Raw genomic sequence first — 230686 nt, 5'->3', positions numbered from 1 at the left:
CGCCTCCGGCCTCGACGATGACGACGACGGGGCGGATGAGGACTGAACGAAGGTCAGGGGCCGGCCAGGGCAGTGACCACTTGCGAGCCGTTGCCCTGGTCAGTCACTTCAGGGCCGGGCAGCGGCGGCGATACGAGTGGGACCAGGAGGCGGGCCCGGGTCACGCGGTCACTTTGGCAATGAACGCGGCGAGGTTCGCCACGGTCCGCTGGACCTTCTCCTCCAGGGTGAGGGACTCGTGGAGGCGTGCGCCGATGCCCGCGTCCTTCTTCCCGCGTACATACAGGGAGCAGGCCAGGTCGCTGCACATGTAGACGCCAACCGAGTTGCCCTGCTGCCCGGCCTTCCCGGACCTCGGCGCGACCACCAGGGAGACTCCCCCGGTGTGGGTGGTCACGCACACCGAGCACATGCTGCGCCGCATCTGCCAGGAGCCGACGCCGGAAGAGCGCAGCTGGACGCCGACCGGGCGGCCGTCCAGTTCGGTCACGAGGTAGGCCCGGTCGGAGGCCTGGGGATCTTGCCAGCCCAGGAAGTCCAGGTCGTCCCAGCACTGCTCGTCCGGGTCACGGGGGGCTGGTCAGGCGCCTGGCCTCGCCCTTGGTGCAGTTCACAAACGCGGTACGAATCTCTTGCTCAGTCGGCGACTTCATGACGGACACGCTAATTTGCCTAATTGAATTAGGCAAGTGCATAATCATCGATGTCAGGGATGAGAAGTGATTAGGAGGATGAACATGGCACGGGACGGACGGGTAGGACTGACCACGGAGCGCCTGGTCCGGGCGGGGGCAGAGCTGGCCGACGAGGTCGGCTTCGAGCAGGCGACCCCCGCGGAACTCGCCCGGCGGTTCGGCGTCAAGACCGCGAGCCTGTACTCGCACGTGAAGAACGCCCACGACCTCAAGACCAAGATCGCTCTGCTCGCCCTGGAGGAACTCGCCGACCAGGTCTCCACCGCGGTGGCCGGACGGGCCGGCAAAGACGCCTTGACCGCTTTCGCGAACGTCTACCGCGACTACGCCCTCAAGCACCCGGGGCGCTTCGCCGCAGCCCAGTTCCGGCTCGACCCGCAGACGGCGGCCGCCAGCGCCGGCGTTCGGCACGCCCAGATGACGCGGGCGATCCTGCGCGGATACAACCTGGCCGAACCGCACCAGACACACGCGGTGCGGCTGCTGGGCAGCGTCTTCAGCGGCTACGTCGGTCTGGAGGCCGCCGGCGGCTTCAGCCACAGCACCCCCGACTCGCAGGAGAGCTGGACCGAGATCCTCAACGCGCTCGACACCCTGCTGCGCACCTGGCCCACCACCTCCTGACCAGGCCCTTCCGGCCGCCCCCGCCAACTGACCCTCCAGATCGAAGAGACCGACGAAATGAATACCGAGCACGCCTGGACCACCACTCCCATCACCGTCGGCCTCCTGCGCGGCGCCCTCGACCTGGAGCGCACCGAACGCGGCGTCCTGCCCCACCGGTTGCCCGTGCGCGCCCGGCAGCAGATCCCCGACGGCCAGCTGGCCATGGCGGAGTCACAGCCCTCCGGAGTGCGGCTGGCCTTCCGCACCCGGGCCACCGCCGTCGAGCTGGACGTCGTGGCCACCAAACGGGTGTACATCGGAGCGCCTCCACGCCCCGACGGGGTGTACGAGCTTCTCGTCGACGGGCGGCTCGCGGGCCGGGCCAGCGCGACCGAGGGCGACACGCTCACCATCGACATGGCCTCCGGGACCGCACAAACCCGTCCCGGGCCGGTGGAGACCCTGCGCTTCACCGACCTTCCGGACGACGAGAAGGACGTCGAGATCTGGCTGCCGCACGACGAGACCACCCAGCTGGCCGCCCTGCGCACCAACGCCCCCGTCCACACACCACCGCCCAGCGGCCGCAAGGTCTGGCTTCACCACGGCAGTTCGATCAGCCACGGCTCCAACGCTGCCACCCCAACCGGAACCTGGCCCGCCCTGGCCGCCACTCTGGGCAAGGTGGAGCTGGTCAACATGGGATTCGGCGGCAGCGCCCTGCTCGACCCGTTCACCGCCCGCACCATGCGCGACACCCCCGCCGACATGATCAGCATCAAGATCGGCATCAACATCGTCAACGCCGATCTGATGCGGCTGCGCGCGTTCGGCCCGGCCGTCCACGGTTTCCTCGACACCATCCGCGACGGCCACCCCACCACCCCGCTGCTGGTCGTCTCGCCCATCTACTGCGCCATCCACGAGAACACGCCCGGACCCAGCGCCCCGGACCTCAGCGCGATGAGCGAGGGGCGGCTGCGGTTCGTGGCCACCGGCGATCCCGCGCAGAGCGCAGCCGGGAAACTGACCCTCACCGTGATCCGGGACGAGCTGGCCCGCATCGTCCAGCAGCGTGCCGCCACCGACCCGAACCTGCATTACCTCCACGGCCTCGACCTCTACGGCGAGGCCGACCACGCCGAACTGCCGCTGCCCGACGATCTGCACCCGGACCCCGCCACCCACCAGCGCATCGGCGAACGCTTCGCCCACCTCGCCTTCGGCGGCGGCCCTTTCACCATGGAGAACCACTGACCGGCTGTCGGACAGGAAGGACGCGCCAGCGCACCCCGCCGGCATTCGGAGTGCCGTGGGGATGCCGCAAACCCCAGGCCGGTGGACCCGGCCAGGGGCTTCTCCGACTCACCAGCGCGGGCGACCCCATAAATCTCTCGCGCTCACCGGGCTCAACACCTCCTGACAAACCGCCAGACGAGTGCGCCACCGACCAGTTCGGCGGCGCACTCTTCCATGCCTTCGGGATCTTCTCCGAGCACGTCAAGGGCGCGCCGGACACACCGGGAGAATCACCGGCCACACGCTGGAGGTCTCCTTCGACGAGGCGCGACGTCGACATCCGTCGAACTCGATGACGTACGCGGCAGGTCCGCCGCCTGGGCCGGCTCGGTGCGGGTGCCGAACGACGCGCGGTACATCTCCATGCGGGCCTCGGCCGCCGACGACAAGGGCGGCTCGGTCAAGCAGAAGATCATCCGCGCGGTCGGCGCGCGGAGGTAACCGACCGGGTGAGAGCCGCGCAGTCGGCGGCCCGGCTCCCACCTGCCGCGCGCGCGGTGCAAGGGCCGCACCCTGCACGTAGTGCTGCTCACCGCACAGAGGACATCGTCCGGCGGGGCGCGGCTCGCCCGCGGCTGGGCCTGCCTAACGTACGAGGAGTACACCACCTGCCCGGGAGGCCCCGTGACCCGTACTCACCCGAAGAGATTCGTGCATCCTTTCGAGGCCGTCGAACCACCGCGCAACGCCGAAGTCGTGATCGGTGTGGTGTCAGTGACGGCCCTGGTGATGGCCCTCGGCGCCCTGTCCGGGTCCCTGGTGTGGCTTCTGGGGCTCCTTGTGTTCCTGCCGGGGACGGCGTCGGCGCTGTGCACCGTACGCCAGACGAAGTTTGTGTCTGCATGGACCACGCTTGTGGTCACCGTCACCGTGGTGGTCCGGCACGGTGACGGACGGTCGTGGCTCGACAGGATCCTGATGATGCTGCTCACCCTCGCCCTGGGCGCGGCCTCCGTCTACGCCTGCCACCGTCGTATCCACCGCGAGCGCGAGACGCTGCGGCTTCGCTCCACCGCCGCAGCGATGCAGCGCCACATCCTGCGCCCTCTGCCTCTGCTCACCGACGACGTCCTGGTCGACGGCGTGTACGAGCCCGTGCAGGAAGACCGGCTCGTCGGCGGCGACATCTACGACGTCGTCGTCTCCCCGTGGGGGACCCGGGTTCTGATCGGCGACGTCCAGGGCAAGGGTCTGCCCGCGGTCGGCGCCGCGTTCGCCGTCATCGGCGCCTTCCGTGAGGCGGCCCACCGGGAGCCCACCCTGACCGCGCTCGTCGATGCCCTCGATGCCTCTGTCGTACGGCACAACTCCTATGCTGCACAGACCGGCGACGACGAAAGGTTCGTCACCGCGCTCATCGTCAACGTCGACGCACACGACGAGGTACAAGTCATCAACTGCGGGCACATTCCGCCGCAGCTGCTGCACGACGCCACCGTCACCACGCTGGCCATCGGCTCCGGCGTCCCCCTCGGTCTCGCCGAACTCGCCGCCGAACCCGCGACCGTCGACTGGTTCGCCTTCCCACCCGGCGCAACGCTGCTGCTGACCACCGATGGGCTCACCGAGACCCGGGCCGCCGACGGCACGTTCTACCCCGTCACCGAACGCCTCACCGAGCGCGCGTCACTCTCTCCCACCGAGTTGCCGCACGCCCTCTACGACGACGCGCGTGCGTTCGCCGGAGAGGGCGGCCAGCACGACGACGTCGCGGTGCTGTCCGTCCGGCGGTCACCGCACCGCTGAGCGCAACACGGCGCAACCCGTCGACGTCACCACCGTCGGCCCCGGGAACGGGCATCCGGTCGTCCAGCCCCCGACCGATGGCGGCCCGCCTGCAGGCAGCGCCGGCGACGAGGACACCTACATGTTCGCCGGAGACCTCGCGGAAGAGGACCCTGTCATGGAGAACAGCCTTCGCCGACGAGGACAAGCAAGTCCCCCTCTTCCTCAAGGCCGTCGGCCACCCCGAGGCTGCCGAGGACCCCCGGTTCCACGACACCGCCAGCCGCCGCGCCCACGCCGCCGACATCGTCACTCTGCTGGACAGGCGGTTCGCCACCCGTCCCCTGGCCGAATGGCGCGAGGTACTCGACGCCGCCGGCCTCACCTACGGGGTGGTCCAGACACTTGAGGAATGCGCCCACGACCCCCAGCTCCTGGCCAACCAGATCGTGGTGCCGATCGAGGACGGGAGCAGCGAGCCACACCTGACCCTCAACAGCCCCGTGCACCTGGACCAGGAGCAGAAGGTCCCTCCACGCCCCGCTCCCGATCTGGGTGAGCACACCGAAGAGGTCCTCACAGAACTTGGCTTCAGTGCCGACGACATCGAATCGCTGCGTACCGGCGGAGCGATCCCGCGCTAGCAGTGGTCCGAAGCCAACAGCACCCGGCACAGCCGACGAGCACCCCTCCGCTGTCTGCGGTCGACGACCCACACCGGCGGGAAAGGCAAGGAATCCCCACCATGACCACCAAACCCACCACAGATGCGCCCACCGTGCACACCGAAGAACACGACGGCGTCCTCGTGATCACCATTGACCGGCCGAGGGTACGCAACGCCATCGATGGCGCCACCGCGCGGGCGCTGGCCGATGCCTTCGACCAACTCGACACTCACGATGACCTGATGGTCGGCGTGCTCACCGGTGCCGGCGGAACCTTCAGCGCGGGCATGGACCTCAAGGCGTTCGCGAAGGGAGACACCCCGGTCATCCCCGGGCGGGGCTTCGCAGGCCTCACCCGAACCCAGCTCCGCACCCCGCTCATCGCTGCCGTCGAGGGCTGGGCGCTGGGCGGTGGCACCGAGATGGCACTCGCCTGCGATCTGATCGTGGCCGCCGAGGACGCCACCTTCGGCCTCACCGAGGTGGCGTTCGGCCTGGTTCCCCCCGAAGGAGGAATCGTGCGGCTGCCCGAACGCATCCCCCGCAACATCGCCGTGGAAATCCTCCTCACCGGCGACCCCCTGCCCGCCGAACGGGCTCATCAGCTCGGCCTCGTCAATCACCTCACCCCACCGGGCGAGACGCTCACCAAGGCCGTGGACGTGGCCCGCCGCATCGCGCGCAACGCCCCGCTGTCCATCGCGGCCGTCAAACGCGTGGTCAACGAGCGGACCGCATACGGCGACCAGGACGCCTTTCGCCAGCAGGACCACCTCGTCGCACCGGTCCTCGCGTCCCACGACGCGCAGGAAGGAGCCCACGCCTTCGCCGAAAAGCGCCCACCTCACTGGGAAGGCCGCTGACCGACCATGCATATCCAAGAAGTGGGACAACAACTCCTCACCGTCACCTACCGCACCGACCGTCAGGCGCTGGACCGTCTCGTCCCCGAGCCCCTTCACGTCGCTGAACCGACAGTGCGGTTCGAGGTCATGCGGATGCCGGGTCTGTCAAACGAGTGTGGCACCGAAATCCCTTTCCGGGTGGGTTTCGACGTAATGCCCCGCGATCGACTCCCTCACCCGGCGGTGCAGTGCCTCGCGGACTCGGCGCTGAGGCTCCGGATATGAGGTGACCGGATCACGGCGCTCGGCTAGGGTCCGGCCTCATGTCCGAAGCCCCCGTCTTTCACGACGCGATCATCGACTCCGTACTCGGCAGCGCTCGCCGCTCCACCCTGCCGTACCAACAGGCCCACCGTGGGGAGGACTTCGGTACGGCGTTCTGGTTCAACGATCTCGTCAGCAAGCAGGGCGACACGGAGACGGTCCGGCAGTTCCTGGTGACCGCCAGGGCCATGACCCGGTACGACATCGCCGAGGTGCGGCTGCGGCCGGAGCTGTCCGAGTCGGCCATGAGCGCCCGCGCCATCGCGATGATCAAGTTCGAGCAGGAGTGGACCCCTCTCGGTGACTCCGGTGTCGCGGTGATGCCCACCGGCGGGCTGCACGCGCTTGCCCGCCGCAAGCGGTGGGAATGGGCTACCGACGAGATCACCGACGGGCTGGCGGCGAGGGCGGAAGACGTCGCCGCCGTCGGCAGCGAGCCGGTGCCCTCGTACGTCCTGGGGCACGACGTCGGGCCGGACCGGACCGACCGGCCGCAGGCCGTCGTCGTCGGGAACGTCGTGCGGAGCGCGGACGACGGGCAGGTGTGGTGGAACGGCACGGTTCCCGTGGGGTGCGTCGGGGCGCCTGTCTTCATCGGCGTTCCGCTCGGCGATCAGCGGTTCAAGCTGGTTTGCCTCGGTGTCGTCCTGCCCGCGGTCGGCTCACGGCATCCGGTCGGCACATTCGACCTGATCCGTTCCGCTGTGAGGGAGTTGCCCGATCGGTCGTCACCCACGGCATCTGCCACTCCGGCAACTGCCTCCAGAAAGTGGTGGAGACGGGCGAGGTGACGGCCCGTACGGATCGGACCGAGTACCTCCATTCCCGGTGCTCGTCGTGGAACCAACCGCACCCGGCCGGCAGGAGAATCACCCTCGTCCCGGTACCACAGCCCGTGGTCCAGGACGACGTCGTCGCCGGCATCCAGCTCGTCGCTGAACTGCTGTCGGATCGCCTCACCCCCTGGCCATTCATGCTCGAAGCAGGTGTGCTCGGGGTAGTCCACGCCGTATCGGCCGTGGAGGCGGCGTACTTCCTCGTCCACGGACTGCCGCGTGCAGCCGTGGTCGGCCAGGGCCTTGGCGACGGTGGTCTTCCCCGAGCCGGTGATGCCGTCCAGGAGAACGGCAAGGGCCCCGTGGTCTGCCTACAGTTTGCCGTCTCTCCACCGGGCCTCCTGTGAATCCAGATCGGCGCGGTTCGGTGTGCGGTCGCGTACGGCGTTCAGCCAGTCATGAACGAGCTTGTCGAACGCTTCACGATGCACTGCACTCAGTTGACCGTCTGCGGCGAACAGCGCCAGCAGTTCTCCCGCCGCAGGGGTACTGGTGTCGCAGGATCGGCAGAGCACCGTCTCCTTGAGGCCATCGATCCGTTCTCCGGCCCGGTTGCGCCAGGTGTGTGGGTAGCGAGCCACCAGCAGCACCGGCATATCGCAGCGTGGGCAAGGAGGGGACGTCCCGGAGGTCCGCAGTTCGACAGCGGCAGTCTCGCCGGTCCTCGGCATCATGCCAGGCCCGCCCACGCGTCAGCGCCGAACGTGCCCTTCACGTCGGAGGCGACGGTGGTGGCGTCCACCTTGGCTTGCAGGGCGTACACGGTCGTCTTGCGTGCGCTGCGGACGCTGAGGTGCACTGGGCTGTCGCCTGGGTGGTCCGCGAGGATGCGCTTCAGTTCTCTGACGGACTGTTCGGTGATCCGGTGGGCGGAGAGGGCCAGCCGCACGGGGGGTTTCCCGCCGTGCTCGGCGGAGGACACGTCCAGTACTGCGAGTTCTCTGCCGAAGACGTTCACGGTTCCGTCCCGGTCTTCGATCTTGCCCTTGACGGAGATGACGTTGTCTTCGGCCAGCGCGTGCTGCACGAGCTGGTAGGCGGCGGGGAAGAAGAGGACCTCGATGCCGGCATCACGGTCCGCGAGGTTCACGATGGCCCAGGCGTTGCCCTGTTTGGTCACCTTGAACTGGATGCCGGTGATCAGACCGGAGAGCTGCACGTCCCCGGCGGTGCGGCCGGAGGCGAGCAGTTCGGCGATGGAGCAGTCCCGTGCGCCGGAAAGGACGTGCTCGGCGCCGTCCAGCGGATGGGCTGAGACGTAGAGGCCGAGCATGTCGCGCTCGGTTGCCAGGAGCTGTCTGCGGGGCCACTCTGCGTCGTCGATCGGGAAGTCGAGGCCGAAGGACGGTTCGCCGCTTCCTGCGCCGCCCAGATCGGCGAAGAGATCGTCTTGTCCGAAGCTTGCCGCCTTCTTCACGGGGACGATCGCGTCGATGGCGTCCTCGTGGATGGCGGTGAGGCCCTTGCGTGAATGGTCCAGGGAGTCGAAGGTTCCGGCCTTGATCAGGGACTCCACAGCTCGCTTGTTCAGTGCGGGCAGGTCGGCCTTGTCGAGGAAGTCGGAGAAGGAAGTGAATTTCCCTTTCCGGCGGCGGGCGTCGAGGATGGCCTCGATGACGTTGTCGCCGACGTTGCGTACGGACCGCAGCCCGAACCGTACGTCGTCGCCGACGGCGGTGAACTCGGCGACGGACTCGTTCACATCGGGCTGGAGGACCCGGACGCCGTTCTTGCGGGCGTCGGCGAGGTAGATCGCGGCCTTGTCCTTGTCGTCGCCGACCGAGGTGAGCAGGGCGGCCATGTACTCGGCCGGGTAGTTGGCCTTGAGGTAGGCGGTCCAGTACGAGACGAGGCCGTAGCCGGCGGTATGGGACTTGTTGAATGCGTAGCCGGAGAACGGGAGCATGACGTCCCACAGGGCCTTGACGGCTTCCTCGCTGTACCCGTTGCCCCGCATGCCGTCGTGGAACTTGTCCCACTCCGCGGCCAGCACCTCCGGTTTCTTCTTGCCCATCGCGCGGCGCAGCAGGTCGGCGCCGCCGAGGGTGTACCCGGCCAGTTCCCGGGCGATGGCCATGATCTGCTCCTGGTAGACGAGCAGATGGAAGGTGTTGCCGAGGATCGGCTCCAGTGCGTCGCGCAGCTCGGGGTGGATCGGGGTGATCTCCTGGCGGCCGGTCTTGCGGTGCGCGTAGTTGGTGTGCGCGTTGGCCGCCATGGGGCCGGGCCGGTAGAGGGCGTTGACCGCGGCGATGTCCTCGAACCGGGTGGGTTCCATCTGCTTCAGCAGTACGCGCATGCCGCCGCCGTCGAGCTGGAAGACACCGAACGTGTTGCCCTCGGCCAGCAGCCGGTACGTCTTGGCGTCGTCCAGAGGGATCACGACGGTGGACGGGTCACCGTCCAGGGGATCTACGGTGACCAGGCTGATGCCCCGGTTCTCGCGGATGTTCTCAATCGCCTGGTCGATGACTCCCAGGTTCCGCAGCCCCAGGAAGTCCATCTTGATCAGACCCATGGCTTCGCAGGACGGGTAGTCGAAGCCAGTGATCTTCACGCCGTCCGAGGCCCGCATGTGCAGCGGGATGCGGTCGGTGAGCTTCGTCCTGGAAAGGATCACCGCCGCGGCGTGCACGCCGGTGCCGCGGGTGAGGCCCTCCACCCCGCGGGCGGTATCGATGACCCGCTTCACATCCTGCTCGTTGTCATACATCTGCCGGATCTCGCCGGCCTCGCCATACCGCTCGTGGGAGGAGTCGAAGACGGCAGCCAGCGGGGCGGACTTGCCGTTCTGGTCCGGCGGGAGCGCCTTGGTGATCCGCTCGCCATGGGCATAGGGGTAGCCGAGGATGCGCGAGGAGTCCTTGATCGCGTTCTTGGCCTTGATCTTGCCGAACGTGTTCACCATGGCGGTGTACTCCTCGCCGTACTTCTCGGTGACGTAGCGGACCATCCGGTCGCGCTGACGGTCGTCGAAGTCGAGGTCCACATCCGGCGGGTTGATGCGCTCGGGGTTCAGGAACCGTTCGAACAGCAGGCCGTGCTCCAGGGGGCACAGCTCGGTGATGCGGGTGGCGTAGGCCACGATGGAGCCGGTGGCCGAACCCCGGCCCGGACCGAGCGGGATCTTGTTCTCCCGGGCGTGGCGGCAGATGTCCGCCACGACGAGGAAGTAGGAGCTGAAGCCCATGGGGCCGATGACCGACATCTCGGTCTCGAAGCGGTCCACGATGTGCTGAGGGATCGGGTTCCCGTAGCGCATCGCCAGACCCTTGAGGACTTCCTTGCGAAGCCACGACTCCTGCGTTTCACCTTCGGGTACATCCGGGAACTGCGGCATCTCGTCGACGTAGTCGAAGACCTCGTCGTAGGACTCGATGCGCTCAGCGATCAGCAGGGTGTTGTCGCAGGCTTCCGGAAGCTCCGAGAACAGGCTGCGCATCTCGGCGGCTGTCTTGAGGTAGTAGCCGGAGCCGTTGAACCGGAAGCGGCCCGGGTCGTCCTTGTTCTTGCCGACACCGATGCACAGCAGGCTGTCGTGAGCGTCGGCCTGGTCCTCGGTGACGTAGTGCGCGTCATTGGTGGCCAGGAGGGGAATGTTCAATTCCTTGGCCAGACTCAGCAGGCCCTGACGGACCTCTCGCTCGATGTCCAGGCCGTGGTCCATCAGCTCCAGGAAGTAGTTCTCGCGACCGAAGATCTCCTGGTAGGCCGCGGCAGCAGCCTTCGCCTCGTCATACTGGTTCAGCCGCAGGCGGGTCTGGATCTCGCCAGAGGGGCAGCCGGTGGTGGCGATGATGCCGTCCGGCCGTTCAGCGATCAGCTCCCGGTCCATGCGCGGCTTTCCGGCAGGGAACTGACCCTCATAGCTGGCCTGCGTGCTGAGCCGGAACAGGTTCCTCAGGCCCTGGCTGTTCCGCGCCCACATGGTCATGTGAGTGAAGCGGCCGCCACCGGAGACATCCTTCGCCCCCTCACCGTCCGCGCTCGTGGCGCGACGGCCTCCCGACCGCCAGAACTCCTGCTTCCGGACGAAACGAGAGGAAGGCGCCACATACGCTTCGATGCCGATGATCGGCCTGATCCCCTCGAAGCCCTTCGCGACCTGCGCGAACTCGTACGCGCCGAACATGTTGCCGTGGTCGCTCATGGCAATCGCAGGCATCCCCTGCCGGGCCACCTCGCCGAACATCGGCTTCAGCTTCTGCGCGCCGTCCAGCATCGAGTATTCGGTGTGATTGTGCAGGTGAACGAAGGAATCCGGCACGGGTAGGTCACCTCCGGGGTGAGTAGGAAGCCCCATCCCGGCCAGAGACGCGATGGTGGCCTTGTCGGTGGCCGACCGCACCGGCATCGGCAAGATGGGCGGACGGCTCGACCCGTCGCGGTGCGGTCACGCCGACGGGGCAACCAATGGGTCGCACCGCCCGTGCACGCAATCAGCCCAAGCCCTTGAAGCGATCGCCCGCCAGCCGCCTGGCAGCCGGGCAGCGCCCCTCCTGCCGCACAGCCTGCAAAACCACACGTTGACCAGAGACATGAAAGCGAGCATGGCGTACTGGAATCAAACAACCATTTCATCGATCAGACTCAACGATTGGTTGTTCACTACGATGGTCACCGTGGACCTCACCGCTGTGCGCACCTTCGTCACCGCCGTGGACGCGGGACAGTTTCAAGAAGCCGCCACCAACTTGTCGATCACCCCACAGGCTGTGTCCAAGCGCATCGCTGTGCTGGAGAAGGGCCTCGGTGTGCAGCTGTTCAGCCGTACGGCCCGCGGAGCCCGGCTCACCATCGACGGGCAGGCCTTCCTGCCGTATGCCCGGGCTCTCCTCCAAGCCGAGGAACGAGCAGCCGCTTCCGTGCTGCCAGGGCGCCGGGCGTTGCGCGTCGACGTGGTCGGCCGCCGGCTCTCACTGGCGGGCCTGCTGCGCAACTTCCACCGTGCGTATCCCGAGACCGATCTTGATGTCGTGACCCTGTTCGACTCCGACACGGCCATCGCCGCCGTCCGGTCCGGGACGATCGACGCGACCTTCCGCGCCGTGACCATGCCGGGTCGGCAGCTCCCCGACGGTATCGAGGCCACTCCGGTCTTCGACGAACCGCTGCACCTGTTCACCGGACCGGCTCACGAGTTCGCCGCCGCCCGCGCGATCGCTCCCGCCCAGCTCGCCGGGCGCCGGATCTGGATGCCCGGCAACATGCCTGGCACCGAGTGGGCCGCCTACTATGACGAACTCGCCGCCACGTTCGCTCTCACCATCGACTCGGTCGGTCCGAACTTCGGTATCGAGCCCCTCCTCGACACGATCGCGGACTCCTCGACGCTGGCGACCTTCGTCAGTGAGCGGACTCCGCTGGTCTGGCCTGCCGGCCACGACTTGCGGCGCATCCCCCTGCACGACCCGACCCCGGTCTACCCCCACTCACTGATCTGGCGCACCGACAACCCGCACCCCGCCCTCACCGCACTGCGTAACCACCTCACCTCTACATACCCCGGCCGCCCCGACAGCGGGATCTGGACACCGAAGTGGGCCCAGCGCGCCGCACAGCCGAGCTGACCCAGAGACACCAACGCCACAACGAGCGGGCCGGAGAACTCCCGGCGCTGAGCTTTCGGCGAACAGACGCAGTCCCCGAGTTTGAGGCAGACTCGGCAGTGCACCGACGAGAACCGCACCCGGATCACGAGCAGTTGTTCTTCTGAGCGGCGGTGGTTCCACTGGGTACTGGTGATCCCGTTCGGGCAGGTCACGTGCTGGTCGTCCCAGTCGATGGTGAAGGCATCCTGTCCGTAGGCGCCCTCACCACGGGCCTGGGCGACAGCCACCGGCCGCAATGGCCCGTGCAAGGCGGCACCGTGGTCGCCTCGGGCGGCGGCCAGGGCACTGGAGTTGGCGATGCCAGTGTCGACCCAGTGTTCGTCCAGCAGCGGGCCCCGCTCGGCGAGGCCGGTGTGGACGACGGCAGCCATCCGGCCGTCGGAGACGGCGGCGAGAGTTGTGGTCACGTTCGTGAGCAGATGCACCGTGCCCGGCTCGCACGTCTCGGTGAGATGGACCTTGTAGTCCGTACGGCGAGGTCAACCTCGACATGGCCGCTCGCCTCAACCTCGCCGCGGTCACGATGCCCAGCCCCATACGGCAGGCGATGAGGAGCCGGCCGAGGAGCATACGGACGCGTGAGGCTGTCCAGTCCCGTCACCGGCGCGGTACCGGTGGCGGACTTCCAGCCAACTTTCCAAAACAATTTCTGCAAAAATACTTTTGGAAAGACTCTGAGGCGTTCTACTCTCCCGTCATGGTCAGCGAAGAGCAGAAACGCGTACTCGATCCCGAGCAGGACGCAGCAGCCCTGAAAGCCCTCACGCACCCTCTGCGCATCCGGCTGCTCGGGATGCTGCGGCAGGACGGCCCGGCCACCGCGAGTGAACTCGCGGTCAGGACCGGGGAGTCATCCGCTTCCACCAGCTATCACCTGCGGGTTCTGGCGAAGTACGCGTTCGTCGCCGAGGCCGAGCACCGTGACGGGCGGGAGCGCCGCTGGCAGGCGGTGCACTCCGTGACCTCCTGGAGCAACAAGGCCATGGAAGCCACACCGGGCAGCCGCGCCTGGGTCAACTTGTCGCGCAGGGCCCAGATCGAGCACCTGGGGGCTTCTCTCGTCCGACACGAGGCCGACATCGCCGACGGGCGGCTGGGCCAGGAGTGGGTGGCGCCTTCCGGGATCGGCGACCTGATGCCCCGTCTGACCCCCGAGTCGCTCACCGAACTCTGGGAGGTGCTCGACCGGAAGCTGGAGGAGCTGACCACCCGCGATGCGGAAGATCCACGCGCCGTGCAGGTCGTACTTCTCACCGCCGGGCTGCCCCTGGCACCGCGCGGCCCCGGCGCAGAACCGGACGCCTCTGCCCCTGCGGGGACAGATGCCGGGGACGCGTCATGACCGGGCCGCTGGACATACGTACCGCACGCCGCCGCTACGTCACGGTCTGCGTTCTGTTCTGGCTGCCGCTGGGACTGACCATCGCTCCCCTGATCCTGCTGTTCACCGAGCGCGGCATAGCCATGGCGGCCATCGCCGGCTTCTTCGCCGCACATTCCCTCACCGCCGCCGCGCTGGAACTGCCCACTGGAGGATTGTCCGACGTCCTGGGACGCCGCGCTGTTCTGGCCGCCGCCGGCCTGCTGAACCTGACTGCCTTAACGCTCCAGGGCGTGGGCACTGCTCCCTGGCTGCTCGGCCTCGGCATGGCCCTGATGGGCGCGGGCCGTGCCCTGTCCAGCGGACCGGCCGAAGCCTGGTACGTCGACACCGTCCACGAGCACTCCGGCCCCGGCGCCGAACTGCGCACCGGCCTGGCCCGCGGTTCCTCCGCGACATCCGCCGCCCTCGCAACCGGCACCCTGCTCGGCGGCGCACTTCCCTGGCTGCTCGGACTCGGTCCCGACCTCGGCGCCCGACTGAGCGAGGCAACCTCCGGACTGGTGCTGCCCCTTTCCGCCCCGCTGTTGCTGGGCGCAGCGGTTGAGATCGCCTTCGTGCTGTATGTCCTGACCGCTCTGCCCGAGCCGCCCCGGCCGGCAGCCACCTTGCGCGGCGTACTGCGAGGCATCCCGGCCACCGTCTCGGGCGGACTGCGCATGGGCGGACGCGACGCGCTGGTCCGCCGGGTCCTCCTCAGCGCGGGGGCCGCCGGCAGCGCCTTGGCCGCGATCGAACTGCTCACACCGGGCCGGGCCGCAGCCCTCACCGGTGCATCGGAATCAGGCGCGGTGCTCTTCGCCGCACTCGCCTGCGCCGGATTCATCTGCTCGGGTATCGGCAGCCACCTCGCACCGCTGACCGCCCGGCTTGCGGGCAGTGGCGAGCGTGCGGTCTTGGTAAGCCTCGGCACCAGCGCGAGCGGCCTGCTTCTGCTCGGTGCCACCTCAGCGTTCACAGGAGTGGGCTCCGTGGTCCTCGCGGCCACCGGCTACGGCCTCGTCTACCTCGGGCTCGGCGCGGCGGGACCGAGCGAGAACGACATCCTGCACCGCCGTGTCGCAAGTTCGGGCCGCGCCACCGCGCTGTCCGTCCAGTCTCTCGCCCTGCAACTGATGGCAGCTCTCACCGGCTTGGTCATGGGCGTCCTTCCGGTAGGCCCGCTGCCCTGGCTGCTGGGTGGCACCGTGCTGCTGACAGGCGCTCTCCTGTGGATTCACCGCAGCGGGCCCACACCCCCGACTCCGGCGGCAACGCCTCAGCCGCACACCGTGTCGCCCTCTCCAAGCACCGTCGGCTCAGACCGTCATCAGCCAGATACCGGTCAGTAGCGCCGGGGCCAACACCCCGAAGACCGCACAAGCGCACGGGTGACCGCAAAGGCGCCGTACATGTTCGCGAACAGACAGCTCGTTCGCACGGCACTCATCCATCGACCGGCTCTTGGACGGTGCAACATGACCAACAGTCGGGACCGGCCTCTGCTGACGCGCGTGCCCCGCCCTGGAGAACCACCCGATCCGCAGCTCGTTTACATACCCGGCCTCGCGGTCAACCGCGCCGCCGCCGGCTACCGCAGCACCGGCAAGACCGACGCCAAGGAAGCCGCCGTCATCGCCGACCAGGCCCGGATGCGCCGGGACCTGACCATCCTTCGGCCGGACGACGAACACGCCATCGAGCTGCGTTTGCTCACCGGCCGCCGGGCCGACATCAATGCCGACCGCACCCGGCGCATCAACCGCCTGCGCGGCCAGCTGAGCAGTATCTTCCACGCTCTGGAGCGGGTGCTCGATCTGGGCAACGTAGGTCCGCGGATCCTGCTGACCGGCTTTCAGACACCTGCGGCCATGCGTCGGACCGCCCTCAAACGGCTGGCGACGTGGCTACGGAACCGCAAGGTCCGTGGGGCCGAGGCCCTCGCCGCAGCAGCCCTCGAAGCGGCCGACCGGCAGCACACCGCCCTGCCGGGCGAGAAGATCAACGCCCAGGTGATCCACACCCTGGAGGTACGGGTCTTCATCAGTCACAAGCCGAATTGTGCAGGCGTGGAACGCGCGCCGAGACCACATCCACTCATTGCCGCCCCACCTGCTGTCGGCGTGCTCTCTCACAACCAGCCGCGACGGGCCGCGATCACTCCGGCCTGGAAGCGGTTGGCGGCGCCAAGGAGGTCGTGCAGGCGGCTGATGCGGCGGCGCATGGTACGGACGGACCAGCCGAGCTGGCGGGCTATCGCCTCGTCCTTGAGGCCGCTGACCAGGAGGGTGAGGACGAGTCGGTCCTCCTCGCCGAGGGGGTCCTCGGCGGGGGCGTTGAGGGGCAGGGCCTGCTTCCAGCACATTTCCCAGTAGCCGGTGAGGGCATCGAGCAGAGTGGACGGGCGGATCACAGCGGCGCGGACGTCGTTGAGGTCGAGGGAGAGCGGCATCAGGGCGAGCTTGCGGTCGGCGATGGCGAGTTTGATGCCCAGGCCGGGCAGGACGCGGGCCTGTTCGCCGTGCCGGACCAGCTCGCGAATGTCGTCGAGGACGCCCGGCCATTCCAGGGCCTCGGGGGCGTAGACCGCGCGGTACCGTACGCCGCGGCCGAGCGCCGTCGCCTCCACCGGGTTGGAGGTGGTCAGGGCGTACGGCGGCCGATCCAGGGTCATCACGTCTTCGTGGGCCTCCTGCTGAAGGCGGACGAACCAGCGGCCGAGCGCCTCGCTGCCGGTGGTTATCTCCACCTCGTCCTCATAGGTCGCGCCGGTGCGCGCGGCGGCGAACAGCCGGGACAGCTCGTCGGCCGCCGAACGGACCCGCTCCAGCTCATTGCTTCTGGCCCGCACCAGCGCCTCGACGGCGGCGCCCGGCTCGATCGCGGCGTACCGGCGGCGGGAGCCGGCGAGCCGGCCGACCAGCCCGTGGTCGCGGAGCCGGTCCAGCGCCCTGGCGACGCGCTCGGCCGAACAGTCGAGATCCGCGGTGAGTTCGGCAGGGGCCGCCGTCCGCCGGGTCAGGACGGCGCGGTAGACGCTCTCGTCGAACGGATCGATGCCTGCCGCCGTGAGTTGCGGTGTCTCGGGAGTCATGGACGGATGGTGGCCCAATTGTGCCAGCGGCAGCAATGGGCCACGAAGATCAGTTGTGCGGCAAGTGCCCTCACCACTAGGACTTTTACGCATGGCAATGAAGTCACGAAGATCGCGTCATGCCGCCCTCGCCGCCGTTGTTCTCGCCGGCACGTTGGCGGCGACACCGGGTGCCGCCAACGCGTCCACGCCCGACCCGTCGCAACGAGTGCTCGTCGAACTGTCCGGGAACCCAGCGGTCACCGCCGCGCCCGGTGGGTCGCTGCTGTCCGCCGAGGCCGCCCGCGGCGTAGGCGCCGCCCGCCGCGCGCTCGACGCGCGGCAGGAGACGTTCCTCGGCTCGGCGAAGAGCGCCGGGCTGCACCCTTCGGCGACCCGCAAACTGGGTCTGCTCATCGATGCCGTGGCAATGACGGTGCCCGCGTCCGAGGTGGGGCGGCTGTCCTCGCTGCCGGGCGTCACCGCCGTCCGCCCCGACACCCGGGTGCTGACGAAGACGGACGTGAGCGTGCCGCTGATCGGCGCCCCCGGCGTCTGGCAGCGCAAGGACCCGGCCGGAAGCCACGTCACCGGCAAGGGGACCACCGTCGCGATCCTGGACAGCGGCGTGGACTACACCCACCCCGACCTGGGCGGCGGACTCGGCAAGGGGCACAAGGTCGTCGGCGGGCACGACTTCGTCAACGGTGACGAAAACCCCATGGACGACAACGGCCACGGCACCCACGTCGCCGGCATCATCGCGGGCAAGGCTGCTGAGAAGGGCGGCGTCACCGGCGTGGCGCCCGGCGCGAATCTGCTGGCCTACAAGGTGATGGACGCCGACGGCTCCGGCTACACGTCGGACATCATCGCCGGAATCGAGGCGGCCTCCGATCCGGCCAACCCGCACCGCGCCGATGTCATCAACATGAGCCTCGGCGGCCCCGGCGACGGCGCCGACCCGCTGGGCCGCGCCGCGACCGCGGCCGTACGAGCCGGTGTGGTCGTGGTGGCCGCGGCCGGCAACGACGGACCGGGCACGGGTACGGTCAGCAGCCCCGCAACGGCCGACGGCGTGGTCGCGGTCGGCGCGTCGACAAGCAATCTGCGGCTGCCCAGTGCCTATCTGGCCGGCAAGAAACCCGAGTTGATCCAGACCTACCGCGGCATCCTGTCCGCGAACCCGCCGGAGCACCCCGTCACGGCGCCGCTCGTCGATGTCGGCGAGGGCACCGCCGAGGACTGGAAGCGGGTCGGCGACGTACGCGGAAAGATCGTACGGGCCGAGATGCTCATCGCCTCCGACACCCGGTACCTGACGGCGAGCGCCGTGGAGTGGGCGAAGGAGGCGGAGAAGCGCGGCGCGATCGCCGTGCTGGCCGGCCTGCCCTCCAACGACGGCCCGGTGTTCGTCGCCGGGGCACCGGGAGAGGTCCGGCCGCCGGAGGTGAACCCTGAGCCGGGAGTGACCGAAGTACCGTCGTCGCCCGCGCGGATCGACGCCTCCGGCGACTCGCTGCGCATGGACCACCTGGTGGTCATGGGCATCGACTCGACCCAGTACACGGAGTTGAGCTCCCGGCTCGCCGCCGGGAAGGTCTCGGTGACGCTGCGGGGCACCGACACCACCGACCGGATCGCCTCCTTCTCCTCACGCGGTCCCACACAGGGCTTCGGTTTGAAGCCCGATCTGGTCGCACCGGGTGTGGAGATCCGCTCCACCATACCCAAGGCGCTGTACGGGCCCGGCGAGTACCGTATGTCGGGCACATCGATGGCGACCCCGCACGTCGCCGGCGCTGCGGCCCTGCTGCGCCAGCTGCATCCCGGCCGGGCGCCTGCCGAGATCAAGGCCGCGTTGGTCGGCACCGCGAAGCCGCTGAGCGGCAGCGGGCCCACAACGCAGGGCTCGGGCCGGCTCGATGTGGCCGCGGCCGCCTCGGCCACGGTCAGCGCCTCGCCTGCGTCGGTGTCGTTCGGACTCGCCGATCTGTCCCGGCGTCACGTCGGCGGCATCGCGAAGGTGACGCTGCGGAACTCCGGCAAGCGGCCGGTCGCGACCTCGCTGCGGACCGACGGTCCGGCCACGGTCTCGGCGAAGCGGGTCACCGTACCGGCCGGGGGGACCGCGACCGTCACGGTCTCGCTGCGCGTCGCCCGACCGGCGGCCGACACCGAGATCAGCGGCCGTCTCACGGCGACTCCCGACCAGGGACCGGCGATCGGGGTGCCCTACCTGCTCGCCGTCCGGTATCTGGCCGTCCAGGCCGCACCCGACCCGAGCGACGGTCACTCGACCGTGCACATCGCCCCGCCGACCCGGCTGGCCGCACCGCCGGTCGTCACCGTCACCCCGCCTCGCGGCAAGGCCGTCGACGTCACTTCCACGCTCGATCCCGCCAGCGGCTACTACCGGGCCGAGGTGTCCGGCAGTGTGGCCGGCGCCTACCGGGTCTCGGTACGCGGCACCGCCGGCACCGGGCAGCGGCTCACCGGCGCCGGCGCCTTCGAGGTCACCCCGGTCGACAGCCGCAGGAACCGCTGGAAGCCGGTAGGTCCCAACGGCCAGGCCGGCTCCATCACCCTCTCGTCGAGCCGGCCGAAGCAGGCCGTCCTCACCCAGTACCAGAAGGCGGCTCCCTGGCTGACCACCGACAACGGCGCCTCCTGGCGCCAGTTGGGACGACTGCCCGTCGCTGACGGCACGGGTCCGCTCGTGGTGGACTCGCAGAATCCCGACCGCTGGTGGTACGCCGTGAACAGCGTTCAGGACGGCAGTCGCCGGGGCGCCATCCTGCGCACCGATGACAACGGGCGGACCTGGCGCACGCTCGACGTCCCGGACACCCGCATCGCCGCGCTCGCCGCCGATGAACAAACCCGCACCCTGGTCGCGGTCACCTCGGACGCACTGCTGGTCAGCACGGACGCGGGCGACCACTGGACGACGTATCCGACCGGCGTCACCGGCGGCATCACCGCCGCCGCCGTAACCGGTGACACCCTCTATATGACGACGTATCACGGCGTCTGGGCCCGCTCCGGCATCGGCTCGGGCAACCCCGGCGAGGCACGCCTGCTCTTCGACCCGTCCGCCGAGACCGTCGGCGGGCTGGCCGCCGACTCCTCGGTCGTGGCGGTGTATGTCCCGGGCCGGGGAGTTGTCGGTTCCCGTGACGGCGGGGAGACCTGGACCACCCTGCTGTCCATGACGGACGGCGGTCTCCGCCTGACCATCTCGGGTGACGACCTGTACCTGAGCACGCTGTCCGGCAGCGGCCGTCTCAGCCGCGACCACGGGCAGACGTGGACCACGGTCGCCGCGCCGTCGCGCGCAGCGGTACCGATGGACTACGACCGTTGGGCCGACGGTTCTGTCACCGTCTCCAGCGAGCAGGACGGTCTCTACCGGGGTGCCGCGGACGGCACCGGATATCGGCGGATCGGCGTCCAGGGACTGACCGTCAACGATCTCGCGGTCAGTGACGGCCATCTGCTCGCCGCCACCGACAGCGCGGTCTACCGCACCGCCCTTCCCGTCGCGAGCCCGGAGTGGGGCCAGTCGGGCGGCGAGGGCAGGAGGGGCGTCACCGTCCCGCAACTTGCCGTGTCGGCCAAGGATCCGAAGGTGATCTGGAAGGTGCGGCGCACCGCGTTCGGCTCATTCACCGTCGAGCGCAGCGGCGACGGCGGTGCCACCTGGGAGAAGAGGGGCAGTTCGGCGGAGGTGCCGACGGCGCTCCTGGTCCACCCCGCCGACCCGAACCGGGTCATGGTCAGCTTCCGAAGCCTTCTGGGCCAGGGGCTGTTCGCCACCAGCGACGGCGGTGCGACATGGAAGAATCTCTACCACGAGCGCTCCTTCGACACCATCGCGGGCGACCCCGCAAATCCGCTGCGCCTGTGGCTCGGCAACACCGCCGGTCTCTACCGGTCTGACGACGGCGGAGTGACCGTCACCAAAGTCGCCGACGGCCCGGTGAGCGCGATCGACCTCGACGGACGGCGACTCGTCGTCGGCGGCGAGAGCGTCCGCGTCAGCACCGACGGCGGCCGGACCTTCCGCACCGCGGACACCGGCGCTCTCGCGATCCATGTCTCCGACCTGCTCCGGGTCAAGGACACGCTCTACGCGGCCACCACCAGGTCCGGGGCCAGCGGGCTCCTGCAAGGCGGCCGCGGCGTACTGCGCAGCACCGACCACGGTCTGAGCTGGCAGAACATCTCAACCGGCCTGCAGAACACCGACACCACCAAACTGGCCGCGAGCCCCGACGGCCGCACGCTCTACGTCGGCACCGTCGACGGCGGCGTGCACCGTCTCAACCTGCGCCACTGATCACTACGGACCGGGCGCCCGGACGGAACTTCTGTCCGGGCGCCCGGTCCACGCGTTGACGCGGCCGGGGATCAGCGCAACGACCACGGAGGCCGGGCCGCCCAGCGCCGGCACTTCAGCGGCGGTTTCGGTGCGGCTTCCAGCCCCGCTGGGGTACTGCGGCCAGCAATGCCTTGATGTAGTCCGTTTCCGGCGCGCAGAAGCTGCATTGTCGGGCCGCGTTCCACCACCCGGCCACCGGACATCACGATCGCGTCGTCGCTGATCCGATGGACGACGGCCACTCCGCTCGCGGGTGTCGGCAAGGAGGTTGAGGATCTGCGCCGGATCGATACGTTCAGCGCCGCCACCGCCTCGTCCAGGACGAGCGCTTGGGGTTCGACGGCGATCGCACGCGCGATTGCAACGCGTTGACGCTGGCCGCCCGAGAGATGGCGGGGCAGCATCGCGGCATGCCGTTCGGCCAACCCTACTGATTCCAGGCCCGGGCACGCCGTTCTTTGTCCATCATCATGAAGTGCAAGGCGAGGCTGGTCTCGATGACGTCGCCAATACGCTGCAATGGGTCGAGTGAGGAGTACGGGTCCTGGAAGACGAACGATCTGGATCTCCCTCGCCCGGCGGCGGCGTTCGGCAGAGGTGGTGCGGCGGTTTCGGACTCTGCCGCAGACGCTGACCGTCCCGCTGGTGGGGTTCTCCAGTCCGAGCAACATGCAGGCGACCGTGGTCTTGCCCGAGCCCGACTCCCCCACGACCGCCAGCGATTCGCCACGGGCGACGGTGAAGGCCACGTCGTCGACGGCGAGTTGTCCTCGCGCACGCCTTCCGCAGTGTTTCGGCTCGGCCAGCGGCCTCACCCCGTGCCGTTGGACCCCGCCTCCTGAGTGGTACTGCAACGATTCCTGGACCACCGCGAAGCCTGGCCGACCGAGAATCCGCATGTCATGGCCACCAAAGGAACAAGGGCCAGGCGAAGCCTGGCATCAACTGCCTTTCTTTCCAACGTTCTTGACGACTGCGGCTTCCCGCCCCGCATGATCCGCAGCACCCGTCTCGTCGACCTGGTGAACACCGTGTACCCCAAGCTCGTGTCCGCGGCCTTCGGCATGGCCCCACAGGCCGCAGTGATCCATCTCGGCGACCACATCGACTCCACCCGCCTGCCGGATGCGTTACCAACTCGATAAATTCGCTGTTCACGGCAGCGTTCGATCTGCAGAATCAGTAGAAAGCCGCGCTTCTTGTGTGACCACTGCCGACACCCCTCACCGGATCGGTCACCAAGGTGAAAGTGCCGCCACCAGTCCCGATGTCGGAGATCCCGGATCTCCGGACACGCCCGGCCCGCATGCCCTGCGGCACCTATGCCCCGAACCTTCGGCTGAGCGAGTTCAGTATCGACGTCCCAGGCTTCATCGTGCACCCCGACGACGTGATCGGCACCGAACAGCATCCCGACCTCGTGCGATCAATCGGCTACTGCCAGGGCCCTGCAGGCGGCGATGGCCTGAACCTGGTCTGCAGGGACTGCGGAGCCGAGGTCGCCACCCGGCAAGCGGACCGCTACACCCAGAACCGGGTGACCTTGGAGCCAGCGGCGGTCTACCTCTCCTTCTCCGACGACTGATCGCAGTACCCGGTAAGGCCGAACCCGTTGACTTTCGGTGCCGCCTGGCACAGGGTCGCCGGAACAAATGCGCTTTGCTGAACGTCTTGTTCGAGGTCAGACACCTCACGATGCCAACGTGTCAAGCGGCGGCGGCGAGTTCGGTGGGGAACGCGGTGTGTTCGTCGAACAGCGTGCGGCACTGGAGGCAGTGGTAGAGCTGCCCGATCAGGCAGTTGAAGCAATGCCACGAAGTTAGGGCTTGCAGATCATCAACTCGCTGGTTTGATCTTGGCCGGGAGGGGGCTTCCGGACTCTCTCGTGAAGTTATAGAGGTCGTCCAGGGTGGCGAGGCGGGGTTCGGCGGGCTGGATGGTGTGGTCCGTGGTCTCCAGGAGCTGGCGGATGTCGCGGATGCGTCGGTTGATGGTTTCGGGTGTGACGGCGAAGAGGCGGGCGATGGCGACCTGGGGCAGGGCGAGCCGCTGGTGAAGGACGGTGGCCAGGAGCCGGTCGGCGAGGGTGAGGACGGGACGGCGGCCAGTGCCTCCGTCGCCCTTGACGCGCGGGCGGTGGCCGCGTCGTTTGTCCAGGCACGTCTCACGCTGGGCATTGTAGAGGGTGGTCAGTTCGGTGATGAGGGCGTCCCACCCGGCAGGCGGCAGTCCGGTCAGGGCGGGGTGGCAGCGCCAGGCGAGGTCGGGGCTGGGCTGGTCGAATGGGTCCGGGGCGTCGTTGACCTGGGCGTATGGCTCGGGGCGGAGGGTGTAGTTCCAGTCGCCGTGCCACTCGTGCCGGCTCAGGGGCAATGCCTCCATCTGCCGGTGACCGATGCGGATCCCGGTCTCGTAGCCGCTGGTGTCAAGTTCGGCGTGGACGGTCAGGCCGGTGCGGGTGGTCGTCGCGGCGATGGACTCCACGATGACTTCGTGGCTGGTCAGGGGCCTGCCGCGCCAGTTCATGGTGATGTCGGAAAACAAACGGTGCTCGATCCGGTTCCACTTCGAAGTCCCCGGCCAATGCCGTTGTTTGAAGGTTCATTGAGTTGGTGGTGACGGACTGAGCGTCGCGCCGTTATGCGGGGTGTGCATCCATGGAGCGGGGTATCTGAACGAGTGCGGTTGGGCTTGATCACGCAGTGGGTGACGCCCGAGTTGGTGGACGAGGTCCTGTCGGAGTGTCGCAAACGGGACCGTCGGCCGGGAGCGTTGCCGGCGGGGTTCATGGTCTATTTCGCACTCGCACTTGCGCTCTTCCATCAGGACTCCTACGACGATGTGGCAGAACAACTAGTGGGTGGAATGAAGGAGTTGAGCGGGTGTATCCCACACAAGGCGTCTTTCACCCGGGCTCGGGAGCGCCTGGGACCGGAGGTTGTTGAGCGGATCTTCCACCGCTTGGCCGGCCCGCTGGCCCCTGCGGGGCTGGCCGGGTCTTTCTACCGGGGGATGCGTCTCGCTGCGGTCGACGGGTTTCTGCTGGACGTGCCGGATAACGAGGCCAACCGGCGCGCCTTCGGCGGCCCGAAGGACTCCAGCGGGAAACCGGGCGGGTTTCCGCAGGTGAGAGTCGTGACGCTGACCGAGACCGGCACGCATTCTTCCATCGACGCCAGGGTGGGCGGCTATAACAGTGGTGAACGCGACCCAGCTGTGGCGATGGCTGCCTCGGCCTCCGGGATGCTCGTGATCATGGACCGGGGGTTCCCCGGGGTGGAGTTGTGGAAGGCGTATATCGGCGCCGGTGCCCACCTGCTGCTGCGGGCCCGTTCGTGTGTGGCACACCGCCCGGTACGACACCTGCCGGACGGCACCTACCTGGCGCGCATGAACCTCGCGGGGCAGAAGGGCGCCCATCCGGGCGGTGTGCTGGTGCGCGTGATCGAGTACCGCGTCGACGGGGGCGAAGTGATCCGGCTACTGACCGACCTCTTCGACAACGACGCCTACCCAGCAAGGGAGTTAGCGGTCCTGTATCACGAAAGGTGGGAGGTGGAATCGGCCTATCGGCAGATCAAGACCTTCCAGCGGGGCCGGCAGGAAGTTCTGCGATCCACCGACCCACAGCTGGTGCGCCAGGAAGTGTGGGCGCATCTGGTCGTGCACCACTGCCTGACCGGCATCATCATGCAACTCGCCGACAGCAACGGCATCGATCCGGACCGCATCTCGTTCGTTAAGGTCCTCAAGCACACCCGACGCAGCGTGGTCCGCCAGCTCGCCGACACCCCGCCGAAGATCCGCAGGTTCCTGACCGCACTGGCGGCGAAGGTCCGCCGGAAACTCGACAACGGCACCCGCCGACTGCGAGAGGCAGACCGCTTCCTCAAACGGCCCAACTCGCTGTGAACCGCCCCGGGTTCGATAGAGATCTCAGATTGTGGTTGTGACCTGGGGTTTCGTGAGTTCCGTGTAGTAGTTGGTTTCGTACTCGACGGGTGGGATGTGCCCTATCTCTCCGTGGAGCCGGCGATGGTTGTACCAGTCGGCCCACTCGGCGGTGGCGAGCTCGACCTGGGAGAGTGTCTTCCAGGGCCGCTGGGGTTTGATCAACTCGGTTTTGTACAGGCCGATCGCGCTCTCCATCAGGGCATTGTCGTAGGCATCGCCGACCGAGCCGATGGAGGCGGCAATGTCGGCGGCGTCCAGATGCTCGGCGAGCCTGAAACTCGTGTACTGCGACCCGGCGTCCGAGTGATGGATCAACTCACCTGGCTGTATGGGGTGTTGGTCGCGGTCACGTTGCCAGATGGCCATCTCCAGGGCGTCCAGGACGAAGACGGTCTCCTTCACGGTGGCGGCCGACCAGCCGACGATCCGGCGGGAGAAGGTATCCAAGACGAACGCGACATAGACGACGCCGGACCAGGTCTTGATGTGGGTGAAGTCCGCCACCCAGCACCGGTTCGGGGCCTGGGCGACGAAGTCACGGTCGAGGCGGTCCGGGGCCCGGTCGACCTGCCCGCCGGGGAGCGTGGTGATCACGCGTTTGCCGCGGATCGCGCCCTGGATGCCGAGTTCGCGCATGAGACGCTCGACGGTGCAGCGGGCTGCGGTATGCCCCTGCCGGTTCAGCTCGCGCCAGATCTTCCGGGCCCCGTAGACACGGTGGTTGGCGGTGTGGATCTGGCTGATCAGCTCCTTGAGCTCCGCGTCCCGCACTGAACGTGTTGACGGAGCGGCCTGTCGTTTCTTGTTGGCGTAGTAGGTTGAAGGGGCGATCTTGCAGTCGTGCTCGGTGAGCGTCCTGCAGATCGGCTCGACGCCGCCGAAGCGGTCCCGGTGCTCGTCGATGAACGCTACGAGCGTGTGTGTGGCCGGTCGAGCTCGGCCGCAAAGAAACTCGCCGCGGCCTTCAGGATCTCATTCGCCCGCTTGAGTTCGGCATTCTCCTTCTTCAACGCCTTGAGCTGAGCGGACTCCTCCGTCGTCGTCCCCGGCCGCGTGCCTGCGTCGATCTCGTGCTGCTTCAGCCAGTTCCGCAGTGTTTCGCGGGACCCGATACCGAGCTTCTCGGTCACCGCCTGCAGAGCGGCCGTCTCGTTCGGGTAGTCGTCGCGCACCTCGGCGACCATGCGCACCGCGCGGCGGCGGAGCTCAAGCGGGTAACGGGAAGGTCGTGCCATGACTCGATCCTTTCATGAAATCGAGTCTCCATTCGAGCCGGGGCGGTTCACTGTACTCCTAGCGGCCGAAGAACAAACCGAAAGCCCCACCACGCCACGTACCCGCCAGAACCATCACACTGCAGGCGGCGATAGTTCAGTAGTCAAACAACGGCATTGAGTCCCCGGAGGAAAGTGACACACCGTGATCCTCAGGTCTGTTTCCAGGGCCGGGGCAGCGAGTTCGGCCTTCCATGCTCGGGTGCGGTAGCCATTGGACCCGCCCGCGTCGGCGGTGATCAGCAGCCGTCCGGCCTTCGGGTAGTCGTGCTGTCCGCGGCATATCCGGTGGCCCTGGCGGGTGAGCTCGGCGGCCAGGCGGCGGGTGGACTTCGTCGTCCACCGCAGCGGTGACTGTGGGAGTCACTGTCTGAGCGAGGTTGCGATGTCAGTTTGTTCTGATGTCACCAGGGAGCTTGCAGCGTTCGCCTCCCGCCCGCGTGACCGCTTTCGGGTCGTCTGTCCCGGCCGCCGTCCGTGAGCCATACGGGTCATCGAGTGCCGCCGTTCGATGGACGCGGCGGTCGGGTCCGATGCAGCTGTCGTCCGGCTGGGACACCTTGCTTGCGGGCGTACCGGACGATACGCCCCGGCCCGAAGAGAAACCCGGTGTCGTGCGGGTTCCGAACCGCTTGCCCGTCGTTCACCTGGGTGGTTGCAGGAAGGACCCTCGACGTGTCTGATCCCGTTATCCTTATCACAGGCGCGCTTACCGGTATCGGCCGCGCCACCGCCTTCGCTTACGCCCGTCAAGGCGCGAACCTTGTGGTCTCCGGCCGCCACGAGGACGTGGGTGAGCAGCTTGCCGGGGAGCTCTCCGACCTCGGCGCCCCGGCCGAGTTCGTGCGTGCCGACGTCCGCTTCGACGCCGATGTGAAGGACCTCGTCGATCGTGCGGTGGCACGGTTCGGGCGGATCGATGTCGCCTTCAACAACGCCGGCACCGAGGGAACACCCAGCCCTGTCACCGAGGTGACCGACGAGGGTTATCAGGCCACCTTCGATACCAACGTCAAGGGAACGCTGCTGTGCCTGAAGCACGAGTTCCGGGTCATGAGGGAACAGGGCGGCGGCAGCATCGTCAACGTCAGCTCCACCTTCGGCCTGATGGGCTATCCCGGGGCGACCTTGTACGTCGGGAGCAAGCACGCCGTCGTCGGTATCACCAAGGCAGCCGCGCTCGAAGGCGCCGCTCACGGTATCCGGGTCAACGCGGTCGCGCCCGGCTACACCCGGACCGCCATGTACGAGCGGTTCACCGGCGACGGCACGGCCCGTGCCGCGGTCGATTCGGTACTGCCCATGCACCGGGCTGGTACCCCGGAGGAGATCGCCGAGGCCGTCCAGTTCCTGGGTTCGGACAAAGCGAGCTACGTCACCGGGCATATCCTCCTTGCCGATGGCGGCCTCATGGCGGGCGGGCCCCTGTTCCCGAGCTCGTGAATCGCGAGGCCGGCGCAGGCCGTGTCGGCCTCGGCGGCGCGGTGCCCGCTTGACGTGATGTTCCGGTTCTCGTCATGCTCAAGCGGGCGGCCCCGCAGCACACGAGCGACATCAAAAGTCACTGCCATTGATCACGCCGCTTCCCGAGAAACGACTCCCGAAGTCACGACGAAACGACTCCCTCAGGAACTGACACAGCCAGGGCGGGGCGCCGTCGCACCGCCCTCTCTGGCGGCCAGGATCTGGCCCGCCTACGACGGGGAGACGGGCTGGCGGATCAGCCGGATCCGGCTGTCGTTCGAGGTGCTCGCCCCGGCCCGGAACCCGAACCGGGCCCGCGCTGTGATGGCCGGGCCGCCCGTGATGGACGCCCGGGCCCGCGCCTGGGCACAGACCTGAGGCTGCCAGTCCTTCGCCGTCTCCTGGTCCATGACCTCGGCGGTGGCCGTGCGGGGCGTGTTGATGGTGCCCTGCTGGTATCGCTGGACGGTGCACTGCGAAATCCCCAGACGCCCCGCCACGGCCTTCGTGGACCCCCTCGCCTTCGCCAGGAGGAACCGGAGCTGCGCGCCGGGCGACTTGGGGATCGGCCGGGTGAACTGCGCCTGCTCAGCGCGCTCCAGGCCCTCGTGGATCTGCCCGCGCTGAGCTCGCGCCGGGGCATGCCGGTGTGCTTTTCGATGGGTCATGTTCGACAGGCTTCAGCGGATCACCTGTGGATACGGGTCGGAGACTCGGCTTTGAGTGCTGCTGTCTACCGATGGCCTGAGGATCCCTTGCGCAGGGGGCTGGAAACGATCGCATTACCGGACCGTCGGATGGGGAGGCTCTGGCGGCTGCCAACGGAAAGTGATCAGGGGGTCACATGGGGTGGAAACAAGAGTTCGAGAAAGCTGAGCTGATGCTCAATGAGATCGGCGCCCGGCTTCACCATGAAGCCAGCGGTCTGCCAGCCTTGCGTCAGCAGGGTCACAAGACGCTGGAAACCGTCCAAGCCGGAACAACCGGGCTCCGTGAGGAGAACCGGGAACTGCGCCGTCGGCAGGAACGGATGCTCACCGACCTCGCCGACACCCGCACCGACATCGGTGCCCTGCGTTTGGAGCTCTCCCAAGGGCTGCAGTCCTTGTTGGTGGCCCTTCCCGCAGCGCAGCCCACTCCCGAAACGGGAGAGCCCCCGTCGGTAAGCAGCGAAGAGCAGCAGGCGGAGAGCTGGACTCAACCATCGGCCAGTGACGTCCCCGAAGAGGAGCTTATGAACCAGAACGCCGCCAACGGCCAGGACCGCACGGGCGGTATGGGTCGCGCCGAAGGTGACCGCGGCGGGCCGCTGGACGGTGCTGCGCTGAAGGCGGCGTCAGAAGAGGCCTACCAGGGAACGGCAACAACACGCCGTCTTCTGCCGACCATCCCTCAACAGGGCCGACAGCACGAAGAGGCAACCACCCCGGCCCCCTCGCCGGAAGTCCTGCACGGAGCACGACTGATGAAGGCGGCCGGAGTCGCCTTCGCCGAGCTCGTCTGCCACCGCGACACCTGGGAATACCTCACCGGGCTGAGCACCAACCAGACCCACTTCCGCACCCCCGCTCCGTGGATGACATCAAGGACGGACGCGTACAAGCAGCCCTCTCCGGCCGTTCCTTGATTGCCCTGCTCATCGCCCTTTGGGAAACGCGCGATCAGGCCCAACCGCTTACTGCCGACTGGGCGCTGGCCGCCACCGCCTACAGCCGGATCGCCACGGAACTCGACACCGTCACCACCGGAACGGGACAACGCACCGTCCGCATCATCCTGGACGACGGCATTCACGCCGCCGAGTCAGCCACACAGAAGGGCACCGAGACAGTCGGCTGACCCACGAGTGGCCCTTCGAAGGGCAGCAACTTCGCATCACTGCGGGCCGGAATTCTTTGTGGGGCTCCGGCCCGCAGTGCTGTCCAGCGATCAGAAGTCGAGCTCGATGTAGTCGATGTCGATGAGCTCGACCTGGAGCGCGGTGGCGCGGCGGCCGCGGTTCTTGAAGTAGACCTCCTGAAGTCCTTCGGCGGCGATGTTCTGCAGTTGCTGCTCGGCAGCGCCGACGGCCTGCCCTGGGCGGCCAGCACGGGCTGCGGCTGTCCTTTGGCGGGCCAGTAGACGGCGATGGTCGGCGACGACCTTCGCGTCGGCCGGGCCGTCCAGGCAGGCCTTCGGCAGGTCGGGCTCTCGCAGCGCGACCCGGGCCACCGTCTTGGCGTCGGACTTGCCACGCCCGCGTGCGGAGCGACGTGCGTGCGCCAACTGGCGGCTTGTCCTTGACTCCTCCCGCCGCCGTACGGCGGGCTCCGCGCGTTCACCGCTGGTCAGACCGCCCCGCTCGCCTGCGTCGACCTCAGCCTGACTAACCGGGCTGATGCGGGCAGAACGTGCGAGAACCAGCTGGCGCCCGGCGCCACCAGTCTTTACAAAGACCGAGCACGGTCGAAGGTGTCGCAGGGATCACCACGGCGCCGGCCAGACCACACACGTCCTGCCATGGATCGGGAAACAAGCCGCCCAAGCCCATCAGAGATCCGACGCCTCTAATCACTACCGAATTAGAGGTGCCGCCATACGAAAAACGCTTGCCCACGGGGCTGCCCAGGCAAAACACTCGAGAAACTGATCTCGACCCTGTGTTCCCCATAGCCGCATCACGCATCTGAATCATCATCAATGCGAACATATCCACTGAAAGGCGTCGCTGGTGACTAGCGTCTCGTGATCCTGTTGGTGGAACCTGTGGTCGTTCTACTCGTTGAGCCCGGTATGGATCTCTCCTCTGAACAGATGGCTGATCTGCGGGAGTTGGCGAACTCTCGTCACGTGACGGCTGATCTGGCACTGCGTGCGCGGATCGTGCTGTGGTCCGGCGAGGGACGGCGGCGTAAGGAAATCGCCGAGTTGGCCGGAATGTCGCCGGTGGCGGTGGACCGGTGCAAGGCCCGTTATGCCGCCCGGGGGTTGGCCGGCTTGGAGGAGAGACGCCGCGGGGGCGGGCGTGATCAAGTGCCGCCGCAGACGCGGGGCCGCGTAATTGCGCTGACGAAGATGACCCCGCCGGCGGATTCGGGGCTGTCGCACTGGTCCACCCGGACGCTGGCCGATCACATGAAACGACGCGAGGGCATCTCGGTGTCCTGGCACTACGTTGCCCGTGTCTGGCGGGAGGAGAATCTCAAGCCGCACCGGAACGGCACCTTCAAGATTTCGAAGGACCCCGCGTTCGCGGACAAGGTCGCCGATGTCGTCGGCCTCTACCTGGCCCCGCCCGGCGGCGCGGTGGTGCTGTCCATCGACGAGAAGACGCAGATACAGGCGCTGGACCGGACCCAGCCGGTGCTGCCGGTCGCCTTCGGCGCGAGCGAGAAGCGCACCCACGACTACGTGCGGCACGGCACCACCAATCTGTTCGCCGCCCTCAATGTCCATACCGGTGAGGTGACCGGCGAGTGCAAGCCGAGTCGGAACGGGGCGAACTTCCTCGCCTTCTTGAAGAAGGCGACCAAGCCGCACGCCGGCAAAGAGATCCACGTTGTCCTGGACAACCTGTCCACCCACACCACGCCGGAGGTGAAGGCGTGGCTGGAGGAGAACCCGCACATCCACTTCCATTTCACTCCCGTCGGTTCCTCGTGGTTGAACCAGATCGAAATCTGGTTCGGGATCCTTACTCGGCAGTCCATTCGCCGCGGCACGTTCTCCAGCGTCAACGTCCTGGTCAAGCAGATCCGTGACTACATCAACTCCTGGAATGAGCACGCGAGTCCGTTCACCTGGACCACATCCGCCGAGGAGATCCTCGCGAAGGTCCGCTTCGTCCAGACCAACATGAAGAAACTCGTCAATAACAACTCAAACTGACACGATCAGGATCGCGAGACACTAGTCGAGGCGGGAGACCTGATAGTGGCTGATGTACCAGCCCTCCTCCGTACGATTCACCAGGACACCGAGGTTGACGCTGAGGGTGGGGCGGTCGGTGAACGAGAAGTCAACGCCAAGGTAACCGAGTACGACGCCGTCGGCGGGGCGTCTGATTTCGAGAATTCGGTACGTAGCCGCCATCCCAATGGGCTGGGAGTCGTAGTAGGCGGCAATGCCTGGCCTTCCGACACTGTAAGGGTGCAGTCCCTGGAAAATCGCGTCTTCGGTGAACTGGAAGGCAGCCTGCCACGGTTCGTGGCTGTCGACGGCGGCCTTCCACCGGTCGAGGACACCGTGCAGGATTGCTTCGCTTTCTATCGTGCGGTTCATCAGGGTTCTCCTGCTGATGGAATCGGAGCTCAGAACTGGGCATGTGCGAGGCCAACTGCTCGATGTGACAGGAAGCGATGTCGAGGGCCGTGCTGATGCCGCAGTCTGCTTGCTCCCTGCTGGTCAGCGGGACCTCCCGGTCTCGTGTCGCAAGCGGTGTCCTGCGCGTCAGTGGCCGGCACTCACTCCGCCGTCGACGTGGAGGATCTCGCCGGTGACGAACGGGGCGTTCTCCAGGTAGATCACGGCGTCTGTGATGTCGCTCTGCTCGCCCATCCGGCCGACCGGCTGCAGGGCCGCGAGGGCGTCATGGGTCTCCTCGGGGTGCATAGAGGTCTTGATGGTGCCCGGTGAGACGGCGTTGACGCGAATGCCGCGCATGGCGTACTCGATGGCGAGGGACTTGGTGGCGGACTGCAGGCCGCCCTTGGTCAGCGAGGCCAGCACGGAGGGGACTCGGGAGTCGGCGTTGTCTACCAGGCTGGTGGTGACGTTGACGATGTGGCCGCCGCCCTGGGCGAGCATTTGCGCGACGGCCAGCTGGGTGATGCGGAAGAAGCCGGTGAGGTTCACACCGGTCACGGCGGCGTAGTCGTCCTGGGTGTAGTCGGTGAACGGCTTGGCAATGAAGACGCCCGCGTTGTTGACCAGGGTGTCGACACGGCCGAACCGCTCAACGCCAGCGGCGATGACGCGTTCGGCGGTTGCGGTTTCGGCGATGTCGCCCTGGACGGTCAGGACGCCCGCACGGTTGGACGGGGCGATGGTGCGCGAGGTGGCGACGACGGCGTAGCCGAGCTTGCGATAGGCGTCGACGAGGCCGGCGCCGATGCCCTGCGAGGCGCCGGTGATGACTGCGACCTTCCGGCCCTGAGTGCTCATGATGACCTTCTCCGAGATGGGGTGGGTGCGATCTCTCGCGCCCATGACAGTAGGTTCACCTGCTCGGTAATGCCTGACGACAGTCACCCCAAGCCGGATCTCTCACCCCATGTCAGCAACACGGCCACCACAGGGTCTGTCAAACGAGCGGCTCTGTTCCGTAGTCGGTGGTGACGGTTCGTTCTCCTTATTGCAGGAGGATGCGGTGACGGAGGAGGTCGAATCCTGCTCGGCCGTGCATCTGCCGCGTGATCTTCTTGGTTCGGGTATTGACGCCTTCTGTCCGGCCGTTGTGGTGGGGCAGGGTGAGGCCGGCGTTCACGGCGGCGCGGTCGAGTTCGAGGCCGTTGCAGAAGCTGTGCAGGTGGGGCAGGCCGGCGGTGCGGACCGTGGCGATCCACTGGGTGAGCTTGTCGTCGTTGGCCTGGGCCGGGGCCAGGAGCGCGGCGAACTCGCCGGTGAGCCGGGCGAGTGCGGTCATCTCCGGGCACGCTGCGGTGAGGAGGCCGAGCAGGTCGGTGTCTCTGGTCCACAGGTGCTCGGGGTGGGTGAGCAGGAGCCGGGCGAGGTGGCGGGGGGTCGTCACAGGACGGTCGCCTTCGGCGCGGCCCTGATTGAGGTAGCGGACCAGCAGGTTGGCGCTGCCGGTATAGCCCAGTTCCCTGATTTCGTGCAGGAGGTGCGTGACGGGAACAGCCGGGTTGTCGGACCGGCGCCGGCGCAGGTGGTCGCGGTAGGGGTCGACCAGGGTGGGCCGGTAGTGGGGGGCGATGCGATCCGTGGGCGGTTCGGGGATGCGGGCGTAGCGCTTGACGGTGTTCAGGGCGAGGTTCAGTCTGCGGGAGCAGTCGAGCAGGCCGACGCCGGAGTCGAGGAGGGCGTGGACTTTGTGCCAGCGTTCGCGGGTGGTCTGCTCGCGGACGCCGCCGGGCCGGGGCGGGTTGACGGCGGCCCAGCAGGGAGCGTGGGCGCGGACCTCGGCCAGGACTTTGTCGCACAGGTTCCGCCACAGATGCCAGCGGTCGCTGACCTGCACCGCGTCAGGCAGGGCCCGGCGGATCGCCTCGGCGTAGGTGGCCGAGCCGTCCCGGCACACGACTTCGATCCCTTTTCTTCCCTCGCAGCCATGCCTCCAATGTGGCGGCTTCGCGGTCGGGCAGGACATCGATGCGCTCGCCTGTTTCGGCGTCGATGATGATCGTGGCGTAGCGGTGACGGCGGCGCAGGGCGAAGTCATCGACCCCGATCACCCGCGGGATCCGCACCGCCGGCGGGGGGATTCCCCGCAGCACCCGCAGGGCGGTGGCGAACGAGACGGGCACGGCCAGTATCCGGGTGAGCCGGGCGGCCGCCCGGCCGCATAACTCCTTGACCACCCCCGAGACCTGGCTGGTCAGACGCGTGGTACGGCGCTGAAGGCGCTCGATCAGCCCAGGGACCTGCTCGCGGAAGGTCTGCCGCCGGCAGCCCAGGACCGGGCAGACCAGACGTCGTACCCGGACGTTGACCACGACCCGGCGGCCATCGACCGGCACATCCGCAACCGTCCGGACATGGTATCCGTGCACCTTCCCCGTCGGCACCCCGCACATCGGGCAGGGAAAGGGAACATCCCTGGTCCGGGCCAAGACCCGGATCACCTCGTCGTCGTCCGGCACATCATCGATGACCAGTGCCGATAGCCCTGAAAACAACGTTGCCACAAGGGAGTTGGCATCTCGCATACAACGTCAACGACGCTCGTTACCTGCCGTCACCGCCGACTACGGAACAGAGCCGAACGATTTACAGTCCCCTACCGGGCCGTTGTCACCCACCGCATCCAGCCCATTAACCCGTGCGTCGCGGCCTGCTCTCGTGTCGCCCACTTTGCCCTCGAACCGGCCCGGTAGCCCCAGCTCGGACACCAGGGGGCAAGTAACCCGCCGGTAGGTTCCGAGGGCTTGGCCGCTGCCGTTTCCTGGCGCTGGGGCGCTTCGTCGGCTGGGTCTGGTCAACGTCTGGTCGTGCAGCTCGTGACCGACGGGGGGCGGTGTCGTTACCTGCTTGATCTGATCTCTGACCAACCCGGAGCGTGCTTCATGTCTCTTACCGCAGCTACCCGACTTGCCGCAGTGTCCTCCGCTGCGATCGCCGCCGTGTCGGTGTGCCTGGGCGCAGCCTCGGCTGCCGAGGCCGCGGAGCCCGCGCAGGTGCGGGCGGTGGAGCAGAGCACCGCCCCGGCCGACGACGACCCCCAGGTCTCCCCTCAGTTCGTCCCGCTGGGCAGCCTGCTGTTCTCCGATCGGGCCGTAAAGACCAGCGTGAGCCCGGTGCGATGGGATCGCTGACCGAACGCCTGCACCGCGCCTGGACTGCGGGGATTCGGGCCTACCGGGCGCGCCTGCACCCCGACACACCCAATCCCGCCGGAATGACGTCCACAGCCTCCGGGGAAACAGTCGCCGAGGCCGGTGACGGTGTGAACGGGTTCGACGTCCTTGCCGGAGTGGTCCGTCTGCCAGTGAGCACATGGCGGTACCGGTGGGAGGACGACGAAGTACGCCACCTGGGGCCGATGGCGCAGGACTGGCGGGCCCACCTCGGCCTGGGAGCCGACGACAAGACGATCTGCTGCACCGATGCCAACGGCGTCGCAATCGTGGCGATTCAGGCACTACACCGGCAACTCACCGACATTCAGGCTGAGGTCAGAGAACTCCGGGCGCAGAAGGTAGAACCGACAGCACACGCACCTGGTGCGGAGGCCCCGCGGGCCTGACCATCTCAGCGGTGGGCATCCTGACTTGAGGTCACTGCGTCACCTTCATGCCTCTGTCGAGCCACACCGCGCGGGTGTCCGGCGGCGGCACGCTATCAGTGAGCCAGCCCAAGGGCGGCAAGGAGCACTGCGGGCCCATGCCGACCGACACCCTGAACGCTGCGGCTGCAGACCGAGCGTCTGGGACCGATTCAACAAGTCAGCAGCGTGCTCTCAGCCCGATTGAAGCGTGCCCACGCGGCGGACCCGGCATCGGATCCCGAACTCCTCGCTGGAGGCACCTTCGTGATCGTGGTCGGCGTCGACGCACACAAGAAGACTCACACCCTGGTCGCTGTCGACCCACTCGGACGGCGGCTGGCCCAGGTCACGATCGTTGTGACTCCTGCAGGTCACCAGCAGGCATGCAAGGGGATAGGGCAGTTCGGCCAGGTGCTGGTCGCCGTGGAGGACTGCCGACATCTGCCCCTGCGCCTCGAGGTCGGCCTGCTCAACGCCCGTCACTGCGTGGTACGGGTGCACACCAGACTGATGGCCGGCGCACGTCGCTCCGCACGCGGTAGTGGCAAGTCCGACCCGATCGACGCCACGGCGGCGACCCGGGTCGCGTCGCGAGAGCCCGACCTACCGAAGGCCTGCCTGGACGGACCGGCCCGCGACGCGAAGCTCGTCGCCGACCATCGCCGCCTGCTCGGGGTTCGGCTGTCGGTCGGCCACACGGGACAGTACTGGGACAACGCGCTCGCCGAGTCGTTCTTCGCCACTGTCAAGCGCGAGTTGCTCGGCACTGCTGCCTGGCCCCTGGCCCGTCCGGGCCGCCGCCCGCACCGCGATCTCCGAGTACATCGAGAGCCGGTTCAACCTACGCAGGCTGCACAGCAGCCTCGGCCACCGCAGTCCTGCCGAATACGAGACCGCACTCTCAGCCTGACCACCACACTAAGAGTGTCCGTCAGAGCGGAACAAGCTCAACCTGGTGATGATCAGCATGAGGACCACCATGGTGGCGATCAGGATGACCAGGCCGTGCATCTCGCTTCAGCCCTTCTCGTACGGCACATACGCACAACCGCTTGATCACTCCCGCAGGACGGCGGGGTCAGGGCAGGGCAGGGCGTTGACGCGTGCCATGCTGGAACTTCCGGTTTATGGCGGCGAGCAGGGAAAGCGGCAGCGTGAGGACAGTGACACGGGCGAGCCGGGCGAGGATCTGGAACCGGTTCTCGGCCTCCGACCCCGGACTGTTGCGGCTGATGGCCGGCCTGCGGACAGTCGGCGCCATCGCGCTCACGCTCGCGGTCCTGGCGCTGCTCAAGGCCGATGTGAACCACATGGTGGCCGGTGCCATCGCGGCCATGGTCGCGACCTTCGCCATCAAGGAGAGGCAGCGGCGCGGACAGGCCATCACGCTCGCGCTCGGCCTGCCCGTGGCGCTCGTGGCGATGTCACTGGGAGCGCTGTTGAGCACCGAGGTCGTAGCGGGCGACCTCTTCTTCCTCGCCTTGATCTTCGCCGCGGTCTACAGCCGCCGGTTCGGTGATCGCGGTACAGCCCTGGGACTCATCGGGTTTCAGATCTACTTTGCGTCCCTGTTCGTCAGAGCCTCTGTCTCCGCACTGCCGGGGCTGTGCGGAACGCTGGTCGTCGCGTTCGTCTGCAGCGCGGTCGTGCGGTTCGGCGTGGTCGTCGAGACGCCCGAACGCATTTTGCTGCGACTGCGCGAGGCCTTCCGTGCCCGCCTCGCCCAATTGATTTCCGCCCAGATCGAGTTGCTCGACGCCGGGCCGGACCGCGTCGAGAAGGCGCTGCAGGACGTACGCCGGCGCACCGCGCGCCTCCACCAGAGCGCGATGATGATCCAGGGGCGGCTGGAGGAGGGCACCAGCGACAGCTCCACCGCCTTGCTCGTCCAGCGCCGTGTCGCCGACGCCGAGATCGCCGCCGAACGGCTCGGCGTACTCATCCTCACGGCGCGCAGCTCCGAACGCGCCGATACGCTCACGCTTCATCTGCCGCACGCGCCCGCGCCGCCGCCCGGCAACCGCCTGCGCACACAGGACGACATCACCGCGACGCTGCGCCGTGATCTCCACGCGTTGCGCCTGCTCGTCGCCCGTCCGGCCTCGAACAATCGCGGCGCCGCGGTGGCCCATCTGCGCAACCGGCTGCTCGGCTATCGGGACGAGGAGAATCTGCCGCGCGCCTCCGTCCCCGTCCAGGACGTCTTCCGAGGCATCGGGGAGGCGGCGCGCGGTGTCATGGGCCTGCGGCTGGCCCTCGACGGGCCCCAGGACGAGTCCGACGACACACCTGCGACGACGCGTTCGCGCGAGGAACTGGACGCCGAGGACGTCTCCATCGCGCAGGCTGAGAAGACCGAGCCTGTCGAGGACGTCCGCAAAGGACTGGAGCGTCCCACGACCCGTGCCGCGGTCCAGGTGTCGGTGGGTTCGGCGCTGGCCATCGTGGGCGGGGAGTTCCTTTCCAGTCAGCGCTGGTACTGGGCGGTGCTGACCTGCTGGGTCGTCTTCCTGAACACGGCGTCCACCGGGGAGATCCTGGTCAAGGGCTACCGTCGGCTGCTGGGCACGGTTCTCGGCGTCGTCGCCGGTGTCGGCCTGGCGGGCCTGGTGGGCCACCACACCTGGACGGCGTTCGCACTCGTGCTGCTGTTCATCTTTGCCATGTTCTTCACCGCGCCGCTGTCGTACGCCCTGATGTCCTTCTTCGTCACGGCGGCACTGGGGCTGCTGTACACCCTGCTCAACACCTACAGCTCCGCGGTGCTCGTCCTGCGCATCGAGGAGACCGCGCTCGGTGCCGCCTGCGGCGTGATCGCGGCGGCCTTGATCCTGCCGGTACACACCGATCGCCGTACCGACGAACTCCTCGGCACGGTGCTGAACCGGCTCGGTGACGTCACCGATGCCGCGATGGAGCAGCTGAGCGGCGGGCCCGCACTCGATCTGCTGGACATGGCGCGGGAGCTCGACACGGCACTGGACGATCTGCGGTCCTCCACGCAGCCGTTGACCCATCCGATCACCCCGCTGCGGACCCGCCGCCAGACCGCTCGCTACGTCGTGGCGCTGCTGGAGACGTGCGCCTACCACGCACGTTCACTGGCGGCGACGGCCGAACTCCTCCCCAACAGCAAGAGCGTCGCCGCGGACCCTCGCCTGAGGGGAGCAGGCCGGCGCATCGCCCACAACATCGACGTCCTCGTCGCCCGTGTCGAGGACGACGACAGCGACGCCGTGGTGGAGACCGGCGCGAGCCTGGCCTCCATGCTGGAGGACAATCCCAGCTCCCCCCGGCACGACCGCGTCACAGACCGTGTCCTGCGGCATCTGCAGCGCCTGGACGAAGGCGTGATCGGTCTGGCTCGCCCCCTCGGGGTGTCTGTCGCGACACCCGACCGGGCGTCGTCTCGGGGCGGGGGCGCGTAGCCGGGGCCGGGCCCACATTCCACGGAAGCCAGTGTGTGTGGATCCCGAAGTACGGGAACGACTGGATCTGTCGGACCCCTTCGATGGGGCGGACCACGTCGTTGACGAAATCCAGAATGTCTCTGGGGCCCGGGGCGACCACCTCGGCCGACAGATCGGAGCCGCCGGAGGTGAGCACCGAGTTGACCCCCTCGGCCCGCTCGGCCGGCTTGTCGGCGCCGCTCACGGATCGCCGTCCACGGCGATACCGAGCAGTGCCATCCGCTGTCCGCCCGTATCCATCGGGTCGGTCACTCCGACCGCATGGGGTGGTGGAAGTTGGCCAAGGTGAACTGCCGCAACGGGCCGAAGTGCGCCTCGATGGGGTTCGCCCAGGAGGCGTTCGTCGGGGTAAAACACAGTTACCTTCTTCGTGGCTCTGATCACGGGGCTCCTGGCCTTCTGGCCCGGCATGACCATGTCCCCCTGTCGACGGTGTTCGCATCAATGACCCGGGGGGTGGTGTCACCAGGCCCAGGCCGGAGGGCGCCGGTAGATCGCCAGAGACTGTCTTCAATTGTGATCAAAACTGGGTTATGGGCCCCGGACGGGGAGCCGGTCCGGTATAACTCCGGTGTGACGCGTGCGTAACTCACCGACGAAGAGTAGAAGTTCATCGAGCCATTCCTGCCGATTGGCAGTTTCGGCCCCTACACGTAGCGGCTGCGTGAGCAGTTCGAGGGCGTGATCCGGCGGTTCCGTCACCACCTGCTGGAGCAGACTCCCCCGGTTCCCGGCCGCCACCCGGCGGCCGGCCCCCGCCCCGACGAAGACCAGGAAGGAGGACAACCCGCACCTCCGGGCCCATGGAACCCGGCGCACCCCGCGGCGTCACGTGACGGCCCGTCCTCCGACGGCAGAGGACGTGACGGGCGAACCGCCGAACCGATCAGCGACCGAACCCCGCTGACGAATCGAGGTCAGGTCCAGTTGCAACCGTGGATGGCCACCGCCACTGAGTTCATCGCCTCATCCCAGGAGATGTTTGGGCGGTCCGATTCGAAGTCCCAGCTCATGCCGCCCGGGTAGTGCCCGAAGATGTCGTACGAGTAGCGGGCGTGGCAGGCCATCCGCTCGTGGATGGATGAGTCCTGGTCGTCGGTGAAGCGGGACGCAGGGTAGGGGACGGTGTCCCGGATCTGCCGCCACAGCTCGTCATAGTTCGTGTCCGCGTCGTCGTAGCCGGTTTCCGTCGGGAAAGCCGACACGGTCAGAAGCAACCGCTTGCACGCTCCGGCGCGCCACCGGCCGCATCAGCCAGCGCGTCACCCGTACGGCAGCCCAATTCCGGTATCAGGCGTCCCGCACACTCCTTTGCACAACACGCGGCACGGCACCGCGCACCGGACCGGAAACATACAAGCCCCTGCCACGAACGAGGGGCGGGCCGTTGTGTCCCGACGGGCCGTTCAGCCCGGTCGGACCAGAGCTTCGAGTCGGACCAGAGCTTCGAGAGGAAGCACGCCCGCGCCGGAGAACAGGCTGCGGGCTGTGGTGATGCGCCGCTCGCGCGCCGGGCCCGAAGCGGTCAGCTTGTCCAGGGCCCGGATCAGCGCCCATGGGTCCGGTGCGTAGTCGGTGAGACCGTGCTCGGCCATCCGTCGGGCGCCTTCTCTGCCATGCCCCGGAATGGGCCGATAGCTGACCACCGGCAATCCGACGGCCATCGCTTCGAGCGCCATTTGGCCTGCCGCGTTGTCGATGAGCGCGCGGGAGGCCGCCATGAGTCCTGGCATGTCGTCGACCCAGCCCCTGGCATCGGCATGGGCGATGCGGGACAGGTCCCGGCGCAGGCGTGTGTTCGTGCCGCAGAGCACGACCGGTCTGTAGCCCGCCGAAGCCACCAGCCGCGTGGTCTGCGCCAGGTGGGCGCCGGCCCCCCAAGCCCCCGTCGAGATCAGCACCGGCGGGCGGTCCGGCGAGTCGAGCCGTCGCTGCCAGTCCGCCACCGTGGGCGCCGGGGCGTGGAACCGGGGTGCCACCAGAGCGCCGGAGGTGACAGCCGGGCGCCGTACCGCTCGCCGGACCTGATGCGCAAGATCGCGTGTGAGACACAGATGGAGGTCGTTGCCCGGATGCAGCCATTGACGGTGAACAGCGAAATCGGTGATGACGACAGCGCTCGGGACCGGGAGCGCACCACGTGAGCGGAGCCCGCCGGTGAGCTGGGCGGCGAGATGGAAGACGGGTACGACCACGTCCGGTCGTGTTTGCGCGACGAGCTTCAGCAGTCTTCGCTCCGCGAGGGCGGCCAGCGGGGCGCTGCCGGGCCGGGGGCCGCCCCCGGCCCGGAAGAACGCCGTGTACAGCCCGGCATAGACCACGGGCATTCGGCAGATGACCGACCGGTAGAAGGAGCGCAGTCCACTGCCGATACCGGGGGGCAGCAGATCAAGGACATCGACCGTTGTCGTACGCCCTCCGCCGGCCTCCAGCCGACGGGCCAGTTCGGCGGCCACCGCGTGGTGACCGGAGCCCATGCCGGCACTCAGGATGAGGAAGCGTCCAGGTACCGCGTTCATCGGTCGCACACTCCCGGGCATTGGTACAGGAGGGGATCGTCGCCGGCCCCCGGAGTTCCTTTTCGCCGTCCGGAGACTGGCAGCGCCGACGAGGCATTCACTCGTCGCAGCGGGAACGCCCCCATCCGGCCGAGGCTTCGGTGCGCGGCCGGAGGCTCAACCGTATGACCAGCAGGCATGTGACCACCTCTCGTTCGGCGAACACCCGGAGGATGCGTGGGAAGGGGCACGGAACGCGGTTCTTCCATTCTGTGGGTGTGAGCGGTGCGGTGCAGTGAGGTGTGGGCCCCGACGGTTTTGCCGACGCACGTCCGGGCTACTCCTAACCCGACACGGCGACGCGAAGTCCCACATCCTGAATCTATGAGGGGCGGGCACCGCGCGGTACCGTGCAGACACAGGGGAGAGGCCATGTCACGTACTCCGGGCATCGCTCACCGCAGCGTGCCCAGTGGTGATGCGTCGGACGGCCGGGGCGTCCGGACCGGTGTGGCCCTCGTGACGGGGGCCTCCTCGGGTATCGGCGCTGCAGTCTCACGCCGAATCGCGGCCGGAGGAGGCTGGCGGCTCCTGGTCGCCGGTCGCGACCGCGAGCGGCTGGACGGTGTCGCGGCGACGACGTCCTCGTTGGCTCTCTACGCGGACCTGATGTCGACCGACAGCACGGAGCAACTGGCCAAGGAGGCCCTCGACACCGCCGGCGGAGTCGACCTGCTCGTGGCGGCAGCGGGGGTCGGCTGGGCCGGCTCCTTCCATTCCATGCCGGCTGCCGCCGCCGACCGGGTCCTCACCGTGGATCTGGTGTCCGTCGTACATTTGGTACGGCTCCTGCTGCCCCACATGCTCGCAGCGGGGCGTGGGCACATCGTGCTGATCGGATCGGTGGCCGGATCCGCAGGTGTCCGCGGTGAGGCGGTGTACTCGGCTGCGAAGGCGGCCATTGCCGCCTTCGCCGATGCGCTGCGCTACGAACTGAGGGGAACCGGAGTACGTATCACTCATCTGGTCCCCGCGGTGGTGGACACGCCGTTCTTCGAACGCCGGGGAATGCCGTACACCCGGTCGTGGCCTCGGCCCATGCCGCCGGAACGAGTCGCGGACGCGGTCTGGGATGCCGTCGTCGCGGGCCGTGACGAGGTGTTCGTCCCCGGCTGGCTGCGTCTGCCGGGATGTGTGCGCTCCGTGGCACCCGGGCTCTATCACCGGCTCGCCACCCGCTTCGGCTGAACGGCGACGTGAACGTTCTCGCCGTGATGCTGGCGCTGTTGGCGGCTCTCGCCAACGGCGCTGCATCCGTGCTGCAACGGCGGGCCGCCATGGAGCAGGTGGAGTTCGAGGCAGCGGACGGCAGACCAGATGTGCGGCAGGCGGTGCGCCGATCGGCACAGCTGGTAAGCCGTCCTTTCTGGCTGGCCGGTGCATCGGGGCTCGTGCTGTCCGCGGCCTTCCAGACGGGCGCGCTGGCGGTCGGCAGCCTTTCGGTGGTCCAGCCGCTGATGGCGAGCGAACTCCTCTTCACGCTGTTGCTCGGCACGACGGTCTTCCATCACCGTCCGGGCGGCAGGACGTGGATGTCGTTCCTGATGCTCGCCGTGGGGCTGGCGCTCTTCCTGACCGCCGCCGGTCCGTCGGTGGGCGAGGCGACGGGACGGGCCGGCACATGGCTGGCTGTCGGCATCTTTGCCGCAACGGCAGTGGCCGCGCTGACCCTGCTCGCCCGTACCCTCGACGGCGCCGCGTGCGCCGCGGTGCTGGGCAGTGCCACTGCCATCTCCTTCGCCTGTACGGCCGCCCTGATCAAGGAGGTCACGGGCCGGATCCCGGACGGCGCGGCCGCGGTCTTCGCAACGGGCTACCTGTACGCGATGTGCTGCGCCGGCCTGTTGAGTCTGTTGCTGCTCCAGAGCACCCTGCGTGCCGGGACACTCGCCGCCTCCCAGCCGGCGCTCACCCTCGGGGACGCGCTGGTGAGTGTGGTGCTGGGGAAAGCACTGTTCGATGAACGGATCGCGCTGGGCGTTCATCTGCTGCCGGCCACGCTCGGGGCCTGTCTGATCGCTTCCGGGACTGTGGGCCTGTCGCTCTCCCCGGCGGTCGCAGGTCATTGGGACTCGACAAGAGAGAACGACAACGCGACAGAGCGGGCCCGACCGCAACCGATGGCCGACAACGACGGAGGCACAGAATCCCGATGAATCCCCGACCCATGAGGACTCCCCCTGCGTTCCGTGTCCCACTGGCCGTGTCGGCGCTGGCGCTGGCCGCGCATGTCGCCCCCGCCGGCACCTGGCTGCCGGGGCCGAGGCGGCGGTGGTTTCCGTCCCTGGCCGGCCTCGGACACCCCGGCCACATCGCCCTGACATTCGACGACGGCCCGGATCCCCGCTCCACCCCGCACTTCCTCCACGTACTGGACCAGTTGTCCACACGTGCCACGTTCTTCGTGCTCGGGGAGAGTCTTCTGCGCCATCCGGGGCTCGGCCGCGACATCGCCGGCCGCGGACACGAACTCGCCGTCCATGGATGGACACACAACCGCCCATGGTTTCCCACCGTCGTCCGGGACATGCGCGAGGTCTCGCGCGCCGCCGAGGCGGTACGAAGGATCTCGGGCGTCCGGCCGTTGTGGTACCGGCCTCCGTACGGAATCCTGACCGGTGGCCGCTGGACCGCGGCCCTGCAGTCCGGACTGAGACCCGTACTGTGGTCGGCCTGGGGCCGGGACTGGACCGAGGGTGCGACCCCCGAGGGAGTTCTGGCGACCGTGCGCAGCGGCCTCCGGGGCGGCGGCACGGTCCTCCTGCACGATGCCGACCTGGCGTCATCCGTCCGGTGGCAGCCCACACTCGCGATGCTGCCGGAACTGATCAGCGGCCTCCGGGCCGAGGGGCTGACCGTCGGCCCGCTCGTCGACCACGGCCTCACGCCCCTCCGCCGAGCGAGTTGAGTACATCGACCCCGACGGGGAAAACTCCTCTGCGAGAGGAGCCGCCGGAACCCGTAGCCCTCAACGGCCGGCGTACTCGGGCCACCTCTCCTGTCAACGCTCCGACGGAGTCGTGCAACGCACCGGTGGCCGACACCTGCCGCCCGGCATGAGCGTCCCGGCTCCGCTGAGAGCCGACCCCCGGAGGAGTACTCCGATGACCACCACACTCAAGATCACGTCTCTGCCACCAGGACACCGTGACCGTCTCCTGAGCCTCGCCGACGACGTCCGGTTCCCCGCGGCACAGCGACTCTTCGAGGAACACACGGTCGCCGACCGCTTCTGGATCCTGAAGACCGGCGCGGTGACCCTCGACGCACAGCTTCCCCACCGTCGTCGCGCGGAAATAGAAACGCTGGGACCGGGCGAGCTGGTCGGACTGTCCTGGCTCTTCCCGCCCTTCGAGTGGGAACTGGGCGCCGAGACATTGAGCCCCGTCCGCGCCTATGAATTCGACGCTCCCCAGGTCCGGGCGCTGTGCCGGTCGGACCCCGAGTTCGGATTTGCGATCAGCCAATGGGTCGGCCTGGTGCTCACCCAACGACTGCACGCGACACGCGGACGACTGCTCGATCTCTACGAAGCCGCCGCACGGGCCTAGCTTCCTCGAAGAAGGCCGGTTCCCACGTCCGGTACCACCCGCAAACGGCGGACTTGCCGGGCTCCCCTCGCAGGACTTCGGCGCGCGTGATCCGGCTCCGGCGATCCGCGGGGTGAGCCGGTTCAGCATCCGAACACGGGGCTGCGCTCCGTCGTGTGAACCGATTGCCACAGTCCCGCACGAGGCGCGTCCCGGGACGCGCCTCGTGCGGGACTACGCGGCAGGGGTGGGGCCTGTCACCGCCACCTGGGCCGGGCGCAGGAGGTGGTCGCCGACCTGGTAGCCGTGCCGCAGCACCTCGGTGCACACGGTCTCACGGGCCGCGCCGGAAGCGAGGTAGGTGATCGCCTCATGGGTGTGGGGGTCGAAGAACTCACCCGCCGCACCGACGGTCCGCAGACCCAGCGCCGCCAGCCGCTCCTCAAGCACGTCGGAGATGACTGCCGCGGCGCCGTTGACGTCGCCCCGGCGGCGAGCCTCTTCCACCACGTCCAGGACCGGGAGCAGGCCGGTGAGGACATTGACCACCGCGATCTCCCGTATGGCCAGGCGGTCCCGGCGCACCCGCTTTCGGTAGTTGTCGTACTCGGCTTTCACCCGCTGCAGGTCCGCGGTCAGCTCCGCGATCCGCTCGCGCCCGCGTGCAGCTTCCGCCCCATCGGCCCGGCCGGAGTCCGGGCGTGCCTCATCGACGCCGTCCGGACGTGGTCCGACGGGACCGGCGACATCCCGGCGTCTCCAGGTCCGGAGGATGACCGGGTCGACCCTGCGCAGGTCGCGCACCACCACAGGTGACCGCTCGCCGCGATGCGTGAAGTGCGGCTCTTTGCTCATCCGGCACCTCCCTTCCGCTCGTCGTCGACGATCTCCGCGTCGACGACCTCCTCCTCGCCGGCACCCGGCCCTCCAGCAGTGCCGCTGCCGGCCGTACCGCCTTCGGCGGCCTTGCCCTGGGCCTGTGCGTACAGGGCCGTGCCGATCCGCTGTGCGGCCGCTGTTGCCTTCTCGGTGGCGGTACGGATCTCGGCGGTGTCCTCGCCCTTGAGTTTCTCCTTGACCTCTGCCAGTGCGGTCTCGGTCTCGGAGCGCACATCCGCGGGGATCTTGTCGGCGTTGTCCTGGAGCAGCTTCTCGGTCTGGTAGACCAGGGTCTCCGCCTGGTTGCGGGTTTCGGCGGCCTCCTTGCGTTGCCGGTCCTCCTCCGCGTGCTGCTCGGCCTCGCGCACCATACGGTCGATGTCGTCCCTCGGCAGCGAGGAGCCGCCGGTGACGGTCATCTTCTGCTCCTTGCCGGTGCCGAGGTCCTTGGCGGCGACGTGCATGATGCCGTTCGCATCGATGTCGAACGCGACCTCGATCTGCGGGACGCCACGCGGGGCCGGCGGCAGGCCGGTCAGCTCGAACATCCCGAGCTTCTTGTTGTACGCCGCGATCTCGCGCTCGCCCTGGTAGACCTGGATCTGCACGGACGGCTGGTTGTCCTCGGCCGTCGTGAAGATCTCGGAGCGCTTGGTCGGGATCGTGGTGTTGCGCTCGATGAGCTTCGTCATGATGCCGCCCTTGGTCTCGATACCGAGAGACAGCGGGGTGACGTCGAGCAGCAGGACGTCCTTGACCTCGCCCTTGAGGACACCGGCCTGGAGCGAGGCGCCGATGGCGACGACCTCGTCCGGGTTCACACCCTTGTGCGGATCCTTGCCGGTCAGCTCTCTCACGAGTTCGGTCACCGCCGGCATCCGCGTCGAACCGCCGACCAGGATCACATGGTCGACGTCCGACACCTTGATCCCGGCGTCCTTGACCGCATTGTGGAACGGCCCCTTGCAGCGCTCCAGCAGAGCCGCCGTGAGCTGCTCGAACTGGGCACGCGTCAGCTTCTCGTCGAGATGCAGCGGGCCCTCGGCCGACGCCGAGATGTAGGGCAGGTTGATCGTCGTCTCGGTCGCGGACGACAGCTCGATCTTCGCCTTCTCCGCGGCCTCGCGCAGACGCTGGAGAGCCATCTTGTCCTTGGACAGGTCCACGCCGTAGCCGTTCTTGAACTGCTTGACGAGATGGTCGACGACGTTCTGGTCCCAGTCGTCACCACCGAGGTGCGTGTCGCCGTTGGTCGCCTTCACCTCCACCAGGCCCTCGCCGATCTCCAGCAGCGATACGTCGAAGGTGCCGCCCCCGAGGTCGAACACGAGGATCGTCTGGTCGTTCTCCTTGTCCAGGCCGTAGGCCAGCGCCGCGGACGTCGGCTCGTTGATGATCCGCAGCACGTTCAGGCCCGCAATCCGGCCCGCCTCCTTGGTCGCGGTGCGCTGAGAGTCGTTGAAGTACGCCGGCACGGTGATCACCGCGTCGGTGACGTCCTCCCCGAGATGCGCCTCGGCGTCCCGCTTCAGCTTCTGCAGCACCCGCGCAGAGATCTCCTGCGCGGTGTACCGCTTGCCGTCGATGTCGCCGGATTCGGGGAAACGCCACTGAGCGTCCCCCATGTGCCGCTTGACCGACCGCGCGGTGCGCTCGACATTCGTCACCGCCTGCCGCTTGGCGACCTCGCCGACCAGCACCTCACCTCTCTTGGCGAACGCCACCACCGACGGCGTGGTCCGCGCGCCCTCGGTGTTCGCGATCACCGTCGGCTCGCCGGCCTCGAGCACGGACACCACAGAGTTCGTCGTTCCCAGGTCAATGCCCACTGCCCGCGCCATCACTGCCTCCCTTCACGGCAAAAGCCTGATGCCTTGTCGCAGATGAGAATCGAGTGGTTCCGAGTGAGTTATGAATCGATTCGGTCTCTGACTGCCGACTCACCCCTTTCCCTGTACCGTTTCCCACCTTTCCTGCGGACGGGTGTCATTCGGGCTCTGCTGCACCGGCGTCCCGTCCACCGTGCGGCGTCGGCTGTCGCTGTCCCGCCGCAGATCCTCGACCTGCCGGACGAGGCGGTCCACGCGGTCGGCGAGGTCGGCGAGGTCGCTGCGGTCCTTCAGATGGGGGCGTACGCCGGCGAGCGGCCCGACGAGGCGGGCGGGGTCGTTGTCACCGAGAGCGTCGCCGAGGGCGCCGATGGCCGGTCGGGCCCGCTCGGGGAGGCCGGTGAGCGAGGTGATCCGTCCCGCGAGCCTGCGCAGGTCCGCTGCGTTGTCCCGCGCCCAGGCGGCGACTGCGCGGTTGGCGGCGCGGCGGTCACGGGTGGCCTGTACCCGCTGTTCCCCGGTGGTGCCGAGCGGGCCGGTACGCAGGCGCAGATATCGGCGTTCGGCGGCCTGGCGGCTGGTGACGCCGAGCGGGTGGGCGATATCGGCCCAGCTGGCCCCGGCCTCCCGGGCCGCTTCGATGAGCTCCGGCTCCCATGCCGCGAGCCGCCGACGTACGTCCCGCAGCAGACAGAGAGCGACCAGGGCCTCCTCCCGACCGGCCCCGGCACCGGCGTATTCCTCGTGCAAGCGTGACGCATGGCGCCTTCGACGGTACCCAACGCCCGCGTGGCGTCGGCGAACGAGGCCGGCACAACCGCGGGGTCCGGAGCCGATGAGGCCGGATACGGGTCGACTGCAATCACGGCAGCCCTCCGGAAGAAATGTGTGTCATCATCCGCAAGACATCACATATGTCATCCTTTGGATGACATATTACTACCGGATTGAGGTGAAGCGCATGGGCACAAAGTGCCCGAACTCACCTGGAAGTGACCGATGATGCTCATGCGCACCGACCCGTTCCACGAGCTCGCCCGGCCGGCCCCAGCAGTTCATGGGTACTACGGGCCCCTGGTCACGGCACTCCACGATGCCGATGGACAGGTACAGGGAGGGCGACGAGGGCGCAAACAGATCATCGCGAAGCAGGTGACGGGTGTTCATGCGTGCCCTTTCCGCCTGCGGTGCCGGTGACCACCGGCGGTGCCTGCCGTCATCCCCGAATGGCCAGTTCGTCCACGGCCGGGCCGTCCTGGGGCGCGCCGGTGAGGTCTGACGCGCCTCCGTAGCGTCGGGCGAGGGAGGCGAGGTGATGCCGTGCGCGAAGACACTGAGCAGCACGGTGCAGGCAACAACCGGGACGATCGTCTGCGAGGCGGGCGGGTCGAGTTCCGCGACCGCCAGCAGACCGAAGACCCCCGTCCCGCCCGAACCTTGCAGCCCGGAGAGCACCTGCGGCGTGATACCGCACGCATGTGGTTCTGCATGCCCGACCAGCACCCTGACCTGGCGGCCGCCCCCTCGCCCGCTGTTCGTCCGTCTTCCCGGACACCTGACACCAGCAAACCGGGCACCGCAGCGAGCCGTTCGTCATCCCTGTGCCCGGCCTCCTCACTCGCACGGGCACCACCACAAAGCGGGAGGGATGAGCGTGGACACGGCCGGGGTGACTACCGAGGCTCTGGTCTGGATCACGGGGCTGCCACGTGAGGAGTGCGCCCACCGGCAGGCCGTGCGGAAGCTCGACCTGGGCATGGACAGCCTCGCTCTGCTCGAACTGGTGGAAACCCTCCAAGGCCGCCTCGCCATCGTTGTGCCGGATGAGGGCACCGTCCGTATCCGTACGGTCGCAGACTTGCAGGATGCGGTGGCCCGCATGGTGGCTGCCGCGCTCTCATCCGCGCCGACCCCAAGGACCCGATCGTGAGCGAACGCGTCATCGCCCCCCTGAACCGCGGCTTCCTCTTCCTCGACTCCCACCCGGCCGGCTGCCGCAAGGTGGTGGCCGACATGTGGCAGGCCGTCCCCGCCCGGAAGTCCGACAGGGACGGGCCGGTGGCACTCGTCATCGGCTCGTCCGCCGGGTACGGGCTCGCCGCCACGATCGCCGGGCTCGCCCGCGCAGGGATCCGTGGCATCGGGGTCTGCTTCGAGAAGGCGCCCGGACGGCGCACCGGCACGGCCGGCTGGTACCGCACCGCGGCCACCGCCGACCTGGCCCGCGAGCACGGCCGGGACATGGTCTTCCTCAACGGTGACGCCTTCTCCGACGCGATGAAGGATGAGGTCGCCGACCTGCTCAAACAGCGATACGGACAGCTGGACTACCTGATCTACTCGGTGGCCGCCCCACGGCGCACCGACCCGGACACCGGCGTCACCTACTCCTCCGTCCTCAAACCGATCGGCGAGCCCTACCGGACCAAGACCCTGAACTTCGATGCCTCCGGCACCCCGGAGGTCACCGAGGTGGAAACCGCCCCGGCCACAGGTGACGACATCGAGCAGAGCACCGCGGTGATGGGCGGCACGGACTGGGAGCGGTGGATCGGCCACCTGTCCGAACGGGACCTGCTTGCCGACGGGTTCACCACCGCCGCGCTCTCCTACATCGGCTCACCCCTGACCGCTGGCATCTACCGGCAGGGCACCATCGGCGCGGCCAAGGTCCACCTCGAGGCCACCGCCCGCACGCTGAACGAGCGTCTGGAGAAGCTGGTCGGAGGACGTGCGCTCACGTCCGTCAACGGGGCTGCCGTCACCCAGTCCTCCACCGCCATCCCCGGCATCGCCCTGTACGTCGGCCTGCTGCGCAGCGTCCTCGGCCCGGACTTGGTCCCCCCGATCGACCAGCTCACCGACCTGTGGGACCAGCTCACCGGCACCCGCCCCCTCACACTCGACGACGACGGCCGCGTCCGCCTCGACACCTGGGAACTCACACCACCAGTGCAGAAAGCCGTCGCCGACCGCTGGAACAGCGCCACCACCAGCACCATCGGCGACCTCGCCGATGTCGACTGGTTCCACGCTGAGGTTCAACGTCTGTACGGCTTCGCCGTACCCGGCATCGACTACACCGCCCCCGTCGACACCAGCGTCCCCTGGCCGGACCCGGCCGCCTGACCTCCTTGTGGAGGAACGCCAAGCGCCTGCCCACTGGCGACGTCCTCATCCGCCGGCAGCAGAACCTGGAGACCACGCTCGCCGCATTCGCCGACGGCGAACTGCGCCAGGCAACCGCCCGGATCAGTGACCCGGGCGTGCACGACGCGTCCGCCGCCTACCTGATCCGCCCGAGCATGCACCTGCTGGGCATGGCGTTCCTCCACGCCGCACACACCTTCAACGCCGACACCCGACTCCAACCAGCCAACCTGAACGCGGTCGCCGCCGCGCTGGAAATCCGGCACGGCGCTGTCCTCCCGCACGACGTCGTCGACCGCCTCGCCTTCGGCGGCAACACCTTCGAAACCGGCACCGGCTCCTACCGCCTCGCCACCACCAGGGCCCGCGCCGAACAGCAATCCTTGGGCCGGCGTCGACGCGGGAAGCGCGGCCGACAGGGGACTTGGGCGCGTTCAGCGGTAGTCATTGAGCCAGTCGCCCGGAATCAGGTCACGAATGCGGTCGAGGTCTTCAGGCATCCGGCCACGAGCCAGGACGGCCATGCCGTCGTCGTCGCGCAGAAGGACGTCCTGGCCCAGGAACCAGCGAGTCGCGTGCTCTTCCTCGCCGATGGGATAGGCCGGGAACGGCAGCTGAACACAGTTCCCCTCCAGCAGCTCGATGCTGTTGTCATCGGGGTCAAGGAAGTTGCAAGACTCTCCGTCGGCCTGCACGGACTCAGACAGAACGATTTCGACAAAGCAGAGGGAGAGACGCTCCAGCCAGCCGTCCCACCGCTCGGCGGTCTTGTCGGCCAAGTCGGACCGGATGAACACCGCAGGGTCGTCGTCCTGGAGGCTGTCGAGGAGGATGCCCCAGGAGGCGGCTCCCTGGTTCTCGTGCCGGAAGACCAGGGCCTCTCTGACGTCATCCACATGCAGCTCTGCCGGGCTGAGCAGCATGTCGTGGTTACTGGTGAGATCCCGGCGGCGCCCGAACAGCAGATACGCCTCCCGCAGCGCAGCCGGCAGCCGGACACCCAGCCTCTCCTCCGCCGCGGCCAGATCGGCCTCCGTCCACCCGTCGCCGGTCTCCAGGGTGCTGGACCAATGGGCAGCGAAACCCTGGATGAAGCTCCATGCACCGCTGCGGCCTTCGACACCTCTGACGAGAGACGCAGCAAGATCGAACCCTTGTTTCATGCCAGGACGATATCCGCCCCACTCATCAGCACGCTGCCTGCCCCGACGCGCCGACCAGGTGTTCTCCGGAACTCGGCAACATCCCCGATCCGCTTGATCAACATCTGCTGCCGAAACTCGGCAACACTCGTTCCCGGCTCACACCGACGAAGCCAAGACGGGGCTGGTCAGCGTCGGCGTCCGCGAGACCGCCGGCGGTCCGCCGAGCAGATGCAGACCGGGACCGGGCTGGTCATTGCGCGCTACTTACTGACGGCGAAGCGCATCAGGGCGTGCTCGTTGCCCTGCTTGATCTTCCCCGTCGTATTGATCACTTCGAGCTTCCAGCTGTCGCCGACGCGTACGGCCTTGGCCACGGCGCAGCCGTTGTCCTGAGTGAGCAGGCTCGGCCAGATGTCGGCAACCTGCTGGGAGCTGCCCCCGGTCGCGTCGTACACCTTGAAGCTGATGTTGCGCGCCTTCTGGAAGGAACTGCCCTTCTTGTAGGCGGCGGCGACGAACACTACCGACGTGATGTTGGACGGTATCCTCGCGAACTCGACCGTCACCGTCTCGTCGTCCCCGTCCCCGTGCCCGGTCTGATTGTCGCCACTGTGCACCAAGGAGCCGTTACCCATCGGGTCGAGGGAGTCGAGTCCCGCCAGGCGCACCGGGTCCCCGCCCTGCATCGCGATGGCGATCAGGTCGAGGTCGGTACCGGACTTGCGACGAAGCATGCCCATCACCCCGCCGCTGCTGCCGGCGGTGGGATCCCAGGACACTCCGATGGACAGGTGGGTCACTCCGTCCAGATCCGCCGGGCCGTCTTCCTTCTTGAGCGTAATCATGCGTTGATCATCCTTTTGACGACGGGACTGCGACACCCAGAGTGTGCCTGGGGCTTTCAGAGTTCTTCACACCTGGCCCGCCGCTTACCGTTTCGTCCCATTACTTCATGTACCGGTACAAGGCCACGACGCCACCGCGAAACCCGTCCGTGGCACAGGATTACCCTCCGGCAGCGCAGCAGACGTTCGACCGGCTCCGGTCCCGCGGGCGATCTTCAACCGAGTCAGCGGGCGACCACTGTCCCGGCAAGCGTGCATAGGTTGAACCGGCTCTCGATGTACTCGAAGATCGCGGTGCGGGCGGCGGCCCGGCTGGGCCAGGCGGCAGTCGCGAAGAAAGCCATGGCCCGCTTGAGGACGTCGTGGTCTCCGTAAGCGGCTCGGACCACGAAAGTCAACGATCCGGCCGTCAGATCAGATGCGGTGGGCGACGCCGGACGAAACCGGGGCCGGCTCCTTTCGAAGGGGTCGAGCCCCAGGGGGACCTTGCGGCTTCCCGGCACCGACCGCCGCCACCCACCGCAGCAGGAGTGATGTGGGACCCGCAGTCTCTTTCAGGGCCTCAACGGGCCAGGATGGGCTTGGCGGTGCCTTGCATCACTGCCCATGAGGGGGCACCATCGCCCGGAGCGAAAAGCCAAGTTCCGGGAAACGATCACGAACAGCACGGGCAGGAGCCGCACGGCCGCCACCGGGAACCGGCACGGCTGTCCACGACCGGCACCGTCGCGTGCGGGCGATCAGTAGCCTCACCCTTATGGGACTGGACATCACTGTGGTGATCGTTGACTGGTCATGGCTGGGGAAGGTGCCGCTGAGAGAGCGGCTGTCGCGGTTGAGGGATGCCTGGTACGCCGACGAGACGGGGCTGTGGGACCACGGTGCGCCGGTGGCCGAGGGCGACTGGGAGTGGCCGCGGGGGCCCGACGGCGCCTTCTTCGCCGTCTACGAGTTCCTGCGCACCTTCGGCTCGTTCAAGGCGCACTTCTGGGCCGGGCAGCGGTGGGAGTACGTCCGCGACCATGCCGACCCGCTGGTGCGGACCGGGTTGGACACCTTGCTGCTTGGGCTGATCTGGCAGGGACCGGACGGCGAGGCGCAGCACACGGATCCGCGCTTCTTCTGCGACGACCCCGAAGTCTCTTACGGCCTGCTGGTCGCGCGGTCGCCGGACAGCGTTCGGGAACTGGCCGCGACATGGGAGGGGGTACGGACCCGGCTCGGCGGGTTGCGTGAGGCCTTCGTCGAGCATGCTGCCGTTCCCGAGGGCTGGGTCGGCGACTTCGACGGGTTCGCCGACCTGCTGGAGGACTGGGGCCGCGTCCTCACCGAAGCCGCCCGGCGAGGCTGGGGCGTGGTGGGACTGAGTGAGTAGGGCGGAGCTTGTCGGCTCGCCCGCAGGGCGGTCGAGCCGGCCCGCCGCGCACAGACAGGACGCCTGACCAGCAAATTCGGCAGCCACCTGCGGCCAGTTATTGTCGTTCTCAACGAGGTCGGTCACCCGCCCCTCGCGCACAATCTGATACAGCCGTGGCACGACCTGCCAAGGCGCCTTTCCGCGGCGGAGACAGCCGTCAATGTTCCAAACATGAGATCCGAAGTGCAGGCGTTCGTCGCCGATGGCCCGCCCCGATCGGGACGCGAACGAAGAAGAGATCGACAGGCGAGTCCAGCAACTCGATGCCGTCCCCAGGCCGGTCACGGCAGACGAAGCGAAAGCGCTGGTCGCGTGCTTCGGCCCGAGTTGCTGCTACGGCGTCGCATGGACGCTGCTGCATCTGATCGAGACCGGCCCGAATCCCGTGCTGACCACCTGCCCGCACCGGACGCCAACGAGTGGCACAGTACTCCAGCCGGAGACCAACGATCTGGAAGGAACGAAGGTCGGCTTACAGGGGCCTGAGCACGCCCTCGGGATCGTCGGACGCGGCCTGAGCGATCTCCTCGAAATCCACGTTCGCGATCGACAGGTTCGCGTGGACGTCATGGACGGCGGCCGGAGCAGTACGGAACTCACGGCGTGGCGGGGAGTCGATGAGTTCCTGGTAGTACTTCGGGTCGAGATCCTCGTCCTCAGCCCAGACATCGCAGGCCAGAAGCGCACGGTCGGCGGAGCGCATGGTGTCGAAGGAGGCGGGCGCGGCCTCTCCCTCGCGCGAGTCACGGCCAAGGAGGACGAGCCGGCGGCCGTCGGTGAGGCGGTCGCGAACGGCCTGCAAGCCGAGTCCGCTGTTGCCGCCGCTGATGAGGATGGTCTTCATGATGCTCCGGGAGAAATGGGGCGTGGACTTCTACCGGCGGGTGGAAGCGCCGACGGTAGACGCCCCTACGGCGGGCTGCCGACGTCACCCGGCTCATGCCTCTCCTGGAAGCGATCCCACCCATATCCGGGGCTGCGTCGGCCACCCGCTTCGCAAGCCCGATTCCCTCTTCGCTGACCGCGCCGCTACTGCGACCAGGTCCGAGGCCTGAGCATCGTGCCGGTCATCGCCCGCCGGGGCACCCGGAACGGAACCGGCCTGAGAACCTACCGGTGGGTGGTCGAGCGAACCTTCGCCTGGATCCACGGCTTCAGACGCCTCAGAATCCGCTGGGAACGACGAGCCGACATCCACGAAGCCTTCCTCGAACTGGCCTGCTGTCTCATCACCCATCGCCAACTCAGCTCACTGTCTGAGCCGTTGTAAGAGGGTTGCGCATGGTGATGAAGACTGTGGGCATGGAGTTCTTCTGTTACCACCGCGATCGGCCCGGCTCCGTGGCGCTGCGAAAAGAGCTGCTGGAAGAGCACTGGTCCTACATGGACAGGTACGCGACGGAGATGATCGCCCGCGGCCCGACCCTCACCAGCGACGGCGACGCGCCCACCGGCAGCGTGCACATCGTCGACCTGCCAGATCCCGCCGCCGCCCGTGCGTTCGCCTTCGGCGAGCCTGGCTACCAGGCAGGCGTGTACCGCGACGTGCTGCTGCGCCGGTGGCACAACAGGCTGGGGCGCACAATGTGGGACTTCCCCGGTGGCCGGACCGGTGGCAACCGGTACCTGGTGCTCGGCCTCGGCACGGGGCAGGCTGCCGACCTCGCCGTGCCGCCCGACCAGGACGAGCTGGTTGCGTACGGACCGCTGCTCTCTGACAACGGCGCCACCTGGCTCGGTACGGCGGCGCTGGTGCGGGCGCCGGACCCGGACGCGGCACGTGCCCTCCTGACCCCGGACCGATACGCCGACATCGAGGTTCACAACTGGCAATTCGGCGGGCGACCGTCATGAACCGAGGCGTCGCCAGCCTTCCACCTCATTGTGTAAGCCGTTGTAAGGGCCGCTTCGGCGGGCTCCCGTCGGCTTGAGTTCGACAGGCGACCGGATCAGTCGGCGGGCCGCTCCATCCGGGTGAAGTGGCGGTGATCGCCGGGGTTCCGGATCGATCTGATCCGGCTGAGGACGTCGCGACTGCACAGCCGGCATCCCAGGACTGATCGCCGCGCGTCGGGTTCGCTGAACGGATGCGGATGTGGGGACGGTACGGGAGCGGGCCGACTACCTCGGCCCGCACCCGCGAGGTCAGTCGCCGACCGGAGTGCCCGTCACCTTCAGGTGACGGACGCGGCCCGCGTTGTCGAAGGATCCGAAACCCACCCGGCCCGAGGCGAAGACCGGGTCGGTGGCCGTGATCAGCGGGTTGCGGCTGCCGTCCAGGTAGACGGCGGTCTCACCGGTGTCGGCGCAGTGGGTGAGGCGCACCTTGTGCCATCCGTCGTCCTTGACCGCCGGAGGTGCGCCGAAGGTTCCGTTCCACTGGTCGTCGATGCGCAGGCGGTCGGCGTCGTCGACTGTGAACATGCCGTTGTGCGGGTAGATGGTGTTGTCGCTCGACAAGTGCGCGTACTGGAACCGGGTGTCCGACTGATAGTCCCAGATGAGAATGACGTCACGGTTGGAGATCTCGACGGGGGTGTCGATCCGCACCTCCGCCTCGATGCTGACGGAGGAGTAGCGCGGGCCCGCGGTCAGGACGGCGTACTCGAAGGGGCGGCGCGGTCCCGGCCGGGCGACGCCCGGCTCGGTCATGATCGTCTCCCGTGCGGTGTACGCCCACTTGGCCGGGGTGACCGGCGCCCAGTTGCCGGGTCCGGTGGTGTGGGTGGTGGGGGTGTTGCCGATCTCGCAGTCGGCGAAGGTGCGGGTCCCGGTCACCTTCCAGACCTTGCCGTTGGCCTTCGAGACGATGTACAGGCCGCCGCTGCGGTCGGAGCCGAAGCGCAGGTCGACACGCTGGTCACCGGCGAGGTCGCGCATGGTGACCGTCTTCCCGGTGGACTTGTCGAAGAGCATCAGCTGCTCGAGCGGCGCGAGACCGGCACCGCGGTGCATGTCGCGGGTGTCCGCGGCCAGGATCCGGCCGTCGACGAGGTCGCCGAAGATGTACTTTCCGCGCAGCGCCGACGCGTCCTTGCCGCGATAGACGGAGCCTCCGGCGATGGCGCGGCCCACGTCGGAACGGCAGTTCCAGTCGGGTCCCGGGTCATGGTCGTAGGCGGCGACCGGATAGGTGTAGCCGTACTGGGCGTCGTCGGCGGGCAGGGGAAGGATGCGGGCGCACGGGTCGGTGGTCTTCTTGTCGAATGCGAAGGGGCCCTCGCGCTCGCTCCAGCCGAAGTTGTCACCGGCCTTGACCTCGTACACCGACTCGATGGCGTGCTCGCCTATGTGGCCCAGATACATACGGTGGCTGCCGCCCGCGTCCCAGCTGAAGCGGTGCGGGTCCCGCATGCCTATGGCGTAGATCTCCCCGAGGGAGCCGGGCTCACCGACGAACGGGTTGGAAGCGGGGATGCCGTACCGGCCGTTGGCGCTGTCACGGCCCGCGGGGTCGATCCGCAGAAGTTTGCCGTGCGGGAGCGTCAGGTTCTGCGGCTCGCTGTTGCCGACGCCCTGCCCTCCGTCGCCCACCGCAAGGTAGAGCAGGCCGTAGTCCTCGTCGTGAGGCTTGGCCGTCGGGTTGAAGTCGATCTGCTGTATGCCGTGGACCTGGCCGCTGAAGGCGATACGCAGCACCTCGCGATGGGTGCCGTGGAAGACTGCCGCGGAGGGGTCGTCGGCGGTCCACTCAGTGATGATGCCGTGATAGGTGAGCGTGCCGGCCTGCCGGTAATCGGGGGTTTCGGTGGCCTGCGAGGCGAGCTCGGTGTGGACGGTGTAGAAGCGCCCGTTCGCTCCGAACTCCGGGTGGAATGCGGCGTATCCGAATCCTTGGCCGAGACCGCGGCCCGAGAAGAAGTGCGGGAATGCCGCCTTGACGTCCAGGTAGGGGTGCGGGGTGCCCCCGGAGGTGCGCGTCGCGGCTCCGGGGTCGGTGAGGTACAGGGTTCCGTTGAGGTCGGGGGTCGCCATCCGGCCGGTTCCGTCGGGGAGTTCATTGATGGTGTTGATCCGGGCGTGGCGCATCAGGCGCGGATCCGTCGGCGCCGGGACGGGTTCCGACTTGGGGAACTGCGCGAACTCCTGCAGGACGAGACCCGTCCTGGACTGGACGGGCTTCTGCGGAATGGGGTCGGTCAGGGCGGCTGTCGCCGCAGCGGGCTCGTCTGCATGGGAAGGCGCGGCAAGACCGCCCAGGGCGAGGGCTGCGCTGACGGCCACGGCCGCCCAGTTCCTTCGGTATGTACGTCGTGACGCCATGGGGGTCCCTTCGGGCTGGCGCGACAAGTAAGGAGAGGACGATCCGGGGACGAGAACGGTCAGCGGCCCCGCGTCATGCGCCGGTACTCCGCCGCCACCGCTCCGGCCGGCACCGGGCGGTCCAGGAACAGGAGGTCGTCCATGCGGCAGTCACAGGCGTTGTTCTCCCGGGTGTTCTGGGGGAAGCTGCCGCCGATCTTGATGCCGCGGGGATCGGTGGGCGAGGCGCGGTGGGGCGCCGGGGTGGTGGTGAGTTCCCAGGGGTCGCCCGGCGTGACGTAGAAGCCGTTCAAGGGCTCGCCGTCGCGGTAGAGGGCGAGGGTGCCGTCGCGGAAGTCGAACGTCGCGGCCAGGTGGACCCATTCACCGCGGGGCAGCAGTTCTTCCCAGGGGGCACCGGCAGCGAAAGTCTGGGAGGCGCCGCTGTCCAGGCGTCTCCCCAACGCGACCAGCTTCAACTCACCGTCTACCTGGATGAGTTCGAGCAGCGCACGCACCGCGTGACCGTCGGAGGTTCCGGACAGTACGCCGGCCAGCCCGATCGCGTTGTAGCGGTCGCTCGGGTTGGCCGTGTTGGAGTTGAGAGCGGGATTGTCGCCCGTCATCTTGAACCAGCCCATGACGGTAGCGCCCCGGGCGCTGCGGAAGGCCCCGAGGGACTCCATGCCCTCGGCGTCCCAGGTCCCGGCCTTCCAGTCGTCGTTGCCCGCGGTGGCCGGGTTCTGCTGACGTACCTGCAGAGCGGGCGAAGCGCCTGGGTATGCCTCGTCGGCCACGCGCATCGCGGAACCGCCGTTGATCAGGCTGAGCGCGGTACCGGAACGTCCGATGTCCTGCTCGCGCCCGGGGTCGGTGGGATCCGGGTGCCCGAAGTCGTACGCCACCACTGCCTGGGCGCGCAGCGGAGTGTGGGCGGTTGAGGGGCGGGCCGCCTGGGCCGGAAACGTGGCGGTGGCAAGCGAGGCGGTCGCGGCGAGTGCGGCGACGGCGAGTGAGCAGCGTCGGGTGCGGGGCGGTGCCATACAGCCTCCCAGCGGCAGCGAAAGGGCAGCGAAGGGGCAGCCGACCGGGGTCTCCCAGTCGGCAGAAAGCGCTTTCGTTCACGGGCAGGAACCATGTAACTCCCTCGCGACGACCCTGACAATGGGCGTGTACTCGCCAATCTTGTGGACATCCTTCGACGGCGGCGCGGACTCCTTTGCTGTCGAGGATGCGGCCCGCGAGCGGCCCATCAAGGCACAGATGCCAAGCAGCTCACGGCGGGATACGGGCGGCTCGACCCGAGTCCGGGCCACGCACCGGAGGTGAACCACATTGCCGCACCACAACGAACCGGCCACACAGAAAGCGGCCCGAAGGCATCGTTCGCCTTCAATGCGATCGGTACCCGCTGGATCCCCGGGACCCCCGCGCCGCTCGCCGACGAGCTGCAACGGCAGCGGCGCGCACGGATAGACGCCTACGACGCTGTCTGGTCGCGCTTCAGGCCCGACTCCCTCGTCACTCGTATCGCGAACACCTCCGGCGGCGGCACGTTCACGTTTCCCGACCATGCCGCCCCTGCACCCCCAACTCGGCCACGACCAGGTCGCCGACCCGCTCCCCCTCCACCCACTCGCCGGGCTTGCCGTGCGAGAGGAAGCGCCCACCGTACGGCTCGAAGATGCCCTGCACGCGCTCGATGTACTCCAGGACGTCGGCATGCACCGGGGGCGTGGGACGCAGAACGGCTATGACGTAGGCGGTCATGGGCGAGCCCTCCTCGGGATCCGGTGGATATGGGTGATCCTGCCGGAGCCCGGGGAGGGCGTCGATTACCCGCTTGGTAAAGCCGCGAGGCTCAGATCGTCGCCGTGTCGATCACGAAGCGGTAGCGCACGTCCGAGGCGAGGACACGCTCATACGCCTCGTTGATCCGGCTCGCCTCGATCAGCTCGATCTCGGCGCCGAGGGCGTGCTCGGCGCAGAAGTCGAGCATCTCCTGGGTCTCGGCGATGCCGCCGATCATCGAACCGGCGAGGGTCTTGTTGCCGCCGATCAAGGAGAACAAGTTCAAGGCGACGGGCTCCTCGGGGGCGCCGACGTTCACCAGGGCGCCGCCCGTCTTCAGCAGGCTCAGGTACGCGCCGAAGTCCAGGGGCGCCGACACCGTGGAGAGGAGGATGTCGAAGGTTCCGGCCATGTTCTCGAAGGTGGCCGGGTCGCTGGTGGCGTAGTAGTGGTCGGCGCCCAGCTTCAGGCCGTCGTCCTTCTTGCGCAGCGACTGGGAGAGGACCGTGACCTCGGCGCCGAGGGCGTGCGCGATCTTCACGGCCATGTGGCCGAGGCCGCCCATGCCGACCACGGCGACCTTCTTGCCGGGGGCCGCGCCCCAGTGCTTGAGCGGGGAGTACGTGGTGATGCCGGCGCAGAGCAGCGGTGCGGCCACGTCCAGTGACAGCCCGTCCGGGATGCGGACGGTGAAGTTCTCGTCGACGACGACCTTCTGTGAGTAGCCGCCGTAGGTCGGCTCGCCGTCGCGGCCGATGGCGTTGTACGTGCCGACGTTCCCTCGCACGCAGTGCTGCTCCTGCCCGGCCTTGCAGTTCTCGCACTCGCGGCAGGAGTCGACCATGCAGCCGACGCCGACCCGGTCGCCGACCTTGAACTTCGTCACACGGGAGCCGACCTCGGCGACGACGCCGGCGATCTCGTGACCGGGCACCATCGGGAAGATTGCCTCGCCCCAGCCCTCGCGGGCCTGGTGGATGTCGGAGTGGCAGATGCCGGCGAACTTGATGTCGATCAGGACGTCGAACTCACCGACCGTGCGGCGCTCGATGGTGGTGCGCTCCAGCGGGGCCTTGGCGCTGGGAACGGCGTATGCAGCAACAGTCGTGGTCATGTTCTCCAGAGTGCCTCCTCACAGCCTGTTCACCCAGGTCACCGCTTTGCGTACGTCCAGTGGTCCCACTACTGACGGGGTCAGGCTCCTGGTCGTACGACCGGGAATACTTGGAGTCATGGACGACACCCCCGCCGCTGACGACGGACAGGCAGCCCGCTCCGACGGCCTCGACCGCCGAGCCGAGCTCAGTGAATTCCTGCGCACCCGGCGGGCCCGGCTCAAGCCGGAGGACGTGGGGATCCCCTCGCACGGGCGGCACAGGCGGGTGCCGGGGCTGCGGCGCGAGGAGCTGGCACAGCTGGCCGGGGTCTCGGTGGCGTACTACACACGCCTGGAGCAGGGCAACGGGCGCAATGTGTCGGCGGAGGTGCTCGACTCGATCGCGCGCGCCCTGCGCCTGACCGACGCCGAGCATGCGCACCTCACCCGCCTTGCCAAGCCGAAGCCGCAGCGCAGGAAGTACCGGGCGTCCAAGCGGCAACAGGTGCGGGTGGCGCTGGAGCAACTGCTCGAGTCGATGGAGGGCGTGCCTGCGTACGTCGGCGGGGCGCGCTCGGAGATCCTCGCCTGGAACCGGATGGCGGCGGCGCTGTTCGGCGACTGGGGCAAGCTGCCGCCCACGGAGCGCAACTGGGCACGGCTGACCTTCCTCTCCCCCGACTACCGCGAGCTGTTCCTGGACTGGGACTCCAAGGCGTCCGACATGGTCAGCTATCTGCGGCTGTACGCGGGCCAGCACCCGGAGGACCCGGACCTGTCGGCGCTCGTGGGAGAACTCTCCGTCAAGAGCGAAGAGTTCAGGCGGCTGTGGGCCACGCACGACGTGAAGGAGAAGGGTCACGGCGTGAAGCGGATGCGGCATCCGCTGGTCGGCGACCTCACCCTTGCGTACGAGACTCTGCATCTCCCGGACGACGACGAACAGTTCCTGTGCGTGTACCACGCGGAGCCGGGCTCCGCGTCGGCGGAGGCTCTGCGCCTCCTCGCGCACTGGGGCACCGACGCGGTCCGGGCGGGCAGCCAGGCACCACGCCCCTGAGGCCCCACGGTGACGGCGGGGTTGCCCCTACGAGAGCGTGCACCGTTCCTAATCAGTGAGCAGGAGTGAGTCTTGGACCCACTGCCCGGCACTGCGCGCATCCCGAACGGTTTTGGATGCGCTGGTCGCCCGCGTTCCCTGGTGTGTCCCCGTTCGGTCACGCGCATCGCGTGCACGCTCCGTGACGGGGCGGCGGGTTTCGTCACGCCCCTGGACACCACGGTCGGCCTGGACGGTCCGATGCCCACGATGATCACTCCGGTCGTCGTGGGGGCGGCCAGTGCAGCTGCCCCCAGCGGCAGCAGCGGATACAGCAAGCCCGTCACCCACGAGGTGAAACTGCTGTCGATCTCTTCCTGCGTCCAGCCGGTGATGTCGAGCAACAGGCCGTCCAGCGGCCCACCGACCAGTTCGGCACAGCGCCGGCCCGGAACCGGGCCCCTCCCGGCCATGACGCGCCAGCCTGGGGCTGCTCCTGGGTGTGCGGTGATGAGCCTTGCGGACCAGGACGCTACTCACGCTTGTCGCGGCATGCAATATCACATTGAAACTTTTCTGAACTAGAGTCAGCCATCCTTGCAAGTTGTCGATCGAGCCCGGGTCGTGCGAGGCGTTCCCGGTGGGGTCGTCCTGCCTCGGCCACTCGGTGCCGCCCGATCGTGTCACGTCGCTGACCTGCGGAGACTCGACATCATCCGAGCCGACACGATCGGGATCGGGATGGGGGGCCAGGTCTGCACGGGAGTGAAAGCGCAACGGCCGATCCGGTCGCAGCTATTGACAGCGCTTCGCGTGAAGTACTCAATATGCAACACAGGTCAACTTCTTCCAACATGGCGCGCAGCGGATGGAGCCGCCTGCAGCCGCCGGGAGCGCTCCGCCCCGGCACGTTCCACACCCCACGGCTGGGCGGTTGAGGTCGACCGTCCTCGGAACGAGGAACGCCCCCCACGCGAAAGGATCGATCACGCATGCGTCGATTGGCTTGTGCACTATCCGCCGTACTGGCAACGGTCGGCACCGCGACGGCCCTGCCCGCTCCACCCGCGGTGGCGGGGTCGGCGGCAGGGCCCTACGTGCTCGAAGTCGAGAACATGTCGCTGACCAACTTCGCGACGGAGACCGTGGACCACACCTGGAACGGCAAGTCGGTCGACAACGTCACCTACGCCCGAGGCGCGTCGGGACAGACGAGCACCGCCAGGACGACCTTCGACGGCGCCGACGGGATGTACGACCTGATCACGCGCTACAACAGCAAGACCGCGAACGGAGTGACGTACAAGCTCACCGTGAACTCCACCCAGGTGGACTCCTGGGCGACGACCCTGCGCTACGGCCGTGACTACACCGACCCGGTGAACATCGACACCCGGACGTCGAGCAAGGTCGCGCTCAAGGCCGGTGACGTCATCGAGCTGACGGCCACCTCCGCCGACGAGGTGCCGCGCGTGGACAGGATCACGATCCAGGCCCATGTCGGTGCACCGACCAGCACGTTGACCATCAACTCGCCGAACGCGACGCTGAACGAAGGCTTCGACTGGGGCAAGAACCGGGCCCTCGGCATGACCTTCTACCCGGGCAACCCGATGATGGGGCACGAACCGGAGTGGTGGCGCCTCAAGGACTCCACCCACACCTCGGTGACCCCCGGCTACTGGGGCGCTTACACCAACCGGGAATCCTTCTACAACCGGGACATCTCCCACCAGTCCGACGGCGCGCACGCGCTCGGCCTGGACACCGAGACCCTCAGCATGCTGAAGACCTTCGCCGACGACGCCGACGATCCGGGCCAGAACGGCTGGCCGCTGTGGGCCCACAGCTCGCACGGCGCCATGTACTACATCGACGGCACCGGGTTCCGGGAGCTGCCGTCACCGTTCAACGTGATGGCCAAGGCGTACAAGCAGTACCAGTGGACGGGCAATGCGGACTGGATCAACGACCCGGCCCTCTCCGCGTACTACGACTCGACGATGGGCAAGTTCCTGACCGACCACGAGGTGGTGTGGAACGACGCGAACCCCTCCAGTGAGCAGCCGGTCTCGAAGAAGCAGGACGGGGAGTACACGGCGACGTACTTCGAGTTCCCGAACGAGAAGCTGGTCTCGGCGGCCGACTCGCTCGGGTACCAGTACCAGTCGATGCTGGCCTACTCGGAGATCCTGAAGGCGAAGGGCGACACCGCCAACAGCTCGAAGTGGGCCGACCGGGCCAAGCGGGTGCGCGACCACTTCGAGTCGAAGTGGTGGGACGCGTCGAACAACCGGTACATCCGCGGCAAGGACGCGGCCGGTACGGGCTACAGCAGCTGGGGTCACGAGGCCAGCTTCCTGATGATGCTGACCGGTCTTGGCGACCACGGCGCCAGGACCGACAGCTACCTGGACTTCATCGCCGCCAACGACGACGACCTGAACGTTGAGGCGACCTCCTACCTGCCGGAGATGTACTACCAGTACAACCGATCCGCGGAGGGCTGGGCCTGGCTCAAGAAGCTCATGACCGGCCGCAACAGCTACCCGGAGGTCTCGTTCCTCGCGGTCAGCAGCGTCATCGACGGCATGATGGGCGTTCAGCCGGACGCCCCGCACGACAAGGTGGCCACCGTCCCCCGGCTGACCTCCGAGACGCCGTGGGTGGAGATCGACCACCTCAAGGTCGGTGACAACGACCTCAAGCTCAAGCACACCGGTACGACGGCCTCCACGCTGACCAACAACTCCGGCTCCACCGTCACCTGGGAGGCCCAGTTCTACGGAACCCCCTCCACGATCACCGTGAACGGTGTCGCGCAGACGCCGCAGACCAAGTCGCTCTACGGCAAGACGGTCTCCTACGTGACCGTCCCGGTGGCCGCCGGCGCGTCCGTGACCGCGAGCGCCGGCACCACGGTCGGCGACACCACGGCCCCCAGCGTGCCGACCGGCCTGACGGCGGGCAACGTGACCTCGAACAGCGTGGACCTGAGGTGGACGGCCTCGACCGACGACGTCGGTGTGACCGGCTACCAGATCTACCGGGGCACCACGCTCGTCGGCTCGTCCGCGGGCACGAGCTTCACCGCCACGGGGCTGTCGGCCTCGACGCCGTACTCGTTCACCGTCAAGGCGGTGGACGCCGCCCAGAACGCCTCCGGCGCCAGCACCGCCGTCTCCGTCACCACCGCCGACAGCGGGAACGGACAGAGGGTCGATCTGAGTGATCTCACCTGGAGCGACGCCCGGAGCGACTTCGGGACCCTGCGCAAGGACCGGAGCGTCGACGGGAACCCGATCAGGCTGAACGGCACGGCGTACGCCAAGGGCATCGGCACGCACGCCAACAGCACCGTCACGTACACCCTGAATGGCGCCTACTCGCGGTTCCAGTCGGACGTGGGCGTCGATGACGAGGTCAGCGCGAACTCGACCGTCAGGTTCGAAGTCTGGGGCGACGGCACCAAGTTGTACGAGACCCCGGCGGTGATGACGTCGGCGAGCCCGACCCGGTCCATCGACGTCAGCATCAAGGGCGTGAAGTCCCTGGTCCTGAAGGTCACCGACGCGGGCGACGGCATCAACAGCGACCACGCCGACTGGGCGGGCGCCAAGCTGCTGTAACGCCCGACCCCTGTCGACCAGAAGAACCAGAACCTAACCTCGCCGTCTCACTTGGGTACCGCGGCTGGTGGGGCAAAAACGCGAAAGTGCCTTCCTGACCTGGGACGATGAACTTGCTGAGGGGTTCTGTCGGTCCAGGCGGAGGGCACTTTCTACGTGCAGAGCATCGGGTTGCGTCCCAGGGTCCATGTCAGTGCCGATGGTTCGGTTCGGCCCCCAGGACGAGGAAGACGGTCTCACCCCGGTCGGTGCCGGTGAGCGGAGACGTCGGGGCCTTCAGGAGTTGCGGCTGCGGCTGGGACCGCCGCCTTGGCGGCTCGCGGCGAAGCGGGACGGGGGCATGCCGAAGGCACGCGTGAAGGCGGCGGTGAACGCGGCGGGAGAGGCGTAGCCAAGACGGCCACCGACCTCGCTGACCGACGCGGTGCGCAGCAGCGGCACGGCCGCGAGCAGGCGGGCGCGGGCCCGCCAGACGGCGGGGCTGTCGCCGGCCTCTGAGCGAAAGCGCCGGGTGAAGGCCCGTTCGCTCATGGCCGTCCTCGCGGCCCATGCGGCGTTGGTGACGCCGGCGTCTGGGGCGGCCAAGTACTCGCGGCAGAGCCTCGAGAGATCAGCGGCGGCGGGAATCCCGACGTGGAACGGGAGCGGGGCGCGCTCGGCAATCTCGTGCAGGAGGAGGGCGGCAATGCTTCCCTCCCGCCCGGACAGGCTGTAATCGATCTCGAACTCGACAGCAGCCAGAAGCAGTTCGCGCAACAGCGGCGGAACGTCCACGACCGTGCAGGTGACGGGCCACCAAGGGATGACATCCGGCTCGATGTACAGGCTCCGGGTGCTCACCCCCAGCATGCGGACCCGGTGCCGGGTAGCGGCCGGAATCAGCATGGCGCGCTCGGACGGCACGGTCCAGGTGCCGTCGGCGGTGTCGACGACCATGACCCCGGTGGCGCCGTAGAGGAACTGCGCGCGCCGGTGTTCGTGCCAGTCCAGTACGTGGCCGGGCGGGTAGTCGGTGCCGATCGGCAGGACGACCCGGTCGACGTGGTCCACGTCGGCCAGGGAGACGTTCTTCACCCAGCCACCCTACTGGCTGAGACGCGAAAGAACGGCGCCGACCATCGCATGCGAGAAATCCGTCGGAACTGGTGGAGTGGGGCCCATGGACGTTGTGGCATTGATCGGAATCGGACTCCTCACCGGGGCGACGACGGTGTTGTTCGGGTTCGGCGGGGGGTTCGTCGCGGTGCCGGTCGTGGTGTGGGCGGACGCAACACTCGGCGCGGACGCGATGCGGGTGGCGACGGCCACCTCGGCCCTGGTGATGGTGGTGAACGCGGGATTCGCGACAGCCGCCACACCGCGGCGGGTGCTCCTCGCGCTCCGCGGCAGCGGCACGCTGCTCCTCCTGCTGGCCGCCGGTGCCTCGGCCGGCGCGCTCGCCACGCGCCTCGCCCCGGCCGATCTGGCCCGCTGGGCGTTCGTCGCGTACATCGCTCTCACTATCGCCGACTTGCTCCTGCGCCCCGGCTTCCTCCGTCCGGGCCCCCTGGTCGAGGCGACCTCCGATGCTCCGCGTCCGCTGCCAGCCGTCCTCGGCGCGCCGGTCGGCGCGGTCGCCGCCTTCCTCGGCGTGGGAGGCAGCGTCATGACCGTCCCCGCGATGCGGCGGGCCGGGCACACGATGCACGTGGCGACTGCGCTGGCCAACCCCCTCACCCTCGCCATCGCGCTCCCGGCCGCCGCAGTGTCCCTGGGCGGCGCCGCGGTCCCCGCCCCCGCCCCCGCTGACGCGCACGTGCACCTGGTGGGTCTCATTGACCTGCGCGCCGCCTCGGCGCTGCTCCTCGGAGCTCTGCCGGTGATCGCAGTACTGCGGCGGCGCCCGCCACGGATCCCCGACCGCACCTACGCCTGGGCGTACATCGGGCTGCTTACCATGGTGGCGGTCGCGATGCTGCTCTCGGCTTAGCGCGGAAGCGCAGCGGCCTGCCTGCCTCGCGGCCGCTGCGACGGACCGGAGCAGAGGGGGCAGGCGCCCGCGGTTCTGCCGGCCGCCGCCAAGGCCGGCTGCCCCACCACCTCAGACTCCCAGCCCAGCCAACTCACGCACCCGTCCGCCAGGTGAAGCGCTCAGTCGCACCTGCACGAATTGCCGTGCTCAGAATGGTCAACTCACGTGCACGGTGGCCAACTAACCGGGTGCATTGCGTCCGGCACGCCCTTCACGCCCAGTGTGCTCTGCCTCGACGATCTGGATGCCCGAGACACCCTCCTACTTCGGGGTGCTCCGCTGCAGGCCCCCGGAGGTCACCGCGGGGATCCGCGGTGACCTCGTGGCCGTCAGCGTTCAGGCCGGGCTGGGGCGCGCAACGGCTGGGGAGCCGGATATGGCTCAACTCACGCCCAGAGCGCCCAGAATCGCCGCGGAAACCTGATCGGCGGCGTTCTTGTGGCCCTTGGCGTTGGGGTACACAAGGGCCACGTCGTTCGGGAAGCTGGTGAAGATGCCCTCCACCCACTTGTTCGGGTCGCAGACGCTGTGGTTCCGGGAGGAGGTGCTGCCGGGCGGCGAACTTGCGGGCGGGGTCAGTGAAGACACAGGAGGCAACGAAGACAGGGACCTCGGCGCCGTGTTCGGCGCGGGCTGTGCCGTTGAACGTCTGAATGTCGCGACTGCCGACGGTGCGATGCTTTGCATACCGCTTGCACTGGATGACGACCTTCCGGCCGTCGGGCAGGCGGCCGATCACGTCCGCGCCCAGATCGCCGGCGCCACCGACCCGCTTCACGTCGGTGCAGCCGTCGCGGCGGCACAGCTGGGCGATGTACTCCTCGAACTCGCGGTCGTCCATTGCCCGGACCGCCTCGAGCGACCGGCGGGCCTGCCGCTGCGCTTCTTCGGCGAGCCGAGCCTTCTCGGCCTGTGCTTCGCGTCGCCCTGCGCGTACCAAGCCCGTGACAACGACTGCGGCGACCGCGGCGGCTAACGCCACCAGCAGCACAGTCCCCATACTTGCCCCTCCCCTGCCTTCGGCCGTATGCACGCCTGCTGCCTCCCCAGGCAACGGTCCGGGCCCGGCGACTGCTTGCTTCCCGTTCTGGCCGATCGTCGCGGCGGCTACCCTTCCCAGGTGAATCTGACTCCACTGAACCAGGTCGATACGGATGCGGCTCTCAGCCTTGCCGGTCCGGGACGGCGAAGTGTTCCCGGTGCCCCGTGCGATGGTGGCCGTCGGTTCTTCACCGACGGTGGTCATCGCCGATCCCAGTGACGAACCGGGAGTCAGCGGGGTGTGGAACGACCAGGAGTTCCGCCTGGTCGGCCCGGCGCCCCCGGTCGCGTCACGGCTCGTGGGGCCCATGCCGTTCACCGCGGCGGGGACACCACCGGAACCGCTCGTTCACCTCTTCGTCCGGCTCGATGGCGGCTGCCTTTACCTCGGCACCGGTCGGGTCTCGATGTGTGAGACGAGCGAGGACGTACTGATCCGCTGCCGACTGCGGATCAGCCCGCCGCTGAACCGCGAAATCCTCGACCGGGTCCGGCCGCCGGCCACACCGCCACCACTCCCCGGTCTGGCGTGGCTCGGCAACGTGCACAGGAACCCCGGCCAGGCCGTCGAACGTTTCCTGACGAACTGGTACCCGGCAACCAGCACGCAGGAGCCAATTGCCGACATACCCGGTTCCATCCCGCGGGCACTGGCCGACTTCTACCGCCTCGCCACGCAGCGTCCGGTCATCCTCGGCAGCCACAACCGGATCAAACGGATCAACGAAATACGCCCCGACAGCAGCGCGGAGCACCTGGTCTTCGGCGTCGAGTGCCAGGGCGGCTGGACCCGGTCGATCCCCTGGGAGCCGGGCGCCACCGACACCGACCCCACCGTATGGTTCGAGGACAGCCACCCTGTGCCCGAGCAGGAACCGCTGAGCAGATTCCTCCTGCAGTTCTCCCTGTGGGAGGCCACGATCGCCGCCGCCTACCAAGCCAGTTGCGACGACCTTCCCAGACACCTCCTTCCGGCGCTGAATAGCTGCAATGCACGAGCCGCTCCTCATCCTGCCGACCGCCGTACGGCAGGATGAGGCCATGAGCGTAGTCAAGATCAACGTACTGACCGTCCCCGCCGAGCAGAGGGAGACGCTGGAGAAGCGCTTCGCCTCCCGTGCCCATGCTGTGGAGAACTCCGACGGGTTCGAGTGGTTCGAACTCCTCCGCCCCGTCGAAGGCACCGACAACTACCTCGTCTACACGCGGTGGCGTGACGAAGAGTCCTTCCAAGCCTGGCTCGAGGGCCCCATGAAGACAGCCCACCAGAGCGACACGGAAAGCGGCGAGCGCCCCAAGCCGGCGGCAAGCGGGTCCACACTGTGGTCCTTCGAGGTCGTGCAGCAAGCGGCGCCGACAAACGCGTAGACAAGACGTCGCGCGAACAGCTTCGGCAGCGCCTTCGCCTCACGGTCGGTACGGATACGGGACTTCCCAATTCTGATGTCAAGCCGCAACTGCGACGGGGAGTGAAGCGTTGTAGCACTCTCTGTCACGAATCATTACCCACAGGACGTTGACGCGTCGGCGGGCGAGGGCGAGGAGGGCCTGTTTGTGGCCTTTCCCCTCGCTCCACTTTCGCTGGTAGTACGCCTTGGAGGCGGGGCAGGACTTGAGGCCGGCATCGCCGACGAGTACATGGCCCGGAGCAGGCCGCGGTGGTAGCGGCGAAGTCTGTGCAGGTTGCCGCCGACGCGGCCGGAGTCGCGGGGCTGTGGGGCCAGGCCGGCGAAACCGGCCAAGCGGTCGGCGCTGCGGAAGGCCTTCATGTCCCCGCCCGTGGCGGCGATGAACTCGGCGCCGAGCCTGACGCCCATGCCGGGAAGGCTGCATATCACCTCGGCGTGCGGATGTTCGCGAAACCGGGCCTCGATGAGGGCGTCGAGTTCCGCGATCTCCTTGTCGAGGGCCATCACCCCCTTCGCGAGGCGGACCACCCTGGCGGCGGCCGGATTCTCGCCGGGCAGGGCGGTGTGCTGGGCCTGGGCGGCGTCCACGGCAGTGCGGGCGAGTGCGGCGGCGCCTTTCACCTTGCGATTCTTCAGCCAGGTCTCGATAAGCTTCACACCCGTCCGGCGGATCGCTGCCGGAGTCTGGTAGCCGGCCAAAAGCGTGATCGGACCCTTGTTGGTCAAGTCCAGCGCCCCGCTCCAAGGCTGGGAAGATTTCAAGCAGTTGAGCCCTGAGAAGGTTGATCTGCCGGGTGCGGTCGAAGACGAGGTCCAGGCACCGAGTGATCAAGATGCACAGGTCGACGGCGATCTCGTCACCGGGCCTGAGCAGCCCCAGGCCCCGGCGGACATGGGCCTGGTCGGCGATGACGAAGGCGTCCTTCGCGTCGGTCTTTCCCCCGCACCGATAGGTGGCCGAGGCCCGGTGCACTGCCAGGCCAGTGTGGTGGGCGACAGACTGACCGCGGGCGGCCAGCAGGCCGATCTGCAAGGCGGCGCCACCATGGCTGAGGTCGACGGCCCACAGCACATCGTCGGATATCGCCAGCACGCCGCCGAGGAGTGTCAGCAACTCCGTCCCGTCGATCTGGATCCGGCGCGAGAGCAGCCGCTCGCCGCCCGCGTCGATCACCACGGCGTGGTGATACATCTTGCCGATGTCCACCCCGGCCCAGATCCCCGGCACATTCCCCTCCGCCAACTCGTCCCACACCAATCCCGCAGACGACCTCGCCGACGTTGTCCTGCAGGAGCGATGGAGTCGGGTCTCCCAATCAGCGGTCGAGTCGTCGCGGGGCTCCGGTCGGCCAAGTCCCGTGAGCCATCCAGCGGCTCAGCCTCTACAGCCATACCCGGAGCCCCTGGGCCCTCCGATCCTACGAGTGACCGGAGCAGACCCGCGTATTGAAGGTAGGACAGCCCTTACACGTTCGAACTCGTAGGCTATAGAGAGGGGCGAAGATACAGGGGAGAACTTCTGAAGCGGAGTCGCCCCTGCAGAACACGCCGATGGTCAGCGCACCGTGGTGGGCGCAGGGCCCTCACGACCGCTGTGGGCGTATTGCTGATGCAACCGCATCCGGGGGGAACGAATGACGCGGCTGAGACTGTCCCTGTACGTCGGGGGGCTGCTCCTCGTGCTGGTTGCCGGCGGGCTGGCCTGGAGCGTCTGGTTCCAGGACGGTGACGGCGAAGGCCTCGGAGACCGGTGCCAGGGCTCCCTTGCGGTCAAGGAAGCGCGGGAGTTCTTCGGCGTCGCCAGGCTGAAGGCGCGCGGTCACACCGGCAACTGGGGCGGCTACGACTCCCAGTGGTGCTCGGTCTGGGCCGAGGGCCATGACGGCGGGCCGGTCCTCAAGCTCCGGGTATGGCCGCGGGCGGCCTACCGGGCAAGCGGCCCCGCCGCGGACGAGTCGGCAACGCCGATCGGTCACGGCTGGACCGGGTCCTTCGAAAGCGGGTATTCGCCAGGAGCCGCTGTGCTGGTCGACTGCAAGGCTATGGCGGGCGCTGGTCTGCTTGTCACGGCCGAGACGAGCTGGAAGTCGGAGGATCTCTCCGCCCGGCAGGTGCTCCAAGTGGCACGTGTCGCGACCGAGACGGCACGTCGTGCAGCCGGCCACGCCCGGTGCGAGGGCGCGCTCGGCGAACGTCCAGGAACTGTCGACCGCACGGAGTGGACGATGCGGCCCGTCAGCCGGGCGGCGGGCACTTGCCGTGGCGCGGTGACCGGGCGTGAAGCTGCTCGGCTGCGCGTAACAGACGTCACCGAGAAGCCTGCGGGACGCGCACTGACGGAACAATGCGAGATGAGCCGGGGCGATTTGAACTGTTCCGTATGACCGCCTACTACGGGCCGTCTGCGGAGGAGGAGATGTATCTAGACGGCAGGTATCCGGGAACAGTGAAGGGCGCATACACCCGCACCATCGAATGTGGGGGCGCCATCGGGACCGCCTACTTCAAGCTCGTACGCGTCCAGGACAAGGCGGCAGATGGCGCCGTCGGAACGCATGGAACAAGTGATCCCGCGGCGCTGACGCGGGTTCTGGAGTCGTACGCCACCGCCTCGGGCAAGCGGCACGGCTGCCCCACCCCCTGACTGCTTCCGCCGGACTGCGCATTCGGCGGACCCCGCTTGAGTAACTGGGCGAGCGACGCGTGGTCACGTGTGAGTGTGACCGGCCTCACGGGCACGGTGAACTACTGCCGGGATTTCATCACCTGGGATGCCCATCATGCGTCGACCTGGAAGATCAACTCCGCGCAGGCCTGGGCAGGAACCGAATCAATGGCGACGCCGTCGAAGGGGCAACTGAGCTGCTGAAAGGCCTGGCCATGACGAAATCCAGCACGTATCTGCTCGCCGCATCCGCTGCGCTTGCCCTCGCCGTGGTCGGCTGCGACGCAGGGTCCACACCGGCCGCCGCCGAAGGAGGTGCCAAGGCAAAGGCAGCCCGATGGTCCGAACCGGATCGGTATTCTTTCCGGCTTCTCTCCGAGTCCGGAGAGCGGGGCGGCCTTGGAAAGTACCGGATCACCGTGGGGAACGGGAAGGTCATCAAGGCGATCGGCCTCGACGCCCCGGCCCGGCGTACCGTCGAAGAGAATCCGCAGGATGTCCCGACGCTTGGCAGTCTCCTCACTGATGTCCAGAAGGCCCGTGCAGGCCAGGCTGATGTCGCGGAGGCGGTATTTGCCGCAGATGGACACCCCACTGAGATTCACATCGATTGGTTGGCGAATGCCATCGACGACGAGGCCGACTACCTCATCACCGAATACCGCGAACTCCCCTGACCGGCACGCCCCCCGAACGTCCAGGTCCGCAAGCAGTGATGGCCACACACCGTCCGGTGTGCGGCCATCGGCCATGCACGCAACAGCGGCGGAGGGCGCGGCGCGACATGCCAGGAGAGCCTGCCATCAGACCGGACAGCGGGCCGCGCAGGCATGGCTGTCGATCGCTGCCGCCAGGTCGCGAGCCGCCGCCCGCACCGCGGGATCCTCGTCAGCGATCAGCACGTCCATCATGCTCCTGCCGCCCAGCACGGCTTGGTGAGCCGCGTGCTGCACCTCGATCTGCAGAGCGTTGGCATGCTCGAGGATCGCCTTCAGCAGTTCGATCGCCCCAGGCCGGCTCCCGAGCCGATGCGCCGTACGGTCCACCAGCTCGTTTCCGAAGCAGTCTTGAACTGCCAGGAGGTGCTGCGCTACACCGAGCCCGACCAGGCGCGCACCTGAAAGCGGATGACGCTGTACCGGGCCACGGACGCGTCGGACACCAGGGACATGGTGTCCATAGTGCTCACCGAGTACCTCACAGCCGTGCCGGACGAACACGTCGGCTGCGACGCCGACCATGTCCTGACCGTGGCACGCCCGCTCACGACGGACCGACTGCACGCACGGGTGGGTTGAGACCTGCCTGGAAAGGTTCGGGCGGGCGCCGCAGGAGGTCTTCCACGAGGGCAACTCGGTCCTGCACACCGTGGAGTACGAGGCGGCTCCTCGCCGGCGCCCGCTGGATTACGACGAGGTCCAGGCGCTGTTCGACGCAGCCGACTACCACCCGGCCAAGGTACGAGGTCAGGGCGGGGCGCTGGGGGAAGTCCTCGAACAGCTCACCGCCAAGCAGTGGGAAGACGCCCCAGGTGAGGCCGTCGTTGAGGTTGTTGACGAGGCCGGCCTGGCTCGCGCCGCGCAGGGAGCGGTCGCGCCACGATGTGCGCGCGAACACTGCGGCGAATGACGGGTTCCGTTCCTTGGGGGCCTGGGCGGGCGGCATCCGGGACAGTTCGAGGGCGACATGGGCGCTGGTGTCCCGTACCAGGAGCGAAAGACCGAACCCGGCGGCGACGAAGAACACGCCGATCGCTTCGGGGGCCGGCCGCAGGCCGTGGGAGGCTGCCAGGTAGCCGGTGAGCAGGGCCGTCGTACCGACAGCGACGTATCCCGCAGCCTCGTTGAGTCCGGTGGCCAGACCCCGGCGTGCCGGCCCCACAAGGTCGATTTTCATGTTCACGGTCATCGACCACGTCATGCCCTGGTTGACACCCAGCAGCATGTTCGCGGCCAGGATCCACCACCAGGACGGGCCCCACGCCAGGACGAAGGGCACCGGCACACCGACGAGCCACCCCGCCAGGAGGAGTTGCCGACGCCGGAAACGGGCCGAGAGGGCGCCTGCCGCGAGGTTGGTGAGGGCTTTGGTGAGGCCGAAGGCGACGATGAAGGAGAAGACGGCCAGGTTACTCGTCAGCCCGAAAACGTCAGTGCCGAGGAGCGGGACCGTCGTGCGCTCCAGGCCGACGAGCGAACCGACACTGGCTGTGACGATCACGAGCAGAGTGAACTGGGCCCAGTTCTCCCGGAGGCCCAGCCGCACTCCAGGCGTGGGCGGGACCACGCCGGTCCGCTGTTCCATCGCTCCTCCTTCCACTCAAGATCCGACAACCTGCAGGGTCAACATACCCCCACGGGTATTTTTCGTCTGCGATGGAAGATACCCCATGGGGTATTTGACTTCCTCTCGCAGGGCCGCCTACAGTCGGAGGCAATCAATACCTATGGGGGTATCTGAGAGCGAGGAAGTCTTCATGCGTGAAGTGGATCTGACCGTCTTCGCGGCGCAGCTCGTGAACGGCGCGTGATCGATGTCCGGGAGCCCGACGAGTACCAGGCCGGCCACGTGCCCGGTACCACCCCGCGCCGCTGTCCACGCTCGGTGCTGTCGTGAGTGCCCTGCCCGGGGATCAGCCCGTCTACGTGATCTGCGCGAGTGGTGACCGCAGCGGCTGGGCCGCCGAGCGCCTTGAGGCTCTCCGCGTGGACGCCGTCTCGGTCGCAGGCGGCACCGTCGCATGGGCCCGGGCAGGTGACTCCCTCGACCGTGGCGCTGCGGCTGCGGCCGCCTGAAGCCTGAACCCCGGACCCATTCGGAAGGCGCTGTCGCGCCTTCGATCAACTTTCCGCACCCGGCCGGGTGCGCGTCCCCCGACGGAGGGTTTGCCGTGCTCTTCACCCAGTACTACCTCGACTGCCTGTCACAGGCGTCGTACGTGATCGCCGACGAGACGACCGGCCAGGCCGTGGTCGTCGACCCGCGCAGAGACGTCTCGGAGTACCTGGCCGACGCCAAAGCGCACGGATTCACCGTCGTAGGTGTCATCAACACCCACTTCCACGCCGACTTCGTCGCCGGGCACCTGGAGATGGCCGACCGCACCGGCGCCTGGATCGGCTACGGCCGCCACGCCGAGACCGAGTACCCCATCCGCAAGCTCACCGACGGCGAACGTGTCTCCCTCGGCGGTGTCACCCTGCAGATCATGGAGACCCCCGGGCACACCCCCGAGTCGATCAGCGTCCTTGTGTACGAGCACGCCGATGACGCGGTTCCCTACGGGGTGCTGACCGGCGACGCCTTGTTCATCGGCGACGTCGGCCGCCCCGATCTGCTCGCCTCCGTGGGCGTGACCGCCGACGAACTCGGTGCGATGCTTCATGACAGCGTCCAGAACAAGCTGATGGCACTGCCCGACGCGGTCCGGGTCTTCCCCGCCCACGGCGCCGGCTCCTCCTGCGGCAAAAACCTCTCCGCCGAGAAGCAGTCCACCATCGGAGAGCAGCGCGCCACCAACTACGCCTGCGCGCCGATGAGCCGTGAGGACTTCGTCGCACTCGTCACCGCCGGCCAGTCCGCCGCGCCCGGTTACTTCGCCTTCGACGCGGAACTCAACCGCAAGGAACGTCTCCTGTTCGACCCGGCCGCGGCGCCCCGCCCGCTGTCTTTGACCGAGTTCACCGAGCTGCGGCGGGCGGGGGCGGTCGTGGTCGATGCCCGTTCCCCGCAGGAATTCGCCAACGGTCACCTGCGTGGGGCGGTCAACGTACCCGCCGAGGGCCGGTTCGCCGAACAGGCCGGCACCGTCCTCGACCCGGCCGACGAGCTGATTGTCATGGCTCCGGAGAACCGGGAGGAGGAAGTCGTCACCCGCCTCGCCCGTATCGGCTTCGACCGTGCACTGGGCTACCTGCGCAACCCCGAGGACGCCCTGAAAGAGCTGGCCGAGGAGGTGAGTCCCGCGAGTCGCCTGACTGCCGCACAGCTGCGCACCGCCCTGCGAGGGAAGAACTCTCCGCTCATCATCGACGTACGCACCTGCGCAGAGCGCAGCACGAACGGCTTCATCGAGGGCGCCATGCACATAGCCCTGAGCGAACTGCCGGCGCGCCTGGACGAGCTCCCCGCCGACCGGCCCCTCGTCCTGCACTGCGCCGGTGGCCACCGCTCCTCGATCGCGGCCAGCCTCCTGCGGCACCGCGGCTTCGAGGACGTCTCCGACATCCTCGGCGGCTACGCCGCCTGGGCCCTGCCGGCGGAACCCGCCGACGCCTGACCGCCCTCCTCCCGCAGCCTCCCGGCACGCCTCGGACATTTGCTGGGCGGTCCGGCCGCCGGAGGGGTCAAGCTGCGGTCCGACGCATGGGCCGAGTTCGTGCACTTCGTCTCCTTCGACGTCGAGATCCGCAAGGTGATCTTTTCGACGAACGCGATCGTGAGCGTCAACACACCCGCATTCGCAAAGCGGTCCGGGCCCGTGGGCACTTTCCGAACGAGTCCGCGGCACTGAAGGACTTCTACCTGGCGCTGATGTCGCTGGACCCGACGGGCAAGGGCCGACACCGCTGGACCATGCGCTGGAAGGCACCACTGAACTCGTTCCACATCGCCTCCGAAGACCGACTCACCCCGGCCGCCAAGTAACTCAACCACGCAAATCAACCGCTGAGTTGACACACCCGATCGGCGACCGGGACAGCGTTCGCGCTCCACCTGAAGGAAGCACGCCACGACCTGGAACCCAGTCGATCCGGTCGCCGTCCGGCGGCTTGTTCACGGGCGGACGACCTGGTCCATCTCGGGGTTGGGGGCGGGTGCCGGGCGGCGCGCGGTGTCGCTGATGCGGATCAGGATGCCGACCAAGGCCCAGTTGGCAATGACGGAGGAACCGCCGTACGCCAGGAACGGCATCGTCATACCGGTCAGCGGGATCAGGCCCATCACACCGCCGGCGACGACAAAAACCTGCAGCGCGAACGCGCCCGACAGGCCGATGGCGAGCAGTTTGCCGAACGGGTCGCGGGCGGCGAGGGCGGTGCGCACGCCACGCTCCACGATCAGGCCGTAGATCAGCAGGATCGCCATGATGCCTGTCAGGCCCAGTTCCTCGCCGAAGGTGGCGAGGACGAAGTCGGAGTTGGCGGCGAACCGGATGAGGTCGGAGCGGCCCTGGCCGAGGCCGGTGCCGAGGGTGCCGCCGGAACCGAACGCCCACAGCGCCTGCATCGACTGTTCGGAGTGGCCGGCCACGCCCTGGCGACTGAGGATGTACTCCTTCATCGGGTCGATCCAGGCCTGGACACGCTGCTGGACGTGCGATTCGAAGCCGGCGACACCGGCGGCGCCGGCCGCGGACATCAGCAGACCGAAGACGATCCAGCTGGTCCGCCTGGTGGCGACGTACAGCATGATGACGAACATTCCGAAGAACAGCAGCGATGTGCCGAGGTCGGTCTCGAAGACCAGGATCAGGATCGAGAGGAACCAGACGACCAGGATCGGGCCGAGGTCGCGGCCGCGCGGCAGGTACAGGCCCATGAAGCGGCGGCTGGCCAGAGCCAGTGCGTCGCGCTTGACCATCAGGTAGCCGGCGAAGAAGACCGCGAGCACGATCTTCGCGAACTCACCGGGCTGGATGCTGAAACTGCCGACGTGGATCCAGATCCTGGCGCCATATATGTTGGCGCCCAGGCCCGGGACCAGCGGGAGCAGCAGCAAGAACAGTGCACCCACCATGGAGATGTAGGTGTAGCGCTGCAGGACACGGTGGTCCTTGAGGAAGATCAGGACAACGATGAAGAGCGCAATGCCTATCGCCGTGTACATCAACTGCCGTGGCGCGGCCGTTCCCGCCTGCTTGATCGACTGCAGCAGCTTGGACTGGTCCAGCCGCCAGATGACGACCAGGCCGAGCCCGTTCAGGAGCGTGGCCAGCGGCAGCAGCAGCGGGTCCGCGTACGGCGCGAACTTCCGCACGACGAGATGGGCGACCCCGGCCAGCAAGCCCAGGCCCAGGCCGTAGCTCAGCAGGCCGGACGGCACCTGGTTGTTGATGGCCAGGCCCGCATTGGCATAGGCGAACACCGGGATCACGACGGCGAACACCAGCAGCGCGAGCTCGGTGTTGCGCCGGATCGGCGCGCCGATCGTGGATGTGTGGTGCGCCGACGTGTTCGTAGTCGTGCTCATTGTGCGACAGGGCCCCTCACGGCTTGCCTACTGCCTACCGCACAGCGAGCTGACCTTCTGCTCTTCCTCATAGAGGCCGGGACCGGGAGTGGGTGCGGTAGCGGTCTTGGACGGGGACGACAGCATCGAAGCCGACGGTGTCGACGGCGTTGTCGCCTTGGGTGTCGCCTAAGACGTAAAGGAAGTGTGCGTGGTTCCTGTGGTGCGGCCGGCCTTGTCCTTGACCCCGAATCTTGGACACCCGATCACCTACAGAGATTGTGCTCAATGCGGGACACAGATCGCAGCCTTCCTCGCTGTGACGCCGATCGGCGCGTACATCGCGTCGAGGACCCGACGGCGGCGCTCGGTCTCGTCCGCGCCGATCCAGAACCGTTCGTTCACCGGCCCCACGCGCCCCGGTACGCCTGGTGGGTGAAGTCGCCGTGGACGCAGGTCCCGCCGGCCGTCCCGTCCTCCATGAGTGTCATGCGGACGAACTTGACGCCGGTCCGGTCCTGCATGCGTCAGGTCAGGGTGAACTGCGCACACAGCGCGTGCGACATGACGTCGACGGGTGCCGACAGCGGGAGTTCGGCGGCCTTCACGTCGTAGCCGGAGAGCTCGCCGCGCATGGTCGAGCCGTCGCCCCACCGGCGGCCGTGGTGGATGCCTGGAGCGCCACGCCGATTGGGCGCGGCGCCGGGGCGCGAGGCGAATCTCGGTTCGGACCAGCCCGCCCCGCTGTTCGTGCCGGCGTGCTGCCTCAGCAGGGTCGACCGTACGCCACAGGCCGCCAGTCACCGCACGAATCCGCGGAGACGTGCGACCAGGTTTCGATGAGGACATGCAGTGCGGCCCGACGGGATTCGGGATCGGTAAGGCGGGTGGAGGCGAGAAGTACAGCAAGTTCGTCGTCGGGCTGGAGGAGGTCGTTTCCGGGCATGACGACGCGTTGCAGGGCCTGGACACCGGCCGCCCGCTGATATCCGCAGCATGGTCGGCCAGTACAGTCGCCATCATGGCAACACCTGTGCTGCGGGCGATTGAGTGGGACGGGACGGCATGGGACGACCCGTCCGAGGAACAGCTGCACGATCTGCTGGCTGATATGAGCCTGACCTGGCGTTTTGTCGTTGTCCAGCGGCTCGATATCGAACCTGTCGGCCAGCACTACATGCAGGTCTATCTCAACGACGACTTGAGCTACCAGGTTGAATACCAAGAGGGTGGCCCAGACAGGCACTTCCAGGCCCACGTGCCGCGCGAGCACGGGGTGTTTGCCGTGGAGCCTGTTGCCGAGGTGCTTCAGGGCTGGGCATTTGAGCGGCCGGGCTGGCGTGAAGCTCTTTCCTGGGCTCCTTGGCCACCCGTGGAACCTCCGCGATGAACCTCATGCGGGCTCGATGGGCGCCACGCGGGCTCTCACAGCCACTCCTTGAACGCTGCGATGGCCACGGTGGCTTCGTAGCGCACAGCACGTTTGTCATCGCGTCGCAACGGCCCGATGCCTCTTGAGGCGGTTGATCCCGCATTCGACAGCGTGGCGTTCGCGGTAGTCGGTCTTGTCGAACTTGGGCGGCCTGCCGTCGCGGGTGCCGCGCTTCTTTCGGTTGCGGATCTGATCGGTCTTCTCGGGAATAATGCAGGAGATCTCGCGTCTGCACAGGTAGGACGGTTTGCGCGGGAGCCGTACGCCCTCCTTGCGGGGCTTGGTACGCGGGCGTCCGGGACCGATGCGCGGGACGCTGACGCGGTCGAGGACAGTCTGTCTGATCCCGACGTCCCACGCGGTGATCACCGCAGGGCTTGGGACCGGGAGGCCGCGGCCGTCAACCAGTTCTGTCTGTGGGCCTTCGAGCAGGATCTCTTGCGGGCGAATCCGATCAGGCAGCGCTCCGCTGCGCCAACGTCCTGGACCGGCCGCATGTCCCGGCTTGTGCCGGCGGAGGCGTCTCGGGTCGGCCCGCGGCGAGAGGTGAAGTGGCTACCGCCGCTCTCATACCGCCTGTGAGGGCGGCGGGGCCGGAGCCGATGATGACGACATCGCGTATCCCGCTCACGCCTTGGCCTCCGGGGCGATCTCTGCGATGAGGCCCTCGACGAGGTTCTTGATCTCGTCGCGGATGGGGCGGACGGCTTCGACACCCTGGCCTGCCGGATCGTCGAGGTTCCAGTCGAGGTAGCGCTTGCCGGGAAAGACGGGGCAGGCGTCGCCGCAGCCCATGGTGATGCACACGTCGGACTCGCGGACGGCGTCGATCGTGAGGATCTTCGGGGTCTCGGCGGAGATGTCGATGCCGACCTCGGCCATCGCCTCGACAGCCGCCGGGTTCACGGCGTCGCCGGGATTCGAGCCGGCGGAGCAAACCTCGACGCGGTCCCCGGCCAGGTGGGTCAGCCAGGCAGCGGCCATCTGGGAGCGGCCGGCGTTGTGGACGCAGACGAACAGGACGGACGGCTTGCCGGAAGACTCGGCCATATTGATCGTTCTCTCTCGTCGCATGGCGGGACCAGCCGCCAACGCCTGCAGCCCGCACTGATATCAGCAGCTAGTGATGTGAAAGTATCAGTACATGCTGACTTCAGTCGATCCTGATCTGATCCGGGTGCTGGGCGATCCGCTCCGCCTCCAGATCGTGACCCTGCTTGCCCGCGAGACGCTCTGTACGACGCACCTGGTCGAGGAGACCGGCGCGAAGCAGACCAACCTCTCCAACCACCTGAAGGTACTGCGCGAGGCCGGTGTGGTGGAAACCGAGCCGTGCGGCCGCTTCACCTACTACAAGCTGCGTCCCGAGGTCCTGGCCGGCCTCTCCGAGCAGTTCGCCGCGCTGGCCGAGTCCGCCCGCAGCGCCGCCGAGAACAAGAGGGCCTGCCCGTGACCACCGCGCGCACCACGACGGCCCCCGCTGCCGACCGGGCCGCGGGCCGGGACGACTCGATCGTCAAGAAGCTCTCCACCCTCGATCGCTATCTCGCGGTGTGGATCCTGTTCGCCATGGCCGTCGGCCTGGGCCTGGGGCGGCTGATCCCGGGGATGAACGACGCACTGGCGAAGATCGAGGTAGGCGGGATCTCCCTGCCCATCGCGCTCGGTCTGCTCGTCATGATGTACCCGGTGCTGGCCAAGGTCCGCTACGACAGGCTCGACACCGTGACCGGCGACAAGAAGCTGATGGTGTCCTCGCTGGTCATCAACTGGATCATCGGCCCCGCGGTCATGTTCGCCCTGGCGTGGACCTTCCTGCCGGACCTGCCCGAGTATCGCACCGGCCTGATCATCGTCGGCCTGGCGCGCTGCATCGCCATGGTCATCATCTGGAACGACCTCGCGTGCGGCGACCGGGAAGCCGCCGCCGTCCTCGTGGCGCTGAACTCCGTGTTCCAGGTCATCGCGTTCGGCCTGCTGGGCTGGTTCTATCTCGACCTGCTGCCGCGCTGGCTGAACCTCGGCGACGGCCAGGGCCTGAACGTCTCGGTGTGGCACATCGCCCTCAACGTCATCGTGTTCCTCGGCATCCCGCTGCTGGCCGGGTTCCTCACCCGCCGCATCGGCGAGCAGAAGATGGGCCGCGAAGGCTACGAGCAGCGCTTCCTGCCGAAGATCGGCCCCTGGGCGCTGTACGGGCTGCTCTTCACGATCCTGATCCTGTTCGCCCTGCAGGGGAAGACGATCACCTCCCAGCCGCTGGATGTCGCACGGATCGCGCTGCCGCTGCTCGTCTACTTCGCGATCATGTTCTTCGGGACCTTCCTCCTCGGCAAGGCCCTGGGGCTGGCCTACGACCGCACGGCGACGCTGGCGTTCACGGCCGCGGGCAACAACTTCGAACTCGCCATCGCGGTCGCCATCGCCACCTTCGGCGTCACCTCCGGGCAGGCTCTCTCCGGTGTCGTCGGCCCGCTCATCGAGGTGCCCGTCCTGATCGGACTCGTGTACGTAGCGCTCGCCTGGCGCAGGAAGTTCATGCCCACGGAACTCACCACTTCGGGCAGGGACAGCTGATGCACTGCCTCGAGTGCCGCACTGCGGGAACGAACAGCCCCACCGTCGGCGTATGCCAGAGCTGCGGCGCCGGGGTCTGCGCGGCGCATGCCCGTATCGCGACCCGGAGCGTGCGTCGGGGCAGCCTGATCGGAACCCCCGGCGAGGCCCAAGCGCGGACGGTGCTGTGCCCGGTGTGTGCCGCAGCCGAGGCGCCCACCGCAGCGGCTCCGACCCAGCGACCGGGGTGAGCGACGTTGTGCTGATCGCGGCGGGCAGGCCGAGCTCGCCCCCGGGTACTACCTGCGCCGCAAGAAGCTGGACTTCGTGATCCTCGACGCGCAGAGCACGCCCGACGGGGCCTGGCGGCACGCCTGGGACTCTCTGCGCCTGTTCTCCCCGGCCACGCTCCTCACCGCCCGGCCGCGTCATGCCCGCCCAGCCGGGCCAGGAGTACCCGGACGCCGGGCACGTGGTGGAGCACCTGACCGACTACGAGCGGCGCTCCAACCTGCCTCGCCACCCACGGCACCCGCGCGGTCGGTGAACCGCGGCTGCATCTGCTCGGCTACGGCGACTGGACGGGGCCGAGTTCCGCGACCCTCATCGGCGTGGGGCGCCCTGCCCGTGATGCCGTCCGTCAAATCACCGAACTCCTGGCCTGAGTTGCTGCGGCATCCTGGAGGCATGCGGATCGAAGTCGTAGTCGTAAAGGAATGCCCGAACGAACAGCTGGCCGTCGGACGGTTGTGGCAGGCGCTGGAGGCGGCCGGGCTGCACAACGTCGATGTCGTCACCCGGGTGGTCACCGACCAGACCGAGGCCGAACGCATCGGTTTCACCGGTTCCCCGACTGTCCTCATTGACGGAGAAGACCCGTTCGCAGAAGCCGGACGAACGCAGGGGATGGCTTGCCGTCTCTACCGCACACCCGAGGGCTTGGACGGCGCCCCCAGCATCGGCCAGCTGCACCAGGCGCTCGCGACCGCCTTTCCATCATGAATCCTGATCCCGGCTCACCCCGATGAGATCGGCAGCTGCGTCGTGGTGGCCCGGCCGTCTCCCGCAAAGAGGGCAAGCAGGTCTTCTACCGGGCCGACGGTGTCACCATGGCCGAGCGTGTCTCCTCACTCCGGGCCTACCTGGCGCACTGCCGCCCGCGTGACTGCACCGGCTGACCTGCCGGCGCGGGCCATCGATCAGGAGCGCAGGTCGAGCATGGCAGACATGGCCGCCACGACGGACGGGGCGACCTGGTAGTAGACCCAGGTCCCGCGCCGCTCCGAAGTCAGGAGGCCGGCCTCGCGCAGCTTCTTCAGGTGGTGGGAGACGGTCGGCTGGGAGACGCCGACGTCGGAGATGTCGCATACACACGCCTCGCCGCCCGCATGCGAGGCGACCTTGGAGAACAGGCGAAGCCGCACCGAATCCGACAGTGCCTTGAACATCAGGGCCATCTTCTCCGCGTCGCCCTGCGACAGCTCCCCGGCGGTGATCGGCGGGCAGCACGGCACCACAGTCCCCGCATCCAGGACCGACAGCTCCACCAACTCCGACTTCGACATGTGTCTATGTTGACACTCATCGATACCGAGTGGCAAGCTCCAGACATCGACAGCGATCGAAACAGCGGCCGGGCAGGTCGCTCACTTCGGAGGACATCACCGCCATGATCACCACCGCAGACCTTCCAGTTGTCGTCATCGGCGCCGGCCCCGCCGGGCTGGCCGCCGCCGCCCACCTGGTCGAGCGCCGCATCGAGCCGCTGGTCCTGGAGGCCGGGCCGACCGCCGCCTCCGCGGTTCGTGACTGGTCGCATGTGCGGCTGTTCTCCACCTGGGGAGAGGTCACCGACCCAGCCGCCGAGAAGCTCCTGGCGCCGACCGGCTGGACCAAGCCCGATGCGGCCACCTATCCGTCCGGCGGGGACTGGGCCGAGCAGTACCTCCAGCCGCTGGCCGACGTCCTGGGCGACCGCGTCCGTTACAACGCCACCGTCACCGGGGTCTCCCGCACCGGCCGCGACCGTATCGTCGATGCCGACCGCGAAGCCCAGCCCTTCGTCCTCCACCTCACCACCCCCGACGGCGAGGAGCGTGTCTTCGCCCGCGCGGTCATCGACGCCTCCGGCACCTGGACCACCCCGAGCCCGGCCGGGGCCAGTGGCCTGCCCGCTCTCGGTGAAAAGACGGCGGCCGACCGCATCACCTACCGCGTCCCCGATCTGAAGGACCCGGCCGTCCGCGCCCGCTACGCCGGCAAGCGCACCGCCGTCATCGGCTCCGGCGCCTCCGCCTTCACCGCCCTCGCTTCCCTCGCCGACGTCGCGAAGGACGAGCCCGGCACGCACGCGGTGTGGATCCTGCGTCGCGGCATCAGCGGTTCCACCTTCGGCGGCGGCACCGCCGACCAGCTCCCCGCCCGTGGCGCCCTCGGCCTGGCCGCCAAGGCCGCCGTCGACAATGGCCACGCCGACGCGGTCACCGGCTTCCGAACCGAGGCCATCGAACGTGACGACAACGGCTGCCTGATCCTGGTCGGCGAGGACAGCCGCCGTCTGGACCTGGTGGATGAGGTCATCGTGTTGACCGGCTTCCGCCCCGACCTGTCGTTCCTCTCCGAGATCCGGCTCGGCCTCGACGAGCGCCTCCAGGCCCCCACCGAGCTCGCCCCGCTCATCGACCCCAACCAGCACTCCTGCGGCACCGTCTACCCCCACGGCCACCGCGAGCTCTCCCACCCCGAACCCGGCGTCTACCTGGTCGGCATGAAGTCCTACGGCCGCGCCCCCACGTTCCTGGCCATGACCGGCTACGAGCAGGTCCGCTCCGTCACCGCGGCCATCGCCGGTGACACCGAATCCGCCGACCGCGTCGAACTCACGCTCCCCGAGACCGGAGTCTGCGGCGGCGCCGGACTCTTCGACGACCCGGCAGCCGGCCAGGCCGACAGCGGAGGCTGCTGTGCCGCTCCGGAGCCCGCTCTCGTACAGATCGGCGTCGACACCCCTTTGCTGGTTGCAGCCACTGAGGACACGTCGTCCGGCGGCTGCTGCTCGGCCTGAACCCCGGCGTCCCGGCCAACAGCCTGGGCGCTACCACCCTGCGTCAGGAGGATTGTCATGTCCCGAGTACAGCTCGCCCTGCGCGTCCCCGACCTTCCCGCCTCGATCGCCTTCTACAGCAAGCTCTTCGGCACCGAGCCAGCGAAACTGCGCGACGGCTACGCCAACTTCGCCATCGCCGACCCGCCGCTCAAGCTCGTCCTCGTCCAGGGCACGCCGGACGTGGACACACGTATGGACCACCTCGGCGTCGAAGTCGAAACCACCGAAGCTGTCCACGCCACCACCCGCCTCGCGGATCAGGGTCTTGCGACCGACGTCGAGAACGACACCACCTGCTGTTACGCCCTCCAGGACAAGGTCTGGGTCCACGGCCCTGGCCAGGAACCGTGGGAGGTGTACGTCGTCAAGGCCGACGCCGACTCGATGGCCGAACAGAGGGGCAGCGCCTGCTGCGCGGACCCGGCCGTCGCCGAAACAGGCCCTGGTGCGGCGGTCGCGGCCGGTGGCTGCTGCCCGTAACCGAGGTCGACGCCTGCGGGGCCGCGACCGGAACAGGGGACCGGTCGCGGCCCCGCGCAGTACTCCCGGCCCTGTGCATCACGCAGATCACCAGCTGGGGAATCGTCCACTACGCCTTCCCCCACGCTCAACCCGGCCATCACCGCCGACACCGGATGGCGCACAGGGGCCACAACGGCCGCGTTCTCCGCCGCCCTGCTCATCTCCGCCTTCGCCGGGATCCGGGTCGGCCGGATCATCGACCGTCGGGGCCCGCGCACCGTCATGACCGCGGGCTCCGACAGCTGCTGCCCGCGCGTCGACATAATGACCGTGTGACCACTTTCCCGCATCCCGATTTCCCTGCTCCACAACATGTTCCGGGTTCCGGTTCGACGGTCAGCAGCACCGCCTTCCGTACAGAAAACTGACGGGACGTCACCACTTTTTCTACGTGACGGATCTGGTGCGTGAGTACGCAGACGTGCGCGGCGGGGACATCCGGTTTGCTGTCCAGGACGTGCGGGTGCAAGACGTGGAAACAGGACCGGTCCTCGGTTGCGTACACCTGCCCCCAAACAGGTCAACGACAGCTGTTTCATTGCGATTTCGCCGCAGGGTGCGACGGGGCACGCGGGGTGACGCGGAGCGCGCTTCCCGCCGGCCGGGTACGTATCGCGCGGCATGACTACGGCATGGCCTGGCTGGTGTTGCTGGCCGAGGCGCCGCCGCCCTCCGATTGCGTTCTGTCCGGGATCCATCCGAATGGCTTTGCCGGACAGATGCCCCGCAGCTCCGAGGTGACCCGCTACTACCTCCAGTGCCCGCCGGGTGATGACCCGGCGAACCGGCCACACGACCGGGTCCGGGCGCAGCTGCAGCAACGGCTCGCAGCGGCGGGAGCCGAGCCGTTGACGGAGGGGCGGCTGTTCCTCGCAGGCGACGCGGCCCACCCCATCGCGCCGATCGCGGCCAAGGGCATGAACCTCGCCCTGCACGACGCCTTCCTGCTCGGCGACAGGCTCGTTGCCCACCTCGCGCAGGAAGCAGGAAGCGGCAGCGCTCTCGAGGGCTACTCGGGAGATTGTCTGCGCCGCGTATGGGACTATCAGGAATTCTCGCAGTGGCTGTCCGAGGTCTATCACGGGACGGCTGCCGGGGATCAGTTCCGCGCGAGCACGACGCCCTCGCCCGGCTGCGGCGCCTGTTCACCTCGCCGGCTGCCGCTGCCGCCTTCGCCGAGCAGTACCTCGGCGCAGCTGAGCGCTATTGACCTGTCGGCCTGGCCGCGACGTGACATGCGTTGCGTCGTGAGGCGGAGGATCGGATCACCTGATCAAGTGAACGTGGCCTCCGCCGGGCCGGCGGGACACCGGTGCAACTCATGCCTCGCACCGGCGCCAGGACTATTCCGGAACCGGCGCCTCACCGGATACTGCAATTCCTGCCTTGCGGAAGTCTTTCAGCGCGGCAGCTGTTGTGTGCGGGGCGACGCCGACCGAGTAGTCGAGACGTACCCGTGCGCGAAATCCTGCCGCGACGGCATCCAGCGCGGTCGCACGCACGCAGTGATCCGTCGCGATGCCCACCACGTCGACGTCCTCGACCCCACGGGCACGCAGCCAGTCCGCGAGGGAGGTTCCCTCCGCGTCCGCGCCTTCGAATCCGCTCTTGGAGGCAGAGTGGGCGCCCTTGAAGAAGACGGCGTGCACCTTGCCGTCCGTGACGACGGGTGCGAAGTGGGGATGGAATTCAGCGCCTTCGTTCCCTGCCACGCAGTGGACGGGGAAGCTGTCCTGGAAGTCCGGGGTCTCGGAGAAATGGCTGCCCGGATCGATGTGATGATCCCGGGTGGCCACAACGTACTGGTAATCACGGCCTGCGCTCCGGTCGACCAGGTCGGCGATCGCCGAGGCGACCCGCGCGCCTCCCGCGACGGGAACGCTACCTCCTTCGCAGAAGTCGTTCTGCACATCCACCACGATCAGCCCTCGGCTCATCACAGACACCTTTCAGAATTGTGGAACACAGGAAGGAACCGCTTCGGAAACCTGATTCGGCACGAGCCACGGGCACCCGATGAGGCCGGGCACCCCAGGGCGGGATCTTGCGCTGCGCGGCCGGGGTGCAGGAGACGACGGTGTCTGCGCACGGTCCGTCGGCAATGACGCTCAGCGTCTGAAGCTCCGCCTCATGGACGGCCAGCTGCCGGCGCCGCTTCGTCACCGCCCACTCCCCCACATACCGACGACGAGAGAGCCCCGATTCCGCATACCAGGTTCCTGATCATTCCCCGGGTATACCGGTCGCCGCCTGCCTCTTGGGCGGAGCGCGGCCTGCGGTCATCCGTACGGCCGACAAGGTTCACCACACGAACGATTCGCGGGGCGCAGCTGCGGGCTCGACGCCACGTGTCAAGAACGTCTCTCTGTTCCTTTGTAGGGAGTCCGAGCCTTCCAGCCGTTCTCCGCCGTGACCAGCACCCGCCGGCCGGAGAGCCTGCTGTCGGCGGCCATGCCGAGCAGGGCCCTTGTGATGTTCGTGTACGAGAGGGTGGGCCGGTCGGGTACCCCGGCGACGACGGACATTCAACTCCTACGGCGTCCGCATCAACCACCGCACCTACGACAGCGCGGAGTTGAACCGTTCCTGGGCAGTGAGCAGGAGTGAGTCCTGTCTCACCGGCACGCCCCGAACGGTGTTGGGCGCACCGGTCCTCCGCTTTCACGTCCTGGGCGGCGACGCATATCACGTATGCGGTCCGTCCCAGGTGGGCGGAATCCCTACGACCTGGCCATGTGGGCGTGGCCAGAGGCGACGGGGAGGCCCCGAACCATCACTCCGGTGATACGGCGGCCCCGACTGCTGACACCACACCCGGCGTCCCAGATCGCGCCACACACGTCACACACCCAGTCAGACACACCCACAGACCGGAACACCGTTCACTCAATCGTGCCCATGTTCGCCAAAACAAGGTACTGGACCAGCAGTTGTGAACCCCTTCCGCCGTCAGCGCTCCGGCGCGGGAAACGACGGCCGGGGCTGGGACGTGCCTACGACCCCTACGAGATCTCTCGCGTCCGGGTACGCAACCACCGCCAGTGCGGTTGGATCACCGCGATCCGGCGCCACCTTCGCACCGCACCGATACCCATGGGCGAGCTGGCCAGGGACCACGCTCGCCGCATCCTCGCCGCGCGCGGCTCGGATCAGGTCACTGGGGGAAGAGATCGCCCAGGCCGCCGTCGCCCTGCTGGACCGGGCCACCGACGGGCCGGACAGTCCACCAATCGCGCCCGGGCCGCACCGGGCCGGCGGATCGCGTTCTTCGCACCCGCCCACCACCATCACGTCTGTCTGCGTCACGGCCTACGGATCGGCAAGGCGGCACACCGTCGGCAAGATCAAGTCGACCTGACACAGTTGCCGGGAACCATCCGCGCTCAGCGCTGGCACCGCCGACTACTGCGCCGCTACGGAGACGACTTGATCACCTACTGCCTTCACGCCGCCAGGGGGTTCTGGCAGACGCTCGCCGCCCGGTACTTCTCCCATGGCCACGGCGAATTCGGCTGTACGCAATGGCATATCCCGGCATGGTCGCCGCCATGTCCCTCGCGGTGATGCCCTCCTGGCCCTCGGTCGCGGCCGACAGCGGTCACCACGACGAATTCGGTCATAGCCTCGCGGCAACGCCACCTGCCCGTCGGCACCCCTCCCCGGGCCGGCCCCGCCCTCGTCGGCCTCGGTCAAAAATGCGCCACGGTAATGCACCGCATCGACCGCTGCACGGAAGAGCAGTCAGTGCCCCGACAGTTGACCTTCACCTTGGGGGAACCCACAGCATCGGTGGGGCCGGGCGATGTGCTCGGCATGAGGAGGAGCAAGCATGGGGTTGCTGACCATCGGGACGTTCGCGAAGGCGGCCCGCCTGTCACCGAAGGCGCTGCGTCTCTACGACGAGCTCGGCCTGCTGACCCCCGCTCGCGTCGACCCAGTGACCGGCTATCGCCTCTACGCACCGGAACAAGTGGACCAGGCCCGGCTGGTCGCCTGGCTCCGACGTCTGGGAATGCCCCTGGCCCGCATCCAGCACGTCTGCTCGCTGGAGGCGGGCCCGGCCGCACAGGAGATCCGCGCGTTCTGGGCCCAGGTCGAGGCCGACACCGCCGCACGGCGGGGCCTGGCCACCTTCCTCATCGACCACCTGTCCTGGAAGGACCCTGCCATGTCCCCGACCGCCAAGCCCCTCGGAATCCGTTACGCCGCCCTGTCCGACACGGGCCTCGTCCGAGAGAGCAACCAGGACACCGCCTACGCCGGAACCCGCCTGCTCGCCATCGCCGACGGCTACGGCAGCGGAGGAGCCCCCGCAAGCGCGGCCGCCGTCGACGCGCTCAAGCACCTCGAAACGGACACCATCCCGGCGGGCAATCTCCTCAACGTCCTCGAAGACGCCGTCGAACAGGCCAAGCAGGCTGTGGACAGCGTCGCCGGGACCGGCTCTTCACCCGAAGAAGTCGGCACGACACTCACTGCGATGCTCTGGACCGGATCGCAGCTGGCTCTCGTCCACATCGGCGACTCCCGCGTCTATCTCCTGCGCGACGGAGAGCTGTTCCAGATCACGCACGACCACACCATGGTGCAGTCGATGGTCGACGAAGGACGCCTCACCCCGGAGGAAGCCGTCTCCCATCCCCAGCGGTCGCTGTTGATACGAGCCCTGGGTCGAGGAGCCGTTGCCATCCCCGACATGCGCCTTCACGACGCCCGGCAGGGAGACCGATACCTGCTCTGCTCCGACGGTCTGTCGACCATCGTGCCGACCGAAGAAATCCAAAGGGTGCTCTCCGAAGGCAGGGAGCCCGAGCAGGCCGTCCGCGAACTCATCGCCCTCGCCAACGGCTCCGGCGGCCCCGACAACGTCAGCTGCGTGGTCGCCGACGTCACGGGGTTCCAGCAGTAGGAGCGAACGGCATGCACTTCGAGTTGCACCGGATCCGCTCTCAGGAACTCATCCGTGAAGCCGGCGAATGCCGACTCGCCCGACAAGTCACGAGAGCCAAGTCGGCTCCCCGAGCCATGGCAGCCAGCACACCGCGACCGGCTCCGCGGCGCCTGCCGGCTTGGCTCCGCGGGTAGACGACCGCGCTGCCTGCGGTTGTCCGGGACACCAACCGCCGGCCCGTCCCGCACAACCGCAGGTCAGAGCCTCACCCTGCCCACAGTCCTCTGCCGAGTAGCCGAGGGGATTCTCACCCCTCGGCTCTCACAGAACCGTGCGTAACAGTCGCCCGTTACACGGCTCTTGTCGTTCTGATCGTCAGACCACCACCGCGCTCACCGTCACGGTGAGTCGCCAGTGCGCGAACATGCGGGGGTATCGCCGGGCGATCTCCTGCATCTTTGCGAGGGCCTTTCGTTTGGCCTTGAGCCGCTTGTACTTCTGGCGGATCCAGCGCACCAAGTAGGCGTTGATGCGCATCACGAAGGGATGCAGCTCCCACGGCCGGAAGCGGCCGTAGTAGTTGATCCAGCCCGCCACGACGGGGTTGATCCATCGGGCAAGGTCGTTGAAGGACAGGTCCGAGCGGGTGTGCAGCTGCCATGAGCGCACCTCCCGCCCCATCTTCTTCAGGGCGTCGCTGCTGACGGCCGGGTCGAACGACAGGAACAATCTGCCGTGCCGGGTCCGGTTGCGTCTGGCGCGGAAGGTGTACCCGAGGAACGTGAACGCGGTGTGCTCGAAGGAGCCGTGGCGTCTGCCGTCCTTGCAGTACACGATCCGGGTCTTGGCCGGGTGCAGGTGCAACCCGACCTCAGCCATCCTGTCCGTGAACGCGGTCAGGACCTGGCGGGCCTGGCGCTCAGTGACGCAGTGCACCACTGCGTCGTCCGCATAGCGTTCGAACCAGACGGTCGGGAACTCCCGGGCCATCCAGGTGTCAAACGCGTAGTGCAGGAACAGGTTCGCCAGCACGGGAGAAACCGGGGCCCCTTGCGGGGTCCCGCGCTCCCGTTCCAGCAGGGTGCCGTCGGGCATCTTGAGCGGGGCGGCAAGCCACCTCCGGACATACAACATCACCCAAACGGCATCGGTGTGCGCCTCCACCGCCTTGACCAGCAGATCCCAGGGCACACTGTCGAAGAACTGGGAGATGTCGAACTCGACCACCCAGTCCCTTTTCCAACAGCGGTCCCGGCACTTCTCCACCGCATCCAAGGCGGACCGTCCGGGCCGGTATCCGAAGCTGTCCGGATGGAAAACAGAATCCACCCGTCGCATCAGATGCCGGGCCACCACGGTCTGCGCCACCCGATCGGCGACAGCGGGAATACCAAGCGTTCTCGTGCCGCGTCCCTGTGGCTTGGGAATGGCCACCGCGCGCACCGGAGGAGGAAAGTACGAGCCCGACGACATCCGGTTCCAGACCTTGTAGAGGTTGTTCCTCAGGTCATCGCCCTGACTTCCTCCCACGCTTCTTTGATTTCCCACTTCGAAATCTCAAACGGCTTGGTCTGCGACTTCAACTGGTCCACCGAACTCCTCCCGGACGCACTCCGGTTGATGCGATCAACACAGTCACGAACGACCCGGCCCCTTCGCTCCACCCCCATTACAGAGGCTTCAGCACTACTACGAGCCGGTCCGCCGGCACGCCCCGCTTCGGTACTCGACCCCTCGCAGTGTCCGCTGCTTGGGGCACTCCCTCTCGCCGCCGTTACGCGGCGGGCGGTATCGGGGCTGCCTTCTCCTGTTCCATGCGGAAGCCGCAGACCGGACTCACGTCGCCTACACGCCGGACACCACCTGACCAATAGACGGGCACCCGCCAGGCTCATCCCGGGGTCTGTCTCACACACCGGTTTTGATGTCGCCTGTCTGTCTTTCGACGCGTCAGCAGCGATTCACTTGCGTTCGTCTTTCCGGTCCCCACCTGACGTCTCTTACGACGCCTTCTCCTCATCGCTCACCACGACGGTCTTCAGCCAACGCAGCATGAGGTGGTTTGAAGCCTCCCCCCGCAGGGCGGCTCCGAAGGGCCACAAAACCTTCATCTTCCGCACAGCACCACTTATGGAAGCTTGCCTACAACCAACTCCATTTCATGTTCAGGACACAAGGGACAGGACAGCCGCACCGCGCCGTCGATCGCGGATCACCAGGCCCAGCTCGCACAGTCGCGGAAGGCAGTATGCGTTGCAACACCCCTGGGTGCGCAGCGGTATGGGCGGAGTGCACTTGTTCTCCGGAGCACCTCGTGGGGGTCGCCACCAAAGAGCTGGTGCCCCCCGTCGATCGAGTGCCGTCCGTGCGGACCATACGCAGAGAGCTGGGCACTGTCGAACACGCTGACCAGAAGCGATTCCTCAGGTCGCCGGCCGCGCCGGGCGGGCGGGGGCCCTGGCGGCGATCGTCCCGTACTGGAATCCCGACTGGCCGGTGGGGTGACAGCGGTGCTACGCCTGCGCCCGGGGGCTCCTGGCCGGTGTGTAGCCGGCTGCGGGTCGCCGTCGACTGAAAAAACGCTTGGACACCGCGGGCACCCCCGCGGGACACTGCGATTCCTGGCCTCCTTTACTCGCACGGATGCGTCGCCACGAGCAGCGCGGGGGCTCCGCCGTCGTGCCCCGCCTTCGGAAGACGACCTGGGCGAAGGCACTCACTCGAACCGAAGCTCCGCACGGACATGGGGCAACGGCTTCTCCCCGGAGAAGCGCGTGACGAGCTGCCGCACGACAACACAGGGGGTGGCATGGAATTACCTGAATCGCGCGAGGTTCCGCCCGGCGGGGGCTCGGTGCTCCTCGCCCTTCGTTACTACGGGCGGGAGTTGGCCCGGCTCCAGCGGCTGACGGTGCCCGCGATGCTGCTGCCGGCGCTGGGCAACATCGGCATCAACTACATCGCGCCGCTGCTCGTCGCGAAGCTCGTCGGCCGGATCGCCGGCGACGCCGGAATCACCATCGGCTCGGCACTGCCCTACATCCTCGGCTTCGCCGGCGTCCTGCTGCTCGCGGAGACGCTGTGGCGCGTCGGCCTGCACTGCCTGAACCGCCTTGACGCCCTCGGCATCGAGCACCTGTACGTGATCGGGATGGACGAGCTGTTCGCAAAGGACGCCACGTTCTTCCACGACAACTTCGCCGGGTCGCTGACCAAGCGGGTCCTGAGCTTCGCGTCCCGCTTCGAGGAATTCGTCGACACGCTGACGTTCTCGGTCGTGGGCAGCTTCGTGCCCCTGGTGTTCGGGTCGGTGGTGCTCTGGCGCTACGAACCGCTGCTCGTTGTCGGGCTCTTGGCGATGATCGCACTGACGGCGCTGTGCGTGACGCCCCTCATCCGACGCCGCCAGACGCTGGTCGACCAGCGTGAGGAGGCGATCGCCCGGGTGTCGGGCCACGTCGCCGACAGCCTGATGAACATGGACACGGTCCGGGCGTTCGCCGCCGAGGAGCGCGAGGCCGCCGAGCACCGCTCCCGCGTCGCAGTGTCGAGGCGGCTCACGTTGCGGTCGTGGGACTACGGCAACCTGCGCATCGACACACTGGTAGCACCGATGTCCGTGCTGACCAACGCGTTGGGCCTGCTGCTCGCGGTCGCCATCGGCGGGGGCGGGCACGGCGTGGAGGCAATCGTGGTCGCCTTCACGTACTACACCAACGCAACGCGGATCATGTTCGAGTTCAACCAGATCTACCGCCGCCTGGAGAGCTCGATGACGGAGGCCGCGCAGTTCACCGAACTGCTGCTGAGGCCGCCGACCGTTCTCGACCCGGCCGCGCCGGAGCCGCTGCTGTCCAGGACCGCCGACGTCCACTTCGAGCACGTGACCTTTGCCCACGCAGGCGCCGAGCCTCTCTTCGAGGGCCTCGATCTGGCTGTGCCCAGCGGGGCGAAAATCGGTCTCGTCGGCCGGTCCGGCGGGGGCAAGACCACGCTCGGCCGGCTGCTGCTGCGGATGGCGGACATCGACGCCGGCCGAATCCTGATCGGGGGTCAGGACATCAGCATGCTGCGCCAGGCCGACCTGCGCAGCCTGATCGCCTACGTGCCGCAGGACCCGGCGATGTTCCACCGCACGCTGCGGGACAACATCGCGTTCGCCCGGCCGGACGCCACCGACGCCGAGATCCGCCGCGCGGCCGAGGCAGCACACGTCACGGAGTTCGCCGACGCGCTGCCGGACGGCTTCGACACCATGGTGGGCGAGCGCGGTGTCAAGCTGTCCGGCGGTCAGCGCCAGCGGGTCGCCCTCGCCAGGGCGATCCTGCGCGACGCGCCGATCCTGCTGCTCGACGAGGCGACCAGCGCACTGGACTCCGAGAGCGAAATCCTCGTCCAGGAGGCGCTGTGGCGGCTCATGGAGGGGCGGACGGCGCTCGTGGTGGCGCACCGGTTGAGCACGGTCGCCACCATGGACCGGCTCGTCGTCCTCGACCGCGGACGGATCGTCGAGCAGGGCACGCACAAGGAGTTGCTCGCGTCGGACGGCGCCTACGCGAAGCTGTGGCAGCATCAGTCGGGCGGATTCCTCGACGACACCCCCGCACGGGCCGACCTGCGCTGAACGCGAGCCCGGTGCTCGCGCCGAACATGTGGGGCACCGAGCTCCTGCCGCAGACGTCGATCCTGCCGCTCGTCGATCTCGTCATCACGCACGGCGGCAACAACACGAAGACCGAGGCCCTCCGCTTCGGCAGGCCGAAGGTGCTACTGCCAGTTCTGGGACCAGCACGGCAACGCGCAGCGGATGGACGGGCTGGTCTTCGGCATCCGGCTGGACACCTACCGTTTCACGGACGGGGAACTGACAAGGACGGTGGAACAACTGCTCGCGGACAACGCGCTGCGGGAGCGGCTGGCCGGCGCCGGGCGTGACCGGGCGGTGCCGTCGCAGCGCCCCGGGCAGCGTCGGGTCAGGGCAGCGAGGCAGGCGTGGTCGGCCCGGCACGTGACCGCGACGTGGTCCACCGTCGGGTTCCTGTTGATGCCGTCGTAGAAAGCGACGGCTGCGTGGTGCCGGTAGCGGTACCGGCTCTGGTCGTGCGATGCCACGGCTGGTCCGACGAGCTGTCGGGAACGTTTGACGCGATCTAAGCAACCGCTTAGTCTCTCGGAGTCCGTGTCTGCCCGATCACCGCACCCTGGAGTCACCGTGACCTCAGCTCACGCAACGCTGCGGCATGCGAGGAGGCCGTACGGGAGCTTTCCGCACTCGGCAAGGCGATCGCCCTGCCCGCGGACCTGCCACAGGCCGGGGAGTGCCACCGGCTCGCCGCGGAGATCGCCGAACGGGAGGAACGGCTCCACATCCTGGTCGACAACGCCGGCGCGATCACCCCGGGCTCCTTCGAGTCCAAGATGATGGCCGCCACGCTCGATGCTCACGGTGACGCCGTGGCCGGCGCCGGATCGGACGCCCTGACGACATGGCCGGCGTGGCGGTCTGTCTGTCCAGCCGAGCCGGAGCGTATGTCACCGGCGCAGTGATCCCCGTTGACGGCGGCATCGGCACCACCGTCTGAACCGCCGACCTCATCCGCCCCCGCCCTTCCCGATCGGATTCACGACCATGGACTCCCTGCTGCTTTCCCGCCGCGACCTGGACTTCCTTCTCCACGACTGGCTGGACGTCACGTCCCTGACCCGGCGCCCTCGCTACGCCGACCACGACCGCGACACCTTCGACGCGGTGCTGGACCTCAGCGAGTCCATCGCGATCCGGCACTTCGCCTCGCACAACAAGAAGAACGACGCCGAGGAGCCCCGCTTCGACGGCGAGCGGGTGCACATCATCCCGGAAGTCAAGGCGGCCCTGCAGGTCTTCGCCGAGGCAGGACTGACCGGCGCCGCCATGGACTACGAGGTCGGTGGACAGCAACTGCCCACCGTGGTCGCCAACGCCTGCACGGCGTGGTTCCAGGCCGCCAACGTCGGCACCGCCGCGTATCCGTTCCTCACCATCGGCAATGCCAACCTGCTCCTGGCGCACGGCAGCGAGGAGCAGGTCGACACCTATGTGCGGCCCATGGTCGAGGGCCGGTTCTTCGGCACCATGTGCCTCTCGGAGCCGCAGGCCGGCTCCTCGCTGGCCGACATCACCACCCGGGCGGTGCCGGAGGCCGACGGTACGTACCGGATCACTGGCACCAAGATGTGGATTTCCGGCGGTGACCACGAACTCAGCGAGAACATCGTCCACCTGTTGCTGGCCAGGATCCCCGGCGGGCCGGCGGGCGTGAAGGGCATCTCGCTGTTCATCGTACCCAAGTTCCTGGTCGAGCCGGACGGCAGACCGGGCGAGCGCAACGACGTGGTCCTCGCCGGCCTCAACCACAAGATGGGCTACCGAGGCACCACCAACACTCTGCTCAACTTCGGTGAGGGCCGGTACACCCCGGGCGGCGCCCCGGGCGCGGTGGGCTACCTGGTGGGCGAACCCCACCGCGGGCTCGCGTACATGTTCCACATGATGAACGAGGCTCGCATCGGCGTCGGACTCGGATCCACGGCGCTCGGCTACACCGGCTATCTCCACGCCGTCGACTACGCCCGCACCCGCCCGCAGGGCCGCCCGCTGACGGGCAAGGACGCGAACGCCCCGCAGGTCCCCATCATCGAGCACGCCGACGTGCGCAGGATGCTGCTGGCTCAGAAGAGCTATGTGGAGGGCGCCCTTGCGCTCAGCCTCTACTGCAGCCGCCTGCTCGACGAGGAGCGCACCGCCGAGCAGGAGCCCGAGCGCGCCCGCGCCCGGCTGCTGCTGGACGTCCTGACCCCCATCGCCAAGAGCTGGCCCTCCCAGTGGTGTCTGGCCGCCAATGACCTCGCCATCCAGGTGCACGGCGGCTACGGCTACACCCGCGAGTACAACGTCGAGCAGTTCTACCGGGACAACCGCCTCAATCCCATCCACGAGGGCACTCACGGCATCCATGGACTGGACCTGCTCGGCCGCAAGGTCGTCATGGACGGCGGCGCAGGGCTGCGGTTGCTGCTGGAGACCATCGCGGCAACCATCGCCCGGGCCACGGCGGCCGGCGGCGAGGCGGCCACGCTGGCCGACCGGTTGGAGCAGGTCACGGCCCGCGTCGAGCGGACCACGGCCAGGCTGTGGGCGACCGGGGACCCGGCAACGGCCCTGGCCAACGCCTCTGTCTACCTGGAAGCCGTCGGCCATGTGGTGCTGGCCTGGATCTGGCTGGAGCAGTTCCTCGCGCTCAAGGACCATGCGGACGACTTCCACAAAGGCAAGCGGCAGGCGACCCGGTACTTCTTCCGCGTGGAACTCCCGCGAACGGGACCGCAGTTCGACCTGATCGACAGCCTGGACCGCACCGCGGCCGATAGCCGGGCCGAGTGGTTCTGACCCATGGGTCGGGCGGTTCCTGGCCTTCTGACGAGGAATCCGGGCCCATCTCCACACAGGCACCGCCCGGCGGGGCCCGTGTGGCGGCACGGCGGTGCGGGACTCATCGACCGGCGTCAGGTGTGCGCGCGGATCCGCCAGCCGTGGTCCACCGGCCCGATGCCGGCCCCCAGCGCGAACCCCGCCGCGATCGCCGCAGTGACGTAGTCCTTGGCCCGGCGTACTGCATCCGGTACGGGATGGCCCTGCGCCAGGCCCACCGCGATGGCCGAGGCGAGCGTGCAGCCCGTGCCGTGGGTATGCCGGTTGTCGTACCGCGGGGCGCGCAGCCAGTGCTCCTCCTCGCCGTCCGTCAGCAGGTCCGCCGCCTCGCCCGGCAGGTGGCCGCCCTTCACCACCACCCAGCGGGGCCCGTACGTGAGCAGCCGCGTGGCGGCGCGGCGCATGCCTGCTTCGTCCGTCGCCGTGATGCCGGTGAGCTGCGCGACCTCGTCGAGATTCGGCGTGGCCACCGTCGCGACCGGCAGCAGCGTGGTCCGTACGGCATCCAGCGCGTCGTCGGCCAGCAGCTTGTCGCCGTGCTTGGACACACTCACCGGGTCCACGACGACCGGGGCCGCCACGTCCGACAACAGCCCGGCGACCACCGTGACCAGCTCGGGCGAGGAGAGCATCCCCGTCTTGACCGCCTGGACACCGATGTCGTCCACGACACTGCGGTACTGCGCGCGCACCGCCTCCACGGGGAGGTCCCATGCACCCTGCACGCCCAGGGAGTTCTGTGCCGTGACAGCCGTGAGCACGCTCATGCCGTGGGCGCCGAGCGCCAGCATGGTCTTCAGGTCGGCCTGGATTCCGGCTCCTCCGCCGGAGTCGGATCCGGCGATCGTCAGCACGCGGGGCGGCGCGGTCATGCGTGGCTCTCCTCTCGGTTGCGGGTCCATGCCCGGGCGTAGGCCCGGGCCGCTGCTCGGGGATCCTCGGCGGCGCAGATACCGGAGACGGCGGCGGCACCCGCCGCCCCGGCATCCCGCAGGCGTGGCAGGTCGGCCGGAGTGACGCCGCCGATGGCCACGGCCGGCAAATCGCTGAGCCGGGCGAGGCGGGCGAAACCGTCATGGCCGAGTGCGGCCGGGGCATCCGCCTTGGTCCGGGTCACGTGCAGCGCGCCGATGCCGATGTGGTGGACGCGTGCCGGGTCCTCGGCGGCGGCGCGCAGTTCGTCGGGGGTGGCGGCGCTCAGGCCCAGGACCGCGTGCTCACCGATCAGTTCGCGTACCGCGGCCGGCGGCAGATCCGACCGGCCGACGTGGACCCCGGTGACGCGCGCCCCGGCTGCCCGGGCCGCCAGGAACACGTCCACCCGGTCGTTGGTGATCAGCGCCACCCGTTCGGGGACGACGGCAGCCACCTCCAGGACCGTCCGCAGGAACTCCCTCCCGGCGGCGTGCTTCTCCTGGATCTGCACGGCGGTGACGCCTCCGGCCGCGGGCCGCACATCGTTCATGGCGTTGCTGCTGAGGGCCGCCAGCGCCACGGCGAGCAGCCCGAACGCGCCCAGCAGCTCGTCCACGCCCGCGGCGGTCTGGTCGGTCAGCACCGAGGCACCCCACAGGCCGAGTGTCTGGACGGCGACGAAGGACCCCACAAGGCCGAGCAGCGTGCACCAGAACATGCGTGGGCGCGAGGTGGTGCGCGGCAGGTAGCGGCTGAAGTCGCTGGCGTACGGAGCCCAGGACAGGGTCAGACTCAGCGCGATGGTGCTGGTCAGGACGGACGCGCCGACCTGGTCGGCCCCGTGCGCGGTCCCGGTGCCGGCGGGGTGGACACCGTCGAGCAGCCGCCAGGCGATCAGCACGAACGCGGCAGCGAGCACGAAGGTCATGACGATCTGAAGCCGGTGGATGGCCTCGTAGCCCAGCACGCCGAGGGCTCCCTGGGCCACCAGCATGACCAGGACACCGAGCCAGAACGGCCAGCCGCACAGCCGCGCAAGCGCGTCCCCGCCGAACAGCCCGATCAGCGCGTCCCAGGCGACCGAGGACAGCCACTGCAGGATGCCGGGCACCGCCACGCCGCGGCCGAAGGCGAGCCGGGCCAGCGACAGCTGCCCGGCACCGGTCTGGCTCCCCCAGGTGCCCAGGTAGGCGGTGGGTATCGCGCCGAGGACGGTGCCCAATACGACGGCGGTGAGCGCCGCTGCGAAGTCCAGGCCGAGGGCGATGCCGACGGTGCCGGTGAACACGCCGGTCATGGTCAGATTGGGAGCGAACCATACGGTGAACAGGCGCCCGGGACCGCCGTAGCGGTTGCTCTCGGGGACCGGCTCTATACCGTGCGCTTCGACACGGAGGTCGCCGGGGGCCGTCGGCATCCGTCCGTCGAAGGCGGTCTGCCGGCCGTCGGCGGGCAGCCCGCCGGATACATGCGCCAAAGGCATGGAAGACATCCCTCCGCCAGTACGAACTGGTTCAGGTTCGACGGGTGTGATCTCAGCCCTCGGATGGGGCACCCCGTGTCCGGTGCGACGGACAGACTAACCCGATCGCTCCGGCTCTCACATCGCCGGGACCGGTGCTCCGAAAGGATCTCCGACAGGAGCAAGTGGTCGCTCGGCCCTGATGGGCTTGCCGTCGTAGTCGGAGTGGCGCTCCAACGGGAGATGAGCCGGGTCACCCCCGCGGCCGCCCTCGTCGCTGATGCGCGCGGCGCAGGTGCGAAGCGCTGAGACTGCCGTCGGAGACCTCGCAGATGAGGACTTCGGCGCGGATGAGGCTCAGGGAGAGCCGGCCGCGCACGTGCCGGATGGCGTTGTCGAAGACCAGCTCACTGACCATCAGTTCAGTGCTGAGCACGGGTGGTTTCAGGCCCCGGTCAGCAAGCTGACGGGTGGTGAGGGTACGGGCGCGGGCGACCTGCGCGGGGTCGACCGGCAGCTCCCAGCGTACGGCCCGTCCTGCCTGCAGAGGGCGGGGGCGGGCAATGAGCAGGGCCGCGTCACCGGATCGGGGCCCGGACAGCAGGGTGGTCGGCATCGCAGAGCTGCTCGAGCGGTCGTGCGGGGCCGGCCATGCTACGGGGCAGCTGATCTGGCCCTGCGTCGGCTCCGGGTCCGGTGCCTGGAGGAGGCCGTCGGTGCCCAGCGCAAGGACGGAGCCTTCCGCGAGTCGGCGTTCAGCGGTTTCGAAGGGCAGCCCGCCGCGCGGCCTGCCCCAGCGCCTCACCGTCATCGCAGCACATGCCCACCGCGCTGCCCTCCTCCACGTGCTCGCTCACTTCTGGCTGAGCTTGATGTGCTCGGTCAGGTTGCCGAGCTCGCTGCCGAGTTTCTGCACGGGGTCGGCGAAAGAGGCCAGGGCGGACTCGATGTCGACCGCTGCGGCCGTGTGACGCTCCATGACGGCTGCATGCTCCAGCCGTGCCCACACGGCTGCTTCGGCCACCAGTGCGTCGCGCTGAGGACTGGCAACCGGGTGCTGGGATGCCTGGGTGAGCAGCTCGCGGGCCCTCTGGGCAGGGGTGCTGTCGTTCATGGACTGAATCTTTACAGCGGACGCGGGGCGATGGGCGGTTTCGGGGGCGGGACACCCGGACCGAGCCGGTGGTGGAACTGGCACAGCATGCAGACGAGATCGCCGCAACCGGTGACGGTCCCACGATCTCCCTTGCCCGGCCGGGGGCTCGTCCCATACACGGCCGGCCATGGCGCGGCGGGGATGCCCGGGCGGCTGATCTCGGCACACGGCCGTTCAGCCGTCGGCCCGCAAGGCGTGGAGCAGCATCGGCAGCGAGGAGTGCAACTCACGCTGCCAGTACGCCCAGCCGTGGGTCCCCGGTCCGTAGAAGTGGGTGGTCACGTGCTTCGCGCCCTGGCGTTCGAGCTCGCTCGCAAGGGCATGGTTCTGCCTGTTGAAGTCCGCCTCGAGCGCGCTCGTGGTGCCCGGCGGGTCCAAGGGGCCGGTGGTGCCGTCACCGCAGGACAGGTGGACGGGGATCGGCCTGAGGCGCTTGGCCAGGTGGAACGGGTCGTGGGCGGCCCAGATGTCACGTTGCGCAACCGGGTCGCCCCAGACCCTCAGCGGGTCGGTGCCCTGCCCGGCGAAGAACCCCATGATGCGGTTGACCGACTCGTCGTTGAGCAACGGGTGCACAGAGCCGGAGTACGCCGCGGCCGCCTTGAACATCCCGGGGTGCCGGGCGGCATACATCAGGGCTCCCTGACCACCCATCGAAAGTCCCGCCACGACGCGGTTCCGGCTCGCCCCCCAGTCGTGCTCAAGGAGGAGGCGCAGTTCCTTGGTGTGGAAGGTCTCCCATGCCGGGTCACTGCCCTGGCCGTAGTTCCACCAGTCGCTGTACCAGCCGTTCCAGCCGGCCTCCGGCATGACCACGAGGACGTCGCGCAGGCTGTCGGTCCGCGCGACGTCGGTCCGGCTGGTCCACGACGTGTAGTCCCCGCAGCAGCCGTGCAGCAGCCAGAGGGTCGGCCAGTGCCGGCTCCGGTCGCCCGGGTTCCAGCCGTCGGGCGTGAGCAGACGCACGTTCACCGTCCGGCCGCCGAGGGCCGGTGAACGGACCGACAGGTCGACCTGCCGGTCGGCGACCTGGGTGACCGCGACGACCTCGGCACCCCGGGACGAGGGCCCGAACCCGCCCGCTACCCCGGCGGGTGACACTGTCGACGCGGTGGCCGGCGGGGTCGACGCCAGGGTGAGCAGCAGCACGGCAAGGACGAGCAGGAGGCGGGCTCGGCGGATCGGGATGGCGGTCATGGCGGCTCCTGGCGGTCGGTGGTTCGGGTGTTCTCGGACCGGGCCGGGTCAGCCCCGGTCGGGCAGGATCAACAGTGCGTCCCCGACGGGGCGTTCACCGGCCGCGTCGGACGGGTCGTTGATCACTTCACCGTCGACCACCATGGTGGTCGACCCGCCGCCGTCAAGATTGACCGCGTCGCGCAGGCCGAGTGCCCTGGCCACGGCGGCGCTCTCGGGGATGCTCAGCCCGAGCGCGTCCGTGCTGCGTCCGTCGGCCGTGACCAGTACCGTTCTGCCGGCGGCGTCCACCCCGGCCAGCGTGCGTGGATTGCGCTTGTGCACCCAGCCGTAGTAGAAGCTCGCGTTGCCGGGCTGCACCATCCCGTCGGTCGCAGGCGTGACGTGCAGGCGTCCGTCGCGGACCAGTTCGGGACCGCCGTTGAGGATGCTGGTCGCCCGGGACGGGGAGACCTTGCGACCGCTGCCGTCCCGCAACGTCCTCTCGACGCGCAGGGGCCGGCCGACCTGCGCCAGGGCGGCCAGCTCGGCGACGCGGGTGCCGGTCGCCTGCACGGAGCTGCCGCCGGCCGGCAGCGGTCCGCCGCGTGGTGAGCGCAGCTCCAGGACCAGTCCGCGGGTATCCAGTACGGCCTCGAGGCCGTCGCCCCGCGGCGTCTGCTGACCGTATTCAGGCGTGAAGGCGATGAGCTCGTCGCGGTCGGTGCAGGTCACGTCGTGCAGGGGCAGCGAGGTCGGAGTGTCGTCGGCGGTGCCGCCGCAGTTCCTGATCAAGCCCGGTACGCGGTCGATACCGTCCAGGGGTTGCGACGCGTCCCGGCCGACGACCCGCCCCTTCCAGGTGAGCCGGGCGACCCTGCTGTGCCGGCCGGAATCGCGCATCACCAGGCCGGGGCGCCCGTTCACCGGCTCGCTCAGCAGCCGGCCGTCGTAGACACCGACGCCGGCCGGATCGCCCGGTGCTCCGGCTCGCGGGTCGAGGACGAAGAACCCGGCGTTGACCGCTGCGGTCGCGCCGGCCGCGGCCGCCAGCTCGCTGGTCTTCTCGCGGTTCTCCAGATCGGGACCGTACGACGCCTTGAGCCCGCCGCGGAACCGGTCCGGATCGATGGTGAGCACGTCGATCCGCCACGGGCCACGGTCCGCGGGGTTGCCGTCCCAGCCGGTGTATACGGCGGACCCGGTGTACCCGGCCCCTCTCAGCCGGGTGAGCTCGGCCGTCGCGGCGGACTGCGAGTCGAACTGCCCGACCCGGACCCGCCACCCGAGCGTTCCACCGGCGTAGTCGGCGACGGCCGGAGTCGTAACTTCCTCGACCCGGGCGTCGAAGCCGTCCCCCTGCACGTCGGCAGTCAGCTCGTCGGCGCTCGCCCGGTCCTTCAGCGCCGTCGGCGGCGCGTCGGGGTCCGGCGAGGTGGCACCGCCGGGTATGGCAACCTCGACCGTCCAAGCAAGCGCCGGGGCGTCGGCACCGCGCACGATCCGCGTGAGGGTGACACCGGGCTGCAGCGTCCGCGTGCTGCGGGTCTCGGTCAAGCCGAGGGCGCCCAGCGGCAGTGCACGCGTCGGCCCCGGACGCGGCTCGGAGGAGGCAGGCGCCGGCGAGGCGCCCACCACAGCCAAGAGGGCCAGGACCGTGCACGCGCCGAGCACCTTGCTGTTCATGTACCCCCCTGGGAAAGATCGGCCCAGCAACGGTGCGTGCGGTAGCGACCACCCGTCAAGACGTGTGCACGTCATACTCTCGGCCGTTGCCCCTGGATCCGCTTGAGCACGCACTGACTCGACCCGTGGTGGGGCCTCAGTCCGGAAACGCGCACCCGCCAACGCGATCGGACGGCGCCGTCGACCCGAACGCCATGCTGTGGCGTCAGGATCGTCGGATCGACACCGCCCGGCCCTTGGCGGAGCGCACCAAGTCCGGGGAAGACTCAGGGATCCGGGGGCAACCCCTGAGGCGCCCCTCTGAGAAGAACCCTGACCAGGTCCCGGGGCCTTCCCTGGTTCCCGTCCTGCGCGGTTGTGACCCCGGTTGGCTCGCTGTCATGTTCGAGCAGGGGGCATCCCCCGTGATCCATTTCGTAAGCCCCTCGGAAGGAACTTTATGCAGTTACTCTTCAGGGCGCTCACCGGAGTGCTCGCCACTGGAGTACTCGCCGGAGCGTTGACGCCGGGCGTCGAGGCGGCGGATGCGGGCCCTCCCGGCAGAAGTCCGACGACACAGGATGCCATCGACTGGAAACCGTGTCCCCAGGACGCCGCAGCGGAATGCGGGACCCTCCGCCTGCCCGTCGACTGGGCACGCCCGTCGGGTGAACGGTTCGGTCTCGCGGTGGCCCGTCGCAAGGCGACCGATCCGGATCGCCGGGTCGGCGTGCTGCTGGTCAACCCTGGTGGGCCCGGCGATTCAGGTACGGACTTCGCCGTACGGCGTGCCAAGTCCCACTTCAGCGCGGAGGTCCAGGAAAAGTTCGACATCGTTGGGTTCGACCCGCGGGGTGTCGGAAGCAGCCAGCCCGTGAAGTGCTCGCAGAAGCTGTGGGACCAACGGCCGTCGGCATACCCCCGCAACCAGGCAGAGTTCGATCGACTCGCCGAGTTCAACCGCACATTACGCCGGGACTGCCGACGACACAGCGGCCCGGTCTTCGACCACGCCGACACCTTGAGCGTCGTCCGGGACATGGACGCGATCCGCAGGGCGCTGGGCGAGAAGAAGATCAACTACTTCGGCCACTCCTACGGCACGCTGATCGGCGAGCAGTACGCGGAGCAGTACGGCGACCGGATCCGGACCATGGCCCTCACCGCGAACATCGACCACAGCCTCGGCGTCCGGGAGTTCCTCGTCTCCTCGGCGGCCACAGCGGAGGACTCGTTCCGCCAGTTCGTGAAGTGGTGCGAGTCCACCAGCTCCTGCGCACTGCACGGCCGTGACGTCACCGCTGTGTGGGACGACTTGCTCGCCAGGGCGGACCGAGGGGAGATACACGATCCGGAGAGCCCTGACCAGGTTCTCACCGCGAACGTGGTCGCACGTGAGGCCTTCAAGAAGTACTACGGCCCGGACTGGGACGAGCTCGCCATATATGTGGCGGAGCTGGACGCACAGGGACCGAAGGAGCGGCGGCAACCTCAGCAACCTCAACCGGAGACGTCGCAGGGAGCGGAGCAGCAGACGCGCGAGGAACCGTTCCACGCGGTGTTCTGCCAGGACTGGCGATTCCGGCCGAAGGACTACCGCGAATTCGCCAGCCTGAGCAAAGCCGAACTACGGGCCGCACCGCACATGCGCGGCACACCACGCGTACACGAAGCGGTGGCCGGCTGCGTCGGCTGGCCGGGCAAGGTGAACAATCCGCAGCACCGTCTGCGCATCACCGAGGCACCCAAAATCCTCATGCTGCATTCGCTGCACGACCCGGCGAACAACTACGCGTGGGCGACCAACGTGCACCGGCAGACCCGCAGGACGACTGTCCTGCTGTCCTACGAGGGCGCGGGACACAGCGTCTACGGTCGCAGCGAATGCACAGGCGACGCCGTTGACGATTACCTCACGGAGCTGAAGCTCCCGAGCGCTGGGAGCCGTTGTCCCCCCGCTGCGAAGAACTGACACCCACCCAGCAGCCTGCCCCGGCAGCACAGCACCGGGGCAGGTGCTCGGCGACCTAAGCCTGCAGGTCGTCACGGACCTCGTCGGCCTCCCAGCGGCTCCGGGAGAGCAGATGCTGCAGCCCGTCCGGGGTGCCATGAGGCGTCGGGGTGCTCCTCGGCGAGGCGGCGCAGGGCCTGCAGCGTGCCGCGCTGGACGGTCCCGGGGTGCCGCTGCGCGGGGAGCCCGCGATCCAGCGCGCGGTCGAGTCGGGAAACCGGCCCATGATCAACCATCAGAACCCGAACGACGACTGGTTCGCCGACGACGCGACCCAGGCCCGTACGGACGGGCTCGTCCTGAGCGGCCACGGTGGCTGGGAGCGAGTGGACGGCTACTTTCGGGTGCCCCGAGGGACGCGGGTGCACTTCTACACGGTGCACGGGCAGACCGTCCCGGACGACCTGGGCGGACAGGTGGGGCAGGGCACCGAGCAGCGCGGCAGCGTCGAGCAGGGCCGCCAGGCCAGCGCCTCGCGCACCGTCGCGGGCGGCCGGAGCGTACCGAACTACCGCATCTCCTACCTCCGGGCTCACCATCAGAGGCAATCCCGCAGTGGCCACGCCCGTGGCCGGCGGGTATGACGTCGAACTCAACCCGGGAACCAACGCCGCCAACGTCATCAACGTGGCCACGCTCCTCGACCCCCAACTCTCCGGACATTCCATCATGTTCGACGGCGATGTGCTGCTGAGCGACATCCTGCAGCAGGACATGGGCGACGTGCACTTCGCGGCCTGCCGCTTCACGGAGACCGGCCGACCGGGCACCAGGAATCAGGGGGACGGGCTCTTTAACCCGTGACGGCCACGCCGAGCGGGTACGTCAACCTCCTGGCTGATCTCCCTTGTTGGATGGCTCCTTGCCGGTCGGGGTGAGCCTGCCCCTCCAAGGCGATCTGGAAGGTTGCCTGCAGCAGGAGGCTGCAGCTTCGCCGCGCTCATCTGGGCGACGTCGTTGAGCCGGAGCGGACGCCGCTGCGGCTGTGGGATGCGGGATGGCTGGGGCGTGGCGGTAGTTCCTGTTCAGCAAGACAGCGCGCGACGAACGCGGGGCGGGGCCAGAGGCAGGTGAAGGCCAGGCGGCGGGCACGGGCTGCGGCTCGACCGCGAGCGTCAGGTGCCCCATGGCCTCATCCGCGCGGGCCGGGGCGATCTGGGCGGTCGCCCCGGCGGTGATCAGGAACCCGAAGCGGGCGCTGAACATGTCGCCCTGCGGCGGCAGAAGGACCGTGTCGCCGACCGCACGCTGGAAGCTCACCTGCTTAAGAGGTCGCGCAGATAGGCGTGCGTTCATGGGCGGCGGACCGGGCGTTCGTCCCATCGGTGGGTCGTCCATGTTCGGACCCTCGTAGTGGCCTTCACGCCGCCCGTTCTCTGCGGGTTGGGCCTGGATCCGAGCTGGGTCCGGCTGCCTCGTTCACGCTGCGCGCAATTCGCCGTCGGCAGAAGTACCTGGACACTCGCCAGCCCCACGCTAGCGTCGCATCATGGAACTCACCCAGGTCACCCCTGCTATCTGGCAGCTGGCCTTCCCGGTCGGCCACGTCTACTTCGTGCGCCTGCCGGACGGTTATGGTCTGATCGACACCGCCATGCCGGGGTCCGCCCCCGCGATCCTCGATGCCCTGACGCGGCTCGGCGGCCGCTCACAGGACCTGCGGCAGATCGTGCTCACTCACTCCCACATCGACCACATGGGCTCGGCTGCGGATCTCGTCGAGGCCACCGGCGCTCGCGTCCTTGCTGGAGCCGTGGACGCTCCGTTCATCTGCGGCACGGCACCCGAACCCCAACCGGTACACACCGCCCCGGAACGCGCGCTTCACGAGCAGATCGTGGCGGGCTTCTCCGAAGCGTACGTCCGGCCCCTGCAACATGTGCCGGTGGATGTGGAACTGCACGACGGAGACACCATTGATGACTGGGGCGAGCCCGTTCATGTCCTGCACGTGCCCGGACACACCCCGGGAAGCATCGCGCTACACCTCTCCTCCAGCGGTGTGCTGTTCCCGGGCGACATCGTCGCCACGGCGGAGGGCCGGGCGATCCTCGGCCCGTTCAACGTGGACAGGGAGCAGGCTATTGCCTCGTTCAGGCGGCTGGCCTCGCTGGAGGTGGAAGCGCTGTGCGTCCCGCACGGCGAGCCGGTGTTCAAGGGCGCGAGCGAGGTGCTGCGGGCGGCAGCTCCGGAAAATGACTGGGTGTGAGTCGAGCGCAGGTCAATCGATCACACGGACAGTCGGAGGGGTGACGCCCCGACAGTGCGGCGGCACGGGCCTTGGTGGTCACGGAGTTGCGACACTCTGTCATCACCAGAGAGGCCCGTGCCTGCACTGCCAGCATGGCTGACCGAACCGCTCTGGGGCCAGTTCGCCGCCCTGTTGCCTGAGCGGCGTGGGATACCTCTGGGCCGCGTGCCGGCCGGAGCGAACCGGCACGACTCTCCACTGCTCGCCCCGACCCTGGACCGGCACTCCTCGACCAGGACCTGGATGCTCTCGATGCCGTCGCGGGCTCCTGCCGAGGCGAACTCAAAGGCTGCGGGCAACTCTTCGACGCGGATCACGCCGATGCTGCCGGCGCGGGCAGCGGGCTTGAGGACGATCGGGTAGCCGATCGTCTCGGCGGCGAGTGCCGCCTCCAGCAGCGACCGGGCACTCATCGACGAGGCCGAGGGAACACCGTGGCGGGCGAACAGGCTCCGGGCGGTCGCCTTGTTGCGGGCGTCCTCCATCACTTCCGGAGCGTTCGAGGCGACGCCGAGCCGGCGCGCGAGGCGGGTAGCCTGCACGAGGTACCACTCGGTCCACGTCACCACGCCATCCAGTCGGTGCCGGGCGGCCAGATACCTGCCGGGAGTAGGGCTTCGTTAGGTCCTGTGGTGGGGTTCGGGGGTGGGTGCGGGGTTGGCCGCATATCGAGCAGGCGCCGGTCCAAGTAGCCAGGAGGGCCTGGAGTTCGCGGAGGACCGCGTAGAGGGTCAGGCCGGCGCGCGCGCTCATGGATCAATTTCCATCCTGATTTCGCAGGTCACGGGGCTGGCGTGAGTCGATGGCGGGGTACTCGGGCTGGTCTGGAACATGATCGGTAGCAGGTGATCGATTGCCACGGGCCTCGTTCGCGGAAGTCGCCGTACGGGCGGTTGTCTCCTCGTAGGGTCCGGCAGGAAGATCCGGCCCGGGGAGGGGAAGTTCATGGTGGATGTACTGACATGGACGGTGGAACGGCGGGTCCTGCTGGCCGACCGCGCCGAGCGGCTGCGTAAGGAGCTCGCCGAGATCGATGTCGAGGTGGCCCGGCTGGAGGCCGCGGAGGTGGTGTTCGGCCAGTACGCCGAGGCGACGGACGGCGGCAGGCGGGACGATCCGGTGGTGGAGCCCGATCCGGTGGAGCCGGATCCGGTGGAGCCGGATCCGCCGGCGACGCAAGCGTCGGGAGCCGGCGGGATGCTGCTCGTGCCGCACCGCGTCGAGGGGATGAGCGAAGAGGTGCTGCCCGCCGACTATCAGCGGATTGTGCAGGTGGTCGCGGGTGCGTCCGACGGGCCGGTCAAGACCCGAGAGGTGTGCGAGAAGCTGGGGCTGGGCGTGCTGCCCGCGCAGACCGAGGCGATGCGGGGCAAGCTGAGGCGGCTCGCGGACCGGGGCTGGCTGCACCGCACCCCGTCAGGCCGCTACGGACCGCGCTGACACCAGCCCGGCATCCGGCCGCAAAGTGGCCGATTCCTGCCACAACGCGAGGGCCCCCGGCGGGAGTTGGCGTGTTTTGTGAAGAACAACCAGCCCGCCGAGGGCTCTCAGGATGCTGTCTACCAGGTTCGCCTTCCGGTGTCGAAGTCGACCATCGACCTCGTCGCCGACCTGATACGCAAGCAGCGCAAGAGGCTGGGCACCCGCTGGCGCAAGGTCACCCCGGGAACCCAAGCGATCATCGTGCTCGCCGTTCTCCGTCATGACCAGCGCCTTCTGGACATGGCCGGCGGCAACGACGTCTCCGCCTCGACCGTGCGCCGATGGGTGATCGAAGTGATCGGCCTGCTCTCTGCCCGCGCCCCGCGCCTGGACCGGGCCCTGAAGAAGATCGCCGACGATGGCGGGGTGGTCGTCCTGCTGGACGGCACTCTCGTGCGCACCCGCCGCCGCACCGGGACAGAGAACCGCAAGAACTACAGCGGGAAACACAAGTCCCATGGCCTGCTGTTTCTTGCGCTCACCGACGAGAAGGGCAACCTGATCTGGATCTCCGCGGCCAAGCCCGGGCGGTCCAGCGAGATCACCACCGCCCGCCACAGCAAGCTCACCGAGCATCTCCGCGAGGCCAAACTCGGGGCCCTGGCCGACCTCGGCTTCGTCGGCCTGGACGACGACCCTGACAACCCGGTGATCATCACCGGCCGCAAGGCCACCCGCAACCACCGGCTCACCGACGCCGAGAAGGAGGCCAACCGCCTGCTCAGCCGTGAACGCGCCGCCGTCGAGCACGGCTTCGCAAACCTGAAGACCTGGCGATTCCTCAGCAAGGTCCGTATGAACACCCGCCACGCGACCACCCTCCTGCGGGCCCTACTCGTCCTGGCGAACAGCGAAGTGCAGAGGTGACAGACGATCTCCCTCTGCCGATCATGTCCTGGCCAGCACGAGTACCCCACTACAAGCTCACACCAGGCCCGTGACCAGCGAAATCAGGATGAAATTTCCTCATGGGACGCCAACGAGCCGCTGCCGCCGCACATGCAGGCCCTCGTCGACGCCGCCAACTACACCGTCTGCGGCGAGGCCGAGGACCCCAAAGGCGTCCCCGTCTACAAGCTGATGGTGGCGGCGCTGATGGCGAGCATGATGCTCCTCACAGAGATCCCCTTTCTGCCCGCCGGTTAGGTTGGCGGGATGAGCGATCAACTGAATGTAGAAGGCCAGGCGGCCCAGGTCGAGGCGGCGTGGGGCCGCATCGTGGCGTGGCTGGAGCAGCATGCCCCCACCTCGTACGCCTCACTGCTACACCCCGCGCCGGAGACAGAGATGGCGAACGCGGACGCGGCGCTGAGGCAGCACCTCGGGTTCGCCCTGCCGTCGGAGCTGGCCGCGCTGTGGCAGCTGTGTGGCGGTGTGGAGCACCAGTACATCGAGGCCAATGAGGAAGAGGGCGAGGTCGGGTCGGGGGCGTTCTTGCCTGGCGGGATCCTGCTCGGCCCGGCGGATGCGCTCAGGCTGCGGCTGCCCGAGATCGGCCGCAGCGACGGGTGGGGCGCCGCAGTGGTTCCGTGGCTGACCGGCGACGAAACAGGCCCCGAGTCCGGGCACTACGTGGGCGCGGACGGTGTCGGCTACTGGTCGCTGCCGGACAACCTGGCCTGCGACAAGCCCGGCTATCCGTCGATCGCCGCCTATCTCGAAACTGTGCACCGCACGCTCACCGAAGGGCCGGCGGATGCCATGGGGCCAGATGTGCCCGGCCTGGTGTGGGGCTGCCTGGTCTGGGATGACCCCGGCAGCCCGCTCCTGGACGATGCGCTGGAGCACTGGCGCCCCGTCCAGTGACCATGCCCCGCCCGGGGGCCCGCCTGGCTGACGGACCTCCGGGCAGACGTGCAGTGGCTACGGCTTCCTCATCTTGCAGATGAGGTTCACCGCACCGGTGTTGCAGTCCTTGAACCACAGCTGACCGGGATTGACGGCGAACTCGTCGTCGTCGATGACCCGCATCTGCGCCAGGAACTCGTTGCCGTACTTGTTCATCGCGCCCTGGTTGACGAACCCCGACATCGAGGAACGGCCGCACTTCTCGCTGAACGTCGGCGCGTCGTAGCGGGTGTCATCAAGGAGGTGTTCACTGCCGTCGTCGGCCTTCGCCGCTACGGTCTGGATGCACTCGCCACCCCCGGCCTTGCCGGCCGGGTTCTTCCCGTCCGCGGAAGCGGGCAGGCCGACGGACTCAGAGGACGTCAGGCGAGCTCGGTGACGTTGGCGTCCGACTTCTCGCAGACCTCGGCCATCGCGTTGATGAAGGAGATCTCGGTGGCCAGGAAGAAGTTCGCGGCCCGCTTGGCGAGCTCGACGGTTGCCCAGTCGGTGACGATCGTCGGCGTCCCCGACTCAATGATCTGGCCGAACGCCCGCCGGAGGATCGCCTCCGCCCAGGAGTGGGTGGTGTTGAAGCCGAGGACAAGCCGGTCGGGGCGAAGGGTGCCCTCGACCGCGAAGGAACTCCGGGTTCCAGGCGGCCTCGATGAGGTCCCCGGCCGGGGCCATCCCCTGGAGGAGTCGGCGACGCGGGGTGCGGTGCCGACGGACGTCGTCGTGTGGTCGGCCCCGAAACGGCGCAGCCCGCCCCTGGCCTGGAAGTGAGGGTGGCCGGCGATGCGCAGCTCGCGGACAGCGTCCGCTGCGGGGCCCCGACTGGCCTGGTGAAGGACGCCGATTCGCCCGACGGCGCGCTGCTGGTGGCCCATTGAGACCGAATTGGCCGTCGAGATCAACTGCTGCACGCGGAAAGAGAACTGCCGTGGTCAAGAAGCACGGGAGAAAGCAGCGCGCCCATCAGAAGGCTCGGCGCGCACCGGGGCCTCACGCCAGTCGGCGGCCGCCGGTCGCCTCGCCCCATATTGCCGGGGAGACGCCCCAAGTGCGCCTCAGCCCCTCTACATTGGTCCTCGGATCACTATCCGTAGGGGGTGGGGGATGGACCCGATCGTGCTGGCGGCGGGAACCGCCTTGGTGAGCGCCATGGCAACGGATGCCTGGCTGCAGGCGAGGACCGCGACAGTGGCGATGTGGCGCCGGATACGTCCGGACCACGCCGACGGCGTGGGAGCAGAGCTGGACGTCCTTCGCAGGCAGGTGCTCGCCGCACGTGACGCGGACGACGAGGACACCGAGCAGGCGCTGGCCGGGGCCTGGCGGATGCACTTCCAACAGTTCCTCGCCGACGACCCCGGCCTTGCCGCCGAACTGCGGCTGTTGCTGGACGATCATCTTGGCCCTGCGCTGTCCGAGACCGAGCGGACCCGGGTCGCGTCGGTCGTCATGAAGGCGGAGACTCACGACAACTCCCGCGTCTACATGTCGGGCAGGGACCAGCACATCACTGGTGCATGAACATCCCCGGGGGAGAGCCGAATCCCCATCAGGAGGCTCACGCCCACGACAACTCCCGCATTTACATGTCGGGCAGGGACCAGTACATCAACGTCTCTCCGGGTCGGGCCGACCGTGATCAGGTGTCCGTCCGGGGGTCGGGCCGCGCTCTCGCGCGGATGCTTGCGCCGTTCTGCATACTCATAACAGGCGTCGCTCTGGTGTGGGTGGGGTACGACGCCGGCGGCTGGACCCGAGGAGTGCTCCTGCTGGCGGGCGTGACGTGTGTCGTGCTCACAGGCCCGCTGCTGCAGCCTGCTGTTCGGCGCTGGCGCCAGGCGCGGCTCCGACGAAGCCCCGGGCTCACGCGCCGCCTGGACCGGCAGCTCGAAGGAGCCGCCGAACAACTCGCACACGAACTGGGTGTGCTGTGGGATCGCGAGATGAAACTCCGCAGACTCCAGCATCCGGCTCCGCTGCCGGTGCGTTGGGTCAACGCCGAGGCGTTTGGGGATCACTGGATGAACATCCGCACGAACGACGGGCGTGATGCACCGCTGGATCTCTCGGGTAGCAGTGCCCTCAACGAGGTTTACGCCAGGAACCCTTCCGGTCGATTGCTCATTCTTGGCCAAGCCGGGGCGGGCAAGTCCGTACTCGCGCTGCGCTTCGCCTACGAGCGCCTGCGGGCGGCCGAGCCGAGCGACCGTGTCCCCGTACTCTTTCCCATGGCCTCATGGGACCCGGTGACGCAGGACCTGGAGTCCTGGGCAGCCAGGCGCCTGGCGGCCGACCACCCGGCACTCGCCGGGCGGGCGGTGTCCGGCAAGACGGTCGCCGCCGAACTCCTCCGAGCGGGCAGGCTGTTACCCGTACTGGACGGCTTCGACGAGATGAGCGCAGCCACCCGCCATCATGCTCTGCGCAGACTTCGCGCCTCGCTCGGCGAGGCGGATCCTTTCCTGCTCACCAGCAGGGTCGATGAGTACGAGGCCGCCGTCAGGCAGGCCGACATCGTACTGCCGGCAACGGCGGCGGTACGCGTGGAGCCACTGAGCGTGCAGGAGTCGGTGGACTATCTGCGCCGCACGACACGGAAGCTGGTCGTCGGCCGTACCGTGGCCACCAAATGGGACCCGGTGTTCAGCCGGCTGCGCGAGCACCCGCGTGACCTGCACGTACTGAAGCTGCGAAACGTACTGATGACCCCACTGATGACCGGTCTGGCCCGTATCACCTACAGCGACACATCCCGTGATCCCGCGGAGCTTCTGGACCACCGCCGCTTCCCCACTCGAGAGGCGATCGAAGACCACCTGCTGGACCAGCTCGTCCCGGCGGTCACCGATCATTCGGAGCAGACCACACGATGGCTGGCGTTCCTGGCCCAGCGCCTCAACTCTTTGGAGACCCAGGACCTGGCATGGTGGCGGCTGAGCCCGGCGGCTCCGAGAGTGGCCCGGGCGGTGGGGGCAACGCTGGCGCTGGGTGCGGCCACTGCTCTCCTACGGTGGCAGGTCGACCAGCCGACGTCCTGGTTCGGCAGCGAGATGCGGGTCTGGGTCCCGTTCGGTGTGCTCTGTCTGCTATCGGTCGCCGATGTGGCGTTCGGCTCCTGCGCACCCCTACCGCGGTATATCCCGCTTACTGAGCCGGCACGGATGGCCCGGCCCGTGCTCGTCGTGGTGGCGGTGCTCGGCGGGTGGCTGCTGTATGACTGGCTCTCGGACTTCCTGCTGTTCCAGGTAATCTTCGCAGTTGGCTCCTTGGGCTTCTCCGTCGGCCACTGGATTCTGCGGCGAAAGAGGCCTCGGCCCAAGGCCGGTAACCAGCAGACGGTGCGAGAGTTCCTTGACGATCCTCGTGACCGCACAAGCGGTGCGGCCACCCGCGGCCCAGAGCGGACGCTGCGCGAAGACCGCCTGGCGACATTGGTGTCGTTGGGGCTCGTCAACATATTGGCAGAGGGCTCGGCGGTTTTGCGGGCAGCCTGGCTCGTGATCTTCGCGGGGATTACCCCGATGTTTTTTTCCACCCGCCCAGGCACCTGGCCCATCACGTTCGTCGTCATGCTCGTCGCTCTCGCCGTGCTCGGAACATCGTCGTCGGCCTGGTGTGGGTTCGGAGTGGCCAAAGCGTGGCTGTGGGGCGCGGGGAAGCTTCCATGGAACGTGCTCGGGCTCCTCGCGGAGGCCCACCGCCTCGGCGTACTGCGCCAGTCCGGCGCCGCCTACCAGTTCCGGCACTCCCGGCTCCAGGAACGACTGGCCGCGCTGGCCGGGGATCAGCCCGCCCCGGCTCGGGTGCCGTCCAACAGCTCAACAGACGAGGACTTCCGCTCTGCCCTCAGCTTCATTTCCGGATGCGTCATCACCGTCGGATCCATTGCAATGTGGTGGACCATAGGTCTGGGTCAGCTGAACGCCGCGCTTGGACCGTATGGGGAGGCCGGGCCGTACAAGGCGGTCGCCCCCGCCTGCGAACTGGTCGACCGCGAAGCCCTGCGGAAGGTCGTCCCGGACCCTCACGGAGAGCAGTCCGGGGAGGACTACGGCGGCTTCGACGTGAGGCAGTGCTCCTGGAACGTCGGCACAGCGACTGCCGGAGATCCCAGCGTGGAGATCAGCGTCACACTGCACCGACCCACGTCGGCGCTCACCGCGGTGCAGGAGGCCGAGAAGAACTTCGACGACAGAGTCGGCCTCGGCCTCCGGTTTGTCGTCCCTGAGCACACCACGTACCCCACCGGACTGGGTGACGAGGCCATCTCCGTCGTGGAGTACAGCGAAGATCGCCCGCGGGTCGTGACAAGCCTCCGGTTGGAGAACCTGCTGCTGACCATCAGCTATGAGGTGAGCGGCATAAAATGGGGCGATACGCAGGGCTACGCTCGCAGCACCCGGATTACGCAGGACCTGGCCCGCACCGTCGTGTGGAAGCTCTCCGCCGCGGTCCCACAACCAGGGGTTTCACCGTAGGGCCGACCCAGCGTCGGGAGGCGGCCACCGGCGGCTCTGTGCGGGCGTTTTCGCCGTGCGGTGCCGGGCAGGGTTGGGGACAGTGGTGGTCCAAAGCATCGGAGGTACCCGAGATGCGTGTCCGTCTCCGTCCCAGCCCGACAACCCCGGAACGGACCGCTGACGCCAGCAACCCCCGGACTGAAGTTCCCCCCGATGTCAGGACAGCTTGATACTGGGACGTATGGGTCCCGGAGGAAGCAGTCCAGGTAGTGAGTAAGAAGAGCAACACGAGCAAGCGGTACACGGCGGAGTTCAAGAAGGACGCCGTCGATCTCGTCCGTTCCTCCGGGCGGACGGTGACGGAGGTCGCGCGAGAGCTCGGGGTGAGTTCCGAGGGCCTGCGGGGCTGGGTCAGGCAGGCCGGGATCGATCGGGGCGAGGGGCCGGCCGGGGTGTTGACCACCGCTGAGCGGGAGGAACTGGTCCGGCTGCGACGCAAGGTCCGCGAGCAGGAACAGACGATCGAGGTGCTGGGAAAAGCGACCGCCTTCTTCGCGCAGCAGAAGACGAAGTAGCCGCGCGCTACCGGTTCATCGACGCGGAGAAGGCATCCGAGGACAATCCCGGCGGCTACGGCGTGAGTCTGCTGTGCCGGGCGTTGAAGGTGGCGCGATCGGCGTATTACGTCTGGCTTGCCGCGCGGCCCGCCGCCGAGGTGCGCCAGGCGGCCGAGGACGAGCTCGCCGGGGAGATCCGGCAGATCCACGCCGATTCCCGTGGGGCTTACGGGGCCCCGCGGGTGACCGCGAAACTGCGACGCGGGGGCAGGCGGATCAATCGGAAGAAGGTCGAGCGGATCATGCGGGAGCGCGACATCCGCGGGATCACCCGCCGCAAGCGCCGCAGCCTGACCAAGGCCGACACCAAGGCGGCCCCGTCGCCGGACCTGGTCGGGAGGGACTTCACCGCCGCCGAGCCCGGCACGAAGCTGGTCTAGGACATCACATATCTGCCCACACTCGCCGGTTGGTGGCATCTGGCGACGGTCATCGACCTGGCGACCCGCGAAGTCATCGGGTACGCGATGGCCGACCACCATCGCGCCGAACTTGTTGTCGACGCCCTGAAGATGGCCGCCGGCCGCAGCGCCCTGAGGAAGGACTGCATCGCACACTCGGATCGCGGATCGGAGTACACGTCGAGTGAATACCGCAAGCTGATAAGGGAGTTGAAGCTGAGCCAGAGCATGGGACGAACCGGGTCATGTTACGATAACGCCGCAGCCGAAAGCTTTTTCGGTTTACTGAAAGCGGAGATCGGGACCACCGTCTGGGAGTCCCACGAGGCTGCTCGCGCGGACGTCTTCCGCTTTATCGAGGTCGAGTACAACCGAACCCGTCTGCGCAAGCATCCAATCTACGGCTACGTCACCCCGATCGAGACCAGGGCCCTGGCGGCCCAAGATCTCACCCACGCAGCGTAAACATTCGCTGTCCGTGATCGTGGGGGAACTTCAGGACACCACTGCGATGGCCACTGGGCGAAGCCCTCATCACAAGCCGTCCAGCTGATCCCGGATACGCCGGCGTCGCCCCCGACGTCCTCAGGGAGCTGATGGACCACCGGCCCCCCAGGGCTACTACCGGGTCGGCGCCGTGCGTCGCCAAGGCGGTCGACCGGGTCACCGCACTCCCATTCGAGTGCGACGGCCAGTGGGTCGGCGCATAGCGAAGAGCCCGTACTGACCCGCTGGCTGGTCACGCCGGCTGACGAGTCCGCCGACCTCGCAGGCGGCAAGCAGGTCGGCCGGGCCGACCTGGAGGAGCTACGGGACGCCGCCGACGAGGCCCGCCGCTGTACGGCGGGCCGACTGGACACCCGGGCCACCGGCACCCCCATCGGGTCACCGCGCTCGCCATACAGGCCGCCGGACTTGAGCATCTTTGTCCCGATACCGGTTAACCCTGGCAACCCAGCCTCCTCTACCTCGCCACACACCCGCACTCCGCTGTGGGGGACCTGGCCCCTCTACTGACGCCGGTCGGCAAATCGGTTCTCAGCGTGCCGGACGAACTCATCACCACGACCGTCGACGTGCGGCCGTGGCTCGACCAGAAGTGGCGCGCGATCCTCGCGCACCGAAGCGAAGCAGCACGGGAACGCCCCCTGCCGGGCATCCTCTCCCGCCTGCCGGCCGGCACCGCGAACGCATCATTGCGACCGAGTACTTCACACGCCTGGACACCCGGCCCATCCCGGGTGATCTGCGGCACCTGACGCGGTGACGGTGCTGAGCCACGTGCCCTGTCACCACCCTGGCGGGCCGCGAAGGGCGCGAGGCGCAGGCGACGGCGACTCCACCGCCGACAACCGCGGTGCGGCGCTGCCCGGGGCAGGATTTGAACAGCGGAAAGAAGGCAAGGCTGTTCGCGCCCGACGGGCGCGTGGTCCTGGTCATTGACCCCGCTGAACCGCTGGTTGTGCTGCCCTGCGGCACCGTCGAGCCCACCGACGCATCCCCGGGGCCGCGCTGGTGCGCGAGGCCGCTGAGGAAGCACAACTGCCCCTGGCGCCGGGGAAAGTCGAACGACTGGGATGGGTTTACGACGCCACCAGTGATGTCGGCGGCGGCATCGGCGAATGCGCGCAGCTGCGGCTGGCCGCGCCGATCACAGCGGCCGACCCGTCCGCGATCGACCCTGCCGGCGACCGGCGGTTCGCCCGGCTCCTGGTCCCAGCCGAGCAGGGGCTCCAACAGGCAGACCAAGCCCCCACCTGGCCCGCAATCCGTGGGGCATCCCCCTCGCAGTGCCGTCCCGATCACGGAACTCCCGACTGAGGAAGTCCCGTGGCGACCTGCATCCCGTTCGTCGGAAAGGCAGCATCGTGGATCTCTACGTCGTCGATGCCTTCGGCGACGGTCCCGCCCCGGAGTCCGGGCTGGTGATCGTGGGGCGGGGCTGCTGGCCGGAGCCGACCTTCCGGTGGCCGGGATCAGCAGGTCGGAGAGCTGACTAATTTGGCGGACCCGCTCCGCCCCGGGCAGGACCCCGGAAGTACTCACTGTGGCCTGTGCCGCAGACACCACGTCGGCATCTGCGGCGCACGACACCCGGACGCCCCGGACCACTGGGCGCCACCAACTCACGGAGCGGCCGCACTTCGGCTGTTCGTCAGGGCTGCGAACGGCCACCCGGGGAGCTGCCCGACAGGATCACCCTGTGCGGCTCCCCGGTCGTGTTCATACTGAACTCCTCCATCAGTAAATGCGCCGCCCGTTCCGCCGTCTCACCCGGCAGCCGCCCGTACTCGTACACCCGCGAGACCAGAAGCCCGGCGGTCAGTACGTCATCGGGGACGCCGCGGCTCCACAGGTCGGCCGCCTCCGCGTACATGGCAGCGGTCGGCACCGGCAGCTGTGCCATGGCCAGCAGGAAGCCATACACCTCATCGCGCGCCTCGTCGTACGTCAACCCGCCCTTCCCAAGCGCCGCTTCGCCGTATCCGGCCTTGCCGGGCGTCGGTGGGTGAAGTCTGATCTGCATCCAGTTCCAGGGCATGCCCGAAGCCTAGAAGCAACCGGCGCGGCGCACGGGCCGATCACCCGAGTGAGTGACAGCCCCATCCCCTTGCCTCAAAGAGCGGTCGCGGGGGAAGCCGGCTGATCTGCTTCTTCAGCTCGGCGTCGCGGACCGACCGGGCGCTGGGGGCGCGGTTCTTGGCGGCGTAGTAGGTGCTCGTTGCAATCTTCAGTCCGTGGCTGGTCAGGACTCGGCAGATCGGCTCGACTCCGAACACCTGGCGGTGTACGTCGATGAACGCTACGAGCGCTTCGACGGCCGGTCGAGCTCGGCCGCGAAGAAAGCCGAGGCCGCCTTGAGGATCTCGTTGGCCCGTCGCAGCTCGGTGTTCTCGGCTTTGAGCCGCTTGATCTCTGCGGCATCCTCGGAGGTGAGGCCGGGTCGCCGGCCGGCGTCGACCTGGGATTTGCGGACCCACGTCCGCACTGTCTCCGATGCCCAGCTTCACGGCGACCGCCTTCATCGCGGCCCACTCGGTCGGATAGTTGGGGCGGATCTCCGCGACCATGCGCACCGCACGCTCACGAAACTCGGAAGGGTAGGGGGACGGACGTGCCATGACTCGATCCTCTCAGGGAATCGAGCCTCCACCAGACCCGCAGCGGTTCACCTCGCGACTCAGGCAGCTCAGAGGCAATCTGCATCAGCCCCGGCGCTACCACCGCGGCCCGCAACGCGTCTTCTGCACCTCCGCGCTGATCAGCATCCACAACTACAATGCCTCGCGGCGCTTCTACGAGCGCAGCGAGCGAAAGGCAAGCAACACATCCAAGCGGTCCTCGCTCTGGCCCGTCGACGAGTGAACGTCCTGTGGGCTCTGATCCGTGTCTGCCCGCAGTCAGGTGAGGGCCTGCAGACCCCTGGGCCACACGAGCGTGGTGGCTGCCCAGGTGAATCCGGCGCCGAAGGCGGCCACGAGGACTCGTTGCCCGGCGGTTAGCCGCCCGTCGGCTGTGGCGTGGGCCAGCAGCAGGGGGATGGAGGCTGCGGAGGTGTTGCCGACGCGCGCGATGTTGGACGGTACACCCTCCGGTGGAATGCCCAGATCATCGGCCACCGCTGCACTGATGCGCGCGTTGGCCTGGTGGACGATCAACCGGTCGATGTCCCGCACGGCCCATCCGGCCGCAGCAGCTGCGTCGCGGGCTACTTGGCTCATGTGGCGTACCGCGTGGCGGAGCACCACGTTGCCCTGCATGTGGACGTACCGGCCCGCTTCGGCGCCCGTCACTGGGCTTGGGGATCGGCGAGAGCCTCCTTCGGGGACGTAGATGGCGCCGGCGTGTTCGCCATCGCTCCCCCAGGCGACCGGCCCGAGCGTGCCGGGTTCGCCTGCCCGTCCTGCCTCCAGTACGACCGCGCCGGCTCCGTCCCCGAAGATCGGCGCCGTGGACCGGTCGGCGGGGTCGATGATGGCCGACATTGTCTCTGCTCCCACGACCAGGACTGTGTGGGCGGTGCCTGACTGAATGAGTGCTGCTGCGACGGACGTTGCGTAGACGAAGCCCGAGCAGCCGGCGGCGACATCGAATGCGGGGACTTGGCGCAGGCCGAGCCTGTGGGCCACCGTCGGCGCGGTGCTGGGCACCGGGTGGTCGGGTGTGGTGGTGGCCAGTAGCAGAGCGTCGACGTGTTCCACTTCCGCCGACTTCATTGCACGCAGCCCTGCCTCCACTGCCATGTCACTCGTCGCCGTGGCGGGATCGGCGACGTGCCGTGTAGTGATGCCGATACGCGCTTGGATCCACTCTGCGGACGTGTCAAGGCGTGAGCACAATTCCGTGTTGGTGATCTGGCGCAGTGGTAACCAGCTGCCGAGACCGATCAGCCGGGCCGCCCGTGAGGGCGGTGGCGGCAGAGCATCAGGTGAAGTCACGGGGCTCACAGTAGACACGCGGCTACGGGCGCAATCGGTCGTTTCATCGGTGTCACCCGTTCGTGGCGGAAGGTCCGAACATGGGGCTTGCCCGGCTCTGGGTGCTCCCTTCGCCGGCCGGGCTGCGGCAGAAGGGCGGCAGCGGCGCGGATTGCTGCTGGCGGCCGGGCGGATGCGGTCATCAGCGGTGTTGGGGAGCAGCTCGTTGGGCTACGAGGTTGACCAGGTCGGCAACTGTGGGGGCTTGCGCGAGGTCCTGTTCGGTGATGAGGAGGCCCAACTGGTCCTCGAGGGCCATGGACAGCACAGTCACTGCCATGGAGTCGATGCCGGCCTGCGTCTGGGTTGCGTGCTGAGTGATCGGCGCCGCGGGCAGGGCGGCATGGTGCACCAGGACGTTCTTGATGAACGCGAAGTCGACGACGGCTGAGGTGCCCTCGCCGACTGTGGCGAGCGGAGAGCGCTGCACTTCAGGGCCTTGTGACTGATTCGGCAGTTCTGGCTGTCCGCCGTCCTGTGGCGGGGAGAGCTCTTCCGCGGCGTCGCTGAACAGTTCGGGAAGCCGGTGAAGTCCGGGAACAGCCGCGTCGGTGACGAAGCAGACGCTCGTCGTGCCGTTGTAGCTGCAGGCGACGATGGACGCCGGCTGGTTGCGCGGGAGCCAGTTGAACGGCTGGATGTGGGTGACCGGGTGGTGGCCGTAGTGCAGGGGCCGGTGGATCGCGACGTATGAAGTGATGACCGCTGCCCGGTCGGGGTCGGTGAGGATGTGGGCCACTGTGCAGAACGCTCGAGCCGGGGTGAGGTCCATCAGGACGCGCATGGCCCTGTGATGGGAAGGGTCTTTGGTGGCCCGGGTGGTGGCGATGACGCGCTCGAGACGGCTATCGGCTGCCGGCTCCTGGCACGGAAGCGGGGCGGGGGCGAACGTGATCAGATTCCCGGGCCGCTGCTGTTCCTCGGCTCGGCGCAGATTGACCATCGTGAGGGCGGGCAAGGCCCTGCCGACGCCTCGGGGCCAGTGCTCGGAGCACCACGTGCGCAGGGCTCCGCTCAGGACAGCCAAGAAGGCGTCGTTGGTGTCGCCGCCGCACTGGGTTGCCGGGCCGCGCAGCCGCTGGGTGGGCAGGTGCGCCCAGCCGACCACACGAGTGCCGCCCAGGGGCCGCGCGGAATCGTTCCAGAAGTTGTTGGCGGCGCAGGCGGCGAGGGTGCTGCGCACCGTGCGCAGGTAGGTCCCGGCAGTGGGTCGTGCGACGGGTTTCACGGCGGCGGGCGGCGCTGCCGCCCCGAACACCGTGTGCAGCATGTTGATGAGGCCCATGCCGTCCTGGGTGCTGTGATGTGCTCGCCAGCAGATGGCATAACGGTCCGGGGCGTAGCCGCTCAGCAGCCATACGTCCCACAGCGGGCCCTGGTAGGGCAGCGGATGCGCCAGGAGGGCGTGCAGGGCGGCGTCGAGGTGACCGTCGCCGGGCGGGACGTGGCGTTCACGGACACGGGTGTGCAGATCCGGGGCGGGGTCGTGTTGCCAGCGTGCTTTGAGCCCGGGGCCGTGGAGAAAGTGGGTGAGGCGAGGGTCGAGGTGCAGGTGGTTGGCGATGTGGCTGCGGAGTTCGCCGACGGGGGGCGGGGTGCCTTCGAGGTGGAGGAGCACTCCGATCGTCTGGGAGATCAAAGGCTGGGTCTGGGCCATGTGATGCATGGTCAGATCCATGGGGGTGGGTGGCTGAGGAAGGTTCACGTGGTGTTCTCCGTGGAGTGGGCCGCACCAGCGTCATGGTGCTGAGCCCTGTCGGTTTCGACGGGTCGCGAGCCGCTGTGCCGGCGGCCCGGCACAGCGGCTCGACAAGGCCGGATACGGCGGCTGAGGTGGCCCAGCGCGAGCAGGGCGAAGGCGTCGGCAAGCACCGGGACGTCATACGGGAAAGGGCGAGGGCCCAGCATGTCTGGAGGCGAGGTGATGCCGCCGTGCGGGCGTAACTGAGCGAGCAGGTAGCGAGTGGCTCGGGCGGCCGGGGCGGGGTCGGCCTGACCGGTCAGAATGATCAGGCCGTAGGAGGTGCTGATCGCGTCGCTCGGGCTGCCGTCCTGCTGTCCGAAACCTCCATCAGCCCGTTGGGCGGCGCGCACCAGGGACAAGGTCTGCTCATGCATGCTCCGGATGGGAGGAGGAGGCGTCCGGAAAGAGTGGTTGCCGGCAAGGTGTGCCCGGAAAAGCGTGTGCAGTCGACTCCTGCTCCAGCCGGGCGGGAAAGAGCCGTCCGCGAGCTGACTGCCGACGAGGAAGTGAAGAGCCGACTGGATGATGCCGTGGTGCAGGTGGCCCTGCGTGCTGAGCGCGTTGACGGCGGCCGCGGTCATGCACGCCTCGGAAGGCGTGCCCGCTCCATAGGTGGGGAATCCTCCGTCGGAGCCGCGCACGGCGAGCAGGGCATCCAGGCCACGCCGGATCGGGCCGCGATAGGCGTATGGGTCGAGTTGGTGCAGAAATTCGAGCGCAACGGTGGTGCAGTCCGTATCGGGCAACTGCGCGCGGTCGGTGTACGACCAGCCGCCGTCTTTGTGCTGGACCCGCAGGAGGTGGCGGGCGACACGGTGCAGCACAGGGGGCGGTGCGCCAGTGGCGTGGAGCGCAAGTCCCGCGGTGACCGTGGACCAGGTATCGGTGTCGGTGACGAACGGCATGCCGCCGTCGTCGCGCTGGTACATGAGGGCGGTGCCCAGGCCCTCGTCGACCGTGGCTTGCATGCCAGGCACATCTGCGAGTGCGTGCAGGACCAGGAGATGGATGAAGAAGTTTCCCTCCCACACGATTCCCTGCCGCTGGGTAGATGCCAGTAGGGCGAGGTCACCGGCACCGAGCGGAGCTTTGCCCGCGGCCCGGCCGAGAACGGCCTTGGCCGCAGTGACCTGCACGGCAGCCCAAGGGTGCAACGCATCCACATCGAAGGCATCCGGGCCAAAATCGTCATGGGCGAGATCTGCGCCGAGCATGGTGAACACAGCGTGGGCCAGAGCTCGCTTGCGGCCCCCGGCGAACTCCGGTACCTGGGCCGCCATCCCCGCGAGCACCTCATGCTGCACCGGACGTGCGAAGCCGCATCCCAGAGCGGTGTCGGCCAGGGCCGCCTCCAGCGGGTCACCGACGTGCCGGTGGCGCTTCAGGTAGCGCACGATGCGGGAGCGAGCTCCTTGGTAACGCTGACCGTGCCGTATCACGAGCGCCAGGGTGAGCGCGGATTCGAGGACCCGACTGCGGCAGGCATCACGAACGGCACCGTCGGCTCCGACCCGATTCAGCAGTCCTGTCAGGAGTCGGCTCTGTCCAGCCGCCAGCTCGGCGGGCAAGAGTGACGTCGGCCATCTGGTGGGCAGTTGCTCGGGAGCGAGCGGTCTCATCGGCGGTACGGTCCTTCAGGGCAGGCGGGCAGAGCGGTCAGGTCAATCCAGGTGGGGTGGGCCCGCTGTGGCGGTCCGGCATCCATCGCGCTTCGAACCGCCCGGTGACGCCGAGCCAGAGCAGCGTCGCGGACACGAAAGATCCCAGCGCCCCCACGTAGCGCCGCACCGGCACCCGATCAGGGCCTGCAACCCCTTCGCCCGTAGCAAGCGCGGCAGCCAGCGTGTGAAAGAACCGCAGCCGGTCGTCTCGCATCCTCACCACACGCTCACGCGCAGCAGACAAGGAACAGCCGTGATCACGCCCCCATACGGTCACCAGATTCTCCTGCCCTGTCCGCAGGTCCTGCTCGGCCGAGACAAGGTCATTGGTCCAGCCCGCCACATCAGCCGCAGCCGAACGCAGAGTCGTCAACCTGGTGTCCCCGCCAGGCAGATCCGGCCACGGAGCGCCGGCGGTGCACTCCACGATGTCCGCCATCGGCAATGCGGTAATGGTCCGGCGGCGCAGCGCAAGGTAGTCGCTGAGCGCCGGCCGACCCCTCTCGTTGCGGCCTACGGCCTCTTCACACGTGGCCAGGGCGAAATCGCGGTAGTCGGCGACGAAGCGCTCCCGCCACTGCGGTGGCATACGCGGAGCCGTACGCCGCCACAAGTCGCCCAACGCCGCCGCGGCCCCACTGCGCACGTCAGCGGTACCGCCCGCGGTGAGAACTCCCAGCAGCCGGTCGAACAGCGCACGGACCTCATCGGGCTGGGAACCGAGCCCACTACGGTCGAATCGATCGTCGATCAGGCAGATGAACGCAGCCCACTGCGCCGTCAGATCCCGGTCCGCTGCATCGGCCCCCGGCACGACGAGAGAGGCGAACTCGTCCAGCCGCATGGCAGCCAGACGTTCCTCCTCGCCGGCGTCGACGACCAGACGCAGATCCCGAGCCCATGCCAGCACCGGACCGCTCCCCTTACGACCGCGCACGTCAGCCGAAACCCCCGCACCTGCCAAGCCCGAGCCGACGCCTCCTACCACGGCGCTCAGCTGAAGGCCGGAACAACATCGACACGGCCCGCGACTGTGGCCGGGATGTCTCCGCCGGGCACCGGCGGCGCACCGAACGCCTCGGTGAAGACAGCCGCACCGTCTGCGGTGAGCACGGTGCCCAAAGGCTTCGCTTCGACAGAGCCGGAGGAGTTGAGGGACGGCATGGTGACCGCGATGTCCTTCATGTCGATCGAATGGGTGGAGAGCTCGACAGACCGTGCTGCTTCGCCTCCGACCGCTGCTTCCACAGTCATCGTCTGCTGCGCCAGATCACCATGAGCCTGACTGAGACGCAGACTGCGTCCATCCGATGCCCGGGTGAAGGAGACATCGCCATCCGACGCCCACGATCCTGATGAAACATCGAGGCTGATGCTGCCCTTCATCGGCCACTGCACGCACGGCGTCGCCCCCGACGAGTCGAGCGCAGCCGGGGCTCCGGCCGATACCACAACACCGTCCGCCGCCAAGTGCTGTGCAGCAGCCGGAGACAAGCACCAGGTGACCACCCCGGCAACGGGCAACTCGGCACCCGCGGCCACGGCGACGACCGCTGTCGAAGCAACGGCGGACGCTGACACAAGAGCAGTGGCGAGCACCGCACGACGCCGCATGGGGGAACCTTTCATCGATGGCCCACCAGCATGGAGGCTGACCACAATCCCCCCATGGGAAGTGACGTTTCCGCTGGTCAAATTCACCCGGATGCGCGTGATCAACTCCAAGCGAGCCAGTCGGCACGTACGCACGGGCCGGTCCTGTTCGTTGTCGACCCGATCCGGCTCCACGGGCCCTCGACGGGCGCACGGGCAACTCCCCCTCCGACGCGAGTGTGCTCGGCCTGCGCTCCACCTCAGGGACCACGCCCTTCCACCGTCCTGCACACACAGGCCTGGCAGGCACACGGCATCGCGGCCAACCTGCATGGCTTCAGTGAGGACGCGGTGACCTCGCTGCCGGTGCTGGGCGGGTTGCTGTTGCTCGCCCTGTACGACGGGGCCGAGGCCCTCCTCAAGCCGGTCTTCGGCACCCTCCCAGACCGCATCGGTGCCCGGACTCAACCCGGCCGTCAAGCATGGCCGGGTGTACGGCAGTTACGGCTTCTGCAAATCCATCGGCTGCCCCCTCGGCCCGCTGGTGGGAGGGGTCCTGGTCCGGGCCGGCGGGCTGTCTCCTGCTCTTCCCCGTCGTGGCGGTGCTCTGCGCTGCCGTCGCGGCCTGGGCCGCGGAAAGGTTCCCGCGCCTGGATTCGGGCCAGAAGAGGCGCCGGCGATCGTGCTGAGCCGGGCGACGCCTCGGCAGCGGTCCTGAACTTCGTCGTGGGTGGTCCCCTGCCGCGGTGCGAGAGGCGAGACGCACGTCACATTCGTTCCTGTCACATCTTGCCGAGCTGTTCCGTCAAGGAGGTGTAACCACCATCAAGCAAGGAGTGCACCATGGATGCTCGCTTGAACCTCCTCGGCAACCCGGTCGCAGCCAAGTCCCTGAGGCACGTCATCTCGGCGGGCAAGGTCATCTCGGACTCGACGCTACCGGCAGCGACGCAGGAGCTGGTGAAGATCCGCGCCAGTCAGATCAACGGCTGCGGCTTCTGCACCGACATGCACACCAAGGACGCCGCGCACGCCGGGGAGACCTCGACGCGCCTCAACCTGGTCGCGGCCTGGCGGGAAGCCAAGGTGTTCACCGATGCCGAGCGCGCCGCTCTGGAGCTGACGGAGCAGGGCACCCGCATCGCCGACGCGGCCGGTGGCGTCACTGACGAGGTCTGGGTGAATGCCGCCAAGCACTACGACGAGGACCAGCTCGCCGCCTTGGTATCGCTCATCGCCCTCATCAACGCCTTCAACCGCGTGAACGTCATCGTCCAGCAGCCCGCCGGCGACTACCAGCCGGGCCAGTTCGCATAACGAGCAGTACCTGGCCGGGGGTCGCCGGTGCCGTCTCGCACCGGCAGCGCACGCCCCGGGCACCTCTCGCCGGAGCCCGGGGCGCTGTTCTGGTACGCCCGGGTCCGACTGATCCAAATGAGTCGGACCCGGGGCGGATGGAATCGCCACAGTCTCCGGCCGCTGATCGCGTCGCGCGTCGGGCCGGTTCGTCTCGTTGGTCAGTCACTGTCACCTGAACGCCCGGCTCGTACACGGAAGTGAGCCGCTGCGCGAGCACGCCCTCCAGTCCGGCGGTCCGGGGCTTCTCCATGGCCTGCGCACCCCATCGGGGACTGCAGCAGGTCGAAGTCGCTCCGTCCCTCGCTGTCGACCGCGACGATCTCACTGCCCAGAATTGCGGGCCCGCCGAACACAGGCCCAGGCACTGCCAGTTCCGGGCAGACGGCGGCGATGTCCGCACCGGACCGGGCCCGCAGGGGCACGTCAGCCTCTGGTCAGGCAGAAGGGGTGCCCGGCCGGGTCGGTGAGGATCCGCCACCTGTCTCCGTCCGGTTGGTGCTCCGGCTTGGTCGCGCCCGCCTCCAGTAGCAGGGCCTCGGTCTCGTCGAGGTCGTCGACCTCGAAGTCGAGATGGACCTGTTGTGGCACGGTTTGGCCAGGCCAGTGCGGAGCCTGGTAGTCATCGACCCGTTGGAAGCCGATAAAGAGCCCGTCGCCGGTGAGGCCGGCGAAGTCACCGTCGGATTGCGGGTGAAGTTCGAGCCCGGTGGCCTGCCGATAGAACGCGGCCAGCGCCTCGGGATCGGCGCAGTCGAGTGTTATCGCCGTTAGCTTCATCTGCGGGGGCATGGCAACTCCGTGACAGCCATCATGCTGTGGGTTCGACTCGTATGGCGTCACACCGTAGTGATCAGCTCCACGCTTCGCGACCTGATTTACGTCAACGCCGAGCCGCAGCGCAGAGTGAAAGCCCCACAGCTACGCAAGATGCGGCGGAGCGCCGGGGCGGAGAAGCCTGCATCCGCTGCTCCCCCTGCGCCCGGACCAGGCCCAACGGGCGCGACTGGCCGACATATACGACAGCCTGATCGCCAGCATCGCCGAATCGGAGCGCGAAGGCCGGCTCGGCGCCCATGCGCAGTGTGTTCGTGTTCCCCGCAGGTGAAAGAGCTGAGACCGTCGCCTCACTCGATCGGCGCCTGCCCCAGCAGCGCGATCCTGATGCCACCGGTCCACAACGGCCGCCGCATACGTATCCCCAGGCCCCCTGGCGGTGAGGGCCGGGAAGCGGACCGGAGCGCCGGGGAAGGGTGCCGACCCCGCGCAGGGATCGGGGCGCAACCGGACCACCGCCCGTAACCCGATCCTCACGCGGAGCGGGTGTGATCGCATACGGAGACACAGCGCACCACAGCAGGCAGAGCGCCGTATCCGGACGGCATAGCCTGCAGGCCACGGCGCTGTCCTTGGTGAGCAGGGTCCGCTGCCTGATCGCGAGAGTTGGCCGCGCACACGTGAGCGCTTCGTCCGTGCACGGCAGAACTGCCCCGGCGAGGTTCAGACGCGTGGCCGGTAGCCCAGTGCTCTTGTGATCTCTCCGGCGTTCGCATACCGGTCGTCCGTAGGAAGTTCTCGCACCGCGTCCATCAGCGCGTCCGGAGCGTACGAGCCGGAAAGAGTGCGCAGGAGGGACGCGCGATCCGCAGGGAAGACCGTGCGGCTCAGGCGACGCGCGAGTTCGGCTCTGAGCTCCTCGGCCTCGGCCTCGGCGCGCGCCCGCTCTCGTTCCTCACCGGGTGGGGGGACGGGGCCGCCCGGGTCAACGCGCACGTCGTCGTCGGCGGGAGGCTCGGGGTCGTACGCCTCGCTTACGCGGGTGATGTGGCCGGACCGCAGGAATCCCTGCAGTTCGTGCTTGCGCTGATCGTCCTCATGAGGGCTGAGACGGCTGCTTCCTCGCTCCATGGCGGGAACACCTCCTTGCCGGTCGGGTGTGCATCCGCCCGGTCAGTTGTTGGACAGCGCTTCGAGCAAGTCCCGGACGGCCGGGGCGCGTACTCCACGATGTCCTCGCTCCCGCGAAATCCCTGGAGCACCGTCCCCGGCCGTCCGCGGGGCGGACGCGAGCGACTGGTCGGGCAGACGGCAGTCAATTCCACCCAACTGCGCGGCCTGTACGGCCAAGGCCGCCCCGTTTCCCGTTCCCGGGTCCAGCACAGCCACCCTTCCAGGTTCCCTTCTGAAGACTCCGGTCGCCTCTCGAGACGACCCGCCTGCGCTCCTGGCGGGGCAGGCTGCGGCTGTTCAGTGCTGAGCGGCTGGTCGTATTCGATGGGTGGGCCGCTTCCGTGCGGGCGGAACGTGGGCAGACACACGAGAATGCAGATGTGCGCCATGTCACTCCGGGTACCCTGCCCACAAGCTGGACGCGCCTGGCCCGAAAGCTTCTTCTCAACGTTCATCCAGAAGTTCGGTGGCGCACAACGCAAGGACGAGAGCGATGACCACAGAACCCTCCCCTGAAGGTCCGGGGCCCGTCCCCAGCAAGCCGGATCCAGTGCCACACGACCCGCAATCGCCGTCCGTACCAGGTCCAGGTCCCGGCGAACCCGAGCCCCAGCCGGACGCGGAACCGACCCCTGCGCCGGGTCCGGGATCCCGCCCCGTCCCCGAGCCACCCGACTGACCAGAGCGCTCCTGCCTGAGGGCGCAGGGGCGCGCATGTTGAAAAGTCACGCATTCGGTAGGGCACGGACCTGGATGATCACGCTCAGTCATCACTGGAGGGGTCGCCTTGAGGACGAGCCGGCGGATTGCGGAAACCCTGCCGCGTCGAGGACGGAGCCCGCTTCCATGCACACCCGCGACGAGGCTCCAAAACGGCTGACCGTGGCAACATCCATGCCCGTGGCCCCCACATCAGCGAGCCGGATCCCACGCGCCGCCATGTGACCGGGGATCCGGCCGCCCTCTGCCGCATGACCGCTCATCAAGTACGGCAGGTATCCATCGAAACCCAACCGAACGCGTCTGTCCAGCAGCGATGACCTGGCCTTCGCAGCAGGTACTCCGGAGGCCGCAGACTCCGCCGAGACCCGGGACAGTGACTGCAACAGAAAATTTCAGCAGAAGACCGAAGGGACACGTAGGGGGCAGACCTTGCAGGACATCAAACCCGGAATCCCGCAGCCGAGCAGTCCTGGTGCCGGCCGCCGCGGCCGTGGCCGCCTTCGCGTCCTGGCCGGCCCTGCGGACGACGGGATGGGAGCCGTCGGACATGCCCGTGGTGGGACCTGCGGTCCGGGAGCAGCGGAAGCTGAGAAGCCTTCGATGCCGGATCGATGTGTCATGGCCGTGCATGGCTGAGCCCGGCAAAGCGCCCCGCCTGCCTGCGGGGTCAGTCTTCAGGAATCGCGACGGGTGACCGTCTCAGGAGTGTCGTGCGAAGGAAAATCCGATAGCGCGATGCAGACCTGGAACGGGACCGAAGCATTGCCAGGCACCAGGCCACGCCGACCCTGCAGCACCGCAAAGAGGGAGAGGACATGGCGCGGGTGGTAGTCGAGGGCACCGATATCGTCGTACGTCTGTCCTGGCGGGAGAAGGCGGCGGCACGCCACCGCGATGTGCGGGTTCCGGTGTCGGCGCTGCGCCGGCTCTATATCGAGCCCGACTGGTGGCGTGCGCTTCGCGGTGGGTGCGGTCGGGGCACCTGGATTCCCGGACGGTTGTGCGCGGGCATCCGGCATCTCCAGGAGGGACAGGACTTCGCGTGGGTACGGGCCGGCCGGCCGGTGCTGTGTGTGGAACTGCGCCGGGGTGCGCCGTTCAGCCGGCTGGCGATCTCCGTCCCCGACCCCGAGGAGGCGATACGAGCTCTGCTGCCGCTGGTCCCACGGGATCGGCTGGGATGAAGGTGAGCGGGTGAGCGCGTTCCTGTTCCCAGATGTCGGACATCGAGTGGGCGAGGCACTCGTCGCCGGCCAAGAGCTGGGCGACGTATGTCTTGGTGCTGCCACGCGAAGCGGGCCCTTGGGTGCTGGCGTCGTGTTCCACAGCGTGCCCCTGCTCGACCCGGCGCCCGAGCAGCCGAAGTCTGCGACGTCTCTCGAGAGCGCCGCGAGCATGCGCTGCGAATTCACGCAGCTCAAAAGCGGTCGGAGAGACCTTGGCCAGTCCAACACCTGTGGTGCACGGACCGCGTTCCGCGATTCGCGGGCAGCGTCACCTGCTCGACACCTTGTTCCTATACCGTGCGCCGATATCCGAGTCCGTAATGGCTCGTGGGGCCGTGGTCGAGGAGCGAGCGATGGGGGCAACGTCGGCGTCTACCGAAGCGGGGAAGCTCGGGCGGCATCTGGGTGTGTTCGACGCCGTGGTGATCGGGCTCGGGTCGATGATCGGCGCGGGGATTTTCGCCGCGCTCGCCCCGGCTGCCGGTGTGGCCGGCTCCGGACTGCTGCTGGGTCTGACGCTGGCCGCGGTGGTGGCGTACTGCAACGCCACATCCTCCGCCCGCCTGGCCGCCCGCTACCCGCAGTCGGGGGGTACGTACGTCTACGGTCGCGAGCGGCTCGGGGACTTCTGGGGCTACCTGGCCGGCTGGGGCTTCGTGGTCGGCAAGACCGCCTCCTGTGCAGCGATGGCCCTCACCGTCGGCTCGTACGTGTGGCCGGGGCAAGCGCACACAGTCGCGGTTGCCGCGGTGGTGGCGCTGACCGCAGTGAACTACGTCGGCGTGCAGAAGTCCGCGTGGCTGACGCGCGGGATCGTCGCGGTCGTCCTGGCCATGCTCGCCACCGTGGTCGCCGCCTGTGTGTGCGGCGGCGCGTCCGATACCTCGCGGCTGAACGTGGAGGCGGACGCCACCTTCGGCGGGGTGCTGCAGGCGGCCGGGCTGCTGTTCTTCGCCTTCGCCGGCTACGCGCGCATCGCCACTCTGGGCGAGGAGGTCCGGGACCCCCGGCGGACCATCCCCCGCGCGATCCCGACCGCACTCGGCATCACCCTGGTGGTGTACACGGCCGTCGCCGTGTCCGTGCTCGCGGTGCTCGGTCCGGACCGGCTCGCCCACACCGCCGCCCCGCTCGCCGAGGCCGTACGTGCCGCGGGCGTCCCCGGGCTTGCCCCGGTGGTGCGGGTCGGGGCGGCCGTCGCGGCGCTCGGCTCACTGCTCGCGCTGATCCTCGGTGTCTCGCGCACCACTCTGGCGATGGCCCGCGACCGGCACCTGCCGCACGCCCTGGCCGCCGTCCACCCCCGGTTCCAGGTCCCGCACCGCGCCGAGCTCGCGGTCGGGGCCCTCGTCGCCGTCCTGGCCGCCACCACGGACGTGCGGGGCGCGATCGGCTTCTCCTCCTTCGGCGTGCTGGCCTACTACGCCATCGCCAACGCCTCCGCCTGGACCTTGCCCCCCTCCGAGGGCCGCCCCGCCCGGATCGTGCCGATCGTCGGGACAGTCGGCTGCCTGGTCCTGGCGTTCGCCCTCCCACTCGCCTCGGTGCTGTGGGGGGCCGCGCTGATCACGGCCGGTGCCGCCGCCTACGGTCTGCGAAAGGCCCTCGCCCGCCGCGCCTGAGCGGCGGGCAGGTTTCGGGCGGGGCCGGTCCTCGGTGGGCAGGACCTCGCGGGCCGGCTCCGCCAGCGCGCGCCGGTCCTCGGCCGGCGCTGTCCACCCCGCCTCGGTCGCCCGGTAGACGCGGCGGGCGCGAGCGCGAATCCGGTCGTGGATGCCCGCGCAGATCGAGGCGTTCACCTCGCCCCGGATCTTCGAGGCCATCGCGCGAAGATGGAGAACGCCGGCAGCTCCAGCCCGGCCTCCACCGCCTTCTCCAGCGAGATGTCGATCAGGTCCGCCAGGCGGTTCTTCGCCCGCTGACTCCCTGCGGATCGACTGCTCGGCGATCCTGCGGGCCTCCGCCTGGTCACAGACCACGCCGACCCACTGCCTGACCGGCCCCCGGTGACGTTGAGCCGAACGGGTGACGGGCTGGGCGGTCAGGGCTTCAAGATCATGCCATGGTCCCCTTTTGGGCTTGCCTCGGCGATACCCCGAGATGGCGCCGAAATGCAGGACTCAGACGAGGTAGCCGATCACCGGTGGTCTGTCACCGTGTCTTCCACGTTCTCTTGGCCTGACCGGAGTCAGGTTGATCACCGGCATGACGAGTACGGAATTCGGACGCTCACCGTGAGCCACCCTTCCGGGCCGCGAGCGTCGTTCGTCGGCCTGGTGTCCTGTCCTGGTGTCAGTGGTCCTGGGGGCTGCTGCGCTCCGGCTCCTCCAGGTATTCGGGGCAGTCGGGGTTGTGGCAGGGGCCCGGGCCCCGCACGGGCACGAAGACTCCGAGAGTCTTGTGCCGCCTCATGATGGTGGGGTCCACGGGGTGCTTGCAAACCGGGCACACAAGCAGCCCCTGGGGACCGGTCTCATGCTCAACTTTGCTCATTCTTCAACGATAGGCCGTGTGATCGGAGAAGGAGACAGGCTACGTGCCGCTCGTCGTGCGGGGGTGGTGTGGCGTCGAAGGGGCCGCCCGGAACCGCTCCGAGGGCCCCAGCAGTGACATCGCCGACCGCGGGGCCCACCCGGTCGTCCACGTCTCGTGGAGCGACGCCGGGGCTTTCGCCGCGTGGTCCGGCAAACGTCCGTCCACAGAGGCCTGGTGGAAGTCCGCGGCGCGCCGGGCCTGGAGCAGATGTGGTCGACGCCCCACCCGCCGGGCGAGCCGTCGGCCAACGCGAAGGGTCCCTCGACCGGCACCGCCGAAGGGGCCGGCCCACCGCTCGCGCGCTGCTCAGGAGATCAACGGCCGGTGGCACGCGGCTGTGCGGCCCGGGGCCACCTCACGCATCGCGGGTGCCTCTGCTGAGCAGCGGGCGTCGGCGAGTGGGCAGCGGGTTCGGAAGCGGCAGCCGGAGGGCGGGGCCAGCGGGGACGGCGGGTCGGCGGGGAGCAGGCCGGTGTCGCCGAGGGGGCGGCCGGGTTCGGGGACGGCGGCGAGCAGGGCGGCGGTGTAGGGGTGGGCGGGGGCGGCGAGCACCTCCTCCGTTGGGCCCTGTTCACAGAGCCGGCCGAGTTGGAGCACGGCGACGTCGTCGCTGACCGCCCGCACCACGCCGAGGTCGTGCGAGATGAACAGGCTTGCCAGGCCGCGTTCCTCGGTGAGCCGACGAAGCAGGTTGAGCACGGTGGCCTGGGCGGAGACGTCCAGTGCGGAGACCGCTTCGTCAGCGTTCAGTACGCGGGGTTCTGCGGCGAGCGCCCGGGCAATGGCGACCCGCTGGGCCTGACCACCGGAGAGCTGGCCGGGGCGGCGGTCGCCGAACAGGGCGGGCGGGAGGCCCACCGCGTCCAGTTGTCGTTCCACGACGGCCGCGCGGTCACGCGCCGGATCCGGGTGGGCGTCGAGCGGTTCGGCAACCAGATCGCTGACCCGGCGGCGTGGGTTGAGTGACGAGAGCGGGTCCTGGAAGACCATCTGCATTCGGGGACGCAGCGCGCGCAGGGCGCGGGGTGTGAGTGTGGCGAGGTCGGTGCCGTCGAGGGTGACGGTGCCGGCAGTGGGCGGGGGCAGGCGCAGCAGGGCCTTGGCGATGCTGCTCTTGCCGGAGCCGGACTCGCCGACCAGAGCGAGGGTGCGGCGCTCGCGCAGGGTCAGGTCGACCTCGCTGACGGCGTGCAGTGGCCCGGATCGGGTGCGGTGGACCACGGAGAGTCCGGTGGCGTGCAGGACGGCGGTCATGCGGCGTTCTCCGACATGGTCAGGGGGAAGTGGCAGCTGGCGGTGTGCCCGGGACCGGCCAGGTGGACGGCGGCCGCCGCCGTGGTGCAGACGGCCTGGGCGCGTTCGCAGCGCGGTGCGAACGGGCAGCCCGCGGCTGGGTGGGAGAGGTCCGGTGGCGAGCCGGGGATGGCAGGCAGGGTGCGCCTCAGTGGTCCGGTGACGCGAGGAACGGAGCGCAGCAGCGCGGCGGTGTACGGGTGGGCGGGGCGTTCGGTGACCACCTCGGTGGGTCCGGTCTCGACGATTCGGCCGCCGTACATGACCGCGATCCGCCGGGCCCGCCCGTAGAGCAGGCCGATGTCGTGGGTGATCAGCAGGGTGGCCAGGCCGCGGGTCTCACGGTGGCGGTCGAGCAGGTCGAGGACGGTGCGCTGGACGGTGACGTCGAGGGCGGTGGTGGGTTCGTCGGCGAGCAGCAGGGCGGGGGAACCGGCCAGGGCTGCCGCGATACCGGCGCGCTGGCGCAGACCGCCGGAGAGCTCATGCGGGTAGGCGCGGGCCCGCCGGGCCGGGTCGGGGACGTCGACGGCTGCGAGGAGTTCGGTGGCGGTCTCGCGGCGGGCGCGGCGTGAGAGCCGGCGCCGGTTGGTGATCGATTCGGTGATCTGGTCGGCGATCCGGATGACGGGGTTGAGCGAGGTCATCGGGTCCTGGTGGACCATCGCGATGCCATTGCCGAGGAGTTCGGCGCGTCGGTCGGGAGTGGCGGCGAGCAGTTCCTCGCCCTGAAACAGAATCTGCCCGGTGGTGGCGACCGGGGTGGTGCGGGGGTGAACGCCGAGGACGGTGCGGGCGAGGACGGACTTGCCGGAGCCGGACTCGCCGACCACGCCGAGGCATTCGCCGGCGTCGATGGTGAGGTTGATGCCGTGCAGGATGTGCAACGAGCGGCCGTCGGGGGTGTCCAGGGTGGTGTCGAGCGAGCGGACGTCCAGCACCGGGGCGGTCATGCGCGTACTCCCTTCGGCGCGGGCGAACGCAGCTGTTCGCCGAGGTAGTTGAGGGCGAGGACGGTCAGGCAGAGCACGGCGGCGGGGGCGAGTGAGATCCAGGGCGCGCTGCCGAGGGTGGTACGGCCCTCGGCGATGACGCCGCCCCAGGACGGTTCCGGCGGACGCAGCCCGAAGCCGAGGAAGCTGAGCGATCCCTCGGCGACGATGGCGACCGTGGTCGCCGTGAAGGCGAAGGTGAGTGAGGCCGGTGCGACGTGCGGGACGATCTCGCGGCGCAGGATGCGCAGCGGGGCGGTGCCGATCATGCGGGCGGCCTGCACGAAGCCGCGCTCGCTGAGCGCGAGAACGACCGCCCGGACCACGCGGGTGAAGTGCGGGACGGTGAACAGGCCGATCAATGCGCCGATCACGGGCAGGCTGGGGCCGCGCAGGGACACCACGATCATCACCAGGATCAGCGTGGGTACGGACATCAGCAGGTCGGTGGCGAAGCCGATGACCTTGTCGACCGGGCCGCGGAACCAGCCGGCGGCGAGGCCGAGTGCTCCGCCCCCGATGAGGCCGACGCCGATGGTCAGCGCGGCGACCGCGAAGGAGGCGCGAGCGCCGGCGGCGGTGCGCTGGAGGACGTCGCGGCCGGAGGCGTCGGTGCCCAGCCAGTGGCCCGGGCCGGGCGGGGCGGAGGGGGCGGTGAAATCTCCGTGCAGCGGGTCGAATCCGGGCAGCAGCGGCAGCACCAGCGCGGCGAGTGCGACCACGCCGAGCCAGGCGCCTGCAGCGAGGACGCCGGCCGGAGGCTGCCGCCGGGCCGGACGGGCGGTGCCGGCGGGCTTCGCCAGGGTGGTGTCAGCGGTGGTCATGGGCGATCCTCGGGTCGAGCTTGCGGTACAGCAGGTCCACCGCGAGGGTGGCGGCGACGACGGCGGCGGCGCTGACCACCGTGACGGCCTGGATGACGGGAAAGTCGCGGGCGTTGATGGAGCCCGCGGCGAGGCTTCCGACACCCGGTACCCCGAACAGCGTTTCCACCAGCACCGAGCCGCCCAGCGACGTCCCGATGCCGATCCCGATCAGGGTGACCAACGGCAGCGAGGACGGCCGAAGTGCGCGCCGCAGCAGCAGCCGCGTGGTGCCCATGCCGCGGCTGCGGGCAGCGGCGACGTACGTCTGGTCGAGGGTGTCGAGCAGTTGGCCGCGCAGGGTGCGGGTGAAGACGGCGGCCTCGGTGAGGCCGAGGGTGAGTGCGGGCAGCACCAGGTGCCTCAGGTTTTCCACCGGGTCCTCGGTGAACGGCGTCCAGCCGGTGGCGGGCAGGATCCGCAGCTGGACGGCGGCGATCCAGATCAGCAACAGGCCGAGCACGAAGCCGGGTACGGCGAGCCAGACGAACGCCCCCGCGGTGGCGATCCGGTCCACCGGTCCGCCGGGCCGCCAGGCCGACAGCAGGGCCACCGGCAGGGCCAGGCAGAGCGCCACCAGCTGGGCGGCGACGAAGAGTTCGAGTGTGACCGGGATCCGGTCGGCCAGCTCGGTGGTGACCGGGGCGCCGGTGCTCAGCGAGTGCCCGAGGTTGCCGTGCAGGGCGTCGCCGAGCCAGCGCCAGGTGGCGGCGAGCACGTTCTCGTCCAGCCCCAGCTTCGCCTCGTACGCGGTGACCTGCTCGGGGGTGGCGGTGGGCCCGAGCGCGGCGAGCGCAGGGGATCCGGGCATCAGGTGCGGAAGGGTGAGCGCGGCGAGGGTGACCAGCAGCAGGACGGCGGCCGCGCGGCCGAGCCGCCCGGCGGCGCCGAGAATCCGGGACGTCACTTCTTCACCCACAGGCCGGCCGGGGAGACGTTGACGACGGTCCGCCTGGACAGGTCGGGCAGTCCGCCGATCTCGGCGGAGGCGAGGAAACCGGCCGGATTCTCGGCGAGGAAGAGCATCGGGGCATCCGCGACGATCGCCTTGGCGGCCTCGTTGTAGGCGGCGCCGCGCTTGGCGGCATCCAGCTCGGCGCGTCCGGCCGCGATCGCCTGCTCGGCCTCCGGCTTGCTGTAGCCGGTGAAGTTGTAAGGCGAGTTGGTGGTGTAGAGGCTGTTCAGCGCGGAGTCGGTGTCACCGAACATGCTCGTGACGAAATCCATCACCTGGAACTTGCGCTGAAACATCGCGGTGCCCAGGCCTGCGGCGTCCATTGGCTTGATGGTCATCTTCACCCCGACCTCCGCGAACATCTGCTGGAGCACGGTGGCTCGCTGCTGGGCCTCGGGGCGGTTGTCGACCAGGTAGTCGAAGGAGAGGTCCGGGTGGCCGGCCTCTGCGAGCAGGGTGCGGGCCTTCGCCGGGTCGTGGGCCGGGTAGGTGTTCGCGGCGTGGTACGGGGAGCGGGAGCCGATCGGGCCGTCGGAGACCGTTCCCTGGCCGAGGAAGACGACCTTCTCCACGGCCTCGCAGTCGACGGCGTACTGGAGCGCCTGGCGCACACGGGGGTCGTCGAAAGGTGCGGCCTTGGTGTTGAACAGGACGGTGGAGGTGGAGCCGGGCCCGGTGGCGGTGCGCAGGCCGTCGCCGGCGGCCTGCTTGAACTGGGCTGGGGTCTCGGTCCAGATCAGGTCGGCATCGCCGGAGCGCAGGGACTGGTAGCGGCTGTCGGAGTCCGGCAGCACCTGGTAGACGATCTTGTCGGCGTGCCCCTTGGCCCCCCAGTAGGCGGGGTTGCGCGCCACGGTGACCGAGACGCCCGGCTGGACGCTCTCCACGGTGTACGGACCGGATCCGACCGCCGCTCCCTCACCGTTGGGGGTCTCGGAGATGTAGCCGAGCGAGCGGGTGAAGAGGCCGGGGAAGGCGGAGTTGGGTGCCTTGAGGGTGAAGTCGACGGTGGTGGGGCCGTTCGCCTTCAGCCCGCCGATGGTCGCCGCGTCGGCGGCGCAGGAGCACTTGCTCTCCGGCTTGGCAAGACGCTTCACGTGGTCGACGACCGCTTGGGCGTCCAGCGGCTTCCCGTCGCTGAACTTCACGCCCTCGCGCAGCTGAAGGGTCCAGCCGGTGGCGTCCGCGTTGGAGGTGAACGACTTGGCCAGGTAGGGCTGCACGACGCCGTTGTCGCCGTTGACCATCAGCGGGTCGTACAGCGCGTTGGCCAGGACCATCATCGGCATCGAGGTCAGTGTGCCGTCGGCCGGATCGAGCTTGGTGAACGGCCGGTCCAGACCGACCTTGAGGGTTCCGCCGTCGACCGCCGGCCCGTCGGTCGCAGCGGCCTTGGCGGGGCCACCGCCGGACACCGCGTCGTCGGACGCCGTGCAGGCTCCGGCGGTCAGGGTGACGGCGAGCGCGCAGGTCGTCGCTGCCAGAACGTGCTTGTGTCGCTTCATGGTTCCTCTGGTTCCTCGGATCACAGGGGGCGGACGGCAGCACGGGGGGCTGCCGACGCCCACACCATTTCGGAACTGGCAGTACTGCCAAAAGGCAGTTGTGCAAACTTCCCGTGATGGGCCGCCGAAGACTTGGCGCGCGCCTTGAGCGGGCCTTGCCGGGCATGGTTCGGTACTGCTCGTGGCGGCGTAGACCCACCGTCACGACAACCGCCCGGCGACGGGCACACGACGAGGAGCGGCAGACCGATGCAGGAGACGGGCCCCGTGGCGGAGCTGGGAATGCGCGACCGCAAGAAGGCGCGCACCCGCGAGACCATCCGTACGGCGGCGTTGGACCTCTTCGAGGAGCAGGGCTTCGAACGCACCACGGTCGACCAGATCTGCCGCCGGGCCGACGTCGCCCACCGCACCTTCTTCCGCTATTACGCCACCAAAGAGGCCCTGCTCTTCGGCTACGACTTCGGTCAGGTCATCCTCGGCGCTTTCGCCAAGGCACCCGCCGATCTCGGTCTTTGGGATGCGTTCGACCACGCCGTGACCATCACCGACGGCCGCCTGGAGGAGCCTGCCGATCACACCACCCGCCGCCGCCGGCTGCGTCGCCGCTTCCTGGAGGTCCGCTCCGTCCGCGACTACGCCCTGATCCTGATCGACGACTTCGGACAGCAGGCTGCGACCATCGCCGGTGAGCGACTCGGCGTCGACCCGCACACGGACCTGCGCCCCCTGGCTCTCGGCGCGATGCTCACCGGAATGATCCGGCGCCACGTGGTGATCGACTCCGGGACCGCACTGCCGACCGCCTGGAGCGAGGCGTACCGGGAAGTCCTGCGCTCCGGCCAGTGACCGACCCGGGCCGCTGCCGGGGGCCTGCGTAGCCGTTCACCTTCTCTCGCACCGCCCTCTCGTACTACCCCCTTCTCTCAAACGTCCAGATCCTCCCGAAAGGCCCTTTTATGTCCCTGGTCAATTTCCGCGACCCCATCCTCGGCACCGACCCCGAGGGCAAGCGGATCCGTCCGGGCGTGCTCTACCGCTCCGCCCAGCCCTTCCCCCACGCTGACCACACCACGCTCACCCTGCTGGGCGACCACGGCATCCGCACCGTCGTCGACCTGCGGAGCATCGCCGAGTGCGAGCCCGCCGACTGGGCCGCCGCCGAGGCCGCGGGAATCACAGTCATAGCCGCCCGGATGGATCCCGCCACCGACACCATCATGGGGGCCATGCGGACCATGACCACCGCCGCAGATCTCGGCGCCTTCTACCTCCTGCTGGCCGAACAGTCGCCCGATGCCGTCACCGCCGCGGTCGAAGCCGCCGCGCGCCCCGGTGGTGTCCTGCTGCACTGCGCCGCCGGCAAGGACCGCACCGGCCTGGTCACCGCACTGCTGCTCGACCTGCTCGGCGTGCCCGCCGAGGCGATCGTCGCCGACTACGCCCGCACCAATGAGGCCTTGCCACAGATCTTCGCCAACCTGGCAGAGCGCCACCCCGCCGCTCTCAACGACCCCGCCGCCCGCGGAGCGACCCCCACTCCGCTGCTGGCGGCTCCCGCCGAGGCGATGACCGTCTTCCTCGATCTCATTCGTACCCGTCACGGCGGCGCCGCCGCCTTCCTCACCGCCTGCGGTTCCACCGCAGACAGCCTGGCCGCCTTCCGCTCCAAGACCTTCAAGGAGGCCATCGCATGCTGACGCTGCGCCACCACGACGGCACACCGTTCCGCGACCTCAACCACAACGGCACCATGGAGCCCTACGAGGACCCCCGGCTGCCGGTCGAGGAACGTGTCGAGGACCTGGTGAGCCGGATGACCCTCGCCGAGAAGGCCGCCCTGATGTGCCACGGGCGGATGCTCGCCGGGAACGCCCGCCCGGCCCTGCCCGGTGCCACGGTCCCGTCCGGCGCCGAACTGATCACCGAACGGGGCCTCACCGCCTTCGCCATGATGGCCGTCCCCGACGCCCGCACGATGGCCGAGTGGAACAACCACGTCCAGGACCTCGCCGCAGCCGAACGTCTCGGCATCCCTGTCACCCTCTCCTCCGACCCCCGGCACGGCTTCACCGCCAACCCCGCCACCGCGCACATCGGCGGCGGCTTCAGTGCAGGCCCCGAGCCGATCGGCCTCACGGCGACCGACGACCCCGCGCTGGTCGAGGAGTACGCCGCCCTGATCGGCCGGGAACTGCGCGCCGTCGGGATTCGGGTCGCCATCCACCCGATGGCCGACCTCGCCACCGAACCGCGATGGGCCCGTATCAGCGGCACCTTCGGTGAGGACGCCGACCGCGCGTGCCGGATGATCGCCGCCTACATTCGCGGACTCCAGGGGGAGCGGATCGGGCCGGACAGCATCGCCTGCATGACCAAGCACTTCCCCGGCGGCGGCCCCCAGGCACGTGGCGAAGACTCGCACTTCGCCGCCGGCCGCCGACTCGTCTACCCCGGCGGCGAGTTCGAGCACCACCTGCGGCCCTTCGAGGCCGCCTTCGAGGCCGGCACGGCGCAGATCATGCCCGCGTACGCGATCCCCTCGGGGACGGGCCTGTCCGAGGTCGGCGCCAACTTCAACCGGGACGTCATCACCGGCCTGCTGCGCGGCCGGTACGGCTTCGACGGCGTCGTCTGCACCGACTTCAACGCCATCACCGGCAACCACATCCCCGGCATCACCACCCTGCCGCCGCGCCACTGGGGCGTCGAGGAGCTGTCGGTGGCCGAGCAGGTCGTACTGACCCTGGACGCCGGCGCCGACCAGCTCGGCGGCGAGACCGACCCCGAACTGATCCTGGACGCGGTGCGCTCCGGCGCGGTCAGCGAGGCGAGGATCGACGAGTCGGCCCGCCGCATTCTGCGCGACAAGTTCCGCCTCGGCCTCTTCGACGACCCGTACGTCGACCCGGACGCTGCCATCGAACGAGTCGGCGCTACGGCCGGCGTCGAACTCGGCCGCCGGGTCCAGCAGCGGTCACTGGTCCACCTCGCCGGGCAGCCGGTCGCCGGGCAGCGGCTGTACACAGAGGGAATCGATCCGGCCGTCGCCGCCCGCTACGGCACCGTCGTGGAGCGGGCCGAGGACGCGGACGCCGCCATCGTCCGGATCGCCGCACCGTACGAGAAGCGGGAGGGCTTCATGGAGCAGTTCTTCCACAGCGGCTCCCTGGAATTCCCGCAGGAGGAGTCGGAGCGTCTGCGCTCCCTCGCCGCCACCGTGCCCACCTGCTTCGCCGTCCACCTCGACCGCCCCGCCGTCCTCACCCCGCTCGCCGACCACGCCGCCCTCCTCATCGGCGAGTTCGGCGCCGACGACGACCTCATACTCGACGCGGCCCTCGCGAAGGCGGCGATACCCGGATCTCTTCCGTTCGACCTCCCCTCCTCCATGGCCGCCGTCGAGGCCGCCCGCGAGGACGTACCCTTCGACACCCACGCCCCGCTGTTCCGCTGCGGCCACCCGACAGCCCGGTGAGTCACGCCCCCACTGCGGGTGGCACCGCCTCGGTGCCACCCGCGGCGGGGCTGGGCTTTCCATCCCGCTCCCGGCCGCGAGGCCGACCGACCGCGCGATTCCGCCCTGCCAGAGACACCGGTCCCGCTCCGCCGCCGGTCCGAACGTTCCGACGGCGGCGGAGATGGTGGCGGCACCGGTGGTCAGTGAGACCGCACGGTTTCCAGCCACTGCAGGACCTCGGGGGTCACGGGGTCGGTGATGACCGCGAACTCGTCATGCTTCTTGAGGAACTTCGCCACGTAGGGGCAGACCGGCACGATGCGCTTCCCCGAGGTGCGTACGTCGCTCAACGCCTGCTGTACGAGTATCGAGGCCAGGCCCTGTCCGGCGAAGGCATCGTCGATTTCGGTGTGGTAGAAAACGCGCTGGTCGTCGCGGTCCCGGTACGCGGTGAGGCCTGCGGTTTTGCCGTCGACCAGGATTTCGTAACGGTGTTTGGAGTCCACTCGCTGGACAGTCGGAGCGGCGGCGGGCTGCGTCATCGTATGCCTTTCAGTGGCGCGTCGGGTTTTTGCGTGGTGCGATGGTGACGTCGGGAAGGGCGGGCGCGGGAAGACGGTCGCCGTCGTAACCCTCGACCTTGCCGAAGCGGTCGGATGCGTTCTGCCACGCTTCGCGCGGGCCTTGCCGATGCGCTCGGCCAGGTCTGCCAGGTCGATGCCGTCCGGGCCCTCCGCGACCGGGTGGACCGGCAGGTCCAGCAGCCGGGCAGCACCGGTGACCCCGATGTAGGCCGGGTTCACGGCGAGCAGCACGTCCCGTTCGTCCCGGCGCAGCAGGCGCAGCGTGAGGAAGAGCGCCTCCTGGCAGCCCGTGGTGACCAGGATCGACTCCGGGTCCACGTGGACGCCCTCGTCGGACGCGAGTTGACGGGCGATCAGCTCGTGGATGATGCCCTTCGTGCGGCCGTACTGGAGCAGGGTGCGACGCACCTGCTCCTCGCTGCGGCCGGATTCCGTACGCAGGTGATCGCAGAAGACCTGCAGGGCCCGGTGGATGTCCTCGACGTCGTAGAAGCCCTCGTTCGGGGTGTCCGCGGCCAGCGAGAGGGCCTCCGGGTGGCGACCGGCCACCTCGTTGAGGAAGTTCATCGAGGACAGGAGCGGGTCGCCGACGGCCGGGTGCAGTGCGTCCAGGGTGATCACCGCAGCTCACCGCCCGGAGCACGCACCGTGCGCAGGCGTGCGACGGAGGCCAGGTCGGGGCAGCCCGCGAGGGCGAGGGCGTTCTCCAGCTCCTCGCGGAGCAGGGTGAGGACCTTGGCGACGCCCGCCTCTCCCCCGGCTGCCAGTCCCCAGAGCACGGGGCGGCCGAGCAGCACGCCGGAGGCGCCGAGGGCCAGGGCCTTGAGGACGTCGGGGCCCGTGCGGACGCCGCTGTCGAGGAGGATCCCGCAGCGTCCGGCGACGGCGTCGACGACCGCGGGCAGGGCGTCGAGGGCGGGCAGCGCCCCGTCGAGCTGGCGGCCGCCGTGGTTGGAGACCACGATGCCATCGGCCCCGCAAGCGGCCGCCCGGTCGGCGTCCGCCGGGTCGAGGATGCCCTTGAGAACGAGCGGCAGCCGGGTGTGCTCGCGCAGCCAGGCCTCCCCGCCGACCAGAAGACCGAGATCGAAGAAGCCGCACAGATCCTACGCAAAGCCCGCGCCGCCGACGGCCACACCTTGCTCCCGCTCACCGTCATCAACCGCGACCAGGGGGCCTCATGACCAGTCCACGAACCCCCGGCCAGGTGCTGCGAGAAGCCCGCCGCAAAGACAGCCACAACAAACGCGCTCGGGTCCTGCACACCCTCGATGCCCTCCTCACCCGCGGCGAGGCGGTCACCTTCACCGCGGTCGCCAAGGCAGCGGGCGTCTCGACCTGGCTCGTCTACGCCCCCGGCGTCCGCGAGCACATCGAAGCCGCCCGCCCCCAGCAAGCCCGCACCGCGACCAGCGGCGCAGGATCACGGTCAGCGAGCGGCGCCATGAACACACGCACCGACCTGGAAGTTCTACGCGCCGACAACCAACGACTCCGTGGCCAAGTCAGCGACCTCAAGGAAGCACTGCAGCGCCAGCTCGGCCGACAACTCGACCAGCTACAAGCCACCGACCTCACGCAACGGATCGGTGAGCTGACAACCCAAAACCAGGAACTGAACAGCCGGCTCACCCGGCTCCAACATAAAAAGCAAGATCTCGAACGGAGACTCGCCGAAACCAACGACGATCTCCTCGCCGCCCGGGCAAGCCTCCGGCGCATGATCCGAACCGAAAACACCTAGCGGTACGCGTCGCGATACCTGCGCAGTCGGGGTGAACGTACGGCGGGCAGCCCGAACAGGGTGTACTCGAAGGCGCGGTGGTGGGGTGTCAGCGGGTACCAGGGGCGCGGCGGCAGAGGGTAGTCGTCGCGCAGGACGCCCGCCGGGAGCACCCCGGTCGCAGGCATCGGTGAGGTCTCGCCCGGGTGGGCGAGGTACGCCCAGACCCCGCTGTCCAGCGGCACCACAGCCCCCTCGTCGCCAGGCTGGCGCCAAGGCGCGCCCGTGAAGGGGTGGCGGGGCACGAGGAGGACGTCGGGACGGAGTCGGGGTGTGCGGATCCCCGGCCCGGCCAGCCCCACGGACCGGGCACCGGGCCCGCCCGGGAGGTACCGACCGACGGCGTGGCCGAGCAGCTCAGCGACGGGGCCGACGGGGAGGGTCACCGGACGGCCTTCGGTGGCCGCCACGAGGTGGGCCAGCGCGACCCCGACCGCCGCCTCCCAGCGGCGGCTCCACGACCCGTCGGGTTCGACGGGTGGGACGCGGTGCTCGGCGCGCTCCAGGTCGTCCCAGTCGGGAGGTGGACCGGCGGGGAGCCCCGAAGGGCGGCGTACGACCGCGTCGGGCTCCAGCCACACCGTCTGCCACACTCCGCAGTCGTCCATGCGGGTCGCGACGCCCCGCCCGCACCCCTCGCACGCAAGATTGGGGCCGGCCCGGCCGTCCACACCCTTGCAGTACCCCTCGCACTTCTCGGGGATCAGGGCCATGGACCGGGAGTCGCCGGGGGCGATGACGATCCTGTTCCGCGCGCCGAAGGAGACGGAGTACACCGGCGCGTACACGCCCTGCCGGGCAGCCCCGTCCTCTCCGACCTCCTCCCACAACCGCCAGGGCGGTCCGGTGGGCCGGGGATCGACGGCGTACGTCCCGGGCTCCATCAGAGGAGGATGGAGTTCCTCCCACCCCCCGTGGTGGGTATGGACAGGGAGGACGACCCGAGACACCGGCGCCGTCAGCTCCGTGCCACACACGGCACATGCGAACACGTCCAAACAAGCTCCCCCTCGCCCCGGTTCCCCGCGGATTCTGCCTCGCCCGCGGCGGAGGATCCACTGGATTTCGAAACGGCTCCAGGGTGCTTCTTTCGGGACACCTCACCGCCATCGTCATCTAGTCAGCGAGGTGCTCCGAAAGAGAAACGGCCAGAAGCTACCTCACACGCAGACCAAGAACGTGCCTTACGTGCCTGGAGGCAACCATGCCGTCCAACTCAGATCGACCAGGTGGCCACGTCGAGGATGACCGGACTCTTCTGGCTGCGGCCCTGCGGGAAGTGTGCGAGGAAACCGGGCTCCGCCCCGCGGACCTGTGCCTGACGCCACAAGGGCAACCGCCGCTGCTCGCGTTGCAGGACGAGGAGGTCTCCGGCGCCCAGTGGTTGCCGTTCGCCGACGTGAGGTCCCCGACGCTGCGCGCCAAGCTCCTGAGCGCTGAGGCCCATGGCCTCGACGGGCAGCCGGAGCCCGTCAACACGTCCGCCCTGATCCACGACGGCCTCGGTCGCTACCTGCTTCATCTGAGGGATCAGCGCAAGGGCATCTGGGAGCCAGGGGTGTTCGCCCTCATGGGCGGCGGCCGCGAGACGGGCGACCCCTGCCTGGAGGCGACCTTGCGGCGGGAGCTCGCCGAGGAAGCCCCCGGCCTGAAAGTCCCGCACCTGACGCCGTACGCCGTACGCCGTACGCCGTGGAGGAGGCTACGAGCGTGGACGGGCTCGCCGTTCCGATCCAGGTCTACGCGGGCCGCTGGAACGGTGATCCCGACACAGTGGACCTGCAAGAAGGCGTGCTGCTCAGCCTGCCCACTCGTCGTGGTCCTCGGCCACGACGCCTGCGGTGCGGTCGCGGCGACCCGCGCCGCCGTGGCGGACGGTACGACGTCCCGCGGGTACCTTCGGGACGTGATCGAGCGAGTGACCCCCAGTGTGCTGGCCGCCCGGGCCGCCGGCGTGCGCGACGACGACGGTTTCATCGCCGCCCACGTGCGCCACACCGTCGACTTCCTCATGGAACGCTCCCGGGAACTGGCTGACCAGGTCACCGCCGGACGCACCGCAGTCGTCGGCCTGACCTATCGCCTTGCCGACGGCAGCGCCCGGCCGGTCACCTCCCGCGGCCTGGACCTGCCCCCGGACCCGTCCCTCCGTCCCGGCACCCCTACCGCGAGCAGCCGATGAACCATCCATCCCCACCCGCTGAAGCCGACCTGACCGTCGACGGCACGGGCCTGCTCTGCGTCACTCTCCTCCTCCGACTCCGCCAGGAGATCGACAGCGCACCGCCCGGCACCGTCGTCCACGTCATCGCCACCGACCCCGCAGCCCCCCTCGACCTGCCCGCCTGGTGCCACATGACCGGCCACACCTACCTCGGTACCGTCCCCGGCGAGCGCCCGGTGTACGCGATCCAGCTCACCGCCGACGCGCTCCCCACCCGCCCCGACGCGCCCTGGCATCGATCCAGCCCAGATCGGTGAAGCGGAAGCAGTCCGCGGTCAGGCCGCGGTCAGGCCGAGGCAGCCGCGCGCTCACGGGCGGCCCGGACAGCGGCGGACAGGCTCGTGATGTCGTAGGCGCCGTGATGTCGGCGGCCGTTGACGAAGAACGTCGGCGTGCCAGCGACGCTGCTGAGGTCCGCGGACTCGACGTCCTCGGTGACCCGGGCGGCACCGGTGTCTGCCGAGGTCCTGGCGCGCCTTCCGCAGCATCAGATGAAGATCATCCGTCACTTCGCTGAGTGGAACATCATCCGCGCCGCACGACGCCGGTCGACCCGTGGCCGATACACCGTCGGCGCCGCCACCGGCGATCGCAAGGACATCCGTGCCGCGATCGACTTCCTGAACTGGCTAGATGAGAACCAGCTCGACCTGGCCGCGGCCGGCCAGGAGGACCTGGATCTCTGGCTCACCACTCACCCCACACTCCAGAGGTCGATCGGAGCCTTCATCCGATGGACCGGTGCCCGGCGACTCACCAACAAGATGGGCATCACGGCAGAGAGAACCGGCCTTCCATCCCGGTTCATCACCGAGACCGCACTGAACGAACAACTGAAACGCTGCCTGAATGACGACGAACTCCCGCTCGACGTCCGAATCGCGGGCGGGCCGATCGGGCTCTATGCCCTGCTCGTTGTTCGCCTGGTCGAACTGACCACTGACCGGTTCGAACGCACTAGGGACGACGCCTACCTCACCATCGAACGGAACCCCGTCCTCCTGCCGCCGCCCAAGCTGGCACTGCTCATCGAGGAACAGGTCGCACGACCGACGGTCTGCTCCATGGTCCGGCCGCCACAGGACGGTCGCCCCACCTACTTGCTGCCGGGCTCGCCCGCCCACCGTCCGATCACTGCGCAGAGGATCGTGAACAAGCTGCGGGGACACGGCCTACAAGTCATCAGCGCGCGCAACACCACCGCCATGCTCGAAGCCGTGGCCGACCTTCCTCCCATCGTGATCAGTGACCTCTTCGGCGTCAGCGCTACCAGCGCGCACAGGTGGGCTCGGTTCGCCCAGGACAGCTGGGCGGACTACCTCACTGCCTGCACGGACGACGATGCGGGTCCGTCGGAGGAATCTTGACGGACCAACGAAAGGTGCCTTACCGAGCAAAACTCGAACGCCTGCTTGAAACGGCCCTGTCGGCAGTGCCGACAGGGCCGCGAGAAGGACGTGCCCGTGGAGCGGAGGCTGCCACCCGAGGTGAATGGGCTCGACCAGCCGGCCTCGCTGGTCGGTGCGCGAGGAAGAGCAGGCCGTGAACCTGGTCTTTCCGCTGCACTGCGCTGGTTCTCCTTCCTTGTGCGGCGGCCTGAGCACCAAGTTGCACTTGGCCCTTGAGCAGCGGCAGCGGCCCATGTCGGTCGCGATCAAGGCAGGCCCGTGCGATGACGCTCCGCAGCGCCATGCGGCCCGATCAACGAGTGGCTGTGACCAGCACTTTCGCAATGCTCCTGAGGCTGCCATGTAATGGTTGTAGTGCCCCGCACAGTTACATCAGTCTGTCTGCATGCCTGCCTCGATACTCGGTGCCCCGGGACATCTGCCCCTGCGGCACAAGCTGACCACCGGCCGTACGCAGCTGTCGTTCCCCTTCGGGAGGGATGAGCGGTGACCGGATGCCCAGGGATGCCTTCTGGATCGCCCATCCTGGAGATGGCCCGCCGCGCGGCCGAGCAGCGCGCGCAGGGCCGCCACATCGTCGACCTCACGCTCGGTGAGCCCGACTTCGCCCCGCCGGATCATGTGATCGCCGCAGCCCGGGAAGCGGCCGGCCGCGTGCTCGGCTACAACCCCGCCAACGGCCTGCCCGAACTGCGCCGGGCCGTGCTGCACGCGCACGAACGAGATCGCGGACTGGAGTACACGGACGCCGAGGTGGCGGTGGGGTGCGGTGCCAAGCAGGTCATCTTCAACGCGTTCTTCGCCACCCTATGGCCGGGGGACGAGGTGATCGTCCCGGCACCGTACTGGGCGAGCTACCCCGACATGGTCCGCCCGTGCGGCGGCCTGCCGGTGGTCGTCGACTGCCCGGCCGAGTCGGGCTTCAGGCTCACTGCGCATGCGCTGCAGGCGGCCATCACCGCACGGACGCGCTGGGTCGTGCTGAACGCTCCTGGCAATCCCTCCGGTGCCACCTACAGCCATGAGGAACTGGCGGTCCTCGCCGAGGTATTGAGGCCGCATCCCGCGGTCACGATCCTGTCCGACGAGATCTACGCCCACATCCGCTACGGCGATCAGGAGTACGTCAGCCTTGCGCAGATCGCGCCGGATCTGCGGGAGCGGATCCTGCTCGTCGACGGCGTCTCCAAGGCGTACGCGATGACCGGCTGGCGGGTCGGCTGGGGACTGGGCCCGTCCGACCTCGTGCGCCGTATCACCGCCGTGCAGACGCAGAACTGCACGCAGACGGCGGCCGTGAGTCAGCTGGCGGCCGTCGCCGCGCTGGAGGGGACCCAGGAGGTGTTGGCGCAGCGGCGGGCGGTCTACCGCCGCCGACGCGATGCCGCGCTGGCGATCCTGCGGCAGAGCCGGCACCTGGACACGGTGGCGCCCGACGGCGCGTTCTACCTCTTCCCGCGCCTTGCGACCGGTGACGATCTCGCGGTGGCGGACGCGCTCCTGGAGGCGGGATGCGCAACGGTGCCGGGCAGCGCCTTCGGCGCACCGGGCCATCTGCGGCTCTCCTTCGCCACCGGTATCACCACGCTGGAAGCCGGCTGCCGCACCGTCGTCGACGTCCTGAACAAGGCGGCCTCGTGATCGCGCTGACGCTCAAGGCCCTGATGCCGGTCGTCCTGCTGATCGGCCTCGGTTTCTCCCTCAAGCGGACGATGATCCAGGAGGAGAGTTTCTGGTCCGGGGCTGAACGCCTCGGCTACCGGGTGCTGTTGCCGGCGTTGTTCCTGCACGGCCTGGCGACGGCCGACACCCACGACCTTCCGGTGGCAACCCTGACCGGGGTCCTGGTCGCCTCCACCGTGGCGGTCGCCGCGCTGGTCGTCGCCCTGCGGCCCCTGATGCGGCTGCCCGGTGACGGCTTCACCTCGGTCTTCCAGGGCAGCATCCGATTCAACAACTACATCGGCGTGACCATCGCCTCCGGCCTGTACGGCACCCAGGGCGTGGCCATCGCCGCCGTCTGCAACGCCGCGATCGTGCCTACGGTCAACGTGCTGTGCGTCCTCATCTTCGCCCGGTTCGGCGGCGCCCGCCTAAGCCTGACGGGGATCGCCCGCCAATTGGTGACCAATCCGCTCATCCTCGCCTGCGCCGCAGGCGGCCTCCTCCAGGCCCTCGACCTGGGTCTGCCACCGGGCATCGAGCCGGCCCTCCAGTCACTGGGAGCCGCATCGATGCCGCTGGGACTGCTGTGCATCGGCGCCGCGCTGCACTTCGGCCAGGCACGCGCATGGACGGGCCCGATCCTCACGTCCTCGACCGTGAAGTTCGCCCTCATGCCGGCCGTGACCTTCCTGGTGGCCCAGTGGGTCGGCCTCGGGGCGTCGGCACTGCTCGTCGCCGTGCTCTTCCAGGCCCTGCCCACCGCATCGTCCTCGTACATCATGGCCAGACAACTCGGCGGAGACGCACCGATGATGGCCGGCATCACCGCAACGCAGACCCTACTGGGCATCGCGGCCGTCCCGCTCGTCGCCGCCCTGGTCGCCACCTGACAGCCCGGAGCCCTCGGGCACCCACGGCCGGAACTGCTGTCAGCGCTGCTTCACACGGTGGCGGCGGACCGCATCAGTGTTGGCACAGCGAGCACTGCAGTAGGCGCGGCGACCATTGCGGCTGGTGTCGGCGAAAGCCTGCCGACACGAATCCAACGCACACACCCCCAGCCGCCCGCCCTCGGCCTCCATGGTGAAAATGGCCAGCCCTCCCGCGGTCACGGCCCGCACACGGCTCTGCACATCCTTGCCGTCCGACGCGAAGTGCAAATGCGGCCGCAACCCGTCGTGCGTCGTCAGATAGACCCTTCCGGCACCGTCGGCGAGCAGCGCGTTGATCGTCTCGCACCGTTCGCCCTGCGAGGCGGCCTCGAAAACGGATCGCAACCGCCGCGACCACACCCTCATCTCCTCACCGGCCGACCCGGTGACGCGCGCACGACGAATCGCATGACGCTCAAGCAGCTGCTCCAGAGCCTCGGCCCGCCACGAGCCACCCGCCTCAAGATTCACCAGCGACACGGCCAAGCGGACACCGACCATGTTGTCATGCTCAAACTTCACTCACCCATTGCAGCACACACCCGTTATGTATCGGGCGTGATCGCTTGCCATTTCGCAGCCAGCACTTCGACACACGCCCCAAAGGCCGCCCATCCATATGTCAGGGTCAGCTCCGCAGGAGAGACCTGCTACACGCCGGGCGTACTTCCCCTCTCCGTCTTCTCCAGGCGCTCGAGCACCTCGCTCGTGATCGCGATGGCCTCCTTCTCGTCTCCAGCGGGCCAAGGCGCCGTTCGCCTTCTCGACATGCTCGATGAAGGCCTGGTCCAGGCCTTCACGGGTGGCTCCGACCGTGGCAATGTGGTCATCGATCTTCTGGAGGTTGATCTCGGCAAGACTCGGCATCTGCACTCCTAACGGGTCGACACTAGGAGTGATGGCCATTGCACTCTTTGCATCCACCTTGTCGCTTTCACCACTCGGGCCCATGGCTCTGTGGCAGTCGCAAGGTGGAATAGTGCAGGGTTCGAATACTGGCGCTTCCCCAGTCGGGAAGATCATTGCGCCCAGCACCCAGGCACTCACCGCGGTGTGGCCCGGGGTGCTGCCGGGCCTGCCGCCCGTCCACTCCTACGCGCGCTCCGCCGTCGGCCCGCAGGTGCCCGGGGAGCCGGCCGAGGCCGCGCGGCTGCGCGCGCGGATGGCGGACATCGTGATCGGCAAGGGCTGGGCGCCCTCCGCGCGGGTCCAGGCCGCGCTGCGCCACGTTCCCCGGCACCGGTTCGTCCCCGAGGCTCCGCTGGAGACGGCCTACCACGACGACCTCGCCGTGGTGACGGTCCGCAAGTCGCCCCAGACCGCGCTCAGCTCCGTCTCCGCGGCGTGGCTGCAGGCCGACATGATCGAGCAACTCCGGCTGGAGCCGGGGATGACCGTGCTGGAAGTCGGATCGGGCGGGTACAACGGCGAGCTCCTGGCGCACGTCCTGGGACCGCGCGGGCGCGTGGTGACCGTGGACGTCGACCCGTACGTGGTGCACCGCACGCAGCGACTGTGTGCGGAAGCCGGCAGCGGCCGGGTCACTGCCGTCCTCGGCGACGGTGGTCTCGGCGCGCCCGGCCACGTCCCCGCCCGGGGGTTCGAGGGGGTGATGATCACCCACAATGCGTCGGACATCGCCCCGGCCTGGCGGGAGCAACTCGCCGAGGGAGCACGGTTGGTGGTGCCGCTGGAAATGGGCGGCTTCACCCGCTCCCTCACCCTGGTCCGGCGTGGCGACGTGCTGCACTGCAAGCACTGGACGTACTGCGGGTTCGTGCGGGACCGCGGCGCCGCCGCCCGTACCGCCCCCGCCGTCCCTCTGGCCGACTGCGAGGTCACCGTGCGGTGGGAAGACGGTGAGCCTGGCGATACCTCCGGGCTGGAGGAGGCGCTGCGCGGGCCGCGGCACGAACTCACCACAGGCCTCGTCGTCCGCGGCATCTTCAATTTCGAGACCCTGCAGGTCTACGCAGCGACCACGCTGCCGGGGTTCTGCCGCCTGGCCGCCCCGGCAGGTTCCACGCTGGTGGAGCAGCAGGACGCGGCCGCGATGCTGTCGGACGGCTCCCTCGCCTACCTGACCTATCGCAAGGTCAAGGACGCCCCGGATCCGGCCGACCGCCTGACCGAGTTCTTCATCCACGCCTACGGCCCGGCCGCGGACGAGCTGGCGGAGCGCTTCGCCGACTGCGTGCGCACCTGGGACCAGAAGGTGCGCGAGAGCGGCTACCCGCCGATGACTTCTCGGGTGTAGGTCATCAGTTGTGCGGTGAACTCGCTGCCGTTGCCAACTGAGCCATCGGTCCCCCGCACGCCGCACCACAAGCTCCTCGACAAAGGCATGCTCGCGTGGGAGAGGGTCGCCGCATCCTGGTCTCACAGCGCTTCGTCGACCACAGCCCGGCCGCCCGCGAGCACGTCATAGTTCTCGCGGGCCGTCCACTCGTCAGCCCACAGCCAGGTGCGCGCCCTGCCGCTGCCGCTCACCGCGACTGGCACACCCGCCAAGTCTTCCCCGGCGAGCCACACCCTGCTCGTCCGTCTGACCGCTACAGCCTCGAAGCGACGCCGCGTTCGACCTGAAAGACCGGCACGGTCGCTCCTTCCCGCGGCGCGCAGCTGGCTCCAGCCCCGACCCGAACGGCGCGGCAGCCACTGGACCGGACGCCGGACGCCCCACCCAGCAGCGGCAGCGCCGCCGCCCCGGGCGGGCGTTTTGCTGCCGCGCGGGCTACCTGGAGATCGGCCGACCGCGGGTCTGGGTGGAGGTCGGCCAGCGCGCCGAATTCGACGTGCGGACCTTCCACGAAGCCGTGCCGGGAGGTGGCGGGCCGCTGTTTTCCCGCCGTGCGGCGGTAGGTGGCACGCGAACTCGACAATTCTCAGCATGTAGGAAAATAAGCCCAGCGGATCGTTCGCATACCGCAATCAATGTTGCTCGGGGAGATCAATAGCACTCACATGGGTGAAACCAGCCGGGACTATTTGGCACCGGTGGACATGGATCGACTACGGTGATGGAAGAGCGGATATAGTACCCATCGACGAGGAATTCAACCCATTGGGGAGATCTCGAATTCTGGAATTGAGTGCTTCCATCCGCCCAACCGTGTGCTGCTTCGGAGTTCGCAGTGCCCCGGGGGTCCCTATCTCACCTATGCGTAACGAGGATGGAGCATCATGCCGCCCGTAGTACCGCCCTTCCTGATCGGTCTCATCGCCGCGCCACTGGCCAAGCGTCTCCTCAAGCCGCTGATGCGCGGCGTCGTCAAGACGTCTGTCAGTCTCGCCTATGAGGTGAAGAAGGCGACCCACGAGGCCGGAGAGAACATCCATGACCTTGCGGCCGAGGTGGCCGCCGAGATGGTGGCGGCGCAGATCGCCGCCGGTGACGTCGAAGCCCGTCCGGGTGACGGCCGGCAGGCCGCCGAGAGCAGCGCCCCGAAGGCCGAGCAGGATGAGGCCGCCGCCCGGGCCGAGGGCGATGCGAGGGCTCCGAAGATCCGCGCGACTGCCGGCGGCAGCAAGGCGCGCTAAAGGTTTGTCCAGCGGCGTGGGCCGCCACGCGGGCTCGGAGAAATGCACCCGAGTGCCGGTCGGCCGCGGATCTGCCGGCCACTTCGTTTCTCTCGGAATTTCCACTCTGTCGCATTGATTCGTCGTGCTCTACACGGTCTTTTTTTGCGACCTCCATAAACAGGTGATCGTAGATGCCCTATCTGCTGGCTACCGCAGCCGGATATCGCTCCGTGGATTTGGACGTGCGTCCGCGTTCGGTCATTCCGGGCCGCCAGCGCTGGGACGTCAAGCTGGTTGTCGGACGGCCTCAGGCGGCCGAAGTCCTCGCCGCACTCCTGCGACGCCTTCCCGGCATTACCGAGGCGCAGGCCAGCCCGATCACCGGCGGGGTCCTCGTCCGGCACGACGCGCGGGTGAGAGCCGCGGACGTCGGCGGACTCGTCCGCAAAGCCGTCACCGCGATGGTGGAGGGCTCGGCCGGAGCGGGGCGTGCGGCCCCGGCACGGCCCGCCGCCGAGCCGGCCCGGCGCGCGGACCGCGGCGTCGTGCGCTCCGTGCTTGCCGTCGGGGGTGGGGTGGCGGCCGGCATCGCCCTGATCCGCGGATCGGCACCGAGCAAGCAACTAGTGGCGCTGGGCGGAGTGGCGGTGGCGACCGGGGCCGTTGTCCGCAAAGCCTGGCGCAGAACCGTAGACGCGCCCCAGGACCTGCCCGGAGCCGGCGCCGAACAACACCCCCTGCTGGAGATCGTCGGACCGCACCGCCGGCGTCTCTATCGCGCCTCCGCGTTGTCGGTCGCCTGCCAGGTCTCGGAGATGGCGCTCGGCACCTTCCTCGGCTGGACCGCGCTGGTCCTCATCAAGGGCGAGGCCGCGCCGCTCGTCCGCTTCGGTCTGACGACCGCGTCCGCTCAACTCTGGGGTCTGGCAGGACTGGTGGCGGCGGCCTGTGCCGCCGTGGCGGGTCTCTCGTACTCTTCGAACGTCCAGTGGCGCCGGCTCGGCCAGGACATCGAGCACGACTGGCGCAACCGGACGTACGCCCACGTGCAGCACCTCGAACTGCGGCACCTGGAGGGCGAGCGGACCACCCGGATCGCCGGCGCGCTCACCGACGACGTCCGCCAGCTGGGCACCTTCTTCGCCACCTCGGCCAACGACCTGCTGCAACTGGGCACCAGCCTGGCCCTCCTGGTGCCGCTGTTCCTGCTGCTGGCGCCGCAGATCGCGTGGATCGCGTTCCTGCCCATCCCGGTCATCGCCTGGCTGTCGTTCCACTACCAGGACAAGGTCGCGGCCGACTACGCCGTCTCCGGCGAGCACCGCGCCAGGCTGCACAGCCAGCTGGTGAACACGCTGGAGGCCGGCGCCACCGTCAAGAGCTTCTGCACCGAGGACTACGAGGCCGAGCGCATCGACCGGCTGAGCGGGGAGGCTCAGGAGAGCAACCAGCAGACCGACCGGAGCACGATCCGCCACGCTGAGATCGTCCGGGTCTGCACGACCAGCTCGATGGCCGGAACCCTGCTGATCGGCGGCCGGTCGGTGCTCAACGGCAGTCTGCCGTTCGAGGTGTTCAGCCCGCTGATCGGGTTGCCTCAGATGGCGCTGCTGCGGATGACCCGGCTCGGCGGCATCGTCGACCAGTACCAGCGCACGATCACCGCCTACGACCGCGTCCAGCGGCTGCACGCCCTGCCCGTCGAGACCGACGGCACCGGCGGACCGCTCGACGTCGAGAAGGTGCACGGGGAGATCGTCCTCAACAACGTGACCTTCGCCTACCCCGGTCGGCCGCCGGCGCTGGAGGACCTCTCGCTGACCGTCCCCGCCGGGCAGGTCACCGCCCTCGTCGGCGCCACCGGCTCCGGCAAGACGACGATCGCCAAGCTGCTGATGCGATTCCATGACACGCAGTTCGGCAGCGTGCTGCTCGACGGGCGGGACGTGCGCGACGTGCCGCGGCACGATCTGCGTCACGCGATCGGGTTCGTCGCCCAGGACCCCTTCCTCTTCGACGGCACCATCGCCGACAACATCCGCTACGGCAGCTTCGGCGCCTCGGACGAGGCCGTGGTCGAAGCCGCCATGATGGCCGAGGCACACGCCTTCGTCGCGGCCTTGCCGGACGGCTACGACACGGTGATCGGCGAACGCGGCGCCGCCCTCTCGGGCGGCCAGCGGCAGCGGATCGCGCTCGCGCGCGCGATCCTCAAGGACGCGCCGGTCGTGATCCTCGACGAAGCCACCTCCGCCGTGGACAACGAGACCGAGGCCGCCATCCAGCGCACGCTCCGCGTCTTCGCGGTCGACCGGACCATGGTGATCATCGCCCACCGGCTCTCCACGGTCCGCCACGCCGACCGGATCTACGTCATGGACGGGGGTGGAGTCGTGGCCGAGCAGGGCACGCACGACGAACTCCTCACCCGGGACGGACTCTACGCATCCCTCTGGCAACTCCAGGCCGGCGAACTCGCTGCCTGACCGCTGCTGCCGCGCCACCCGACCGCCGACCGCATGACGTCACCGCGGTCGGCGTGTCCCGGCGCGCCCTGCGACCACGCCTGCCCACATTCCTGGAGGTACCCCCATGTCCCGTCGCGACGGCGATGCCCTTCCCTTGACAGCGGCCCAGCGTGAGATCTGGCTCGCCGAGCAGCGCGCGGGGACAGCGCTCGACGCCTACCGGATCGGCGACTGTCTGGAGGTCCACGGACCGGTCGACGCGCGCCTCTTCGAGACCGCCGTGCGCCGGGTCGTCGACGAGATCGACGCGCTGCACGTGAGTTTCGTCGACGACGGACAGGAACCGCTGCAGGTCGTGCGCGGGGCGTGGGACTGGGAACCCCGTCTGCTCGACCTGAGCTCGGAGCCCGACCCACGAGCGGCGGCTCTCGCGTGGATGGCCCGGGACCGGATGCGTCCGCTGGACCTCTCACGCGATCCGCTCTTCAGCTTCGCGCTGATCAGCCTCTCGCCGGCACACCACCTCCTGTACCAGAACCACCACCACCTGGTGATGGACGGATTCGGCCTCTCCCTCGTCCGGCGGCGGTTCACGCGGATGTACACGGCGCTGGCCGCGGGCGGCCCCATCTCGCCGTCGCCGTTCCGTTCGTTGGAAGAGCTGATCCGCAGTGACGCCGGCTACCGCGCCTCGGAGCAGTTCGTCTCCGATCAGTCGTACTGGACGGAGCGGCTCGCCGACCGGCCGGAGCCCACTCAGCTCACCGGCTGGGCTCCGCGTGGCGGGAGCGGTTCGCACACCGCCGTGGAACCGGCGGTGCTCCACCTGGACGCGCTGCGAGCGGGGGCAGCACAGGCCGAAGTCCACTGGTCCCGTCCGCTGATCGCGGCGGCGGCTCTCTACGCACACCGGCTCACCGGAAACCGGGACGTGCTGATCGGCCTTCCCGTCACCGGGCGCGAGGGAGCCGAACGCGCTCTGCTGTCCACGCCCGGCACGATGGCGAACGTGGTGCCCCTGCGCCTGCCGATGCGACCGGACATGCGGTGGCACGACCTCGTCGCCGAGGTGGCACGGGAGGCCGACGCGGCCCTCGCGCACCAGCGCTACCGCAGCGAGGACCTGTTCCGGGACCTCGGCGTTCCCCGTGCCACCGGGGCGGCGTTCCCGCTCGTCGTCAACATCCTGGTCTTCGACTCCCCGCCGAGCTTCGCCGGGCATCCCGCCACGCTGCGCTACCTGCTCCCGGAGCCGACCACCGGGCTGTCCCTCTGGGTCACGGGCTGTCGGGGAGACAGTGAGCTCCGGGTCGAACTCAAGGGCGCGCCCGAGACCTGGAGCGGGGACGAACTCGCCGTCCATCAACGGCGGCTGATCGCGCTGATGGACACCGTCGCGGGCTGCGCCGCGCAGGAGCCGGTCGGCCGGATCGGCCTGCTCGCCGCGGACGACGAACGGGAGCTGCTGGCGCTGGGCGCCGGTCCGGTGACCCGGGCCTCCGCCGAGAACCTGCCGGAGGTGTTCCGGGCGCAGGTGCGGGCGACGCCGGACGCCGTCGCGGTGGTGGGGCCGGACGCGTCGCTGACGTATGCGGAGCTGGACGCACGGGCGAACCGGCTGGCGCATGCCCTGATCGCCCGTGGGGCGGGGCCGGAGCGGCTGGTCGCGGTGGCCCTGCCGCGCTCGGCGGAACTGGTGGCGGCGATGCTCGCGGTGCTCAAGGCCGGGGCCGCCTACGTCCCGGTCGACCCGGAGTACCCTGCCGCCCGGATCGAGTACATGCTGGACGACGCGCGGCCGGTCCTGGTGGTGACCGACGCCCGTGCCCGGGAGCGGCTGCCCGAGGCCGGTCCCGCCGAGTGGCTGGTGGTCGACGAACCGGAGACGGCCGCGATGGTGGCGGCTTGCCCGGCAGCGGACCCGGAATCGGCCGTCGATCCGGAGCATCCGGCGTACGTCATCTACACCTCCGGTTCCACCGGGCGACCCAAGGGCGTGGTGTCGACGCACGGCGGCCTGCTCAACCTGTTCGCCGACCAGCAGCAGACATTGTTCCCGCCCCTGCTCATGGATCGGCGACGGCTGAGGGTGGCCCTGACCACGTCGGTTTCGTTCGACGCGGCCTGGAACCAGCTGCTCAGCCTGTTCGCGGGCCACGAGCTGCACGTCCTGGACCAGGCGACCTGGACCGACCCGGACACCTTCGTCGACTACTCCAGGCGCCGCCGACTCGACTTCGTCGAGGCCACCCCGTCGTACCTCCGAGTTCTGGTCGCTCAGGGGATGCTGGACGATCCGCAGTGGCGTCCCGCGATGGTCGCGGCGGGCGGCGAGGCCGTCCCGGAGCAGTTGTGGGAGCGGCTGCGCTCGGCCGACGGGGTGTCCTGCCTGAACTTCTACGGTCCGTCCGAGTGCACGGTGAATTCCGTCGTCGCGGCGCTGGAGTCGAGCCGGCGTCCGGTGATCGGCCGGCCGGTCGGCAACACCCGGCTGTACGTACTGGACGGCGCGTTGCAGCCGATGCCCAGGGGTGTGGCGGGTGAGCTGTACATCGCCGGCGCGGGCCTGGCACGGGGCTACCTGAACCGGCCCGGTCTGACCGCCGGGCGTTTCGTGGCCGACCCGTTCGGGCCGGCCGGCTCGCTGATGTACCGCACCGGCGACCTGGTGCGGTGGGGCCCGGACGGGAACCTGGAGTTCCTCGGCCGTACCGACGACCAGGTCAAGGTCCGGGGCTTCCGGATCGAACTCGGCGAGATCGAGGCCGTGCTCGTCGAGCACCCGCAGGTCGCGCAGGCCGCCGTTTCGATGCGTACCGAAGAGGACACCCGGCTGGTCGCCTACGTCGTGCCGGTATCCGGTGCCACGGTGGCCGTTCCCGAGCTGCGCGAGCACCTGCGCGAGCGGCTGCCGGAGTACATGGTGCCGACCGCATTCGTGACGCTGGACGCGCTGCCGCTGACGCCGAACCGGAAGCTCGACCGACGGGCTCTTCCGGCCCCCGAGCAGGCCGCGGCTGCCCCGGGCCGCGCTCCGCGCACCGCGACCGAGCACCTGCTGGCCGGGCTGTTCGCCGAGGTGCTCGCAGTGGCCGAGGTCGGGCCGGACGACAGCTTCTTCGACCTCGGCGGGCATTCGCTGCTGGCCACCCGGCTGGTCGCCAGGGCGCGGTCGGCGCTGGGCGTGGAGCTGAGGCTGAGCGACCTGTTCGACGCGCCGACGGTGGCGGAACTGGCGGCGGCGGTGGACGGCGCGGACCGGGCACGGCCGGCGCTGGAGCGGCGCGAGCGGCGCGAGGCGGTCCCGCTGTCCTTCGCGCAGCGCCGGTTGTGGTTCCTGCACCGCATGGAGGGCCCGGGCGCCACGTACAACATCCCGCTGGCGCTACGGCTGTCCGGCAACCTCGACCAGCGGGCCATGGAAGCCGCTCTGGCGGACGTGGTCGAGCGCCACGAGAGCCTGCGCACCGTCTTCCCGGTGGTCGACGGCGAGCCGTGCCAGCGGGTGCTGGACCTCGACGAGGCACGGCCGCGACTGCGGGTGACCGAGGTCGGCGAGGGCGACCTGCCGGATCGGCTGGCGGAGGCGGCCCGGCACGGCTTCGAGCTCTCCGAGGAGCCGCCGCTGCACGCCGAACTGTTCCAGCTGGGAGCCGACGAGCACGTGCTGCTGGTGGTGGTGCATCACATCGCCGGCGACGGCTGGTCGATGGGGCCGCTCTCGCGGGACCTGACGACCGCCTACGCGGCCCGTTCCGAAGGGGCGAAGCCGGAGTGGTCTGCGCTTCCGGTCCAGTACGCCGACTACACCCTCTGGCAGCGGGAGCTGCTCGGTGAGGAATCCGACCCGGACAGCCTGCTGAGCGGTCAACTGGTCCACTGGAGGGAGCAGCTGGCGGATCTGCCCGAACAGATCGAGCTGCCGTTCGACCGGCCCAGGCCGGCGGTGATGTCCCACCGGGGCGCTCACCTGCCGGTGCGGATCGACGCCGAACTGCACCAGGGCCTGCGCGCGCTCGCCCGTGACGGCGGGGCCAGCCTCTTCATGGTGCTCCAGGCCGGGCTGGCCGCCCTGCTGAGCAAGCTCGGCGCGGGCACCGACGTCCCGATCGGCACGCCGATCGCCGGACGCACCGACGAGGCCGTGGACGACCTGGTCGGCTTCTTCGTCAACACCCTGGTGCTGCGTACCGACCTCTCCGGTGACCCGTCGTTCACCGACCTGCTGGGCCGGGTGCGCGCCGACGCGCTGGCCGCGTACACGCATCAGGACGTACCGTTCGAGCACCTCGTGGAGGCGCTCAACCCGACCCGGTCGCTGGCCCACCACCCGCTGTTCCAGACCATGCTCGCGTTGCAGAACGCGCCGCTCGGCACGTTCGCCCTGCCGCGGCTGCGAGTGGCGACCGACCTGGTCCACACCGGGACAGCCAAGTGCGACCTGACGTTCATGCTGACCGAACAGCCCGGCGCGCATGGGCTGTCGGGCCTGGTGGAGTACAGCACCGACCTGTTCGACGCGGCCACTGTCGAGGGGATCGTCGATCGGTGGCTGCGGCTGCTCCGCGCCGTGGTCGCCGACCCCGGCCGGCGGATCGGCCAGGTGGACGTGCTGTCCGCCGACGAGCTCCGCGCGCTGCTGCCGGCCGTCGGCGGCCGGAGCGGGGAGTTGCCGGAGAGCAGCATCACGGCGCTCTTCGAGCGGCAGGTACGGGCGAACCCGGCGGCGGTCGCCGTGGTGAGCGGCGACGTCACGCTGACGTACGGCGAGTTGAACGCCCGGGCCAACCGGCTTGCGCACCACCTGATCGCCCGGGGCGTGGGGCCGGAGCAGCTGGTGGCCGTGGCCCTGCCGCGCTCGGCCGAGCTGGTGGTGGCGGTCCTCGCGGTCCTCAAGGCGGGAGCGGCCTACGTTCCGGTGGACCCGCAGTATCCTGCCGCCCGGATCGCCTACCTTCTTCGGGACGCCCGGCCGTCGCTGCTCGTGACGACGGGCCGGACCGGCGAACTGCCGGGTACGGACCCGGTGGACCGGCTCCTGCTGGACGCCGCCGACCTGGGTGGGCTGCCGGACACCGACCCGGAGGCCCCCCTCGATCCAGGCCACCCCGCCTACGTCATCTACACCTCCGGGTCCACGGGCGACCCCAAGGGCGTCGTGGTGCCGCACCGGAACGTGGTGCGGCTGTTCGGCACCACCCAGGAGCTGTTCGACTTCTCCGCCCAGGACGTCTGGACCCTCTTCCACTCCTACGCCTTCGACTTCTCGGTGTGGGAACTGTGGGGCCCGCTGCTCCACGGCGGCCGACTGGTGGTCGTGGACCACGAGACCAGCCGCTCGCCCCACCGGTTCCTGGAACTCCTCGCCCGTGAGCGGGTGACGGTGCTCAACCAGACGCCGTCCGCCTTCTACCAGCTGATGCAGGCGGACGAGGAGGCACCGGAGACCGGCCGTTCGCTCGCCCTGCACACCGTGGTGTTCGGCGGCGAGGCGCTGGAGCACGCCCGGCTGGCGAGCTGGTACGAGCGACACCCGGACGACGCGCCGCGTCTGGTCAACATGTACGGCATCACCGAGACCACCGTGCACGTGACCTACGCCGCGCTCGACCGGTCCGGCACCCTCGCCGGCCAGATCGGCACGGCCGTCCCGGACCTGCGCACGTACGTGCTGGACGCCCACCTGCGGCCGGTGCCCCCGGGCGTGCCCGGCGAGCTGTACGTCGCGGGCGCCGGGTTGGCGCGCGGCTACCTGAACCGGCCCGGTCTGACCGCCGGGCGCTTCGTGGCCGACCCGTTCGGGCCGGCCGGTGCGCGCATGTACCGCAGCGGCGACGTCGTGCGCCAGGGTGCGGACGGCAGCCTGCGGTTCGTGGGCCGGGCCGACGACCAGGTGAAGGTCCGCGGCTTCCGGATCGAACTCGGCGAGATCGAGGCGGTGCTCGCCGCGCACCCCGGCGTCGCCCAGGCCGCCGTCCTGGCGCGGCATGACCGGGCCGACGACACCCGGCTGGTCGCGCACCTGGTGCCCGCCCAGGGTGCCGCCCCACGCTCGGCCGAACTGCGCGAGCACCTGCGGGAACAGCTGCCGGAATACATGGTGCCGGCCGCGTTCGTCACCCTGGAAAGCCTGCCGCTGACCGCCAACGGCAAGCTGGACCGACGTGCGCTGCCCGCCCCCGACCTCGCTCCCGCGAACACCGGCCGCCCGCCGCGTACGCCGCAGGAGCAGATCCTGTGCGAGTTGTTCGCAGAGGTCCTCGGGGTGGCCGAGGCCGGTGTCGAGGACAGCTTCTTCGACCTGGGCGGGCACTCGCTGCTGGCGACCCGGCTGGCCGCCCGGGTCCGCGCGACCCTGGGGGTGGAGCTGGAGCTGCGCACCTTGTTCGAGACCCCGACCCCGGCCGGCGTGGCCTCCGCCCTGGCGGGCGCCCGCCAGGCGCAGCGGGCGCTGGCGCCCCACCCGCGTCCCGAGCTGATCCCGCTGTCGTTCGCGCAGCGCCGGCTCTGGTTCCTGCACCAGCTGGAGGGCACCGGCGCGAACTACCACATCTCCCTGGCATGGCGGCTGTCCGGACACCTGGACCGGCGGGCCCTTCAAGCCGCCCTGGCGGACGTGGCGGCCCGGCACGAGAGTCTGCGCACCGTCTTCCCGGTGGTAGACGGCGTGCCGTACCAGCAGGTGCTGGATGTCCTGGCGGCCCGCCCGCGGCTGGACGTGAGCGGGACCACCGAGGCCGGGCTGCCGGACGCGCTGGCGACCGCGAAGGCTCGTCCGTTCGATCTGGCGGTCGATCTGCCGCTGCGCGTCGAGCTGTTGGAGCTGGCGCCGGACGAGCATGTGCTCCAGGTGGTGCTCCACCACATCGCGGGTGACGGCTGGTCGCTGGGCCCGCTCGCGCAGGATCTGACCGCCGCCTACGCGGCGCGCTGCCGCGGCGAGGAGCCGGCGTGGGCGGAGCTGCCGGTCCAGTACGCCGACTACGCCCTGTGGCAGCACGAGCTGCTCGGCGACGCCACCGACCAGGAGAGCCTGTTCGCCCGCCAGGCGGCCTACTGGACCAGGCAGCTGGCCGATCTGCCGGAGCAGCTCCAGCTGCCCGGCGACCGGCCCCGCCCGGCGGTCGCCTCCCACCGGGGCGGCTTCGTGCGCGCCGGGCTGGACGCCGAGCTGCACCGCGGTCTGCGCGAGCTGGCCCGCGTCCACGGGACCAGTCTGTTCATGGTGCTTCAGGCAGGGCTGGCGGCGCTGCTGAGCAAGCTCGGCGCGGGCGACGACATCCCGGTCGGCAGCCCGATCGCCGGCCGGACGGACCAGGCGCTCGACGAGCTGGTCGGCTACTTCGTCAACACCCTGGTGTTCCGTACGGACACCTCGGGCGATCCGACGTTCGCCGAGCTGCTGGGCCGGGTGCGGGACACCGCGCTGGCCGGGTACGCCAACCAGGACCTGCCGTTCGAGTACCTCGTCGAAACCCTCAACCCGGTGCGGTCGCTGGCGCACCACCCGCTGTTCCAGGTCATGCTGGTGCTGCAGAACGCACCCCGGGCCGACTTCGCCCCGCCAGGGCTGCGCGTCGACGAGGTGGAGCTGACCACGGCCACGTCCAAGTTCGACCTGGTCTTCTCGCTGTCCGAGCGGCATGCCGGGGACGGTTCCCCGGACGGAATCGACGCGTTCGTCCAGTTCGCGAGCGATCTGTACGATCCGGCCACCGTCGATACGATGGTCGCGCGCTGGGTACGACTGCTCAAGGCAGCCGTCGCCGACCCGCAGCGGCGGCTCGGCCGCGTCGATCTGCTGTCCGTCGAGGAGCGCTGCGAGCTGCTGCCCGCGGTGGAGGCCGGGGCGGCGGTCACCGCGAGCCTGCCGGAGATGTTCGCGGCGCAGGTGGCGGCGACACCCGAGGCCCTCGCACTGGCCTGCGAAGGCGTGGAGTTGACGTACCGCCAGCTCGATGCGCGGGCGAACCGGTTCGCGCATGCGCTGATCGCTCGGGGTGTGGGTCCGGAGCAGATCGTGGCGGTGGCACTGCCGCGGTCGGTGGAGTTCGTGGTGGCCGTCCTGGGCGTCCTGAAGACGGGAGCCGCCTATCTGCCGGTTGATCCGGCGTATCCGGAGTCGCGGATCGCGTTCATGCTGGAGGACGCGCGGCCGGCCGTGGTGGTCGACGACCCGGCGATGGTGGCCGACGTGGCCGAGCGCCCGGACACCGATCCCGCCGTTGCGGTGGACGCCCGGCACTCGGCGTACGTGATCTACACGTCCGGCTCGACCGGACGGCCCAAGGGCGTCGTGGTGAGCCATGCGGGCCTGCGGGGAATGGTCGCCGAGCAGGTCGAGCGGCTCGGCATCGACGCGGCCGGCCGGGTGCTCCAGTTCTCCTCGCCCAGCTTCGACGTCTCGCTGTGGGACCTGTGCGGCGCCCTGCTCACCGGTGCCGCCCTGGTGCCGGCGCCCGCGGACGAGCCGGTCGCCGCGCTGACCGACCCGAGCCTCGCTCTGACCCATGCGACGGTGCCGCCGTCCGTGCTGGCGGCTCTGTCGCCGGACGCGGTGACCGTGCCGACGCTGGCGGTCGCGGGTGAGGCCTGCCCGCCGGAGCTGGTGACGTGCTGGGCGCCGGGGCGCCGGATGATCAACGCGTACGGTCCGACCGAGACGACGGTCATCGCGACGATGAGCGAGCCGCTGTCGCCGGGGACGGGCGTGCCGCCGATCGGCCGTGCCGTCGCCGGGTTCCGGACGTACGTGCTGGACCAGCGGCTGGACCTGGTGCCGCCCGGTGTGACCGGGGAGCTGTACGTCGCCGGCCCGGGTCTCGCGCGCGGCTACCTGAACCGGCCCGAGCTCTCGGCCGGGCGGTTCGTGGCCTGCCCGTTCGGCGCGGCAGGTGAGCGGATGTACCGCACCGGGGACCTGGTGCGCCGACGCGCTGACGGCCAGTTGGAGTACCTCGGCCGTGCCGACGACCAGGTGAAGGTGCGCGGCTTCCGGATCGAACTCGGCGAGATCGAGACGGCGCTGGCCGAACACCCGCAGGTCGGTCAGGTCGCGGTGATCGCCCGGAAGGGCCAGGCGGAGGACACCCGCCTGGTCGCCTACCTGGTGCCCGCCACCGGCGCCGAGCTTCAGCCGGAGGATCTGCGCACCCACCTCCGCGAGTCGCTGCCGGACTACATGGTGCCCGCCGCGTTCGTCGCCCTCGACACCCTGCCGTTGACCGCCAACGGCAAGCTCGACCGGCGCGCCCTGCCCGAGCCCGAGTTCACCGGATCGCGGGTCGGCAGGGCACCGCGCACCCCGCAGGAGCAGGTGCTGGCCGGGCTGTTCGCCGAGGTGCTGGGCCTGACGCAGGTCGGCGTCGACGACAACTTCTTCGACCTGGGTGGACACTCCCTGCTGGCCACCCGGCTGGTGGCCCGGGTCCGGGCGACCCTGGGCGTCGAGCTGGCGCTGCACACCCTGTTCCGGACCCCGACGGTGGCCGGGCTGGCCGCCGTCATGGGCGACGCCGACCGGGCCAGGCTCGCCCTGAGCCGGGCGGACCGGCCGGAGCTCGTACCGCTCTCGTCCGCGCAGCGGCGGCTGTGGTTCCTGCACCAGCTGGAGGGCGCCGGACCGGTCTACAACATGCCGCTTGCGTGGCGGCTCTCCGGACCACTGGACCGGGTGGCCCTGGAGAAGGCGCTCGCCGACGTCATCGACCGTCACGAGAGCCTACGGACGGTCTTCCCGACGACGGACGGCGTACCGTTCCAGAAGGTGCTGAGCCCCGGGGCGGTGCGGCCGAAGCTGCGGGCCACCCCGGCCGACGAGACTCCCCTGCCGGAGCTGCTGGTGACGGCCGCGGCGCGCGGATTCGATCTCGCCTCCGAACCACCGCTGCGAGCCGACCTGTTCGAGGCGGCGCCGGACGAACACGTGCTGCTGGTGGTGGTCCATCACATCGCCGGTGACGGCTGGTCACTGGGCCCGTTGTCGACCGACCTGGCCACCGCGTACGCGGCGCGCTGCCGGGGCGAGGAACCGCAGTGGGCGCCGCTGCCCGTTCAGTACGCCGACTACACCCTGTGGCAGCACCGGCTGCTCGGTGACGCGGCCGACCAGGACAGCCTGTTCGCCCGTCAGACGGCCTACTGGACACGGACGCTGGCGGACCTGCCGGAGCAGATCCGTCTCCCTGCCGACCGCCACCGTCCCTCCGTCCCCTCATATTCCGGCGGCCACCTCGCCGTCGAGGTGGACGCCGAACTGCACGCCGGGCTGCTCCGCTTGGGCCGGGAGCACGGGGCCAGCGCCTACATGGTGTTGCAGGCCGCACTGGCGGCGCTGCTGGACAAGCTCGGCGCGGGCACGGACATCCCTGTCGGCAGTCTGATCGCCGGAAGGACCGACCAGGCTCTGGACGACCTCGTCGGGTTCTTCGTCAACACCCTGGTGCTGCGGACCGACACCTCGGGCGACCCGACGTTCGCCGAGTTGCTGGGCAGAGTCCGGGAGAACGCGCTGGCCGCGTACGCGCACCAGGACCTGCCGTTCGAGCACCTCGTCGAGGCCCTCAACCCGGCCCGGTCGCTCGCGCGCCAGCCCCTGTTCCAGGTGCTGCTCGCGCTGCAGAACGTGCCCCGCACCGAGTTCTCCCTGCCCGGCCTGAGCGCCGAGACCGTACTGGTGCGGACGCCCACGGCGATGTTCGACCTCTCCATCCACCTGCTGGAGCGCGGCGGCACCGGCGGGCCGGCCGAGGGCATCATCGGACGAGTCGAGTACAGCACCGGCCTGTTCGACCGCGCCACGGTGGAGGCGCTGGTCGCCCGGTGGCTGGGCCTGCTGGCATCGGTGGTCGCCGAGCCGGAGCGGCCGCTGAGCCGGATCGACGTGCTCACCGCCGAGGAGCGGCACGAGTTGCTGGTCGTGCGCAACGACACCGCGTGCCCGGCTCCCCTCACCGGCCTGCCATCCCTGTTCGAGGCCCGGGCCCGGGCGACCCCGGACGCCCCGGCGGTGGTGTTCGAGGACACCGCACTGACCTATCGGGAGCTGAACCGCAGGGCCAACCGCCTGGCGCACGCGCTGATCGCGCGTGGGGTGGGACCGGAGCAGGTCGTCGCCCTGCGACTGCCGCGCTCCACCGAGCTGGTGGTCGCCGTCCTCGCGGTCCTCAAGACGGGGGCGGCGTACCTGCCGGTCGACCCGGACTACCCGGCCGCCCGCATCGCGTACATGCTTCAGGACGCGCGACCGGCCGTGGTGCTCGACGACCTCGCGGCCGTCACACCGGTCGAGGAGCAGCCGGAGCACGATCCGGCCGTCGCCGTGGACGTGCGGCACCCGGCCTACGTCATCTACACCTCGGGCTCCACCGGCCGGCCCAAGGCCGTGGTGATGCCCGCCGCCGGGCTGCTGAACCTGCTGGCCTGGCACCACCGGGCCGTCGGTGGCGAACCCGGCACGCGCACCGCGCAGTTCACCGCGATCAGCTTCGACGTCTCGGTGCAGGAGATGCTGTCCGCGCTGCTGTACGGCAAGACCCTCGTGGTGCCGACCGAGGAGCAGCGCCGCAGCGCCGAGCTGTTCGCCCGGTGGCTGGACCGGCAGGGGGTCGAGGAGCTGTTCGCGCCCAATCTGGTGATCGAGGCGCTGGCCGAGGCCGCCGAGGAGGCCGAGCTCGAGCTGCCGAACCTGCGGCTGATCGCGCAGGCCGGCGAGGCGATGCGGCTGGGCGGTGCGGTACACCGCTTCCAGGCCCGGCGGCCGGGGCGGGTGCTGCACAACCACTACGGCCCCGCCGAAACCCACGTGATCACCGCCTACCCGCTGCCGGCCGACCCCTCCGACTGCCCGCTCCCGGTGCCGATCGGCCGTCCGATCGCGAACTGCCAGGTGTACGTGCTGGATACGGCACTGCGGCCGGTCGCCCCGGGCGTGCCGGGCGAGCTGTACCTCGCCGGTGCGGGACTCGCCCGCGGCTACCTGAACCGGCCCGGGCTCACCGCCACGCGGTTCGTCGCCAACCCGTACGGTCCGGCCGGCGCGCGGATGTACCGCACCGGTGACCTGGTTCGCTGGCGCGCCGACGGCGAGCTGGAGTTCGGGGGCCGGGTTGACCACCAGGTGAAGGTCCGCGGGTTCAGGATCGAGCCGGGCGAGATCGAGGCCGAGCTGGCCGCGCATCCGGGTGTCGCCCAGGTCGCGGTGCTCGCCCGGGTGGACCGGCCGGGCGAGACCCGGATCGTCGCGTACGTGGTGCCCACGGCCGAGACCGGGGCCACGGCTGCGACGCTGGCGGCGTACCTGCGCGACCGCGTGCCGGACTACCTGGTGCCGTCGGCGTTCGTGCTGCTGGACGCGCTGCCGCTGACGGCGAACGGGAAGCTGAACCGTGCGGCGCTGCCCGCGCCCGAGCCGGATACCGCCGGTAGCAGCCGCGCGCCGCGCACGCCGCAGGAGCAGATCCTGTGCGAGTTGTTTGCCGAGGTGCTGGGCGCGCCCCAGGTGGGGGTGGACGACGACTTCTTCGACCTGGGCGGTCACTCCCTGCTCGCCACCCGGCTGGTCTCGCGGGTCCGGGCGACCCTCGGCGTCGAGCTGGAACTGCGCAGCCTGTTCCGGACGCCGACGCCCGCCGGCCTCGCGGCCGGGCTGCACGACGCCGGCACCGCGCGGCGGGCCCTGGTTCCCCAGCCCCGCCGCGAGCCCATGCCGCTGTCGTTCGCACAGCGCCGGCTCTGGTTCCTCCAGCAGTTCGGGACGCCGAGCGCCACCTACCACATGCCGCTCGCCCTGCGGCTGTCCGGCGACCTCGACCGGGCCGCGCTGAAGGCCGCGCTCGCCGACGTGGTGGCCCGGCACGAGACCCTGCGCACGGTCTTCCCGCACGCCTCCGGGGCTCCGCACCAGCGGGTGCTGGACGCCGCCGAGGTCACTGTCCCGCTGGCGGTGCGCGCGGTCGGCGAGGCGGAGGTTCCGGCCCTGCTGCGCGCGGCGGCGGTGCGGGCGTTCGACCTGACGTCGGAACTGCCGCTGCGGGTCGCGCTGTTCGCGGTCGCGCCGCAGGAGCACGTACTGCTGCTGGTGCTGCACCACATCGCTGGTGACGGCTGGTCCATGGGCCCGCTGGCCCGCGACCTCGCCGCGGCCTATACCGCCCGGCGGGGCGGTGAGGCGCCCGCATGGCCTCCGCTGCCGGTGACGTACGGCGACTACACCCTGTGGCAGCACGAGATCCTCGGTGACGAGCGGGACGCGGACAGTGTGTTCGCGCGTCAGGTCGCCTACTGGACCGAGGCGCTGGCCGGGTTGCCCGACCAGCTGCACCTGCCCGTCGACCGGCCGCGTCCGGCCGCCGTGTCGTACCGCGGCGACCTGCTGGACGTGCGGATCGACGCCGAACTGCATGCCGCGCTGCTGGAGTTGGCGCGGCGCACCGGCACCAGTCTGTTCATGGTGCTCCAGGCGGCCCTGGCCGCGCTGTACACGCGGTTGGGCGCGGGAACGGACATCCCGATCGGGAGCCCGATCGCGGGGCGTACGGACGAGGCGCTGGACGATCTGGTCGGGTTCTTCGTGAACACGCTGGTGCTGCGCACCGACACGAGCGGTGAGCCGACGTTCGCCGAGCTGCTGGGGCGGGTGCGGGAGACGGCGCTGTCGGCCTTCGCCCACCAGGACGTGCCCTTCGAACACCTCGTGGAGGTGCTGAACCCGTCCCGGTCACTGTCGCACCACCCCCTCTTCCAGACCGGGCTGGTCGTACAGAACGCGCCGGGCGGTGAGTTCGAGCTGCCCGGCCTGAGGGCCGCCGGGATGGCCGTGTCCACCGGGACCTCCCGGCTCGACCTGACCTTCGGCCTGGCGGAGCAGCACGGGTCCGACGGCACTCCGGCCGGACTGAGCGGTGCGGTGGAGTACAGCGCCGACCTGTTCGACCGCTCGACCGTGGAGGCCCTCTTCGCCCGGTGGACCAAGCTGCTGGCCGCGGTCGCGGCCGCTCCGGACCGGCCGATCGGCGGGATCGATCTGCTGTCCGATGACGAGCGCCGCGAGCTGTTGCCTGCCGCTGAGGGCGGGTCTGCCACCATGAGCCTGCCGGAGATGCTGGCGGCGCAGGTGGAGGCGACGCCGGATGCGATCGCGTTGGTCCGTGGCGAGACCGAGTTGACGTACGGGCAGCTCAATGCCCGGGCGAACCGGTTCGCGCATGCGCTGATCGCTCGGGGCGTGGGCCCGGAGCAGATCGTGGCGGTGGCCTTGCCGCGCTCGCTCGAGTCCGTGGTGGCCGTCCTGGGCGTGCTGAAAGCCGGGGCCGCGTACCTGCCGGTGGATCCCTCGTACCCCCAGTCGCGGATCGCGTTCATGCTGGACGACGCCCGACCGACGGTGGTCATCGACAACCCGGCCATGGTCGCCGACGGAGACTGGCCGGACATCGATCCAAAGATCACGCTCGACGTCCGGCACCCCGCCTACGTGATCTACACCTCGGGCTCGACCGGCCGCCCCAAGGGCGTCGTGGTGAGCCACGCCGGCGTGCCGGGCCTGGTGGCGGCACAGGCCGAACGGCTCGGCGTGGAGCCGGGCAGCCGGGTGCTCCAGCTCGCCTCGCCCAGCTTCGACGCGTCCTTCTGGGACCTGTGCAGTGCCCTGCTCACCGGTGCCGCCCTCGTCCTGGCCCCGGCCGAGGCCCCGCTGGAGGCCCTGACGGACCGCCGGCTCGGCGTCACCCATGTGACGCTGCCGCCCTCGGCCCTGGCGGCGCTGGACGGCGCCGACGTCTCGGCCGCCACCCTGGTGGTGGCGGGTGAAGCGTGTGCGCCGGAGCTGGTGTCCCGGTGGGCGGCCGGACGCCGGATGATCAACGCGTACGGTCCGACGGAGACGACGGTGTGCGCGACGATGAGCGACCCACTGTCCCCAGGTTCGGGCGTGCCGCCCATCGGCCGACCGGTCGCGGGCTTCCTGGCATACGTACTCGACGAGCGCCTGCGCATCGTGCCGCCGGGTGTGGTGGGAGAGTTGTACGTCACGGGGGCGGGCTTGGCGCGCGGGTACCTGAACCAGCCGGCGCTGACGGCCGGACGGTTCGTGGCCTGCCCGTTCGGCACGGACGGCGAGCGCATGTACCGCACCGGCGACCTGGTGCGCCGGCGCGCCGACGGCGACCTGGAGTACGTCGGCCGCGCCGACCAGCAGGTGAAGGCACGCGGCTTCCGCATCGAGCTCGGCGAGATCGAGGCAGCTCTGGCCGAGCACCCCGCCGTCGTCCAGACCGCCGTCCTCGCACAGGACGAGCGGCTCGTCGGCTACGTGGCAGCGCGTCCCGACGCGGTCGTACGTCCGGCGGAGCTGACGGCGTACCTGCGCGACCGCCTGCCCGACTACCTGGTGCCGTCGGCGTTCGTGCTCCTGGATGTGCTGCCGCTGATGCCGAGCGGAAAGCTGGACCGGGCGGCGCTGCCCGCGCCCGAGTCGGTGACCGCGGCGACGGGCCGGGCTCCGCGTACGCCGCAGGAGCAGATCCTGTGCGAGCTGTTCGCCGAGGTGCTGGGCGCGCCGCGGGTCGGGGTCGACGACGACTTCTTCGACCTGGGCGGGCACTCCCTGCTCGCCACCCGGCTGGTCGCACGGATTCGCTCGGTGCTCGATGTGGAGCTGGGGTTGCGCGCGCTCTTCCAGGCGCCCACCGCGGCGGGAGTGGCCAAGGCGTTGGCCGAGGCCGGCCGCGCCCGTCCGGCACTGACGGCGCACATGCGTCCGGAAGCGGTACCGCTCTCCTTCGCCCAGCGCCGGCTCTGGTTCCTGCACCGCATGGACGGCACCGCCGCGACGTACCACATCCCGCTGGCGCTCCGTCTGACCGGGACGCTCGACGCGGCGGCGCTGGACGAAGCACTCTGCGACGTGGTGGCCCGGCACGAGAGCCTGCGGACGGTGTTCCCGGAAGTCGACGGCGTACCGTGCCAGCGCGTCCTGGCCCCGGAGGCCGCCCGGCCTCGGGCACGGTTCACCGAGGTGTCCGACGCCGAACTACCCAAGCGGCTCGCCGAGTTCGCCCGGCAGCCCTTCGACCTGGCGGCGGAACCACCACTGCGGGCGGAGCTGTTCGCACTCGCGCCGCAGGAGCACGTGCTGCTGCTGGTGATGCACCACATCGCCGGTGACGGCTGGTCCACCGGCCCGCTGGCCCGCGATCTGACCGAGGCATACGCCGCTCGGTGCGAGGGGCGCGCACCGAGCCGGCCGGTCCTGCCGGTGCAATACACCGACTACACGCTGTGGCAGCGCGACCTGCTCGGCGACGCCGTCGACCCGGCGAGCCGGTTCGCCGAACAACTGGACTACTGGAAACGGCAGTTGTCCGACCTGCCGGAGCTACTCCAGCTGCCCACCGACCGGGCGCGGCCGGCCGTCGCCCGCTGGCACGGGGGCCAGGTCGGCCTGGAGTTGAGTCCCGAACTGCACGCTGCCTTGGCCCAGTTGGCGCGGCGTACCGGCACCAGTCTGTTCATGGTGCTCCAGGCGGCCCTGGCCGCGCTGTACACGCGGTTGGGCGCGGGAACGGACATCCCGATCGGGAGCCCGATCGCGGGGCGTACGGACGAGGCGCTGGACGATCTGGTCGGGTTCTTCGTGAACACGCTGGTGCTGCGCACCGACACGAGCGGCGACCCGACGTTCGCCGAGCTGCTGGGGCGGGTGCGGGAGACGGCACTGTCGGCCTTCGCCCACCAGGACGTGCCCTTCGAACACCTCGTGGAGGTGCTGAACCCGTCCCGGTCACTGTCGCACCACCCCCTGTTCCAGACCATCCTGGCCGTGCAGAACGCGCCGATGGGCCGTTTCTCGCTGCCCGGCCTTGACGTCACCACCTACGCGGTGGCCACCGGAACCGCCAAGTTCGACCTCGGTGTGAACCTCGCCGAACAGTTCGGACCGGACGGAAGGCCGGCCGGAATCGTCGGCGCGGTGGAGTACGCAACCGACCTGTTCGACCGGGATACGGTCGCCACGCTCGCCCGGCGCTGGACGCTCCTGCTGGAGTCGGTCACCGTCGACCCGGAGCAGCCGATCGGTTTGATCGACCTCCTCGACGCCGACGAGCGGCACCGGCTGCTGGAGCGCGGCAACGCGACCGCCCGTGAGGTGGGCGCCGTATCGGTGCCGGAGGCCTTCGCTGCACAGGTGGAGGCGACGCCGGATGCGATCGCGCTGGTCCGTGGCGAGACCGAGTTGACGTACGGGCAGCTCAATGCCCGGGCGAACCGGTTCGCGCATGCGCTGATCGCTCGGGGCGTGGGCCCGGAGCAGATCGTGGCGGTGGCCTTGCCGCGCTCGCTCGAGTCCGTGGTGGCCGTCCTGGGCGTGCTGAAAGCCGGGGCCGCGTACCTGCCGGTGGATCCCTCGTACCCCCAGTCGCGGATCGCGTTCATGCTGGACGACGCCCGACCGACGGTGGTCATCGACAACCCGGCCATGGTCGCCGACGGAGACTGGCCGGACACCGATCCAAAGATCACGCTCGACGTCCGGCACCCCGCCTACGTGATCTACACCTCGGGCTCGACCGGCCGCCCCAAGGGCGTCGTGGTCGGCCACGCCGGCGTGGCCAGTCTGGTCACCGCCCAGATCGAGCGTTTCGCGATCGAACCCGACAGTCGCGTGCTCCAGTTCGCCTCGCCAAGCTTCGACGCTTCGGTGTCGGAGGTCTTCACCGCCCTGCTGCGCGGCGCAGCCCTCGTGCTGCCCCCTGCGGCGGACCCGGTCGCCGCACTGACCGACCCGGACCTCGCGGTCACCCACGTGACCGTGCCCCCGTCCCTCCTGGCCACCGTGGAGCAGGACGCGCTGACCGTGTCGACACTGGTGGTGGCGGGTGAGGCCTGCCCCTCGGAGCTGGTGGAACGCTGGGCACCGGGCCGTCGGATGATCAACGCGTACGGTCCGACGGAGACGACGGTGTGCGCGACGATGAGCGACCCACTGTCCCCGGGGTCGGGCGTGCCGCCGATCGGCCGTCCGATCTCCAACGCCCGGGTGTACGTCCTGGATGAGCGGATGCGGCCGGTGCCGCCGGGAGTGCCAGGCGAGTTGTACGTCGCGGGGGCGGGCTTGGCGCGCGGGTACCTGAACCAGCCGGCACTGACGGCCGGACGGTTCGTGGCCTGCCCGTTCGGCACGGACGGCGAGCGCATGTACCGCACCGGCGACCTGGTGCGCCGACGCGCCGACGGCGACCTGGAGTACGTCGGCCGCGCCGACCAGCAGGTGAAGGTACGCGGCTTCCGCATCGAGCTCGGCGAGATCGAGGCGGCCCTGGCCGAGCACCCCGCCGTCGCCCAGGCCGCCGCCGTTGCGCAGGACGACCGGCTCGTCGGCTACGTCGTCCCACGCCAGGAGGCGGACCGGGACGGTCACCTCGAAGCGGACCACGTGGGCGAGTGGCGGGACATCTACGATGCCCTGCGCATCGTTCCCGAGGAAGCCGCCTTCGGCCAGAACTTCGTCGGCTGGAGCAGCAGTTACGACGCGAGCCCGATCCCGATCGAGCAAATGCGGGAGTGGCGGAACGCCACCGTGGCACGCATCCTGGCCCTGCGCCCCCGCCGGGTGCTGGAGGTCGGCGTCGGCACCGGCCTGCTCCTCTCGCAGATCGCACCGCACTGCGAGGCGTACTGGGCGACCGACTTCTCCGCCACCGCGATCGACGCGCTGGCCGCCCAAGTGGCTCGGGAGGAACGGCTGGCCGAGCGTGTGGTGTTGCAGACCCGCCCGGCGCACGACACCGACGGGCTGCCGGTCGGGCGGTTCGACACCATCGTGCTGAACTCGGTGGTGCAGTACTTCCCGTCCGCCGACCACCTCGCGGACGTGATCGACCGGCTGATGCGGCTGCTCGCCCCCGGCGGCGCGCTTTTCGTCGGCGACGTCCGCAACCTGCGGCTGCTGCGCCCGCTGGCGACGGCCGTCCAGCTCCACCGGGCCGACGACGGCGCCGACCTGCCCGCAGTGCGCCGTGCCGTCGAACAGGCCCTTCTGGTGGAGAAGGAACTCCTGGTCGACCCGGACTTCTTCGCCGTCCTGCGCGACCGCGGCACCGTCGGGGCCGTGGCCGTGGAGGTCAAGCGCGGCCGGCACCACAACGAGCTCACTCGCTACCGCTACGACGTCACGCTGCACGAGCAGTCGGCCGGCCCGACGGCGCCGACCGCGCCGCAGGAGCTGACGTGGGGCCGAGAGGTCACCGACCTCGCGGAACTGCGCGAGCTGCTCGCCCGGCCCGACGCGGACCCGGTGCGCGTCACCGGTGTGCCGAACCGGCGCGTCGCCCGCGAGGCAGCGCTGGCCCGGGCGGTGCAGAGCGGGGACGGCACGCTCGCCGAACTGCTGGACCGGCTGCACGGCCCGGACAGCGGCGACCTGCCCGACCCGGAGGATTTCCGCGAACTCGGCGACGAACTCGGCCGCCGGGTGGACGTCACCTGGTCAGCCGGCGCGCCCGACGCCCTGGACGTCGTCATCGGCGGCGTGCCGGGAGACGCCCCCGTCGAGGCATACCGGCCGCTGCGGCCGTCCGGCACCGCGCTGTCCTCGCTCACCAACCGCCCGACCGGAAGCCGCGCCACGGGCGCCCTCGTCGGCGCACTCCGCGACCGGCTGCGCGACCGGCTGCCCGACTACCTCGTGCCGTCGGCCATCGTCGTCCTGGACGCACTGCCGCTGACCGGCAGTGGCAAGGTCGACCGCCGCGCCCTGCCCGCCCCCGACCTGGGTACGGCCGCGACCGGGCGGGCGCCGCGTACCCCGCAGGAACAACTGCTGGCCGATCTCTTCGCCGACGTGCTCGGGCTGCCCGGGGTCGGCGTCGACGACAGCTTCTTCGACCTCGGCGGGCATTCCCTGCTGGCGACCCGCCTGGCCTCCCGGGTCCGGGCGGTCTTCGGCGCGGAGCTCGAGGTCCGCGGGCTCTTCGAGCACCCGACCGTGGCCGCCCTGGCGACTCGCCTCGACGGCTCGGTCACGCAGCGGCCCGCGCTGACCGCGCGTCCGCGCCCCGAGCGGATTCCGCTGTCCTTCGCCCAGCAACGCCTGTGGTTCCTGCACCGCATGGACGGGCCGAGCGCCACCTACAACATGCCGCTCGCCCTGCGCCTGGACGGCGAACTGGACCGGGCGGCGCTGCGTGCCGCGCTCGCCGACGTGATCGCCCGGCACGAGAGCCTGCGGACGGTCCTGCGCGAGGCGGACGGCGTGCCGTACCAGCTCGTGCTGAGCGCGGACGAGGCCCGCCCCGAGCTGCCGGTCATCGAGCTCGATGATGTGCGGCTGTCGGGTCGGCTGGCGGAGGGGGCGCAGCGCGGCTTCGACCTGGCCGCCGAGCCGCCGATCCGCGCGGAGCTCTACGCGCTCGCCTCCGACCGGCATGTGCTGCTGCTCGTGGTGCACCACATCGCTGCCGACGGCTGGTCGATGGGCCCGCTCTCCCGCGACCTCGCGACCGCGTACGCGTCCCGCTGCCGGGGCGAGGAACCGCGGTGGTCCCCGCTGCCGGTGCAGTACGCCGACTACACACGGTGGCAACGCGATCTGCTCGGCGACGCCGCCGACCCGGACAGCCTGTTCGCCCGGCAGCTCGCCTACTGGAGCGAGGAGCTGACCGGGCTGCCGCAGCGGCTGCAACTGCCCACGGACCGCCCGCGGCCGGCTGTGGCCTCCCAGCGGGGCGGCCGGCTCGCCGTCCGGCTGGACGCCGAACTGCACCAGGCACTGCGGGACCTGGCCACCGCGCGCGGCGCCAGCATGTTCATGGTGCTCCAGGCCGGCCTCGCCGCGCTGCTCACCCGGCTCGGCGCCGGCACCGACATCCCGATCGGCAGCCCCATCGCCGGGCGCACCGACCAGGCCCTGGACGACCTCGTCGGGTTCATGGTCAACACGCTGGTGTTGCGCACCGACACGAGCGGAGACCCCGGCTTCTCCGAGCTGCTCGGCCGGGTACGGCAGAAGGCGCTGTCCGCGTACACCCACCAGGACGTGCCGTTCGAGTACCTGGTCGAGGTGGTCAACCCGGCCCGGTCGCTGTCGCACCACCCGCTGTTCCAGATCATGCTGGCCCTGCAGAACGCGCCGCTGAGCGAGTTCACGCTGCCGGGACTGTCGACCGGCTACCTGGAGGCGCCGACCGGCACCGCGCGGGTCGACCTGACGTTCAGTCTGGCCGAGCAGTACCGACCTGACGGCAGCCTCGACGGCATGGCCGGTGCGGTGGAGTACGCCACCGATCTGTTCGACCCGGCCACCGTGGAGCTGCTGTTCACCCGCTGGGCGCGGTTGCTGCGCGCGGCGGTCGCCGACCCGGACCGGCCGATCAGCCGGATCGACATCATGTCCGGCGAGGAACGCCACCGGCTGCTGTCCGAGTTCAACGACACCGCCGTGGAGTTTCCCGAGGCCGCGCTACCGGAGCTGTTCACCCGTCAGGCGCGAGCCACCCCGGATGCGGTGGCCGTCGTGGCGAGCGACACGGAGCTGACGTATCGGGAACTCGACCTGCGGGCCAACCGCCTCGCGCGGGCACTGATCGGCCAGGGCGTGGCGCCGGAGACGCCGGTCGCGGTACTGCTGGAGCGCTCGGCGGATCTGGTCGTGGCGATCCTGGCGATCATCAAGGCGGGCGGCGCCTACGTGCCCCTCGACTCGCGCTTTCCGCAGTCCCGCATCGACCTGATCCTCCAGGAGGCCGGGACCTCGCTGGTCCTCACCGAGGACGTGCTGACCGCGCTGATCCAGGCCGAACCCGACTCCTCCGACCCGGAAGTCGCCTGCCACCCCCAGCAGTTGGCGTACGTGATGTACACCTCCGGCTCAACCGGGCGCCCGAAGGGCGTGGCTGTCACGCACCGCGATGTGGTGGCCCACGCCCTGACCCCCTGCTGGCGCGACGGCGGACACGAGCGGGTGCTGCTGCACTCCCCCACCGCATTCGACCTCTCGACGTACGAGCACTGGGTGCCGCTGCTCGGCGGCGGCCGGGTCGTGGTCGCACCGCCCGGGCGGCTCGATCTCGACCTGCTGCACCAGGCGGTCAGCGAGCACCAGGTGACCGGACTGTGGCTGACGGCCGGCCTGTTCCGCCTGGTCGCCGAGGAGCGGCCGGGCCTGCTCACAGGGGTCCGCGAGGTGTGGACCGGCGGTGACGTGGTTTCCCCGGCCGCCGTCGCCCGGGTGCTGGCAGCTTGCCCCGGTATCACGGTGGTCAACGGCTACGGGCCCACCGAGGCCACGACCTTGGCCACCTGCCACCCGGTGCACGCCCTCTCCGAGCATGCCGCGACCATGCCGATCGGCCGGCCGATGGCGAACATGCGCGCCTACGTGCTCGACGCCGGGCTGCGGCCGGTGCCGCCGGGCGTGGTCGGCGAGCTGTACCTCGCGGGGATGGGCGTGGCCCGGGGCTACGTCGGCCGGCCCGGCCTGACGGTGCAGCGTTTCACCGCCGATCCGTACGGGCCAGCCGGGAGCCGGATGTACCGCACGGGCGACCTGGCGTGGTGGCTGGCCGACGGCACGCTGGAGTTCGCCGGACGGGCCGACCACCAGGTCAAGCTGCGCGGCTTCAGGATCGAGCCCGGCGAGATCGAGGCGGTGCTCGCGAGTTGCCCGGGCGTCGCCCAGGTGGCCGTCGTCGTCCGCGAAGACCAGCCGGACGACAAGCGGCTCGTCGCCTACCTGGTGCCCGCTCCCGAGGGTGTCCCCGAGGTGAGCGAGCTGTCCGACCGGCTGCGCCGCGAACTGCCCGAGTACATGGTGCCGTCGGCGTTCGTCACCCTGGACGTGCTGCCGTTGACCGCCAACGGCAAGCTGGACCGGGCAGCCCTGCCGGCCCCGGACTACGGTGCGCCGGGCGCCGGGCGCGGCCCCCGGACGCCGCAGGAGCAACTGCTGTGCGACCTCTTCGCCCAGGTCCTCGGCCGGGAACAGGTGCACATCGACGACAGCTTCTTCGACCTGGGCGGACACTCGCTGCTTGCCGCCCGCCTGGTCTCCCGCGTCCGCGAGACCCTCGGCGTCGAGGTGGGCCTGCGCACGCTGTTCGAAGCGCCGACCGTGGCCGGGCTCACGGAACGCCTGGTCATGAACGATCCCGACGACGCGCTGGACGTGCTGCTGCCGCTGCGCACGACGGGGAGCCGGACACCGCTGTTCTGCATCCACCCCGGCGGCGGCATCAGCTGGTCGTACAGCGGGCTCCTGAACCACATCGGTTCCGAGTACCCGGTCTACGCGATCCAGGCGCGCGGCCTCGGCCGCCCCGAACCCAGGCCGGCGTCCTTCGAGGAGATGGCGGCCGACTACGCCGACCAGATCCGCAAGATCCAGCCCGAGGGCCCGTACCTGCTGCTCGGCTGGTCCGCCGGCGGGCTGATCGCCCAGGCGATCGCCTGCGAGCTGCAGGCACGGGGCGAGCGGACCGCGCTGCTGGCGATCCTCGACGCCTACCCGGTGAAGGACGTGGCGTTCGAGGAGGTGCCCGTGCCCACCGAGCGGGACGTTCTCGTCGGTGTGCTCGACTGCAACCTGGACGAGCTGGGCGACCGGCCGCTCACCTACGGCGAGGTCGCCGAGATCCTGCGCGAACGGGGCAGCGCGCTGGCCGGCCTGACGGAGCAGCAGATCGAGGTCGTCGTTCACATCATGATCAACAACGCGAAGCTGGCGGTCGACTTCGTCCCCGGCAAATTTGACGGAGACCTGCTGCTGTTCAACTCCACGATCGACCGGGGCGAGGACAACGCCGGGCCCGGGACCTGGCGCCCGTACATCACCGGCCGGATCGAATCTCACGAGATCACCACCCGGCACGACCGGATGACCCAAGCCGGCTCGCTGGCCCAGATCGGACCGATCCTGGCCGCCAAGCTCGCCGAGGCCACCGGTGACACCGAAACCCGCAACCAGGAGGACTGATTTCCATGACCAACCCGTTCGAGGACCAGGACGGCACCTTCCTCGTGCTCGTCAACCAGGAGAACCAGCACTCGCTGTGGCCGCAGTTCGCGGACGTCCCCGCCGGCTGGACCGTCGCCCACGGCCCCGACACCCACGCCGCGTGCCTGGAGTACGTCGAGCAGAACTGGACCGACATGCGGCCCAAGAGTCTCGTCGACGCCATGGATGCCCAGCGGTAGCGCGACCGACGTGACCTCCACCGAGACCCTGGACGGGGCCCGCGGCACCGCCGGCCCCGTCCGGCCCGGCGACCTCGCCGCAGCGCTGCAAACGCCCGAGGCACGCCGGGACCCGTACCCGTTCTACGCCCGCATGCGGCACGAGAGCCCGGTCCACCGCAGCCCCCAGGGCATCTGGTACCTCACCCGGTACGCCGACGTCGAGGCGGCCCTGGGAGACCTGCGGCTGTCCAACGACCGGGACCGGATGACCCGCGCCTACGGCGCGCTCGGCGGCGACCTGAAGGCCTTCAGCAGGCTCACCGACCGGCTGGGCCGGGTGATGACCAACACCGACCCGCCGGAACACGCCCGGCTGCGCAAGCTGGCCAACCGCGCCTTCACCGCCCGGCGGGTCGAAGCCCTGCGCGACGGCATCCAGCGGATCGTCGACCGGCTCGTCGACGAGGCGGTCGCGGCGGGGTCGTCCATGGACCTGATCGAGGCGGTCGCCTCCCCGCTGCCGCTGTCCGTCGTCTGCGAGTTGTTCGGCATCCCGCCCGAGGACCGCCCGCAGGTCAAGAGCTGGTTCCGCCGCCTCGGCCGGCTCTCCGAGGACATCGCCAAGTCCGAGGCCGCGATCGAGCAGTACGAGGAGTACCTCGCCCGACTCGTCCGCCGACGCCGGGCCGACCCGGGCGACGACCTGGTCAGCGCCCTGGTCGCGACGCAGGCGCAGGACGACCGGCTCACCGACTCCGAACTGCTGTCCACCTGCTTCGTCCTGATCACCGCAGGAGACGAGACCACCACCCACCTGGTCGGCAACGGCACGCTCGCTCTGCTGCGCCACCCCGACCAGCTGGCCCGGTTGCGTGAGGACCCGGCGCTGATCCGCACGGCCGTCGACGAACTGGCCCGCTACGACACGCCGACCCAGGCGATCGTCCGGGTCGTGGCCGAGGATGTCGAGATCGACGGGCAGACGCTGCGCGAGGGCGAGCTGGCGTACCTGTTCCTCGCCGCGACCAACCGTGACCCCGAGCGCTTCGAGGACCCCGACCGGCTCGACCTGTCCCGCCCCGGCAACCGCCACCTGAGCTTCGGCAACGGCCCGCACTTCTGCCTCGGCGGTCCACTGGCCAAGCTCCAGGCAGAGGTGGCCATCGGCACGCTGGTCCGCCGGCTCCCGCACCTGCGGCTGGCCGACGGGGCGGCCCTCGAATGGCGGCCCAACCCACTGCAACGACGGCTGAACGCCCTCCCGCTCACCTACTGACGTATGAACGACGACGAAGGAGAACTGACCATGGCCCGAGAGTTCGAAGTCCGCCGGGAGCAGGACCTGGCCGCCACGCCCGAGCAGGTCTGGCACGCGGTCGCCACCGGCGCCGGAAACCTCGGCTGGCTGTACCCCATGGAGGTCGAGCCGCGCGTCGGCGGAAAGGTCACCCGGGCCGACGGCACCGTCGTGGCGTGGGAACCGCCGCACCACTTCGCCGTGCGCGTGGCCCTGGACGACGGGTTCTCCAACACCCTCACCTACCGGATCGAGCCGCACGACGACGGAACCAGTCACCTGCGGATGGGAATCCACTGGGTGCACACGGGAGTCGTCGACGACTACTGGGACACCAAGGCGGACGCGGCCGAGAAGCACGTCGACTTCTACCAGCACGGCCTCGCCGAGTACCTGAGGCACTTCACCGGCCGCCCCGTCGTCTACATCAAGGCCGGCCGCGACGAGCGCACCGACGACCCGGCCGACTTCGCCGCCCTGCGCCAACGCCTCGGTCTCGCCGACGACACGACCGTCGGCGACCGGCTGTCGCTCGACCTCCCGGGTGCGGACGGCGGCTCGGAGGAGGTGGTCGTGGACTGGCTCAGCCCCGACTTCGTCGGCCTGCGCGGCCCGCACGCGCTGTACCGGTTCTTCAACGGCAGCTCCTGGAACTGGCCGATCTGGCTGGGCCACCACCTGTTCGCCGAGGACGTGGACGAACAGCAGGCCACCAAGGCATGGAACGCCTGGCTCAACGGCGCCTGACCCGTCGCACGACACAACCGAAGGACCCCTGGTGGAAACACTGCTCTACGCCGCCGAACTCGTCCAGGAAGACGGTACGTACAAGCTCGTCGTGCAGGACCTGGTGCGGGACACGGTCCAAGTCACCCCTGTCCCCAAATCCGCGGTGGACAGGCTCCCGACGTTCCTGTCGGTGCTGAGTTCCAAGCTCAGCTCCGCGCCGGCACGCGGCCGCAGGTAGACCTCTTCCGATGTGACGGGGCCGGTGCCGTCCGGCGCAGCAGCTCCCGGACGGCATCGGTCCCGCTGTGCCATGGGTCAGCCCATGACGGTTCGAGAGGCGGCGCCCTCGGCCATGGGCCGTTTGCGGGAGGACGCTCCCAGGTTGATGACGACGCCGGTGTGTTCGCCGGTGTACCGCAGCGGGTCGCGGTCGTGGTCGTGGCCGGCCTCCACGCGGTCGACCAGGGTGGCGAGGAACCGGCCCGCAAGAGGAGCGTTCTTGAACTGATTGCCGCTCGTGCCCATCGCGACGTAGAAGCCGGGCAGATCGGTGCGGTCGTAGATGGGCGCCCAGTCGTCGGCGGCGTCGTAGACACCGGCGATGCCGGTCGGCCGGTTCGGAACGCGCAGGAGCGGGAATCGGCGTGCGGCCCTGGTCACTTGGGTGTCGAACCCGGTGGGCGTCGGGTGTGGGTTGCACAGGTCGGGGTCGTCGAGCCATTCCATCGGGTCGCAGGCGGGCAGCGTGCTGCCGATGAGGAGGTGCCCGCCGAGGGGGCGCAGGTAGGTCCCGAAGTCGACATCGGCCACGATCAGGCCGAGCGTGGTCCCGGCACCGCCCGGGTCCGACGAGGTTGTGCCGCCCCGGCAGACCGGTGCGGCCACCTGGTGGACTTCCTGGCGCAGTGGGCGCACCCCGACGGTGAACTCGGCTCCGACCCCGGCCATCCGGTTGAACGCGCCCGACCAGGGCCCGGCGGCGTTGATCACCACCGGTGCCGTGATCGCGGTGCCGTCGGCGAGCCGGATACCCGCGACCCGGTCCTTGCGACGCAGGACACCGACGACCGTGCGATGGAAGAGGAAGCGGGTCCGGATGCGGGCCGCAGCGTCCGCGAGATTCTGTGCCGCGAGCTGGGGATCGTCGACGAAGCCCGCCTCGGGTGTGAACAGCGCGCCGAGTTCACCTTCGGGGCCGGAGAAGAACGCCTCGTCACGAAGGGGCTTGGGGGGCCCGTAGCGTCCCGCGTCGATGCCGGGGATCCGGCTGCGCAGCGTTGCGGCATCCCAGCGCTCGTACGGCACGCCGGCACGGTCGAACAGTGCGATGACCTCCGACGTTCCGGAGCCCGGCGCGTCGAGGAGTACCGCTCCGGTCCGCCGGAACGCCGCCAGGCCAGGGCCACGCACGGTCCCCAGGTGCTCCGCCCATCGTGCCCAGCAGTGCTGGGATTCCCAGGCGGTGGCGACACCGTCCCAGGTCGAGTAGTCGAAACGGATGATCGCGCTCGAGGCGCTGGTGGATCCGTGGCCGACGCCGCCGGACCTGTCGACGACCACCACGCGCCGACCGGTGCGGGCCAGCTCCAGTGCCACCGCGGCACCGATCACACCGGCCCCCACGACGACCGCGTCCGCGCCGGAGGGAAGCATGTCCGGTTCCCCGGCCGTCATGACGGCGGCTCCCCGGGGGTTCGCGGGACCCGGTCGCCGTTCGCGTCCGGGTGGACGCCGCCGACGTGGGGCGGGCGGTCGTCGGCGCCATACGGGAAGTGGCACGCGGCGCGGTGCGGCTGTCCGGCCGCATCCTGTTGGGGGTCCCGTGCGGCGCAGACCTCCCGCCCGGGATGCCGGTTCGGCCCGACGGGGCAACGCGGATGAAAGCGGCACCCGGGCGGTGGCGACGCGGGGTCGGGCACCTCTCCGGGCAGGAGCGGTTCCTCGACCTGTCGTCGTCCGGCGTGCAGGTTCGGCACGGCGGACAGGAGCGTTTGGGTGTAGGGATGCCGCGGGCGGCGCAGCAGGTTCTCGGTGGAGGCGGTCTCGACGATCCGACCGAGGTACATCACGGCGACGACGTCCGACACATGACGGACGGCGGCGAGGTCATGGCTGATGAACAGCATGGCGAAGCCCATGCGTCGCTGCAGGTCCCGGAGCATGGTGAGGAGCGCCGCCCGGACCGACACGTCGAGAGCCGAGGTGACCTCGTCGGCGATGAGTACCGCCGGATCGACGGCGAGCGCGCGGGCGACGGCCACGCGTTGGCGCTGGCCGCCCGAGAGCTGCCGCGGCACGAGGTCGGCGCAGCTGGCGTCGAGACCGACCAGTTCCAGCAGTCCGTCGATGCGCTGTTCGCGGCTGCGGCGGTCCAGCCGGACGAAGGCCCCGGCTGATTCGGCGAGCGACTGACGGACCGTCATGCGCGGGTCCAATGCCGTGTCCGGGTCCTGGAACACCAGTTGGACCCGTTGCCCCAGCCGGCGCCGATCGGCCATCCGGCGCCCACGGTACTCCCGCCCGCCGACCGTGATCCGCCCGGCGCACGGATTGTCCAGCCCGACGACCGCACGTGCCAGAGTGGATTTTCCCGAACCGGACTCGCCGACCAGGCCGACCGTCGTGCCCCGGGGAACCTCCAGTGACACTCCGTCCACCGCCGTGACCGGCCCGAACGGCCCGTGGTGGCGAACGGTGACGTCGTACAGCGCCAACCCAGCCTCTTCCCTCACTTCTCCACCTCCTCGGTCTCACGCTGTCCGCGGAACGGCGACGGGGGCAGCGGTCGCCAGCAGGCGACCTCGTGCTGCGGGCCGAACGGGGACAACACGGGGCTCTCCACGGCGCACCGGTCCAGTCGATGCGAACAGCGGTCATGGAACCGGCAGCCCGGGGCCTCATCGCCCGGATCGGGCGGCCCTCCCTCGATGGTGCGCAGGGGGCGGTCACGGTCCGCGGCCAGGTCCGGGACCGAGGCGACGAGCATCCGCGTGTACGGATGCCGTGCTCCGGTCGCCAGCTCACGGGCAGGAAGGTTCTCCACGATGGTTCCCCCGTACATGACCAGAACCCGGTCGCAGGAGTCGGCCACCAGGGCGATGTCGTGGCTGATGAAGAGGATCGCGGTGGCGTCGTCGCGCCGGATGCGGCGGAGCAGGTTCATGATCTGCCGCTGCACGGTGACGTCCAGGGCTGTCGTCGGCTCGTCCGCAACGATGAGGTCGGGCCGCATCATCGAAGCCGCAGCGATCGCCACTCGCTGGCGCTGACCGCCGGACAGCTGGAAGGGGCGGGAGCGCAGCAACCGACGCCCGCCGGGCAACGCGACCCGCTGAAGCTGGGCCAGGGCCTGCTCGACGGCCTGGGCACGAGGAGTGCCACGGTGTGCGCGCACGGCCTCTGTCATCTGCGTTCCGATGCGGAGCGACGGATTGAAGGCCGAGGCCGGGTTCTGGAAGATCATCGCCATTCCCGTCGCCAGCTGCCTGCGTCGCTCTTTGCGTGACAACGACTCGGCGTCCGCGCCGAGGAACCGGTGGGTATCCCAGGTAACGCAGGCGCCCTCTGGCAGCAGGCCGGCGATGGCGAGCGCCGTCAGCGACTTACCGGAACCGGACTCGCCGACCAGGCCGACCATCTCACCGCGCCGCAGAGCGAGGGTGACACCGCGGACGGGCCGGACCACCCGGTCCGCCGAGGGAAGGGCGACCCGCAGATCCCCCACTTCCAGCACATGGTCCGCGACTGCCGGGCGGTCGGTGCGTACCGGGTGAACCGCGGGTTCTTCCAGCTGCCGCGGGCGGGTACGTCGCGCGGCGGCTCCGGCCAGCACCTCGCCGAGCAGCTGGAAGGCCACGCCGGCGTAGACGATGGCGATGCCGGGTGCCACGGCGGGCAGCGGTTCGGTGTAGATGCGGTCCAGCCCCTGGCTCAGCAGCAGCCCCCAGTCGTACGAGGGGGGCTGCACCCCCAGTCCGAGGAAGCTCAGTCCCGACAGGGCCACGAGTGCCGAGCCCGCGGCGACCGTGGTGTTGAGCATCAGCGGTTCGGCGATGTGGGGCAGGACATGGCGCAGGAGGAGCCGGTGGCGGCGCAGGCCCAGCACACGCGCCGCCGCCATGAAGTCGGTTCCGGCCACTCCGGCGGCAAGGGTCTGCGTGATCCGCGCGAAGCCCGGTGCGCAGGCGACGGCGAGTGCGCACACCGCCCCACCCGCGCCCGCGCCGAAGAGGGCCGCGAAGAACATCGCGACGAGAAGCGCGGGGAAGGCCAGCAGGAGGTTGATCAGGGCTCCCAGCAGGCGGCGGGCGCGCCCGCCCACCACGGCGGTGAGCGCGCCCAGCGTGATCCCGGCCGCCGCTCCGAGGAGCGTGGCCGCGACTGCCAGCAGCAGGGAGAGCCAGGTCGCCGAGAGCAGCCGGGCGAGCAGGTCGCGCCCGAGATGGTCCGTGCCGAGCAGGTGACCCGCGGTGGGCCCCCGCAGCACCGCCGACGGGTCCGGACGGTCGGCGGCCTGCCCCCACAGCACCGCCCCCGCGACGGCCAGTACAGCGAGCGATCCGAGCATCGCCAGGGTGATCACGCCCATGGGCGAGGCCCAGCCCGACCGGGACGCGCGAGACCGGCCGGCAGCAACACCCGGCGTGGAAGAGGAAGGGGAAGGGGAAGACAGCACCATCGGATCACGCCTTCCGGATGACCGATCGGGGGTCGAGCAGCGCGAGGGCCAGATCGACCAGGACGTTCACCACGAGAACGGCCGAGCCCAGCACCAGAACCGACGCCTCGACGACCGCGTAGTCCTGCGCGGCCACGGACTGTGCCATCGCCGAACCGATGCCCGGCCAGGCGAACACCTTCTCAACCAGTACGGTCCCCGCGATCAGGGCCGGCAGGAGGTTCCCGGCGAGCGTCAGCGACGCGGTCAGCGTGTTCGGTGCCACATGGCGCAGGTACAGCGGGAGGGCGGGCAACCGCTTCGCTCGGGCGGCACGCACATAGTCCGTCGCGAGAACCTTGAGCGTCTCCACCCGTACGATCCGCAACAGAACAGCGGTCGGAGCGAGCGCCAGCGCGAGCACGGGCAGCACGTAGGACTGGGGACCGAGGTCGCCGGCCACCGGAAAGATGCGCAGAGCGACCGCGAGTCCCGCGGTGAGACCCGCCGCGAGCACGAAGTCCGGCATGCCCGCCATGACGGAGGTGGTGGCGGTGAACGCCACCTCCGCCCGGGGCCGCCGCCCTCCGCGTGTCCACACCGCGGCGAGCAGCCCTCCCGGGAGGGCGACGACGAGTACGCAGGCGAACGCCAGGACAGCCAGCAGCAAGGTGGCCGGCAGGCGTGCCCTGACCAGGTCGGCCACCGGCTCGCCGGTCACCAGGGAGACCCCGAGGTCCCCGTGGGTCAGATGACGCAGATACTGCCCGTACTGTGCCAACTGGCCACGATCCAGGCCTAGTTCATGTCGCTTTGCCGCTACGAGGTCCGGTGGGGCGTCCACGCCCAGCGCGGCCCGGACGGGGTCACCGGGTACCAGCCGGATCATCGCGAAGGAAGCAGTGACGACCACGAAGAGGGAGACCGTCAGCCGCACCGCACGCCGGCAGCAGAACACCACCCACGGGTGGCGCCGGGTCAGGGCGCCGAGCCGCGCGGACACGGTCGTCATGGGAGACCTCCTCGACTGGTGGTGGGCGGTCGTGTGGGGCGTGCGCCGCCGCTATCTGTGCAGGCGGATGCTGGTCGGTACGATCCGGCCGCCGGGCGCGACGGCGAAGGTCGTCCGGTAGCCGTACACCGTGCTCGTGCCGTCGGCGACGGGCAGCGCGTCGGCCGAGCGGAACAGCGCCGCGGCGGCCCTGTTCCAGTCCGCACAGCTGGCCGCGCCCGGCGCGCGCAGGGCGAGGGCGACGAAGCGGTCGTAGACGCGGTTGGTGACGTACGCGAAGTTGAGTCCCCCGGACGGCGGCGGGCCGGAGAAGTACGGAACGAGCTGCGCGGGCAGCGGTGGACCCGGCGAGCTGCCGACCACGACGTCGAAGTCGCCGCTTTGGTACATGGCCTGTATGACCGCGTTGCGGCTCTCGCTGACGAGGTCGACGTCCGCGCCCAGCGCCTGCCAGGAGGCGGCCATCAGTTCGGCGACAGACGGAAGGGTGGAGCCGAAGTCGGCGCTGCTGAGCAGCCGCAGCCGCAGCGGCCTGCCGTGCTTCACGAGCCTGCCCCGTGCGTTCTTCGTCCAGCCCGCGGCGTCCAAGGCCCCCACGGCGCTGTGCGAGGGCAGGTTCTCGCCGGCCAGGTCGGCGTGGCAGACGGAGTCCACGGCGGTCAGGTGGCTCGCGGGCGTTCCGTCACCGCCGATCGCCACATTGGCGAGGCCCTTGCGGTCCAGGGCGCCCACCAGTGCCTGACGCAGCAGGGGATCGCTCAAGGGGCGGCCGGACCGTTCGTTGAAGAAGGTCAGCCCCACCACGGTCGGCACCTGGGCGGTGGCCAGGCCGTGGCCGGTCAGCCGCGCGCGGTCCGGGCCGGTCACCATCGCGATGTTCACGCCGCCCGTGAGCAGCAGATTCGCCACCGTGGACTCCTGCGGCACCACCGACACCACGATCCGCTCAGGCTGGCCCGCAGCTGCGTTGGTCGCTCCGCGCGGCCCCCAGGCATACCCCTTGCGCCGGGTGAAGAGGTACGGGCCGCCCGAGGTGTAGCCACTCAGCACGTACGGTCCGGTGCCCTGCGTGCTCTTGTCCAGCGCCCCGGGAACCGCCAGCCCGGCGGGGCAGACGACGGGCAGCAGACCGATCGTCCGCACGACGAAGCTGTACGGTGACGCCATCCGCACCGACACCATCCGTGCCGCGTCGTCGGCCGACACCGTGAACGGCACACCGGGCAGTGCCGCCCGGGCGCCGATGAGCCGATTGCGGGGATCGCTCGCATAGCTCAGTGACCGGGCCACCCCGGAAGCCGTGAGGATCGTGCCGTCGGAGCAGGTCACGCCCCTGCGGAGGGTGAAACTCGCCGAAGTGGCTCCGGCCCGCCACTTCTCGGCGAGGCCCGACACCACACGCCCGTCCGGCGCCACGGTGACCAACGAGTCGTAGGCATAAGGAGCCAGGGCAGAGCCGAACTGCGAGTACGGATGGAAACTCGGGGTCTCGGAGGCAGTGGCGATCGTGACGGTGCCCCCCACGACGACAGGGGTGTGCGTCGAAGACACGTCGCCGCCGCCACAACCGGCCACCATGACTGACGCGACAGCGGCGGACGCCACCGCGGCCGACCGGGCCCTGGGAAACGACACGGTTCGGCGGTTCATGGTGTTCATCGTGCCACCGAGATCGACGGCATCGGACCGGCTCTCCCGGGCCGGACACGAACGGGCCGGACGATTTCCCCCGTCCGAGTGAGGTTCCCCGACTCGCGGTTGCTCCCCGTTCCTGATGTGGCGTCACCTCGTCGCGCACACTGGCGCCATGGCAAACCATTCCTCGCACTTCCCGGACGGCTCGGCGGCGCGGGAGGTCGAGCGACTCGCGGCCTCGTACTGGGACTTCCTGCTCGCACGTGAGCCGTCGCTGCGGACACGCCGCGGGCTGCCGGTCGAGTCGCTGCCAGGGGTGTCCGCCGCGGAGGCCGAGGAGCGCGCCGGGTTCGCGGCAGGGGTGCTGGACCGGCTGGGCACGCTGCGGCCCGCGCAGCTGCCCGGTCCCGCCGCCGACACCGAGGGTTTCCTTCGGGCGCTGGCCGAACAGGAGGCGGAGGCGGGACGCTTCCACTGGCTCACCCCCACCGCCACGCCGTACCAGCTCTTCAGCCTCCAGCAATACGGTGACACGGTCTTCCGCCCGTACCGCTTCGAGCACCGGGCCGACGCGGACCGGTACGTGTCCCTCGTACGGGATCTGGCCCGCTGCGTCGAGACGATCGGTGACAAGGTTGCCGGGCAGGCGGCACGGGGCTTCCTCATCCCGGCCCCGGCGCTGGCCGGGGTCCGCACCACCCTCACCCGCCTACGGGCATCGGCGGCACGGTACGTCCGAGCGGACGCCGAGAGGCTCACCCGACTCGACGCGGCGAGCCGGGGCCACCTGCGCGACGCGGTGGCGGGGCTCGTGGCCGCCGAGCTGGAGCCGGCGTTCGACCGCCTCCTCGCCCTCGTGGGCGACCCGGACTACCGCAGGCGGGCACCGCGGGCCGTCGGATGGGCCCACTACCCGGAAGGGGAAGCGGCGTACCGGGCCTTCGTCAGGACGTACACATCCGGCGACACACCACCCGAACGCCTCCACGAACTCGGCCGGGAACACTGCCGCGAACTCAGCGAGCGGATGCGGGAGATGCGAGCCACGCTCGGCTTCGCGGGGACGGAAGCGGAATTCCATGAACGGCTCGCGACCGAGCCTCGTCTGTACGCCGCCACCCCGGAGGAGGTCGAGGCTCGCTACCGCGGACACCTCGACCGCCTCACGCCGCTGCTGCCGCGCTGGTTCGCGGTCCTGCCCCGCGCCCCCTACGGCGTGGCCCGCCTCGATCCGGCGCTGGAGGCGTCGATGACGTTTGGCTACTACGAACCGCCGACCGCCATGCAACCGGTGGGACGCTACCGCTACAACGCCTCGGACCTGGCGCACCGGTCACTGCTCGGCGCGGCCGCGCTGATCCACCATGAGCTCGCGCCCGGACATCACTTCCACCTCGCCCGTCAGGCCGAGAACACCGCGCTGCCCGACCTGCGACGCGAACTGGTTACCTTCGCCGGGTTCCAGGAGGGCTGGGCGGAGTACGCGGCGGGGCTCGCCTGGGAGATGGGGCTGTACGACGACCCGTGGGACGCATACGGACGCCTGGCCCATGAACGGTTCACCGCGCAGCGCCTCGTAGTCGACACCGGCCTCAACCTCGGGACGATGACGCTGGAGCAGGCGCGCACCTTGATGCGCGCCCACGCGGCGGCCGAGTCCGAGGAACAGATCACGACCGAGTTGCTGCGCTACGCGACCGATATGCCGGGACAGGCACTGACGTACCGGGCGGGCCATGCGGAGTTCACGGCACTGCGGGCAGCGCACGAGCGCGGCGCCGGTGCCACGTTCGACGTGCGCGCCTTTCACGAGGCCGTGCTGGCCGGCGGCACGCTGCCGTTTCCCGCGCTGCGCCGACGGGTGGCGAGAGAACTGCACGGCGCGTCCGGCCGTCAGCAGAGGTACACGTGGTCACCCGAAGAAGGTGGGTGACGTCGGGTTCCGGCCGTCGAATGGCCTGTACAGGCCGTCATGGGCAGGCCGTTCTACTCGAATGAGTGAAGGCCACGGCGGAACCGGTAGCCGTTCGCTCAACCCTGGATACTCTCTGTGATGAGGGGTGCGGGTTCGATGATGCGGAATCCATGCATGTCATCGCAGTTTTCCTGTTCACCTCCAACTGCCTTTCCGCCATCGTTTTCTCGGCAGAAGAGAAGGATGTCCTGCCATGCCGCCTGTAGTACCTCCTTTCCTGATCGGCCTGATCGTCGCGCCCCTGCTCAAAAGGCTGGGTAAACCCCTCATGCGAGGGATCGTCAAAACGTCGGTGGGCCTGGGAATCGAAGTCAAGAGGGCCGTCCACGAAGCCGGCGAGGGAATCCAGGATCTCGCGGCCGAGGCGACCGCCGAAGTGCTCGCCGTCCAGATGACGCACGGAGCCGAGCACGGCACCGACACCAGCGCCCCGCAGGGCGGCACCGCGGGCCGGGCCGAGGCGGGTACCGGGTCGACGCCCCTGGCCGCAGCGGCCCACGCGGCGCAGGCCGACAGCGAGAGCAAGGCCGCCGGCAAGGCCCGCGGCGCCGGTTCGGGCGCTGCCAAGGTGCACTGAGTCACTATCCCCGGCACGCCGGATGTCACGGCCCGCCGCGACATGAGTGTTCTCCACGTACCGTCGGCGCAGCTCTGCGGACATCTCCACGCCGCCTTTCGTCTGCGCACGCCGTTCGGCGGCGTGGAAGGCATGGCTGGAGAAGAAGGACCCTGATGGAGGCAGGTCAGATGTCTGCGACCGGAACACCCCTGTATTCCGCCGAACTCATCCAGGAAGGCAGCGACTACAAACTCGTCGTGACCGATCGCCTGCGCCACACCGTGCAGACCTCATACGTGTCCAGGAGAGTGGTGGAGCAGCTTCCCGCCTTCCTCTCCAAGCTCAACTCCTCGCAGCTGGGAGGTCTCCGACGGCGATGACGGCCTACGACGCCAAGAAGTGGTTCCGTGTCCACCGGCCCGCGGCGGACCCCAGGCTCCGACTGGTGTGCTTACCGCACGCCGGCGGCACGGCACAGCTGTTCCACGGCTGGCCCGCGCTGCTGCCGGAGGACGTCGAGGTGCTCGCCGTGCGGTACCCCGGCCGCCAGGACCGGCTCGCGGAAGCCTGCATCGACGACATGGCCACCCTGGCCGACATGATCGAGGACGCGCTGCGGCCCTGGCTCGACCGGCCGCTGGCACTCTTTGGACACAGCATGGGCGCCTGCGTCGCCTACGAGCTGGCCCTGCGGCTGGAGGCCCGCGGCATCGTCCCCGAACACCTGCTGGTCTCCGCGCACGAAGCCCCCCAGCGGGCCGAACGCACCGCACTGCACAGTGCCGACGACGAAACCCTGATCACCCACGTCCGGCACCTCGGAGACCTGCACTCGGAGGTCTACGACATCCTGGAGCTGCGTGACCTGCTGCTGCCCGCCCTCCGGGCGGACTACCGGCTCATCGAGGGCTACCACCCCCCGCATCCGACTCCGGTCAAGGCACCGATCACCGCGTACGTCGGTCAGGACGATCCGAATTGCGTGCTCGACCGGGTCCTCGCCTGGTCCGACCTCGCCGCCCCGGGTTTCTTCGAGCTGTGCTCGTTCCCCGGGGACCACTTCTATCTCGTGCCCCGGGAGGCCGAAGTGGTCGCGGACGTGGCAGCACGCCTTACGCGCGCGTGCGGCGCGGACCAGGCCTGACGGTGGTATGCCCGTATCGGGAACCTGGACGTCCACGGCACACACACCCGACAAGGGCCGGGCGCCGTGTGTGGCCGGTCCCCGGCCATGCTTGCACCCCGGCCCTGGCGACTGCCGTACGGCTGTGACGGAAGGCGGGGCCCGGCACCGCGCATGGCGCCCGCGGGGTTTTCAGGGGACGATGCTTGTGCCGGGCGCTGAGGCGTGCGGTGTCCCTGGCAGCGGCCACGAAGGCTGGGACGGTGAAGAAACATGCGACCGGGCACACGTGTCGCCGACGCGATACTCCAGCTGCTCAGCCGGGACTGGGCCGGGCTGGCCATCGCCCTGCTGCCGGCGGCCGCGGGCGCATGGTGCGTCACCCTGGGAACCGGCTGGCGAATTCTCGGCGGCGTGCTCTGCGCCGTGGCCCTCGCGCTCGGTCTCGGGTCTCTCCGCCATCTGGTGCATGTGGCCCGGGTGCGGGTGAGGTATCCGCCACCCGGGCGAATGGTCGACGTGGGCGGCTACCGCATGCATGTCCTCGCCGAGGGGGATGCCGGACCGAGGCCCACCGTGGTCTGGATGCCGGGCGGCCATGCCGGTGGCTACGCCATGTACCGGCTGCACGCGCTGACACGGGAACGGACACGTTCGGTCCTGGTGGACCGTCCGGGCTCCGGCTGGAGCGACCCGGGCCCGTTCCCACGCACGACGGCAGCCGAAGCCGTCGAACTGCTCACGGCGCTGGAGCGGGCCGGCGAGAGGGGACCCTACGTCTTCGTGGGGCACTCCTTCGGGGGACTGCTCATGGCCAACGCCGCCAGGCGCCGCCCCGACCTGGTGGCCGGTCTGGTGCTGCTCGATCCCACTCCGCCCGATGTCGTCGCCTTCGGCCCTTCGCTTGCGACCCTGCGGCATGTCGCGAGGGACCAGACCGCCCTCGCGCTGCGCCACCTATTCGGCCTCCACGCCCTCGTGCCCAAGAACGAGGCGCACTCTCCCGAGGACCCGACGCGGGTTCTCGCCGTGATCGAGACCAGGACCAAGGCGAACTGCGCCGCGGCATCGATCCTGCGAGAGTTGTCACCGGGTGGCATCACCCGAGTCGGCTGGCAGACGGTCGTACACGACGGCGAGCTCAGCCCGCTCCCCCTCCTCCTCGTGGCGCCACGCGACCTGACGGGCGGTAACAAGATCTTCGACACGGTCGACGATCCGGAGGAGAGCGCCCGAGTACGGCACTTCTTCCTCACCGTGAGAGAACGCTTTCTCGCAGCCTCAAGCACTGCCCGGAGGGTCTACACCCCGGAGGGAACCGGCCACGATTTTCCGGACCGCGTACCCGAGTTCGTTGTGCAGGTGGTGGGCTCACTGCTGGACGAACACGCGCCGGGCGCACCGGACCCGTTCTGATCCCGTTCCGCAGCCGCGGTCTGCTCCGGCGTGCCTCCGCCCGAATGAATGAAAGGCGTCGGCCCCCCGGGCGTATCGGCCGAGGGCCGACTACGGTGTTCTCGGTGGGGGAGAAATTCCGGCCCAGCGCCACCGGCCAGGCGGTATTGGCACGTGCTGCGGCAGCCGTGCTGTGTAAACAAGAGAGGCTTCGCACATGCCCCCTGTAGTTCCTCCCTTCCTCGTTGGCCTGATCGCGGCCCCTCTGGTCAAGAGGGTGGCGAAACCGCTGGTGCGGGGCATCATCAAGACGTCGGTCGGCCTGACCCTCGAAGTCAGGCGCGCAGCCATCGAGGCGGGCGACGAGATCCAGGACCTCACCCGTGAAGTGGCTGCCGAGAAGCTGGCGAGTTCGGCTCGCACGCGTCGTGTGAAAGCCGACGGCGAGGTAACGACGCAGGGGGCCACGGCCGGATGAGAACTGGTGGTCCTCGAAAAGCCGGGTACGGGCCGCCCTGGCAGCCTCCGTGAGACTCGAAGTGACCGACCCAAGAACTCGGTCACAGGAGATAGCGGCATAGGCAGATGTGCGATGAACGCAGCTTTCGCACCGCGTGGCTCGGGGGCCAGGGTCACCTCGGCAGCGACGACTGGGACATCCCCCGGTTTAACAAACCACCGCTAAGGCGCCGGCCACCGCCGGAACTCGGGGCTGTGAAGTCGGCGTCGTCTTTGGCGGACGATCGCTCGATGTCGTAGATCAATCAGAGAAGTAGACACGGCGCTTGTTCCCTCACCGCACTGTGACCGGTGTACTTGATCTCTTACTTCTTCGGGGTCGGGCGGGATGTTCGATGGGTCGGGGAAAGCTGGTAACGCAGCCCCCGGCCTACTACCAGGAACCGGTCACGTCCGGCCGCCGTGAATGGGTTTGGTAGTTCGGACACCCGTCGCCGTTCTGGATCGAGGGCAGAGGTGATAAGCAAGATCCGATAGCGGGTCCCGCGGGCGTACTCTCGCGCCGCCTTTTCCTCGGAGACACCCAGTTCGAACTCCATCCGCTCCGTGTCGGACTCACTGGTCGCCTTCACCTCGTACAGGCGTGTGGTGCCGCGGCATGGCTTCTGGGCCGGGTCGACGAGAAGTAGGGGACACCTCACACAGGCGTTTTCATGCTGGCAAGGGCTCGCGTAGTCGCGGCCGCAGGTCCCCAGGGCGACCTTGCGGAGTTCGAAGTGCGCGAGGAACTCGTCCCACTCGGTCGCGGTGAGCTCGCGGTACTCCTCGCTGGGCCACTCGGTTCTGCGACGGGCGATGAAGGCCCGGTGATGGGAGATCACGTCTTCCGGGTAGATCGCGGCATAGCCCATGGTGGTGTCCAGAGCGGCGTGTCCGCAGATCTTCGCGGCGATGTGCGGGGGCAGTCCGGAGCGGATGGCGTCGGTCACGCAGATCCTTCTGAAGTCGTAAGGGCGCCATTCGAGCGGGTCGCCAGCCGCGGTGATCTGGGCGGACTGCGAGGTGGCGGCCAGGCACTCGCGGATGTAGCGGCGGGTCAGTGGCCGGTCCTCGGTGCCGTACCTGCGTTGGAACAGGAAAGGCATGAGCGGGCTCCAGGTCTGCTCGAACACGTCGTAGGCCGACACCAGCGGCAGGGCGGCGTTCTGGGCCCGGACCCGGAAGATGACCGCGGTCAGAACTTCCGCCAGCTCCGGGGAGACCAGGAGCAGGCACTCACATCGCTCTTGGACGGGGCGACCTGCAGCATCGGCACCACCTCGCCGGTGGTGGGCAGGGTGTAGGCGATGAAGCTGTGGTGGGTGAGCTCAAGCATCTCCTCGATCCGGATGCCGGTGTGCCGCAGCACTTCCACCGTCGCCCAGGACCAGAACGCCGCTTCCTCCTCCTGGGTCAGGTTCCGCCGCCTGCTGGTGGCAACCTCGGTGACGTGGACGCGGCGAGCCTGCCCGGACCGGCAGCGTTCGAACTCCTGTCCAGCAACGATGAACCGTTCTCCGGCCGGCGTCGCGCGAGCCGCGGTGATGCGGGCCTCGGCGTCCTTCGCGCTGCCGGTCGACAGCCCGAAGAAGGGCGGGCAGCAGCGACAGCTGGGTCCTGGTCCGTTGGTCCATCCGGGACTTCACCCCGGACCTGGACTTCTTGGTCGCGCACTCGCTCGCCTGATCGGACACGGCGCCACCCAGGGCGCCCACCGCGCCGGATCGTCGGTGGCCCAGCGGGCGATGTCCTGGTAGAACGCCCGGACCAACACAAGCTCGCTGCGGAAGTTCACCCGTGGCCGCACCGGGAGGCCCTCGGCGTCACGAATGTGGGCCATGCGTTCCATACCTTTCTTCGTGGGTTGATCGCGGTCATTCGTAAGATCGGGACACCCAGGGATGCCGGGTGTGGCTGTCATGCGGGTGCCGCGTTCGTGGCTTGGAAGGATTAGCCGCCCGGCATCCTGCGACGACTCGACTGCTGATTGGGATGCGCGAAACCGAATCGCTCGTATGGACGTGACAGCGAGGTCGTCTGCTGGGACAGCACAGGAGAACGACGAGGGAGGCTCGGGTGCCCGAACTGTGGGCGGGGACGGACGCGGGTAAGGCCGAACACCACTGCACCGTGATCGACACGGACGGCACCAAGGTGCTCTCGCGCCGGGTACCGAACAACGAGGACGAGCTGCTGCAACTGCTCGGTGATGTCCTGGACCTGGCCGACGGTGGCCCGGTGACCTGGGCGGTCGATCTCAACGCCGGCGGGGCCGCGCTGTGGATCGCCCTGCTGGTCAACCACGGGCAGCGGCTGTTCTACATCCCCGGCCGAACCGTCCACCACGCCTCCGGCGCCTACCGGGGCGACGGCAAGAGCGACGCCAAGGACGCCTTCGTCATCGCCGACCAGGCACGCATGCGCCGCGACCTCCAGCCCTTGCAGGAGACCAGCGAGATCGCGGTCGACCTGAAGATCCTGACCGCCCGCCGCATGGACCTGTCCGCCGACCGCACCAGGGCCATCAACCGGCTGAGGGCCCAGATCCTGGAGTACTTCCCCGCCCTGGAACGGGCCTTCGACTACAGCAAGTCCAAGACCGCGCTCATCCTGCTCACCGGCTACCAGACCCCGGCCGCCCTGCGCAGGATCGGCCGGGCCCGGCTGCCCACCTGGCTCAAGAACCACGGCGTCCGCACTCTCAGCACCGCCAAGAGCGCCGCCGACACCGCGGTGACCGCTGCCGAGGCCCAGTTCACCGTCGTCACCGGGGAGAAGACCGCTGCGAAGATGGTCCACACCCTGGCCAGGGAGGTGATGGCCCTCGATGAGGAGATCTCCGAGCTCAACGCCCTCATTGAGGGCCGGTTTCGCGAGCATCCCGACGCGGAAGTGATCACCAGCATGCCCGGCATCGGTGACATGCTCGGCGCCGAGTTCATCGCCGCGACCGGCGGCGACATGACCGCCTTCGGCAGCCCCGACCGGCTCGCCGGCGTCGCCGGACTCGCTCCCGTCCCCCGCGACTCGGGCAAGGTCAGCGGCAACCTGCGCAGGCCCAGACGCTACAGCCGCCGACTCCTGCGGATGTTCTACCTCTCCGCCCAGGTCGCCGCGGTGCATTGCCCCCAGTCCAAGACCTTCTACCAGCGCAAACGCGCCGAGGGAAAGTCCCACAAGCAGGCCGTCCTCGCGCTGGCCAGACGCCGCCTGAACGTGCTCTGGGCCCTGATACGCGACCACCGGACCTTCGAGGCCGTCACCCCCGGCCCTGCCGCCACAGCGGCATGACCCAGTCACAAGGCGTCACCGACCGGGGTTGACAACGTCATTGGGAATCCTTCCACGCCTGCGCGACCTCCGGTGCCAGTCGCAGTGAGTCGATGCCGGGATGGTGGATCTTCAGGTCGCGCCAGAACAACCGGCACACGTTGCGGGCGATGGAACGCAGCGAGACGTGGTCGAGCTCGGGAGCCCGCTCGGTGAAGTACTCGACCAGCAGATCACGGACGGCCCGGCACTCGATGCGGTACCCGTCGACGATCTGCTCGACGCTGCGACGGCCCTCGATCCGAAGCACCCGCAGCCGCAGCGGCGCGCTGGCCGGGAACACGCCGGTCTCCTTGAGCAGGGCATAGAACAGCGGCCGGCCCGCACTGCCCCGGAAAGCGTCGTCTAACCGCAATACCGGTGATTTAGGTCTTTTTCCGGGAGGTCGGGGCTGGTTTGGTGGGTCCGACGAGGGTGATGACTGGGGTGTCCAGCCTGGGCTGGTTGTTGTGTTCGGTGCGTTTGAGGGCCCAGTTGGACATCTTGCGTTTGATGACACGGGGATTGGAGCGTAACCGCCTTGGTTCCAGGAGCCGTTGACCGATTTCAAGCAGAGTCTGTGCGAGGGCCCGCGTGAGTCGGGAGGGGGGAAAAACCCGCCTGGGCGGTGACCTGGCGGCGGACAACGCGCACGGCGCGCGTGAAAGAGATCCGGTCCGGATCGTGTCCCTCCTGTCGTGCGGCTCCGTGCATGAGGTCCCGCACGGCATGGTGAACGAGGAGGAACGCGAAGATCTCCTGCTCGGCCCCGGCCGGGTGCTGGGAGCGCAAGACCAGCCGTGGCCCGCCCAGGTGGGTCTTGATCTCGTCCAGCGTGGTCTCGATCTCCCAGCGTTCGGCGTAGAGCGCGGCAAGTTCCGCCGCCGGCGCAGTGTCCGGGTCGAGGAGGGTGGTGACCAGCCGGTAGACGGTGCCGTCCTTCCCGCGTGGGCCAAGGGTGTACTCGATGACGCGGACCCGGGCCGGGTCGGCCCGCCGGTTCTTGTCACGGGCGGCGACGATCTCCGACAGGTAGGAACCATCGGGCAGCGACTTCACCACAGGCAGCACCGCGTTGCTCTTGACCCGCCAGAGCAGGTCGGCGCCGGTTGCCGCGGCGGCCCGCCACAGGTCGAATCCGAGGAACCCGCGGTCGGCCATCAGCAGCATCCCCCCGGCCAACGAAGAGAACAGGCGCCCGGCCAGCACGGTCTCGTGCACCGCCAGCGGACCGACCTCGGCAGCAAAGACCGCATGAGTGCCGCACTCGACCAGAGCCGCAACCCTGGCCTGCGGATACGCACTCCTGCCCTGACCACGACCCGTCCCCGGACGCCCGAAAGACCCGGCATTCGCCACCGTGTCCGGCAGATCGAACGTCGTCCCGTCCACAGCAACCAACCGCAGCCCCCGAAACCACGCGCCACGCGACCCCGGGACCGCCACCGGCCGACACACCCGGGCGAACAACGCCTTCAACACCTCCGGCCCCAGCCGCAGCCGCGCCCGCCCAATCGCTCCGCTCGTAGGCACCCGCCACCCCTTTGCCCAGCGGCCCTGGCGCTCCAGACCCTGCGTGAGAAGACGCCCGACCTCCTCATACCCCTGCCCCGAAAACAGGCACATCGCCAGCACGAAATACACCACCACCCGAGCCGGAAGCAGCCGCTGGCGCTGCTCAACACGCCCGCACTCCGCCACCACCTCGTCCACCAGATCCGGCGTAAACGTGCGCGTTAACACTCCGAGAGCGATGCGATCCGAAAACCGCTCGCCCCCGACCGACTTCACCTGTCCCGGCCTTGGCACACTCAACACAACGAACCGACACCCTCAAAGTCACCGGTATTGCGTCTAACCGCTAGGTTCTGTCGTCAAATGTCACGCCCACGCCCGTGTCGGCGGACAGCGCGGCGACCTGACACTTCACCCACCGCCCCGGCAGGCTGGCGGCTTGCTCATGCGATCATACGGACGGCTCTCGATGGACCGGTGCACAGTCAACTGATCAGACGGTCGAGCGATCGAGCCATCGGGCAATCGAGCGAGAACGGGAGTGCGGTGTGAGCGGGGCTGGGGGGCAGGACGGGTCGTCCGTGTCCGAAGAGGAGTGGGAGCGGTTCCTCCGTGAATCGGTGACGGGTGCGGCCGGGGCTCCCGTGGAGCCATCGGCGCGCGCCCGTGAGGTGGAGCGGCGGCTGCGGGAGCGCTCCGGGCAGCCGGAAGGCTGGCGTACGTACTCACCGGCCCGGCCCCGGCGCAGGACAGGCTGGTACGTGACCGGGCTGGTGGCGGTCGTGGCCCTCCTGGTCGTGGGGCTTTTTTCGCAGCAGGTCGTCGGCTGGTTCGGTGGCAACGACGGTGGGCAGGACGGGGCGCCGCTGGCCGCCGAGTCGGAAAGCCCGCGGGAGGCTCCCGGCGCCGAGCGGGATCTGCACCCTACCCTCGCCGAACCCTTCCGGGGTTCGCCTGCCGCCCGCTGGGCCGACGGAGCGGCAGGGGTCACGGTGCCACCGGCCAAAGCGACCGGCTGGATGGACGCCGCCCAGGTCGAGCGGGCACTGCGGCAGAGCCGGGACTTCCTGGTGGCCGCGGGGCTCAACTCCCGCGTGCTGCGCGGCGAGCGGCCCACGAAGGCGATCGCGCTGCTGAACCCGCACCAGAAGGACATCCAGGAGTATCTCCATACTGCCCTGTCGTCGACGGCGCCCACTGACAAGACCGACCCGCTGCTGTTGTTCAGCCGCTTCCGGCCGGAGCAGTCCCGGCTGATCGGTGACGTGGTCAAGACACGCGGCCGGCTCACGTACCAGGAGGGGAAACAGGGGGCGGTCGAGGTGACGGCGGACGTCACCTTCGTGTACCCGGTCACCCCGGCGGGCGACGGCGGGCGGGACGCCGAGGTCGTCCGTACGATCGTGCGGCGCGAGGTGGTGATGAGCTGGGACGACCCGGCCAAGGTCATCACCGAACCGGGCACTATGTCCCTCGTCTCGTACACGCTCGACATGACCAACGGCGGCTGCTCCGCCCCGACTGGTTACTTCGTGCCACCCTTCGGCACGGCCGACGAGCAGCCCGCCGACGAGACCCACCAGGTCGATCCGTACGACCGCAGCAAGCCGACCGGCACGAGCAACGGCACGACGGCCACGGGCAACAGCTGCGCGACCGCCACCCGCTCCTAGCGGTGGTTTGTTGACGGGGGTCAGGGTCGTAGTAGGCCGGTAGCAGAGGTATCTCGCCTCGCCGCCTGGGGGCTGTGATGACCCGTCGTCTGCCGTGTCCGCCCGCTCCGGGGCCGCTGGAAGCCTATGCGCCACGCTTCGATGACCTGCTTTCCACACTGGCACAGCGCCGCGGGTTCCGTGAGTACCTCGCGGGGCTGCTGCTACCGCGGGGCCGGAACAAGACCCTGACCTGCCTGGCCGGCACGGAGCCGGTGGTCGGGGCCCAGAACCCCTCGGTGCAGCGGCTGCAGTTCTTCCTGTCAGAGTCGACGTGGGATCACGAGCGGGTCAACACCCGCAGGGTGGAACTGCCGCTGGCGGACCCCGCGACCGCGCCGCACGCGGGCGGGGTGCTGGTGATCGACGACTCCGGGGACCGCAAGGACGGGAAGGCGACCGCGCACATCGGGCGGCGGTGGCTGGGCCCGCTGGGCAAGACAGACAACGGCATCATGACGGTGACCACCTGCTGGGCTGATGAGAACCTCTACTACCCGCTGCACGCGGTGCCCTACAGCCCCGCCCATCACTTCCCCAAGGGCAGGAGCGATCCCGGCTTCCGCACGAAACTGCAGATCGCCGCAGAACTCGCCCGCACCGCCAAGGCCACCGGGGTGGCCTTCCGGGCCGTGGCCGCCGACTGCGCCTACGGCGACCAGGACAGCTTCCGCAGGCAACTCCACGCGGCGGGACTACCGTTCGTCATGGCCCTCAAACCGAGCCACGGCACCTGGTCCTACGGCAAGGACGCCTACACCCCCGTCGACGCCGCACGAGCCCTGGCCTGGACAGACCCCGATCATCCCGGCGACTGGACCGCCGTCACACAGCTCTCACCAACTGTGCCGACTCCCCCGGACCGTAATGCCTTGAGCCGGCATTACGCGCCTGTCCTGGAATATTTGGACGCGGCTGGACGGTCTCTACAACCTGTGCCATGTGGGACCAGCAACGGCCAGCATTTGCCCCTCACGCCCAACTCCGTCAGCCGCTGGCGGGAGCGGCCCCATGGCTCGGCGGTCACTCAGAGTGCTGGCACCCTACTGAAAGATTCATCCGCGCAGGTCATAGGCCACCCAAGACACAACGACGCAGGTCAGCCCGGCCCCATAGACAACTTCATGAGGCACGTACCGAGATCGTCGGCCTGGATCGCACCGGGGAGCGAGCCGCCCTCATGCAGGGACGTGACGTTACGGACGCCGTGATTTCTGCGAGCAATCCGGAATGCACAGGGTGCGTCACGCCGTAGCAGGGCCATCAAAGGCAAAACGAATGTAGCAATGCAGCCATTTCGCTCACTACCCGGATTCGCACAGCTCGAGCGACTCGTGGTGAGCACTGGCCAAGCAGGGTCGGCGTCGACGGTTCGGTGACCCCACCAATCCGATTGCGCATCAGTATCGTCAGCAAAGGGTCAGCAAGTGTTCGATCAGACCTGGTCGCAGGTGCCAACACATGCAACTGCCAACCGCCCGAGGAGCCAACCCACGGCAGGCACAACTGCGTCCCCCCGCCGCACCGGCGAGGGGACGCAGCGAGAGCACACGACGGGAATCACCGGCGGGCCCATCACCCCAGGTCAGCGCACCCGCCCCGCGGTTTCAGCGCCACCGACGGCAGTGCGGGAGCAGGCAGCCGGCCGCCGTCGTAGCCGTGCACCTCACCAAAGCGGGAGCCCTCCACCCACGCTTGCCGGGCCTCCTCGATTTCCTCGTGGGAACGACCGATGAAGTTCCACCACATGACGATCTGTTCCTCGAACGGCGTCCCGCCGAGCAGGACTACCCGAGCATCGGTATCCGTCTCGTTCGCCAGCGTCAGGGTGCCGCTTCCCGTGCCGACGTAGCCCAACTCCGCCGCGTGGAGGATTGTTCCAGCGATACGGACATCCCCGCGGTCGACGAGAAGGCCGTGCTCGAAGCCGGTGTCGATGTCAAGCGTGGTCGTCGAGCGCGGCTCAAGGATGAGTTCGGCACCGAGCAGGGGCGTGAAGGTCCGCACCGGAGAGGTGTCACCTGCCAGCGTCCCCAGGAACACTCTGACTTCGGCTCCGTCCACCCGGACCGGGCTCGGGACGTAGTTCTGGAAGTCCCGGCCGGTGTGCCGGTGTTCTTCGGGAAGCGCCACCCACAGCTGGACGCCATGGAGGATCGTGGTGCGAGTGGTGGAGACTTCCGAGTGGCTGATGCCGTGCCCGCCCGTCATGAGGTTCAGCTCACCAGGCCGGACGAGCGCGTGGCTGCCCATGCTGTCCCGGTGCTCGATCTCCCCGCTGAACAGCCAGCTCACCGTCTGCAGTCCGGTGTGCGGATGGGGCGCGACGTCCATGCCGTCCGTGTCGGCGACGTCGTCGGGGCCGTAGTGGTCGACGAAGCACCAGGCCCCGATCAATGTCCGGGCCCGCTGCGGCAGCGTACGCCGTACCGTCATCGCCCTCGGACCGCCCAACGGGACGTCCCGCGCGGAGAGGACGTCGACCTTCGGCACATGATCACCATGGCCCGATGTCCCGCAGCGAAGCTCGGTGGGATCCCTCTCGATGTTGCTCATCGCACACCCCTCTCACTCAAGGACTATTTCATGTTCAACAATTGCTTCTGATGATAAGCCGATGTGTTGCCGGTCAGGCGCACGACAGAGCGAGCGAGGGCCGGGAGCGGCCCGTGAAGGAGTCCAGGTTGAGTGACACGGCAACAGGCCCCGTGAGCAAGCGGGTCTTCGTCGACAAGCAGAGCCCGAAGGCCTACCACGCGTTGGTCGAGACAGCCGAAGCGGTACGCGCGGTCGCCGCCGACGCGGGACTGGACCGCACGCTCGTGGAACTGATCGATCTCCGCGTGTCACAGATCAACGGCTGCGCGTACTGCCTCAACGTGCACACCCGTGCCGCACTGCGCGCCGGCGAGACCACCCAGCGTTTGGGTGTGCTGGCCGCCTGGCGCGACACCGAACTCTTCACGGCGCGGGAACGCGCGGCACTCGCCCTGGCGGAGGCTACTACCGAACCCGCGAACGCCGTGGCACAGGAGAGCGCCTACGACGCAGCCCGCCAAGCCCTCACCGACGACGAGATATCCGCAGTGATCTGGGTGGCTATCACCATCAACGCGTTCAACCGCGTCTCCATCCTGAGCAAGCACCCAGTGCACGGGATCCCCCAGCAGTGATCCGGTTTCACCCATTCCGGGCGCCGGGACACCGCACGCTCATCTCCCATCGAGATGACTGACATCCCGAATCACCGCATCAGGTGAGAAAGCACGAGGGGCGGGCCGGCGCTTGTGCCTGCGTGACGGCATCGGAGAAGCTGCCGGCCACCGCACAGCACTTCCGCCCGAGCCGGGCTTCCCGGCTCGCCCCCTCACGAAGGTGCACATGCCCGCATCACGAAGGAGACCGGCGCCAGCCCCTCCCAGGTAGCCCTGAGCTGGATCGCCGACCGCCCGGGCGTGACCGCGCCGGTATTCGGCACCCGCACCGCAGAACCGCCGACGGGGCCATATGCCGTCAGGGCGTTACGCAAGCACGACTCCGGGAAACCCCTGTCGGCGCCCTGGCCGGCTGTCGGACCGAGAGGACACTCCTCAGGGCTGGTGCGTGGTGTGTTCGCCGCTGGTGATCCTGGTGTTCGGCCGGCCGCTCTGGTCGAGTGCGGCGGCCCAACTGGCCAGCAGCTTGAGACGGTCGTCCGATGCGGTGCCGGGCTCGGCACTCAGCGCGGTGAGCGTCAGACCCGGGTCGGTCGGTACGGGAAGGACCTCGAAGGCAAGGGTGAGGTCGCCGACGGCCGGGTGGCGGAGGGGGCATCCACCGACATCGGCACTTCGGTGGCGTCGCTGGTCCGGACGGTAGGCGATGCGGGCTCATACGCGAGGGGAGCCCCTGGCGTCCGGCCCGGGAAGGTCGGAGCCGGTGCGCTGGTGAATCCCGCCTTGGCCTAGAGTGCCCAGGTGCCTTCGTACAGCATTGGCCAGGCAGCGGAGCTCTTGGCTGTGAGTCCCGAGACCGTTCGCCGTTGGGCCGACGGTGGCCACCTCGCGATGGACCGGGGCGGGTCGGGGAACCGGGTGATCCACGGTGCGAGCCTGGCGGCATTCGCCAAAGAGCGCGCCGCAGGTCTGCATCCGGTGCCCGGTGAGGTGCTGACGTCGGTGCGGAACTCATTCGCCGGGATCGTCACCGCTGTGAAGGTCGACGACATCGTGGCTCAGGTGGAGATCCAGTCCGGGCCGCACCGGCTGGTGTCACTGATCAGCCGCGAGTCCGTCGACGAGCTCGGCCTTGAGGTCGGGGTCATGGCAACGGCGCGAGTGAAGTCGACGAACGTGCACATCGATCGGCTGGGCAGCCAGAACTGAACTGAACAGGGACCACTTCGGTCAGCGGCACAGCAGTGCAGCCTGCAGGTCGAGTCTGCGGTCGAGTTCGAGAACGTCCGTCTGAACGATCGTGGCGAAGTCACGACGGCCGCGTTCCGCCAGTACCGGGTGCCTCAGTACGCCGGCATCCCCGCGCGGAGGTCCACTTCATGGCGACCGCCGATGCGATCGGCCCGCTGGGGGCGAAAACGATGGGCGAGAGCCGCTTCGATCCGATCGCCCCGGCCTTCGCGAAAGCGCTACGGGACGCGACCGGAATCCGGTTCACCGAACTGCCCCTGACCCGCGACCGCGTCCGGCTCGCTCCGGCCCAGTGCCCGGGCCGGGCGATCCGTGGGCGGATGACCGGAGGATGCCACAGAGCATCTTGCCGGGACCTCACAAAAGCGAGGCTGCAGACGGATATCGCCTCATAGTTGCGATTCCATGGGCCGATGACGGGGCATAACTTCTGGCAGCCGCCCTGCGGGCCGTCCGACCTGGGGAATCCGATGAGCCGACTCAGCCCGCTACCCCGCACACCTCGTGTACGTGCCGCTTCTTTCGCCCTGCGCGGGGATGTCGACCGACCGGCCACACTGACGGTGCGGGACCTGCGGGAGGGATGGCAGCAGCACCGGACCGAGGTCGTCTTCGACTGTGCCACCAGCGGCCCGCAGCGCCACAGCTTCGAAGGTCCACTGCTGCGCGAGGTGGTCCTGGGCGCCGGCCCTGCCTTCGCCCCGCAACGGCGCAAGAACCGTTCCCGTTTCCTGCTGGCCGTCACCGGTCGGGACGGCCACCACACGGTGCTGTCCTGGGCGGAGATCGACGCCGACTTCGGCAACACCCCTGTCCTGCTCGCCACCCGGATGGACAATCAGGAACTGGACACGGTCGGTAGCCAGCTCGTGGTACCCGCCGACCGCTGCGGCGCGCGCTACATCAGCGCCATCACACGCGTATGGGTCGGGGCGTGGGCAACTCCCGGGTAGAACGGAATCGCCTCCCACCCGAAGATCAGACCGCAGCCAGGGAAATCTCCGTCGACTTGATCAGTGCGACGACGGACACCCCGGACGCGAGCTCCAGATCGGTGACCGCGTCCTTGGTGATCGCGGCAGTCAGCTCGCCGCCCTCGACGGAGATCTTGACGCTCGCCATGGCGCCCCCGGTGACGACATCGGCGACGATCCCGGGGAGCTGATTGCGGATGCTCAGGCTCATGAAGAAGCGCCTCGAATTCGGGATGAAATGCCAGATATCTCCTTGTCTGATGTCTTCACCGCAGATACCTGTCATGTTGCCGACTGGAACTCCTGTCGCAGGCGCGAGGGCGATCCGGCGAGCCACCTGGCAAATCGGAGACGGCGTTCGCGACCTGCGCCTCAAGCCGGTGAGCCCCGCCCACAGGACCTTTGGGCCTTCCTCTGAACAGTCACGCATCTGCCATGGAGTTTCGCATTACAGATTGTTATTGCGAGCCCACAGCCCCTAATGTGTCGCACATGCAGTCCTACACGATCGGACAGGCCGCACGTCTGCTCGGCGTCAGTCCCGATACGGCCCGCCGCTGGGCGGATGCCGGACGGGTCGCGACCCACCGCGAGGAGAGCGGGCGCCGCCTCATCGACGGCCGGGACCTGGCCGCGTTCTCCATCGAGGTGGCCCAGAGCGGCACCGGCGAGGACGACGCGTCGTACACGTCGGCCCGCAACGCCTTCCCCGGCATCGTCACCGCCGTCAAGCTCGGCGATGTCGCGGCCCAGGTCGAGATCCAGGCCGGCCCACACCGACTCGTCTCTCTCCTGACCCGGGAAGCGGTCGAGGAACTGGGGCTGGAGGTCGGCATGCAGGCAACCGCCCGCGTGAAATCGACCAGCGTGCACATCGACCGGACCTGAGACAGCACCCTGTGCCCCACCAAGCGGCGTCGCCCGTTCCCGGCGCGGCTCACCACCATCCGCTCGGGCGGCACCAGCCGACCGCGTCCCCAAGGAGTCCCACCCTCATGTCCCTCACCCTCACCGGACGACGTACCGCAGCCGCGATCGTCACGGCGGCGCTCCTCATTCCGCTGACCGCCTGCGGCAGCGACAACGACAACGACAAGAAGGACTCGGGCGAGAAGGCCGCTGAGTCCGCCACCGGCGCACCGAAGGCCGATCTGACGGTTCTGGCCGCTTCCTCGCTCACCGATGTCTTCAAGACAGCCGGGGCGGCGTACGAAAAGGAACACCCCGGCACCAAGGTGACGTTCTCCTTCGCCGGCTCGCAGGAACTGGCCGCCCAGGTCAAGCAGGGTGCGCCTGCCGACGCCCTGGTCACCGCAGACACCAAGACGATGGACGGCCTGAAGTCCGACACCGGATCCCCGGCCATCATCGCCAAGAACCGTCTGGTCATAGCCACCGGCAAGGGCAACCCGGAGAAGGTCGAGAACCTCAAGGACCTCGCCGACCCCAAGCTGAAGGTGGTGCTCGCCGCCCCCGAGGTGCCGGTCGGCCGCTACAGCCAACAGATCCTGGACGCCCAGAAGATCGACGTGAAGCCTGTGTCCCAGGAGCCCAACGTCCGCGCCGTACTCAGCAAGGTCGAACTCGGCGAGGCCGATGCCGGTCTCGTCTACAAGACGGACGCTGCCGCAGCCACCGACAAGGTCGACGCGATCGACATCCCCGACGCGCAGAACGCTGTCGCCTCCTACCCGGCGGCGACCCTGAAGACCTCCAAGAACACCGAGGCCGCGACCGCGTTCGTGAAGTGGCTGTCCACCCCTGAGGCCCAGAAGATCCTCCAGGACGCCGGCTTCCAGCAGCCGTAGCCGGTTTCCACCTGTGAGGGCCGCCCACTCCCCCGGACGGGGCGGCCCTCACAGGTACTTCGAGCATCAAGGATCTTCGATGAGACGCCTCCGCAGCCGCGCACCGGGCCCCCGCACACCTGTCGCCCTGGCGATCCCCGCACTGCTGGCCATCGCCTTCCTGATGCTGCCACTGACCGGGATCCTCGCCCGCACCTCGTGGGGCGACCTCGGCTCCCACTTGACCAGCCCGGGGACCACCCAGGCGCTGAAGTTGTCGCTGCTCGTCTCCGCCTGGGCGCTCGGCCTCTCCCTCGTTCTCGGCGTCCCGCTGGCCTGGCTGCTGGCCCGCGTCGACTTCCCCGGCAAGGCATTCGTCCGCTCCCTCGTCCTCCTGCCGATGGTCCTGCCGCCCACTGTGGGCGGCGTCGCCCTCCTCATGGCCTTCGGCCGCCGCGGCCTCGTCGGCCCCTGGCTGGAGAACACCTTCGGCATCACATTGCCGTTCCACACCTCCGGCGCTGTCCTGGCCGCCACCTTCGTCGCGATGCCGTTCCTCATCATCAGCCTCGAAGGGGCACTGGGCGGACTGCATCCCCGTTACGAGGAGACGGCCGCTTCTCTGGGTGCCTCGCCGGTCAGGGTGTTCTTCACCATCACGCTCCCCATGGTGGCCCCCGGACTCGCCGCAGGCGCCGCCCTGACCTGGGCGAGAGCGCTGGGTGAGTTCGGTGCGACCATCACATTCGCCGGCAACCTCCCCGGCACCACCCAGACCCTGCCGCTCCAGGTATACCTGCTCCTCCAGGACAACCCGGAGGCCGCCACCTCGGTTTCCCTGCTGCTCCTCGCCATCGCCATGGTGGTACTCATCGCGCTGCGCGGACGCTGGACCGGCACCCCGAGCACCGCCGCGACTGCCCCACGGCCCCGGGGCGAGGAGGCTGATCCCGGCCGTCCGGCGGACGCACCTACTGCCGGGCCCGTCCATACCGATCCCGAAGCTCCCCAGCAGGGGTGGCCGCTGCGCGCCGAGGTCACAGGCTTCAACCAGCTCACGCTCGACGCGGAGCCCGGTACCACCATCGCCGTCGTCGGCCCCAACGGCGCGGGCAAGACCACCCTCCTGCGTGCTCTCCTCGGCCTCACCCCACGAGCCCACGCCGCACTGCGGCTCGGAGACCTCGACGTCAGCAGCCTGCCTCCGCACCGCCGCGGCGTCGCCTGGGTCCCCCAGGACGGCGCCCTCTTCCCTCACCTCTCCGCGCTCGCCAATACCGCCTACGGGCTGCGCGCCCGCGGTGTGCCGCGCACCGAGGCCCGCCGCAGCGCCCAGAAGTGGCTCGACCGCCTCGGCGTCGGGCATCTCGCCGCCCGCAAGCCTGCGGAGGTCTCCGGCGGACAGGCCCAACGCGTCGCGCTGGCACGGGCCCTGGCCACGCGCCCTCGCCTGCTCCTCCTTGACGAACCCCTGGCCGCCCTCGATCAGACCACCCGTGCGCACGTACGCCACACCCTGCGCACCCACCTCGACACCTTCGGCGGGGTCTGCCTGATCGTCACCCACGACCCCGTGGAAGCCATCTCCCTCGCCGACCGGGTCCTCGTCCTCGAAGACGGCCGCGCTCTGCAGGACGCCCCGCCCTCCGAGGTCACCCGCCACCCCCGCTCCCCCTGGGTAGCGCGCATGATGGGACGCAACGCCTGGCCCGGCACCTCCGCCGAGGACGGGCTCCAGTTCCCCGGCGGAGGTCGACTCCTCATTGCGGACCCCCTGCCGGCCGGAACGCCCGCGCTGGCGGTCATCGCCCCGGAAGCCGTCTCCGTACACCGCGACAAACCGGGCGGCAGTCCACGCAACATCTGGCCGGGCACCGTCCGCGAGATCACCGCCAGCGGCAGCCGCCTCCGGATCCTCATCACCTCACCCAAGGCACCGGACCTTGTCGCCGAGATCACCCCACAGGCCGCCGCCGAACTCGGCCTCGCCGACGGCGTGCCGGTATGGACGAGCATCAAGGCAACCGAAGCGACCATCGTGCCCCTGTAAAAGACCGGGGCATCGAGCGCAGGGGGGCACGCTGCTGCGTCAGCCGGGTGCCTGGTCGTACTCGTCCGGAAGCGGTTCTTCACCCGCGCCGCGGCTCCCTGTTTCGTGTCCCCGCCGTCCCCGTCTGCGGCGATCCGCAAACTCGAACACGGCCTGGGTGTCCCCGTCGTGCGGCGCGGGAGACGGTTTCGACTTCTACACCTTGCGGGCGACGAATCCCCACTGATCGACCGGTTCAAGGCCCTCTTCGTCCGCTCGCCAGAGGGTGATCGACCCGAATCCGGGCTCGACCAACTCCATCCCCTCGGCGCTCGCGAGGATCTCCTCCGGCTGGCGCACCAGGTACGGCGGAGTGTCGCCCGCCGCGTAAGCCTCCTGCGCAGCCAGCGTCTGGGGCGTGGCGACCGTGTCGCAGAGGACCAGATAGCTGCCCGCCACTGTGCCGGTCATGTACTGGTGCATAAGGTCGATGCCGTCCTGGGGCTGGAGGTGTCCCAGCGTGGAAAGCACCATCACGGCCACGGGTCGTGTCATGTCCAGGGTGCGCGCCGCTTCCTGGAGCACCCGCTTGGCTTCCAGCATGTCCGCGTGCACGTAGTCCGTCATCCCGTCCGGTGCACTTGTCAGCAAGGCGCGGGCGTGTGCCAATACGAGCGGGTCGTTGTCGACGTACACGATGCGAGCCTTCGGCTCGACGCTCTGTGCGACCTCATGGGTGCTGTTTTGCACGGGAAGCCCGGTCCCGATGTCAAGGAACTGGGATATTCCCGCTTCGGCCAGATACCGCACCGCACGCGCCTGAAAGGCCCGTGACGCCCGGGCGAGTTCCCGCGTCTGGGGGTAGCTCGCGATGACTTGATCTCCCAGCTCCTGGTCCACTGGATAGTGGTCCTTGCCGCCAATCCAGTAGTTCCAGACGCGGGCCGAGTGCGGAACAGCGCTGTGGAACTGGTCTGCGTTGTATGCCTCGTGTTTCATAACACCTGTTTCTATCACGGTAGTTAACGCCTCACGCCGTTGCGGCAGCCTGTCAGGCAATCACGCAGCCGCCCCTTCGTGAACGGTTGGTACTTCGGGCGGTCCGCTGGGCACGGCGGCACCCCCAAGCATCTCACCGCAGGTCAGCGAACCCGACCCCGTGGCTAACGCTCTGACTTCGGCTCCGTCCACCCAATACTGCAACGCCTCGCGGATGTGACGATCCTTCTGGCGTTCTTGCCACTCTTCGCACCCACGCCCCGATCCCTCGATCCGACCGGGGCGGTGCACGTCAGAACGGAATGGCGCTCTGAAATGGTCCTGGAGCAGCAATGGTTGGTAGATGCCGAATGGAGAAAACAGCCTCCGACCCGGAGTCTGCCGGCCCACGAAACCATGCCACCGGCGTACCGCTCGGCAGGGACGACGGCAGCCCTGCTGGGTCGGCTGCTTCTGCCCCGGTCCGTCTCGCTCAGCCCACCGCCACCGGTGACGATCCGCCCGCCGCGGCCACGCGGGGTGCCCCGGTACCGTCTGCGGGGACGGTCCAGATGTCGCTCGCCCGGCCGGCCGCGCCCGGCAGCGCGTAGGCGACCGTGCCGTCGTCCAGCCAGGCCGCCTGGTCGTCGACGCTGCGTGACTCGGCGAGCGGCGTCTCACGCATGGTCCGCAGGTCGAGGACGTACAGCCGCCAGGGCGCGGCCGGGTCGTCGGAGACCTTCTTCTTGAAGGCGATCCGGGAGTTGTCGGGCGACAGGGAGGGACACTCGACGTTCTGTCGCAGCGCCTTCGCCGACCAGTTCTTCATGTTCCCCTCGACGAGGTAGGTGCGGCCCTTGGTGGAGACGGTCGCGTAGAAGCGGTTGTCGTCGCGGGCGAAGGTCACCCCCCAGTAGTTGACGTCGGGGGCGTGGTAGCGGACACCGTCGATGGTGAGGGGGATCTCCTCCATGGACTTGATGAGGTAGCCGGTGCGCAGGTCGAGGACGGCGGTCCGTGTGGAGAAGGCGGTGGTGGCGTAAGAGTCACCGGTGGCGAACACCGTCCAGGACAGCATCCGCCCGGAGGCGGAGACGCGGGCGCGGGTGGGAAGGCCCGGCACGGTGATCCGGCGCATCTCGCGCAGTCGCCGGTCGAGAACGATCGCGTATGTCTTCGGCAGCACTCCGGGCACGGCGCGCAGGCAGAGCGCGGTGTCACCGGAGGCGTAGAACCGGTCACAGGCGGGGCCGCCGGGGGTGCGGGCGCCGGGGGTTCCGGCGAGCGGTTGATGCGCGACGCGTCCTGTGACCGTGTCCCGGAAGTACAGCGCGGGCCCACCGAGAGTGAACGAGGCATCTGCGTCGGCTCGTTGCCCCTCCGACCGGCTTTCCGCGTGCAGGGCGTACCCGACGGAGCCGCCCGCGAGGAGTAGCACCGCGGCCACCACGACGGCGATACGGGCCCGTGGGCCCAGCGGGGTCGCGGGTCTTGGGAACCTGGCAGTCATGCGGTCCGCCTCTCGGGGATCGGGGATCGGGGCCCCTCGGGGGCCGGGGGGCCGGACGGGTTGCGCGGCAGCAGTGCCCAGCCGCCCGCGAGCGCAGCGAGCAGAGCAGATATCGCCGCCCACAGCGCGGGGCGTGGCCCCCACACCGTCCACGCGGCGCCGAAGCCCGCGGCGGCGAGCATCCGGGCCAGCGCCTGGCCGGTCTGGAGCAGGGCGAGTCCGCCCGCCCTGCCGTCGGCGGGCAGCACTGGTCCGGTGAGGGCCATCAGCACCCCGTCGGTGGTGGCGTAGAAGACGCCCAGCAGCACGAGGACGGGCACAAGGAGAAGCGGGGCCGGGCCGCCGGTCGGGGCGAGAAGCGTGACGTACACGCCGAGCAGCGCGACGTGTCCGTACAGGAACGGCAGCCGTCGGCCGACCCGGTCCGCGATCCGGCCCGCCGGGACCGCGAGCAGCAAATAGCACGCCGCCGCGCCGAGCGGCAGCAGCGGGAACCAGCCGACGGAGAGGCCGAGGCGGCGCTGGAGCAGGAGGTAGACGAAGGCGTCACCGACGGTGGCGGCACCCAGCAGGGCGGCGGCTGCGAGAATCCGCCGGAAGGCGGGATCACGGAGTGCCCCAAATGTCTTTCGTGCACGGGGAGTCGAGTTCGTGGGTGGTGTCGGGTGACCCCCGGGAACGTACAGGACGAGGATCAGTACCCCGAGCAGGCCGACGCAGAAGCTGACGACGAACACCGCGTCGTAGGCGTCGGCGGTCGCCCAGAGCAGGGCGAACGCGGCGAGCGGGCCGAGCAGGGCGCCCGTGGTGTCCATCGCCCGGTGCACGCCGAAGGAGCGGCCGAGCGCCTCGGGCGGGCTGCTCAGGGTGATCAGCGCGTCGCGGGGTGCCGTGCGGATGCCCTTGCCGACCCGGTCGGTGGCGAGGGCGGCCGCGATCCCGGCGGTGGCGCCGCCCGCGAGAAGCAGGCCGAGCCGGGAGCAGGCGGAGAGGGCGTAGCCGATCCCCGCGACCCGTTTGTGCCGGCCGCCGCGGTCGGCGGCGTGCCCGCCGAGCAGCCGTACGACGGCAGCGGCGCCGTTGAACAGGCCGTCGAGGAAGCCGAATTGGAGGGGTGAGAGACCGAGTCCGAGGACGAGGTAGAGCGGCAGCACCGCGGTGACCATCTCGGAGGAGATGTCGGTGACGAGGCTGACCGTGCCGAGTGCGAGGACGGTGCCGGGGACCCGCCGGCCCGCCCCGCCGGTGCGGGGCGGGGCCGGCGTGTCCCGGCGGCCTGTGGTCGCCAGGTACATCAGTGGCAGGTGTACTTCGGGCTGGTGTCCTTGTTCTTGCCGTCGGTGCCGACGTAGTTCCAGCTGTAGCCGGAGTCGGTGAAGTCCATCTTCAGGACGCCGTATTCGCCGCTGATCCGCTTCTGGCTGTTGGGCTGGACCTCCTCGATGGGGTAGGGCTCGGCGCCGCCCATCCCGCCGACGATCTCGGTGATCCCGTCGGCGACGGCCTTCCCGTCGGGGTTCTGTGGGGCGAACCGCTCGTAGTGGTGGTCGTGTCCGTTGAGCACGAGGTCGGCCTTGGCCCCGTAGAGGATCTTCCAGACCGGCCTGCTGACCGGGTCGTTGCCGTGTCCGCCCGAGGAGTACAGCGGGTGGTGCCAGTAGGCGGCGATGCACGCCTTGCTGTTCTTGGCGAGGTCGGCCTTGAGCCAGTCGATCTGCGCGCTCTGGTCGAAGGAGTTGGAGTCGAGGGCGATGAAGTGCCAGTTGCCCTCGTCGAAGCTGTAGTAGCTCTTGCCCTGGGGGTACGCGATGGCCCCGAAGTACGCCTTGTAGCCGGCCAGCGCCCCGGCCGGGTCGTACGTTTCGTGGTTGCCGGGCACCGGGCGCGTCTTGTCCTTGAAGGCGCCCCAGGTCTTGTCGTAGTAGGCGCGGAAGTCGGCGATCCGGGCGTCGTCGTACTGGCTGTCGCCCATCGTCAGATAGAACTTCGGATTGAGCTTCTGGGCCAGTGCGGCGGTCTTGGGGTGGGCACAGTCACTGTCGGAGGCGGTGCACTGGGCGGCGATGTCACCGGCGGCGACCACGGTGAAGGCACCGGTCTGCGGGGGCGCGCCGTCGAAAGTGCCGTACACCTCGGCCTCATGCAGCGAGTAGCCGTAGGCAGTGCCGCGCGCGATGCCGTACACGCGCAGGTAGCGGCCCTTGCCGGAGAGGGCAGGCCAGTCGTCGGTGCCGCCGTTCCCGGCCGTCTCATTGGCGAGCTGGGTCCAGGTGGTGCCGTCGGCGGAGATCTCGATCCGATACGCCTTGGCGTACGCGGCCTCCCAACTCAGCGCCACCCGCGTGACGTTGGCGGTGGCACCGAGGTCGACACGTATCCACTGCGGGTCCTCGCCCTCGGCGCTCGCCCAGCGGGTGGCCGGGTCGCCGTCGAAGGCGTTCTGCGGCCCGAGGCCGGAAGCTTCGCTGGAGGAGGCGGTGGCGGGCTTGCCATGCGAAATAAGGGGGTCGGCGGCGGCGTCGGCCCGGTCGGGGTAGGCGAGCAACAGGCTTCCGACGAGGAGGAGTACGGCGGCGATGACCACGCCCACCGTACGGCGCCGCGTGGGCGTGAGGAGTGGAGCTGAGCCGTTCAGGTGCATCCCTGGACTCCTGGCCTTGGGGGTGGCGAGAGATGGGCATTGGTGCATGACCTCGCGCCCCGACCCTCGTGCGGGCAGGGGGCGACATCATGGTGGCCGGGCCAGAGCTCTCACTGAGCGCGTCATGCCTACGGGGGCAGGCACCGCACCGAGCCACCACCCGGGATGCTAGCGAACAGTAAACTTTCCTACCAGTCCCCCAACTCCCTTTGCACTGCATCCTGCTCACCAACCGAGCGGACAGAACCGGCCCGGATGTCCGGGCTCCGGACCGGTTGGGTTCCCCGACCGAATCCCTGCCCTGCGCGGTGGCTCAGAGCCTGTCGGGTGACCTTTCGATCGGAGAGCGGACGCGGCATGGTGCGTGCGATTCCTAGGCACCCAGATGGCCTCGGATGGGGTCTCCCCTACTCGAACGAAGTTGAGAGCTTAGGGAAGGAGCTACTAGGGCATTTCGGCAACGCCGGAGGGGGTCCCCCTGGCCCTTAATGCCTTGGGGGAGTGCGTGCCAGGCCGTGGCCGCCCGATCAGAGGTCACCCGACAGGCTCTCGGGCGGCGAACACCCCTCGGCATCCCGCGGCCGTCGCGGATGAGATGAGGGGGTCGCGACGCCGGCCACCGCGGCGCCGCATCCGTGCGGCACGTCTCACCGCGCCTTGAGGGAGACGGGCACGCTGCACACTCCGCGCGCACGCCGATACGTTTGGGTGGCCAGGCAGGTGTGGCTCAGGTCGTACACGCGCTTTTCGGCGGGGCTCACCGCAGATGATCCGCGCGCCGTACCCGGGCGCCCCGGTCCGGCCGGCCCCCATCGATCAGATGCCCTTCGCGGAAGCGACCCGGCCCGTGCAGGGCGCCAGTTCGGCCGTCAGCCAGCGGAAGACACGCGGCACCTGACGTTTCCACAGCTCGATGGTGTGCGGCCCGCTCACCTCGGCCACCACCACCCGCGTCGGGGGCGCTGCCGCCCGCCGCAGCGCGAGGCCGTCACGGTAGCCGTCGTTGCGCCCTCCCGAGAGGTAGAGCGCGACGCTCGGCGGGGTGGCGGCGTGGCGCAGGATCCACAGCGGGTTGTTGACCCGCCGCAGCTCCGGATCCCGGCCAGTGAGGGAGACCCGCTCGGCGGCCGGGTCGTTGTAGCCGGAGAGGCCCACGGCGGCCCGGTACCGGTCCGGGTGGGAGAGCGCCATCTTCACGGCGCAGTGTGCACCGGCCGAGTACCCGGCCACCGCCCAGCCGCTCGCACGGCTCTGCGCGCGGAAGGTATCGGTCACCATCTGCCGGACGTCCACGCTCAGCCAGGACTCGGCGTCCACGACACCCGGCACATTGGCGCACCCGGTGTCCTGACCCGCCAGCAGATTGGTCCGCGGCTCCACGAGGATGAACGGGGCAATCTCCCCACTCCGCATCCCGGCTTCCAGCTGCGACTGCACCCGCAGGCTGCCGAACCACGCCTTCGCTGATCCGGGGAAGCCGCCGAGGAGCTCGACCACGGGGAACTTCCGGTGCCGGAAGGCCGGTTGGCCGTACTGCGGCGGCAGCCATACGTACACCTCGCCGCGCACCCCCGACACCCGACCGCGCAGCTGGGTGACGCGGACGCCCCGGCCCATCCGGGCGTCGTGCGTCAGGCTGAAGTCCTGTACGGCCTTCGGCTCAGTCGCCAGGTGCTTGTGATCCCCGAGTCCGTCACGCCCGAGATCGGGCGCGGCGACGATGTGGTGTCCGGTGCCGAGCAGGTCGGCCCAGCTGTCGTACAGGCCGTTGGTGTTGTTGACCATCACGAAGACGCTCAGCACTGCTGCCGCCTGCGCGAGGACGACCATCACCATGCGGACCGCGCCGCGCACCACGGCGGGGCCGCGTACCCGGCTCCACAGCAGCAGCGGAAGCAGCACGGTGACCACGGCCAGCGCGATCGTGGCCAGGAAGAAGGGTGTCCCCGTCAGGCTCATCACGCCTGGGAGGATGCCTTAAGCACCCCGCTGGTTTACCCGGCTTTCCACCTTTTTACGTCGGACGCGAGAGACCGTGGAACGCTGTGTTGACGCCAGGAACCGTCGGCCGATGTCCCAACCCGGTCCGCCCGGCGTGCGACGCGAGGAACCAGCGCGCGGGGTGACGCGAGAAGACCTCTGTCCAGGCCCGCTGCCGTTGCCCCCGCCCTCCGCCCCGACAAGGCCTCAAAACTCCAGGCCAAAGGATGTCTCAGAGGTCGGCGGAAGCCTGAACCTCGCGCGCTGCAGCGTGATCGAACAGGGGATGGCATCTTTCTGGGCCGGGGAACGAGTACGACTGCGCGGATTCGAGCCCGATGACTGGATTGCGTTCATGCACCTCGCCACGGACGAGGAGCAGTTGACAGACCTGCTACACCCCCCTCGTTCCGCCGAGGATTTCCGCGCCTGGGCGAAGGAGCAGGACGCTGCCAAGCCCGATGGAGACTACTTCCGGTTGGCGATCGAAGCCGCCGGCACAGGGGAGATCGTCGGTACTGTCGGTTCGCACCACGCCGACCCACGTGCGGGCTGCTTCGAATACGGCGTCACGATCGGCGCCGAGCATCGGCGCGAAGGCTACGCGGTAGAAGCCGTTGTGCTGTTGCTGCGCTTCATGTTCGCCGAGATGCGTTACCACAAGTGCGAGGCGCGGATCTTCGCACACAACGAGGCGCCGCTGGCACTTCAGCGCCGGCTTGGACTCGTCGAGGAGGGCCGCCGGCGGGATCGCGTGTTCCTTTCCGGCCGCCACCACGATCTCGTCATCATGGGCATGCTCGCAGACGAGTTCGCCCAACTGCACTCGCCGAGCGAACTGTGAAATTCTCCCCCGGTTCAGAGAAGCGACGAGACCGAAGCTGATCGCTCCGGTCCACAGGGGACGAGGCAGCCATGAAGCCCGTCGAGAGTGTCGTGGACATGGCCCTGTGCCGCTGAACCGCGTCTTCCAGGGATCGTCCGGCGAGTCAGGAGTGGAGCCAGGGACGCAGGGCAGCAACGGTCACGGTGCCGTGAAAGACGTACGCCCTCTTGTCAAAGCGCGTGGCCACGGCCCGGTAGATCTTCAACCGGTCAGCCGGCGAACCCCGGCACCACCAGACCGGACTCGTACGCGATCACCACCGCGTGGGTCCGGTTCTCCGCGCCGAGTTTGGTCAGCACGTTCCCGACATGTGTCTTAACCGTCTCCAGGCTCACCGTGAGCGACTCCGCAATCTCCGGGTTGGACAGGCCAGTGGCCATCAACCGCAGCACCTCCTCCTCCCGCCCCGTCAGCGCCGCCTTCGGCAACGCCTCGGCGGAGCCCAGCGGGCGGGCGGCGACCATCCGGCGCAGTGCCGCCGGGAAGAGGATCGCCTCCCCCGCCGCCACCACCCGCACCGCCTCCGCGATCTGCCGGACCGGAAGCCGCTTGAGCACGAACCCACTGGCCCCCGCGCTGAGCGCGGCGGTGACGTAACCGTCGTTCTCGAAGGTGGTGATCACCACGACCTTCGGCGGTTCGGCCGACTCGGCCAGCAGCTGCCGGGTGGCCTCGATCCCGTTGCGACGCGGCATCCGCACATCCATCAGGACCACGTCCGGTCGCAGCCGCCGCGCCTGCTCGACCGCCTCGACGCCGTCGGCGGCCTCCCCGACCACCGCGATCCCCGGCTGTGCCGCGAGCAATGTGTGCAGACCGCTGCGGGTCACTTCGTCGTCGTCCGCGATCAGGAGTGTGACGGGGGCGCTGGTAGGGCTCGTGGTGGCGGGGCCGGTGCCGGCGGCGACGCCGGTCGTGACGGCTGCGCTCGCGTCAGGGCTGGTCGTGACGGCTGCGCTCGCGTCAGAGACGATCATGCCGACAACCGTACCGGCAGCCGGACCGCCAACCGCCAGTGCCGCGGCCCGTCCGGGCCGGCCTCGATCACGCCGTGCAGCAGTCGCACGCGCTCGGCCAGCCCGGGCAGGCCGTGCCCGGATGTCGGGAAGGCGCCCGGGCCCGTGCTGTTCTCCGCCCCGGCCCGGTTGACCACGCTGAGCTCCAGTCCGTCCTGTGCGGCCGCCACGCGGACCTCGATCGGACCGCCCGCCCCGTGCCGCAACGCGTTCGTCAAACCCTCCTGCAGGATCCGGTACGCCGCCCGGGAGAGCGTCCCCTGCACCTGCGCCAAGTCGCCCGACAGTTCGGGCTCCACCACCGCGCCCGCGTGCCGCAACCGGTCGAGCAGCTCAGGCAGGTCGGCCAGGGTGCGGGTCGGCGCTGTCTCCGCCTCCTGCTCGCGCAGCACGCCCAGTACGTAATCCAGGTCCTCCAGCGCAGCCCGGGCCGACTCCTCGATGCTGCGCAGAGCGGCCCGCGCCGCCACCGGATCGGCGGAGAGCACCTCGCCCGCCACCGCGGCCTGGATCGTGGTCGCCGTCAGCGTGTGCCCGATCGAGTCGTGCAACTCGTGGGCCAGTCGAGTGGGACCCCCAGACGCCCCTGGCCGCCGGCCAGGCCATGCACCGGGCCCTGCGCGGCTCCCGGATGGTCGCCGTCGCCCAGGGAGAGGGGCACGGCGTCTACCCCTTCAAGTCCTGCGCGGACAAGAGCGCCACGGTCTACCTGACCACGGGCAGGCTCCCGGCCAAGGACCTGACGTGCCAAGCACCGGCCGGGCAAAGGGAGAAATCCCGCAAACTCCGTGTCCCGACACCCCCGGGAACGCACACCGGCTTCTGACCCTCTGCTGTCCACGGTGTTGAGGTGGGGCCTCCCGCCGACGGAAGGCCCCACCTATTGACCTCGACGTGTCAGAGCGATGCTGATGGGTGAAGGCGTAGACCGAGCTCTGCTGAGTGACCACCACCAGGCGCCTCTCCGGCCTCCCCGAGACCCCGACGGAGTCCCGATCCCACTCCTTCATCGGCCCCACCGGCATGTGCGCCCTCGCGGAGACAACCGGTCCGGCCGGCACCCACGTCCTGACCTGTCATCGTCGTGACGCACCGTCGCGCACACCGGCCCCGCACCCGCCCGGAAGTGACAGCACGGCACCCAAACGCCCGTGGTCCACACCCCGCGTGCACTGCCGTCCGCCCGTCGCGCGTTCACCCACCGTTCCCGCGCACGTTGTCCAAGAGTCGCCCCAGAGGCTCCCCTTGTTGTGAATCAAGGCCATACGATGCGATTGCGAAGCGCGCGCCGCGCACAGGAAAAAAACAGGGGGAGGCGCGATGTCCGGGAGACCGCATGACGGCATGTCCGACGCCATGCCGGGCGGAGCGTGGGACACGCTCCCCGAGGGTGTGGAGCTCTACCACCTGAGGCCGGACGGAGGCATCGAGCTGGCCGACCGCGACGGCGCCCGCGAGCTGGGACCAGAGCGGGAGTTCCTCCGCTTCATCGATGACGGGCAGTTCGCCCACTACCTGGTGGGCGACGCGGCAACCTCCCCCGAACGTCCCTCGAACGCCACGGTCAAACTCGGTGTGGTGGGGCCGCGCAGCGCCTTCACCCCGCATGCCCATGGCGGTGAACACTTCGTCCTCAGCCTGGGCCACGCGGCGTGCGGCCTCCACGACGTGGACCGCGACCGGGTCACCGAAGTCCCGCTGACTCCTGGGATGTTGATACGGATTCCGGAGATGATGCCCCACTCCTTCGCGAACAGGGGCACCGGTCCGCTGACGATCCTCGCAGCCAACACCGGTTACGGGATCGACCACGAGGACTACGCGATAACCGCCGGGGAGGCGGAGCGCCGCGCCACGGGCGACACCCCGCCGACCGGCCAGGTGGCCGTGGCCACCGCCACCGATTACCGCGCACTCGCCGCCGCCCTGCGCGACATCGAGCGCCTTCAGCGGGACCGGGGCATCGCCACCACCACCGTCCGCGAGCGACTGGCCAAACGACTGCGCCGTGTGGCGACCGCACTGGAGGTCCGCCGGTGATCTGTCCGCACTGCGAGAAGAACTTGCTCCGCAAGGAGCGTCCCGACAACACCTGCTCCCACTGCAGGCGCACGTACGCGCTCGACCCCAAGACCAACTCCCTCGGCCTCAGCGACCTGCGGGTGCGCAGGATCCTCGCCAAGGTGACGGAGGAGGGAAGGATCGCAGTGGCGCCGGACCAGTTGTGGTACGCGCTCTCTCGCAAGCGCCTCAAGGAGAGCCAGTTCGCGCCGGGGTGTGCGAGTGCCTCGCTCGGCGCGGGCCTGTTCGTCGGCGTCCTCGCCATCTTCACCGAGATCGCGTACCTCGGCCTCATCTCGGGCGCCCTGCTGCTCGCCTCCGCGGGCTTCGCCTTCGCACGAGCCGCCGGTGTGAACCGGGGATTCCCGGTCATGAGCCGTGCGGCGTTCCGTTCGGAGGCGCTCACACCCTGGCGGAACGTGTACGGCGGACTGCCGCCCGGAGTGGTCGACGACACCCCTCCCGTTCCCTCTCGGGCCAGATCTCGTGCGCCCTCCGACGCTCAGCCCGGTGCCGTACTCCTGTGCCCCGACCGCTCCATCACGGCGTTCCTGATCGCCGACGGCCTGCCCGCCCGTTACGGGATCGCACCGGCCAAGGATCTCGACGCGGTCCGCGCCCTGCCCACGCAGGGCCCGGTGATCGTGCTGCACGACGCCGACGCGCACGGGGAGCTCCTCGTCCGGCGCGTCCGCGAGAGTCTGGGGCAACGCACGGTGATCGACGCCGGACTGCCGCTGCGCACCGTCCGCGGTCTCGCCCAGGCCGTGCCCTACCGCGACCGGGGCGGTCGGCCCGACCGGGAGACCATGGCGCGGCTCACCGCGCTCGGCGAGTTCACCGAGGAGGAGTTGAAGTGGCTGGGAAGGGGCTGGCGGTTCCCGCTCGTCGGCATGCCCCCCGCCCGGCTTCTCGCCGCCGTCACCCGGATCGCCGAACAGGTCACCCGCAACGTCGATCCGGAACGGCGCCGTGCCGCATCCGTGGGCTTCATGACCTGGCCCGGCCCGATGGCCCAGGACCAGGCAGGTGAGCGGTGATCTGCCCCGGCTGCGCCGCCTCGCTCACGGGCAAGGAGCGCACCGGCCGGGTGTGCGCGCACTGCGGGAAGCGCTTCGCACTCGACCCCGCGGTCCACGGCATGGGCATGCACGACATCCGTATCCGGGGCATCGCGGAGCGCGCCACCGACCACGGCCGCCTGAAGATCACCCTCACCCAGCTCTGGTACCTGTCCCGCACCCGCAACTACGCCTGGGCCGAGCAGGATCCGCAGGGTGTGCCGACCGGGATCCGCTGGCTCGTGGCTCTGCCGGCGGCCGTCGCCCTCCTCCTGTGCGCGGTCCTGACCGACGGTGTCCTCGCGTTCGTCGCCGGAGCTGCCGGGTGCGTCGTCCTCGTCGTCGCATCGGCCATGCGCCGTCGCCCCGGTCGACCGCCCCGTTCGCAGATCATCCCCTCCGAGGAGACCTTCCGTCAGCTGATGACGGGCGCCTGGTCGGCGGCATACGGCCGGCTGCCGAAAGGCGTCGTCGACGACGCGCGCCCCGTGCCCCGCCCGCGCGACGCGAGCCGTTCCCGTGCGTCTGCTCCGTTGTCCCGGCCCACGGCCGTGATCCTGTGCACCGACCGGGTGGCGGCTCTCTTCCTCACGGCCAATGACATTCCCGGCCGTCTGGGGGCCGTCCTCCTGGAGGCCGCCGGCACGGAGGGAACCGCGGGGCACTCCGACGTCGTGGCAGGGGCCCTCGATGAACTCGCGGAGTACCGCAGCGCGCTCCCGGTGGTCGTCCTGCACGACGCCGACCCGCTGGGCGTCCTGCTGGCACCGCTCATCCGCGCCGCGCAGCCCGACCGGGTCGTGGTGGACGCGGGCCTCCCCGTCTCCGCGGCCAGGGGCAAGCAGGGCGTCGTACGGCTCGCCCGGCACAATCGGTTAGCCGACGCGGAACAGCTCCGCACGGTCGCGGGTCTGCCCGAGGCCGACGCCAAGTGGCTCGCCGACGGCTTCTGGAGCCCGATCGCCGCCGTGCCGCCGCGCCTCCTCGAATCGATCGTCGTACGGGCGGTGGAGCGGGCACTGGCCGCCCCGCCACCCCGGCCCCGGCACGCCCACACCAACGGCTTCCTCACCTGGCCGCAGGCACCGCAGACCCCACGAGTGCGGGACACCGGCCGACCCGGCGCCGGCACGTCCAAGAAGGAAGGCACCGGCTCCGCATGACCACGCGACGCCCCCAGGCTCCCGGAAGCGGGACCTCCATCGCCCCGGCTCCCCGAACCGGCCGCGGGCCCGGCGCCCGCCTCCTCGATCTCGCGATCACCGGGGCCGCCGCCCGCGCCGCGGGCCCCGGCGGCATCAGGTTCACGGAACGGCAGCTCTACTACGAGACCTGCCGCGTCCTGAGCCCGGCCGCGACCCTGCTCACCCGCATCCCGCGGACCCCGGGCCCTCCCCTGCGTCTGCCCACATTCACGCGCGCCCTGGAGGCGCGGGGCAGGGAGACCGTGGAGGGCCTGCTCCCGCCGGTGCCGTCGGCGTCGCCACGGCCCGCGGCCACGCCCGATTCCTCCGAACCCGACGTCTACGCCTACGGGCTGCCCCGCCTTCTCGTCTGCCAGGACCGCTCGATCGCCCGCATGCTGCTCTCCAACCATGTGCATCTGGAGGCGGCCTGCCAAGTCCTCGCGGCGGTCGATGCTCTGCCGCTCGCCCCTCGTCTCGTCGCGGCGCTGGAGCGGGCGGAGGGCGCGACGGTCCATGTGCTGCACGACGCGAGCCCGGAGGGCATCGAGCTCCCGGCGCGGATCAGGGCCGCTCTCGGCCGCGTCCCCGGCATACGGGTGGCGTCGATCGGACTCGTACCCCGTCACGCGGCGGCTCTGCGACTTCCCACCGGCCGCGGCCCGGCACCGGCTCCGCCTCACGGACCCTGGCCTCCGGCGCTGCGGCCCCAGGAGGCCGCGTGGCTGGCGCGGGGACGGTTCGCGCAGGTCGCGGCAGTGTCACCGCCCCGCCTGGTGCGTACGGTGCTGCGCCTCACGCGGGGACCCCGACCGCCCCGGAACTCCATGTGGACCGAACTGCGCGGGCTGCGTACGACGGGTTTCCTGACCTGGCCCGCCTCATGACCCACCGCGTCACCCGCCCGCGAACCGCGGGGTGACCCGTACGAGCGGGCCCTGGCTCCCGCGGCCACGACCGCCCCACAGACCCGAGGAACACACACGATGATCCGACCTCAAGAGATCGGCTACTCCGACGAACTGCTCGCCGACGGCAGTGTCCACCGACGCTACGAGGACGGCCGGGAGGAGTGGCGCCACCGCGAGGGATCCCACCGCAACCTCGTGCGCTGGCACGACGACCGGAACGCCTCCGGCACCGACGAGCTCCTCGGCAACCGCATCATCAAGCGCACCCTCGCCGACGGCACGGTGACGTATGCCCGCGACATCGGATACGGCCGCACTCTGTGGGGCCGTGGCGAGACGGTGATGGTCAACCGGACATCGTTCGGCGGCAGGATGGGCGTCATGCTCGCGGGCCTGGGCGTGGCGGGCCTCGCCATCACCGCCGCCCAGCTGCCGCCGCTGAGCATGAGCCCGGAGGAGGAAGAGGAGCTCCGCCAGCAGCAGGCACAGAGCCAGTCGTCGTCCTCGGGCGACTCGGGCGCAGGCGGGAGCGGCGATTTTGGTGACGGCGGGACGGACGACTGGGACGCGGGCTGGGACAACGGTGATGACGCCTGGAGCGACGACGACTTCGGCTGAGCCGGCCGCGTCGACACCACCGGAAGCCGTAGTGGCGGCGGTTGCAGTACGGACCAGAGAACACAAAGGAAAGGAGCCGTCCATGGCACGCTTCTGCGTCTGCCTGGCCCCGACCACCCGGCAGGCCCGGTCCCATGTCGAGGCGATGGGTGCGGCCGGGACCGGCCGGGCAGTCGTGGACGTCGCCGGGGCTGATCTGGGACTGATCGCGGGCGAACCCGGCCGGGCCGAAGGCCCGTTCACGGCATACGGCCTGACAGCGGTGGGCGAGGTCACCCTCCACAACCGCCCGGCCCTCCTGTCCGCGTTGCACGCCGAGGGGACGCCCGTACCTGCCCGGTGCTCCGACGGTGAACTGCTGTTGCGCTGCTGGGCGCGGCTCGGCGACGCGGGGGTGGCGCTCGCCGAGGGCATGTTCGTGCTGGCCGTGCTGGACGGTACGGACCTGATCCTGATCCGCGACCAGGTGGGTGCCCGGACTCTCTTCTACGCCCGCGCCGAAGGAGCCTGGGCGGCCTCGACCTCGCTGAGGGCGCTGCGGCGCTGGCCCACGCTCGGCACGTCGATGAATCTGTCCGCGGTCCGTTCGTTCCTCACCTTCGCCTATCTGCCGGGCGAGGAGACGCTCCTGACCGGCGTGCGGGAGGTCCTGCCCGGGCGGGTGCTGCGGCTGGCGCAGGACGGCACGGTCACCGAAGCGGTGCACTGGGAGCCCCGCGAGCACATCGCGCACCGGGTGCCGCAGGATCCGACGGAGCATGTC

191 protein-coding genes, 32 pseudogenes and 1 riboswitch (2 of these 224 running past the window's edge) are annotated in these 230686 nt (G+C 69.3%); of the genes and pseudogenes, 130 read left to right on the top strand and 93 right to left on the bottom strand.

Annotated elements, in window-relative coordinates:
* Positions 1–46: the 3' end of a Tn3 family transposase gene (locus NRF20_RS43260; RefSeq protein ID WP_413754321.1), read on the top strand. The gene continues 188 nt to the left of window position 1, outside the view; only the last 46 of its 234 coding nucleotides appear in the window; its start codon lies off the left edge, out of view; it ends in the stop codon at positions 44–46.
* A gap of 114 nt (positions 47–160) precedes the next feature.
* Here the strand turns inward: NRF20_RS43260 and NRF20_RS43255 are convergent.
* Positions 161–653, bottom strand: a pseudogene (locus NRF20_RS43255) (FBP domain-containing protein).
* An 84-nt stretch (positions 654–737) separates the two neighbouring features.
* Here NRF20_RS43255 and NRF20_RS43250 point away from each other — a divergent pair.
* From NRF20_RS43250 to NRF20_RS43220, 7 genes are all read left to right on the top strand, one after another.
* Entirely contained in the window at positions 738–1319 is a 582-nt protein-coding gene (locus tag NRF20_RS43250) for a TetR/AcrR family transcriptional regulator (RefSeq protein ID WP_398634110.1), read from the top strand.
* Positions 1320–1376: 57 nt separating this feature from the next.
* Positions 1377–2558, top strand: a complete 1182-nt coding sequence (locus NRF20_RS43245; RefSeq protein WP_398634111.1) for a GDSL-type esterase/lipase family protein — start codon at positions 1377–1379, stop codon at positions 2556–2558.
* Positions 2559–3224: 666 nt separating this feature from the next.
* Positions 3225–4346: a PP2C family protein-serine/threonine phosphatase gene (locus tag NRF20_RS43240; protein ID WP_398634112.1), complete on the top strand. Its 1122-nt coding sequence runs from the start codon at positions 3225–3227 to the stop codon at positions 4344–4346.
* A 77-nt stretch (positions 4347–4423) separates the two neighbouring features.
* The gene (locus NRF20_RS43235; RefSeq protein ID WP_413754320.1) at positions 4424–4969 is read left to right on the top strand and encodes a CoA transferase; all 546 of its coding nucleotides are present in this window, start codon (positions 4424–4426) and stop codon (positions 4967–4969) included.
* Between the two features lie 101 nt (positions 4970–5070).
* Positions 5071–5856 carry a crotonase/enoyl-CoA hydratase family protein gene (locus NRF20_RS43230; protein WP_413754319.1) on the top strand — a complete coding sequence of 262 codons (786 nt, stop codon included), beginning with the start codon at positions 5071–5073 and terminating at the stop codon, positions 5854–5856.
* Between the two features lie 6 nt (positions 5857–5862).
* On the top strand, positions 5863–6123 hold the full coding sequence (locus NRF20_RS43225; RefSeq protein WP_398634115.1) for an acetoacetate decarboxylase family protein: 261 nt from the start codon (positions 5863–5865) through the stop codon (positions 6121–6123).
* Between the two features lie 38 nt (positions 6124–6161).
* A complete protein-coding gene (locus tag NRF20_RS43220; RefSeq protein ID WP_413754318.1) occupies positions 6162–6953 on the top strand; it encodes a hypothetical protein in 792 nt (263 codons plus the stop codon).
* Positions 6954–7096: 143 nt separating this feature from the next.
* On the opposite strand, the pseudogene NRF20_RS43215 reads toward NRF20_RS43220, so the two are convergent.
* From NRF20_RS43215 to dnaE, 3 genes and pseudogenes are all read right to left on the bottom strand, one after another.
* A pseudogene (locus NRF20_RS43215) lies at positions 7097–7237 on the bottom strand (ATP-binding protein); the annotation flags it as partial.
* A gap of 72 nt (positions 7238–7309) precedes the next feature.
* Positions 7310–7594 (bottom strand): DUF6300 family protein, encoded by a 285-nt coding sequence (locus NRF20_RS43210; protein WP_398634117.1) that lies wholly within the window; start codon positions 7592–7594, stop codon positions 7310–7312.
* A 74-nt stretch (positions 7595–7668) separates the two neighbouring features.
* Positions 7669–11265, bottom strand: coding sequence for a DNA polymerase III subunit alpha (gene dnaE, locus NRF20_RS43205; protein WP_398634118.1), 3597 nt, complete (start codon positions 11263–11265; stop codon positions 7669–7671).
* 355 nt (positions 11266–11620) lie between these two features.
* Between dnaE and NRF20_RS43200 the strand changes: the two genes are divergently transcribed.
* The 4 genes and pseudogenes from NRF20_RS43200 to NRF20_RS43185 all read left to right on the top strand — a co-directional run.
* Positions 11621–12568: a LysR family transcriptional regulator gene (locus NRF20_RS43200; protein ID WP_398634119.1), complete on the top strand. Its 948-nt coding sequence runs from the start codon at positions 11621–11623 to the stop codon at positions 12566–12568.
* A gap of 739 nt (positions 12569–13307) precedes the next feature.
* The gene (locus tag NRF20_RS43195; RefSeq protein WP_266366514.1) at positions 13308–13952 is read left to right on the top strand and encodes an ArsR/SmtB family transcription factor; all 645 of its coding nucleotides are present in this window, start codon (positions 13308–13310) and stop codon (positions 13950–13952) included.
* Positions 13949–15322 (top strand): MFS transporter, encoded by a 1374-nt coding sequence (locus tag NRF20_RS43190; protein ID WP_398634120.1) that lies wholly within the window; start codon positions 13949–13951, stop codon positions 15320–15322. The genes NRF20_RS43195 and NRF20_RS43190 overlap by 4 nt, the downstream gene beginning before the upstream one ends.
* A gap of 195 nt (positions 15323–15517) precedes the next feature.
* Positions 15518–16009: pseudogene (locus NRF20_RS43185) on the top strand (IS110 family transposase); the annotation flags it as partial.
* Between the two features lie 92 nt (positions 16010–16101).
* Here NRF20_RS43185 and NRF20_RS43180 read toward each other — a convergent pair.
* Positions 16102–17064 carry a helix-turn-helix domain-containing protein gene (locus tag NRF20_RS43180; RefSeq protein WP_266366517.1) on the bottom strand — a complete coding sequence of 321 codons (963 nt, stop codon included), beginning with the start codon at positions 17062–17064 and terminating at the stop codon, positions 16102–16104.
* A gap of 91 nt (positions 17065–17155) precedes the next feature.
* Between NRF20_RS43180 and NRF20_RS43175 the strand changes: the two genes are divergently transcribed.
* Positions 17156–21385 (top strand): S8 family serine peptidase, encoded by a 4230-nt coding sequence (locus NRF20_RS43175; RefSeq protein ID WP_398634121.1) that lies wholly within the window; start codon positions 17156–17158, stop codon positions 21383–21385.
* A gap of 71 nt (positions 21386–21456) precedes the next feature.
* On the opposite strand, the gene NRF20_RS43170 is transcribed toward NRF20_RS43175, so the two are convergent.
* A complete protein-coding gene (locus NRF20_RS43170; RefSeq protein ID WP_413754317.1) occupies positions 21457–22326 on the bottom strand; it encodes an ATP-binding cassette domain-containing protein in 870 nt (289 codons plus the stop codon).
* Positions 22327–22419: 93 nt separating this feature from the next.
* On the opposite strand from NRF20_RS43170, the gene NRF20_RS43165 reads away from it, so the two are divergent.
* Both NRF20_RS43165 and NRF20_RS43160 read left to right on the top strand, forming a co-directional pair.
* A complete protein-coding gene (locus NRF20_RS43165; RefSeq protein ID WP_398634123.1) occupies positions 22420–22572 on the top strand; it encodes a hypothetical protein in 153 nt (50 codons plus the stop codon).
* 161 nt (positions 22573–22733) lie between these two features.
* Complete coding sequence (locus tag NRF20_RS43160; protein ID WP_398634124.1) at positions 22734–23012, top strand: hypothetical protein; 279 nt, start codon at positions 22734–22736, stop codon at positions 23010–23012.
* Between the two features lie 251 nt (positions 23013–23263).
* Here NRF20_RS43160 and NRF20_RS43155 read toward each other — a convergent pair.
* Positions 23264–24007 (bottom strand): annotated as a pseudogene (locus NRF20_RS43155) (ISAzo13-like element transposase-related protein); the annotation flags it as partial.
* A 111-nt stretch (positions 24008–24118) separates the two neighbouring features.
* On the opposite strand from NRF20_RS43155, the gene NRF20_RS43150 reads away from it, so the two are divergent.
* Entirely contained in the window at positions 24119–25339 is a 1221-nt protein-coding gene (locus tag NRF20_RS43150) for an IS4 family transposase (RefSeq protein WP_413754316.1), read from the top strand.
* 24 nt (positions 25340–25363) lie between these two features.
* On the opposite strand, the gene NRF20_RS43145 is transcribed toward NRF20_RS43150, so the two are convergent.
* Both NRF20_RS43145 and NRF20_RS43140 read right to left on the bottom strand, forming a co-directional pair.
* A protein-coding gene (locus tag NRF20_RS43145) for an IS3 family transposase (protein ID WP_413754315.1) occupies positions 25364–26616 on the bottom strand; the annotation gives its coding sequence in 2 pieces (ribosomal slippage) (positions 25364–26334 and positions 26334–26616; 1254 coding nt in all).
* 159 nt (positions 26617–26775) lie between these two features.
* A pseudogene (locus NRF20_RS43140) lies at positions 26776–26931 on the bottom strand (ISAzo13-like element transposase-related protein); the annotation flags it as partial.
* A gap of 399 nt (positions 26932–27330) precedes the next feature.
* Here NRF20_RS43140 and NRF20_RS43135 point away from each other — a divergent pair.
* The gene (locus tag NRF20_RS43135) at positions 27331–28098 is read left to right on the top strand and encodes an SDR family NAD(P)-dependent oxidoreductase (RefSeq protein WP_398634125.1); all 768 of its coding nucleotides are present in this window, start codon (positions 27331–27333) and stop codon (positions 28096–28098) included.
* A 251-nt stretch (positions 28099–28349) separates the two neighbouring features.
* Here the strand turns inward: NRF20_RS43135 and tpg are convergent, their stop codons facing one another.
* Positions 28350–28787 (bottom strand): telomere-protecting terminal protein Tpg, encoded by a 438-nt coding sequence (gene tpg / locus NRF20_RS43130; protein WP_413754314.1) that lies wholly within the window; start codon positions 28785–28787, stop codon positions 28350–28352.
* A gap of 164 nt (positions 28788–28951) precedes the next feature.
* Positions 28952–29212 (bottom strand): hypothetical protein, encoded by a 261-nt coding sequence (locus NRF20_RS43125; RefSeq protein ID WP_413754313.1) that lies wholly within the window; start codon positions 29210–29212, stop codon positions 28952–28954.
* A 141-nt stretch (positions 29213–29353) separates the two neighbouring features.
* Here NRF20_RS43125 and NRF20_RS43120 point away from each other — a divergent pair, with 141 nt between their 5' ends.
* Both NRF20_RS43120 and NRF20_RS43115 read left to right on the top strand, forming a co-directional pair.
* On the top strand, positions 29354–29746 hold the full coding sequence (locus NRF20_RS43120) for a hypothetical protein (protein WP_413754312.1): 393 nt from the start codon (positions 29354–29356) through the stop codon (positions 29744–29746).
* Complete coding sequence (locus NRF20_RS43115) at positions 29692–29958, top strand: hypothetical protein (protein ID WP_413754311.1); 267 nt, start codon at positions 29692–29694, stop codon at positions 29956–29958. The genes NRF20_RS43120 and NRF20_RS43115 overlap by 55 nt, the downstream gene beginning before the upstream one ends.
* 90 nt (positions 29959–30048) lie before the next feature.
* Here the strand turns inward: NRF20_RS43115 and NRF20_RS43110 are convergent, their stop codons facing one another.
* A complete protein-coding gene (locus NRF20_RS43110; protein ID WP_413754310.1) occupies positions 30049–30384 on the bottom strand; it encodes a hypothetical protein in 336 nt (111 codons plus the stop codon).
* Between the two features lie 564 nt (positions 30385–30948).
* Here NRF20_RS43110 and NRF20_RS43105 point away from each other — a divergent pair.
* Positions 30949–31986: an IS630 family transposase gene (locus NRF20_RS43105; protein WP_413754309.1), complete on the top strand. Its 1038-nt coding sequence runs from the start codon at positions 30949–30951 to the stop codon at positions 31984–31986.
* A 21-nt stretch (positions 31987–32007) separates the two neighbouring features.
* On the opposite strand, the gene NRF20_RS43100 is transcribed toward NRF20_RS43105, so the two are convergent.
* The 3 genes and pseudogenes from NRF20_RS43100 to NRF20_RS43090 form a co-directional block, all read right to left on the bottom strand.
* Positions 32008–32379 (bottom strand): hypothetical protein, encoded by a 372-nt coding sequence (locus tag NRF20_RS43100; protein WP_398635388.1) that lies wholly within the window; start codon positions 32377–32379, stop codon positions 32008–32010.
* A gap of 168 nt (positions 32380–32547) precedes the next feature.
* Positions 32548–33261 carry an SDR family NAD(P)-dependent oxidoreductase gene (locus NRF20_RS43095; RefSeq protein WP_398635389.1) on the bottom strand — a complete coding sequence of 238 codons (714 nt, stop codon included), beginning with the start codon at positions 33259–33261 and terminating at the stop codon, positions 32548–32550.
* 187 nt (positions 33262–33448) lie between these two features.
* Positions 33449–34955, bottom strand: a pseudogene (locus NRF20_RS43090) (ISL3 family transposase).
* A 387-nt stretch (positions 34956–35342) separates the two neighbouring features.
* Between NRF20_RS43090 and NRF20_RS43085 the strand changes: the two are divergent.
* The 5 genes and pseudogenes from NRF20_RS43085 (at position 35343) to NRF20_RS43065 (ending at position 39471) form a co-directional block, all read left to right on the top strand.
* A complete protein-coding gene (locus NRF20_RS43085) occupies positions 35343–35591 on the top strand; it encodes a hypothetical protein (protein ID WP_398635346.1) in 249 nt (82 codons plus the stop codon).
* Entirely contained in the window at positions 35579–36022 is a 444-nt protein-coding gene (locus tag NRF20_RS43080) for a tail fiber domain-containing protein (protein ID WP_398635345.1), read from the top strand. Before NRF20_RS43085 ends, NRF20_RS43080 begins: the two co-directional genes overlap by 13 nt.
* A gap of 207 nt (positions 36023–36229) precedes the next feature.
* Positions 36230–36628, top strand: a pseudogene (locus NRF20_RS43075) (IS110 family transposase); the annotation flags it as partial.
* Positions 36585–36953: an IS3 family transposase gene (locus NRF20_RS43070; RefSeq protein WP_398635347.1), complete on the top strand. Its 369-nt coding sequence runs from the start codon at positions 36585–36587 to the stop codon at positions 36951–36953. The pseudogene NRF20_RS43075 and the gene NRF20_RS43070, both read left to right, overlap by 44 nt.
* A gap of 217 nt (positions 36954–37170) precedes the next feature.
* Positions 37171–39471, top strand: coding sequence for an FUSC family protein (locus NRF20_RS43065; protein WP_398633860.1), 2301 nt, complete (start codon positions 37171–37173; stop codon positions 39469–39471).
* Between the two features lie 10 nt (positions 39472–39481).
* Here NRF20_RS43065 and NRF20_RS43060 read toward each other — a convergent pair.
* The 3 genes and pseudogenes from NRF20_RS43060 to NRF20_RS43050 form a co-directional block, all read right to left on the bottom strand.
* A pseudogene (locus tag NRF20_RS43060) lies at positions 39482–39771 on the bottom strand (AsnC family transcriptional regulator); the annotation flags it as partial.
* A gap of 659 nt (positions 39772–40430) precedes the next feature.
* Positions 40431–40718, bottom strand: coding sequence for a hypothetical protein (locus NRF20_RS43055; RefSeq protein WP_398633861.1), 288 nt, complete (start codon positions 40716–40718; stop codon positions 40431–40433).
* 201 nt (positions 40719–40919) lie between these two features.
* On the bottom strand, positions 40920–42032 hold the full coding sequence (locus NRF20_RS43050) for an MGDG synthase family glycosyltransferase (RefSeq protein ID WP_413754308.1): 1113 nt from the start codon (positions 42030–42032) through the stop codon (positions 40920–40922).
* A gap of 411 nt (positions 42033–42443) precedes the next feature.
* Here NRF20_RS43050 and NRF20_RS43045 point away from each other — a divergent pair, with 411 nt between their 5' ends.
* From NRF20_RS43045 to NRF20_RS43030, 4 genes are all read left to right on the top strand, one after another.
* Entirely contained in the window at positions 42444–43259 is an 816-nt protein-coding gene (locus NRF20_RS43045) for an SDR family NAD(P)-dependent oxidoreductase (protein ID WP_398633863.1), read from the top strand.
* Positions 43260–43267: 8 nt separating this feature from the next.
* The gene (locus NRF20_RS43040; protein WP_398633864.1) at positions 43268–44227 is read left to right on the top strand and encodes a DMT family transporter; all 960 of its coding nucleotides are present in this window, start codon (positions 43268–43270) and stop codon (positions 44225–44227) included.
* Between the two features lie 11 nt (positions 44228–44238).
* Positions 44239–44979, top strand: coding sequence for a polysaccharide deacetylase family protein (locus tag NRF20_RS43035; protein ID WP_398633865.1), 741 nt, complete (start codon positions 44239–44241; stop codon positions 44977–44979).
* Positions 44980–45175: 196 nt separating this feature from the next.
* Positions 45176–45622, top strand: a complete 447-nt coding sequence (locus NRF20_RS43030) for a Crp/Fnr family transcriptional regulator (RefSeq protein ID WP_266366533.1) — start codon at positions 45176–45178, stop codon at positions 45620–45622.
* 213 nt (positions 45623–45835) lie between these two features.
* Here NRF20_RS43030 and grpE read toward each other — a convergent pair whose 3' ends face one another.
* From grpE to NRF20_RS43010, 4 genes are all read right to left on the bottom strand, one after another.
* Entirely contained in the window at positions 45836–46456 is a 621-nt protein-coding gene (gene grpE, locus NRF20_RS43025) for a nucleotide exchange factor GrpE (RefSeq protein WP_413754307.1), read from the bottom strand.
* On the bottom strand, positions 46453–48321 hold the full coding sequence (gene dnaK, locus NRF20_RS43020; RefSeq protein WP_398633867.1) for a molecular chaperone DnaK: 1869 nt from the start codon (positions 48319–48321) through the stop codon (positions 46453–46455). Before dnaK ends, grpE begins: the two co-directional genes overlap by 4 nt.
* Positions 48322–48420: 99 nt before the next feature.
* The gene (locus NRF20_RS43015; RefSeq protein ID WP_413754306.1) at positions 48421–49059 is read right to left on the bottom strand and encodes a hypothetical protein; all 639 of its coding nucleotides are present in this window, start codon (positions 49057–49059) and stop codon (positions 48421–48423) included.
* A 189-nt stretch (positions 49060–49248) separates the two neighbouring features.
* The gene (locus NRF20_RS43010; protein WP_398633869.1) at positions 49249–49764 is read right to left on the bottom strand and encodes a hypothetical protein; all 516 of its coding nucleotides are present in this window, start codon (positions 49762–49764) and stop codon (positions 49249–49251) included.
* 193 nt (positions 49765–49957) lie between these two features.
* Between NRF20_RS43010 and NRF20_RS43005 the strand changes: the two genes are divergently transcribed.
* The 3 genes and pseudogenes from NRF20_RS43005 to NRF20_RS42995 all read left to right on the top strand — a co-directional run.
* Positions 49958–50239: an acyl carrier protein gene (locus tag NRF20_RS43005; RefSeq protein WP_398633870.1), complete on the top strand. Its 282-nt coding sequence runs from the start codon at positions 49958–49960 to the stop codon at positions 50237–50239.
* Positions 50236–51438 (top strand): enoyl-[acyl-carrier-protein] reductase FabV, encoded by a 1203-nt coding sequence (gene fabV, locus NRF20_RS43000; RefSeq protein ID WP_413754305.1) that lies wholly within the window; start codon positions 50236–50238, stop codon positions 51436–51438. The genes NRF20_RS43005 and fabV overlap by 4 nt, the downstream gene beginning before the upstream one ends.
* Positions 51439–51746: 308 nt before the next feature.
* Positions 51747–51848, top strand: a pseudogene (locus NRF20_RS42995) (AAA family ATPase); the annotation flags it as partial.
* Positions 51849–51893: 45 nt separating this feature from the next.
* On the opposite strand, the gene NRF20_RS42990 reads toward NRF20_RS42995, so the two are convergent.
* The 3 genes from NRF20_RS42990 to NRF20_RS42980 all read right to left on the bottom strand — a co-directional run bounded on the left by NRF20_RS42990 (position 51894) and on the right by NRF20_RS42980 (position 53838).
* Positions 51894–52622, bottom strand: a complete 729-nt coding sequence (locus NRF20_RS42990) for an SMI1/KNR4 family protein (protein WP_413754304.1) — start codon at positions 52620–52622, stop codon at positions 51894–51896.
* A 242-nt stretch (positions 52623–52864) separates the two neighbouring features.
* Positions 52865–53449 carry a TerD family protein gene (locus tag NRF20_RS42985; RefSeq protein ID WP_398633873.1) on the bottom strand — a complete coding sequence of 195 codons (585 nt, stop codon included), beginning with the start codon at positions 53447–53449 and terminating at the stop codon, positions 52865–52867.
* 224 nt (positions 53450–53673) lie between these two features.
* On the bottom strand, positions 53674–53838 hold the full coding sequence (locus NRF20_RS42980) for a hypothetical protein (protein WP_266366543.1): 165 nt from the start codon (positions 53836–53838) through the stop codon (positions 53674–53676).
* A 368-nt stretch (positions 53839–54206) separates the two neighbouring features.
* Between NRF20_RS42980 and NRF20_RS42975 the strand changes: the two genes are divergently transcribed.
* Positions 54207–54824 carry a hypothetical protein gene (locus NRF20_RS42975; protein WP_413754303.1) on the top strand — a complete coding sequence of 206 codons (618 nt, stop codon included), beginning with the start codon at positions 54207–54209 and terminating at the stop codon, positions 54822–54824.
* 514 nt (positions 54825–55338) lie between these two features.
* Here NRF20_RS42975 and NRF20_RS42970 read toward each other — a convergent pair.
* On the bottom strand, positions 55339–55710 hold the full coding sequence (locus tag NRF20_RS42970) for a DUF6924 domain-containing protein (protein ID WP_398633875.1): 372 nt from the start codon (positions 55708–55710) through the stop codon (positions 55339–55341).
* A gap of 80 nt (positions 55711–55790) precedes the next feature.
* Here NRF20_RS42970 and NRF20_RS42965 point away from each other — a divergent pair.
* Both NRF20_RS42965 and NRF20_RS42960 read left to right on the top strand, forming a co-directional pair.
* Positions 55791–56136 (top strand): annotated as a pseudogene (locus tag NRF20_RS42965) (transposase); the annotation flags it as partial.
* Between the two features lie 32 nt (positions 56137–56168).
* A complete protein-coding gene (locus NRF20_RS42960) occupies positions 56169–56720 on the top strand; it encodes a YciI family protein (RefSeq protein WP_398633907.1) in 552 nt (183 codons plus the stop codon).
* Positions 56721–57011: 291 nt separating this feature from the next.
* Here NRF20_RS42960 and NRF20_RS42955 read toward each other — a convergent pair whose 3' ends face one another.
* The 4 genes from NRF20_RS42955 to NRF20_RS42940 form a co-directional block, all read right to left on the bottom strand.
* Positions 57012–59090 (bottom strand): PQQ-dependent sugar dehydrogenase, encoded by a 2079-nt coding sequence (locus NRF20_RS42955; protein ID WP_398633876.1) that lies wholly within the window; start codon positions 59088–59090, stop codon positions 57012–57014.
* 98 nt (positions 59091–59188) lie between these two features.
* The gene (locus NRF20_RS42950) at positions 59189–60151 is read right to left on the bottom strand and encodes a hypothetical protein (RefSeq protein WP_398633877.1); all 963 of its coding nucleotides are present in this window, start codon (positions 60149–60151) and stop codon (positions 59189–59191) included.
* Positions 60152–60665: 514 nt separating this feature from the next.
* The gene (locus NRF20_RS42945) at positions 60666–60878 is read right to left on the bottom strand and encodes a DUF1330 domain-containing protein (protein WP_398633878.1); all 213 of its coding nucleotides are present in this window, start codon (positions 60876–60878) and stop codon (positions 60666–60668) included.
* 91 nt (positions 60879–60969) lie between these two features.
* Positions 60970–62013: an NAD(P)-dependent alcohol dehydrogenase gene (locus NRF20_RS42940; RefSeq protein WP_398633879.1), complete on the bottom strand. Its 1044-nt coding sequence runs from the start codon at positions 62011–62013 to the stop codon at positions 60970–60972.
* Positions 62014–62131: 118 nt separating this feature from the next.
* Between NRF20_RS42940 and NRF20_RS42935 the strand changes: the two genes are divergently transcribed.
* Positions 62132–63055: a helix-turn-helix domain-containing protein gene (locus NRF20_RS42935; RefSeq protein ID WP_398633880.1), complete on the top strand. Its 924-nt coding sequence runs from the start codon at positions 62132–62134 to the stop codon at positions 63053–63055.
* A gap of 971 nt (positions 63056–64026) precedes the next feature.
* Complete coding sequence (locus NRF20_RS42930) at positions 64027–66663, top strand: NPCBM/NEW2 domain-containing protein (RefSeq protein WP_413754302.1); 2637 nt, start codon at positions 64027–64029, stop codon at positions 66661–66663.
* 276 nt (positions 66664–66939) lie between these two features.
* Here NRF20_RS42930 and NRF20_RS42925 read toward each other — a convergent pair whose 3' ends face one another.
* Positions 66940–67737, bottom strand: coding sequence for an AraC family transcriptional regulator (locus NRF20_RS42925; RefSeq protein ID WP_413754301.1), 798 nt, complete (start codon positions 67735–67737; stop codon positions 66940–66942).
* An 85-nt stretch (positions 67738–67822) separates the two neighbouring features.
* Here NRF20_RS42925 and NRF20_RS42920 point away from each other — a divergent pair, with 85 nt between their 5' ends.
* On the top strand, positions 67823–68632 hold the full coding sequence (locus NRF20_RS42920) for a TSUP family transporter (RefSeq protein WP_413754300.1): 810 nt from the start codon (positions 67823–67825) through the stop codon (positions 68630–68632).
* Positions 68633–68885: 253 nt separating this feature from the next.
* Here NRF20_RS42920 and NRF20_RS42915 read toward each other — a convergent pair whose 3' ends face one another.
* Complete coding sequence (locus NRF20_RS42915; RefSeq protein WP_413754682.1) at positions 68886–69515, bottom strand: restriction endonuclease; 630 nt, start codon at positions 69513–69515, stop codon at positions 68886–68888.
* 313 nt (positions 69516–69828) lie between these two features.
* On the opposite strand from NRF20_RS42915, the gene NRF20_RS42910 reads away from it, so the two are divergent.
* Together NRF20_RS42910 and NRF20_RS42905 are read left to right on the top strand one after the other, a co-directional pair.
* Complete coding sequence (locus NRF20_RS42910; protein WP_398633908.1) at positions 69829–70752, top strand: hypothetical protein; 924 nt, start codon at positions 69829–69831, stop codon at positions 70750–70752.
* A 4-nt stretch (positions 70753–70756) separates the two neighbouring features.
* On the top strand, positions 70757–71083 hold the full coding sequence (locus NRF20_RS42905; RefSeq protein ID WP_398633884.1) for an antibiotic biosynthesis monooxygenase family protein: 327 nt from the start codon (positions 70757–70759) through the stop codon (positions 71081–71083).
* A gap of 78 nt (positions 71084–71161) precedes the next feature.
* On the opposite strand, the pseudogene NRF20_RS42900 reads toward NRF20_RS42905, so the two are convergent.
* Positions 71162–72352: pseudogene (locus NRF20_RS42900) on the bottom strand (IS110 family transposase).
* Between the two features lie 406 nt (positions 72353–72758).
* Here NRF20_RS42900 and NRF20_RS42895 point away from each other — a divergent pair.
* From NRF20_RS42895 to NRF20_RS42880, 4 genes are all read left to right on the top strand, one after another.
* A complete protein-coding gene (locus tag NRF20_RS42895) occupies positions 72759–73508 on the top strand; it encodes a hypothetical protein (RefSeq protein WP_413754299.1) in 750 nt (249 codons plus the stop codon).
* Positions 73505–73768, top strand: a complete 264-nt coding sequence (locus tag NRF20_RS42890) for a hypothetical protein (RefSeq protein WP_398633886.1) — start codon at positions 73505–73507, stop codon at positions 73766–73768. The genes NRF20_RS42895 and NRF20_RS42890 overlap by 4 nt, the downstream gene beginning before the upstream one ends.
* 75 nt (positions 73769–73843) lie before the next feature.
* Entirely contained in the window at positions 73844–73993 is a 150-nt protein-coding gene (locus tag NRF20_RS42885) for a hypothetical protein (protein WP_398633887.1), read from the top strand.
* A gap of 11 nt (positions 73994–74004) precedes the next feature.
* A complete protein-coding gene (locus NRF20_RS42880; RefSeq protein WP_413754298.1) occupies positions 74005–74466 on the top strand; it encodes a DUF6174 domain-containing protein in 462 nt (153 codons plus the stop codon).
* Positions 74467–74592: 126 nt separating this feature from the next.
* Here NRF20_RS42880 and NRF20_RS42875 read toward each other — a convergent pair whose 3' ends face one another.
* Positions 74593–75030, bottom strand: a complete 438-nt coding sequence (locus tag NRF20_RS42875; RefSeq protein WP_398633889.1) for a hypothetical protein — start codon at positions 75028–75030, stop codon at positions 74593–74595.
* A gap of 22 nt (positions 75031–75052) precedes the next feature.
* Positions 75053–76093 (bottom strand): MFS transporter, encoded by a 1041-nt coding sequence (locus NRF20_RS42870; protein WP_413754297.1) that lies wholly within the window; start codon positions 76091–76093, stop codon positions 75053–75055.
* A gap of 276 nt (positions 76094–76369) precedes the next feature.
* Between NRF20_RS42870 and NRF20_RS42865 the strand changes: the two are divergent.
* The 3 genes and pseudogenes from NRF20_RS42865 to NRF20_RS42855 all read left to right on the top strand — a co-directional run.
* Positions 76370–76584: pseudogene (locus tag NRF20_RS42865) on the top strand (rhodanese-like domain-containing protein); the annotation flags it as partial.
* Between the two features lie 95 nt (positions 76585–76679).
* Positions 76680–78068, top strand: coding sequence for an MBL fold metallo-hydrolase (locus tag NRF20_RS42860; RefSeq protein WP_413754296.1), 1389 nt, complete (start codon positions 76680–76682; stop codon positions 78066–78068).
* A gap of 51 nt (positions 78069–78119) precedes the next feature.
* Positions 78120–78436 (top strand): annotated as a pseudogene (locus NRF20_RS42855) (transposase); the annotation flags it as partial.
* A gap of 129 nt (positions 78437–78565) precedes the next feature.
* Here NRF20_RS42855 and NRF20_RS42850 read toward each other — a convergent pair.
* Together NRF20_RS42850 and NRF20_RS42845 are read right to left on the bottom strand one after the other, a co-directional pair.
* Positions 78566–79981, bottom strand: coding sequence for an FtsW/RodA/SpoVE family cell cycle protein (locus NRF20_RS42850; protein WP_398633893.1), 1416 nt, complete (start codon positions 79979–79981; stop codon positions 78566–78568).
* Positions 79982–80361: 380 nt separating this feature from the next.
* Positions 80362–80484 carry a hypothetical protein gene (locus NRF20_RS42845; RefSeq protein WP_398633894.1) on the bottom strand — a complete coding sequence of 41 codons (123 nt, stop codon included), beginning with the start codon at positions 80482–80484 and terminating at the stop codon, positions 80362–80364.
* A gap of 323 nt (positions 80485–80807) precedes the next feature.
* On the opposite strand from NRF20_RS42845, the gene NRF20_RS42840 reads away from it, so the two are divergent.
* Positions 80808–81350, top strand: coding sequence for a hypothetical protein (locus NRF20_RS42840; RefSeq protein ID WP_398633895.1), 543 nt, complete (start codon positions 80808–80810; stop codon positions 81348–81350).
* 96 nt (positions 81351–81446) lie between these two features.
* On the opposite strand, the gene NRF20_RS42835 is transcribed toward NRF20_RS42840, so the two are convergent.
* Positions 81447–81761 carry a hypothetical protein gene (locus NRF20_RS42835; RefSeq protein WP_398633896.1) on the bottom strand — a complete coding sequence of 105 codons (315 nt, stop codon included), beginning with the start codon at positions 81759–81761 and terminating at the stop codon, positions 81447–81449.
* 258 nt (positions 81762–82019) lie between these two features.
* Complete coding sequence (locus NRF20_RS42830; protein WP_398633897.1) at positions 82020–82442, bottom strand: arsenate reductase ArsC; 423 nt, start codon at positions 82440–82442, stop codon at positions 82020–82022.
* 94 nt (positions 82443–82536) lie between these two features.
* Here NRF20_RS42830 and NRF20_RS42825 point away from each other — a divergent pair, with 94 nt between their 5' ends.
* The 5 genes and pseudogenes from NRF20_RS42825 to NRF20_RS42805 all read left to right on the top strand — a co-directional run bounded on the left by NRF20_RS42825 (position 82537) and on the right by NRF20_RS42805 (position 84950).
* Positions 82537–82845: a metalloregulator ArsR/SmtB family transcription factor gene (locus NRF20_RS42825; RefSeq protein ID WP_329833260.1), complete on the top strand. Its 309-nt coding sequence runs from the start codon at positions 82537–82539 to the stop codon at positions 82843–82845.
* Positions 82842–83969: an ACR3 family arsenite efflux transporter gene (arsB, locus tag NRF20_RS42820; protein ID WP_398633898.1), complete on the top strand. Its 1128-nt coding sequence runs from the start codon at positions 82842–82844 to the stop codon at positions 83967–83969. Before NRF20_RS42825 ends, arsB begins: the two co-directional genes overlap by 4 nt.
* Entirely contained in the window at positions 83969–84199 is a 231-nt protein-coding gene (locus NRF20_RS42815) for a DUF2180 family protein (RefSeq protein WP_398633899.1), read from the top strand. Before arsB ends, NRF20_RS42815 begins: the two co-directional genes overlap by 1 nt.
* Before the next feature lie 19 nt (positions 84200–84218).
* Positions 84219–84465: pseudogene (locus NRF20_RS42810) on the top strand (pyridine nucleotide-disulfide oxidoreductase); the annotation flags it as partial.
* Positions 84466–84635: 170 nt separating this feature from the next.
* On the top strand, positions 84636–84950 hold the full coding sequence (locus NRF20_RS42805; protein ID WP_398633900.1) for a hypothetical protein: 315 nt from the start codon (positions 84636–84638) through the stop codon (positions 84948–84950).
* Between the two features lie 197 nt (positions 84951–85147).
* Here the strand turns inward: NRF20_RS42805 and NRF20_RS42800 are convergent, their stop codons facing one another.
* The gene (locus NRF20_RS42800) at positions 85148–85513 is read right to left on the bottom strand and encodes an ArsR/SmtB family transcription factor (RefSeq protein ID WP_398633901.1); all 366 of its coding nucleotides are present in this window, start codon (positions 85511–85513) and stop codon (positions 85148–85150) included.
* A 104-nt stretch (positions 85514–85617) separates the two neighbouring features.
* Here NRF20_RS42800 and NRF20_RS42795 point away from each other — a divergent pair, with 104 nt between their 5' ends.
* The 4 genes and pseudogenes from NRF20_RS42795 to NRF20_RS42780 form a co-directional block, all read left to right on the top strand.
* Positions 85618–87012: an NAD(P)-binding domain-containing protein gene (locus tag NRF20_RS42795; RefSeq protein ID WP_398633902.1), complete on the top strand. Its 1395-nt coding sequence runs from the start codon at positions 85618–85620 to the stop codon at positions 87010–87012.
* Positions 87013–87069: 57 nt separating this feature from the next.
* A complete protein-coding gene (locus NRF20_RS42790) occupies positions 87070–87534 on the top strand; it encodes an ArsI/CadI family heavy metal resistance metalloenzyme (protein ID WP_398633903.1) in 465 nt (154 codons plus the stop codon).
* A pseudogene (locus tag NRF20_RS42785) lies at positions 87525–87813 on the top strand (MFS transporter); the annotation flags it as partial. The gene NRF20_RS42790 and the pseudogene NRF20_RS42785, both read left to right, overlap by 10 nt.
* 70 nt (positions 87814–87883) lie before the next feature.
* A pseudogene (locus NRF20_RS42780) lies at positions 87884–88786 on the top strand (FAD-dependent monooxygenase); the annotation flags it as partial.
* Between the two features lie 133 nt (positions 88787–88919).
* Here NRF20_RS42780 and NRF20_RS42775 read toward each other — a convergent pair.
* Complete coding sequence (locus NRF20_RS42775; RefSeq protein ID WP_398633904.1) at positions 88920–89513, bottom strand: isochorismatase family protein; 594 nt, start codon at positions 89511–89513, stop codon at positions 88920–88922.
* 414 nt (positions 89514–89927) lie between these two features.
* Complete coding sequence (locus NRF20_RS42770) at positions 89928–90101, bottom strand: hypothetical protein (protein ID WP_413754295.1); 174 nt, start codon at positions 90099–90101, stop codon at positions 89928–89930.
* 1304 nt (positions 90102–91405) lie between these two features.
* Here NRF20_RS42770 and NRF20_RS42765 point away from each other — a divergent pair.
* Entirely contained in the window at positions 91406–92485 is a 1080-nt protein-coding gene (locus NRF20_RS42765; RefSeq protein WP_398633905.1) for a protein phosphatase 2C domain-containing protein, read from the top strand.
* 357 nt (positions 92486–92842) lie between these two features.
* Here the strand turns inward: NRF20_RS42765 and ltrA are convergent, their stop codons facing one another.
* Entirely contained in the window at positions 92843–93997 is a 1155-nt protein-coding gene (gene ltrA, locus NRF20_RS42760) for a group II intron reverse transcriptase/maturase (RefSeq protein WP_413754294.1), read from the bottom strand.
* A 1279-nt stretch (positions 93998–95276) separates the two neighbouring features.
* Here ltrA and NRF20_RS42755 point away from each other — a divergent pair.
* The 5 genes and pseudogenes from NRF20_RS42755 (at position 95277) to NRF20_RS42735 (ending at position 99893) form a co-directional block, all read left to right on the top strand.
* Entirely contained in the window at positions 95277–97091 is a 1815-nt protein-coding gene (locus NRF20_RS42755) for an ABC transporter ATP-binding protein (protein ID WP_398633507.1), read from the top strand.
* Between the two features lie 183 nt (positions 97092–97274).
* Positions 97275–97523: a hypothetical protein gene (locus NRF20_RS42750; RefSeq protein WP_398633506.1), complete on the top strand. Its 249-nt coding sequence runs from the start codon at positions 97275–97277 to the stop codon at positions 97521–97523.
* Positions 97524–97657: 134 nt separating this feature from the next.
* Positions 97658–97822: pseudogene (locus NRF20_RS42745) on the top strand (hypothetical protein); the annotation flags it as partial.
* 131 nt (positions 97823–97953) lie between these two features.
* On the top strand, positions 97954–98049 hold the full coding sequence (locus NRF20_RS42740) for a hypothetical protein (protein ID WP_398633505.1): 96 nt from the start codon (positions 97954–97956) through the stop codon (positions 98047–98049).
* A 47-nt stretch (positions 98050–98096) separates the two neighbouring features.
* Positions 98097–99893, top strand: a complete 1797-nt coding sequence (locus tag NRF20_RS42735; protein ID WP_398633504.1) for an acyl-CoA dehydrogenase — start codon at positions 98097–98099, stop codon at positions 99891–99893.
* 116 nt (positions 99894–100009) lie between these two features.
* Here the strand turns inward: NRF20_RS42735 and thiD are convergent, their stop codons facing one another.
* The 6 genes from thiD to NRF20_RS42705 form a co-directional block, all read right to left on the bottom strand.
* Positions 100010–100807, bottom strand: a complete 798-nt coding sequence (thiD, locus tag NRF20_RS42730) for a bifunctional hydroxymethylpyrimidine kinase/phosphomethylpyrimidine kinase (RefSeq protein ID WP_398633503.1) — start codon at positions 100805–100807, stop codon at positions 100010–100012.
* Complete coding sequence (locus NRF20_RS42725; protein WP_398633502.1) at positions 100804–102333, bottom strand: thiamine phosphate synthase; 1530 nt, start codon at positions 102331–102333, stop codon at positions 100804–100806. Before NRF20_RS42725 ends, thiD begins: the two co-directional genes overlap by 4 nt.
* Positions 102325–102419, bottom strand: a riboswitch (TPP riboswitch). Its footprint overlaps the gene before it by 9 nt.
* Positions 102420–102565: 146 nt before the next feature.
* Positions 102566–103123 carry a hypothetical protein gene (locus NRF20_RS42720; protein ID WP_398633501.1) on the bottom strand — a complete coding sequence of 186 codons (558 nt, stop codon included), beginning with the start codon at positions 103121–103123 and terminating at the stop codon, positions 102566–102568.
* Between the two features lie 42 nt (positions 103124–103165).
* Positions 103166–103426, bottom strand: coding sequence for a hypothetical protein (locus NRF20_RS42715; RefSeq protein ID WP_398633500.1), 261 nt, complete (start codon positions 103424–103426; stop codon positions 103166–103168).
* A gap of 216 nt (positions 103427–103642) precedes the next feature.
* Positions 103643–104665, bottom strand: coding sequence for an alpha/beta hydrolase (locus tag NRF20_RS42710; RefSeq protein ID WP_398633499.1), 1023 nt, complete (start codon positions 104663–104665; stop codon positions 103643–103645).
* A gap of 48 nt (positions 104666–104713) precedes the next feature.
* The gene (locus NRF20_RS42705) at positions 104714–106330 is read right to left on the bottom strand and encodes a phosphodiester glycosidase family protein (RefSeq protein ID WP_398633498.1); all 1617 of its coding nucleotides are present in this window, start codon (positions 106328–106330) and stop codon (positions 104714–104716) included.
* Positions 106331–106769: 439 nt separating this feature from the next.
* Between NRF20_RS42705 and NRF20_RS42700 the strand changes: the two genes are divergently transcribed.
* The 5 genes and pseudogenes from NRF20_RS42700 to NRF20_RS42680 all read left to right on the top strand — a co-directional run.
* Complete coding sequence (locus NRF20_RS42700) at positions 106770–108281, top strand: alpha/beta fold hydrolase (RefSeq protein ID WP_398633497.1); 1512 nt, start codon at positions 106770–106772, stop codon at positions 108279–108281.
* Between the two features lie 149 nt (positions 108282–108430).
* Positions 108431–108904 carry a putative adhesin gene (locus tag NRF20_RS42695; protein WP_398633496.1) on the top strand — a complete coding sequence of 158 codons (474 nt, stop codon included), beginning with the start codon at positions 108431–108433 and terminating at the stop codon, positions 108902–108904.
* A complete protein-coding gene (locus tag NRF20_RS42690) occupies positions 108876–109124 on the top strand; it encodes a hypothetical protein (RefSeq protein WP_398633495.1) in 249 nt (82 codons plus the stop codon). The genes NRF20_RS42695 and NRF20_RS42690 overlap by 29 nt, the downstream gene beginning before the upstream one ends.
* Positions 109125–109809: 685 nt before the next feature.
* Positions 109810–110529, top strand: a complete 720-nt coding sequence (locus NRF20_RS42685) for an MBL fold metallo-hydrolase (RefSeq protein WP_398633494.1) — start codon at positions 109810–109812, stop codon at positions 110527–110529.
* 186 nt (positions 110530–110715) lie between these two features.
* Positions 110716–110793 (top strand): annotated as a pseudogene (locus NRF20_RS42680) (IS5/IS1182 family transposase); the annotation flags it as partial.
* A gap of 62 nt (positions 110794–110855) precedes the next feature.
* Here the strand turns inward: NRF20_RS42680 and NRF20_RS42675 are convergent.
* A pseudogene (locus NRF20_RS42675) lies at positions 110856–110984 on the bottom strand (carboxylase); the annotation flags it as partial.
* A gap of 532 nt (positions 110985–111516) precedes the next feature.
* Here NRF20_RS42675 and NRF20_RS42670 point away from each other — a divergent pair.
* From NRF20_RS42670 to NRF20_RS42655, 4 genes are all read left to right on the top strand, one after another.
* Positions 111517–112011: a hypothetical protein gene (locus tag NRF20_RS42670; protein WP_413754293.1), complete on the top strand. Its 495-nt coding sequence runs from the start codon at positions 111517–111519 to the stop codon at positions 112009–112011.
* Positions 112012–112089: 78 nt separating this feature from the next.
* Positions 112090–112920: a transposase family protein gene (locus NRF20_RS42665; protein ID WP_413751748.1), complete on the top strand. Its 831-nt coding sequence runs from the start codon at positions 112090–112092 to the stop codon at positions 112918–112920.
* 132 nt (positions 112921–113052) lie between these two features.
* Entirely contained in the window at positions 113053–113199 is a 147-nt protein-coding gene (locus tag NRF20_RS42660; protein ID WP_398633493.1) for a hypothetical protein, read from the top strand.
* Between the two features lie 9 nt (positions 113200–113208).
* On the top strand, positions 113209–113859 hold the full coding sequence (locus tag NRF20_RS42655; RefSeq protein ID WP_398633492.1) for a hypothetical protein: 651 nt from the start codon (positions 113209–113211) through the stop codon (positions 113857–113859).
* A gap of 57 nt (positions 113860–113916) precedes the next feature.
* On the opposite strand, the gene NRF20_RS42650 is transcribed toward NRF20_RS42655, so the two are convergent.
* Together NRF20_RS42650 and NRF20_RS42645 are read right to left on the bottom strand one after the other, a co-directional pair.
* A complete protein-coding gene (locus NRF20_RS42650; RefSeq protein WP_398633491.1) occupies positions 113917–114084 on the bottom strand; it encodes a hypothetical protein in 168 nt (55 codons plus the stop codon).
* A gap of 179 nt (positions 114085–114263) precedes the next feature.
* On the bottom strand, positions 114264–114806 hold the full coding sequence (locus tag NRF20_RS42645) for a hypothetical protein (protein ID WP_413754292.1): 543 nt from the start codon (positions 114804–114806) through the stop codon (positions 114264–114266).
* 193 nt (positions 114807–114999) lie between these two features.
* Between NRF20_RS42645 and NRF20_RS42640 the strand changes: the two genes are divergently transcribed.
* The 6 genes and pseudogenes from NRF20_RS42640 to NRF20_RS42615 all read left to right on the top strand — a co-directional run.
* Positions 115000–115416 carry a hypothetical protein gene (locus tag NRF20_RS42640; protein WP_398633490.1) on the top strand — a complete coding sequence of 139 codons (417 nt, stop codon included), beginning with the start codon at positions 115000–115002 and terminating at the stop codon, positions 115414–115416.
* Between the two features lie 122 nt (positions 115417–115538).
* A complete protein-coding gene (locus NRF20_RS42635) occupies positions 115539–118373 on the top strand; it encodes an NACHT domain-containing protein (RefSeq protein WP_413754291.1) in 2835 nt (944 codons plus the stop codon).
* Positions 118374–118624: 251 nt separating this feature from the next.
* On the top strand, positions 118625–118930 hold the full coding sequence (locus NRF20_RS42630; protein ID WP_331737113.1) for a transposase: 306 nt from the start codon (positions 118625–118627) through the stop codon (positions 118928–118930).
* A gap of 62 nt (positions 118931–118992) precedes the next feature.
* Positions 118993–119352, top strand: coding sequence for an IS3 family transposase (locus NRF20_RS42625; protein WP_413754290.1), 360 nt, complete (start codon positions 118993–118995; stop codon positions 119350–119352).
* Positions 119353–119355: 3 nt separating this feature from the next.
* Complete coding sequence (locus NRF20_RS42620) at positions 119356–119838, top strand: IS3 family transposase (protein WP_413754681.1); 483 nt, start codon at positions 119356–119358, stop codon at positions 119836–119838.
* A gap of 374 nt (positions 119839–120212) precedes the next feature.
* Positions 120213–120640, top strand: a pseudogene (locus NRF20_RS42615) (hypothetical protein); the annotation flags it as partial.
* Between the two features lie 888 nt (positions 120641–121528).
* Here NRF20_RS42615 and NRF20_RS42610 read toward each other — a convergent pair.
* Both NRF20_RS42610 and NRF20_RS42605 read right to left on the bottom strand, forming a co-directional pair.
* Positions 121529–121915, bottom strand: a complete 387-nt coding sequence (locus NRF20_RS42610; RefSeq protein ID WP_398633487.1) for a hypothetical protein — start codon at positions 121913–121915, stop codon at positions 121529–121531.
* 94 nt (positions 121916–122009) lie between these two features.
* A pseudogene (locus tag NRF20_RS42605) lies at positions 122010–122495 on the bottom strand (IS3 family transposase); the annotation flags it as partial.
* 47 nt (positions 122496–122542) lie between these two features.
* Between NRF20_RS42605 and NRF20_RS42600 the strand changes: the two are divergent.
* Positions 122543–122762: pseudogene (locus NRF20_RS42600) on the top strand (IS110 family transposase); the annotation flags it as partial.
* Positions 122763–122774: 12 nt separating this feature from the next.
* Here the strand turns inward: NRF20_RS42600 and NRF20_RS42595 are convergent.
* From NRF20_RS42595 to NRF20_RS42585, 3 genes are all read right to left on the bottom strand, one after another.
* Complete coding sequence (locus tag NRF20_RS42595) at positions 122775–123812, bottom strand: beta-ketoacyl-ACP synthase III (protein ID WP_413754289.1); 1038 nt, start codon at positions 123810–123812, stop codon at positions 122775–122777.
* 181 nt (positions 123813–123993) lie between these two features.
* Entirely contained in the window at positions 123994–125508 is a 1515-nt protein-coding gene (locus NRF20_RS42590; RefSeq protein ID WP_398633485.1) for a wax ester/triacylglycerol synthase domain-containing protein, read from the bottom strand.
* Positions 125509–125552: 44 nt separating this feature from the next.
* A complete protein-coding gene (locus NRF20_RS42585; RefSeq protein ID WP_413754288.1) occupies positions 125553–126989 on the bottom strand; it encodes a prenyltransferase/squalene oxidase repeat-containing protein in 1437 nt (478 codons plus the stop codon).
* A gap of 18 nt (positions 126990–127007) precedes the next feature.
* On the opposite strand from NRF20_RS42585, the gene NRF20_RS42580 reads away from it, so the two are divergent.
* Positions 127008–127169 carry a hypothetical protein gene (locus tag NRF20_RS42580; RefSeq protein ID WP_398633483.1) on the top strand — a complete coding sequence of 54 codons (162 nt, stop codon included), beginning with the start codon at positions 127008–127010 and terminating at the stop codon, positions 127167–127169.
* A gap of 82 nt (positions 127170–127251) precedes the next feature.
* Here NRF20_RS42580 and NRF20_RS42575 read toward each other — a convergent pair whose 3' ends face one another.
* Positions 127252–128166, bottom strand: a complete 915-nt coding sequence (locus tag NRF20_RS42575) for a terpene synthase family protein (RefSeq protein ID WP_398633482.1) — start codon at positions 128164–128166, stop codon at positions 127252–127254.
* A gap of 83 nt (positions 128167–128249) precedes the next feature.
* A complete protein-coding gene (locus NRF20_RS42570; protein ID WP_413754287.1) occupies positions 128250–128870 on the bottom strand; it encodes a hypothetical protein in 621 nt (206 codons plus the stop codon).
* Positions 128871–129692: 822 nt separating this feature from the next.
* Between NRF20_RS42570 and NRF20_RS42565 the strand changes: the two genes are divergently transcribed.
* Entirely contained in the window at positions 129693–130166 is a 474-nt protein-coding gene (locus tag NRF20_RS42565) for a carboxymuconolactone decarboxylase family protein (RefSeq protein WP_398633480.1), read from the top strand.
* Positions 130167–130631: 465 nt separating this feature from the next.
* Here NRF20_RS42565 and NRF20_RS42560 read toward each other — a convergent pair whose 3' ends face one another.
* Complete coding sequence (locus NRF20_RS42560; protein WP_398633479.1) at positions 130632–130997, bottom strand: VOC family protein; 366 nt, start codon at positions 130995–130997, stop codon at positions 130632–130634.
* Between the two features lie 708 nt (positions 130998–131705).
* Positions 131706–132113 (bottom strand): DUF2795 domain-containing protein, encoded by a 408-nt coding sequence (locus NRF20_RS42555; RefSeq protein WP_398633478.1) that lies wholly within the window; start codon positions 132111–132113, stop codon positions 131706–131708.
* 1580 nt (positions 132114–133693) lie between these two features.
* Between NRF20_RS42555 and NRF20_RS42550 the strand changes: the two genes are divergently transcribed.
* Together NRF20_RS42550 and NRF20_RS42545 are read left to right on the top strand one after the other, a co-directional pair.
* Positions 133694–134062 (top strand): hypothetical protein, encoded by a 369-nt coding sequence (locus NRF20_RS42550; RefSeq protein WP_398633477.1) that lies wholly within the window; start codon positions 133694–133696, stop codon positions 134060–134062.
* 395 nt (positions 134063–134457) lie between these two features.
* A complete protein-coding gene (locus tag NRF20_RS42545) occupies positions 134458–135726 on the top strand; it encodes an APC family permease (protein ID WP_413754286.1) in 1269 nt (422 codons plus the stop codon).
* 670 nt (positions 135727–136396) lie between these two features.
* Here NRF20_RS42545 and NRF20_RS42540 read toward each other — a convergent pair.
* Positions 136397–136597, bottom strand: coding sequence for a hypothetical protein (locus NRF20_RS42540; protein ID WP_398633475.1), 201 nt, complete (start codon positions 136595–136597; stop codon positions 136397–136399).
* 43 nt (positions 136598–136640) lie between these two features.
* Between NRF20_RS42540 and NRF20_RS42535 the strand changes: the two are divergent.
* A pseudogene (locus NRF20_RS42535) lies at positions 136641–136880 on the top strand (SUMF1/EgtB/PvdO family nonheme iron enzyme); the annotation flags it as partial.
* A 65-nt stretch (positions 136881–136945) separates the two neighbouring features.
* Here NRF20_RS42535 and NRF20_RS42530 read toward each other — a convergent pair.
* Genes NRF20_RS42530 through NRF20_RS42510 form a run of 5 tightly spaced genes read right to left on the bottom strand, consistent with a single transcriptional unit; the run spans position 136946 to position 142247 of the window.
* Positions 136946–137893, bottom strand: coding sequence for an oligopeptide/dipeptide ABC transporter ATP-binding protein (locus NRF20_RS42530; protein ID WP_413754285.1), 948 nt, complete (start codon positions 137891–137893; stop codon positions 136946–136948).
* Positions 137890–138885 carry an ABC transporter ATP-binding protein gene (locus NRF20_RS42525; protein WP_398633473.1) on the bottom strand — a complete coding sequence of 332 codons (996 nt, stop codon included), beginning with the start codon at positions 138883–138885 and terminating at the stop codon, positions 137890–137892. The genes NRF20_RS42530 and NRF20_RS42525 overlap by 4 nt, the downstream gene beginning before the upstream one ends.
* Positions 138882–139748: an ABC transporter permease gene (locus tag NRF20_RS42520; RefSeq protein WP_398633472.1), complete on the bottom strand. Its 867-nt coding sequence runs from the start codon at positions 139746–139748 to the stop codon at positions 138882–138884. The genes NRF20_RS42525 and NRF20_RS42520 overlap by 4 nt, the downstream gene beginning before the upstream one ends.
* A complete protein-coding gene (locus tag NRF20_RS42515; protein ID WP_398633471.1) occupies positions 139735–140694 on the bottom strand; it encodes an ABC transporter permease in 960 nt (319 codons plus the stop codon). The genes NRF20_RS42520 and NRF20_RS42515 overlap by 14 nt, the downstream gene beginning before the upstream one ends.
* Complete coding sequence (locus NRF20_RS42510) at positions 140691–142247, bottom strand: ABC transporter substrate-binding protein (protein ID WP_413754284.1); 1557 nt, start codon at positions 142245–142247, stop codon at positions 140691–140693. Before NRF20_RS42510 ends, NRF20_RS42515 begins: the two co-directional genes overlap by 4 nt.
* Before the next feature lie 249 nt (positions 142248–142496).
* Here NRF20_RS42510 and NRF20_RS42505 point away from each other — a divergent pair, with 249 nt between their 5' ends.
* The 3 genes from NRF20_RS42505 to NRF20_RS42495 all read left to right on the top strand — a co-directional run bounded on the left by NRF20_RS42505 (position 142497) and on the right by NRF20_RS42495 (position 145725).
* Complete coding sequence (locus NRF20_RS42505; protein WP_398633469.1) at positions 142497–143096, top strand: TetR family transcriptional regulator; 600 nt, start codon at positions 142497–142499, stop codon at positions 143094–143096.
* A 110-nt stretch (positions 143097–143206) separates the two neighbouring features.
* The gene (locus NRF20_RS42500; RefSeq protein ID WP_398633468.1) at positions 143207–143947 is read left to right on the top strand and encodes a tyrosine-protein phosphatase; all 741 of its coding nucleotides are present in this window, start codon (positions 143207–143209) and stop codon (positions 143945–143947) included.
* Positions 143941–145725 carry a glycoside hydrolase family 3 protein gene (locus NRF20_RS42495; RefSeq protein WP_398633467.1) on the top strand — a complete coding sequence of 595 codons (1785 nt, stop codon included), beginning with the start codon at positions 143941–143943 and terminating at the stop codon, positions 145723–145725. Before NRF20_RS42500 ends, NRF20_RS42495 begins: the two co-directional genes overlap by 7 nt.
* Before the next feature lie 182 nt (positions 145726–145907).
* Here the strand turns inward: NRF20_RS42495 and NRF20_RS42490 are convergent, their stop codons facing one another.
* The 3 genes and pseudogenes from NRF20_RS42490 to NRF20_RS42480 all read right to left on the bottom strand — a co-directional run.
* The gene (locus NRF20_RS42490; RefSeq protein WP_398633508.1) at positions 145908–146249 is read right to left on the bottom strand and encodes a GNAT family N-acetyltransferase; all 342 of its coding nucleotides are present in this window, start codon (positions 146247–146249) and stop codon (positions 145908–145910) included.
* Positions 146250–146438: 189 nt separating this feature from the next.
* Positions 146439–146858, bottom strand: a pseudogene (locus tag NRF20_RS42485) (aminotransferase class I/II-fold pyridoxal phosphate-dependent enzyme); the annotation flags it as partial.
* Between the two features lie 50 nt (positions 146859–146908).
* Positions 146909–147352: pseudogene (locus NRF20_RS42480) on the bottom strand (alpha-hydroxy-acid oxidizing protein); the annotation flags it as partial.
* Between NRF20_RS42480 and NRF20_RS42475 the strand changes: the two are divergent.
* Positions 147239–147475: a hypothetical protein gene (locus NRF20_RS42475; RefSeq protein WP_398633466.1), complete on the top strand. Its 237-nt coding sequence runs from the start codon at positions 147239–147241 to the stop codon at positions 147473–147475. The pseudogene NRF20_RS42480 and the gene NRF20_RS42475 sit on opposite strands and share 114 nt — an antisense overlap.
* Positions 147476–147498: 23 nt before the next feature.
* Entirely contained in the window at positions 147499–148035 is a 537-nt protein-coding gene (locus NRF20_RS42470) for a DUF6262 family protein (protein WP_398633465.1), read from the top strand.
* Here NRF20_RS42470 and NRF20_RS42465 read toward each other — a convergent pair.
* Positions 148032–149072 carry a hypothetical protein gene (locus NRF20_RS42465; RefSeq protein ID WP_398633464.1) on the bottom strand — a complete coding sequence of 347 codons (1041 nt, stop codon included), beginning with the start codon at positions 149070–149072 and terminating at the stop codon, positions 148032–148034. The two genes, NRF20_RS42470 and NRF20_RS42465, sit on opposite strands and share 4 nt — an antisense overlap.
* Positions 149073–149278: 206 nt before the next feature.
* On the opposite strand from NRF20_RS42465, the gene NRF20_RS42460 reads away from it, so the two are divergent.
* Both NRF20_RS42460 and NRF20_RS42455 read left to right on the top strand, forming a co-directional pair.
* Entirely contained in the window at positions 149279–150256 is a 978-nt protein-coding gene (locus NRF20_RS42460; protein ID WP_398633463.1) for an NUDIX domain-containing protein, read from the top strand.
* Complete coding sequence (locus NRF20_RS42455; protein ID WP_398633462.1) at positions 150253–150555, top strand: sulfurtransferase TusA family protein; 303 nt, start codon at positions 150253–150255, stop codon at positions 150553–150555. Before NRF20_RS42460 ends, NRF20_RS42455 begins: the two co-directional genes overlap by 4 nt.
* Positions 150556–150584: 29 nt before the next feature.
* Here NRF20_RS42455 and NRF20_RS42450 read toward each other — a convergent pair.
* Positions 150585–150749: pseudogene (locus NRF20_RS42450) on the bottom strand (DsbA family protein); the annotation flags it as partial.
* On the opposite strand from NRF20_RS42450, the gene NRF20_RS42445 reads away from it, so the two are divergent.
* The 3 genes from NRF20_RS42445 (at position 150691) to NRF20_RS42435 (ending at position 154262) form a co-directional block, all read left to right on the top strand.
* A complete protein-coding gene (locus tag NRF20_RS42445) occupies positions 150691–151665 on the top strand; it encodes a hypothetical protein (protein ID WP_413754283.1) in 975 nt (324 codons plus the stop codon). The pseudogene NRF20_RS42450 and the gene NRF20_RS42445 sit on opposite strands and share 59 nt — an antisense overlap.
* 546 nt (positions 151666–152211) lie before the next feature.
* On the top strand, positions 152212–153348 hold the full coding sequence (locus NRF20_RS42440) for a pyridoxal phosphate-dependent aminotransferase (RefSeq protein ID WP_413754282.1): 1137 nt from the start codon (positions 152212–152214) through the stop codon (positions 153346–153348).
* Positions 153345–154262 carry an AEC family transporter gene (locus NRF20_RS42435; RefSeq protein WP_398633459.1) on the top strand — a complete coding sequence of 306 codons (918 nt, stop codon included), beginning with the start codon at positions 153345–153347 and terminating at the stop codon, positions 154260–154262. The genes NRF20_RS42440 and NRF20_RS42435 overlap by 4 nt, the downstream gene beginning before the upstream one ends.
* A gap of 39 nt (positions 154263–154301) precedes the next feature.
* Here NRF20_RS42435 and NRF20_RS42430 read toward each other — a convergent pair whose 3' ends face one another.
* Entirely contained in the window at positions 154302–154805 is a 504-nt protein-coding gene (locus NRF20_RS42430) for a CGNR zinc finger domain-containing protein (RefSeq protein ID WP_398633458.1), read from the bottom strand.
* 6 nt (positions 154806–154811) lie between these two features.
* On the opposite strand from NRF20_RS42430, the gene NRF20_RS42425 reads away from it, so the two are divergent.
* The 10 genes and pseudogenes from NRF20_RS42425 to NRF20_RS42380 all read left to right on the top strand — a co-directional run bounded on the left by NRF20_RS42425 (position 154812) and on the right by NRF20_RS42380 (position 186729).
* Positions 154812–155183, top strand: coding sequence for a hypothetical protein (locus tag NRF20_RS42425; RefSeq protein WP_398633457.1), 372 nt, complete (start codon positions 154812–154814; stop codon positions 155181–155183).
* Between the two features lie 100 nt (positions 155184–155283).
* Positions 155284–156561 carry a methyltransferase, FxLD system gene (gene fxlM / locus NRF20_RS42420; RefSeq protein WP_398633456.1) on the top strand — a complete coding sequence of 426 codons (1278 nt, stop codon included), beginning with the start codon at positions 155284–155286 and terminating at the stop codon, positions 156559–156561.
* A gap of 63 nt (positions 156562–156624) precedes the next feature.
* Positions 156625–156890: pseudogene (locus NRF20_RS42415) on the top strand (hypothetical protein); the annotation flags it as partial.
* A gap of 597 nt (positions 156891–157487) precedes the next feature.
* The gene (locus NRF20_RS42410) at positions 157488–157844 is read left to right on the top strand and encodes a DUF5132 domain-containing protein (RefSeq protein ID WP_398633455.1); all 357 of its coding nucleotides are present in this window, start codon (positions 157488–157490) and stop codon (positions 157842–157844) included.
* A 224-nt stretch (positions 157845–158068) separates the two neighbouring features.
* The gene (locus NRF20_RS42405; RefSeq protein WP_413754281.1) at positions 158069–160312 is read left to right on the top strand and encodes an ATP-binding cassette domain-containing protein; all 2244 of its coding nucleotides are present in this window, start codon (positions 158069–158071) and stop codon (positions 160310–160312) included.
* 106 nt (positions 160313–160418) lie between these two features.
* A complete protein-coding gene (locus NRF20_RS42400) occupies positions 160419–184262 on the top strand; it encodes a non-ribosomal peptide synthase/polyketide synthase (RefSeq protein ID WP_413754280.1) in 23844 nt (7947 codons plus the stop codon).
* 5 nt (positions 184263–184267) lie between these two features.
* Positions 184268–184483 (top strand): MbtH family protein, encoded by a 216-nt coding sequence (locus tag NRF20_RS42395; protein ID WP_398634603.1) that lies wholly within the window; start codon positions 184268–184270, stop codon positions 184481–184483.
* A gap of 10 nt (positions 184484–184493) precedes the next feature.
* Complete coding sequence (locus NRF20_RS42390) at positions 184494–185741, top strand: cytochrome P450 (RefSeq protein ID WP_398634604.1); 1248 nt, start codon at positions 184494–184496, stop codon at positions 185739–185741.
* A gap of 3 nt (positions 185742–185744) precedes the next feature.
* Positions 185745–186509, top strand: a complete 765-nt coding sequence (locus NRF20_RS42385; protein ID WP_398634605.1) for an SRPBCC domain-containing protein — start codon at positions 185745–185747, stop codon at positions 186507–186509.
* Positions 186510–186540: 31 nt separating this feature from the next.
* Entirely contained in the window at positions 186541–186729 is a 189-nt protein-coding gene (locus NRF20_RS42380) for a hypothetical protein (protein ID WP_266354702.1), read from the top strand.
* 77 nt (positions 186730–186806) lie between these two features.
* Here the strand turns inward: NRF20_RS42380 and NRF20_RS42375 are convergent, their stop codons facing one another.
* From NRF20_RS42375 to NRF20_RS42355, 5 genes are all read right to left on the bottom strand, one after another.
* Complete coding sequence (locus NRF20_RS42375) at positions 186807–188165, bottom strand: NAD(P)/FAD-dependent oxidoreductase (protein WP_398634606.1); 1359 nt, start codon at positions 188163–188165, stop codon at positions 186807–186809.
* Positions 188162–189223 (bottom strand): oligopeptide/dipeptide ABC transporter ATP-binding protein, encoded by a 1062-nt coding sequence (locus tag NRF20_RS42370; RefSeq protein ID WP_398634607.1) that lies wholly within the window; start codon positions 189221–189223, stop codon positions 188162–188164. The genes NRF20_RS42375 and NRF20_RS42370 overlap by 4 nt, the downstream gene beginning before the upstream one ends.
* Entirely contained in the window at positions 189220–191079 is a 1860-nt protein-coding gene (locus NRF20_RS42365; RefSeq protein WP_398634608.1) for a dipeptide/oligopeptide/nickel ABC transporter permease/ATP-binding protein, read from the bottom strand. Before NRF20_RS42365 ends, NRF20_RS42370 begins: the two co-directional genes overlap by 4 nt.
* Before the next feature lie 94 nt (positions 191080–191173).
* Positions 191174–192160 (bottom strand): ABC transporter permease, encoded by a 987-nt coding sequence (locus tag NRF20_RS42360; protein ID WP_413754279.1) that lies wholly within the window; start codon positions 192158–192160, stop codon positions 191174–191176.
* A gap of 51 nt (positions 192161–192211) precedes the next feature.
* Positions 192212–193810, bottom strand: coding sequence for an ABC transporter substrate-binding protein (locus NRF20_RS42355; protein ID WP_398634610.1), 1599 nt, complete (start codon positions 193808–193810; stop codon positions 192212–192214).
* A gap of 157 nt (positions 193811–193967) precedes the next feature.
* Between NRF20_RS42355 and NRF20_RS42350 the strand changes: the two genes are divergently transcribed.
* The 6 genes from NRF20_RS42350 (at position 193968) to NRF20_RS42325 (ending at position 199325) form a co-directional block, all read left to right on the top strand.
* Positions 193968–195728 (top strand): DUF885 domain-containing protein, encoded by a 1761-nt coding sequence (locus NRF20_RS42350; protein WP_413754278.1) that lies wholly within the window; start codon positions 193968–193970, stop codon positions 195726–195728.
* Positions 195729–195963: 235 nt separating this feature from the next.
* On the top strand, positions 195964–196347 hold the full coding sequence (locus NRF20_RS42345; RefSeq protein WP_413754277.1) for a DUF5132 domain-containing protein: 384 nt from the start codon (positions 195964–195966) through the stop codon (positions 196345–196347).
* 170 nt (positions 196348–196517) lie between these two features.
* Complete coding sequence (locus tag NRF20_RS42340) at positions 196518–196709, top strand: hypothetical protein (RefSeq protein ID WP_398634613.1); 192 nt, start codon at positions 196518–196520, stop codon at positions 196707–196709.
* Positions 196706–197473 carry a thioesterase II family protein gene (locus tag NRF20_RS42335; RefSeq protein WP_413754276.1) on the top strand — a complete coding sequence of 256 codons (768 nt, stop codon included), beginning with the start codon at positions 196706–196708 and terminating at the stop codon, positions 197471–197473. Before NRF20_RS42340 ends, NRF20_RS42335 begins: the two co-directional genes overlap by 4 nt.
* Positions 197474–197725: 252 nt before the next feature.
* Positions 197726–198868: an alpha/beta fold hydrolase gene (locus NRF20_RS42330; RefSeq protein WP_398634615.1), complete on the top strand. Its 1143-nt coding sequence runs from the start codon at positions 197726–197728 to the stop codon at positions 198866–198868.
* A 196-nt stretch (positions 198869–199064) separates the two neighbouring features.
* Positions 199065–199325, top strand: a complete 261-nt coding sequence (locus NRF20_RS42325) for a DUF5132 domain-containing protein (RefSeq protein WP_398634616.1) — start codon at positions 199065–199067, stop codon at positions 199323–199325.
* 346 nt (positions 199326–199671) lie between these two features.
* On the opposite strand, the gene NRF20_RS42320 is transcribed toward NRF20_RS42325, so the two are convergent.
* Entirely contained in the window at positions 199672–200451 is a 780-nt protein-coding gene (locus tag NRF20_RS42320) for a tyrosine-type recombinase/integrase (protein WP_413754275.1), read from the bottom strand.
* An 89-nt stretch (positions 200452–200540) separates the two neighbouring features.
* Positions 200541–200714, bottom strand: a complete 174-nt coding sequence (locus NRF20_RS42315) for a hypothetical protein (RefSeq protein WP_398634618.1) — start codon at positions 200712–200714, stop codon at positions 200541–200543.
* Positions 200715–200850: 136 nt separating this feature from the next.
* Here NRF20_RS42315 and NRF20_RS42310 point away from each other — a divergent pair, with 136 nt between their 5' ends.
* Positions 200851–201102 (top strand): hypothetical protein, encoded by a 252-nt coding sequence (locus NRF20_RS42310; protein ID WP_413754274.1) that lies wholly within the window; start codon positions 200851–200853, stop codon positions 201100–201102.
* A gap of 319 nt (positions 201103–201421) precedes the next feature.
* Positions 201422–202636: an IS110 family transposase gene (locus NRF20_RS42305; RefSeq protein WP_413754273.1), complete on the top strand. Its 1215-nt coding sequence runs from the start codon at positions 201422–201424 to the stop codon at positions 202634–202636.
* A gap of 37 nt (positions 202637–202673) precedes the next feature.
* On the opposite strand, the gene NRF20_RS42300 is transcribed toward NRF20_RS42305, so the two are convergent.
* Positions 202674–202958, bottom strand: coding sequence for a hypothetical protein (locus NRF20_RS42300; protein WP_413754272.1), 285 nt, complete (start codon positions 202956–202958; stop codon positions 202674–202676).
* A 263-nt stretch (positions 202959–203221) separates the two neighbouring features.
* Positions 203222–204463, bottom strand: coding sequence for an IS4 family transposase (locus NRF20_RS42295; protein WP_413754680.1), 1242 nt, complete (start codon positions 204461–204463; stop codon positions 203222–203224).
* A 287-nt stretch (positions 204464–204750) separates the two neighbouring features.
* Between NRF20_RS42295 and NRF20_RS42290 the strand changes: the two genes are divergently transcribed.
* Both NRF20_RS42290 and NRF20_RS42285 read left to right on the top strand, forming a co-directional pair.
* Positions 204751–205842 carry a hypothetical protein gene (locus NRF20_RS42290; RefSeq protein ID WP_398629249.1) on the top strand — a complete coding sequence of 364 codons (1092 nt, stop codon included), beginning with the start codon at positions 204751–204753 and terminating at the stop codon, positions 205840–205842.
* A gap of 77 nt (positions 205843–205919) precedes the next feature.
* Positions 205920–206708 (top strand): annotated as a pseudogene (locus NRF20_RS42285) (transposase); the annotation flags it as partial.
* A 748-nt stretch (positions 206709–207456) separates the two neighbouring features.
* On the opposite strand, the gene NRF20_RS42280 reads toward NRF20_RS42285, so the two are convergent.
* Entirely contained in the window at positions 207457–208437 is a 981-nt protein-coding gene (locus tag NRF20_RS42280; protein ID WP_413754271.1) for a pirin family protein, read from the bottom strand.
* Positions 208438–208565: 128 nt separating this feature from the next.
* Between NRF20_RS42280 and NRF20_RS42275 the strand changes: the two genes are divergently transcribed.
* Positions 208566–209054 (top strand): carboxymuconolactone decarboxylase family protein, encoded by a 489-nt coding sequence (locus NRF20_RS42275; RefSeq protein WP_398629252.1) that lies wholly within the window; start codon positions 208566–208568, stop codon positions 209052–209054.
* A 417-nt stretch (positions 209055–209471) separates the two neighbouring features.
* Here NRF20_RS42275 and NRF20_RS42270 read toward each other — a convergent pair whose 3' ends face one another.
* The gene (locus tag NRF20_RS42270; protein WP_413754679.1) at positions 209472–209744 is read right to left on the bottom strand and encodes a hypothetical protein; all 273 of its coding nucleotides are present in this window, start codon (positions 209742–209744) and stop codon (positions 209472–209474) included.
* Between the two features lie 93 nt (positions 209745–209837).
* On the opposite strand from NRF20_RS42270, the gene NRF20_RS42265 reads away from it, so the two are divergent.
* The 3 genes and pseudogenes from NRF20_RS42265 to NRF20_RS42255 all read left to right on the top strand — a co-directional run bounded on the left by NRF20_RS42265 (position 209838) and on the right by NRF20_RS42255 (position 211240).
* Positions 209838–210245 carry a molybdopterin-binding protein gene (locus tag NRF20_RS42265; RefSeq protein ID WP_398629254.1) on the top strand — a complete coding sequence of 136 codons (408 nt, stop codon included), beginning with the start codon at positions 209838–209840 and terminating at the stop codon, positions 210243–210245.
* 33 nt (positions 210246–210278) lie between these two features.
* A pseudogene (locus tag NRF20_RS42260) lies at positions 210279–210682 on the top strand (hypothetical protein); the annotation flags it as partial.
* A 75-nt stretch (positions 210683–210757) separates the two neighbouring features.
* A complete protein-coding gene (locus NRF20_RS42255; RefSeq protein WP_413754270.1) occupies positions 210758–211240 on the top strand; it encodes a molybdopterin-dependent oxidoreductase in 483 nt (160 codons plus the stop codon).
* A gap of 25 nt (positions 211241–211265) precedes the next feature.
* Here NRF20_RS42255 and NRF20_RS42250 read toward each other — a convergent pair.
* A pseudogene (locus tag NRF20_RS42250) lies at positions 211266–211466 on the bottom strand (TOBE domain-containing protein); the annotation flags it as partial.
* 287 nt (positions 211467–211753) lie between these two features.
* On the opposite strand from NRF20_RS42250, the gene NRF20_RS42245 reads away from it, so the two are divergent.
* The 4 genes and pseudogenes from NRF20_RS42245 to NRF20_RS42230 form a co-directional block, all read left to right on the top strand.
* Positions 211754–212149 (top strand): molybdopterin-binding protein, encoded by a 396-nt coding sequence (locus NRF20_RS42245; RefSeq protein WP_398629256.1) that lies wholly within the window; start codon positions 211754–211756, stop codon positions 212147–212149.
* Positions 212150–212256: 107 nt separating this feature from the next.
* The gene (gene modA / locus NRF20_RS42240; RefSeq protein WP_398629257.1) at positions 212257–213069 is read left to right on the top strand and encodes a molybdate ABC transporter substrate-binding protein; all 813 of its coding nucleotides are present in this window, start codon (positions 212257–212259) and stop codon (positions 213067–213069) included.
* A 79-nt stretch (positions 213070–213148) separates the two neighbouring features.
* Positions 213149–215098 carry an ABC transporter permease gene (locus NRF20_RS42235; RefSeq protein ID WP_413754269.1) on the top strand — a complete coding sequence of 650 codons (1950 nt, stop codon included), beginning with the start codon at positions 213149–213151 and terminating at the stop codon, positions 215096–215098.
* 51 nt (positions 215099–215149) lie between these two features.
* Positions 215150–215281, top strand: a pseudogene (locus NRF20_RS42230) (LysR family transcriptional regulator); the annotation flags it as partial.
* Positions 215282–215293: 12 nt separating this feature from the next.
* Here NRF20_RS42230 and NRF20_RS42225 read toward each other — a convergent pair.
* The 5 genes from NRF20_RS42225 to NRF20_RS42205 all read right to left on the bottom strand — a co-directional run bounded on the left by NRF20_RS42225 (position 215294) and on the right by NRF20_RS42205 (position 222165).
* Positions 215294–216076, bottom strand: a complete 783-nt coding sequence (locus NRF20_RS42225; protein WP_398629259.1) for an SAM-dependent methyltransferase — start codon at positions 216074–216076, stop codon at positions 215294–215296.
* A gap of 472 nt (positions 216077–216548) precedes the next feature.
* Positions 216549–217565: a TolB family protein gene (locus tag NRF20_RS42220; protein ID WP_398629260.1), complete on the bottom strand. Its 1017-nt coding sequence runs from the start codon at positions 217563–217565 to the stop codon at positions 216549–216551.
* Entirely contained in the window at positions 217562–218860 is a 1299-nt protein-coding gene (locus NRF20_RS42215) for an MFS transporter (RefSeq protein WP_398629261.1), read from the bottom strand. Before NRF20_RS42215 ends, NRF20_RS42220 begins: the two co-directional genes overlap by 4 nt.
* Positions 218860–220206 carry a discoidin domain-containing protein gene (locus NRF20_RS42210; protein ID WP_398629262.1) on the bottom strand — a complete coding sequence of 449 codons (1347 nt, stop codon included), beginning with the start codon at positions 220204–220206 and terminating at the stop codon, positions 218860–218862. Before NRF20_RS42210 ends, NRF20_RS42215 begins: the two co-directional genes overlap by 1 nt.
* An 816-nt stretch (positions 220207–221022) precedes the next feature.
* Positions 221023–222165 (bottom strand): alpha/beta hydrolase, encoded by a 1143-nt coding sequence (locus tag NRF20_RS42205; protein WP_398629496.1) that lies wholly within the window; start codon positions 222163–222165, stop codon positions 221023–221025.
* A gap of 292 nt (positions 222166–222457) precedes the next feature.
* On the opposite strand from NRF20_RS42205, the gene NRF20_RS42200 reads away from it, so the two are divergent.
* Positions 222458–223030 (top strand): GNAT family N-acetyltransferase, encoded by a 573-nt coding sequence (locus tag NRF20_RS42200; protein WP_413754268.1) that lies wholly within the window; start codon positions 222458–222460, stop codon positions 223028–223030.
* A gap of 145 nt (positions 223031–223175) precedes the next feature.
* Here NRF20_RS42200 and NRF20_RS42195 read toward each other — a convergent pair.
* The 3 genes and pseudogenes from NRF20_RS42195 to NRF20_RS42185 form a co-directional block, all read right to left on the bottom strand.
* Positions 223176–223277, bottom strand: a pseudogene (locus NRF20_RS42195) (IS5/IS1182 family transposase); the annotation flags it as partial.
* Between the two features lie 4 nt (positions 223278–223281).
* Entirely contained in the window at positions 223282–224049 is a 768-nt protein-coding gene (locus tag NRF20_RS42190) for a response regulator (protein WP_398629264.1), read from the bottom strand.
* The gene (locus tag NRF20_RS42185; RefSeq protein WP_398629265.1) at positions 224046–224639 is read right to left on the bottom strand and encodes a sensor histidine kinase; all 594 of its coding nucleotides are present in this window, start codon (positions 224637–224639) and stop codon (positions 224046–224048) included. Before NRF20_RS42185 ends, NRF20_RS42190 begins: the two co-directional genes overlap by 4 nt.
* A gap of 53 nt (positions 224640–224692) precedes the next feature.
* On the opposite strand from NRF20_RS42185, the gene NRF20_RS42180 reads away from it, so the two are divergent.
* The 7 genes from NRF20_RS42180 to NRF20_RS42150 form a co-directional block, all read left to right on the top strand.
* Entirely contained in the window at positions 224693–224914 is a 222-nt protein-coding gene (locus NRF20_RS42180) for an alpha/beta hydrolase (protein WP_398629266.1), read from the top strand.
* A gap of 494 nt (positions 224915–225408) precedes the next feature.
* The gene (locus tag NRF20_RS42175; RefSeq protein WP_398629267.1) at positions 225409–226128 is read left to right on the top strand and encodes a cupin domain-containing protein; all 720 of its coding nucleotides are present in this window, start codon (positions 225409–225411) and stop codon (positions 226126–226128) included.
* Entirely contained in the window at positions 226125–227189 is a 1065-nt protein-coding gene (locus NRF20_RS42170; RefSeq protein WP_398629268.1) for a hypothetical protein, read from the top strand. The genes NRF20_RS42175 and NRF20_RS42170 overlap by 4 nt, the downstream gene beginning before the upstream one ends.
* Positions 227186–228373 (top strand): hypothetical protein, encoded by a 1188-nt coding sequence (locus tag NRF20_RS42165; protein WP_398629269.1) that lies wholly within the window; start codon positions 227186–227188, stop codon positions 228371–228373. Before NRF20_RS42170 ends, NRF20_RS42165 begins: the two co-directional genes overlap by 4 nt.
* Positions 228370–229281, top strand: a complete 912-nt coding sequence (locus NRF20_RS42160; RefSeq protein WP_413754267.1) for a hypothetical protein — start codon at positions 228370–228372, stop codon at positions 229279–229281. The genes NRF20_RS42165 and NRF20_RS42160 overlap by 4 nt, the downstream gene beginning before the upstream one ends.
* 99 nt (positions 229282–229380) lie before the next feature.
* Positions 229381–229923 (top strand): hypothetical protein, encoded by a 543-nt coding sequence (locus NRF20_RS42155; protein WP_398629271.1) that lies wholly within the window; start codon positions 229381–229383, stop codon positions 229921–229923.
* A gap of 82 nt (positions 229924–230005) precedes the next feature.
* Positions 230006–230686, top strand: the beginning of a protein-coding gene (locus tag NRF20_RS42150; protein ID WP_398629272.1) for an asparagine synthetase B family protein. Its footprint extends 1095 nt past the window's final position; 681 of the gene's 1776 nt are visible here — the first part of the coding sequence; it begins with the start codon at positions 230006–230008; its stop codon lies off the right edge, out of view.

The organism is Streptomyces sp. R-74717 (assembly GCF_047305335.1).
Classification (GTDB): domain Bacteria; phylum Actinomycetota; class Actinomycetes; order Streptomycetales; family Streptomycetaceae; genus Streptomyces; species Streptomyces atratus.
This window is presented reverse-complemented; position numbering and strand designations above follow the sequence as displayed.

What these genes read in the sequence shown, in the direction of transcription:
- NRF20_RS42990 (WP_413754304.1), bottom strand. Translation starts at nt 52,622, where the DNA reads ATGAAACAAGGGTTCGATCTTGCTGCGTCTCTCGTCAGAGGTGTCGAA.
- NRF20_RS42700 (WP_398633497.1), top strand. Translation starts at nt 106,770, where the DNA reads ATGCAGTTACTCTTCAGGGCGCTCACCGGAGTGCTCGCCACTGGAGTA.
- NRF20_RS42500 (WP_398633468.1), top strand. Translation starts at nt 143,207, where the DNA reads ATGTCCCTGGTCAATTTCCGCGACCCCATCCTCGGCACCGACCCCGAG.
- tpg (WP_413754314.1), bottom strand. Translation starts at nt 28,787, where the DNA reads ATGACCCATCGAAAAGCACACCGGCATGCCCCGGCGCGAGCTCAGCGC.
- NRF20_RS42330 (WP_398634615.1), top strand. Translation starts at nt 197,726, where the DNA reads ATGCGACCGGGCACACGTGTCGCCGACGCGATACTCCAGCTGCTCAGC.
- NRF20_RS43005 (WP_398633870.1), top strand. Translation starts at nt 49,958, where the DNA reads ATGAGCGTGGACACGGCCGGGGTGACTACCGAGGCTCTGGTCTGGATC.
- NRF20_RS42395 (WP_398634603.1), top strand. Translation starts at nt 184,268, where the DNA reads ATGACCAACCCGTTCGAGGACCAGGACGGCACCTTCCTCGTGCTCGTC.
- NRF20_RS42205 (WP_398629496.1), bottom strand. Translation starts at nt 222,165, where the DNA reads ATGAGCCTGACGGGGACACCCTTCTTCCTGGCCACGATCGCGCTGGCC.
- NRF20_RS42755 (WP_398633507.1), top strand. Translation starts at nt 95,277, where the DNA reads ATGGAATTACCTGAATCGCGCGAGGTTCCGCCCGGCGGGGGCTCGGTG.
- NRF20_RS42890 (WP_398633886.1), top strand. Translation starts at nt 73,505, where the DNA reads ATGACCGCCTACTACGGGCCGTCTGCGGAGGAGGAGATGTATCTAGAC.
- NRF20_RS42455 (WP_398633462.1), top strand. Translation starts at nt 150,253, where the DNA reads ATGAACCATCCATCCCCACCCGCTGAAGCCGACCTGACCGTCGACGGC.
- NRF20_RS42340 (WP_398634613.1), top strand. Translation starts at nt 196,518, where the DNA reads ATGTCTGCGACCGGAACACCCCTGTATTCCGCCGAACTCATCCAGGAA.
- NRF20_RS42430 (WP_398633458.1), bottom strand. Translation starts at nt 154,805, where the DNA reads ATGGTCGGTGTCCGCTTGGCCGTGTCGCTGGTGAATCTTGAGGCGGGT.
- NRF20_RS42870 (WP_413754297.1), bottom strand. Translation starts at nt 76,093, where the DNA reads ATGGAACAGCGGACCGGCGTGGTCCCGCCCACGCCTGGAGTGCGGCTG.
- NRF20_RS42945 (WP_398633878.1), bottom strand. Translation starts at nt 60,878, where the DNA reads ATGACCGCCTACGTCATAGCCGTTCTGCGTCCCACGCCCCCGGTGCAT.
- NRF20_RS43065 (WP_398633860.1), top strand. Translation starts at nt 37,171, where the DNA reads ATGGCGGCGAGCAGGGAAAGCGGCAGCGTGAGGACAGTGACACGGGCG.
- NRF20_RS42650 (WP_398633491.1), bottom strand. Translation starts at nt 114,084, where the DNA reads ATGTCGGGGTTCGTCAACCAGGGCGCGATGAACAAGTACGGCAACGAG.
- NRF20_RS42495 (WP_398633467.1), top strand. Translation starts at nt 143,941, where the DNA reads ATGCTGACGCTGCGCCACCACGACGGCACACCGTTCCGCGACCTCAAC.
- NRF20_RS42960 (WP_398633907.1), top strand. Translation starts at nt 56,169, where the DNA reads ATGGAGTTCTTCTGTTACCACCGCGATCGGCCCGGCTCCGTGGCGCTG.
- NRF20_RS43050 (WP_413754308.1), bottom strand. Translation starts at nt 42,032, where the DNA reads ATGAACGCGGTACCTGGACGCTTCCTCATCCTGAGTGCCGGCATGGGC.
- NRF20_RS43045 (WP_398633863.1), top strand. Translation starts at nt 42,444, where the DNA reads ATGTCACGTACTCCGGGCATCGCTCACCGCAGCGTGCCCAGTGGTGAT.
- NRF20_RS43175 (WP_398634121.1), top strand. Translation starts at nt 17,156, where the DNA reads ATGGCAATGAAGTCACGAAGATCGCGTCATGCCGCCCTCGCCGCCGTT.
- NRF20_RS42795 (WP_398633902.1), top strand. Translation starts at nt 85,618, where the DNA reads ATGATCACCACCGCAGACCTTCCAGTTGTCGTCATCGGCGCCGGCCCC.
- NRF20_RS43180 (WP_266366517.1), bottom strand. Translation starts at nt 17,064, where the DNA reads ATGACTCCCGAGACACCGCAACTCACGGCGGCAGGCATCGATCCGTTC.
- NRF20_RS42360 (WP_413754279.1), bottom strand. Translation starts at nt 192,160, where the DNA reads ATGACGACCGTGTCCGCGCGGCTCGGCGCCCTGACCCGGCGCCACCCG.
- NRF20_RS42355 (WP_398634610.1), bottom strand. Translation starts at nt 193,810, where the DNA reads ATGAACCGCCGAACCGTGTCGTTTCCCAGGGCCCGGTCGGCCGCGGTG.
- NRF20_RS42875 (WP_398633889.1), bottom strand. Translation starts at nt 75,030, where the DNA reads ATGGTCGGCGTCGCAGCCGACGTGTTCGTCCGGCACGGCTGTGAGGTA.
- modA (WP_398629257.1), top strand. Translation starts at nt 212,257, where the DNA reads ATGTCCCTCACCCTCACCGGACGACGTACCGCAGCCGCGATCGTCACG.
- NRF20_RS42220 (WP_398629260.1), bottom strand. Translation starts at nt 217,565, where the DNA reads ATGACTGCCAGGTTCCCAAGACCCGCGACCCCGCTGGGCCCACGGGCC.
- NRF20_RS42560 (WP_398633479.1), bottom strand. Translation starts at nt 130,997, where the DNA reads ATGCCCCCGCAGATGAAGCTAACGGCGATAACACTCGACTGCGCCGAT.
- NRF20_RS43100 (WP_398635388.1), bottom strand. Translation starts at nt 32,379, where the DNA reads ATGAACCGCACGATAGAAAGCGAAGCAATCCTGCACGGTGTCCTCGAC.
- NRF20_RS42520 (WP_398633472.1), bottom strand. Translation starts at nt 139,748, where the DNA reads ATGACCACCGCTGACACCACCCTGGCGAAGCCCGCCGGCACCGCCCGT.
- NRF20_RS42215 (WP_398629261.1), bottom strand. Translation starts at nt 218,860, where the DNA reads ATGTACCTGGCGACCACAGGCCGCCGGGACACGCCGGCCCCGCCCCGC.
- NRF20_RS42685 (WP_398633494.1), top strand. Translation starts at nt 109,810, where the DNA reads ATGGAACTCACCCAGGTCACCCCTGCTATCTGGCAGCTGGCCTTCCCG.
- NRF20_RS42950 (WP_398633877.1), bottom strand. Translation starts at nt 60,151, where the DNA reads ATGGCACCGCCCCGCACCCGACGCTGCTCACTCGCCGTCGCCGCACTC.
- NRF20_RS42985 (WP_398633873.1), bottom strand. Translation starts at nt 53,449, where the DNA reads ATGATTACGCTCAAGAAGGAAGACGGCCCGGCGGATCTGGACGGAGTG.
- NRF20_RS42915 (WP_413754682.1), bottom strand. Translation starts at nt 69,515, where the DNA reads ATGGACGACCGCGAGTTCGAGGAGTACATCGCCCAGCTGTGCCGCCGC.
- NRF20_RS42790 (WP_398633903.1), top strand. Translation starts at nt 87,070, where the DNA reads ATGTCCCGAGTACAGCTCGCCCTGCGCGTCCCCGACCTTCCCGCCTCG.
- NRF20_RS43235 (WP_413754320.1), top strand. Translation starts at nt 4,424, where the DNA reads ATGGCGGCCCGCCTGCAGGCAGCGCCGGCGACGAGGACACCTACATGT.
- NRF20_RS43210 (WP_398634117.1), bottom strand. Translation starts at nt 7,594, where the DNA reads ATGCCGGTGCTGCTGGTGGCTCGCTACCCACACACCTGGCGCAACCGG.
- NRF20_RS42280 (WP_413754271.1), bottom strand. Translation starts at nt 208,437, where the DNA reads ATGAGCAACATCGAGAGGGATCCCACCGAGCTTCGCTGCGGGACATCG.
- NRF20_RS42310 (WP_413754274.1), top strand. Translation starts at nt 200,851, where the DNA reads ATGAACCGTTCTCCGGCCGGCGTCGCGCGAGCCGCGGTGATGCGGGCC.
- NRF20_RS42180 (WP_398629266.1), top strand. Translation starts at nt 224,693, where the DNA reads ATGCACCGGGCCCTGCGCGGCTCCCGGATGGTCGCCGTCGCCCAGGGA.
- NRF20_RS42590 (WP_398633485.1), bottom strand. Translation starts at nt 125,508, where the DNA reads ATGGCCCAGACCCAGCCTTTGATCTCCCAGACGATCGGAGTGCTCCTC.
- NRF20_RS43095 (WP_398635389.1), bottom strand. Translation starts at nt 33,261, where the DNA reads ATGAGCACTCAGGGCCGGAAGGTCGCAGTCATCACCGGCGCCTCGCAG.
- grpE (WP_413754307.1), bottom strand. Translation starts at nt 46,456, where the DNA reads ATGAGCAAAGAGCCGCACTTCACGCATCGCGGCGAGCGGTCACCTGTG.
- NRF20_RS42660 (WP_398633493.1), top strand. Translation starts at nt 113,053, where the DNA reads ATGCAGGCCCTCGTCGACGCCGCCAACTACACCGTCTGCGGCGAGGCC.
- NRF20_RS42510 (WP_413754284.1), bottom strand. Translation starts at nt 142,247, where the DNA reads ATGAAGCGACACAAGCACGTTCTGGCAGCGACGACCTGCGCGCTCGCC.
- NRF20_RS43085 (WP_398635346.1), top strand. Translation starts at nt 35,343, where the DNA reads ATGTCTCTTACCGCAGCTACCCGACTTGCCGCAGTGTCCTCCGCTGCG.
- NRF20_RS42735 (WP_398633504.1), top strand. Translation starts at nt 98,097, where the DNA reads ATGGACTCCCTGCTGCTTTCCCGCCGCGACCTGGACTTCCTTCTCCAC.
- NRF20_RS42410 (WP_398633455.1), top strand. Translation starts at nt 157,488, where the DNA reads ATGCCGCCCGTAGTACCGCCCTTCCTGATCGGTCTCATCGCCGCGCCA.
- NRF20_RS42975 (WP_413754303.1), top strand. Translation starts at nt 54,207, where the DNA reads ATGGGACTGGACATCACTGTGGTGATCGTTGACTGGTCATGGCTGGGG.
- NRF20_RS42845 (WP_398633894.1), bottom strand. Translation starts at nt 80,484, where the DNA reads ATGCAGGACCGGACCGGCGTCAAGTTCGTCCGCATGACACTCATGGAG.
- NRF20_RS42970 (WP_398633875.1), bottom strand. Translation starts at nt 55,710, where the DNA reads ATGAAGACCATCCTCATCAGCGGCGGCAACAGCGGACTCGGCTTGCAG.
- NRF20_RS42505 (WP_398633469.1), top strand. Translation starts at nt 142,497, where the DNA reads ATGCAGGAGACGGGCCCCGTGGCGGAGCTGGGAATGCGCGACCGCAAG.
- NRF20_RS43195 (WP_266366514.1), top strand. Translation starts at nt 13,308, where the DNA reads ATGGTCAGCGAAGAGCAGAAACGCGTACTCGATCCCGAGCAGGACGCA.
- NRF20_RS42930 (WP_413754302.1), top strand. Translation starts at nt 64,027, where the DNA reads ATGCGTCGATTGGCTTGTGCACTATCCGCCGTACTGGCAACGGTCGGC.
- NRF20_RS43080 (WP_398635345.1), top strand. Translation starts at nt 35,579, where the DNA reads ATGGGATCGCTGACCGAACGCCTGCACCGCGCCTGGACTGCGGGGATT.
- NRF20_RS42830 (WP_398633897.1), bottom strand. Translation starts at nt 82,442, where the DNA reads ATGGCCGAGTCTTCCGGCAAGCCGTCCGTCCTGTTCGTCTGCGTCCAC.
- NRF20_RS42550 (WP_398633477.1), top strand. Translation starts at nt 133,694, where the DNA reads ATGGCGCGGGTGGTAGTCGAGGGCACCGATATCGTCGTACGTCTGTCC.
- NRF20_RS42940 (WP_398633879.1), bottom strand. Translation starts at nt 62,013, where the DNA reads ATGACCACGACTGTTGCTGCATACGCCGTTCCCAGCGCCAAGGCCCCG.
- NRF20_RS42920 (WP_413754300.1), top strand. Translation starts at nt 67,823, where the DNA reads ATGGACGTTGTGGCATTGATCGGAATCGGACTCCTCACCGGGGCGACG.
- NRF20_RS42210 (WP_398629262.1), bottom strand. Translation starts at nt 220,206, where the DNA reads ATGCACCTGAACGGCTCAGCTCCACTCCTCACGCCCACGCGGCGCCGT.
- NRF20_RS42555 (WP_398633478.1), bottom strand. Translation starts at nt 132,113, where the DNA reads ATGGAGCGAGGAAGCAGCCGTCTCAGCCCTCATGAGGACGATCAGCGC.
- NRF20_RS42825 (WP_329833260.1), top strand. Translation starts at nt 82,537, where the DNA reads ATGCTGACTTCAGTCGATCCTGATCTGATCCGGGTGCTGGGCGATCCG.
- NRF20_RS42610 (WP_398633487.1), bottom strand. Translation starts at nt 121,915, where the DNA reads ATGCCCTGGAACTGGATGCAGATCAGACTTCACCCACCGACGCCCGGC.
- NRF20_RS43225 (WP_398634115.1), top strand. Translation starts at nt 5,863, where the DNA reads ATGCATATCCAAGAAGTGGGACAACAACTCCTCACCGTCACCTACCGC.
- NRF20_RS42255 (WP_413754270.1), top strand. Translation starts at nt 210,758, where the DNA reads ATGAGCCGACTCAGCCCGCTACCCCGCACACCTCGTGTACGTGCCGCT.
- NRF20_RS42770 (WP_413754295.1), bottom strand. Translation starts at nt 90,101, where the DNA reads ATGTCCGTCGTCGCCGGGGTACCCGACCGGCCCACCCTCTCGTACACG.
- NRF20_RS42190 (WP_398629264.1), bottom strand. Translation starts at nt 224,049, where the DNA reads ATGATCGTCTCTGACGCGAGCGCAGCCGTCACGACCAGCCCTGACGCG.
- NRF20_RS43035 (WP_398633865.1), top strand. Translation starts at nt 44,239, where the DNA reads ATGAGGACTCCCCCTGCGTTCCGTGTCCCACTGGCCGTGTCGGCGCTG.
- NRF20_RS43220 (WP_413754318.1), top strand. Translation starts at nt 6,162, where the DNA reads ATGTCCGAAGCCCCCGTCTTTCACGACGCGATCATCGACTCCGTACTC.
- NRF20_RS42670 (WP_413754293.1), top strand. Translation starts at nt 111,517, where the DNA reads ATGGTGGATGTACTGACATGGACGGTGGAACGGCGGGTCCTGCTGGCC.
- NRF20_RS42895 (WP_413754299.1), top strand. Translation starts at nt 72,759, where the DNA reads ATGACGCGGCTGAGACTGTCCCTGTACGTCGGGGGGCTGCTCCTCGTG.
- NRF20_RS43165 (WP_398634123.1), top strand. Translation starts at nt 22,420, where the DNA reads ATGATCCGCAGCACCCGTCTCGTCGACCTGGTGAACACCGTGTACCCC.
- NRF20_RS42710 (WP_398633499.1), bottom strand. Translation starts at nt 104,665, where the DNA reads ATGACCGCCATCCCGATCCGCCGAGCCCGCCTCCTGCTCGTCCTTGCC.
- NRF20_RS42225 (WP_398629259.1), bottom strand. Translation starts at nt 216,076, where the DNA reads ATGAAACACGAGGCATACAACGCAGACCAGTTCCACAGCGCTGTTCCG.
- NRF20_RS42725 (WP_398633502.1), bottom strand. Translation starts at nt 102,333, where the DNA reads ATGCCTTTGGCGCATGTATCCGGCGGGCTGCCCGCCGACGGCCGGCAG.
- NRF20_RS42565 (WP_398633480.1), top strand. Translation starts at nt 129,693, where the DNA reads ATGGATGCTCGCTTGAACCTCCTCGGCAACCCGGTCGCAGCCAAGTCC.
- NRF20_RS42425 (WP_398633457.1), top strand. Translation starts at nt 154,812, where the DNA reads ATGCTCAAACTTCACTCACCCATTGCAGCACACACCCGTTATGTATCG.
- NRF20_RS42400 (WP_413754280.1), top strand. Translation starts at nt 160,419, where the DNA reads ATGTCCCGTCGCGACGGCGATGCCCTTCCCTTGACAGCGGCCCAGCGT.
- NRF20_RS42800 (WP_398633901.1), bottom strand. Translation starts at nt 85,513, where the DNA reads ATGTCGAAGTCGGAGTTGGTGGAGCTGTCGGTCCTGGATGCGGGGACT.
- NRF20_RS42375 (WP_398634606.1), bottom strand. Translation starts at nt 188,165, where the DNA reads ATGACGGCCGGGGAACCGGACATGCTTCCCTCCGGCGCGGACGCGGTC.
- NRF20_RS42655 (WP_398633492.1), top strand. Translation starts at nt 113,209, where the DNA reads ATGAGCGATCAACTGAATGTAGAAGGCCAGGCGGCCCAGGTCGAGGCG.
- NRF20_RS42715 (WP_398633500.1), bottom strand. Translation starts at nt 103,426, where the DNA reads ATGAACGACAGCACCCCTGCCCAGAGGGCCCGCGAGCTGCTCACCCAG.
- NRF20_RS42155 (WP_398629271.1), top strand. Translation starts at nt 229,381, where the DNA reads ATGATCCGACCTCAAGAGATCGGCTACTCCGACGAACTGCTCGCCGAC.
- NRF20_RS42805 (WP_398633900.1), top strand. Translation starts at nt 84,636, where the DNA reads ATGCGGATCGAAGTCGTAGTCGTAAAGGAATGCCCGAACGAACAGCTG.
- NRF20_RS42850 (WP_398633893.1), bottom strand. Translation starts at nt 79,981, where the DNA reads ATGAGCACGACTACGAACACGTCGGCGCACCACACATCCACGATCGGC.
- NRF20_RS42570 (WP_413754287.1), bottom strand. Translation starts at nt 128,870, where the DNA reads ATGCGGCGTCGTGCGGTGCTCGCCACTGCTCTTGTGTCAGCGTCCGCC.
- NRF20_RS42525 (WP_398633473.1), bottom strand. Translation starts at nt 138,885, where the DNA reads ATGACCGCCCCGGTGCTGGACGTCCGCTCGCTCGACACCACCCTGGAC.
- NRF20_RS42365 (WP_398634608.1), bottom strand. Translation starts at nt 191,079, where the DNA reads ATGGGCGTGATCACCCTGGCGATGCTCGGATCGCTCGCTGTACTGGCC.
- NRF20_RS42720 (WP_398633501.1), bottom strand. Translation starts at nt 103,123, where the DNA reads ATGACGGTGAGGCGCTGGGGCAGGCCGCGCGGCGGGCTGCCCTTCGAA.
- thiD (WP_398633503.1), bottom strand. Translation starts at nt 100,807, where the DNA reads ATGACCGCGCCGCCCCGCGTGCTGACGATCGCCGGATCCGACTCCGGC.
- NRF20_RS42540 (WP_398633475.1), bottom strand. Translation starts at nt 136,597, where the DNA reads ATGAGCAAAGTTGAGCATGAGACCGGTCCCCAGGGGCTGCTTGTGTGC.
- NRF20_RS42235 (WP_413754269.1), top strand. Translation starts at nt 213,149, where the DNA reads ATGAGACGCCTCCGCAGCCGCGCACCGGGCCCCCGCACACCTGTCGCC.
- NRF20_RS43120 (WP_413754312.1), top strand. Translation starts at nt 29,354, where the DNA reads ATGAACCAGAACGCCGCCAACGGCCAGGACCGCACGGGCGGTATGGGT.
- NRF20_RS42905 (WP_398633884.1), top strand. Translation starts at nt 70,757, where the DNA reads ATGAGCGTAGTCAAGATCAACGTACTGACCGTCCCCGCCGAGCAGAGG.
- NRF20_RS43170 (WP_413754317.1), bottom strand. Translation starts at nt 22,326, where the DNA reads ATGCGGATTCTCGGTCGGCCAGGCTTCGCGGTGGTCCAGGAATCGTTG.
- NRF20_RS43245 (WP_398634111.1), top strand. Translation starts at nt 1,377, where the DNA reads ATGAATACCGAGCACGCCTGGACCACCACTCCCATCACCGTCGGCCTC.
- NRF20_RS42245 (WP_398629256.1), top strand. Translation starts at nt 211,754, where the DNA reads ATGCAGTCCTACACGATCGGACAGGCCGCACGTCTGCTCGGCGTCAGT.
- dnaK (WP_398633867.1), bottom strand. Translation starts at nt 48,321, where the DNA reads ATGGCGCGGGCAGTGGGCATTGACCTGGGAACGACGAACTCTGTGGTG.
- NRF20_RS42350 (WP_413754278.1), top strand. Translation starts at nt 193,968, where the DNA reads ATGGCAAACCATTCCTCGCACTTCCCGGACGGCTCGGCGGCGCGGGAG.
- NRF20_RS42740 (WP_398633505.1), top strand. Translation starts at nt 97,954, where the DNA reads ATGGCCGGCGTGGCGGTCTGTCTGTCCAGCCGAGCCGGAGCGTATGTC.
- NRF20_RS42460 (WP_398633463.1), top strand. Translation starts at nt 149,279, where the DNA reads ATGCCGTCCAACTCAGATCGACCAGGTGGCCACGTCGAGGATGACCGG.
- NRF20_RS42160 (WP_413754267.1), top strand. Translation starts at nt 228,370, where the DNA reads ATGACCACGCGACGCCCCCAGGCTCCCGGAAGCGGGACCTCCATCGCC.
- NRF20_RS42490 (WP_398633508.1), bottom strand. Translation starts at nt 146,249, where the DNA reads ATGACGCAGCCCGCCGCCGCTCCGACTGTCCAGCGAGTGGACTCCAAA.
- NRF20_RS43230 (WP_413754319.1), top strand. Translation starts at nt 5,071, where the DNA reads ATGACCACCAAACCCACCACAGATGCGCCCACCGTGCACACCGAAGAA.
- NRF20_RS42440 (WP_413754282.1), top strand. Translation starts at nt 152,212, where the DNA reads ATGCCTTCTGGATCGCCCATCCTGGAGATGGCCCGCCGCGCGGCCGAG.
- NRF20_RS42385 (WP_398634605.1), top strand. Translation starts at nt 185,745, where the DNA reads ATGAACGACGACGAAGGAGAACTGACCATGGCCCGAGAGTTCGAAGTC.
- NRF20_RS42910 (WP_398633908.1), top strand. Translation starts at nt 69,829, where the DNA reads ATGCGGCTCTCAGCCTTGCCGGTCCGGGACGGCGAAGTGTTCCCGGTG.
- NRF20_RS42320 (WP_413754275.1), bottom strand. Translation starts at nt 200,451, where the DNA reads ATGCCTTTCCTGTTCCAACGCAGGTACGGCACCGAGGACCGGCCACTG.
- NRF20_RS42775 (WP_398633904.1), bottom strand. Translation starts at nt 89,513, where the DNA reads ATGAGCCGAGGGCTGATCGTGGTGGATGTGCAGAACGACTTCTGCGAA.
- NRF20_RS42640 (WP_398633490.1), top strand. Translation starts at nt 115,000, where the DNA reads ATGGACCCGATCGTGCTGGCGGCGGGAACCGCCTTGGTGAGCGCCATG.
- NRF20_RS42545 (WP_413754286.1), top strand. Translation starts at nt 134,458, where the DNA reads ATGGGGGCAACGTCGGCGTCTACCGAAGCGGGGAAGCTCGGGCGGCAT.
- NRF20_RS42325 (WP_398634616.1), top strand. Translation starts at nt 199,065, where the DNA reads ATGCCCCCTGTAGTTCCTCCCTTCCTCGTTGGCCTGATCGCGGCCCCT.
- NRF20_RS42530 (WP_413754285.1), bottom strand. Translation starts at nt 137,893, where the DNA reads ATGACCGCCGTCCTGCACGCCACCGGACTCTCCGTGGTCCACCGCACC.
- NRF20_RS43030 (WP_266366533.1), top strand. Translation starts at nt 45,176, where the DNA reads ATGACCACCACACTCAAGATCACGTCTCTGCCACCAGGACACCGTGAC.
- NRF20_RS42880 (WP_413754298.1), top strand. Translation starts at nt 74,005, where the DNA reads ATGACGAAATCCAGCACGTATCTGCTCGCCGCATCCGCTGCGCTTGCC.
- NRF20_RS42345 (WP_413754277.1), top strand. Translation starts at nt 195,964, where the DNA reads ATGCCGCCTGTAGTACCTCCTTTCCTGATCGGCCTGATCGTCGCGCCC.
- NRF20_RS42175 (WP_398629267.1), top strand. Translation starts at nt 225,409, where the DNA reads ATGTCCGGGAGACCGCATGACGGCATGTCCGACGCCATGCCGGGCGGA.
- NRF20_RS42840 (WP_398633895.1), top strand. Translation starts at nt 80,808, where the DNA reads ATGCAGTGCGGCCCGACGGGATTCGGGATCGGTAAGGCGGGTGGAGGC.
- NRF20_RS42935 (WP_398633880.1), top strand. Translation starts at nt 62,132, where the DNA reads ATGGACGACACCCCCGCCGCTGACGACGGACAGGCAGCCCGCTCCGAC.
- NRF20_RS43250 (WP_398634110.1), top strand. Translation starts at nt 738, where the DNA reads ATGGCACGGGACGGACGGGTAGGACTGACCACGGAGCGCCTGGTCCGG.
- NRF20_RS43160 (WP_398634124.1), top strand. Translation starts at nt 22,734, where the DNA reads ATGCCCTGCGGCACCTATGCCCCGAACCTTCGGCTGAGCGAGTTCAGT.
- NRF20_RS42705 (WP_398633498.1), bottom strand. Translation starts at nt 106,330, where the DNA reads ATGAACAGCAAGGTGCTCGGCGCGTGCACGGTCCTGGCCCTCTTGGCT.
- NRF20_RS42750 (WP_398633506.1), top strand. Translation starts at nt 97,275, where the DNA reads ATGGACGGGCTGGTCTTCGGCATCCGGCTGGACACCTACCGTTTCACG.
- NRF20_RS43190 (WP_398634120.1), top strand. Translation starts at nt 13,949, where the DNA reads ATGACCGGGCCGCTGGACATACGTACCGCACGCCGCCGCTACGTCACG.
- NRF20_RS42335 (WP_413754276.1), top strand. Translation starts at nt 196,706, where the DNA reads ATGACGGCCTACGACGCCAAGAAGTGGTTCCGTGTCCACCGGCCCGCG.
- NRF20_RS42765 (WP_398633905.1), top strand. Translation starts at nt 91,406, where the DNA reads ATGGGGTTGCTGACCATCGGGACGTTCGCGAAGGCGGCCCGCCTGTCA.
- NRF20_RS42815 (WP_398633899.1), top strand. Translation starts at nt 83,969, where the DNA reads ATGCACTGCCTCGAGTGCCGCACTGCGGGAACGAACAGCCCCACCGTC.